General features: G+C 43.4%; 230 protein-coding genes and 4 pseudogenes (2 of these 234 running past the window's edge). 157 read left to right on the top strand and 77 right to left on the bottom strand.

Going from position 1 to position 230686, the window contains the following annotated elements:
* Positions 1-764: the 5' portion of a glutamyl-tRNA reductase gene (gene hemA / locus ICN17_RS02340; RefSeq protein WP_216236013.1), read on the bottom strand. The gene continues 553 nt to the left of window position 1, outside the view; only the first 764 of its 1317 coding nucleotides appear in the window; its start codon is at positions 762-764; the stop codon falls past the left edge of the window.
* Positions 765-783: 19 nt separating this feature from the next.
* Here hemA and ICN17_RS02335 point away from each other — a divergent pair, with 19 nt between their 5' ends.
* Positions 784-1062 carry a hypothetical protein gene (locus ICN17_RS02335; RefSeq protein ID WP_255538248.1) on the top strand — a complete coding sequence of 93 codons (279 nt, stop codon included), beginning with the start codon at positions 784-786 and terminating at the stop codon, positions 1060-1062.
* Here the strand turns inward: ICN17_RS02335 and ICN17_RS02330 are convergent.
* From ICN17_RS02330 to ICN17_RS02315, 4 genes are read right to left on the bottom strand one after another with little or no spacing between them, the layout of a single operon-like run.
* Positions 1051-1806, bottom strand: coding sequence for a uracil-DNA glycosylase (locus ICN17_RS02330; protein ID WP_216236012.1), 756 nt, complete (start codon positions 1804-1806; stop codon positions 1051-1053). The two genes, ICN17_RS02335 and ICN17_RS02330, sit on opposite strands and share 12 nt — an antisense overlap.
* A gap of 17 nt (positions 1807-1823) precedes the next feature.
* On the bottom strand, positions 1824-3608 hold the full coding sequence (locus tag ICN17_RS02325) for a M61 family metallopeptidase (protein ID WP_216236011.1): 1785 nt from the start codon (positions 3606-3608) through the stop codon (positions 1824-1826).
* A gap of 5 nt (positions 3609-3613) precedes the next feature.
* Positions 3614-4330, bottom strand: a complete 717-nt coding sequence (locus tag ICN17_RS02320; protein ID WP_216236010.1) for a DsbC family protein — start codon at positions 4328-4330, stop codon at positions 3614-3616.
* Entirely contained in the window at positions 4323-5597 is a 1275-nt protein-coding gene (locus ICN17_RS02315) for an FAD-dependent monooxygenase (RefSeq protein WP_216236009.1), read from the bottom strand. Before ICN17_RS02315 ends, ICN17_RS02320 begins: the two co-directional genes overlap by 8 nt.
* A gap of 40 nt (positions 5598-5637) precedes the next feature.
* Here ICN17_RS02315 and ychF point away from each other — a divergent pair, with 40 nt between their 5' ends.
* Positions 5638-6732, top strand: a complete 1095-nt coding sequence (gene ychF, locus ICN17_RS02310) for a redox-regulated ATPase YchF (RefSeq protein ID WP_216236008.1) — start codon at positions 5638-5640, stop codon at positions 6730-6732.
* Between the two features lie 70 nt (positions 6733-6802).
* Here ychF and ICN17_RS02305 read toward each other — a convergent pair whose 3' ends face one another.
* The gene (locus ICN17_RS02305; protein ID WP_216236007.1) at positions 6803-7153 is read right to left on the bottom strand and encodes a hypothetical protein; all 351 of its coding nucleotides are present in this window, start codon (positions 7151-7153) and stop codon (positions 6803-6805) included.
* A gap of 108 nt (positions 7154-7261) precedes the next feature.
* On the opposite strand from ICN17_RS02305, the gene ICN17_RS02300 reads away from it, so the two are divergent.
* Complete coding sequence (locus ICN17_RS02300; protein WP_216236006.1) at positions 7262-7831, top strand: hypothetical protein; 570 nt, start codon at positions 7262-7264, stop codon at positions 7829-7831.
* Here ICN17_RS02300 and trpC read toward each other — a convergent pair.
* From trpC to rpe, 5 genes are read right to left on the bottom strand one after another with little or no spacing between them, the layout of a single operon-like run.
* Entirely contained in the window at positions 7812-8615 is an 804-nt protein-coding gene (trpC, locus tag ICN17_RS02295) for an indole-3-glycerol phosphate synthase TrpC (RefSeq protein WP_216236005.1), read from the bottom strand. The two genes, ICN17_RS02300 and trpC, sit on opposite strands and share 20 nt — an antisense overlap.
* A gap of 5 nt (positions 8616-8620) precedes the next feature.
* On the bottom strand, positions 8621-9655 hold the full coding sequence (trpD, locus tag ICN17_RS02290) for an anthranilate phosphoribosyltransferase (protein ID WP_216236004.1): 1035 nt from the start codon (positions 9653-9655) through the stop codon (positions 8621-8623).
* A 14-nt stretch (positions 9656-9669) separates the two neighbouring features.
* Positions 9670-10236 carry an aminodeoxychorismate/anthranilate synthase component II gene (locus tag ICN17_RS02285; RefSeq protein WP_216236003.1) on the bottom strand — a complete coding sequence of 189 codons (567 nt, stop codon included), beginning with the start codon at positions 10234-10236 and terminating at the stop codon, positions 9670-9672.
* Positions 10220-11725, bottom strand: a complete 1506-nt coding sequence (gene trpE, locus ICN17_RS02280) for an anthranilate synthase component I (protein ID WP_216236002.1) — start codon at positions 11723-11725, stop codon at positions 10220-10222. The genes ICN17_RS02285 and trpE overlap by 17 nt, the downstream gene beginning before the upstream one ends.
* The gene (rpe, locus tag ICN17_RS02275; protein ID WP_216236001.1) at positions 11725-12450 is read right to left on the bottom strand and encodes a ribulose-phosphate 3-epimerase; all 726 of its coding nucleotides are present in this window, start codon (positions 12448-12450) and stop codon (positions 11725-11727) included. The genes trpE and rpe overlap by 1 nt, the downstream gene beginning before the upstream one ends.
* Before the next feature lie 49 nt (positions 12451-12499).
* Here rpe and apaG point away from each other — a divergent pair, with 49 nt between their 5' ends.
* From apaG to ICN17_RS02260, 3 genes are all read left to right on the top strand, one after another.
* Positions 12500-12874 (top strand): Co2+/Mg2+ efflux protein ApaG, encoded by a 375-nt coding sequence (gene apaG / locus ICN17_RS02270; RefSeq protein WP_216236000.1) that lies wholly within the window; start codon positions 12500-12502, stop codon positions 12872-12874.
* A gap of 129 nt (positions 12875-13003) precedes the next feature.
* Positions 13004-14134, top strand: a complete 1131-nt coding sequence (locus ICN17_RS02265; protein WP_216235999.1) for a murein transglycosylase A — start codon at positions 13004-13006, stop codon at positions 14132-14134.
* 28 nt (positions 14135-14162) lie between these two features.
* Complete coding sequence (locus tag ICN17_RS02260; protein ID WP_216235998.1) at positions 14163-14939, top strand: enoyl-CoA hydratase; 777 nt, start codon at positions 14163-14165, stop codon at positions 14937-14939.
* A gap of 10 nt (positions 14940-14949) precedes the next feature.
* Here the strand turns inward: ICN17_RS02260 and ICN17_RS02255 are convergent, their stop codons facing one another.
* Genes ICN17_RS02255 through bioA form a run of 4 tightly spaced genes read right to left on the bottom strand, consistent with a single transcriptional unit; the run spans position 14950 to position 19495 of the window.
* A complete protein-coding gene (locus tag ICN17_RS02255) occupies positions 14950-16146 on the bottom strand; it encodes a M20 aminoacylase family protein (RefSeq protein WP_216235997.1) in 1197 nt (398 codons plus the stop codon).
* 55 nt (positions 16147-16201) lie between these two features.
* A complete protein-coding gene (bioD, locus tag ICN17_RS02250; protein ID WP_216235996.1) occupies positions 16202-16921 on the bottom strand; it encodes a dethiobiotin synthase in 720 nt (239 codons plus the stop codon).
* Positions 16914-18152, bottom strand: a complete 1239-nt coding sequence (locus ICN17_RS02245) for an 8-amino-7-oxononanoate synthase (protein ID WP_216235995.1) — start codon at positions 18150-18152, stop codon at positions 16914-16916. The genes bioD and ICN17_RS02245 overlap by 8 nt, the downstream gene beginning before the upstream one ends.
* A complete protein-coding gene (bioA, locus tag ICN17_RS02240; RefSeq protein ID WP_216235994.1) occupies positions 18149-19495 on the bottom strand; it encodes an adenosylmethionine--8-amino-7-oxononanoate transaminase in 1347 nt (448 codons plus the stop codon). The genes ICN17_RS02245 and bioA overlap by 4 nt, the downstream gene beginning before the upstream one ends.
* 89 nt (positions 19496-19584) lie before the next feature.
* On the opposite strand from bioA, the gene bioB reads away from it, so the two are divergent.
* The 19 genes from bioB to lpxC all read left to right on the top strand — a co-directional run bounded on the left by bioB (position 19585) and on the right by lpxC (position 40627).
* The gene (bioB, locus tag ICN17_RS02235) at positions 19585-20622 is read left to right on the top strand and encodes a biotin synthase BioB (RefSeq protein ID WP_216235993.1); all 1038 of its coding nucleotides are present in this window, start codon (positions 19585-19587) and stop codon (positions 20620-20622) included.
* Positions 20623-20632: 10 nt separating this feature from the next.
* Complete coding sequence (gene coq7 / locus ICN17_RS02230; protein WP_216235992.1) at positions 20633-21262, top strand: 2-polyprenyl-3-methyl-6-methoxy-1,4-benzoquinone monooxygenase; 630 nt, start codon at positions 20633-20635, stop codon at positions 21260-21262.
* 314 nt (positions 21263-21576) lie between these two features.
* Entirely contained in the window at positions 21577-22005 is a 429-nt protein-coding gene (gene mraZ, locus ICN17_RS02225; protein WP_087908461.1) for a division/cell wall cluster transcriptional repressor MraZ, read from the top strand.
* Positions 22006-22017: 12 nt separating this feature from the next.
* On the top strand, positions 22018-22968 hold the full coding sequence (gene rsmH, locus ICN17_RS02220) for a 16S rRNA (cytosine(1402)-N(4))-methyltransferase RsmH (RefSeq protein ID WP_216235991.1): 951 nt from the start codon (positions 22018-22020) through the stop codon (positions 22966-22968).
* On the top strand, positions 22965-23231 hold the full coding sequence (ftsL, locus tag ICN17_RS02215; RefSeq protein WP_087908463.1) for a cell division protein FtsL: 267 nt from the start codon (positions 22965-22967) through the stop codon (positions 23229-23231). The genes rsmH and ftsL overlap by 4 nt, the downstream gene beginning before the upstream one ends.
* Entirely contained in the window at positions 23228-25000 is a 1773-nt protein-coding gene (locus ICN17_RS02210) for a penicillin-binding protein 2 (protein WP_216235990.1), read from the top strand. Before ftsL ends, ICN17_RS02210 begins: the two co-directional genes overlap by 4 nt.
* A gap of 2 nt (positions 25001-25002) precedes the next feature.
* Entirely contained in the window at positions 25003-26547 is a 1545-nt protein-coding gene (locus ICN17_RS02205; protein WP_255538245.1) for a UDP-N-acetylmuramoyl-L-alanyl-D-glutamate--2,6-diaminopimelate ligase, read from the top strand.
* Positions 26547-27995, top strand: a complete 1449-nt coding sequence (gene murF / locus ICN17_RS02200; protein WP_216235988.1) for a UDP-N-acetylmuramoyl-tripeptide--D-alanyl-D-alanine ligase — start codon at positions 26547-26549, stop codon at positions 27993-27995. Before ICN17_RS02205 ends, murF begins: the two co-directional genes overlap by 1 nt.
* Complete coding sequence (mraY, locus tag ICN17_RS02195) at positions 27986-29155, top strand: phospho-N-acetylmuramoyl-pentapeptide-transferase (protein ID WP_216235987.1); 1170 nt, start codon at positions 27986-27988, stop codon at positions 29153-29155. Before murF ends, mraY begins: the two co-directional genes overlap by 10 nt.
* Before the next feature lie 14 nt (positions 29156-29169).
* The gene (gene murD, locus ICN17_RS02190) at positions 29170-30786 is read left to right on the top strand and encodes a UDP-N-acetylmuramoyl-L-alanine--D-glutamate ligase (protein WP_216235986.1); all 1617 of its coding nucleotides are present in this window, start codon (positions 29170-29172) and stop codon (positions 30784-30786) included.
* Positions 30787-30857: 71 nt separating this feature from the next.
* Complete coding sequence (gene ftsW / locus ICN17_RS02185; protein WP_370625956.1) at positions 30858-32054, top strand: putative lipid II flippase FtsW; 1197 nt, start codon at positions 30858-30860, stop codon at positions 32052-32054.
* 20 nt (positions 32055-32074) lie between these two features.
* Complete coding sequence (gene murG / locus ICN17_RS02180; protein WP_216236631.1) at positions 32075-33124, top strand: undecaprenyldiphospho-muramoylpentapeptide beta-N-acetylglucosaminyltransferase; 1050 nt, start codon at positions 32075-32077, stop codon at positions 33122-33124.
* The gene (gene murC, locus ICN17_RS02175; RefSeq protein ID WP_216235984.1) at positions 33121-34557 is read left to right on the top strand and encodes a UDP-N-acetylmuramate--L-alanine ligase; all 1437 of its coding nucleotides are present in this window, start codon (positions 33121-33123) and stop codon (positions 34555-34557) included. The genes murG and murC overlap by 4 nt, the downstream gene beginning before the upstream one ends.
* Before the next feature lie 19 nt (positions 34558-34576).
* Positions 34577-35563, top strand: a complete 987-nt coding sequence (locus ICN17_RS02170; protein ID WP_216236630.1) for a D-alanine--D-alanine ligase — start codon at positions 34577-34579, stop codon at positions 35561-35563.
* A complete protein-coding gene (locus ICN17_RS02165; RefSeq protein ID WP_216235983.1) occupies positions 35560-36417 on the top strand; it encodes a cell division protein FtsQ/DivIB in 858 nt (285 codons plus the stop codon). The genes ICN17_RS02170 and ICN17_RS02165 overlap by 4 nt, the downstream gene beginning before the upstream one ends.
* 9 nt (positions 36418-36426) lie before the next feature.
* Positions 36427-37656 (top strand): cell division protein FtsA, encoded by a 1230-nt coding sequence (ftsA, locus tag ICN17_RS02160; RefSeq protein WP_087908874.1) that lies wholly within the window; start codon positions 36427-36429, stop codon positions 37654-37656.
* A 50-nt stretch (positions 37657-37706) separates the two neighbouring features.
* A complete protein-coding gene (ftsZ, locus tag ICN17_RS02155) occupies positions 37707-39050 on the top strand; it encodes a cell division protein FtsZ (protein ID WP_216235982.1) in 1344 nt (447 codons plus the stop codon).
* Between the two features lie 112 nt (positions 39051-39162).
* On the top strand, positions 39163-39663 hold the full coding sequence (locus ICN17_RS02150) for a peroxiredoxin (RefSeq protein ID WP_087908475.1): 501 nt from the start codon (positions 39163-39165) through the stop codon (positions 39661-39663).
* Positions 39664-39712: 49 nt separating this feature from the next.
* Entirely contained in the window at positions 39713-40627 is a 915-nt protein-coding gene (gene lpxC / locus ICN17_RS02145; protein WP_216235981.1) for a UDP-3-O-acyl-N-acetylglucosamine deacetylase, read from the top strand.
* Between the two features lie 6 nt (positions 40628-40633).
* Here lpxC and ICN17_RS02140 read toward each other — a convergent pair whose 3' ends face one another.
* Positions 40634-41164 (bottom strand): hypothetical protein, encoded by a 531-nt coding sequence (locus tag ICN17_RS02140; protein ID WP_255538241.1) that lies wholly within the window; start codon positions 41162-41164, stop codon positions 40634-40636.
* 24 nt (positions 41165-41188) lie between these two features.
* On the opposite strand from ICN17_RS02140, the gene secA reads away from it, so the two are divergent.
* The 4 genes from secA to ICN17_RS02120 all read left to right on the top strand — a co-directional run bounded on the left by secA (position 41189) and on the right by ICN17_RS02120 (position 46548).
* Positions 41189-43954 (top strand): preprotein translocase subunit SecA, encoded by a 2766-nt coding sequence (secA, locus tag ICN17_RS02135; RefSeq protein WP_216235980.1) that lies wholly within the window; start codon positions 41189-41191, stop codon positions 43952-43954.
* A 61-nt stretch (positions 43955-44015) separates the two neighbouring features.
* A complete protein-coding gene (gene argJ / locus ICN17_RS02130; protein ID WP_216235979.1) occupies positions 44016-45251 on the top strand; it encodes a bifunctional glutamate N-acetyltransferase/amino-acid acetyltransferase ArgJ in 1236 nt (411 codons plus the stop codon).
* Between the two features lie 13 nt (positions 45252-45264).
* A complete protein-coding gene (locus ICN17_RS02125; protein WP_216235978.1) occupies positions 45265-46122 on the top strand; it encodes an ATP-binding protein in 858 nt (285 codons plus the stop codon).
* Between the two features lie 9 nt (positions 46123-46131).
* Complete coding sequence (locus tag ICN17_RS02120) at positions 46132-46548, top strand: NUDIX domain-containing protein (protein ID WP_216235977.1); 417 nt, start codon at positions 46132-46134, stop codon at positions 46546-46548.
* On the opposite strand, the gene zapD is transcribed toward ICN17_RS02120, so the two are convergent.
* Genes zapD through ICN17_RS02090 form a run of 6 tightly spaced genes read right to left on the bottom strand, consistent with a single transcriptional unit; the run spans position 46545 to position 51852 of the window.
* Entirely contained in the window at positions 46545-47297 is a 753-nt protein-coding gene (gene zapD, locus ICN17_RS02115) for a cell division protein ZapD (RefSeq protein ID WP_216235976.1), read from the bottom strand. The genes ICN17_RS02120 and zapD overlap by 4 nt on opposite strands.
* Before the next feature lie 35 nt (positions 47298-47332).
* A complete protein-coding gene (coaE, locus tag ICN17_RS02110) occupies positions 47333-47995 on the bottom strand; it encodes a dephospho-CoA kinase (RefSeq protein WP_216861787.1) in 663 nt (220 codons plus the stop codon).
* The gene (locus ICN17_RS02105) at positions 47950-48450 is read right to left on the bottom strand and encodes an A24 family peptidase (RefSeq protein WP_216235975.1); all 501 of its coding nucleotides are present in this window, start codon (positions 48448-48450) and stop codon (positions 47950-47952) included. The genes coaE and ICN17_RS02105 overlap by 46 nt, the downstream gene beginning before the upstream one ends.
* Positions 48450-49496, bottom strand: coding sequence for a type II secretion system F family protein (locus tag ICN17_RS02100; RefSeq protein ID WP_216235974.1), 1047 nt, complete (start codon positions 49494-49496; stop codon positions 48450-48452). Before ICN17_RS02100 ends, ICN17_RS02105 begins: the two co-directional genes overlap by 1 nt.
* Complete coding sequence (locus ICN17_RS02095; protein WP_216235973.1) at positions 49487-50566, bottom strand: GspE/PulE family protein; 1080 nt, start codon at positions 50564-50566, stop codon at positions 49487-49489. Before ICN17_RS02095 ends, ICN17_RS02100 begins: the two co-directional genes overlap by 10 nt.
* Entirely contained in the window at positions 50563-51852 is a 1290-nt protein-coding gene (locus ICN17_RS02090; RefSeq protein ID WP_216235972.1) for an HlyC/CorC family transporter, read from the bottom strand. Before ICN17_RS02090 ends, ICN17_RS02095 begins: the two co-directional genes overlap by 4 nt.
* 119 nt (positions 51853-51971) lie before the next feature.
* On the opposite strand from ICN17_RS02090, the gene ICN17_RS02085 reads away from it, so the two are divergent.
* The gene (locus ICN17_RS02085) at positions 51972-52484 is read left to right on the top strand and encodes a methylated-DNA--[protein]-cysteine S-methyltransferase (protein ID WP_216235971.1); all 513 of its coding nucleotides are present in this window, start codon (positions 51972-51974) and stop codon (positions 52482-52484) included.
* Between the two features lie 2 nt (positions 52485-52486).
* On the opposite strand, the gene ICN17_RS02080 is transcribed toward ICN17_RS02085, so the two are convergent.
* Positions 52487-53464 carry a squalene/phytoene synthase family protein gene (locus ICN17_RS02080; protein ID WP_370625935.1) on the bottom strand — a complete coding sequence of 326 codons (978 nt, stop codon included), beginning with the start codon at positions 53462-53464 and terminating at the stop codon, positions 52487-52489.
* A 120-nt stretch (positions 53465-53584) separates the two neighbouring features.
* On the opposite strand from ICN17_RS02080, the gene ICN17_RS02075 reads away from it, so the two are divergent.
* Complete coding sequence (locus tag ICN17_RS02075; protein WP_216235970.1) at positions 53585-55000, top strand: sodium:solute symporter family protein; 1416 nt, start codon at positions 53585-53587, stop codon at positions 54998-55000.
* 116 nt (positions 55001-55116) lie between these two features.
* Positions 55117-56136, top strand: coding sequence for a 2-dehydropantoate 2-reductase (locus ICN17_RS02070; protein ID WP_216235969.1), 1020 nt, complete (start codon positions 55117-55119; stop codon positions 56134-56136).
* Positions 56137-56203: 67 nt separating this feature from the next.
* On the opposite strand, the gene ICN17_RS02065 is transcribed toward ICN17_RS02070, so the two are convergent.
* A complete protein-coding gene (locus tag ICN17_RS02065) occupies positions 56204-56971 on the bottom strand; it encodes a fumarylacetoacetate hydrolase family protein (RefSeq protein ID WP_216236626.1) in 768 nt (255 codons plus the stop codon).
* Between the two features lie 55 nt (positions 56972-57026).
* Between ICN17_RS02065 and ICN17_RS02060 the strand changes: the two genes are divergently transcribed.
* Positions 57027-57962: a hypothetical protein gene (locus tag ICN17_RS02060; RefSeq protein ID WP_216235968.1), complete on the top strand. Its 936-nt coding sequence runs from the start codon at positions 57027-57029 to the stop codon at positions 57960-57962.
* A gap of 3 nt (positions 57963-57965) precedes the next feature.
* On the opposite strand, the gene ICN17_RS02055 is transcribed toward ICN17_RS02060, so the two are convergent.
* Complete coding sequence (locus tag ICN17_RS02055) at positions 57966-58970, bottom strand: polyprenyl synthetase family protein (RefSeq protein ID WP_216235967.1); 1005 nt, start codon at positions 58968-58970, stop codon at positions 57966-57968.
* A gap of 75 nt (positions 58971-59045) precedes the next feature.
* Between ICN17_RS02055 and rplU the strand changes: the two genes are divergently transcribed.
* The 4 genes and pseudogenes from rplU to proB all read left to right on the top strand — a co-directional run.
* The gene (gene rplU, locus ICN17_RS02050; protein ID WP_011902040.1) at positions 59046-59357 is read left to right on the top strand and encodes a 50S ribosomal protein L21; all 312 of its coding nucleotides are present in this window, start codon (positions 59046-59048) and stop codon (positions 59355-59357) included.
* Between the two features lie 19 nt (positions 59358-59376).
* Positions 59377-59637 carry a 50S ribosomal protein L27 gene (gene rpmA / locus ICN17_RS02045; protein ID WP_087908492.1) on the top strand — a complete coding sequence of 87 codons (261 nt, stop codon included), beginning with the start codon at positions 59377-59379 and terminating at the stop codon, positions 59635-59637.
* Positions 59638-59724: 87 nt separating this feature from the next.
* Positions 59725-60813, top strand: coding sequence for an Obg family GTPase CgtA (gene cgtA / locus ICN17_RS02040; RefSeq protein WP_216235966.1), 1089 nt, complete (start codon positions 59725-59727; stop codon positions 60811-60813).
* A 27-nt stretch (positions 60814-60840) separates the two neighbouring features.
* A pseudogene (gene proB / locus ICN17_RS02035) lies at positions 60841-61611 on the top strand (glutamate 5-kinase); the annotation flags it as partial.
* Positions 61612-61635: 24 nt separating this feature from the next.
* Here proB and ICN17_RS02030 read toward each other — a convergent pair.
* Positions 61636-62187 carry a CNP1-like family protein gene (locus tag ICN17_RS02030; RefSeq protein ID WP_216235964.1) on the bottom strand — a complete coding sequence of 184 codons (552 nt, stop codon included), beginning with the start codon at positions 62185-62187 and terminating at the stop codon, positions 61636-61638.
* Positions 62184-62783: an RNA pyrophosphohydrolase gene (locus ICN17_RS02025; protein ID WP_087908496.1), complete on the bottom strand. Its 600-nt coding sequence runs from the start codon at positions 62781-62783 to the stop codon at positions 62184-62186. Before ICN17_RS02025 ends, ICN17_RS02030 begins: the two co-directional genes overlap by 4 nt.
* Positions 62784-62831: 48 nt before the next feature.
* On the opposite strand from ICN17_RS02025, the gene ICN17_RS02020 reads away from it, so the two are divergent.
* A complete protein-coding gene (locus ICN17_RS02020) occupies positions 62832-64574 on the top strand; it encodes a proline--tRNA ligase (RefSeq protein WP_216235963.1) in 1743 nt (580 codons plus the stop codon).
* Between the two features lie 2 nt (positions 64575-64576).
* Here the strand turns inward: ICN17_RS02020 and ffh are convergent, their stop codons facing one another.
* Positions 64577-65959 carry a signal recognition particle protein gene (ffh, locus tag ICN17_RS02015; RefSeq protein ID WP_216235962.1) on the bottom strand — a complete coding sequence of 461 codons (1383 nt, stop codon included), beginning with the start codon at positions 65957-65959 and terminating at the stop codon, positions 64577-64579.
* A 20-nt stretch (positions 65960-65979) separates the two neighbouring features.
* Here ffh and ICN17_RS02010 point away from each other — a divergent pair, with 20 nt between their 5' ends.
* From ICN17_RS02010 to ICN17_RS01990, 5 genes are all read left to right on the top strand, one after another.
* A complete protein-coding gene (locus tag ICN17_RS02010) occupies positions 65980-66828 on the top strand; it encodes an inner membrane protein YpjD (protein ID WP_216235961.1) in 849 nt (282 codons plus the stop codon).
* A 3-nt stretch (positions 66829-66831) separates the two neighbouring features.
* On the top strand, positions 66832-67650 hold the full coding sequence (gene ampD, locus ICN17_RS02005) for a 1,6-anhydro-N-acetylmuramyl-L-alanine amidase AmpD (protein ID WP_370625934.1): 819 nt from the start codon (positions 66832-66834) through the stop codon (positions 67648-67650).
* Between the two features lie 329 nt (positions 67651-67979).
* Positions 67980-70907 carry a ribonucleoside-diphosphate reductase subunit alpha gene (locus tag ICN17_RS02000; RefSeq protein WP_370625955.1) on the top strand — a complete coding sequence of 976 codons (2928 nt, stop codon included), beginning with the start codon at positions 67980-67982 and terminating at the stop codon, positions 70905-70907.
* A gap of 45 nt (positions 70908-70952) precedes the next feature.
* A complete protein-coding gene (locus ICN17_RS01995; RefSeq protein ID WP_216235959.1) occupies positions 70953-72125 on the top strand; it encodes a ribonucleotide-diphosphate reductase subunit beta in 1173 nt (390 codons plus the stop codon).
* 332 nt (positions 72126-72457) lie between these two features.
* Positions 72458-72739, top strand: coding sequence for a hypothetical protein (locus ICN17_RS01990; RefSeq protein ID WP_370625933.1), 282 nt, complete (start codon positions 72458-72460; stop codon positions 72737-72739).
* Positions 72740-72935: 196 nt separating this feature from the next.
* On the opposite strand, the gene ICN17_RS01985 is transcribed toward ICN17_RS01990, so the two are convergent.
* From ICN17_RS01985 to ICN17_RS01960, 7 genes and pseudogenes are all read right to left on the bottom strand, one after another.
* The gene (locus ICN17_RS01985) at positions 72936-73895 is read right to left on the bottom strand and encodes a carbohydrate kinase family protein (RefSeq protein ID WP_216235958.1); all 960 of its coding nucleotides are present in this window, start codon (positions 73893-73895) and stop codon (positions 72936-72938) included.
* Positions 73896-73960: 65 nt separating this feature from the next.
* Complete coding sequence (locus ICN17_RS10350) at positions 73961-74581, bottom strand: DUF3426 domain-containing protein (RefSeq protein WP_255538318.1); 621 nt, start codon at positions 74579-74581, stop codon at positions 73961-73963.
* A pseudogene (gene prmA / locus ICN17_RS10345) lies at positions 74570-75490 on the bottom strand (50S ribosomal protein L11 methyltransferase); the annotation flags it as partial. The pseudogene prmA and the gene ICN17_RS10350, both read right to left, overlap by 12 nt.
* 16 nt (positions 75491-75506) lie before the next feature.
* Complete coding sequence (gene accC, locus ICN17_RS01975) at positions 75507-76871, bottom strand: acetyl-CoA carboxylase biotin carboxylase subunit (protein ID WP_216235956.1); 1365 nt, start codon at positions 76869-76871, stop codon at positions 75507-75509.
* A 44-nt stretch (positions 76872-76915) separates the two neighbouring features.
* On the bottom strand, positions 76916-77380 hold the full coding sequence (accB, locus tag ICN17_RS01970) for an acetyl-CoA carboxylase biotin carboxyl carrier protein (protein WP_216235955.1): 465 nt from the start codon (positions 77378-77380) through the stop codon (positions 76916-76918).
* Between the two features lie 36 nt (positions 77381-77416).
* The gene (gene aroQ / locus ICN17_RS01965; protein ID WP_216235954.1) at positions 77417-77866 is read right to left on the bottom strand and encodes a type II 3-dehydroquinate dehydratase; all 450 of its coding nucleotides are present in this window, start codon (positions 77864-77866) and stop codon (positions 77417-77419) included.
* 192 nt (positions 77867-78058) lie between these two features.
* Positions 78059-78586 (bottom strand): TlpA disulfide reductase family protein, encoded by a 528-nt coding sequence (locus tag ICN17_RS01960; protein ID WP_216235953.1) that lies wholly within the window; start codon positions 78584-78586, stop codon positions 78059-78061.
* A gap of 26 nt (positions 78587-78612) precedes the next feature.
* On the opposite strand from ICN17_RS01960, the gene mpl reads away from it, so the two are divergent.
* The 6 genes from mpl (at position 78613) to mtgA (ending at position 85351) form a co-directional block, all read left to right on the top strand.
* The gene (gene mpl / locus ICN17_RS01955; protein WP_216235952.1) at positions 78613-80010 is read left to right on the top strand and encodes a UDP-N-acetylmuramate:L-alanyl-gamma-D-glutamyl-meso-diaminopimelate ligase; all 1398 of its coding nucleotides are present in this window, start codon (positions 78613-78615) and stop codon (positions 80008-80010) included.
* A gap of 40 nt (positions 80011-80050) precedes the next feature.
* Complete coding sequence (gene fabG, locus ICN17_RS01950) at positions 80051-80785, top strand: 3-oxoacyl-ACP reductase FabG (protein WP_216235951.1); 735 nt, start codon at positions 80051-80053, stop codon at positions 80783-80785.
* 2 nt (positions 80786-80787) lie between these two features.
* Positions 80788-82791 carry a ribonuclease catalytic domain-containing protein gene (locus ICN17_RS01945; protein ID WP_216235950.1) on the top strand — a complete coding sequence of 668 codons (2004 nt, stop codon included), beginning with the start codon at positions 80788-80790 and terminating at the stop codon, positions 82789-82791.
* A gap of 73 nt (positions 82792-82864) precedes the next feature.
* Positions 82865-83635 carry an energy transducer TonB gene (locus tag ICN17_RS01940; RefSeq protein ID WP_255538240.1) on the top strand — a complete coding sequence of 257 codons (771 nt, stop codon included), beginning with the start codon at positions 82865-82867 and terminating at the stop codon, positions 83633-83635.
* 42 nt (positions 83636-83677) lie between these two features.
* Positions 83678-84583 carry a shikimate dehydrogenase gene (gene aroE / locus ICN17_RS01935; protein ID WP_216235948.1) on the top strand — a complete coding sequence of 302 codons (906 nt, stop codon included), beginning with the start codon at positions 83678-83680 and terminating at the stop codon, positions 84581-84583.
* A gap of 24 nt (positions 84584-84607) precedes the next feature.
* Positions 84608-85351 (top strand): monofunctional biosynthetic peptidoglycan transglycosylase, encoded by a 744-nt coding sequence (mtgA, locus tag ICN17_RS01930; RefSeq protein ID WP_216235947.1) that lies wholly within the window; start codon positions 84608-84610, stop codon positions 85349-85351.
* A gap of 26 nt (positions 85352-85377) precedes the next feature.
* Here mtgA and pyrF read toward each other — a convergent pair whose 3' ends face one another.
* Positions 85378-86220 carry an orotidine-5'-phosphate decarboxylase gene (gene pyrF / locus ICN17_RS01925; protein ID WP_216235946.1) on the bottom strand — a complete coding sequence of 281 codons (843 nt, stop codon included), beginning with the start codon at positions 86218-86220 and terminating at the stop codon, positions 85378-85380.
* A 73-nt stretch (positions 86221-86293) separates the two neighbouring features.
* Between pyrF and corA the strand changes: the two genes are divergently transcribed.
* Positions 86294-87259, top strand: coding sequence for a magnesium/cobalt transporter CorA (gene corA, locus ICN17_RS01920; RefSeq protein WP_216235945.1), 966 nt, complete (start codon positions 86294-86296; stop codon positions 87257-87259).
* Here corA and ICN17_RS01915 read toward each other — a convergent pair whose 3' ends face one another.
* Genes ICN17_RS01915 through thiL form a run of 3 tightly spaced genes read right to left on the bottom strand, consistent with a single transcriptional unit; the run spans position 87260 to position 89333 of the window.
* Entirely contained in the window at positions 87260-87754 is a 495-nt protein-coding gene (locus ICN17_RS01915; RefSeq protein ID WP_216235944.1) for a CinA family protein, read from the bottom strand.
* Positions 87751-88314: a phosphatidylglycerophosphatase A gene (locus ICN17_RS01910; RefSeq protein WP_216235943.1), complete on the bottom strand. Its 564-nt coding sequence runs from the start codon at positions 88312-88314 to the stop codon at positions 87751-87753. The genes ICN17_RS01915 and ICN17_RS01910 overlap by 4 nt, the downstream gene beginning before the upstream one ends.
* Positions 88311-89333 (bottom strand): thiamine-phosphate kinase, encoded by a 1023-nt coding sequence (thiL, locus tag ICN17_RS01905; protein WP_216235942.1) that lies wholly within the window; start codon positions 89331-89333, stop codon positions 88311-88313. Before thiL ends, ICN17_RS01910 begins: the two co-directional genes overlap by 4 nt.
* A gap of 84 nt (positions 89334-89417) precedes the next feature.
* On the opposite strand from thiL, the gene ICN17_RS01900 reads away from it, so the two are divergent.
* Entirely contained in the window at positions 89418-91739 is a 2322-nt protein-coding gene (locus ICN17_RS01900; RefSeq protein WP_216235941.1) for an NADP-dependent malic enzyme, read from the top strand.
* Positions 91740-91867: 128 nt separating this feature from the next.
* Positions 91868-92488 (top strand): barstar family protein, encoded by a 621-nt coding sequence (locus ICN17_RS01895; protein WP_216235940.1) that lies wholly within the window; start codon positions 91868-91870, stop codon positions 92486-92488.
* 32 nt (positions 92489-92520) lie between these two features.
* On the opposite strand, the gene ICN17_RS01890 is transcribed toward ICN17_RS01895, so the two are convergent.
* Positions 92521-93282 carry a 16S rRNA (uracil(1498)-N(3))-methyltransferase gene (locus tag ICN17_RS01890; protein WP_216235939.1) on the bottom strand — a complete coding sequence of 254 codons (762 nt, stop codon included), beginning with the start codon at positions 93280-93282 and terminating at the stop codon, positions 92521-92523.
* 43 nt (positions 93283-93325) lie between these two features.
* Here ICN17_RS01890 and tkt point away from each other — a divergent pair, with 43 nt between their 5' ends.
* Entirely contained in the window at positions 93326-95320 is a 1995-nt protein-coding gene (gene tkt / locus ICN17_RS01885; protein WP_216235938.1) for a transketolase, read from the top strand.
* A 39-nt stretch (positions 95321-95359) separates the two neighbouring features.
* Positions 95360-96388, top strand: coding sequence for a type I glyceraldehyde-3-phosphate dehydrogenase (gap, locus tag ICN17_RS01880; RefSeq protein ID WP_216235937.1), 1029 nt, complete (start codon positions 95360-95362; stop codon positions 96386-96388).
* A gap of 92 nt (positions 96389-96480) precedes the next feature.
* On the opposite strand, the gene fur is transcribed toward gap, so the two are convergent.
* Complete coding sequence (gene fur, locus ICN17_RS01875; RefSeq protein ID WP_087909190.1) at positions 96481-96936, bottom strand: ferric iron uptake transcriptional regulator; 456 nt, start codon at positions 96934-96936, stop codon at positions 96481-96483.
* Between the two features lie 136 nt (positions 96937-97072).
* Between fur and ICN17_RS01870 the strand changes: the two genes are divergently transcribed.
* The 10 genes from ICN17_RS01870 (at position 97073) to hemL (ending at position 107718) form a co-directional block, all read left to right on the top strand.
* Positions 97073-97714 (top strand): outer membrane protein assembly factor BamE, encoded by a 642-nt coding sequence (locus tag ICN17_RS01870; RefSeq protein ID WP_255538239.1) that lies wholly within the window; start codon positions 97073-97075, stop codon positions 97712-97714.
* Between the two features lie 68 nt (positions 97715-97782).
* Entirely contained in the window at positions 97783-98583 is an 801-nt protein-coding gene (dapB, locus tag ICN17_RS01865) for a 4-hydroxy-tetrahydrodipicolinate reductase (protein WP_216236624.1), read from the top strand.
* A 49-nt stretch (positions 98584-98632) separates the two neighbouring features.
* Entirely contained in the window at positions 98633-101305 is a 2673-nt protein-coding gene (gene leuS, locus ICN17_RS01860) for a leucine--tRNA ligase (protein ID WP_216235935.1), read from the top strand.
* Between the two features lie 15 nt (positions 101306-101320).
* Entirely contained in the window at positions 101321-101848 is a 528-nt protein-coding gene (gene lptE, locus ICN17_RS01855) for an LPS assembly lipoprotein LptE (protein WP_216235934.1), read from the top strand.
* Positions 101849-101867: 19 nt separating this feature from the next.
* The gene (holA, locus tag ICN17_RS01850; protein ID WP_216235933.1) at positions 101868-102929 is read left to right on the top strand and encodes a DNA polymerase III subunit delta; all 1062 of its coding nucleotides are present in this window, start codon (positions 101868-101870) and stop codon (positions 102927-102929) included.
* Between the two features lie 32 nt (positions 102930-102961).
* Positions 102962-104239: a glutamate-5-semialdehyde dehydrogenase gene (locus ICN17_RS01845; protein WP_216235932.1), complete on the top strand. Its 1278-nt coding sequence runs from the start codon at positions 102962-102964 to the stop codon at positions 104237-104239.
* Between the two features lie 5 nt (positions 104240-104244).
* Positions 104245-104670, top strand: coding sequence for a CopD family protein (locus ICN17_RS01840; protein ID WP_216235931.1), 426 nt, complete (start codon positions 104245-104247; stop codon positions 104668-104670).
* A gap of 46 nt (positions 104671-104716) precedes the next feature.
* Positions 104717-106171, top strand: coding sequence for a class I SAM-dependent RNA methyltransferase (locus ICN17_RS01835; protein ID WP_216235930.1), 1455 nt, complete (start codon positions 104717-104719; stop codon positions 106169-106171).
* Positions 106172-106232: 61 nt separating this feature from the next.
* A complete protein-coding gene (locus tag ICN17_RS01830) occupies positions 106233-106403 on the top strand; it encodes a rubredoxin (RefSeq protein WP_068947854.1) in 171 nt (56 codons plus the stop codon).
* Between the two features lie 13 nt (positions 106404-106416).
* Positions 106417-107718 (top strand): glutamate-1-semialdehyde 2,1-aminomutase, encoded by a 1302-nt coding sequence (hemL, locus tag ICN17_RS01825; RefSeq protein WP_216235929.1) that lies wholly within the window; start codon positions 106417-106419, stop codon positions 107716-107718.
* Between the two features lie 8 nt (positions 107719-107726).
* Here the strand turns inward: hemL and ICN17_RS01820 are convergent, their stop codons facing one another.
* Positions 107727-108566, bottom strand: coding sequence for a symmetrical bis(5'-nucleosyl)-tetraphosphatase (locus ICN17_RS01820; RefSeq protein WP_216235928.1), 840 nt, complete (start codon positions 108564-108566; stop codon positions 107727-107729).
* 34 nt (positions 108567-108600) lie between these two features.
* On the bottom strand, positions 108601-110076 hold the full coding sequence (locus ICN17_RS01815; protein WP_216235927.1) for a deoxyribodipyrimidine photo-lyase: 1476 nt from the start codon (positions 110074-110076) through the stop codon (positions 108601-108603).
* A gap of 75 nt (positions 110077-110151) precedes the next feature.
* Between ICN17_RS01815 and ICN17_RS01810 the strand changes: the two genes are divergently transcribed.
* The 8 genes from ICN17_RS01810 (at position 110152) to ICN17_RS01775 (ending at position 116713) form a co-directional block, all read left to right on the top strand.
* Positions 110152-110952 carry a YdcF family protein gene (locus tag ICN17_RS01810; protein WP_216235926.1) on the top strand — a complete coding sequence of 267 codons (801 nt, stop codon included), beginning with the start codon at positions 110152-110154 and terminating at the stop codon, positions 110950-110952.
* Positions 110953-111079: 127 nt separating this feature from the next.
* Positions 111080-111619, top strand: a complete 540-nt coding sequence (locus ICN17_RS01805; RefSeq protein ID WP_255538317.1) for a YqgE/AlgH family protein — start codon at positions 111080-111082, stop codon at positions 111617-111619.
* Positions 111612-112022, top strand: a complete 411-nt coding sequence (gene ruvX, locus ICN17_RS01800) for a Holliday junction resolvase RuvX (protein WP_216235924.1) — start codon at positions 111612-111614, stop codon at positions 112020-112022. The genes ICN17_RS01805 and ruvX overlap by 8 nt, the downstream gene beginning before the upstream one ends.
* Positions 112023-112038: 16 nt before the next feature.
* The gene (gene pyrR, locus ICN17_RS01795) at positions 112039-112539 is read left to right on the top strand and encodes a bifunctional pyr operon transcriptional regulator/uracil phosphoribosyltransferase PyrR (RefSeq protein ID WP_216235923.1); all 501 of its coding nucleotides are present in this window, start codon (positions 112039-112041) and stop codon (positions 112537-112539) included.
* A complete protein-coding gene (locus tag ICN17_RS01790; protein ID WP_216235922.1) occupies positions 112539-113495 on the top strand; it encodes an aspartate carbamoyltransferase catalytic subunit in 957 nt (318 codons plus the stop codon). The genes pyrR and ICN17_RS01790 overlap by 1 nt, the downstream gene beginning before the upstream one ends.
* 21 nt (positions 113496-113516) lie before the next feature.
* Complete coding sequence (locus ICN17_RS01785) at positions 113517-114866, top strand: hypothetical protein (protein ID WP_370625932.1); 1350 nt, start codon at positions 113517-113519, stop codon at positions 114864-114866.
* Between the two features lie 21 nt (positions 114867-114887).
* Positions 114888-115787: a DUF6492 family protein gene (locus tag ICN17_RS01780; RefSeq protein WP_216235921.1), complete on the top strand. Its 900-nt coding sequence runs from the start codon at positions 114888-114890 to the stop codon at positions 115785-115787.
* A complete protein-coding gene (locus ICN17_RS01775) occupies positions 115787-116713 on the top strand; it encodes a glycosyltransferase family 2 protein (RefSeq protein WP_216235920.1) in 927 nt (308 codons plus the stop codon). The genes ICN17_RS01780 and ICN17_RS01775 overlap by 1 nt, the downstream gene beginning before the upstream one ends.
* Positions 116714-116724: 11 nt before the next feature.
* Here ICN17_RS01775 and ICN17_RS01770 read toward each other — a convergent pair whose 3' ends face one another.
* Positions 116725-117606, bottom strand: a complete 882-nt coding sequence (locus ICN17_RS01770) for an alpha-1,2-fucosyltransferase (RefSeq protein ID WP_216235919.1) — start codon at positions 117604-117606, stop codon at positions 116725-116727.
* 78 nt (positions 117607-117684) lie between these two features.
* Here ICN17_RS01770 and ICN17_RS01765 point away from each other — a divergent pair, with 78 nt between their 5' ends.
* The 7 genes from ICN17_RS01765 to waaC are packed head-to-tail and all read left to right on the top strand — an operon-like array spanning position 117685 to position 124336.
* Complete coding sequence (locus tag ICN17_RS01765) at positions 117685-118761, top strand: glycosyltransferase family 10 domain-containing protein (RefSeq protein WP_216235918.1); 1077 nt, start codon at positions 117685-117687, stop codon at positions 118759-118761.
* Positions 118762-118811: 50 nt separating this feature from the next.
* Entirely contained in the window at positions 118812-119744 is a 933-nt protein-coding gene (locus ICN17_RS01760) for a hypothetical protein (RefSeq protein ID WP_216235917.1), read from the top strand.
* A 24-nt stretch (positions 119745-119768) separates the two neighbouring features.
* Positions 119769-120827, top strand: a complete 1059-nt coding sequence (gene rfbB / locus ICN17_RS01755; RefSeq protein WP_216235916.1) for a dTDP-glucose 4,6-dehydratase — start codon at positions 119769-119771, stop codon at positions 120825-120827.
* 17 nt (positions 120828-120844) lie between these two features.
* The gene (rfbD, locus tag ICN17_RS01750; RefSeq protein ID WP_216235915.1) at positions 120845-121798 is read left to right on the top strand and encodes a dTDP-4-dehydrorhamnose reductase; all 954 of its coding nucleotides are present in this window, start codon (positions 120845-120847) and stop codon (positions 121796-121798) included.
* Positions 121799-121809: 11 nt separating this feature from the next.
* Complete coding sequence (gene rfbA / locus ICN17_RS01745) at positions 121810-122739, top strand: glucose-1-phosphate thymidylyltransferase RfbA (RefSeq protein WP_216235914.1); 930 nt, start codon at positions 121810-121812, stop codon at positions 122737-122739.
* Entirely contained in the window at positions 122736-123302 is a 567-nt protein-coding gene (gene rfbC / locus ICN17_RS01740; RefSeq protein WP_216235913.1) for a dTDP-4-dehydrorhamnose 3,5-epimerase, read from the top strand. The genes rfbA and rfbC overlap by 4 nt, the downstream gene beginning before the upstream one ends.
* The gene (gene waaC, locus ICN17_RS01735) at positions 123302-124336 is read left to right on the top strand and encodes a lipopolysaccharide heptosyltransferase I (protein ID WP_216235912.1); all 1035 of its coding nucleotides are present in this window, start codon (positions 123302-123304) and stop codon (positions 124334-124336) included. Before rfbC ends, waaC begins: the two co-directional genes overlap by 1 nt.
* Here waaC and ICN17_RS01730 read toward each other — a convergent pair.
* The gene (locus tag ICN17_RS01730) at positions 124328-125953 is read right to left on the bottom strand and encodes a TolC family protein (protein WP_216235911.1); all 1626 of its coding nucleotides are present in this window, start codon (positions 125951-125953) and stop codon (positions 124328-124330) included. The genes waaC and ICN17_RS01730 overlap by 9 nt on opposite strands.
* Positions 125954-126072: 119 nt before the next feature.
* Between ICN17_RS01730 and ICN17_RS01725 the strand changes: the two genes are divergently transcribed.
* From ICN17_RS01725 to trmB, 4 genes are read left to right on the top strand one after another with little or no spacing between them, the layout of a single operon-like run.
* Positions 126073-126918, top strand: coding sequence for an undecaprenyl-diphosphate phosphatase (locus tag ICN17_RS01725; RefSeq protein WP_216235910.1), 846 nt, complete (start codon positions 126073-126075; stop codon positions 126916-126918).
* Between the two features lie 32 nt (positions 126919-126950).
* Positions 126951-127409 carry a DUF2721 domain-containing protein gene (locus ICN17_RS01720; protein ID WP_216235909.1) on the top strand — a complete coding sequence of 153 codons (459 nt, stop codon included), beginning with the start codon at positions 126951-126953 and terminating at the stop codon, positions 127407-127409.
* Between the two features lie 36 nt (positions 127410-127445).
* Positions 127446-128381, top strand: a complete 936-nt coding sequence (locus tag ICN17_RS01715) for a UDP-glucuronic acid decarboxylase family protein (RefSeq protein WP_216235908.1) — start codon at positions 127446-127448, stop codon at positions 128379-128381.
* A gap of 1 nt (position 128382) precedes the next feature.
* A complete protein-coding gene (gene trmB, locus ICN17_RS01710) occupies positions 128383-129189 on the top strand; it encodes a tRNA (guanosine(46)-N7)-methyltransferase TrmB (protein WP_216235907.1) in 807 nt (268 codons plus the stop codon).
* A 29-nt stretch (positions 129190-129218) separates the two neighbouring features.
* Here the strand turns inward: trmB and nusB are convergent, their stop codons facing one another.
* The 3 genes from nusB to ribBA are packed head-to-tail and all read right to left on the bottom strand — an operon-like array spanning position 129219 to position 131425.
* The gene (gene nusB, locus ICN17_RS01705; protein WP_216235906.1) at positions 129219-129731 is read right to left on the bottom strand and encodes a transcription antitermination factor NusB; all 513 of its coding nucleotides are present in this window, start codon (positions 129729-129731) and stop codon (positions 129219-129221) included.
* A gap of 8 nt (positions 129732-129739) precedes the next feature.
* Positions 129740-130255, bottom strand: a complete 516-nt coding sequence (gene ribH / locus ICN17_RS01700; RefSeq protein ID WP_216235905.1) for a 6,7-dimethyl-8-ribityllumazine synthase — start codon at positions 130253-130255, stop codon at positions 129740-129742.
* Positions 130256-130285: 30 nt separating this feature from the next.
* Entirely contained in the window at positions 130286-131425 is a 1140-nt protein-coding gene (ribBA, locus tag ICN17_RS01695; RefSeq protein WP_216235904.1) for a bifunctional 3,4-dihydroxy-2-butanone-4-phosphate synthase/GTP cyclohydrolase II, read from the bottom strand.
* A gap of 123 nt (positions 131426-131548) precedes the next feature.
* Here ribBA and ICN17_RS01690 point away from each other — a divergent pair, with 123 nt between their 5' ends.
* From ICN17_RS01690 to ICN17_RS01665, 6 genes are read left to right on the top strand one after another with little or no spacing between them, the layout of a single operon-like run.
* A complete protein-coding gene (locus tag ICN17_RS01690; protein ID WP_216235903.1) occupies positions 131549-131890 on the top strand; it encodes a type II secretion system protein in 342 nt (113 codons plus the stop codon).
* Positions 131814-132440 (top strand): hypothetical protein, encoded by a 627-nt coding sequence (locus tag ICN17_RS01685; protein ID WP_216861785.1) that lies wholly within the window; start codon positions 131814-131816, stop codon positions 132438-132440. Before ICN17_RS01690 ends, ICN17_RS01685 begins: the two co-directional genes overlap by 77 nt.
* Positions 132437-132766 (top strand): hypothetical protein, encoded by a 330-nt coding sequence (locus ICN17_RS01680; RefSeq protein ID WP_216235902.1) that lies wholly within the window; start codon positions 132437-132439, stop codon positions 132764-132766. Before ICN17_RS01685 ends, ICN17_RS01680 begins: the two co-directional genes overlap by 4 nt.
* Positions 132759-133313 carry a Tfp pilus assembly protein FimT/FimU gene (locus ICN17_RS01675; RefSeq protein ID WP_255538236.1) on the top strand — a complete coding sequence of 185 codons (555 nt, stop codon included), beginning with the start codon at positions 132759-132761 and terminating at the stop codon, positions 133311-133313. The genes ICN17_RS01680 and ICN17_RS01675 overlap by 8 nt, the downstream gene beginning before the upstream one ends.
* A gap of 16 nt (positions 133314-133329) precedes the next feature.
* Positions 133330-134445 (top strand): bifunctional diaminohydroxyphosphoribosylaminopyrimidine deaminase/5-amino-6-(5-phosphoribosylamino)uracil reductase RibD, encoded by a 1116-nt coding sequence (gene ribD / locus ICN17_RS01670; protein WP_216236620.1) that lies wholly within the window; start codon positions 133330-133332, stop codon positions 134443-134445.
* A gap of 32 nt (positions 134446-134477) precedes the next feature.
* Entirely contained in the window at positions 134478-135095 is a 618-nt protein-coding gene (locus ICN17_RS01665; protein ID WP_216235901.1) for a riboflavin synthase, read from the top strand.
* Positions 135096-135113: 18 nt separating this feature from the next.
* On the opposite strand, the gene queC is transcribed toward ICN17_RS01665, so the two are convergent.
* The 7 genes from queC to tolQ all read right to left on the bottom strand — a co-directional run bounded on the left by queC (position 135114) and on the right by tolQ (position 140488).
* Positions 135114-135857, bottom strand: a complete 744-nt coding sequence (queC, locus tag ICN17_RS01660) for a 7-cyano-7-deazaguanine synthase QueC (protein WP_216235900.1) — start codon at positions 135855-135857, stop codon at positions 135114-135116.
* Between the two features lie 3 nt (positions 135858-135860).
* The gene (gene ybgF / locus ICN17_RS01655; protein WP_216235899.1) at positions 135861-136592 is read right to left on the bottom strand and encodes a tol-pal system protein YbgF; all 732 of its coding nucleotides are present in this window, start codon (positions 136590-136592) and stop codon (positions 135861-135863) included.
* Entirely contained in the window at positions 136593-137102 is a 510-nt protein-coding gene (pal, locus tag ICN17_RS01650) for a peptidoglycan-associated lipoprotein Pal (protein WP_216235898.1), read from the bottom strand.
* A 157-nt stretch (positions 137103-137259) separates the two neighbouring features.
* Complete coding sequence (gene tolB / locus ICN17_RS01645; RefSeq protein ID WP_216235897.1) at positions 137260-138570, bottom strand: Tol-Pal system beta propeller repeat protein TolB; 1311 nt, start codon at positions 138568-138570, stop codon at positions 137260-137262.
* A 3-nt stretch (positions 138571-138573) separates the two neighbouring features.
* Positions 138574-139377: an energy transducer TonB gene (locus tag ICN17_RS01640; protein ID WP_216235896.1), complete on the bottom strand. Its 804-nt coding sequence runs from the start codon at positions 139375-139377 to the stop codon at positions 138574-138576.
* Positions 139378-139406: 29 nt separating this feature from the next.
* Positions 139407-139829 carry an ExbD/TolR family protein gene (locus ICN17_RS01635; protein WP_087908979.1) on the bottom strand — a complete coding sequence of 141 codons (423 nt, stop codon included), beginning with the start codon at positions 139827-139829 and terminating at the stop codon, positions 139407-139409.
* A gap of 2 nt (positions 139830-139831) precedes the next feature.
* Positions 139832-140488, bottom strand: a complete 657-nt coding sequence (gene tolQ / locus ICN17_RS01630) for a protein TolQ (RefSeq protein ID WP_216235895.1) — start codon at positions 140486-140488, stop codon at positions 139832-139834.
* A 76-nt stretch (positions 140489-140564) separates the two neighbouring features.
* Here tolQ and glyA point away from each other — a divergent pair, with 76 nt between their 5' ends.
* Positions 140565-141809, top strand: coding sequence for a serine hydroxymethyltransferase (gene glyA / locus ICN17_RS01625; RefSeq protein WP_216235894.1), 1245 nt, complete (start codon positions 140565-140567; stop codon positions 141807-141809).
* Positions 141810-141837: 28 nt separating this feature from the next.
* Positions 141838-142284: a transcriptional regulator NrdR gene (nrdR, locus tag ICN17_RS01620; protein WP_087908982.1), complete on the top strand. Its 447-nt coding sequence runs from the start codon at positions 141838-141840 to the stop codon at positions 142282-142284.
* Positions 142285-142304: 20 nt separating this feature from the next.
* Here nrdR and ICN17_RS01615 read toward each other — a convergent pair whose 3' ends face one another.
* The 7 genes from ICN17_RS01615 to ICN17_RS01585 form a co-directional block, all read right to left on the bottom strand.
* Entirely contained in the window at positions 142305-143276 is a 972-nt protein-coding gene (locus ICN17_RS01615) for a GDP-mannose 4,6-dehydratase (RefSeq protein WP_216235893.1), read from the bottom strand.
* A 10-nt stretch (positions 143277-143286) separates the two neighbouring features.
* A complete protein-coding gene (gene adk, locus ICN17_RS01610; protein WP_216235892.1) occupies positions 143287-143952 on the bottom strand; it encodes an adenylate kinase in 666 nt (221 codons plus the stop codon).
* Positions 143953-144059: 107 nt separating this feature from the next.
* Positions 144060-144827 (bottom strand): 3-deoxy-manno-octulosonate cytidylyltransferase, encoded by a 768-nt coding sequence (gene kdsB, locus ICN17_RS01605; RefSeq protein WP_216235891.1) that lies wholly within the window; start codon positions 144825-144827, stop codon positions 144060-144062.
* 23 nt (positions 144828-144850) lie between these two features.
* Positions 144851-145030, bottom strand: a complete 180-nt coding sequence (locus ICN17_RS01600) for a Trm112 family protein (RefSeq protein ID WP_216235890.1) — start codon at positions 145028-145030, stop codon at positions 144851-144853.
* A 47-nt stretch (positions 145031-145077) separates the two neighbouring features.
* Positions 145078-146163 (bottom strand): tetraacyldisaccharide 4'-kinase, encoded by a 1086-nt coding sequence (gene lpxK, locus ICN17_RS01595; RefSeq protein ID WP_216235889.1) that lies wholly within the window; start codon positions 146161-146163, stop codon positions 145078-145080.
* Positions 146164-146186: 23 nt separating this feature from the next.
* Entirely contained in the window at positions 146187-146654 is a 468-nt protein-coding gene (locus ICN17_RS01590) for a biopolymer transporter ExbD (RefSeq protein WP_216235888.1), read from the bottom strand.
* A complete protein-coding gene (locus ICN17_RS01585; RefSeq protein ID WP_216235887.1) occupies positions 146654-147280 on the bottom strand; it encodes a MotA/TolQ/ExbB proton channel family protein in 627 nt (208 codons plus the stop codon). The genes ICN17_RS01590 and ICN17_RS01585 overlap by 1 nt, the downstream gene beginning before the upstream one ends.
* 314 nt (positions 147281-147594) lie before the next feature.
* On the opposite strand from ICN17_RS01585, the gene xseA reads away from it, so the two are divergent.
* Genes xseA through ICN17_RS01570 form a run of 3 tightly spaced genes read left to right on the top strand, consistent with a single transcriptional unit; the run spans position 147595 to position 149369 of the window.
* Complete coding sequence (gene xseA / locus ICN17_RS01580; RefSeq protein ID WP_216235886.1) at positions 147595-148812, top strand: exodeoxyribonuclease VII large subunit; 1218 nt, start codon at positions 147595-147597, stop codon at positions 148810-148812.
* 54 nt (positions 148813-148866) lie between these two features.
* Positions 148867-149109: a type II toxin-antitoxin system Phd/YefM family antitoxin gene (locus ICN17_RS01575; protein WP_216235885.1), complete on the top strand. Its 243-nt coding sequence runs from the start codon at positions 148867-148869 to the stop codon at positions 149107-149109.
* Positions 149106-149369, top strand: coding sequence for a Txe/YoeB family addiction module toxin (locus tag ICN17_RS01570; RefSeq protein ID WP_216235883.1), 264 nt, complete (start codon positions 149106-149108; stop codon positions 149367-149369). The genes ICN17_RS01575 and ICN17_RS01570 overlap by 4 nt, the downstream gene beginning before the upstream one ends.
* A 4-nt stretch (positions 149370-149373) precedes the next feature.
* On the opposite strand, the gene murB is transcribed toward ICN17_RS01570, so the two are convergent.
* Positions 149374-150411, bottom strand: coding sequence for a UDP-N-acetylmuramate dehydrogenase (gene murB, locus ICN17_RS01565; RefSeq protein WP_216235881.1), 1038 nt, complete (start codon positions 150409-150411; stop codon positions 149374-149376).
* 98 nt (positions 150412-150509) lie between these two features.
* Between murB and ICN17_RS01560 the strand changes: the two genes are divergently transcribed.
* The 8 genes from ICN17_RS01560 to ICN17_RS01525 all read left to right on the top strand — a co-directional run bounded on the left by ICN17_RS01560 (position 150510) and on the right by ICN17_RS01525 (position 155174).
* Entirely contained in the window at positions 150510-150995 is a 486-nt protein-coding gene (locus tag ICN17_RS01560) for a YajQ family cyclic di-GMP-binding protein (RefSeq protein ID WP_087908995.1), read from the top strand.
* Positions 150988-151923 (top strand): site-specific tyrosine recombinase XerD, encoded by a 936-nt coding sequence (gene xerD, locus ICN17_RS01555; RefSeq protein ID WP_216235879.1) that lies wholly within the window; start codon positions 150988-150990, stop codon positions 151921-151923. Before ICN17_RS01560 ends, xerD begins: the two co-directional genes overlap by 8 nt.
* Before the next feature lie 17 nt (positions 151924-151940).
* Complete coding sequence (plsY, locus tag ICN17_RS01550) at positions 151941-152582, top strand: glycerol-3-phosphate 1-O-acyltransferase PlsY (protein WP_216235877.1); 642 nt, start codon at positions 151941-151943, stop codon at positions 152580-152582.
* Positions 152579-152950, top strand: a complete 372-nt coding sequence (locus tag ICN17_RS01545) for an MAPEG family protein (protein ID WP_216235875.1) — start codon at positions 152579-152581, stop codon at positions 152948-152950. The genes plsY and ICN17_RS01545 overlap by 4 nt, the downstream gene beginning before the upstream one ends.
* Before the next feature lie 47 nt (positions 152951-152997).
* Positions 152998-153795: a GTP cyclohydrolase I gene (folE, locus tag ICN17_RS01540; RefSeq protein WP_216235873.1), complete on the top strand. Its 798-nt coding sequence runs from the start codon at positions 152998-153000 to the stop codon at positions 153793-153795.
* A 13-nt stretch (positions 153796-153808) separates the two neighbouring features.
* Positions 153809-154045 (top strand): hypothetical protein, encoded by a 237-nt coding sequence (locus ICN17_RS01535; protein WP_216235871.1) that lies wholly within the window; start codon positions 153809-153811, stop codon positions 154043-154045.
* A 159-nt stretch (positions 154046-154204) separates the two neighbouring features.
* Positions 154205-154483 (top strand): high-potential iron-sulfur protein, encoded by a 279-nt coding sequence (locus ICN17_RS01530; RefSeq protein WP_216235869.1) that lies wholly within the window; start codon positions 154205-154207, stop codon positions 154481-154483.
* 148 nt (positions 154484-154631) lie between these two features.
* Complete coding sequence (locus ICN17_RS01525) at positions 154632-155174, top strand: HPP family protein (protein WP_255538235.1); 543 nt, start codon at positions 154632-154634, stop codon at positions 155172-155174.
* 10 nt (positions 155175-155184) lie between these two features.
* On the opposite strand, the gene ICN17_RS01520 is transcribed toward ICN17_RS01525, so the two are convergent.
* A complete protein-coding gene (locus tag ICN17_RS01520) occupies positions 155185-155331 on the bottom strand; it encodes a hypothetical protein (protein ID WP_216235866.1) in 147 nt (48 codons plus the stop codon).
* Positions 155332-155502: 171 nt separating this feature from the next.
* Here ICN17_RS01520 and ICN17_RS01515 point away from each other — a divergent pair, with 171 nt between their 5' ends.
* The 8 genes from ICN17_RS01515 (at position 155503) to ICN17_RS01480 (ending at position 164145) form a co-directional block, all read left to right on the top strand.
* On the top strand, positions 155503-157002 hold the full coding sequence (locus ICN17_RS01515) for a mannose-1-phosphate guanylyltransferase/mannose-6-phosphate isomerase (protein WP_216235864.1): 1500 nt from the start codon (positions 155503-155505) through the stop codon (positions 157000-157002).
* Between the two features lie 63 nt (positions 157003-157065).
* On the top strand, positions 157066-158193 hold the full coding sequence (gene gmd, locus ICN17_RS01510; RefSeq protein ID WP_216235863.1) for a GDP-mannose 4,6-dehydratase: 1128 nt from the start codon (positions 157066-157068) through the stop codon (positions 158191-158193).
* A 30-nt stretch (positions 158194-158223) separates the two neighbouring features.
* Complete coding sequence (locus ICN17_RS01505; protein ID WP_216235861.1) at positions 158224-159204, top strand: GDP-L-fucose synthase; 981 nt, start codon at positions 158224-158226, stop codon at positions 159202-159204.
* Positions 159197-160150, top strand: coding sequence for a glycosyltransferase family 2 protein (locus ICN17_RS01500; RefSeq protein WP_216235860.1), 954 nt, complete (start codon positions 159197-159199; stop codon positions 160148-160150). Before ICN17_RS01505 ends, ICN17_RS01500 begins: the two co-directional genes overlap by 8 nt.
* A 15-nt stretch (positions 160151-160165) precedes the next feature.
* A complete protein-coding gene (locus ICN17_RS01495; protein ID WP_216235859.1) occupies positions 160166-161458 on the top strand; it encodes an oligosaccharide flippase family protein in 1293 nt (430 codons plus the stop codon).
* Positions 161459-161500: 42 nt separating this feature from the next.
* Positions 161501-162277: a glucose-1-phosphate cytidylyltransferase gene (gene rfbF, locus ICN17_RS01490; RefSeq protein WP_216235858.1), complete on the top strand. Its 777-nt coding sequence runs from the start codon at positions 161501-161503 to the stop codon at positions 162275-162277.
* Positions 162274-163362, top strand: coding sequence for a CDP-glucose 4,6-dehydratase (gene rfbG / locus ICN17_RS01485; RefSeq protein WP_216235857.1), 1089 nt, complete (start codon positions 162274-162276; stop codon positions 163360-163362). The genes rfbF and rfbG overlap by 4 nt, the downstream gene beginning before the upstream one ends.
* Positions 163363-163368: 6 nt before the next feature.
* On the top strand, positions 163369-164145 hold the full coding sequence (locus tag ICN17_RS01480; protein ID WP_216235856.1) for a formyltransferase family protein: 777 nt from the start codon (positions 163369-163371) through the stop codon (positions 164143-164145).
* Positions 164146-164158: 13 nt separating this feature from the next.
* On the opposite strand, the gene ICN17_RS01475 is transcribed toward ICN17_RS01480, so the two are convergent.
* The 4 genes and pseudogenes from ICN17_RS01475 to rfbH all read right to left on the bottom strand — a co-directional run bounded on the left by ICN17_RS01475 (position 164159) and on the right by rfbH (position 168844).
* A complete protein-coding gene (locus ICN17_RS01475) occupies positions 164159-165046 on the bottom strand; it encodes a transketolase family protein (protein ID WP_216235855.1) in 888 nt (295 codons plus the stop codon).
* Positions 165039-165848, bottom strand: a complete 810-nt coding sequence (locus tag ICN17_RS01470; protein WP_370625931.1) for a transketolase — start codon at positions 165846-165848, stop codon at positions 165039-165041. Before ICN17_RS01470 ends, ICN17_RS01475 begins: the two co-directional genes overlap by 8 nt.
* Positions 165845-166951, bottom strand: a pseudogene (locus tag ICN17_RS01465) (DegT/DnrJ/EryC1/StrS family aminotransferase); the annotation flags it as partial. The pseudogene ICN17_RS01465 and the gene ICN17_RS01470, both read right to left, overlap by 4 nt.
* Positions 166952-167527: 576 nt before the next feature.
* Positions 167528-168844 carry a lipopolysaccharide biosynthesis protein RfbH gene (gene rfbH, locus ICN17_RS01460; RefSeq protein ID WP_216235851.1) on the bottom strand — a complete coding sequence of 439 codons (1317 nt, stop codon included), beginning with the start codon at positions 168842-168844 and terminating at the stop codon, positions 167528-167530.
* A gap of 95 nt (positions 168845-168939) precedes the next feature.
* Between rfbH and ICN17_RS01455 the strand changes: the two genes are divergently transcribed.
* Positions 168940-169971 carry a glycosyltransferase family 10 domain-containing protein gene (locus ICN17_RS01455; RefSeq protein ID WP_216235850.1) on the top strand — a complete coding sequence of 344 codons (1032 nt, stop codon included), beginning with the start codon at positions 168940-168942 and terminating at the stop codon, positions 169969-169971.
* Complete coding sequence (locus ICN17_RS01450; RefSeq protein WP_216235849.1) at positions 169964-170986, top strand: glycosyltransferase family 2 protein; 1023 nt, start codon at positions 169964-169966, stop codon at positions 170984-170986. Before ICN17_RS01455 ends, ICN17_RS01450 begins: the two co-directional genes overlap by 8 nt.
* 3 nt (positions 170987-170989) lie before the next feature.
* Here the strand turns inward: ICN17_RS01450 and ICN17_RS01445 are convergent, their stop codons facing one another.
* From ICN17_RS01445 to ICN17_RS01435, 3 genes are read right to left on the bottom strand one after another with little or no spacing between them, the layout of a single operon-like run.
* Entirely contained in the window at positions 170990-172837 is a 1848-nt protein-coding gene (locus tag ICN17_RS01445) for a hypothetical protein (RefSeq protein WP_216235848.1), read from the bottom strand.
* A gap of 1 nt (position 172838) precedes the next feature.
* Positions 172839-173318, bottom strand: coding sequence for a hypothetical protein (locus tag ICN17_RS01440; protein WP_216235847.1), 480 nt, complete (start codon positions 173316-173318; stop codon positions 172839-172841).
* Positions 173290-174108: a hypothetical protein gene (locus tag ICN17_RS01435; protein ID WP_216235846.1), complete on the bottom strand. Its 819-nt coding sequence runs from the start codon at positions 174106-174108 to the stop codon at positions 173290-173292. Before ICN17_RS01435 ends, ICN17_RS01440 begins: the two co-directional genes overlap by 29 nt.
* Before the next feature lie 245 nt (positions 174109-174353).
* On the opposite strand from ICN17_RS01435, the gene ICN17_RS01430 reads away from it, so the two are divergent.
* The 14 genes from ICN17_RS01430 (at position 174354) to ICN17_RS01365 (ending at position 188454) form a co-directional block, all read left to right on the top strand.
* Positions 174354-174770, top strand: a complete 417-nt coding sequence (locus ICN17_RS01430) for a hypothetical protein (protein ID WP_216235844.1) — start codon at positions 174354-174356, stop codon at positions 174768-174770.
* The gene (locus ICN17_RS01425) at positions 174745-175962 is read left to right on the top strand and encodes a methyltransferase domain-containing protein (RefSeq protein ID WP_216235842.1); all 1218 of its coding nucleotides are present in this window, start codon (positions 174745-174747) and stop codon (positions 175960-175962) included. Before ICN17_RS01430 ends, ICN17_RS01425 begins: the two co-directional genes overlap by 26 nt.
* Positions 175963-176063: 101 nt before the next feature.
* Positions 176064-176372: a cupin domain-containing protein gene (locus ICN17_RS01420; RefSeq protein WP_216235840.1), complete on the top strand. Its 309-nt coding sequence runs from the start codon at positions 176064-176066 to the stop codon at positions 176370-176372.
* Entirely contained in the window at positions 176372-176938 is a 567-nt protein-coding gene (locus ICN17_RS01415) for an SDR family oxidoreductase (RefSeq protein ID WP_216235838.1), read from the top strand. The genes ICN17_RS01420 and ICN17_RS01415 overlap by 1 nt, the downstream gene beginning before the upstream one ends.
* Positions 176935-177906 (top strand): GDP-mannose 4,6-dehydratase, encoded by a 972-nt coding sequence (locus tag ICN17_RS01410; RefSeq protein ID WP_216235837.1) that lies wholly within the window; start codon positions 176935-176937, stop codon positions 177904-177906. Before ICN17_RS01415 ends, ICN17_RS01410 begins: the two co-directional genes overlap by 4 nt.
* Before the next feature lie 43 nt (positions 177907-177949).
* Entirely contained in the window at positions 177950-178882 is a 933-nt protein-coding gene (locus ICN17_RS01405; RefSeq protein WP_216235836.1) for a glycosyltransferase family 2 protein, read from the top strand.
* 48 nt (positions 178883-178930) lie between these two features.
* A complete protein-coding gene (locus ICN17_RS01400; RefSeq protein WP_216235835.1) occupies positions 178931-180868 on the top strand; it encodes a glycosyltransferase family 39 protein in 1938 nt (645 codons plus the stop codon).
* A gap of 28 nt (positions 180869-180896) precedes the next feature.
* The gene (locus ICN17_RS01395; RefSeq protein WP_216235834.1) at positions 180897-182558 is read left to right on the top strand and encodes an NTP transferase domain-containing protein; all 1662 of its coding nucleotides are present in this window, start codon (positions 180897-180899) and stop codon (positions 182556-182558) included.
* Positions 182559-182620: 62 nt separating this feature from the next.
* A complete protein-coding gene (locus ICN17_RS01390; protein WP_216235833.1) occupies positions 182621-183331 on the top strand; it encodes a TylF/MycF/NovP-related O-methyltransferase in 711 nt (236 codons plus the stop codon).
* Position 183332: 1 nt separating this feature from the next.
* Positions 183333-184022 (top strand): glycosyltransferase family 2 protein, encoded by a 690-nt coding sequence (locus tag ICN17_RS01385; protein ID WP_216235832.1) that lies wholly within the window; start codon positions 183333-183335, stop codon positions 184020-184022.
* A gap of 1 nt (position 184023) precedes the next feature.
* The gene (locus ICN17_RS01380; RefSeq protein WP_216235829.1) at positions 184024-184620 is read left to right on the top strand and encodes a hypothetical protein; all 597 of its coding nucleotides are present in this window, start codon (positions 184024-184026) and stop codon (positions 184618-184620) included.
* The gene (locus tag ICN17_RS01375; RefSeq protein WP_216861784.1) at positions 184617-186677 is read left to right on the top strand and encodes a uridine kinase; all 2061 of its coding nucleotides are present in this window, start codon (positions 184617-184619) and stop codon (positions 186675-186677) included. The genes ICN17_RS01380 and ICN17_RS01375 overlap by 4 nt, the downstream gene beginning before the upstream one ends.
* On the top strand, positions 186674-187423 hold the full coding sequence (locus ICN17_RS01370) for an HAD family hydrolase (protein ID WP_216235828.1): 750 nt from the start codon (positions 186674-186676) through the stop codon (positions 187421-187423). Before ICN17_RS01375 ends, ICN17_RS01370 begins: the two co-directional genes overlap by 4 nt.
* The gene (locus tag ICN17_RS01365; protein ID WP_216235827.1) at positions 187423-188454 is read left to right on the top strand and encodes a class II aldolase/adducin family protein; all 1032 of its coding nucleotides are present in this window, start codon (positions 187423-187425) and stop codon (positions 188452-188454) included. Before ICN17_RS01370 ends, ICN17_RS01365 begins: the two co-directional genes overlap by 1 nt.
* A 55-nt stretch (positions 188455-188509) precedes the next feature.
* Here ICN17_RS01365 and ICN17_RS01360 read toward each other — a convergent pair whose 3' ends face one another.
* Positions 188510-190015 (bottom strand): hypothetical protein, encoded by a 1506-nt coding sequence (locus ICN17_RS01360; protein WP_216235826.1) that lies wholly within the window; start codon positions 190013-190015, stop codon positions 188510-188512.
* 484 nt (positions 190016-190499) lie between these two features.
* Here ICN17_RS01360 and ICN17_RS01355 point away from each other — a divergent pair, with 484 nt between their 5' ends.
* The 29 genes from ICN17_RS01355 to ICN17_RS01215 all read left to right on the top strand — a co-directional run bounded on the left by ICN17_RS01355 (position 190500) and on the right by ICN17_RS01215 (position 225167).
* Entirely contained in the window at positions 190500-191246 is a 747-nt protein-coding gene (locus ICN17_RS01355; protein WP_216235825.1) for a bifunctional 2-polyprenyl-6-hydroxyphenol methylase/3-demethylubiquinol 3-O-methyltransferase UbiG, read from the top strand.
* A gap of 53 nt (positions 191247-191299) precedes the next feature.
* Positions 191300-192703: a hypothetical protein gene (locus ICN17_RS01350; protein WP_216235824.1), complete on the top strand. Its 1404-nt coding sequence runs from the start codon at positions 191300-191302 to the stop codon at positions 192701-192703.
* Positions 192704-192800: 97 nt separating this feature from the next.
* Complete coding sequence (locus tag ICN17_RS01345) at positions 192801-193994, top strand: hypothetical protein (protein WP_216235823.1); 1194 nt, start codon at positions 192801-192803, stop codon at positions 193992-193994.
* A 493-nt stretch (positions 193995-194487) separates the two neighbouring features.
* The gene (locus ICN17_RS01340) at positions 194488-196275 is read left to right on the top strand and encodes an ABC transporter ATP-binding protein (RefSeq protein WP_216235822.1); all 1788 of its coding nucleotides are present in this window, start codon (positions 194488-194490) and stop codon (positions 196273-196275) included.
* A gap of 17 nt (positions 196276-196292) precedes the next feature.
* Positions 196293-197285 carry a hypothetical protein gene (locus ICN17_RS01335; protein WP_216235821.1) on the top strand — a complete coding sequence of 331 codons (993 nt, stop codon included), beginning with the start codon at positions 196293-196295 and terminating at the stop codon, positions 197283-197285.
* Positions 197286-197336: 51 nt separating this feature from the next.
* Positions 197337-198044 (top strand): class I SAM-dependent methyltransferase, encoded by a 708-nt coding sequence (locus ICN17_RS01330; protein WP_216235819.1) that lies wholly within the window; start codon positions 197337-197339, stop codon positions 198042-198044.
* 52 nt (positions 198045-198096) lie between these two features.
* Positions 198097-199221: a CDP-glycerol glycerophosphotransferase family protein gene (locus ICN17_RS01325; RefSeq protein WP_216235817.1), complete on the top strand. Its 1125-nt coding sequence runs from the start codon at positions 198097-198099 to the stop codon at positions 199219-199221.
* A gap of 124 nt (positions 199222-199345) precedes the next feature.
* Positions 199346-201208, top strand: a complete 1863-nt coding sequence (gene asnB / locus ICN17_RS01320) for an asparagine synthase (glutamine-hydrolyzing) (protein WP_216235815.1) — start codon at positions 199346-199348, stop codon at positions 201206-201208.
* Between the two features lie 58 nt (positions 201209-201266).
* Positions 201267-202511, top strand: coding sequence for a glycosyltransferase (locus ICN17_RS01315; RefSeq protein ID WP_216235814.1), 1245 nt, complete (start codon positions 201267-201269; stop codon positions 202509-202511).
* A 209-nt stretch (positions 202512-202720) separates the two neighbouring features.
* On the top strand, positions 202721-203881 hold the full coding sequence (locus tag ICN17_RS01310; RefSeq protein ID WP_216235813.1) for a hypothetical protein: 1161 nt from the start codon (positions 202721-202723) through the stop codon (positions 203879-203881).
* 123 nt (positions 203882-204004) lie between these two features.
* A complete protein-coding gene (locus ICN17_RS01305; protein WP_216235812.1) occupies positions 204005-205114 on the top strand; it encodes a glycosyltransferase in 1110 nt (369 codons plus the stop codon).
* A 136-nt stretch (positions 205115-205250) separates the two neighbouring features.
* Positions 205251-206228 carry a UDP-glucose 4-epimerase GalE gene (gene galE, locus ICN17_RS01300; RefSeq protein WP_216235811.1) on the top strand — a complete coding sequence of 326 codons (978 nt, stop codon included), beginning with the start codon at positions 205251-205253 and terminating at the stop codon, positions 206226-206228.
* 59 nt (positions 206229-206287) lie between these two features.
* A complete protein-coding gene (locus ICN17_RS01295; protein WP_216235810.1) occupies positions 206288-207325 on the top strand; it encodes a glycosyltransferase family 4 protein in 1038 nt (345 codons plus the stop codon).
* Positions 207326-207490: 165 nt separating this feature from the next.
* Positions 207491-208399 carry an FkbM family methyltransferase gene (locus tag ICN17_RS01290; protein WP_216235809.1) on the top strand — a complete coding sequence of 303 codons (909 nt, stop codon included), beginning with the start codon at positions 207491-207493 and terminating at the stop codon, positions 208397-208399.
* A complete protein-coding gene (locus tag ICN17_RS01285) occupies positions 208396-209505 on the top strand; it encodes a bifunctional 2-polyprenyl-6-hydroxyphenol methylase/3-demethylubiquinol 3-O-methyltransferase UbiG (protein WP_216235807.1) in 1110 nt (369 codons plus the stop codon). The genes ICN17_RS01290 and ICN17_RS01285 overlap by 4 nt, the downstream gene beginning before the upstream one ends.
* A 25-nt stretch (positions 209506-209530) precedes the next feature.
* Positions 209531-210145: an imidazole glycerol phosphate synthase subunit HisH gene (gene hisH / locus ICN17_RS01280; protein ID WP_216235805.1), complete on the top strand. Its 615-nt coding sequence runs from the start codon at positions 209531-209533 to the stop codon at positions 210143-210145.
* Position 210146: 1 nt separating this feature from the next.
* Positions 210147-210944 (top strand): AglZ/HisF2 family acetamidino modification protein, encoded by a 798-nt coding sequence (locus ICN17_RS01275; RefSeq protein WP_216236617.1) that lies wholly within the window; start codon positions 210147-210149, stop codon positions 210942-210944.
* Positions 210945-210946: 2 nt separating this feature from the next.
* Positions 210947-211969, top strand: a complete 1023-nt coding sequence (locus ICN17_RS01270) for a polysaccharide biosynthesis protein (protein WP_216235803.1) — start codon at positions 210947-210949, stop codon at positions 211967-211969.
* A 281-nt stretch (positions 211970-212250) separates the two neighbouring features.
* Positions 212251-213462: a glycosyltransferase gene (locus ICN17_RS01265; RefSeq protein ID WP_216235801.1), complete on the top strand. Its 1212-nt coding sequence runs from the start codon at positions 212251-212253 to the stop codon at positions 213460-213462.
* A 1-nt stretch (position 213463) separates the two neighbouring features.
* Positions 213464-214609, top strand: a complete 1146-nt coding sequence (locus tag ICN17_RS01260; protein WP_216235800.1) for an N-acetyl sugar amidotransferase — start codon at positions 213464-213466, stop codon at positions 214607-214609.
* 91 nt (positions 214610-214700) lie between these two features.
* Entirely contained in the window at positions 214701-215810 is a 1110-nt protein-coding gene (locus tag ICN17_RS01255; protein WP_370625930.1) for an NAD-dependent epimerase/dehydratase family protein, read from the top strand.
* Between the two features lie 2 nt (positions 215811-215812).
* A complete protein-coding gene (wecB, locus tag ICN17_RS01250) occupies positions 215813-216949 on the top strand; it encodes a non-hydrolyzing UDP-N-acetylglucosamine 2-epimerase (RefSeq protein ID WP_216235798.1) in 1137 nt (378 codons plus the stop codon).
* 160 nt (positions 216950-217109) lie between these two features.
* On the top strand, positions 217110-218345 hold the full coding sequence (locus ICN17_RS01245) for a glycosyltransferase family 4 protein (RefSeq protein ID WP_216235797.1): 1236 nt from the start codon (positions 217110-217112) through the stop codon (positions 218343-218345).
* Positions 218346-218353: 8 nt separating this feature from the next.
* Positions 218354-219118, top strand: a complete 765-nt coding sequence (locus tag ICN17_RS01240) for a hypothetical protein (protein ID WP_216235796.1) — start codon at positions 218354-218356, stop codon at positions 219116-219118.
* A gap of 117 nt (positions 219119-219235) precedes the next feature.
* On the top strand, positions 219236-220117 hold the full coding sequence (locus ICN17_RS01235; RefSeq protein ID WP_216235795.1) for a polysaccharide deacetylase family protein: 882 nt from the start codon (positions 219236-219238) through the stop codon (positions 220115-220117).
* A gap of 70 nt (positions 220118-220187) precedes the next feature.
* Positions 220188-221162 carry an NAD-dependent epimerase/dehydratase family protein gene (locus tag ICN17_RS01230; protein WP_216235794.1) on the top strand — a complete coding sequence of 325 codons (975 nt, stop codon included), beginning with the start codon at positions 220188-220190 and terminating at the stop codon, positions 221160-221162.
* A gap of 21 nt (positions 221163-221183) precedes the next feature.
* A complete protein-coding gene (locus ICN17_RS01225) occupies positions 221184-221750 on the top strand; it encodes a sugar transferase (protein ID WP_216235793.1) in 567 nt (188 codons plus the stop codon).
* 498 nt (positions 221751-222248) lie between these two features.
* Positions 222249-223907, top strand: coding sequence for a polysaccharide biosynthesis protein (locus ICN17_RS01220; protein ID WP_370625929.1), 1659 nt, complete (start codon positions 222249-222251; stop codon positions 223905-223907).
* A 441-nt stretch (positions 223908-224348) separates the two neighbouring features.
* Positions 224349-225167 (top strand): class I SAM-dependent methyltransferase, encoded by an 819-nt coding sequence (locus tag ICN17_RS01215; RefSeq protein ID WP_216235789.1) that lies wholly within the window; start codon positions 224349-224351, stop codon positions 225165-225167.
* Here ICN17_RS01215 and ICN17_RS01210 read toward each other — a convergent pair.
* On the bottom strand, positions 225162-226028 hold the full coding sequence (locus ICN17_RS01210) for a glycosyltransferase family 2 protein (protein WP_216235787.1): 867 nt from the start codon (positions 226026-226028) through the stop codon (positions 225162-225164). The two genes, ICN17_RS01215 and ICN17_RS01210, sit on opposite strands and share 6 nt — an antisense overlap.
* A gap of 373 nt (positions 226029-226401) precedes the next feature.
* On the opposite strand from ICN17_RS01210, the gene ICN17_RS01205 reads away from it, so the two are divergent.
* Positions 226402-227217, top strand: coding sequence for a DUF3108 domain-containing protein (locus tag ICN17_RS01205; RefSeq protein WP_216235785.1), 816 nt, complete (start codon positions 226402-226404; stop codon positions 227215-227217).
* 380 nt (positions 227218-227597) lie between these two features.
* Here ICN17_RS01205 and ICN17_RS01200 read toward each other — a convergent pair.
* From ICN17_RS01200 to ICN17_RS01190, 3 genes and pseudogenes are all read right to left on the bottom strand, one after another.
* Positions 227598-227915: pseudogene (locus ICN17_RS01200) on the bottom strand (M23 family metallopeptidase); the annotation flags it as partial.
* An 18-nt stretch (positions 227916-227933) separates the two neighbouring features.
* Complete coding sequence (locus ICN17_RS01195) at positions 227934-228206, bottom strand: hypothetical protein (RefSeq protein ID WP_216235783.1); 273 nt, start codon at positions 228204-228206, stop codon at positions 227934-227936.
* Between the two features lie 103 nt (positions 228207-228309).
* Positions 228310-229329 (bottom strand): calcium:proton antiporter, encoded by a 1020-nt coding sequence (locus tag ICN17_RS01190; RefSeq protein WP_216861782.1) that lies wholly within the window; start codon positions 229327-229329, stop codon positions 228310-228312.
* 156 nt (positions 229330-229485) lie between these two features.
* Here ICN17_RS01190 and ICN17_RS01185 point away from each other — a divergent pair, with 156 nt between their 5' ends.
* On the top strand, positions 229486-229848 hold the full coding sequence (locus ICN17_RS01185; RefSeq protein ID WP_216235781.1) for a sirohydrochlorin chelatase: 363 nt from the start codon (positions 229486-229488) through the stop codon (positions 229846-229848).
* Between the two features lie 233 nt (positions 229849-230081).
* On the opposite strand, the gene cobA is transcribed toward ICN17_RS01185, so the two are convergent.
* Positions 230082-230686, bottom strand: partial view of a uroporphyrinogen-III C-methyltransferase gene (gene cobA / locus ICN17_RS01180; protein ID WP_216235779.1) — the 3' portion only. 214 nt of this gene lie beyond the right edge of the window; 605 of the gene's 819 nt are visible here — the last part of the coding sequence; its start codon lies beyond the right edge, outside the window — the gene reads right to left on this strand; the stop codon is at positions 230082-230084.

Raw genomic sequence — 230686 nt, 5'->3', positions numbered from 1 at the left:
TGCAGGCGCCCAGGAAGCTCTGAAAGCTTGAATGACTCTGCTTCAAGGTCTTGCATGGAAATAGAATCTGCTAATTCTTGACCGCGTTCAATCGTGCGATTGGCAATTGCAACATTTTTAGGTTTGCGCGCTACAAAGTGTGTGGCACATAAGGAAATCATATCGCCAGCACCAATAAACAAAATATGCTGATCAGAAATCTTTTCAAAGATACGTTCTGCAAGACGAACCGATGCAGCCGCCATAGATATTGAATGCGCACCAATTTCAGTAGAGCCACGTACTTCTTTGGCAACCGCAAATGTTTTCTGAAAAAGTTGATTAAGGTAGGTTCCTAAAACGCCTGCATCATTTGCAGTACGAACTGCATCTTTCATTTGTCCCAAAATCTGAGTCTCACCGATCACCATGGAATCTAGTCCACAGGCAACTCTGAAAGCATGCCGCACAGCATCGGATTGAGGCAAAGAATAAATATGGGGCTGAAGACTACTAGGGGCAAGTTGTTGGGTTTTGGCTAGCCAATCAAAAGTGGCTTCGTGCAAAAGGCCCGCAGCACTAGCATCGTTTGCGGCGCAGTACACCTCGGTGCGATTGCAGGTTGACAAAATCGTAGCTTCAGGCAGCCCAGCCTGATTCGCGCCAAGCAAATGTTGGCGTAAATCATGCAACGCTTCTTGTAGAAATTCAGGATCGAAGGCGACCTTTTCCCGAATGGCGACCGGCGCTGTGTGATGATTGATGCCGAGTGTCAACAACTTCATAATGGCGATTATAGATTTGATGACAGCATTAATGGGGGTATCAATGGGGTTTTTAGCTTTTCTGGTGATTGGAGGTATTTCTGGGGCTTCAGCCTGGATTTTTTACCCCAGCCAATCCAAGGGACTCAAGCCGGTAAAGCTGATGCTGGCGGCGTTTTTAGGCTTTATGGCCGCCTTTATGAGCTCTATTCTGGGTCAGTACCTGGGATTCTTCCAGTCCGGCCAGATACTGGAGTGGCTCAGTGCTATTTTCGCTGCCTGCTTAGTGGGCTGCATTTTTACTGCCCTAGCTAAATAGTTCCGTTTGGTGTGTTTTGTCTACCCAGACAATCTCTTTCTGGCCCAGCTTTTTCAGCCACTCATTGGCTTTGCTGAAATGTCCACAACTGGCTTTTACCCCTTGCTCTAAAAAAGGCTTATCGGTTTTGTAAACACCTAAACCGGAGGGGTGGGAGGATTGCAAAATCAATTGGCTCTTGCCGGATTCAATTAAGGGTAATTTAGATTGTGCATGACCGCCCCAGAGCATCCAAACTAACTGTGGTCTTTGTTTGGCCAAGGCAGAGATGAGTCGATCAATCAAACTCTTCCAGCCAAGGTGAGCGTGACTACCCGCTTCACCCAATCTGACACTTAAGGCTGTATTTAGTAGTAGAACCCCTTGCTCGGCCCAAGCATGCAGATCACCATTGGGCAATTGACCAAACCCTTCAAGAGCAAGGGCTTTGCTAATGTTGCGCAGAGAACTCGGAAATGCGCGAGAGTTAGTGGGAATGTTTACCGGAATAGAGAACGCTAAACCTTGTGCAAGGTCAGGAGAGTGGTAAGGGTCTTGCCCCAGAATGACAACCTTAACCTCTTTAACCGGGGTTAACTTCAGTGCCTTAAAAAAATGATGTGGTTCTGGCCGAATATGATTCGGATCACTATCAAGAGCAATTTGTAAATTTCTCTCCAAATCTTGCCAAGCGGAAGAGTCAAAATAGTCGCCGAGTAAATTACGCCAATCAGCGGGAACATCGACTTTAGAAAAGGCAGGCATCTATTAAAGAGAGTTCTTTATTGTGACTTCGTGGAATGGGCAATTAACTCAAACTGCATTGGTAGTTGACTCATATCTAAGTGTGCCATGCGCTCATGCTCTAGATCATCACGATAGAAGCAAAAGTGAATATACTGTCCTTCGGTGAGGCTAACAAGAATCTTATCTAGACGGCTATTAGTAACGCGTTGACCATTGATACTGGCGAGTAGGTCCCCAGGCGCAAGCCCTGCCAGCTGTGCTGCACCACCATCTAAAACATGAGTAATTTTTAACCATCCATTAGCATCGGCATATCGCATACCCAGCTGTAGCTTAATCTTCTCTAGTTTTGAGTGAGATTTTGGTCTCACTGAAATGAACTTAGAGGCGATCCACTTTTGAATCGGAATATCTTCAGCGCCAAAAATATAGCGCGCTTTCATATCGGTCCAAATTTTCGAAAAGCCAGCCCCAAGTAACTCGAGCATGAGTTCATCTAGCCCATCTTCGGCAATACCATCAAGCTTGACACCATGCCTTTGCCAGATGAGGCGCATGAGGTCATCTAATGATTTCTGATTTTTTGAGAATGCCCGAATTTGTAAATCCAAACCCAGCGCTATTAGTGCACCCTTGCCGTAGTAGCTCACTACTGCATTGGGAGTATTTTCATCGGCTTGGTAATACTTAGTCCAGGCATCAAAGGAGCTATCCGCCAAGCTTTGCTTGTTTCTTCCTGGCCCACGGAGAATGCCGTTCCAATTATTAGAGACTAGATCTAAATAGGTTTTGAGATCGATACGTTTACTACGAAACAGTTGAAGATCATCGTAGTAGCTAGTAAATCCCTCGAATAGCCAAAGTAAACGAGTATGGTTGCGCTTACTTAAGTCGTAGGGCTGAAATGCCTTAGGCTGAATGCGCTTGACTAACCATGCATGAAAATACTCATGACTACATAAACCTAAGAACTCCCGATATGCAGTCTCATCTAACGGGGCATCTTCTTGTGGAATTTGGTCGCGACGGCAGAGTAATGCTGTACTGTTGCGATGTTCAAGGCCGCCATAGCCATTGAGTACGGCATTGACTAAAAAGAGATAGTCCCTAAAGGGGGGTTGCTTAGTCTTTGGCTCAAAGAGGTTAATCGTAGAGGTGCAGATCACCTGTAAATCTTGCGCAAGACGTTTTGCATCAACGGGATTGATGCATCCCTGGATTGCGATACTGTGAGGGACATTATTTGACTTCCAATGAACAATCTGAAACTCGCCCAGAGCAACTGGGTGATCGAGCAGATCATCATAATTTTGTGCAAGATAAAAACCAAAACCACGTTCATTGGTTTTGGCGGCTCTTAAGCTCGTTTGTACTGACCAGTGATCCGCAAAGGTGGCATCAGGTGCTGCAAGGGCAAGCGAGCAGGGTAAATCATGCTGACCTATCACTTCAAAACATAGGCTACTTGCGTTAAAGAATCCACGTTCAGTATCAAGGTAGGCTGCGCGCACAGAGGAATCATAGGCATATACCGTTGTGATTACTTCAATTGCACCAGTTGTCTTTGGTAAGCGCCACTGATCGTTGTTGATTTTCTCCAGAGGCAGCTTTTTCTTTGCACTAACTGAATAAGCCTCAATTGATTCAATCTGCTTGCTAAAGTCTCGAATCAAATAGCTTCCCGGTATCCATGCTGGCATCTGCAATACCTGTCCCTCAGGGCTTGGATTAGCAATGTGCAACTTCACTTGATAGCGATGACTATGAAGGTTAGCCGGCCATACGGTGTACTGAATTGCTGGAAGATCTGCTGTATTCATGATGTTTATTTCAGAGAGCTAAATTTCTTTTCAATATCAGTGATCTGAACTGCACCAGGGAAGCGACTACCATCCATGAAGAAAAGAGTCGGTGTTCCTGTGATGCCGTAGGTTTTAGCAAACGCGACATTTTTATCCAGAGGCGTGCTGCAATCACTTTTTCCGCTGGGCGCGATTCCATTAATCATCCAATCCATATAGGCCTTATAGGGATCTGAGGCACATGAAATTTGTTTTGATTTTTGGACTGAATCTGCGCCCAAAATAGGGATGAGGTAGGTATATACAGTGACGTTATCCAATTGCTGTAAGGATTTTTCCAAACGCTTACAGTAGCCGCAATTAGGATCTGAAAATACCGCTAGCTGACGACTGCCATTACCACGTACGGTTTTAATGGCATTAGCTTGGTTTAGGTCTGTCCACTTAATGCGATTTAAATCGGCTTGCCTTTGCTCAGTAATATTTTTGCCACTCGCTAATTCAATGATCTCACCCTGAATTAAATATTTTCCAGAGGCATCTGTATAAAAAACCTCATTACCAACCAATACTTCGTATAGGCCTGGGACTGGTGCCGCTGATACACCTCTCACTTTGACATTTGTCCCCAGTTTTTTTTGTATCTCTGTTTTAATTTGCTGTTCAGCTTGCGCATGAGCAAAACTAGAAAAGAAAAAAGTGGAGCAAATAAAAGCTAATGCCGATAACAATTTAATCAAAATCAATATCCCCTAAAGCGCGTTCAATCAGGCGCTGTTTAATAAAGTGGCTTTTGTTCACTAGTCCAAGCCCCCAGTTACGTAGTTGTCGTTCTGTATTGCTACTTGCGGAAAATAATTTCTTGAGCTTATCTGTGACCCATAAAAGTGCACTGGTATCGCCTTGGCGTTGACGCTCGTAACGCCTTAGCAATACAGCATCACTGGGTTTGCGGAAAGACTCACGTTTACTAATGATGTTGAGTAAGACGGCAACATCACGCAGGCCTAGGTTCAAACCTTGCCCAGCTAAGGGGTGCATCACATGGGCTGCATCACCAATCAGGATAACCTTGGGCGCTGTTTCTGGGCCAATAAATCGTTTGGCCCGAATTTTTCTTAATGGAAAGGCTGCAGGGGTTGAGTTGAGTGTGAGTTCGCCCAATTGTTTCCCAATAGCGCCGTTTGCAATAGCTGAGAATCGCTCTTGCCATTCGGCTTGATTGAGTTTTAATAAACCAGCAGCATGCTCGGAAGAGGTTGACCATACCATTGATACTTGCTTGCCTGGTAAGGGTAGCATTGCCACAATATCGCCACCAGGCAAGAACCATTGAAAAGCTGTTTCAAGATGGGGGTAGGTACAGGTCCAGTTAGCAACGACTGCGCTTTGTGAGTAACTCTCTTCGCTAGTGGTAATGCCAAGTTCAGATCGAATGGGGGAGTTTGCACCATCAGCAGCAACAATCAGTTGCGCACGAATAGCCCCACCATTTTTAAAATGTAGCGTACCCCCATTTGCATCGACCTCAATCTTTTCAATGACATCATTAATACGCTCCAATTTATTTTGAAAGCGAGATGCTTGATCAAGAGTGTGCTCAATGAGATTGGATTCTCCAATCCAGGCTAGTTGAGGTGTGCCTGCTTCAAACGCAGAGAGATGGAGTTGATCATTTTTTTCACCACGGTCGCCATAAATTCGCATATCGCGCACTGGCTGCATTCGACTGTGATCTAGGGCGTCCCAAATTTGCAAATGAGCCAAAAGTTTTTGGGTGCTCGGGGAAAATGCATAGATTCGTTGGCCCCATTGAGATCCTTGAGGCGCAGCTACTGCCTGCCCTAAATCTGGTGCGATCTCAATAGTCTGTAGACCAAGTTGCGCTAGACCAAGCGCACAAGCCTTGCCAGCAATGCCTCCCCCGACAATGACAACGTCGACGGAGCGGATTTTGGCAGATTGCACAGCGCTTTTGGACAGGTTATTTGGGTGAACTTCAGACATAACTCGATGATATCGAATCCAGCCCCTTTACAATATGACTATGTCTTTGAAATGTGGCATCGTCGGCCTGCCTAACGTCGGCAAATCTACCCTCTTTAACGCGCTTACCAAGGCTGGGATCGCGGCGGAAAACTATCCTTTCTGCACGATTGAGCCCAATGTAGGTGTAGTCGAGGTTCCCGACCCCCGTTTAGCCGCCCTGGCTGAGATTGTGAAGCCCGAGCGCATCCTGCCAGCTGCCGTCGAGTTTGTCGATATTGCTGGCTTGGTTGCTGGTGCCTCCAAAGGCGAGGGTCTGGGTAATCAATTCCTAGCCAATATTCGAGAAACGGATGCCATTACCCACGTGGTCCGATGCTTTGAAGATCCGAATGTGATCCACGTTGCAGGCAAGATTGACCCTATAGCCGATATTGGTGTGATTGATACCGAGCTGGCTTTATCTGATTTGGCCACTGTTGAAAAAACACTCAATCGCTCGACGAAGGCTGCTAAATCGGGTAACGATAAAGAGGCAGCGGCTTTGGTAGCGGTCCTCATTAAAGTGCAAACACACCTTGATTCGGCACTTCCTGTGCGCAGCCTCAATTTAAGTGAAGAAGAATTGCTCTTAATTAAACCCCTGTGTTTAGTTACTGCTAAACCCGCAATGTATGTTGCGAACGTAAAAGAGGACGGCTTTATAAATAATCCTCATCTTGAGGCAGTAAAGCAACATGCCGCAAAAGAAAAGGCTCCAGTAGTTGCCGTTTGCGCAGCGATTGAAGCCGAGATTGCCGATCTTGATGACGCTGATAAAACAGAATTCTTGGCTGACTTGGGCATGGAAGAGCCTGGCTTAGATCGCGTTATTCGTGCCGGGTATTCACTCCTTGGTTTGCAAACTTACTTTACTGCTGGTGTGAAAGAGGTGCGTGCCTGGACTATTCATCAGGGCGATACTGCACCACAGGCTGCAGGTGTTATTCATACGGATTTTGAGCGCGGCTTTATTCGAGCACAAACTATTGCTTATGATGACTTCATTCAATTTAAGGGTGAGGCAGGCGCTAAAGAAGCTGGCAAGATGAGGGCTGAAGGCAAGGAATACGTCGTTAAGGATGGGGATGTGCTGAATTTCTTATTCAACGTGTAAGGACGAATGCATCTTTTGAGTAATAAAAAAGCCCTTTTAATAAGGGCTTTTTTATTGAGGTGAAATGAACTTAAGCGGACTTTACTGCTTTCTCGAGGCATTTGGAAATTTCTTCGTAGCGTTTGAGCGCCAACTTTGTTGGTAACACTTCTTTTTTGCGTCCATCAGCATTTGAAACCATTTTGATGTAACCCATTACGCTAAGATTTTTTAAGCGACCATGTAAGGTTGCTTGTGAGCCTAGCTCTGAGAGTGCAATTAAATCACCCACCAAGATAGATTCTTTGGAATGTGCGCAGTGAATAATCTTATCTAGCAAGTTTTCTTCAATGCAGTCTAGTTTCTTGCCAGGGTTCATCCGATCTAGAGCATCGATCAAATTGAGAAAGCGGAGGTAGGATGCTGGTTTTGTGGATGACATATATTTGGTGATTAGCTCTAGTTTTGTATGGATTTCAAGAGTACTGTATGCTTTCTTATAAATTTTATCAATTGATTTACATCAAGAAAAACATTCATAATGAATGTAATGATTAAAATTTTAACAACTGCTTCCGAAGCTTTTTCTGGATTTGCAATTAGCGTGCTTGCTTACGCCTCTCTGTTTTACATTAATCACTGGCTAACCAGTGAGTTTATCTTTAGTCTAGGCGTTAATTGGATTTACTTGCCAGCAGGCCTGCGTTTATTTCTGACTTTGATTTTTGGACTTCCAGGGGCTATAGGCATTACCTTGGCATCATTTTTGATTAGCTACCACGGTGATTTTCCTCATGACTTAATGCTTTGCATTGGTATCGGTATAGTCTCTGGCTTTGCTCCATACCTTGCAAGGTTTTTCGTGCTTAGTAACGTTCGACTAGCACCCGATTTGAGTGACCTCAATTTTCAGAAATTAATTATTTGTATTCTGGTGTATTCATTTCTGAGTGCTGGCTTACATCAGTGGTGGTTTTCTACTATGGCATTAGATAATGCGGGCGGAGTAAATCATGTCTCTGTCATGTTTATTGGCGACATACTCGGTTCCCTGCTATTAATCTCTTTAGTCAAATACAGCCTAGACATTTTGAATAAAGTTAGGAGAACAGCTCGTTAAGGGAGACTCCAGGATCGGCCGCACGCATGAATGCTTCGCCCACTAAGAATGCATTGATTTGATTGTCGCGCATCAATTGCACATCACTGCGACCTAATATCCCTGATTCGGTAACCAAAGTTTTATCCTTTGGAACCATAGAGAGAAGTGACAGCGTAGTTTGTAGTGTTACTTCAAATGTCTTAAGGTTACGGTTATTAATCCCAAGTAAGGGTGTTTTTAGTTCTAATGCTCGCTCTAGCTCGGGAGCATTGTGAACCTCGACTAAAACATCTAAGCCTAGTTCATGGGCGCAGGCCTCAAGCTCTTTCATTTGATTGAGTTCTAAGCAGGCCACAATTAAGAGAATGGCATCCGCACCAATCGCACGAGCTTCATAGACTTGATAAGGATCGATAGTAAAGTCTTTGCGCAGAACTGGAATATTGCAAGCTGATCTAGCCTCTTGAAGAAAGGCATTACAGCCCTGGAAATAGTCCACATCGGTCAGTACTGATAAGCAGGCTGCCCCATGCTTTTCATAGGATTGGGCAATTTGTGTGGGGTTAAAGTTTTCCCGCAGAATTCCTTTGCTGGGACTTGCTTTTTTAATCTCCGCAATCACACCTGCCTTACCAGCAGCAATTTTATTTTCAATTGCGTAAATGAAACCACGTGGCTTTAGTAAAGTGTCTTTGTTGTTTGATTCGGCAATATCGCGTTGATTGCCAAGAGAGATTTTCTGAAGGTCATGGGCAATCTCAATCTTCTTGGTCGCAACAATTTTGTCGAGGATATCGCTCATAGGCTTTATTTGGATTGGGTTGCAGCGACAAATGCATCTAACTTCTGACGTGCGGCCCCAGATGTAATCGCTGCTTTGGCCATTTCTATGCCAGAGGCGATATCTTTGGCTACACCAGCAACATATAGGGTTGCTCCTGCATTCAGACACACAATATCACTCGCTGCACCTGGCTTGTTATCAATTACATCTAATACGATTTTTTTTGATTCTTCGGCATTGGCTACTTTGAAGCTATTGGTGAGGGCAGTCTTCAATCCAAAGTCTTTTGGATGAATTTCATATTCACGCACAACGCCGCCCTTGAGTTCGCCAACTAGAGTTGGTCCCTCTAAAGAGATCTCGTCTAGACCATCGCGACCATACACCACCAGAGCATGTTCCATGCCTAAAGCTTGCAGTACCCGAGCCTGAATGCCCACAAGATCAGGATGAAACACGCCCATCAAGATACGTTTGGCATCAGCAGGATTGGTCAGCGGCCCTAGGATATTGAAAATCGTCCGTACACCCAATTGTTTGCGAATGGGCACAACGTTCTTCATGGCAGGGTGGTGATTGGGGGCAAACATAAAGCCAGCCCCTACAGTAGAGATGCATTGAGCAACCTGCTCTGCAGAAAGCCCTAGATTTACACCTAATGCTTCGAGTACATCGGCGCTACCAGACTTGCTACTGACACTCCGATTGCCGTGCTTAGCAATTTTTGCCCCAGCTGCTGCTGCAACAAACATCGCTGCAGTGGAGATGTTAAAAGTATGCGCTCCATCGCCACCTGTACCCACAACATCGACTAGATGTGTGCGGTCATCCACATGAACGGTGGTTGCAAATTCACGCATGACTTGTGCTGCCGCGGCGATTTCTCCGACAGTCTCTTTTTTAGTGCGTAGAGCTACCAATAAGCCGGCCACAAGCTCTGGTGACATTTCTCCGCTCATGATGAGCCGCATCATCGCAGTCATTTCATCATGAAAGAGTTCGCGATGTTCAATGCAACGTTGTAGTGCTTCTTGGGGAGTAATTGGCGTAGCGCTCATATTCTTTTACTGAGTTACTGATTAAGTAAGAAATTTTTGAGTAGGGCGTGGCCGTGCTCAGAGAGAATGGACTCGGGATGAAATTGCACTCCTTCAACTGCGAGCTCACGATGGCGTACACCCATGATCTCTCCATCAGAAGAGGTGGCTGTTACTTCCAGCGCTGCAGGTAAGGAACTTTTTTCAATAGCGAGTGAATGGTAGCGCGTGACTTTAAAGGGGTCTGGTAGGTTTTTGAAAACGCCTACGCCTGTGTGGTGAATCAAGTCAGTCTTGCCGTGCATGACTTTCTGGGCACGAATCACCTTGCCACCAAATGCTTCGCCAATGGCTTGATGGCCAAGACATACGCCTAGGATCGGAATCTGTCCTGCATAGCGTTTGATGGTCTCCACTGAGATGCCGGCTTCTGCAGGGCTGCAGGGGCCAGGGGAAATGCAAATGCGTGCGGGCTTGAATTTCGCAATATCTTCCACAGTGATTTCGTCATTCCGAAACACTTTTACTTCTTCACCTAGCTCAGCAAAATACTGAACAAGGTTGTAGGTAAACGAATCATAGTTATCAATCATTAGGAGCATCGAGTCCTCCTTGTACTAATTCAGCGGCTGTTAAAACTGCACGCGCTTTAGCTTCGGTTTCTTTCCATTCGGCGGTAGGATCAGAGTCAGCTACGACACCTGCGCCCGCTTGGGAGTGCAGCATGCCATCACGAATGACCCCGGTACGAATTGCAATTGCAACATCCATATCGCCTGAGAAAGAGAGATATCCGACTGCGCCACCATAAACTCCGCGCTTCACAATTTCCATTTCATCAATAATTTCCATCGCACGAATTTTGGGTGCACCAGAGAGTGTGCCCGCAGGGAAGGTTGCTCGTAAGACATCCATATTGCTCATATTATCTAAAAGATCGCCTTCAACTGAACTCACAATGTGTTGCACGTGAGAGTATTTTTCGATCGACATGGAGTCTGTAACTTTGACTGATCCTGTCTTGGCGATTCTGCCAACATCATTGCGAGCAAGATCAATCAACATGACATGCTCAGCAATTTCTTTAGGGTCTGCCAGCAACTCTTGAGCCAGACGCTCATCTTCCGTAGGGTTAGCGCCACGTGGACGGGTACCGGCCAGAGGGCGAATCGTCACAATTTTCTCTGCAGCACGTTTTTCTTGGCGAACGAGGATTTCTGGGGAGGAGCCCACAATTTGCATATCGCCAAAATCATAGAAGTACATATAAGGCGATGGGTTTAAAGAGCGTAATGCTCTGTATAGCGCCAATGGTGAGTCGGTAAATGGTTTACTAATGCGCTGACCAATCACAACCTGCATACAATCACCAGCCAAAATATATTCTTTAGTCTTGCGTACCGCCTCTTCAAAATCTGCAGCTTTAAATTTACGAATCAGATCTGTTTTTGTACTGGGTAGTGATGCAGGCATATTCGCCGGCTTGCCAAGGCAAGTAAGTAATTCTTTTAAGCGGTCTTGTGCCTTTTCAAAGCCATCAGCATTGCCCGGATCTGCATAGACAATGAAATAAATCTTTCCAGCGACATTATCAATGACTGCTAACTCTTCAGTCAGCATGAGTTGAATATCGGGCACACCAAGTTCATCTGGTAAATCATGTTTGGCTAAGCGTGATTCGATGTATCGAACGGTGTCATAACCAAAGTAGCCAGCAAGACCGCCGCAAAAACGCGGTAGACCAGACTCTACTGAGACCTTAAAGCGTTTGAAGTAAGCATCTACAAAATCGAGCGGATTATCAGTATTGGTCTCGACTACCTTGCCATCAGTAATGACTTCATTCACGGGTTTGGATGGGGTACCCACAGTGCGAATGAGCGTTTTGGCAGGCAAGCCAATAAAGGAGAAGCGACCAAAGCGCTCACCACCTAAAACGGATTCCAAGAGATAGGTATTTTTCTTGCCAAATGCTTGGCTGAGTTTGACGTAAAGCGATAGCGGGGTTTCCAGATCGGCAAGTACCTCTTTAACCAGAGGAATGCGATTGAAACCCTGTTTTGCTAGGGCATTAAATTCTTCGCGCTGCATTAGGATTTTCCAGTCTTTCCTAATTCAGTGCGCATGGCCTCAATAACTTGTGTGTAATTATCTTTTCCAAAAATGGCTGAGCCAGCAACAAAGGTGTCAGCGCCTGCTTGAGCCACTTGTGCGATGTTGTCTACTTTGATTCCACCATCAACTTCAAGACGAATGTGGCGACCGGTCTCAGCTTCGTAACGATCTAAGCGCACACGCACTTGTTCAATTTTATTCAGAGTGCTTGGAATAAAGGATTGACCACCAAATCCCGGATTCACTGACATGAGTAAAACTAAGTCGAGTAATTCCAAAGTGTGATCTAAATGATCGAGTGGTGTTGCGGGATTAAACACAAGACCTGCTTGACAACCTTGATCACGAATTAAATTCAGAGTGCGATTGACGTGCGGACTCGCCTCAGGATGAAAGCTAATGAGATTGGCGCCAGCTTTTGCAAAATCAGGCACGATACGATCTACGGGCTCAACCATGAGGTGAACATCGATCACTGCAGGTTTGCCATTTTTCAGGGCATGCGGACGAATAGCCTCACAAACTAGGGGGCCAATTGTGAGGTTGGGTACGTAGTGGTTATCCATCACGTCAAAGTGAATCCAATCGGCGCCAGCTGTCAGAACGTCTTGAACCTCCTTGCCTAGACAGGCAAAGTCAGCCGACAGAATGGAGGGGGCGATAACAAATTGACGATTTGAGGGTAATTTTTGGCTTTCCATCCCTAGATTCTAGCTTGCAGTTGGCCTTAGGATGGAGCAGAATTCGAGCATGAATCCCCATGAAATCAGCATTTCGGTCAAAGCTCAGTACCTTGCGGAGCAATCTGACCCCGATAATCGCCAATTTGCCTTTGCCTACACGGTCACCATCCGCAATACGGGTACCGCTAGCATCCAGCTTATTGCCCGTCATTGGTTCATTACCGATGGGGACAATGACGTCCAAGAGGTGCGTGGCTTAGGGGTGGTTGGGCAACAACCTTTGTTACGCGCTGGTGAGCAATTTGAATACACCAGCTGGGCTACTTTACCTACCCCAGCAGGAACGATGCGGGGCGAGTACTTTTGCGTTACCGAGGAGGCCCAGTTTTTTCAGGCACCCATTCCTGAATTTGCATTAGTGATGCCGCGGACCCTGCATTAAGGTCGCGCTTAAAAAAGCTATTTTTTCCCTTTGCCCGTCCATAGGACAATAAACAGCAAGAGTCCTAAGGCAATAGCACCTTCAATGACAAAGAGCAGCATTGGGTATTGATCAAGTAAATTGGCAATCATGATTTCTAAATTTAAATTAGTTCAGGTAAGTGTATTCGCTATTCTGATTGCGAGCTTAGTGGCTGGATGCTCCACGCCACCCACTAGGAGTACTGGCTATCGAGCCAGTAGTTCCGGCACACCGCCTTCATCTTATAGCTCCTCAATTGCAAGTTTCAATGCGGTTTCGTGGCAAGCCTTACCAGGTTGGCAGGATGATGATGTATCTCAAGCGTGGCCTGCATGGCTCAAGAGTTGTGAGGTATTGCGTAAACGTAGTGGCGAAATGAATTGGCGCCAAGTGTGCGCACTAGCTGCAAGCGTATCTGCTCGCGATACACAATCTGTTCGTCGATATTTTGAGAGTAACTTTCAAGCCTACGAAATTCGTAATAGCGCTGGTAGCGACACAGGTTTAATTACTGGCTACTACGAGCCCGTAATGAATGGCTCGCAAACTCGCACCAGTACTTATAACGTGCCGCTCTATGCTTACCCAAATGCTTGGAAAAAATCGCGACCTAATCCAGGACCAACTCGCGCTGAACTCATGAGCTCCGGGATACTACAAGGATCTGAAATTGCTTGGGTACAAGATCCTGTTGCTGCTGCATCTATGCAAATTCAGGGCTCAGGAAAAATTCGTCTGCAGGATGGCCGCATTCTCCGCCTCGGTTTTGCGGGTACTAATGAGCAGCCGTTTAAATCATCTGCACAATGGTTGATAGATCGCAAAGAGATGACACGTGGTGAGGCAAGCATGCAAGGAATTTCACAATGGGCAAAACGGAACCCTGATCGCGTTAATGAAATGCTCAATGCAAACCCACGTTTTGTATTTTTCAAAGAGCTGCCCAGCAATGTGGATGCAGATCTTGGTCCAACAGGAGCGCTTGGCGTTCCCTTAACTGCAGGGCGCAGTATTGCAGTTGATTTACAGGCTATGCCATTAGGCGCACCTGTATTCTTAGCTACAACTAAGCCTTTAAGTAATCAATCCTTGCAAAAACTCGTGATGGCACAAGACACAGGAAAAGCCATCGTAGGTGGCGTTAGGGCCGATTTTTATTGGGGTTCTGGTGATGCTGCGGGAGAAATCGCAGGGCGCATGAAACAAAATGGCAAGATGTGGTTATTGTTACCAAATTAATTGATGGATCTTGGATAGAAAGAAATTGATGAGCTATAAAACAATTTTGACCGAAGTTGATGGCAAGGTTGCCACGATTACCTTAAATCGGCCTGAGGTTCTCAATGCCTTAAATGATCAATTAATGGACGAGCTTGGTGCTGCGTTACTTGGTTTTGATGCTGATGACAATATTGGTTGCATCATCCTCACTGGTAGCGAGAAGGCATTTGCTGCTGGTGCTGATATCGCCTCAATGGCCAAGTATGGTTTAAAAGATGTTTATCGAGATGATTTCATTACTCGCAATTGGGAAGAGATTAGAAAAGTTCGTAAGCCAGTAATTGCAGCCGTATCTGGCTATGCTCTAGGTGGTGGTTGCGAGTTAGCCATGATGTGCGACACCATCATGGCTGCAGATAGCGCCAAGTTTGCTCAACCAGAGGTGAAGCTGGGAATCATCCCAGGTGCTGGTGGTACACAACGTTTGCCACGAGCCGTATCGAAAGCGAAGGCCATGGATTTGGCTTTGACTGGTCGCATGATGGATGCGGCAGAGGCTGAACGTTCTGGTTTGGTATCACGCGTCTTTCCAAAAGCAGATCTATTGAGAGAGGTTAAAGCCATTGCTAAAGAGATTGCCGATATGCCCTTGCTGACCGCAATGATGGTGAAAGAGGCGGTCAACGCTGCATATGAAACTACGCTATCAGAAGGTATTCATTTTGAGCGTCGCTTATTCCACACTTGCTTTGGAACCAATGATCAAAAAGAAGGCATGGCTGCGTTTATGGAAAAACGCCCAGCCAAATTTACTAACTCTTAAGTAAACAGCCTTAGTTTTTTTCTAGGTAGCGTTGGGCTAGCTTCACCCAGTAGCTCACGCCCACTGGAATTAAAGCGTCATTAAAGTCGTAAGAGGGGTTGTGTAGGTGGCATGGGCCCATGCCATGACCTACCGCACGGTGATCACCATCACCATTACCTAAAAATACATAACATCCCGGCTTCTCGAGCAGCATGAAGGCAAAATCTTCTGCACCCATTGTCGGATCAATATTGGTATTAACGTTTTGATTACCCACTAGCTCACTCATTACTGCGCTTGCAAACTCAACTTCAGCATGGTGATTAATGAGCGGGGGGTAGTTTCTGGAAAATGCAATTTCAGCATGGCAATCAAATGCCCCCGCAACGCTGTGTGCAATTTCACGCAACCGTTGCTCTAGGAGATCTAACACTTCTAAGGTGAATGTTCTGATGGTACCGCCGATGAAAGCGCTATCAGGAATGACGTTGCTTGTTTCGCCTGCATGAAACTGTGTAACGGATAGAACGGCAGCATCAACAGGGCGTTTATTGCGAGTAATAATGCTTTGTAGCGCTAAAACTACTTGCGCCCCAGTAAGAACAGGATCAGCGCTATTGTGAGGGAGGGCGGCGTGACCGCCTTTGCCAGTGATGGTAATTTCAAAAGTATTGCTAGAGGCCATCATAGGGCCTGATGTAACACCAAAGTGACCTTCGGCTAATCCGGGCCAATTGTGTAACCCAAAAACAGCATCGCAAGGAAATTGTTTAAAGAGCCCATCTTTAATCATTTCATTCGCACCAGCACCACCCTCTTCGGCAGGCTGGAATATAAAAATGATGCTGCCTTTGAAATCGCGGTGATTGGCTAGATATTGAGCGGCACCTAACAGCATTGCAGTGTGACCATCATGACCACAAGCATGCATCTTTCCAGCATTACGTGAGGTATGCTCAAAATTATTATGTTCTTGCAGCGGAAGTGCATCCATGTCAGCCCGAAGACCAATCATTTTTCCAGGACCTAAATCGCCATCGAGACGGCCGACTACGCCTGTTTTACCCATGCCGCGATAAACGGCGATGCCCCAGCTTGAAAGCGCCTCTGCAACTAAATCAGAAGTGCGATTTTCTTCGAAGCGCAATTCAGGGTGAGCATGAATATTGCGACGAATGTCTCGAATAGCTTCTGCAGAATCAAGGATTTCAGGAAGTAAATGCATCCCTTCATCTTATCTGAAAGTCCCGCCAGTTGCACTTTAGGGCTTGCTCTAGGGGTTAATGATTCCTGATTTGGATGTGCTCTGCAGCAAAACGAAGTGCCTCAATTGAATAGGGGCTGTTATCTACTTTTTGGAGTGCCTTTGGTAGCGTCGGAATATGGCCTAAAAAAGGCGCATCTATTCTTGCTTGCAAAGTAGCAATATTTTCTATGAGTAAGAGCATTTCAGTTGCTAGAGAGTTAGCAATCCACCCGGCAATTTTCAAACCACGTGTTTTGATCGCTTCCTGGGTGAGCAGAGCGTGGTTAATACAACCTAATTTCATACCGACTACCAAAATGATGGGTAAATTGATTTGCTGTGCAAAATCCCCGAGATCTTCATCATTATTTAAGGGAATCAAAAATCCACCGGCCCCTTCAACAATAAGGTAGTCACTCTGTTTTTGAATCTGACTAAGCGCTTGCATGATGGTATTAAGCTCAATAGTAATGCCCTGATTTGCGGCGATCAGATGGGGCGCTGCGGGTAAGTCTAAAATATAAGGGCACAACTCTAATTGACCTTCTGCAAGTTGAGAAGCAATGCGCAAAGTTTCAAGATCTTCATTGAGTACATCACCATTAGCACCTCGGTATGTTCCAGCAACGACTGGTTTAAAGCCCAATACTTTCTTGCCTTGTTCACGGAGTTTTAGTATTAATGCACCACTCACTAAGGTTTTGCCAACCTCGGTATCGGTGCCAGTCACAAAGAAGCCAGAGAGCTTAGTCATGATTTGCCTTGTGATTAATTTCTTGCTCGATCTTTTTCAGAGTTGTAATGAGTTTGCGTAAATCATCAACACTATGATTTGCTGAAAAGGTTATACGCAAACGTGCGCTACCAAGAGGAACCGTAGGTGGACGAATTGCCGGAATCCAATAGCCTGCTTCATCCAATAGCTTTGCTGCCAGAAGTGCATTGGCATTGCTACCTAAAATAATTGGCTGAATTGGTGTGCAAGATGACACTTTTTCCCAATTGATAAAGGTCATTTCATCTTGCCAAATTTGAATCAGCCGATTGAGATGTGATCGACGCTCTACACCTTCATCGCCTTCAATGATCTCAAGACTTTTGAGTAAGGTATGTGCAATGGCTGGCGGGGTTGCAGTACTGTAAATGTAAGGACGCCCTTTTTGAATCAGCCATTCAATAAAAGAGTCTTGTGCACAAACAAAAGCACCGCTGACACCAGCAGATTTTCCTAAGGTGCCAATGTAAATAATGCGGTTAGATTGAATATCCTCTTGCTCTAGGATGCCGTGCCCTTTTTCCCCTAGTACTCCAAAGCCATGTGCATCATCAACTAGCAGTAGGGCATCATATTGCTCGGCTATTTGAAGTAATTCCTGAACGGGAGCTACATCACCATCCATACTAAAGACGCCATCAGTCACGATGAGCTTAAGAGACTTTGTATCTTTTTTGAGGGTCTCAGTTAATGAAGTCAGTTGTGTATGGTCGAATAAGTTAACCGTAGCATTCATTTGCGCCGCAGCTAAGCGAACACCATCAATTAGGGAAGCATGATTTAGTTTGGCTGAGTAAATACTCAAATCACCGCGCTCGGTAAGCCTGGCTAACCCTGTAATGGCAGCCAGATTGGTAAGGTAGCCAGTACTAAAAAATAGGGCGCGAGCATTTGGAATATGCTTCTCTTGAAAAGACACCAATTTTTTTTCAAGCAACTCATGTGCGGCGCTATGACCACTAATTAAATGGGATGCGCCACTACCAACCCCATATTTTTTAGCTCCCTCTGCTAAGGCATTTACTAAGTCTGGGTGATTAGCAAGACCAAGGTAATCATTGCTACAAAAGGCCTTGAGTTGCCTATTCTCAACAGTTGCATTGGTATCGCAAGGAGACTGGGTAACGCGTAATTTTCTCCTGAGTAGTTGCAAATCTAAATCTGCAATAGCCTCTTGTGCAAGTTCTAGGGCTTTAAATGAACTACTCATGCTAAAGCCTTCGCAAGAGCACATTCAATAGCTTGGCCCATTTGCATTGTTTCTTCAGTCGACAAGATGTAAGGGGGCATGACGTATATCGTATTGCCAATTGGTCTAATGAGAATACCTTCCTCAAGCCCTTTGGCAAATAGTTCACGAGGAAAGCTGCCTACATTTTTGAGGTATTCATTCTTAACATCAAATGCCAGAATCATTCCTTGTTGGCGCCAGTGCTCGAGTCGAGAATCTACTTTTGCCCAGGCAAATGCATTTGCTAAATCTTGTGAGCGGGCTTTATTCTTTTCTAAAACTTGTTCTGTTTCAAAAATATTCAAGCAAGCCAGTGCTGCTGCGCACGCTAACGGATTTCCAGTATACGAATGAGAATGCAGGAAGCCTTGTTGTGTTTTATCGCTATAAAAAGCACGATAAATGGTATCGGTAGTCATGCAAAGCGAGAGAGGGAGATAGCCACCGCTAATACCTTTGGATAGAGTCAGAAAATCAGGCCAAATACCAGCGTGCTCACAGGCAAAGAATTTTCCACTTCGGCCACAGCCTACGGCGATTTCATCGGCTATCAGGTGTATGTCATAACGATTGCATAAATCCCTTACTAAGCGAAGGTATTCGGGTGAGTGCATCGCCATTTGCCCGGCGCATTGCACTAGCGGTTCGATGATGATCGCGGCAATGTGTTGATGTTCTGCTTTGAATAATATTTCGAGTTCGCCTGCAGCATGCTTTGCAACATCTTCTGCACTCTCACCATTTTTTGCTTTGCGTGCATCAGGTGATGTGACTGTGTACACGTCTTGCAATAGTGCACCATATGCTTCACGAAAAATAGCAACATCAGTTACCGCTAATGCGCCGAGTGTTTCTCCGTGGTATCCATTCTCTAGGCAAACAAATTTTTTCTTGTTTGGTCTGTCCTTCAGTTGCCAAAAATGGTGACTCATTTTTAAGGCAATTTCTACCGCAGATGCCCCATCTGAGGCATAAAAAACATGGCCTAATTTGCCGTTTGTTAGTGCAGAGAGTTTTTCAGATAGCTCAACCACTGGTGGATGGGTAAATCCTGCGAGCATCACATGCTCAATCTTTTCCAATTGATTAGTAATGGCTTGGTTAATCTGCGGATTGGAGTGGCCAAATAAATTGGTCCACCAAGAACTAATGCAATCGAGTAGAGCGTTTCCCTTTTCGTCGTAGAGCCAGGGACCCTTTCCTTTGGTAATGGCGATTAGGGGAAATGACTCATGATGTTTCATCTGAGTGCAGGGGTGCCAAACGGCAGCCAAGCTGCGATCAACGAGGGTGGCTTGATTTAAATCAGAAATAACCTTCATGTTTGATATTTGACCACTAGTTTTTCCAATTTCAGGCTTGTATCTGTTATGTTTATGGCTTGAATTGATCTATTTTCTGGAATTTGCCCATGTTGGACGCCCAAACTGCTGAAAAACCGCTGACCTTAGTCAAATCTAAGGCTAATTTACGTAAAGAGGTCGACGCCTCTGGGCAGTGGACTGTGGCCCAAATTGAGGCACTTTTTGCCTTGCCTTTAAATGAATTAATGCTCAAGGCCCAGGAGACACACAAAACTTATTTTCCCGAGGGTGATGTAGAACTCGCTACTTTGTTGTCCATCAAGACCGGCGGCTGTCCTGAGGATTGCGGTTATTGTCCTCAAGCCGCACGCTATGACACGGATGTGAAGGCTGAGAAGCTGATGGGCTTAGAGGAGGTTTTAGAGGCCGCTAAAGCCGCTAAGGCGGCAGGCTCAAACCGTTTCTGTATGGGCGCTGCTTGGCGTGAGCCTAAAGATCGCGATATTGAAAAAGTAACCGCCATGATCAAGGGGGTAAAGGCTTTAGGTCTCGAGACCTGCGCTACCCTGGGGATGCTAGAAGCTGACCAGGCCCAAGCACTTCAAGAGGCTGGGCTAGATTTTTATAACCATAACCTAGATACCAGCGAAGATTTTTACCGCTCAGTGATTTCTACGCGTGGTTATCAAGATCGTCTAGATACCATCTCCAATGTCCGAGCAGCCGGCATGTCTGTGTGCTGTGGTGGCATTGTTGGAATGGGTGAGTCCCGTGAGCAGCGAGCTGCGTTCTTGGCGCGCTTAGCCAATTTGAGTCCTTACCCTGAGTCTGTGCCGATTAATCACCTGGTACCCGTTGCAGGCACTCCCCTGGCCGATCAAAAGCCTTTAGACCCGCTTGAGTTTGTGCGCACTATTGCAGTAGCACGCATCACGATGCCTAAGGCACGTGTACGTTTATCTGCAGGGCGCCAAGAACTGGGTAGGGCCGTTCAGGCCATGTGCTTTATGGCTGGAGCCAATTCGATTTTCTATGGTGAGCAACTACTCACTACCGGCAATCCAGAGGCCGAACAAGACCGTGAGCTACTCGTAGAACTAGGATTAAAGACCAAACAGAGCTGTAAAGCCGAGGTTTTGGTCTAATTTTCAGCTGATGACTCCAGTCGACCGTTTCATTCTTGAATTTGATACCGCGCTTCGTTCAGTCGTAGGTGGGGCAAATGCTCAAAGACCCACCCCAGGTTCTGAGCCTGGTGCCAATCTGGCATTAGATGCTGGGCAGCGAAAGCATGCGGCAGGTTTAATGCGCATCAATCATGTTGGCGAAGTTTGTGCGCAAGCTTTATATCAATCGCAAAAATTAGTCGCCAGAAATTCAGAAATAAAAGAGATGCTAGATCACTCTGCACAAGAAGAGTTAGATCACTTGGCATGGTGTGAAACTCGCCTAAAAGAACTTGGTTCCCACACAAGTTATCTCAATCCATTTTGGTATGCCGGGTCCTTTGCAATCGGCTTGGCAGCTGGCTTAGCGGGTGATAAGTGGAGTTTAGGTTTTGTTGTTGAAACTGAAAAACAAGTTGAAAATCACCTTGAGAGTCATCTCAAAAAATTGCCGGAAGAAGATCATCGCTCACGTGCAATTGTTGATCAAATGCGTATTGATGAAATTGAGCATGGGCAAGCAGCTTTGCATGCAGGCGGTGTTACTTTGCCTGAGCCAATTCAAAAAATAATGCAAGCAATGTCTAAGGTAATGACGAGCACTGCTTACAAAATTTAAAATGGATATTGAGGATTTAGTTTGAATAAATCCAGAAAATCAATTTCAGATTAATTTTGATATATTTTTTGATAAATACTGTTTTTAATTACAGTGTATTTAGGTATTATCTATCTCTATAGCTAAGACCTATTCTTAAGTATATTTTCCAAGCCATTGTTTCAAGTAGCTATTTTATTATCACCATCTTCTGAACACATTACGCTAAGTGTTTGTAAACATTAGAGAATTTCCCAAAAAAATCCCCAAAAACACTTGACCCTCCTATTGCGATCCTCTAAAGTGGGAGGAAGTGTGAAAAAGTGGGGTAAATGGTGTTTCAAGGTGCGTCAGCTCTCAATTTAGATGCAAAAGGCCGAATGTCAGTTCCGGCAAAGCATCGTGACGCCTTGTTAGTTCAAGGTGATGGCCGCCTCACGCTCACAAAACATCCAGATGGCTGCCTTTTGCTTTTCCCAAGACCAGAATGGGAAAGTTTTAGAGCGCGGGTTGCCCAGCTTCCAATGGACGCACATTGGTGGCGCAGAATTTTTTTGGGTAATGCTGCGGAAATTGATCTGGATAATGCCGGACGAATTTTGGTTAGTCCGGAATTGCGTGCAGCAGCTGGAATCGAAAAAGAAGTGATCTTGCTTGGTATGGGCAGTCACTTGGAATTGTGGGACGCAGCTACATACGCTGCAAAAGAACAGGCTGCAATTGCACTAGGCATGCCTGAAGCACTCAAGCAATTTAATTTTTGATGACAGGGTGCTATGAACATAACTCATCGCCCAGTGTTGCTGGCCGAGGCGGTGACGGCGCTAATCAGTGGTCCGCTCATTCAAAAACAAAACGTAGCAAACAATATTTTGGTAATCGATGGAACATTTGGACGCGGAGGTCACACGCAGGCTTTGCTCCAACAGCTTCCTCAGTCTGCGCGCATGATTTCCTTCGACAAGGATTTGGACGCAATCGCAGTGGCGCAGAAAATCAACGATCCACGTTTAACCATCGTGCACGACAGCTTTGCAAATATGGATCAGTATGCGCAAGCAGAATCAGCCGATGGAATTTTGTTGGACTTGGGAATCAGTTCGCCGCAAGTGGACGAAGCGCATCGGGGCTTCTCCTTTCGTCGCGAAGGTCCCCTAGATATGCGGATGAATACAGGTCAAGGAATGACGGCTGCAGAATGGTTAGAGCAAGCGCCGCAGGAGGAAATCACACACGTGATTAAGACTTACGGGGAAGAGCGTTTTGCATTTCAGATTGCTAAAGCCATTGTGGCAAAGCGAGAAGAAGGCTTGTCTCCAAAAACGACGACTCAACTAGCAAGTTTGGTTGCTAGTGTGGTGCGAACACGTGAAGCTGGTCAAGATCCTGCTACTAGAACATTTCAGGCATTGCGTATTTTTATCAACCGCGAATTAGAAGACTTAGAGATTGGGTTAAAAGCCGCCATCAATTTATTGAAGCCGGGTGCACGACTTGCTGTGATTAGCTTTCATTCATTAGAAGATCGCATCGTGAAGCAGTTTCTCCAGGCGCACGCAAAAGTGGAAGTGCCTCGTGGCCTACCGGTACGTGAAAAAGACTTACCTCAAAGCGCTTTAGAAATCATTGGCCGCGTTAAACCAAGTGAAGCAGAGGTTTTAGAAAACCCAAGGGCTCGTTCAGCCATCATGCGGGTTGCAGAGAAGCGGATGGAGGCACCCGCATGAATCGCGCTACCTTGACCTTGCTTACTTTGTTATTGATTTGCGCTTTATCGCTAGTGGCAGCCCAACAACGTGCGCGTAAATTATTTATTGCTCAAGAGCGTGCTCAGATTGAAGAGCGTAAATTAAATCAAGAATGGTTACGTCTGGAGTATGAGCAACGTAATCTTTCAAAGTCAGCACGTATTCGTGATGTTGCCCGCAATCAATTACGGATGTCCCCAATTTCTCCTGAGCGTACCTTGTACTTAAGGGAGGCTAAATGAGGCCGGTTGGTTTTTCTACTACGCCAAATTTAGTATTGCGTTTGCCAATGTGGCGTTCGCGCTTAATGCTATTCCTCTTGTTCTTTGTTTTTATGATGCTTTTGCTGCGCGCATTTTGGATTCAAGGTCCTGGAAATGCATTCTATGAAGCTAAAGGTGTGCGCGGTACTCAGCGTGAGCTGGAGTTACCAGCAAGTCGTGGAAAAATTTTGGATCGTAATGGCCAAGTCATTGCTACTAGTCTGGAGGCAAAGTCTGTGATCGCCTATAACGATACAGTTCCAGATGATTTGGCTGCAGAAAAAGTAAAAAAACTCGCCAGTCTTTTACAAATTAGCGAATCTGAACTTAGGAAAAAACTCAAGGAAGATCGCAAGCAGATTTTCTTAAAGCGTCAGGTTGAGCCGGCAATTGCACAGCAAATTAAGCAATTAGAAATTCCAGGCATTGGTTTAAATAATGAATATCGCCGCTTCTATCCAGAAGGTGAGGCGATGGCACACGTAGTTGGCTTTACAAATGTGGAAGATCGTGGTCAAGAGGGTATGGAGCTCTCGAGGCAGAAAGAGCTTGCGGGTCATCCTGGTCAAAGGCGTGTTGTGGTTGATCGCTTGGGCCGTGTAGTTGAAGAGATGGCAATCTTGCAGTTACCGCAAAACGGTAAAGATTTAAATCTATCGATTGATAGCAAGATTCAGTTCTTAGCGTATAACGCCGTAAAAGATGCGGTTGAAAAACATCGTGCAAAAGCTGGTGGCGCAGTAGTTTTAGATACTCAAACTGGTGAAATTTTAGCCTTAGCAAATTATCCAAGCTATAACCCCAATGATCGTAAATTTCTCACGGGTGAACAGTTACGTAATCGCGTGTTGACGGATACCTTTGAGCCTGGCTCAACAATGAAGCCATTGACAGTTGCCATTGCTTTAGAAAAGGGTGTAATCCATCCTGATACCAATATGGTGATTGGCGCAAAGTATTTAGTTGGACCTAAACCTATTACCGATACTCACGCATATAGCAATTTAACTGTTGCACAGATTATTCAGAAATCCAGCAATATTGGCACCGCAAAGATTGCATTAAATAGTCTCTCGGCAGAAGAGATGTGGGATTTTTACGCTGCGGTTGGTTTTGGGCAGTCACCAAAAATTGGTTTTCCTGGCGCTGTAGCCGGGACAGTACATCCATTTAAAAAATGGATGCCAACCGATCAAGCTCGTATTGCATTTGGTTACGGCATTTCTGCATCACTCTTTCAGGTAGCGCAGGCCTACACGGTATTCGCGCGTGATGGTGAGTTAGTGCCACTCACGATTGAGCGTAGTCCAAATTTCAAACCAGGCACGAGAGTCCTCTCTGCAAAGACTGCGATTGAAATGCGTTCCATGCTTGAGACTGTGACCGAGCCTGGTGGTACTGCAATCAAGGCCCAGGCTGAAGGCTTTAGGGTTGGTGGTAAGACAGGAACAGCACATAAATTAGTTGGTAAAGGGTATGGCAATAAGTATCGCGCTTACTTTGCTGGTTTAGCGCCAATCAGCGCCCCGAGAATTGTGGTTGCAGTCATGATTGATGAACCAACCGTTGGTGGTCATTACGGTGGTGAGGTTGCAGCACCGGTGTTCTCAACCATTGTGAGTGAAACACTCAATACTCTCAATGTGCTCCCTGATAACAAAGTGAAGCAAATGGTTTTGCAAGATAAGAGTCCTGAGGAGATTCGAACTGCAAATGTACAGACTCAGCATGTGGTTTTAAAACGATGAGGATGGCATTGAATATAGATCCCAATCATCTGATTGACCACTTGCACAGCCTAGCAAACAGTACTGCTAAGGTAAGTGCCGATAGTCGCCAGCTTGAATCTGGCGATATCTTTTTTGCCTATCCTGTTGGTCATGGAAACGCGTTAAGAGATGGCCGTCAGTTTATTAATGCCGCATTGGAGAAAGGTGTGGCAGCTGTTGTATTTGATCCTGCCGGAGCTGGTGCTCAATACCTAGATCATCCACAATGTATTGCTGTTGAAAACCTTGCAGATCAGGTTGGTGAACTGTCTGCACAATGGTATGGCTATCCAAGTAAGCAATTAAAGGTGATTGGTGTAACAGGCACTAACGGTAAAACGAGTATTACGCAGTGGTTAGCTCAAGCCTTGGACGAGCCCAACTACCGAACAGCAGTACTAGGTACTTTAGGTAATGGCTTCCCAGGCTCTTTAGTACAAACTGGATATACAACTCCAGATGCACCGAAGTTGCAGACTCAACTTCAAGAGTTACTCAATGCTGGTGCTAAGCAGGTAGCAATGGAAGTGTCATCACATGCTTTGCATCAAGGTCGAGTACTGGGTACTCATCTTAACTGCGCAGTATTTACAAATCTGACGCAAGATCATTTGGATTATCACAACAGCATGGCTGAGTATGCGGAAGCGAAGGCAAAGCTATTTGAGCTGGCGGGATTAGAGCATGCTGTCATTAATTTTGATGATGCCTTTGGTCGTGAGATCGCTATAAAGCTTTTAGCTCGAGGCCACATTCAGGTTTGGGCATTCACCATAAATCAAGAATCCCTAAAGGGATTTGAAAAATTTGGTGATCGCTTGCATCGTGTTTTTGCAAAAGATAGCGTACTGAATGGTACGGGGTATGACTCCCTATTTATATATGAGGGGGTTGGCAGCAATTGCGTGCATATTCCTGTATTGGGTGAATTTAATTTAAGTAATGCACTTGCTGTATGGGCTGTATTACTTAGTCAAGGCTTAACTTGTGATGAGGCAAGCAAGCGAGTAAGTCAATTACGTCCCGTGCTCGGTCGTATGGAATTAATTCAAGTAGGTAAGCAGCAAAAATCAGAAGGTCCATTAGTAGTGGTTGATTACGCTCATACGCCTGATGCCCTTCAGAAGACTTTACAAGCTTTGCGTCCAATTGCAGAGCAACGCAGTGGAAAAATTTGGTGTGTATTTGGGTGCGGCGGTGATCGAGATATTGGTAAACGGTCACAAATGGGTGCAGTAGCCCAAAAGTTTGCTGATCAAATCATTATTACTAGTGATAACCCAAGATCTGAAGAGCCGCAAACCATCATGGAAATGATTCGCACGGGTATCAATCAGAAATCTTCAGAAGTGCAGATGATTGTTGATCGTGCCGCGGCAATTATGGCTGCCGTGCGTAATGCCGATTCCCAAGATATTGTTTTGGTAGCAGGAAAAGGTCACGAAACCACTCAAGATATTAATGGCAAGAAATTTGATTTCTCTGATCAAGAGCATATTCGTTTGGCTGCTGGGGGAATGGCCTGATGTCTGTTATGACCACACTTGCTCAAGTGCATGCCATGCTACCTGGAAGTGCTTTGATCAATATTTCCCCAGAAGCTGCTCAGTTAGCAAGTATTTCCAGAGTAGGCAGCGATAGTCGGCAGATTGATGCCAAAGAATTATTTGTGGCTTTAACTGGTGATCGCTTTGATGCCCACGATTTTTTATCAGATGTTGCTAAAGCAGGAGCAACTGGAGTACTGATTAGTAATCAAGATAAATGCCCTGGAAGTTTGCCTGCAGTTTGCGTTGCTGATACTCGTATTGGCCTAGGAGTATTTGCAAAAGCCTGGCGCGCTAATCATCCCATTCCACTGGCTTTGGTGACTGGTAGCAATGGCAAAACTACTGTGAAAGAAATGATTGCCTCTATTTTTAGGACGGCCGTTGGTGAAGCGCAAACCTTGGTGACTAAAGGGAACTTGAATAATGATATTGGCCTACCGCTGACATTATTAAAGCTTAGCTCAACCGATCGACTTGCTGTAGTTGAGTTAGGGATGAATCATCCTGGAGAGACTGCGCAGCTTGCTGATATTGCTCAGGCAAATATTGCCTTGATTAATAATGCGCAGCGCGAACATCAAGAGTTTATGGCTACTGTAGCTGCAGTAGCCCAGGAGCACTCTGATGCTATCAGAGCCTTACCGAAAGATGGAATAGCGGTATTTCCAGCGGATTCTGAATTTGCAAGCGTTTGGCATGAAGCCGCAGCTGGACGCAAGATCATTGATTTTGTTTTGCAATCTGGTCAGTCAACACTGCAGGCTGCAGTCATGGGGCGCTTATTAAATAATGGCCACGTGCATGTGCAAACAGACTTGGGTTCGATAGAGATTCAGTTAAATACTTTGGGCAGCCACAATGCGCGTAATGCATTGGCTGCTAGCGCTGTTGCTGTAGCAGCTGGCCTTAGCCTCGAAAATATTAAGCAAGGCTTGGAGGCATTCTCCCCGGTTAATGGACGTATGCAAGCTAAGAAAATTGATCCTAATCACACCTTAATTGATGACAGCTATAACGCTAACCCAGATTCAGTCAGAGCTGCAATTGATGCTCTCAAGCAGTCAGGCAAAATCTCCTGGTTGGTTTTGGGTGATATGGGTGAAGTAGGTAATCAAGGGCCCGAGTTTCATCGTGAGGTTGGTGCTTACGCTGCTGAACAGGGGGTTAATAAATTATTTGCTCTGGGCGAGCAATGTCAATTTGCTATTCAAGGATTCGATGATGTCCAAAAAAATGGATTACCCAATCCTAGTGCAAAACATTTTGCTGAAATGGATAGCTTGATTGAGCAGTTAAGAGATGCATTGCATGCTCAGTCAACCGGTAGTAATGAGCATTTAAATATTTTGGTTAAGGGTTCACGTTTTATGCGCATGGAGCGTGTAGTGCAGGCCTTGTTAGAGGAGGCTAAAACATGCTCTTAATTTTGGCGCAATGGCTACAGGATGATTTTGGCTTCTTCCGAGTCTTTAACTACATCACGTTTAGAGCGGTGATGGCAACGGTGACTGCCTTGTTGATTGGTCTGGCTGCTGGTCCATGGGTTATTCGAAAACTAACAGCATTGAAAATGGGTCAAGCCGTTCGCACTGATGGACCACAAACACATTTAGTCAAATCTGGCACCCCAACAATGGGTGGAGTCTTGATCTTGATCGGTATTTTTGTGTCCTGCATGTTGTGGGCAGACTTAAGCAATCGTTTTATCTGGATTGTGATGATCGTAACCTTTGGCTTTGGCGCTATTGGCTGGGTAGACGACTATCGTAAGGTTGCCAGAAAAGATCCTAAGGGAATGGCCTCAAGAGAAAAATTCTTTTGGCAAACCTTGATCGGGCTATTTGCAGCGATCTATTTGGCATTCTCAGTTTCCGAAGTCAACAACCTCAAGGTACTGCAACTTTTCTACGAATGGCTCAAGAGTGGTTTGGCTTTAGATCTCCCAGCAAAAACAAATTTACTACTACCCTTTATTAAAGAGGTAAGTTATCCCTTAGGCATGATGGGTTTCATCATCTTGAGTTACTTGGTCATCGTCGGTAGTAGTAATGCAGTGAACTTAACCGATGGACTCGATGGCTTGGTCATCATGCCCGTTATCTTGGTGGGAGCAGCCTTAGGGGCATTTGCTTATGTGATGGGTAACGCTATCTACGCCAAATACTTATTGTTTCCTTATATTCCGGGTGCTGGTGAGTTGTTGATTTTTTGTGGCGCCATGGGTGGTGCGGGTTTAGCTTTCCTCTGGTATAACGCGCATCCAGCACAAGTATTCATGGGTGACGTTGGTGCGCTGGCATTAGGTGGCGCACTTGGAACTATTGCGGTCATTGTGCGTCAAGAGATTGTGCTCTTTGTAATGGGTGGAATTTTTGTTGCAGAAACTGTCTCTGTAATGTTGCAAGTATTTTGGTTCAAGTTAACCAAGAAATATTTTGGCGAAGGGCGCCGCATTTTCCGCATGGCGCCGCTGCATCATCATTTTGAATTAGGTGGTTGGAAAGAGACTCAAGTGGTTGTGCGTTTCTGGATCATCACCATCCTATTGGTATTGATTGGCTTATCTAGCCTGAAATTACGGTGAGCCAAAGAGTAAATATGTTGAATCTAGAAAATACCTTCGCAAATCCTGCTTTCATAGCTGATGCAGGCTATCAAGCTCCCCACCGCTTTTTGATTTTGGGTCTGGGAGAGTCTGGTGTTGCTATGGCTAAGTGGTGCTTGCGTAATGGCGCCATTGTTCGTTTGGTGGATACACGCGATCAATCTCAATTTTCTGAGTGCCAGAATGCTTGGCTAGATGAATTAAAAATTGATGGATTGAAAGATATTCAGTTTGGACCCTTAAAAGATGAGTTATTGCTTGATATTGATGTGATTGGTATTAGTCCTGGCCTATCTCCATTTCAGGAACCTACTCAATCATTCTTAGCTAAGGCTAGAAAAGACAGAATTGATGTTTGGAGTGAGATCGAGTTCTTTGCGCGCGCCATTGCAGCATTAAGTCGCATGGCCCAAGTGGCTGAATCGAGCTATGAAGCGGCAGTATTGGCGATCACCGGAACCAATGGAAAAACTACTACTACTGCATTAACCGGCCAACTCTGCGAGCGCGCCGGGAAAAAAGTTGCTGTAGCTGGAAATATTAGCCCTGCTGCATTAAACAAGTTGATGAGTTGTCTGAATGACGCTGACCAACTTGAGGATATGCCCGATATTTGGGTGCTTGAATTGTCCAGCTTCCAATTGGTTTATACGTATACCCTCAATGCTACTGCTGCCACTGTTCTGAATATCACCCAAGATCATTTGGATTGGCATGGCGATATGCAGTCGTATGCAGATGCAAAAGCAAAGATATTTGGCGCAGACACACTTTGTATTTTGAATCGCGACGATTCTTTGGTGATGAGTTTGCTTTCTGGGGATCAAAAGACAGAAAAGTCGATTGTGACTTTTGGTTCTAATAGACCAGATGAGCAAGGTGCTTTCGGCATTGAGCATGATTTACGAGCTGGCGGAATTGATTGGCTTGTATGGGCAGAGGTAGATGAGGATCTTGAGCCTAAGCGTCGTCGTAAATCAGCTGTAATTGCAGAAGACGAGCCGCTGAGATTAAAACGCTTAATTCCAGCTGACGCACTCAGAATTCGTGGTCGCCATAATGCATTGAACGCATTAGCTGCATTGGCATTAGCAAGGGCGGTTAACTTACCAATGAATGTTCTCCTACATGGTTTGCGTGATTATCACGGCGAGCCTCATCGTGTTCAGAGCGTCGCAGTTGTAAATGATGTTGAGTATGTCGATGACAGCAAAGGTACTAATGTAGGTGCAACGGTAGCAGCCCTGAATGGTCTAGGAAGCAATGAATCCGGCAAGAGAATTTGGTTAATCGCTGGTGGTGATGGTAAGGGACAAGACTTTAGTCCATTACGTGAGCCCGCTTTACGTTTTGTTAAAGGTATTTTCTTGATTGGTAAAGATGGCGCTGCTATTGGTGAGGCTATTGGCAATGATGTTTCTTGCACGATTAGCGGCACCTTGGAGTCAGCTGTCAAAACAGCCGCACAACAGGCCCAATCTGGGGATTTGGTCTTACTCTCTCCTGCTTGCGCAAGTTTTGATCAGTTTAAAGATTATGTTGCGCGTGCCCAAGCATTTGTTGAAGAAGTGGAAGAATTAGGAATGCGTTTTGAAGGAGCTCAAGCGTGAATCTAAAAGATAAACTTTTTCCTGACAACCGTTTAAGCCTAGATCGCTTCTGGAATTTTTCTAGAGGTGGGATTGATAACTTCCGCACTGGCTTAAGAGACGCTGTATCGGGAGTTGAGCAAACTCGCTCGCGCATGATGGAATACGATCAACTGCTCGTATGGGCAGTCCTTTCTCTGATGTTGATCGGTTTGGTAATGGTGTATTCAGCATCGATTACTTTGGCAGATGGCCCTAAGTACGCCAATTACAGCAGTAACTTTTTCTTAATTCGCCACATGATTTCCTTGGTGATTGCGATTGGGGTAGGTATTTGGGTCTTCAAGATTCCAACAAAGGTGTGGGATCGATATTCACCATTGATTTTTGGATTTACCGTGCTGCTCTTGATCGCGGTTCTCATCCCAGGTGTTGGTAAGGGTGTGAATGGAGCTAGACGCTGGATTCCGCTGGGCTTAATGAACTTCCAACCATCTGAGTTAATGAAGTTTGCAGCCATCATTTTTGCTGCAAGTTATACCGTGCAGCGTCAAGAATACTTGCACTCATTTGTTAAGGGCATGTTGCCAATGGGTATTGCAGTGGCATTGGTTGGCGGCCTATTAATGGCAGAGCCTGATATGGGCGCATTCGTAGTGGTTGCCTTAATTGCATTTGGTATCTTGTTCTTGGGCGGTATTAATGCCAAGTTATTTGGTGGTTTGATTGCTGTTGGCTTAATGAGTGGCGCTGCGATGATTGCGCTCTCGCCATTCCGTCGCGGCCGCATGCTTGCTTTTATGGATCCATGGCAAGTGGATAACGCTGCAAATAAAGGTTATCAGCTAACACATTCTTTAATGGCCTTTGGTCGTGGTGAGTGGTTCGGTACTGGGCTTGGTGGCAGCGTAGAGAAATTGCATTACCTGCCAGAAGCTCATACTGATTTCATCATGGCAGTAATTGGTGAAGAACTTGGCTTCGTTGGCGTGGTTGTGATGATCTTCTTGTTTTATTGGATCGTCCGACGTGCTTTCTTAATTGGGCGTACCGCTTTGCAGTTAGACCGTAGTTTTGCTGGTCTTGCAGCCAAGGGCGTAGCAATTTGGATTGGCTGGCAAGCCTTTATTAATATAGGTGTGAACCTCGGTTTATTACCAACCAAGGGTTTGACATTGCCATTAGTAAGTTACGGTGGATCTGCAATTTTGATGAATGTCGTGGCAATTGCCATGCTCCTCCGAATTGATTATGAGAATCGTATTCTGATGCGCGGAGGGAAGCTGTGACAAGACCCTCAATTTTGGTGATGGCTGGTGGTACTGGCGGGCACATCTTCCCAGGCCTTGCTATTGCTGAATATCTGCGGATCTGCGGTTGGAATGTGTCATGGTTGGGTAACCAAAATGGCATGGAATATCGCTTAGTAAAGTCTTGTGATTTTCCGTTTGAAGCAGTTGAGTTTGGCGGTTTACGAGGCAAAGGCCTCAAGACCAAACTGATGTTGCCATTTAATTTAATACGCGCTTGTGTTCAAAGTTGGAAGATTATGCGTCGTCTAAAACCATCTGTGGTTTTAGGTATGGGTGGCTATATTTCTTTCCCTGGGGGTTTAGTAACTAAGTTGTTAAGCCGTCCTTTAGTACTACATGAAGCAAATTCTGTAGCAGGGAGTGCAAATCGTGCGCTTGCCAAAATTGCAATGCGTACATTAACTGGCTTCCCAAATACGATGGCGCATGCCGAGTGGGTAGGTAATCCTATTCGTGAAGAGTTTGATCATATTTCGGCGCCTGCATTGCGCTACGAACAGCGTCAAGGACCTTTATCTATATTGGTCGTGGGTGGTAGTTTAGGCGCGGCCGCTTTAAATGAAAATATTCCTGCAGCTTTGGCGCTACTCTCTAAAGATGTGCGTCCTCAGGTCATTCACCAGGCGGGCGATAAGCATTTAGCTGATTTGCAAAAGCATTATGCCGAGCTAGGTATTGAAGCAGATATTCGTCCCTTTATTGACGATATGCCCTCCGCGTATGCACAAGCAGATCTTGTGATTTGTCGCGCAGGTGCAATGACAGTTTCAGAATTAGCAGCTTGTGGCGTTGCTTCTTGCTTAATTCCCTTTCCATATGCAATTGATGACCATCAAACTGCTAATGCAAAATTTTTAGCTGATGCAGATGCTGCAATCTTATTGCCCCAGCAAGACCTGAATCCACACGATTTGGCATCCATGATTCAAAGTTTTAATCGTGCGGACCTAAAGGAAATGGCTTTGCGTGCGCATGCTTTAGCTAAACCACATGCAACCCAGCGAGTAGCTGAGGTTTGCGCTGATTGTGCGGGGGTAGGTGTATGAAGCATATTGTTCAGCAAATTCATTTCGTTGGTATTGGTGGTGCTGGTATGAGCGGCATAGCCGAAGTTTTACTGAATCTAGGCTATCAAGTATCTGGATCTGATTTAGCTGAAGGCCCTGTAACGAAGCGCCTAAAAGAGTTAGGCGCGGTGATTCATATTGGCCATGATCCTAAAAATATTGGTACTGCAGAAGCAGTGGTTATTTCTACTGCAGTAGCTGGAAATAATCCCGAAGTTCTTGCAGCGCGTGCTGCAAAGATTCCAGTCATTCAGCGAGCAGTGATGTTGGGTGAGTTGATGCGCCTAAAACAAGGCATCGCTATTGCTGGCACACATGGCAAGACCACTACAACTAGTTTAGTTGCTTCGGTCCTGGCTGAGGGTGGTCTCGATCCCACTTTTGTCATTGGTGGAAAGCTTAACTCTGCTGGTGCCAATGCGCGTTTGGGTCGCGGCGACTTCATTGTGGTTGAAGCTGATGAGTCTGACGCTTCTTTCTTACAGCTTTTCCCGGCAATGGAAGTGGTTACTAATATTGATGCAGATCATATGGACACCTACCAGCACGATATGGCGAGATTGAAGCAAGCCTTTGTGCAATTTATTCAGCGCATGCCTTTTTATGGGGTAGCAGTATTGTGTATTGATGATGCCAATGTACGTGACATCATTCCATTTGTATCTCAGCCCGTCTTGCGTTATGGCCTCTCTGAAGATGCAGATATTAGAGCTAGCAATATTCGTGCTGATGGCACGCGTATGCACTTTACTGTGGATCGCCGCACCGTTCGCAGGCATGGTAATAGACCAGGCCCTCTTAATATCACATTGAACTTACCTGGGTTGCATAATGTGCGTAATGCTCTAGCTGCAATTGGTATTGCCACTGAGTTGGGTGTTGGCGATGAAGCAATTACAAAAGCACTCTCAGAATTTAGTGGCGTTGGTCGACGCTTCCAGCGCTATGGTGAGATTCCACTTGCCTCTGGTGGAAGTTTTACCTTGATTGATGATTATGGCCACCATCCGGTAGAGATGGCTGCGACCTTAGCAGCAGCTCGAGGTGCGTTCCCAGAACGCCGTTTAGTGTTGGCATTCCAGCCACATCGCTTTACAAGAACACGGGATTGTTTTGGAGAGTTTGTGCAAGTCCTCCGAAATTTTGATGCATTGGTATTGACCGAGGTTTATCCAGCCGGCGAGGCAAAGATTCCGGGTGCAGATGGTAAGAGTTTGATGAAGGCAGCACTTGCAGAGGAGAAGCATACAAAAGGCTCCTTAAATTCTGCGGCGGTGGCATTCGCAGCAAATATTGCAGAGATGCCAGAAAAGTTATCTCAAGTATTAAAAGATGGCGATGTCTTAATCACAATGGGTGCAGGATCAATCTCTGCACTGCCTCATACCTTGGCGGAGGCAAAGAGTGTCTAAGTTAGATACAAGCCTCGGCATGTGGGGCGATCGTGTGAAGTCTCAGATATCCAAGCTAGATGTGAAATCGTTTGGTCGGGTTGGTGTTCTCTTAGGTGGGCGCTCGGGTGAGCGAGAAATATCTCTCATGTCAGGCAATGGTGTTTTGGAGGCTTTGCTCTCTAAAGGTGTGGATGCACATGCTTTTGATACTGGCTTACGCTGCCCAACAGAGTTAGCAAAAGAAAAATTTGATCGTATTTTTATCGCCTTACATGGTCGTTACGGTGAAGATGGAACTATCCAAGGCTTATTAGACTTATTGAATCTGCCGTATACCGGTAGTGGTGTATTAGCTTCTGCTTTAGCAATTGACAAGATTGTGACTAAGCAAGTTTGGATTAGCAATGGTCTGGCGACCCCAGAGTTTGAAGAATTAACTGCAAATAGCGACTGGAATGCAGTCGTCGAGCATTTAGGTCTGCCTTTGATAGTGAAACCAGCGCATGAAGGTTCTTCACTAGGTTTAACCAAGGTGAAATCTGTCAATGAATTACCAGCAGCCTATAAGCTTGCTGCGGGATTAGATAAAAAAGTGATTGCTGAGACTTGCATCATTGGAGATGAGCTCACTTGCCCGCTAGTTGGTCAAGGTGATACAGCAGAAGCATTGCCTGTGATCAAAATTATCCCACCGGAAGCTAACTACGACTTCCATAATAAATATTTCTCAGACAAGACTCAATACCTATGCCCAACTGGACTTGCGGTTGAGATTAATGAGCGCGTTCAAGAGTTGGCCTTAGCTGCATACAAGGCCCTAGGTTGCCGCACATGGGGTCGTGCAGATGTCATGCTCGATCAGAAAACTGGTAAGCCCTATTTATTAGAGATGAATACCTCACCAGGTATGACCTCTCACTCTTTAGTGCCGATGGCAGCTAAAGCAGCTGGCGTTCCTTATGCAGACCTCGTGCTGTGGTTACTAAGCCAAACTTTGCAACAAAAAGAAGGTGCTATTACATGAGCACACTCTTAGACCGCTTCGGAGATATTTTCTCCGTCATCATGTCTCCGCTTTGGAATCATCCAGAGCGGATGCAAAAGCTTAGTCGTTTCTTGATGCGCTGCTTTGCTGTGATGTTGGTGGTTGGGATTCTGGTTTGGTTAAGCCAGAGATCTGTTTTTACTTTGAGACAAATTCAGGTTGAGCCGGTTGCTGGTCAAACACTGAAACACATTAATAAATCTCTCGTGAAGCGTCAGGTAATGGAAACCGTGCAAGGCAACTTCTTCAGTGTGCGTTTAGAAGATGTGAAGCGTGGCTTTGAAAGTATGCCTTGGGTGCGCCACGCTAATGTTCGTCGTGTTTGGCCCAATGGTTTGATAGTGAATATTGAAGAGCAGAAGGCTTTTGCTACTTGGGGTAGTGAGAGTAGCAATACTTTAATGAATACACATGGTGAGCTATTTGCTGGCCGTGTTTCAGAGCTAGTTGATGACAAACACTTATTAGATTTTTCTGGACCAGACGATGCTGGTAAAGAGGTAATGAGCCTTTATGAAAAAGCTAATAACTGGTTTAAACCTTGGAATGCTCAGGTAGTGAGCTTGGCATTAACTGAGCGTTATGCCTGGCACGTCAAGTTATCCAATGGCATGAAAGTCGAATTTGGACGGGATGAAGAGAGTTCGGACAAAAACTTAACAGAAGAACGTGTTGCACGTCTATTTAAGTATTGGCCTCAGGTGCAAGAGAAATGGGCTAATCGAGTGGATGCAGTAGATCTACGTTATGCAAATGGTTTCGCAGTGCATCTTGCATCTGGAAGTTTGAAAAAGAGTGATGTAGATGGCAAAAAAAGTGAGCTGAAGCAATGAGGAATGGCAATGAGTAAAGATAATCGCGACCTGCTAGTGGGTTTAGACATTGGGACTTCTAAGGTAGTAGCCTTAGTAGCAGAGCTTGCACCTGATGGCCAATTTAACGTAGTTGGTGTTGGTCAAACAGCCTCTAAGGGTTTAAAAAAGGGCGTTGTAGTCAACATTGAAGCAACTGTTCAGTCGATTCAGAAGGCTTTGGAAGAGGCCGAGGTGATGGCTGACCGCCAGATTGTTCAAGTATTTACTGGCATTGCCGGAAATCACATTGTGAGCTTTAACTCGAGCGGTATGGTCGCTATACGAGACAAAGAAGTAGGCGCTGGCGATGTTGAGCGCGTATTGGAAACTGCTAAAGCAATCAATATTCCAACGGATCAACAAATTTTACATATCTTGGTACAAGAATTCATCATCGATGGCCAAGAAGATGTCCGCGAGCCAATCGGTATGAGTGGTTTACGTTTAGAGGTGAAGGTACATATTGTTACTGGTGCTGTAAGTGCTGCACAAAATATTGTGAAGTGTGTACGTCGTTGTGGTCTCGAGGTGAATGATCTCATTTTGCAGCCTTTGGCATCAAGCTTAGCTGTCCTTACTGATGATGAAAAAGAACTTGGTGTTGTCTTAGTCGATATTGGTGGCGGCACTACTGACATCGCGATTTATTGCCAAGGATCGATTCGTCATACCGCCGTGATTCCAATTGCCGGCGACCAAATTACTAACGATATTGCAATGGCATTGCGTACTCCAACAATTGAGGCGGAAGATTTAAAAATTGCCCATGGAATTGCTCGTCAAGATATGGCTGATTCAGCCGCCATGATTGATGTACCTGGTGTTGGTGATCGTGACCCGCGTCCAATGTCTAAGCAAGCACTTGCTGCAGTGATTGAGCCGCGGGTTGAAGAGCTATTTACCTTGGTGAGAGGTGTGGTGCGTGACTCTGGCTATGAAGACATGGTCTCCTCTGGAATTGTGCTCACTGGCGGTACGTCATTGATGCCAGGAATGGTTGAGTTAGCTGAGCAAGTCTTCTTACGACCTGCTCGAATTGGTACACCCGAATATCGTGGGCATTTACATGAAGTATTGCGTAGCCCCAGATACGCCACCAGCATTGGTTTGCTCATGGAAGGCCAAGCACAGTTGTTGCGTGGTCGTCGTGTTTCTCAATCAGGCGCACTGCAAGGAATTATGTCGCGCATGAAGGAATGGTTTGCAGGAAATTTTTAAGTTGTTTTTCGTCGTCGTCAATGTAGTAAGTTATTTACCTAGGAGGGTATATGGAATTTGAAATGTTAGATCAAGATACAGCTGGCAAAACCATTATTAAAGTGGTTGGAGTCGGTGGAGCTGGCGGTAATGCTGTCCAGCACATGATCCGTCGCGGAGTAAATGGCGTAGAGTTCATTTGCATGAACACCGATGCTGGCGCTTTACAGCGTTCCGAAGCATCTGTGAATTTGCAACTGGGCTCTAGCGGATTAGGTGCAGGTGCAAAACCAGAAATTGGCGCAGCTTCTGCCGAAGAGGCGCGTGCTCGGATTGCAGATACTTTGCAAGGTGCTCACATGGTGTTCATTACTGCAGGTATGGGTGGTGGTACCGGTACTGGTGCAGCTCCAATCGTTGCTCAAGTCGCAAAAGAAATGGGCATTTTGACTGTTGGTGTTATCAGTAAGCCATTTGATTTCGAGGGTGTAAAGCGCTTGAAGGTTGCTGAGAACGGCGCTGCAGAGCTCGAGTCTTACGTTGATTCATTGATTGTTGTTCTCAATGAAAAGCTCTTTGAAGTTATGGGTGAAGATGCTGAGTTTGATAAGGCTTTTGCTTGTGCTGATGACGTTTTACACAACGCAGTCTCTGGTATTGCTGAAATCATCAATGTTCAAGGTTTAATTAACGTTGACTTTGAAGATGTGAAGACTGTCATGGGCGAGCAAGGTAAAGCCATGATGGGAACAGCAACAGTTTCTGGTATGGATCGTGCTCGTTTGGCAGCAGAAGCTGCAGTGGCCTCTCCATTATTAGAAGGCGTTGATTTATCTGGTGCACGCGGTGTATTGGTAAATATTACTGCTAGCCGCTCATTGAAATTGTCTGAGACGCGCGAAGTAATGGCTGCTATTCGTGGTTATGCTGCTGATGATGCAACCGTAATCTTCGGCACCGTGTACGACGAGACCTTGGGCGATGCATTACGCGTGACAGTAGTTGCCACTGGCTTAAATAATCCTCAGGCACGCAAAGCAAATCAACCCGAAGTAGTTTGGAGACAGGCTACTGGTACTAGTGATGCAATGCCAACAATGGCAGACCTCAATACTTTTGCTCCTTCTAGCGCATCTGCTGCTATGAGTAAGGTTGGCTTAGATTCTGCTTTGAGTACTAGTGCGGGTATGGCGCTGACGGGTGCGGGTAGCACTCCATCAGTTTCAACTCAACCAGCAGCAAGTAGCGGTGTTGATTACAGCCAATATGATTTGCCACGGGTATTCCGTAGTTCCCGCGAGGCGACTCCTACACCTACTTTAGGTGCAGATAGCTCTCCTCAGGCTAAATCCATGTTGGATAAAGGGGCAGATTACTATGAGATTCCAGCCTTTTTACGTAAGCAAGCAGACTAACTAACTGCTCAATACAATAGGTAATTGCAAACTGCCAGCGCGGCGCCCCTCCGGACGACGAATCCCGCGCTTGCGTTGGCATGCTTACTAACAATTACTTATTGGAGATGTCATGATTACTGTTGGACAAAAATTACCAAACGCTACTCTTTATGAATTTTTTGATGAAGAGAGCGAAGGCTGCTCCTTAGGGCCAAACGCCTTTGAAGTTGAGAAGCTTGTAGCTGGCAAAAAAATTGTGATCTTTGCATTGCCTGGCGCATTTACACCGACTTGCTCTGCAAAGCATGTACCTGGATATGTTGAACACTACGATGCGATCAAAGCAAAAGGTGTTGACGAAATTTGGTGTATTTCCGTAAATGATCCATTTGTAATGGGCGCTTGGGGACGTGATCAAAAGGTTGGAAAAAAGATTCGTATGATGGGTGATGGTAGTGCTGAGTTCACCAAGAAGATGGGCATAGAGTTAGATTTAACGGCTCGTGGTTTGGGTGTGCGTTCAGATCGTTACGCCATGATTGTTGAAGATGGTGTAGTGAAGTCTTTAGATCGCGAAGCACCTGGAAAATTTGAAGTAAGCGATGCTGCTTCTATTTTGAAAAAACTGTAATTCGCATTCACTCAGTCAGTAATACTCCCTGAATTTTAGAGATATCACCATGATGAAACAAAGAACTATTGCTACTCCAGTGAAAACTGTGGGCATTGGTTTGCATTCTGGTCGTAAGGTGACAATTTCTATTAAGCCTGCACCGGTAAATTCAGGAGTTCAGTTTGTTCGTGTCGATATGCCAGAGCAGTCAGTTGTACCTGCTACTGCCCTGGCTGTCTGCGACACAAGGCTTGCGTCAGTCATTCAGAAGGATGGTGTGCGAGTCTCTACAGTTGAACATTTGCTATCAGCGTGCGCTGGCTTAGGTTTAGATAACTTATTGATAGAGCTTGATGATGAAGAAGTTCCTATCATGGATGGCAGCGCTGCCTCATTCTTGTTTTTAATTGAATCTGCTGGAATTATTGAACAAGATGCGCCACGTCAATTTGTCGTGATTCAAAAACCCGTCGAAGTTCGCGAGGGCGATAAGCTAGCGCGCTTAGAGCCTTTCTTCGGATTTAAATTAGACTTCACAATTGACTTTAAGCATCCAGCAGTTGATAAGACTGGCCAACGTTTTATTGTGGATTTTGCAGAGCATGCCTATCGCAGTGAGATTGGCCGTGCGCGGACATTTGGTTTTGCGCATGAGGTAGAAGCTTTACGTGAAATGGGTTTAGCTCGCGGCGGTAGTTTAGATAATGCTATTGTTTTAGATGAGCACCGCATCTTAAACAATGAAGAACTGCGTTACGAAGATGAGTTTGTGCGCCACAAAATTTTGGACGCGATTGGTGATTTGTATTTAGTAGGCCATCCAATTGTGGGTGCGTATGTAGCCGAGAAGTCTGGCCACGCACTCAATAACGCTCTTTTGCGTAAGCTTTTAGAAGACCCCAGTTCTTACACAATTGAGTCTTTTGCAGAAGCTAAGGCTCCTGAAGCCTATTCTCAGGAAAGTCAGCCCCTCTTTTTCTAGGGCGTTCTATTTAGATTTATTTTGTAGGAGGCGTTCTACCGCCTCACGAAGATCAGAGTCTGGTGGTAGTTTTTCCAGGAGGTCTTGCCATGACTGTTTGGCCACCTCATTTAAGCCTTTAGGCCTTATGTTTCCGGGGTTTTGCCTTGGCTTGACTTCCCAGTCTGGACTTGCTGGCTTTACTTTGATCTTTATAGCCTTACAACTGAGCCCAATATTCGATAACTCATTGATTAAGCTAGGTAAAATCTGCTGTAGTCGAGTTCCAATGCTGGCGCTGCTAACTAGTAAAAAGAGCTCATTCTGCGCTCCGGAACGCCATCCAGCCTCAATTTTTGGGCTTAAGTGACCTAAATCCAAGCTCTCTAATGCCTTATGGAGCTTAGTCTTGAGTTTGGCTAGATCTTCTGTTTTAGCCAAGATCCCCCCAAGACCATTGGACTCTCGCAGGTATTCCATCCAGTCATGGGCGGAATGATTGCGTGATGGTTTGCGGGCAAAGTTCATAAAAAATGGGGTTGCGGGTGATAAACTCAAGGACTTAATTTTCTTCAATATCCCATGGTAATCGGTCTTCTTAAAACCCTGGTCGGCAGTCGTAACGACCGCCTCTTAAAACAGTATCGCAAAGTCGTTGCTAAGGTTGGCGCTTTTGAGCCTAGCCTGCAATCTTTGGATGATGCTGCCCTTGCTGCTAAAACCGCAGAGTTTAAGACTCGTCTGGCTAGCGGAGAGTCATTGGAGGATATTTCTGCCGAAGCGTTTGCTGTGGTGAGAGAAGCCAGTGTTCGCGTGATGAAGATGCGGCACTTCGATGCGCAGATTATGGGTGGACTTGCTCTGCATCAGGGCAAGATTGCCGAAATGGGAACAGGTGAAGGAAAAACCTTAACAGCAACACTCCCAGTTTATTTAAATGCTTTGACTGGTAAAGGTGTTCATGTTGTTACCGTGAACGATTATTTGGCTCAGCGTGATGCTGAGTGGATGTCAACCTTATATAACTTCTTGGGCATGAAGGTTGGTGTGAATCTATCTCAGATGGATCACAAGACAAAGCAAGAAGCTTATGCCGCAGATATTACATACGGCACTAATAACGAGTTTGGTTTTGATTATTTGCGTGACAATATGGTTCAAGATTTGGACCAACGTGTTCAACGTGGCTTAGCGTATGCAATCGTCGATGAAGTCGACTCCATTCTGATTGATGAAGCGCGTACACCGCTCATTATTTCTGGTCAAGCTGAAGATCACACTGATCTATACATCAAGATTAATGCGCTTCCTTCGCACTTAGAGCGTCAAATCGGCGAAGAAAAAGCAGATGGCACTGGTGTTGAAAAGCCTGGCGATTACTGGGTAGATGAAAAGTCACAGCAGGTTTATTTGACCGAGCGAGGTCACGATAAGGCGGAAGAAATCTTGGTACAGTTGGGCGCCTTAAATGATGGTGCCTCTCTCTATGCTCCGCAAAACATTACTTTGATGCATCACGTTTATGCAGCATTACGTGCGCACTGCTTGTACAACCGTGATCAACACTATGTTGTACAAAATAAAGAAGTCATTATTGTTGATGAGTTCACTGGTCGGTTGATGCAGGGTCGCCGTTGGTCTGATGGGTTGCATCAGGCAGTAGAAGCCAAAGAGGGTGTACCGATTCAGAATGAGAATCAAACCTTAGCCACGATTACTTTTCAGAATTACTTCCGCATGTATGGCAAGTTGTCTGGTATGACGGGTACTGCTGACACTGAAGCGTATGAGTTCAAGGAAATTTACAACCTTGAAACAGTAGTCATTCCACCTAACAGAATTAGTCAGCGCAAAGACCGTCAAGATCAAATCTTCAAATCGTCTCGCGAGCGCTATGACGCCGTTATTAAAGACATTGAAGATTGCTACGAGCGTGGTCAGCCAGTGTTGGTGGGTACTACTTCGATTGAAAATTCTGAGTTGATTGCTAAATTACTCGATCAACGTAAATTACCGCACCAAGTTTTAAATGCTAAGCAGCACGCACGAGAAGCGGAAATTATTGCGCAAGCGGGCCGTCCAAAAATGATCACCATTGCTACCAACATGGCGGGTCGCGGAACGGACATTGTCCTTGGTGGAAACGTAGGTAAGCAGTCTCATTTGATTGAGGCAGATGCCACACTCTCTGCTGCAGACAAAGCAAGCAAGATTAAAGCGCTGCAAGATGAGTGGCAAGGAATTCATGATCATGTGCTTGCTGTTGGTGGTTTGCACATTATTGGTACTGAGCGTCATGAGAGTCGCCGTATTGATAACCAATTAAGAGGCCGCTCTGGCCGTCAAGGTGACCCAGGTTCCTCCCGTTTCTATCTTTCTTTAGATGATTCGCTCTTGCGTATTTTTGCTGGCGATCGTTTGCGTGCTGTGATGGACCGCTTAAAGATGCCTGATGGTGAGCCGATTGAGGCTGGCATGGTAACTCGTTCGATTGAGTCAGCGCAGCGTAAGGTTGAAGGCCGTAACTTTGATATTCGTAAGCAGCTGTTGGAATATGACGATGTCGCAAATGATCAGCGTAAGGAAACTTATCGTCTCCGAAATGAAGTGCTTGAAAGTCAAGACATCGGTGATTTAATTGCTAATTTACGTGAAGATGTCTTGCGTTCGGTTTGTTCTCTCTATGTACCTCTTGAGTCTATGGAAGAGCAGTGGGATTTGGCTGGACTCGAGAATGTTTTAGCAAGTGATTGGGGCTTGACGATTGATTTACGTAGTTGGGTTGAAAGCGCTGAGACTGTTGATGATGCTGAGATTGTGGATCGTGTGTTGCAAGCCGCTAAAGAAGCCTATGACGCAAAGGTTGAGTTATCGGGTCGCGAGTCTTTTGCAGGATTTGAACGCTCTGTGCTTCTTTACAGCTTAGATACCCACTGGCGTGAGCACTTGGCAGCCTTAGATCATTTGCGTCAAGGTATTCATCTGCGTGGCTATGCCCAAAAAGATCCAAAACAAGAATACCGTCGCGAAGCTTTTGAGTTGTATGGTGAACTACTAGGCGTTATTAAGAATGATGTTGTGAAAAGCATCATGACTGTCAAGATCGGAAGCGCCAGTGAGTTAGATGAAGCATCTGAATCTATGACTGAGGACCTGGCTAAATTAGCGGGCGTCCAATATCACCACGCTGATCCTGAAAAAGAAGTTTCTGGATCAACAGGCGACCATGGTGCTTCGATTCAGGTTGTTCCGGCGCCTATGCGAACTGGTCCTAAGATTGGTCGTAATGACCCATGCAGTTGTGGCAGCGGTAAAAAATATAAGAATTGCTGCGGCGCTTTAAGCTAAGCACCTTTTAAAGGATGGCTTGCTAGCAACCCTTTAAACCCTCATCTACAATTGTCAGACCATGACAGTTAACCTCCCCCTCCCCCAAAAAGCTGATCTCAAGCCAGTGAAAGGTTTTGAGATGGGCATCGCTGAAGCCGGTATTAAGAGAGCAAATCGCAAAGATTTATTGGTAATGACTTTGGCGCCGGGATCTCAGGTTGCTGGCGTATTTACTTTGAATCGCTTTTGCGCGGCGCCTGTTCAGGTTTGCCGTGATCATTTAGCACAAGAAGGCCGCAATGGCGAAATCCGTGCTTTAGTAGTAAACACTGGTAATGCTAATGCTGGTACAGGTGAATCAGGTATGAAGCATGCCTTAGAGACATGTGCTGCTTTAGCGAAAGATCTCAAGATTAATCCAGAGCAAATTTTGCCGTTTTCAACAGGCGTAATTCTCGAGCCTCTACCAATTGAAAAGATTGTTAGCGCTTTACCAAAGGCGGTATCGAATTTGGGTGAGGACAATTGGTTTGATGCTGCCCAGGCGATCATGACCACTGATACTCAGCCCAAGGCAAGCTCAGTGACGGTATTAACCCCAGCGGGGCAAGTCGTGATTACCGGTATCTGTAAAGGTGCCGGCATGATTCATCCAAATATGGCAACGATGTTGGGCTTTATTGCTACTGATACTGGTTTTGCTCCAGGCCTATTGGCTAACCTTACTCGTGAAATTGCTGACCTTTCTTTTAATGCGATCACCATTGATGGTGATACTTCAACAAACGATTCTTTCATCATCATGGCAACTGGCCAGTCTCCTGTGCAGATTAAGTCAGCAACAGATCCAAGTTATGCGGTTGTACGAGAGGCTTTGATTGGTCTTGCTAGAGAGTTAGCGCAAATGATTGTGCGTGATGGTGAAGGCGCAACGAAGTTCATAACCATCGATGTACTTGGTGGCAAGAATCAAGAGGAGTGCCGTTTGGTTGCTGAGGCAGTTGCCCATTCTCCTTTAGTCAAAACTGCTTTCTTCGCTAGTGATCCAAACTTAGGCCGTATTTTGGCGGCAATTGGTTATGCAGGGATTAACGATTTAGATGTCGGTTGCGTTCAGATGTGGCTTGGTGATGTATTGGTTGCTAAGGATGGTGGCCGCAATCCCGGCTATCAAGAGGCTGATGGCCAAAGGGTGATGCAGGCTCCGGAGATTACGGTCAAGATTGATTTGGGCCGTGGAAATGCTACCCAAACCATGTGGACTTGCGATTTATCTCATGATTATGTTTCGATTAATGCGGACTATCGCTCATAAAGGTTTTTGATTGATGAATGAAAAATTAGACCAGCTCCTAAGTCATCTCGAAACTTTTTTACCGAAACCTTTAAGTGATGAGCAGTGGAACTCTTCAATTGCATTTAGATGGCGCCGCCGCGATAGTATTTTTGGCAGCATTGGCTTTCTACAACCTGTGAAGCATGTCTCGGATATTACCTTTGAGGACCTCAAGAATATTGACCGTCAACGAGATGCTATTCGGGACAACACTAAGAATTTCATCCAGAAAAAGCCAGCCAATAATATTTTGCTGACTGGTGCCAGGGGAACCGGTAAGTCCTCTCTGATTAAGGCAAGCCTTCATGAGTTTGCTGGTCAAGGTTTACGCTTGGTGGAGGTCGAGAAAGAACATTTGGCTGATTTGGCCGATATCACTGAGCTATTGGCTGAGCGACCTGAGCGTTTCATCATCTTTTGCGATGACCTGTCCTTTGAAGATGGTGAGTCGGGTTATAAAGCCATGAAATCCGCCTTAGATGGTTCGGTTTCTGCCCAGGTCGATAATATTTTGATTTATGCCACCTCTAACCGACGTCATTTATTGCCCGAGTACATGAAAGAGAATGAGAGTTATGTGCATAGCGATGATGGTGAAATTCATCCGGGTGAAGTGGTCGAAGAAAAGATTTCTTTGTCTGAGCGCTTTGGATTGTGGCTATCGTTTTATCCACCCAAGCAAGATGAATATCTAGCTATTGTTGCGCATTGGCTTAATCATTTTGGTTTAAGTGCAGCACAAATTGAAGACGCTCGTTCAGAAGCATTAGTTTGGGCATTAGAGCGTGGCTCACGCTCAGGCCGCGTTGCTTGGCAGTTTGCAAAATATTGGGCAGGCACTCATGCTTAATCTGATTTGATGAATGAAATAAATCGTCCCATTACCGTTGTTGCCGCGGGAATATTGATAGATTCTGAGAATCGCTATCTCTTAGGTCAGAGACCTGCAGGCAAACCATATGCCGGTTATTGGGAAGTCCCAGGTGGAAAAGTGGAAAAGGGCGAAACCGTTTTTCAGGCCTTGCAGCGTGAATTGCAGGAAGAGCTGGGGATTGATATTCGGTCTAGCGAAGAATTAACGGTTCTTGAGCATGACTATCCACATGCTTATGTTCGTTTATATGTCAGCATCATTCGTGATTGGACTGGCACTCCAATAGGCTGCGAGGGACAAGCCCTATCTTGGGAGCCGATTGGTGCCGAAAAACCAAGTGTCGAGCCTTTATTGCCAGCCGCCTGGCCAATGCTGGAGTGCCTCAAAAGGTTTTTAGCTTAGAACTGACAGAGCGTCAGCTTGAAGGGCACATCTGCATTAATAAGCTGCGCTTTTTTATCCCGATCAGCCTTTAGAAAGCGTACAGAGAGTAGATATTTGTTGGCGCTGATTTCCGAGAAGAGTGTGTCATCTTCCAAGGTAATACGCATCAATTGGTAAACCTTGCCGGACGGTGCTTGCTGAAACGAACCATTATGAGCAAGCACCTCTTTTGCTTCACCCGATTGACGCAATAAACGCAAAAATAATTGACATGCTTCTTGCCATGGCAAAAGCGGATGGATGTAATTTTCTAAAAGTTTGCGTCGCTCAATTGAGGGGCTATTTTTCCAAGCGTGATAACTAGGCAAATCAATTGGACTTGTTCCACCAGGAATATTCAGTCGAGTACGAATCGCATTAAGCCACTCGCTCTCAGTGATAGCAGAATTTGGTCTACCAGTAGATTGATTGATATTACTGGCAACAGCATCGATTTCAGAAAGCGTTTGGGATAAAGCCTCTTGATCTACCTTTTGTGACGACTTCAGGCCATTAAGGGCATATTTTTGACGCTCAAATTCTTTGAGTAACAAAGACTTAATATCACCCCTAGCGCCAATATCACCAAGCTCAAACAAAATGGAGATTGCATTGTGGTGAAGCTCTGGTTCATCCGAGCGAAGAAACTGATTGAAGCGGGCGAACAAATACTCCAGTCGAAGCATGCTTCGAACTAATTCGTTAAAGGGGTATTCGTAGACAATCACAAGCCCATATTCTATGACGAACTGCGCTAATGTTTCTAAATCTGTAGGATTTTTTGGTGCAAGCTTTGCACCTCTACCTCTAAGTCCTGAAGACTTCCTTGGTTTTCAATCACCATATCGGCATGCTTGAGACGTTCTGCTCTGCTGGCTTGAGCCATCAAAATTCTCTCCACATCTTCTCGGGGTAAATTGCTGCGCTGCATCACCCTCTGAATTTGGGTCTCTTCAGGGCAGTCCACTACCACTAGAAGGTCAATGAGAGTCATCCAGGACCCGGACTCGAGTAGTAAGGGCACTACGAAGACCAGGTATTGCACCCCATCTCTCTCTAACTGTGAGGCCTGTCTGATAGTTTCTGTGCGGATCAGCGGGTGAGTGATTGCCTCAAGAGATTTTCTGGCTGCTGGGTCTGTAAAAACCAGAGTGCGCATTTTCTCTCTATCGAGTGAACCATCGGCTGCAATGAAGTCAGAGCCAAAATGTTTCTCAATCGCTGAAATTGCTGCGCCATGAGGCGCTGTGATTTGATGGGCAATCAGATCTGTGTCCACAATACCAGCCCCTAGCTTAGCCAGTAAATCACTCACGGCAGTTTTCCCAGAGCCAATTCCACCGGTCAGGCCAATCAGGGGTATGCGACCCTTGAGTGCGCTTAGCTCAGATTGCTCAGTAGTAGGTTTTGAAGAAGCTGTGGCCATAACAACTCCATGATGCCAGCAAAGATCAGAAAAGGTCCAAAAGGAAAGGCTGAGCCATGATTTTGTTTGTTTAATTTAAGCCAAATCAGGCCACCAATGATTCCAGAGACGGACGCCAGTAATAGGATGTTGGGTAGGGCGACCCAGCCAAGCCAGACTCCTAGAGCAGATAAGAGTTTGGCATCACCCATGCCAATCCCATCTTGTTTCTTAATGTATCGATATAGGCGATTTAAGAGCCAAAGTAGTAAATAGCCCAGTAGTCCACCAAAAATAGACTCTTGAGGGGTAATCAATCTGAGACTTGAGAAACTATTGAAGCAAAGTCCAGCCAAGATGAGGGGAATGGTAATGACATCAGGCAGCCGAAATGTTCGCAAGTCAACATAAGCCAAATAAATCAATATGAGAATTAGAAAAAGCCGAATAAGGTCGATCAGTTCTAGATGGCCCATTACACAATCTGTCCTAGATTAAAGATTGGAAGATATAGGATTATGACAAGACTACCAATCACAATCCCAACAAAAATGATGAGTAAGGGCTCTAAGCTCTGGCTCAAAGTATTTAGGAGATTACTGAGTTGGGAGCCTAGTGCATTCGCTCGTTTACCCAGCATTTGGGGAAGGGATCCACTTTCTGAGGCGATACGCAGTAATTGCCAAGTTTCAATATCAAACAGGACGTGTTTGGGGTCTGCACGAATCAAGGCATCCCCCAGTGGCCAGCCCCGAGTGAGATGTTTGAAGATCTCTGCGCTCAAATCATGACTAAGCCAGTGGTTGGAGGATTGGGCTGTTACGCGCAATGCATCAGGTAGGGCTAAGCCAGAGTCCAATAAATGCCCCAAGGTTCTACACCAGTGGGTGAGGGTTGCTAGGCGAAATAATTGACCCAATATAGGAATGCAAAAACTCAGCTCATCACACCTTTTTTGTAAGCCAGGCAGTTTTAGCCATGCAAATAGAAATAAACCAGTAGTACTGATAAGTAGTGCGGCCATCTCAAAGAAGAAATGTTCAATAACTGTCGATAGTTGAATCAGCGCTTTAGTGGGTGCTGGTAACTCAGCCTGAAAGTGAGCAAAGACATCCTTAAATACTGGTACAACCCAAATCATCATTACTAGAATCAGCAGTAAGGAGCTGACCAGCGTGATAGCGGGGTAGCTCAAGGCCTGCTGGACCTTTCGTCTTAATTCAATTTGTGACTCAAGTTGCCGACAAATAGTTTGTAGCGCTAATTCAATATTGCCGGTGCGCTCACTGACCCGAATGAGATTAATAAATTCTGCAGAAAACCGATTTCGCTCTGCCTGCAAGGCTTGAGAAAAGCTTTCGCCCTGTTTTAATTGGCCGCACAAATGACTTAAGCACCCTTGCCAGTACTTTGGTGCTGATAGCCGAATCAGCTCCATCGCATTGAGTAGCGGAAGGCCAGCAGTTAATAGTGACAAAAGTTGTTGAGCAAAGGTGAGTTGCTCTAGCTTATTTACTGCCATGTACCGACCTCATTCAGTAGATCAGATTCCTTAATCAATCCCGCTTTTACATGGTGAATTCCTGCCTCATGCATGGTGCAGTATTGAAAAGACAGGTCAAATATATGTGCCGCACTTAAAACTTCATGCACCCCAATGCGTCCGTGATACCCAGATCCGTTGCAACTTGCGCATTTATTACCTTTGTTGATGTCCCCACCCGAACATTGCCGACATATCTTGCGAACTAAGCGTTGTGAGCTAACGCTACGCAAACAAGATTCGAGAGCTCCCTGATCAAGTCCTAAGCTCTTTAATCGATTTAATGCCCCTCGAGCATTGCGAGTGTGAAGGGTGCTCAAAACAAGATGGCCAGTTTGTGCCGCTTGAATGGCAAGTTCGGCAGTAGCGCTATCTCGAATTTCACCAATCATGATTACGTCTGGATCTTGACGTAATAGTGCACGGATAATCGTCGGAAAATCTAAACCCGAGCGAGGGTGATACGCCACTTGATTCACTCCTGGTAGGCGAATCTCAATGGGATCCTCTATAGAACAAAGATTGCGATGGCTTTGGTTCAGGGTTCTTAAGCAGCTGTAGAGGGTTCTGGTTTTTCCGCTACCGGTAGGGCCTGTTACCAATATCAAACCATTTACTTGGTTGAGGGCGGTTTTAAATATCTCCAACTGTTCTGGAAGTAAGCCGATTTGTTCAATAGCAAGTTCGTTTATGCAGCTGGGCAAAACCCGGATCGCTGCTTTTTCGCCATATAGAGTCGGCAGGATTGAGACACGGCAGTCGATATTGGGGTTTACAAAATTAAGTCCAATTAAGAGGCGTCCATCTTGAGGAAGACGCTTTTCGGCAATATCCAGTCGTGCCAATATTTTGATGCGAGTAATTAATCGCTCATGGAATTGAATATCAAATTGCGCCTGCACTTGTAGCAAGCCATCCACTCGAATGCGGACTAGAGTACCTTGTGACCCAGCCTCGATATGGATATCACTCGCTCTAGATTGAAGCGCATTGACTGCGATTTCATGCCAGGTGCGAATAATAAGTGAGTCATCATGGGTGCTGCTCAATCTTGCTCTTGATTAAGGGTGGGGCGGTAGAGTTTGACAGTCTTCACGCCCTGATCATCAAACTGCATTATTTCCATTACGATGCCCGCAATTCGAATGCTGACATCATGATCTGGTATCGCCTCAAGCTTCTCAAGAATGAGCCCATTTAAGGTGCGAGGACCATCTAAAGGTAAATTGAGGTTCAGCAAGCGATTTAGGTCCCTAAGTGATGCAGTACCGCTAGCTAAGTAAGTCCCATCAGCCAGCCAATGGGGATCGATTGAGAGATTGGAGAAAGAGGTTGTGAACTCACCAATGAGCTCTTCAACAATGTCTTCAAAGGTTACGAGGCCTAAGACTTCACCATATTCATTTACAACCAGACTTAAGCGCTGTTGGTTATCTTGAAAGAATTGCATCTGCTGTAGCACAGGCGTACCACTGGGAATGAAATAAGGCTCATTCAATAAAGATTGAAAGTCTGCATGTTTTAAGTCTGTATCACCAAGTAGGGACAGTGCCTTCTTGACCGATAAAATACCTACTATGCGGTCAGGATCACCATCGCAGACGGGTAGCTTGTTGTGATAGCAAGTTTCTAATTGTTGAACGACTTCATCAATGGGTCGCGATAGATCTAGAACTTCAATCTTCGATCTTGGAGTCATCACATCATCGACTGTAATATTTTCTAGATTAAAGAGGTTTAGCAAAATATTGCGATGATGGGTTGATACAAAGCGGTTGGACTCTAGAACCAAGCTACGTAACTCCTCTGTGCTCATCGTTCTACTATCTGAAGAGGACTGCAGACCAGAAAACTTCATCAGTCCAGAGACAAAGCTATTAATAAACCACAGCAAGGGTTTTAGTAAAAAAGTCAGCGGCAGAATGAACCAGCCTACTCGAGAAGCGATTTTTTCTGGGAAGGCTGCCCCAATAACCTTCGGGGTAATTTCACTAAAAATAATGATCAGTAAAGCCACTACTAAAGTGGCAATTGAAAGTACGAGACCACTATCTCCAAAGATATGTAAAGCGATGCCCGTCACTAGAATAGGCAGAATGGTATTAATGAGATTATTAGAAATTAAGAGTACTGATAAAAGGGAATCAATACGTTTTAAGAGTCGCTCGGCTAAGGCAGCCCCTGAATTGCCACTAGTTGCCATGGCTCGTAGACGATGGCGATTTGATGAGAGCATGCTAGTTTCGGCCATCGAGAAAAAGCCAGAAAGAGCAAGTAAAAAAAGGACGAGAGCAACTTGCCAGTAAAAAGGCCAATCGTCAAAAAAGGTATCCATGAGGTCTGCCTGCAAAAAAGTAAGGATGAATCAATATAGCAAAGTAGCATTTCACAAGCTATAGATGTGGAAGAAAGGCCTGTCGTCTTTGGCCTCTAATTATGTGAGAATCACCTCCTATGACCTCAGCCAAAAAACAAGTTGTCTCAGATAGTGCTCAATATTGTGTTGTTGCAGCCCCTTTTGGGAGGCTGGGGATTTTGACTGAGCTGGTGGATGGCAGTTTGATGTTGTCCAGAATTGAGTATTTACCAATATCAACAGCTTTAGTAAATCCTAGAAATCAATTGGCAAAAGAGGCAGAAAAGCAGCTTAAAGCGTATTTTCAGAATCCTCATCACCAGTTTGATTTACCCATGAAGCCATCAGGGACCGAACACCAGCAAAGGGTTTGGAAAAGCATTCAGATGATTCCCGTTGGTAAAACCAAAACCTACGGCGAGATTGCAAGCAAAATCAAAAGTGGCCCGCGCGCAGTGGGGACGGCATGCGGTGCCAACCCCTATCCTTTAATTGCACCTTGTCATCGCGTTGTTTCTGCACAAGGTATTGGTGGTTTCATGAAAGAGAACGCGCCAGGTTTGTATCGCCAAATCAAGATGTGGCTTTTGCAGCACGAGGGCGCTCTATAGATTCAAATTACTTTAATGGATTTAGAAAATCGATTAAAGAAAATCCGCATGAGCGCGTCACTTTTTACTGCAAATTTTGTGAAGGTATAAAACGCCATGACTGTTTTTCTAGAAAGCTTCACTTCTTCCTTGTCACTAAATTCCTTTTGTTTGGCAATCTTCGCGAGCGTCATTACCGCTAAGCCAAAAGCCAGGAAACAAAAGCGCCGTATTCCAAGCTCCTCTTTGGGAATGAGAAGTATGTAGTTGAGTGAGTCCTGGAGTTTTTCATCAGCAATTGCTAAGAGTTGCTGCTGACTCATGCCGACTGGCTTCCAAGATACCCCGCGGGCGCGATCTTCAGGTGAATCTTTCAGGATGTTGGTCATTTGTAGGGCTTGACCAAAGGCTATGGCGAGGTCTTCATGGCCCTGAATACGCTTTGCAAATTCAGCGGAGTGCTTACTGAAGATAGTGGTGAGAAGCTCTCCTACAACGCCTGCAACCACATAGCAGTATTTCTCAAATTCCTGCAAATTCTGCAGACCTGCTTGAGTCTGCTTCCCGTGAAAGTAGGACATGCCCTCTGACATGATGGAGACGCAGCGACTCACTGCCACACGATCATCCCTAGAACAAGTATGCAAAATTCTCAAGACGGTGGGGGTATGTGCGATGAGATCTAGCTCATCTTGATTGCCATAATGATTCAGAGCTTCAAGACAGGGCTCTACAAAAAACTCAACGGGCACCTTTTCTAGTACCGCATCTAAAAACAATTGAGAGAGTTTTTGTTTGGTTTGTGGATCTAATTCTGCAGCATCCTCAATAGTGTCAACAATTCGGCACAGTAAATAGGTATTACCCACCACTTTTTCAATGATCGAGGGTAATAGTGGGATTGTCAGAGCAAAGGTGCGGGAGACTGAGCTCAAGATAGCTTTTTGATAAGCCAGGTCAGTGCTAGGGTTCTCGCTTGGGCTCATTTGAAATGAATTCACCCTTGAATTATGTCAGAGTGGGCTTGTGCTATCTGGCGCGCCAAGTTGATACAAATTCCCTTACTAGTAAAAGTGACAAGGTCATATAATTTCACCAAATTCTTCAGGGGGAAATTGGGCGTGCTGATTTGGTTCGTCATCATCTACTGGGTGGTGTCTGTGGGTATTGGCCTATGGGCTGCGCTGCGCGTAAAAAATACAGCTGACTTTGCTGCTGCCGGTCATAGCCTCCCCTTGCCAATTGTTACAGCCACGGTATTTGCTACCTGGTTTGGTTCCGAAACAGTTTTGGGTATTCCGGCTACTTTTCTGAAGGAAGGTTTAGGCGGAGTGGTCTCTGATCCCTTTGGTTCTTCCTTGTGTTTAATTTTAGTCGGCCTATTTTTTGCGCGCCATCTCTATAACCGCCGCATGTTAACGATTGGCGACTTCTTCCGTGAAAAATATGGGCGTACGGTTGAGGTCTTGGTAACTCTTTGTATTGTTGTTTCCTATTTGGGCTGGGTTGCCGCGCAGATTAAAGCCCTTGGTTTAGTTTTCAATGTGGTGTCAGAGGGCAGCATTTCTCAAACAGGTGGCATGTTGATTGGGGCTGGCAGTGTCTTGATTTACACCTTGTTCGGAGGTATGTGGTCTGTAGCGATCACGGATTTCATTCAGATGATCATCATAGTGATCGGCATGTTGTATATCGGCGGCGAAATGACCACGCAAACTGGTGGAATTGCCGTAGTGCTTGAGCATGCAGCCGCCGCCGGGCAATTTAGTAATTTTTGGCCGGACATGAATCTTGCCTCTATCTTGGGATTTGTTGCCGCTCTCTGCACCATGATGTTAGGTTCAATCCCTCAGCAGGATGTCTTCCAACGCATTACCTCTTCGAAGAATGTCAATATTGCTGTGCAAGCAGCGATCTTGGGTGGAGTGCTGTACTTTATTTTCGCTTTCGTACCAATGTATTTGGCTTACTCAGCAACCTTAATTAGTCCAGACTTAGTCAAGGAGTATCTTGACAATGACCCGCAAATGATTTTGCCTAAACTCATCATGAACCATGCACCGATCATTGCGCAGATAATGTTCTTTGGCGCCTTACTCTCAGCTATTAAGAGTTGTGCAAGCGCTACCTTGCTTGCGCCTTCAGTTACATTTGCGGAAAACATTGTGAGAGGATTTTTTAAGCATCTTTCAGATCAAGACTTACTCAAAATTATGCGCATCACAGTATTGTGTTTTGCGGTAGTTGTTACTTTCTTTGCAATCAATTCTGAGCTCTCTATTTTTAAGATGGTCGAGAGTGCTTATAAGGTGACCTTGGTTGCCGCATTTGTACCTTTAGCGTTTGGGGTGTACTGGTCAAGAGCCAACTCCTTAGGCGGCTTACTCTCAGTGGTCTGCGGCCTTACTATTTGGATTAGTTGTGAAATTCTGGCTCCAAAGGCTATTTTGCCGCCTCAATTAGCGGGCTTATTTGCAAGTATTGCCGGTATGATTTTGGGCAGTCTAGTGTCAAAAGACCTTTTAAAAGCAGTTTAGCCCATTACTTGCTTAAAAATTAGGCAATTAATATTGTTGCACCGCAACAAGTTTTCATCTAAAGTTCTCATCTAATATTGCACTAATACAAATATTTTTATTCTGATGGGGTTCCTATGAAAATCTGTGTAATCGGAGGGGGCGGTGCTATTGGCGGCTACCTAGCTGTCATGCTGGCGCGAGCGGGCAATGACGTAACTGTTGTTGCGCGTGGCGCAACTTTAGCTGCAATTAAAGAGCGTGGTTTGGCATTAATCATGGATGACCAACCTGAGCCACTAGTAGCCGAAGTCAAAGCAGTTGAAAAAATTACAGATGCTGAAGCTCCAGATGTCGTGATCCTGGCAGTCAAGGCGCATCAAGTTGAGCCAATCATCGATGACTTGGCCGCCATCATGGGCCCAGAAACTATTTTGATCCCTATGCAAAATGGTATTCCTTGGTGGTATTTCCAAAAGCTCGGTGGCGAGTATCAAGATCACTCGGTTGAGACAGTTGACGCTGGCGGCGTTGCGAAAAAAACAATCAACCCAAACAATATTATTGGGTGCGTTGTTTACCCAGCAACCTTTACTCAAGCTCCTGGTGTGATCCGTCACGTAGAAGGAAATCGCTTCCCGTTGGGTGAGTTAGATGGTAAGTCTACTGATCGTATTCAGAAGATGTCTGAGATGATGAGTGCAGCCAGCTTTAAATCACCAATCCTTGACGATATTCGCTCTGAGATTTGGCTCAAGCTTTGGGGTAATATGACTTTTAATCCAATTAGCTCTTTGACTCATGGAACCTTGGAAGGCATTTGCCAATACCCATTAACCAAAGAGTTAGCGCGCAATATGATGGCGGAAGCCCAAACTATTGCTGAAAAGCTTGGTGTTACTTTCCGAGTTGATATTGAGCGTCGTATTGCGGGCGCTGAAAAAGTCGGTAAACACAAGACTTCGATGTTGCAGGACTTAGAGGCTGGCCGTAGTTTAGAGATCGATGCACTCTTAGGCTCTGTAATCGAGCTTGGCAAAATTACCCAAACACCTACACCTTGCTTAAATACAGTCTTTGCTTTAACAAAGTATTTGGATGAGAACGTTCAAGCTTCCAAAGGTAGCTTGGCGCTACCATCTGTTTCAGGTTACTAAAATTTTTTAGTATTAAAAAACCCTTGCTACTCAACATAGCAAGGGTTTTTGTTTTGGAGCGGTAGATTTACTCGAAGCGATTATCTAATCGACCAACACCATCAATAATGATGCTGACGTTACTGCCAGGCTTCATGGAGCCAACGCCTACTGAAGTGCCGCAGGCAATAATGTCGCCCGGCTCTAAAGGAGCGTCTTGTGAGATCAAGCTAACTAATTTTGCTGGTGCAAAAATCATATCTGCTATTGGATAGTTTTGACGCTCTTGATCATTGAGAATGGTTTTGATGGTCAATTTACTTGGATCTACATCGGTAGCGATATAAGGACCAAAGACACCGAAAGTATTAAAGCTCTTAGAGCGAGTCCACTGTGCATAACCAGGATCTCGATTAAGAATCTCAATGGCGGTCACATCATTAATGCAGGTATAGCCAAAGATTGCTTTTGCTGCTTGGGCTTCGTCACCCTCATGAATAGGTTTGCCAATGACGATTCCCAGCTCGCCTTCATAAACTACTTTGCCAGAGTAGGACTTAGGAGTGCGAATAACTTGATTGGCAGCTAAAAAGGAGTTATTTCCTTTGAGAAAGTACAAAGGTTCAGCGGGCACCGCATGCTCTAATTTAGTAACCAGCGCATGGAAGTTATCAACCATTGCTACCATTTTGGATGGGGTGCATGGGATATCAATCGTGACATCTGCCAATTTGAGCGTTTCCCCAGTGGGTTTTGGATCTTGAAATAAGTCTCCTGAGTACACAGTGATTTGCTCGCCTTGTACCTGTCCTAAACCACTTTTCCCTTGATGCTGAAATCTAAGCCATTGAGCCATAATGAGTTCCTGTGAAGTAAACATTTAACAAGCAATATCTTACAGGGATGTATTGATGTCCAAAACCGCCGAACTCGTTTTTGCGCCAGCATCGGACCAGCCTGTTCGCTATATCGAGCGTACTCGCAGTTATTACCTAGGGTTGGGTTATGAAAATCCCTATGTTTGGGCTCATTACATTGAGACCCCGTTTAATTCACTACAAAAGCCGCTGAATCAATCCGTATTGGGGTTGATTACTACAGCAGTTCCTTTTGATCCCAGCAAGGGGCCGCAGGGGCCTGGCGCCTCCTACAACGCCGCTGCTAAGTTTTATCAGCCTTATCAAAAACCAACGAATACCGATTTTGATTTAAGAATTGCTCACGTGGGCATAGATCGTAAAAATGCCAATATGGAAGATAGCAATTGTTGGTTTCCATTAGAGGCGGCCAAACAAGCGGTGCAGTCCAAGAGAGTGAAGGCTTTATCACCTCATTTTTATGGTTTGCCAACCAATCGCAGTCAGCGCCATACTTTAGAGGTAGATGCACCACTCATTCTAAAAATGCTGCAAGCTGACAAAGTCGATGTTGCAGTCTTAATTCCGAATTGCCCCATATGTCATCAGAGCCAAAGTTTGTTAGCGCGGTATTTAGAGGCAAATGGGATTGCTACTGTTGTGATGGGTGCTGCAAAGGATATTGTTGAATATTGTGGCGTACCGAGATTTCTATTTAGTGATTTTCCGCTTGGCAATGCAGCAGCAAGACCTGATGATCCTGGCTCCCGAGCACTTAACTTTGAATTAGCCTTAAGTCTTTTAGAGGGTGCTCCTGCTGCGCGAACGACAGTGCAATCCCCCTTGATTTGGTCTACTGATCCGAGTTGGAAATTAGATTATTCAAATCTAGAAAAATTATCCTCAGAGGAGGCTTCGCGCTTAAGAGAAGAGGCAGAGAAGGTGCGCATTACCGCACGTGAGCTAAGAATGAAAAGCGTTGGGAGTTAATTATTAAGTCTGGCGTGCGAGAGAGTATTCGCATAAGGCACACAATGCTGATGTTGCCTCATTGGCTGGGAAGTCTGTAATGCATGCTAAAGCCAGGTCTGCTTCACGTTTAGCGGCAGCTTGGGTGTAATCCAGGGCGCCGGATGTTTGTACGGCATTTAAAATTTGTGCAAATACATCTTCTGGTAGATCTTGATTTTGTTCAATGGCAGCGCGCACTAAAAGACGCTCTTCATTGCTGCCATTTTCTAGTAAGTAAATTAGGGGTAGCGTTGGCTTACCTTCACGCAAATCATCACCAGCATTTTTACCCATCTGCGCAGCATTAGCTGTGTAATCCAAGAGATCATCCATCAGTTGGAACGCAGTACCAATATGTCGACCAAACGCAGCCGCCTGCTCTCGCTGAATATCTGTTGCGTTCGCCAGGATTGCACCTAACTCAGTAGAAGCTTCAAATAATTTTGCGGTTTTGTAACGAATGACTTGCAAGTAGCTTGCTTCGTCTACTTCAGGGTCATTCATATTCAGTAGCTGAAGCACTTCACCTTCGGCGATCGTATTGGTGGCATCCGACAGGATCTGCATTACCCGTAAGTCATTTGGGCCAATCATCATTTGGAAGGCTCGGGAATAGAGGAAATCGCCCACCAAAACGCTGGCTGCATTGCCAAAAGCAGCATTTGCGGTTTCTCGGCCTCTCCTTAAGGTCGATTCATCTACAACATCGTCATGAAGGAGGGTGGCAGTATGGATAAATTCCACTACGGCAGCCATTTCTAGGGTGTGTGGGGTTTCTTTCGCAGTAGCAAGTGCCTTGGCTACCAGCATCAATAGGGCTGGCCGAACCCGTTTTCCACCCGCCTGGATGATATATGTGGAAATTTGGTCAATTAAGGCGACTTTTGAGGCTAAACGCTGACGAATTACTCCATCTAAGGCCTTGAAATCTAAGGCAATTGGGGCCAGGATCTGGCTTAAGTCAATGATTTTGACAGTGCTCGTCATGCAATATATAATAATGGGCTTAGCTTATCCAGGGTGGATTAGCTTAAATGTAGATATTAATTGAGGTTTCAAACCATGTACGCGGTCATAAAAACCGGTGGCAAACAGTATAAAGTTGCTGCAGGCGAAAAATTGAAAATAGAACAGATACCAGCGGAAATCGGCAGCGAAATCACTCTTGACCAAGTCCTCGCCGTTGGCGAAGGCGCTTCACTGAAATTAGGTGATCCATTGGTTAATGGTGCAGCTGTGATGGCCACTGTCGTCTCCCAGGGACGTCACGATAAAGTGACAATCTTTAAGATGCGCCGTCGCAAGCATTATCAAAAGCACCAAGGCCATCGTCAGAATTTCACTGAAATTTTGATCAACACGATTAAAGCCTAATTCAGGGTAGGAGAAAGATATGGCACAGAAAAAAGGCGGCGGCTCAACACGAAATGGTCGCGACTCAGAATCGAAACGCTTAGGCGTGAAGGTATTTGGCGGCGAGCAGATTAATGCTGGCAGCATCATCATTCGTCAACGTGGCACACGTGTTCATCCAGGTGCTAACGTTGGCATTGGTAAAGATCACACTTTGTTTGCCTTAATTGACGGACAAGTGGAATTCGGCGTTAAGGGTGCTTTGAAGAAGGCCCAAGTTTCAGTCTTGCCTCGTTCATAAGGCGCCTGACTGAGACTCGTTTGATTCAGATTTATTCCGAATTTAACTCTTAGGAACAGGCCTCGCTAAGCGAGGCCTTTTTTATTCATGAAATTTATAGACGAAGCGCGTATTGAAGTCATAGCCGGCCAGGGTGGCGCCGGGAGTGCTTCTATGCGCCGTGAAAAGTTCATTGAATTTGGTGGGCCAGATGGTGGTGATGGCGGCAAGGGTGGAAGCGTATGGGCTGTAGCTGATCGCAACATCAATACCCTGATTGATTACCGCTACGCTAAAACGCATACCGCAAAAAATGGTGAACCTGGCCGTGGCGCTGATTGTTATGGCCGCGCAGGTGACGATATTGAATTACGTATGCCAGTTGGCACCATCATTGCGGATTACGAAACTGGTGAGCCGATTGCTGACTTAACAACACATGGTGAACGCCTTTGCCTTGCCCAAGGCGGCGTTGGTGGTTGGGGCAATATTCACTTTAAGAGCAGCACCAATAGGGCGCCACGTCAGAAGACCAATGGCAAGCCAGGTGAGCGTCGTAAATTGAAATTGGAATTAAAGGTGTTGGCTGACGTTGGTTTACTTGGCATGCCGAATGCTGGTAAATCTACTTTGATTACGGCTGTCTCTAATGCTCGTCCAAAGATTGCGGATTACCCATTTACTACTTTGCATCCTAATTTGGGGGTAGTACGCGTGGGGAATGAACGCAGCTTTGTGATTGCAGATATTCCAGGATTAATTGAGGGTGCTGCTGAAGGCGCTGGCCTGGGTCATCGCTTTTTGCGTCATCTTCAGCGTACAGGCGTTCTATTGCATTTAGTTGATCTTGCTCCTTTTGATGAAAATGTTGATCCTGTGGCTGATGCAAATGCGATTGTGAATGAGTTGCGCAAATATGATGAAGCTTTGGTGGAAAAGCCACGCTGGTTAGTGCTAAATAAAGTGGATATGATTCCTGAAGAGGATCGCAATAAAGTAGTTGCAGATTTTGTGAAAAAATTTAAGTGGAAGGGTCCTATGTTTGAGATCTCCGCTCTCACTGGACTTGGCTGCGATAAGCTTTGTTATGCCTTGCAGGACTACTTAGATTCTGTTCGACGTGATCGTGATGAGCAAGATGAGCGTGCCCAAGATCCTCGCTATAAAGATCAGCTAGAAGATAAAAAACCCGATTAAAGTATTCATTCAAATTTCACAGTTGTTATGAACGCCAAACAAACTAAACGCATTGTTGTCAAAGTAGGATCTAGTCTTGTCACCAATAATGGTGAGGGTCTAGACCATGCTGCAATTGGTATGTGGGCCGAGCAAATGGCAGCATTATTAAAGTCTGGCCATGAGGTATTGATGGTGAGCTCGGGGGCAATTGCTGAAGGTATGCAGCGTTTAGGTTGGGCTAAGCGCCCACAAGAAATTCACCAACTTCAGGCCGCAGCTGCAGTTGGTCAAATGGGTCTAGTACAGGTTTATGAGAGTTGTTTTGCACGCTTTAATTTACGCAGTGCCCAGATTTTATTAACCAATGCTGATTTGGCAAACCCAGAGCGTAACGCAAATGCTAAGGCAACCTTAGAGACTTTACTAAAGCTGGGCGTTGTTCCAATCATCAATGAAAATGACACCGTGGTCACAGATGAAATTAAGTTTGGCGATAACGATAGCCTGGCTGCTCTGGTGACGAACTTGGTTCACGCAGATCTTTTAGTGATTTTGACTGATCAGGGTGGTTTATTTACTGCTGATCCTCGTCAAAATGCCGATGCAACTCTGCTCAGCGATGCTATTGCGGGTGACCCTGCTTTAGAGAAGATGGCTGGTGGTGCAGCTAGCGAATTGAGTAAAGGCGGTATGTTGACAAAAGTATTGGCTGCAAAGATTGCTGTCCAAACAGGAGCATCTACTGTGATTGCTTCTGGTCGAGAACCTAATGTGCTCACTCGTCTCTTATCAGGCGAGAAAATTGGCACCTGTTTGAGCCCTAAGCTGCATTAATTGTCTTTAGAACGCAGGGGCTGGGAGATCTCCAGTAAAAGCTCTGGGATTTAGGCTCTGCAGTACGTTCTTAAGACTCGTTTCTTGAGAATTCAAATTACAAAACGCACCCTGCGCTAATGCTGCTTGATAACGATTTGGGATATTGGATTTGATGGCAGCCCATGATCCTAGAGGATTTTCATTCCACTTGTTGTTATCGAATGTTCCATACAGGCGCCACTGAAAAGTGTCGCAACGAATACCTTCATATTGAACCTGCTCCCCGCCGCTGGGATTGGTAATGACAACTATGTAGCGTGTAACACCATCTTTTCCAACCAAAATAGAGTTTGTATCTACTGCAAACTTAAAGATCGTAGTTTGGGAAGTATAAAAAGGCTGCAGTGTGGATTTATTGGGTGGATTTAAAGGCATGGTAGTTGTACCCTCCTTAAATGCCATCGGAGCAAATGGGTCAAGGCCGCTTTGCAAGGGATCGGCTGCACAAGCCATTAAGCTAGCTCCAATTGAAATGCTAATCGCGTAGGCACTGATTTTGCGGTACTTAGCATTCATTTTTCTTTATCCGATTTAGTAGATGGTTTGTGTTGATCATCATGGCCAGCATAAAAAGACTGTATGAGATCGAGTGGGGTGCCCCAAGCGAGCTGCTGCATTCTGATCCCTCTAGACAGGTAACGAGCTAGCTCCGAAAGTGCTAATTCATAAACCTCTCGCTTGAAATCAATCACTGTATCTAGTTGGATCCAAAAAGGGACCCAGCGCCAAGCATCAAATTCGGGGTGGTCTGAGGCCCGCAGTTGAATATCGCTATCTAAGCCAACTAGGCGCAGAAGAAACCAAATTTGTTTTTGGCCGCGATAGGCGGTACGGTGGACGCGAGTGGCGTGTTGACGGCGCAAGTATTCCTCAGGGACGTCATAGCGAAGCCAGTCCCTAGTTCGTCCAATAATTTGGACATGCTCCGGCAGCAAGCCAACTTCCTCATGCAATTCGCGATACATGGCCTGCTCAGGGCTTTCACCATGCTGAATCCCACCCTGCGGGAACTGCCACGAATGCTGCCCAACGCGTTTTCCCCAGAAAACCTCGTTACGGCCATTAAGGAGGACAATGCCGACATTGGGGCGATACCCTTCACGGTCAAGCATGATCGTGCCTCAAATCCTTTAAAATCAATGATTTGATTATATCCATACATGAAAGCATCACAATCATTTCTCGCCACGCTAAAAGAAGCGCCTTCTGACGCTGAGGTGGTTTCGCACAAACTGATGGTGCGGGCAGGTTTAATTCGCAAGCTTAGCGCTGGCGTTTATAACTATTTGCCACTCGGCTTAAAAGTGATTCGTAAAGTCGAAAACATCATTCGCGAAGAAATGAATCGTGCCGGTGCAATTGAATTGCTGATGCCGATGATTCAGCCTGCTGAACTATGGCAAGAGACTGGCCGCTGGGAAAAGATGGGCCCTGAATTACTGCGCATTAAAGATCGTCACGACAGAGATTTTTTGATTCAGCCAACTTCTGAAGAAGTGATTACTGATTTAGCTCGCAATGAAATTAAGAGTTACAAACAACTGCCGGTGAATTTTTATCAGATTCAAACTAAATTCCGCGATGAGCGCCGCCCGCGTTTTGGAATCATGCGTGGTCGTGAGTTTAGTATGAAAGATGCTTACTCATTTGATCGCGATTCTGAAGGCTTAAAGAAGTCTTATCAAATAATGTTTGATGCTTATACGCGTATCTTCAAGCGTATGGGTCTCAAGTTCCGTGCAGTCACTGCTGACAACGGCGCCATTGGCGGATCAGGTAGTCAAGAATTCCATGTGATTGCGGATACTGGCGAAGATGCTATTGTCTACTGCCCAAATTCTGAGTACGCAGCAAATCTAGAGGCGGCAGAATCTCTTGCATTGATAGCAGCAAGGGTTACAGCAAGCGCCACAATGACTAAGGTTCCGACGCCTGATAAGACAAGCTGCACAGAGGTTGCTCAATTCTTAAATATCCCACTAGAAAAAACGGTAAAGACATTATTGTTTGCTGCTGACCAAGAAAAAGGGCCAGCTAAACTCTTCATGTTGTTAGTTCGTGGTGATCATGATTTGAATGAAGTGAAGGCCAGCAAGATTCCAGGTATGGCCGAGTCACGCTTTGCTTCTGAGGCTGAGATTAAGCAAGTATGTAATGCGCCTGCAGGCTATTTAGGCCCTGTCGGAGTAAGCGCTGATGTGACTGTTGTAGCAGATCGTACCGTTGCCAATATGTCCGATTTTGTATGTGGTGCTAATGATGCCGGTCACCACTTGACAGGTGTGAACTGGGGCCGTGACTTACCAGAGCCACTCATTTTGGATATTCGTAATGCAGTGATTGGCGATCCTTCTCCAGATGGCAAAGGTGTTGTAGATATTTGCCGCGGTATTGAAGTGGGTCACGTCTTCCAATTGGGTACACGTTATTCAGAAGCAATGGGCTGCACCTACCTTGATCAACAAGGTAAAGCGCAACCTATGGTGATGGGTTGCTACGGCATTGGTGTCACTCGTTTGTTGGGTGCCGCCATTGAACAAGGTCATGATGACCGCGGCATTATTTGGCCTATCTCGATGGCGCCATTTGAAGTGGTCATTTGCCCAATGGGTTACGACAAATCTGAGGCAGTGAAGGCTGCCTGTGATCGATTACATGATGACTTACTTGCTGCTGGGATTGATGTGATCTTGGATGATCGCAACGAGCGTCCAGGTGCCATGTTTGCTGACTGGGAGCTGATTGGTGCACCATTCCGCGTGGTGATTGGTGACCGCGGTTTAGCGAATGCTGAAGTGGAATTTAAAGGCCGCACTGATGCGGAATCCCAAAACATTCCGCTAACGGAGATCAAAGCAAAAGTGATTGCTGCTGTTCTAGCAGCGAAGAACTCAATTCAATAAGTTTATTTTTTAAAGAGTCCGCCAATACCTTTGGCGGCTCCTTTAGCAGCCATGCTTGCCATGGTGCGTGCCATTTTCCCACCTTTGAATTGCTTCATCATGGTTTGCATTTGCTCAAACTGAGCCAGTAGTCGATTGACTTCTTGAACTTCTACACCAGCACCGGCAGCAATGCGCCGTTTGCGACTAGCTTTGAGTAGTTCAGGCTTGCTTCGTTCACGTGGCGTCATGCTATCAATAATCCCGCGCATGCGCGTAGTTTGTTTATCTGCATTACTCAGATTTGTTTTGGTGGCTGCTTGAGCAACTTGGCTTGGCAATTTATCCATCAAGCTCGCCATACCACCCATCTTTTGCATTTGCATGAGTTGATCACGGAAGTCTTTCAGATCAAATCCACCTTTAGAAATCTTTGTCGCTAATTTTTCAGCTTTAGCAACATCAACGTGTTGCTGGGCTTGTTCAACCAGCGCCAGAATATCGCCCATGCCCAAAATGCGATTGGCCATCCGTTGAGCATCGAAGGCCTCAAGGCCATCCATCTTTTCGGCGACACCAATAAACTTGAGAGGTACACCAGTAACTTGACGGACAGAAAGGGCTGCACCACCGCGGGAATCACCATCTAGCTTAGTGAGAATGACACCTGTGAGTGGTAATGCTTCATGGAAGGCCTTTGCGGTATTGACGGCATCTTGACCGAGCATGGCATCAACTACAAACAAGGTTTCGATTGGATTCAAGCTGGTATGCAACGTTTGAATTTCTTGCATGAGCGCTTCATCGATACCTAAGCGACCTGCGGTGTCGACTAACACCACATCAAAATAATGACGGCGCGCCCAATCTAAAGCTGCAAGAGCAATATCGTTTGGTTTTTGGTTAACGTTACTTGGAAAAAATTCTGCACCGACTTGCTTGCTTACAGTTTCTAGCTGTTCGATAGCAGCGGGGCGATAGACGTCACAAGAAACAGTCAGAACCTTTTTCTTTTTCTTTTCTTGTAACCATTTAGCCAATTTGCCAACGGAAGTGGTTTTACCTGCGCCCTGCAAACCCGCCATTAAAATTACTGCTGGTGGTTGGGTGGCTAAATTGAGCTCACCACTTTGATTGGTATCGCCCATCATGATCTGAGCAAGTTCGCGCTGCACTACGCCAACCAGAGCTTGGCCTGGGCTCAGACTACCAACCACTTCCTCACCAAGGGCTTTAAATTTAATTTGCTCTAGTAAAGATTTCACGACTGGCAGGGCTACGTCAGCCTCCAGTAAGGCTAGACGGATCTCCCGCAGCATTTCTGCAGTATTGGCTTCGGTTAGGCGGGCTTGTCCCCGCATTGTTTTAACAACGCGTGAAAGACGGTCGGTGAGGTTCTCTAGCATTTATCGATTAGACTTTCCAGATGGATATTTTAGGTTACTCAAGTTCGGGATGGCTCCCATCTGCGCTTTACTTAGTTCTTTTGCTTATTTTGGGCTTGAGAGCTAAGGGCAGCGTGGATTCCCCCTTGTTTGCAGGGCTTGTTCAGGCGGGTATTTTCCTGGCTTTACTAGTTCATGGTATCGAGCTTCATGACTCAGTCTTCACTGACCAGGGGTTTGTCTTTGGCTTTGCCCAGGATTTATCGCTGATTGCCTGGGTTGGCCTTGCGTTTTACTGGTTTCAATCCTGGTTCTTGCCCATCTCTAGTTTGCGTTGGATGGCTTTGCTATTTGCTTGCGCATGCACTTTGCTACCCAATCTATTCCCGGGAACTTTAATTTCGCCTAAAGCAGTCTCCGATCCTTGGTTTAAAGGACACTTCATTGTGGCAACAATTGCTGTTGGCTTACTCAGTTTGGCTGCTATGCATGCCTTGTTGATGAGCGTTCAAGATCGCGCCTTACATCGCCAATTCGCTTTTGTTCCAAACAGTCGTGCCGCCCATTGGTTAGAAGAGCTTCCTCCACTCATGACAATGGAGAGCTTGTTATTCAACTTACTGTATGTTGGCTTTGCGCTTTTAACGCTGACGGTATTTTCTGGTTTGTTATTTTCCCAGGCGTTATTTGGAAAACCTTTTATCTTTGATCACAAAACTATTTTTGCGCTGATTTCTTGGTTCTTGTTTGTTAGTTTGCTGATTGCTCGTTGGAGGGTTGGCTTACGAGGTAGAGCTGCGATTCGTTGGGTATTGAGCGCTTACACTGCTTTGCTACTCGCATATGTTGGCAGCCGTTTTGTGTTGGAAGTAATTCTTCAGAGAGTATGACCTTTGCTTAAGTGGCTTTTACTATTGGCAGGAGTGGGCCTTTTATATTTTTGGTTGAAGGGAAAAAAGCAAGCCAAATTTAATCGTGAGCAATCAGCCAGCCCCAAGGCCAATAAGCCTCAGACTCTGACAGAGCCGGAAGTAATGGTGCAATGTCAGTGTTGCAAAGTGTACCTACCAAAACCGGACGCGATCGTTTATGACGATCGGTTCTATTGCTCAAAAGAGCATCTCAATACATTGGATCAGCAGGGTTGGATTGGCGCTGCAGATTGGCGCGCGTCACCTAATAAAGATGCGCGACCAGAAAATATCAATCCTGATTTATTGGTTATTCATCACATTAGTTTGCCGCCAGGTGAATTTAGAAACCGCGCATCGAGTCAACACATCATCAATTTTTTCCAAAATACATTAGACGCAGCTGCACATCCTTATTTTGCGGAGATTAAAGATCAAAAAGTTTCAAGCCACTTTCTGATTACCCGTGCAGGAGATTTAATTCAGTTTGTTTCTACTCGAGATAGAGCCTGGCATGCTGGCGCATCCTCCTTTATGGGTAGAGAGAGATGCAATGATTTTTCTATTGGCGTTGAGTTAGAGGGCGACGGTGACACCCCATTTGAGGATGTTCAATACACATCATTAGCAAGGCTTGTTCAGAAATTGCAACAGAGTTACCCCAATTTGCAATTTGCAGGACATAGCGATATTGCTCCAGAGCGCAAAATAGACCCGGGAAAATATTTTGATTGGGAAAAGTTCCAAAAAGAGACAGGTATTTCGCCAGACAAAATACCTTATGGATTGATTTCTCGTTAGTTCAATCTATGTATGTGAGCATACGCTCACTTTTTTAGCCTTTAGTTAAAAAGGACTAAAAATTCCGCACCAAAATCACCCCTAAATTACTGGAAAAATTAGTAAAAATACTAATAAGTAATTGCCAGAAAAAGCTTACCAAATACTAAATATTTCCCTATACTTAGTGCCTAATGCGCTTCGAGACACTAGATGTAGTGTTTGAATACAGCAATACCCCATTGTTTTTTAACGATATTTTGTCCAAATAACTATATATAAGCAGGAGCAACATGACATACGCTAATCCTCAGACAGCAGGCCAGCCAAGTGGTGCCAATAACCCAGGAATGAGTCCTGTTGGAGGGATTAATCAAGCTCCTTCCGCCGGTTTTGTGGCCGGTGGCGTTGGTGGTGGCCAAGCAACGCAGTTGTCTGATTACAAAATCATTCGCCGTAATGGCTCTGTTGTTGCATTTGAGCCATCCAAGATCGCAATTGCGGTAACCAAAGCATTTTTGGCAGTCAATGGCGGCCAAGGCGCAGCTTCTGCACGCGTCCGTGAACAAGTTGAGCAATTGACACATTCTGTAGTGCGCGCTTTATTGCGTAGCCGCCCAAATGGTGGCACTTTCCATATTGAAGATATTCAAGATCAAGTTGAACTGGCTTTGATGCGCAGCGGAGAGCATAACGTTGCTCGGGCTTATGTTCTTTATCGCGAAAAACGTAATCAAGAACGTGCAGCTCAGCAAGAAGCTTCTCAAGATACACAAGTAGCAAACCAGGCTAGTGAGACTGGGATCAAGGTGACTGATGATGGTGTTGAGAAGTGGCTTGATATGGCTGCTTTACGCACTGTGATTGAGGCGGCTTGCGAAGGTTTGGGCAATCATATTGATGCCACACCAATCATCACTGAAACTATTAAGAATTTGTACGATGGTGTACCAATGGCGCAAGTCTATGACTCTGCTATCTTGGCTTCCCGTACCTTGATTGAAAAAGATCCAGCGTACAGCCAAGTAACAGCTCGCATTTTGATGCACACAATTCGTAAAGAGATTTTTGGCAAAGAAGTATTGCAAGGCGACACTCAAGCTGAGTACAGCACTTATTTTGCTAAGTACATCAACGAAGGTATCTCTGCAGAATTATTGGATCCACGCATGCGCGAGTTTGACTTACCACGCTTGGCCGCAGCCTTGAATGCAAGCCGTGATTTGCAATTCAACTACCTCGGTTTACAAACTTTGTACGACCGTTATTTCTTGCATATTGAAGAGCGTCGTATTGAAATGCCACAAGCATTCTTTATGCGCGTAGCAATGGGCTTGGCCTTGAATGAAATGGATCGGGAGCGTCGTGCAATTGAGTTCTATGAAATCCTCTCTACATTTGATTTCATGTCCAGCACACCAACCCTCTTTAATTCAGCAACAACTCGTCCACAGCTCTCTAGTTGCTACTTAACTACAGTTGATGATGACCTTGATGGCATCTATGAAGCTTTGAAAGAGAACGCATTGCTGTCTAAGTTTGCAGGTGGTCTGGGCAATGACTGGACAAACGTCCGTGCTCTGGGTAGTCATATCAAAGGCACTAACGGTAAATCACAAGGTGTTGTGCCATTCTTAAAAGTGGTTAATGACACTGCAGTTGCTGTAAACCAAGGTGGTAAGCGTAAGGGTGCAGTTTGTGCCTACTTGGAAACTTGGCACTTGGATATCGAAGAGTTCTTGGAGTTGCGTAAGAACACTGGTGACGACCGTCGTCGTACCCACGATATGAACACCTCGAACTGGATTCCTGACTTGTTCATGAAGCGCGTTATGGAAAACGGCGATTGGACTTTATTCTCCCCATCCAATACCCCTGACTTGCATGACAAGTTTGGTAAAGCGTTTGAAGAGGCTTATGTTGCTTATGAGCAAAAAGCGGATCGTGGTGAATTGAAGCCATTCCGCAGAATTCCTGCCCAACAGTTATGGCGCAAGATGCTTGGTATGTTGTTTGAAACCGGCCACCCATGGATTACTTTCAAAGATCCTTGCAATATTCGTAGCCCACAACAGCACGTTGGTGTAGTCCACTCCTCTAATTTGTGCACAGAGATCACTCTGAACACAAACGAGACCGAGATTGCTGTCTGTAACTTGGGTTCTGTGAACTTAACTGCTCACATGACTACCGATGCCAATGGCAAGATGATTTTGGATCACGAGAAGCTCCAAAAGACGGTCCGCACTGCTATGCGTATGCTTGATAACGTTATCGATATCAACTACTACGCCGTTGCTAAAGCTCGCAATTCCAATTTGAAGCACCGTCCAGTCGGTATGGGCATTATGGGCTTCCAGGATTGCCTGCATATGCAGCGTATTCCTTACGCCAGTGATGAGGCTGTGAAGTTTGCCGACTCTTCGATGGAAGCAGTTTGCTATTACGCCTACCAAGCTTCATGCGAATTGGCTGAAGAGCGTGGCGTGTACAGCACTTACAAGGGTTCTTTATGGGATCGCGGCATCCTCCCACAAGACTCAGTGGCACTTTTAGCCCAAGAGCGTGGCGGTTATGTAGAGGTAGATAACTCCTCTACTATGGATTGGAGTGGTTTGCGTGCTCGCATTAAGCAGCACGGCATGCGTAACTCTAATTGCGTCGCTATTGCACCAACAGCAACAATTTCCAACATCATTGGGGTTTCAGCCTGTATCGAGCCGACATTCCAGAACTTATTCGTGAAATCCAATCTTTCCGGCGAATTCACGGTGGTTAATGAGTACTTGGTGCGTGATTTGAAGGATCGCGGCCTCTGGGATGAAGTCATGATTGCGGATTTGAAGTACTTTGACGGTACTTTGTCTAAGATCGATCGTATTCCACAAGACTTGCGCGATTTATACGCAACTGCGTTTGAAGTTGAGCCAACCTGGTTAGTTGAAGCAGCTTCTCGTCGTCAGAAGTGGATTGACCAAGCCCAGTCATTGAATATTTATATGGGCGGCGCATCTGGTAAGAAATTGGATGACACCTATAAGTTGGCATGGTTGCGTGGCTTGAAGACTACTTATTACCTCCGCACTATGGCTGCAACACACGTTGAGAAATCAACAGTTGCTAGTGGCCAATTGAACTCAGTTTCTAGTGGCGGTGGCGTAAACGGTACAGATGCAGCCGCTGCTGCTGGTGCTAGTGGTGCAGTTGAAGCTGACGGCCCAGTTTGCACAATGCGCCCAGGCGATGCTGGCTTTGAAGAATGTGAAGCATGCCAATAAGCGATTCGCTTATTGGTCATCAATAGAAGAATTTAGGAGAAAGTTATGTTGAATTGGGAAGAGGAAGTTGCTCCAGCACTAGCGAAAGCTGGTCTTGCACCGCAGCCGGTAGCAGTGGAGCCACAACGTCCGCAGCCAGATCAAGTCGCAATGGCGCCACAAGCTGCCGCACCTGCTACAAATTTGTCTGGTGGCGCAGCTTTGCGTGTAAATGCTGCTGATAAGCGCGTGATTAATGCCAAGACTGACGTAAATCAGCTAGTACCTTTCAAGTACAAATGGGCTTGGGAGAAGTATTTGGCTGGTTGCGCAAACCATTGGATGCCACAAGAGATCAATATGAACCGCGATATCGCGCTTTGGAAAGATCCAAATGGCCTGACAGAAGACGAGCGTCGCATTATTAAGCGCAATCTTGGTTTCTTTACGACAGCGGATTCTTTAGCTGCCAACAATATTGTTTTGGGTACTTATCGCCACATTACCGCTCCAGAATGCCGCCAATACCTATTGCGCCAGGCTTTTGAAGAGGCAATTCATACCCACGCCTACCAATATATTGTGGAATCTTTGGGTCTAGATCAGTCCGAAATCTTCAACGCGTATAACGAGATTGAGTCGATTCGCGCTAAAGATGAGTTCTTGATTCCTTATATTGATGTACTTACTAACCCAAATTTCAAGACTGGCACATTAGAAGCTGATCAAACTTTGCTCCGTTCACTCATTGTTTTTGCTTGTGTGATGGAAGGTTTATTCTTTTATGTTGGTTTTACGCAAATACTTGCGATGGGTCGTCAAAACAAAATGACGGGTGCCGCAGAGCAGTATCAATACATCCTTCGCGACGAGTCAATGCACTGCAATTTTGGTATCGATTTGATTAACCAAATTAAGCTGGAGAACCCGCAGTTATGGACTTCCGCGTTCAAAGATGAGATTAAATCGATCTTCGAAAAAGCAGTCGAATTAGAGTACCGTTATGCCGAAGATACGATGCCTCGAGGAGTGCTCGGATTGAACGCTCCGATGTTCAAAGGCTACCTAAGATACATTTGTAATCGCAGATGTTTGCAAATAGGACTTGACGCGATGTTCCCAAATGAAGAGAATCCATTTCCATGGATGTCAGAAATGATTGATCTTAAGAAAGAACGAAACTTTTTTGAGACACGCGTTATTGAGTATCAAACTGGTGGTGCGCTAAGTTGGGAGTAGTTGGTAGTAAGTAAGCGCACAGCCGGTCAAATTGGAGATTAGACGGTTGGATAGTTTAAGAAGTCAGCAAAAACAGACTCAAATCCGAAAACCCTTGCTCAAGGGTGCCTGGGTTATCCTCTCTATTTTTTCCAGCACATTTAAGAAGCCGTTGTCCTTTGGGGCCACGGCTTTTTTTCCAGGATTCATTAGCGTGCAGCACTTAGCATCAAGCCGCGCGCCGATGAATGGCTCGCTCGTCAGCTCCAAAAGGTTGCAAAACCAGGCGGAATTAGATGGTCGGGTCTTCTTAATGTAGTTTGTACTAATCCTCACGTGAAGGAGTAACACACATGGCAACAAAGAAAAAACCTGCTGCAAAGAAACCAGCTGCTAAGAAAAAAGTAGCCGCTAAGAAGCCAGCTGCTAAAAAAGTAGCTAAGAAGAAGCCAGCTGCTAAGAAGCGCCCAGCTGCTAAAAAAGCTGCTGCTAAGAAGCCTGCTGCTAAGAAGCGTCCAGCTGCTAAGAAGCGTCCAGCTGCTAAGAAGCGTCCAGCTGCTAAAAAAGCCGCTGCTAAGAAGCCAGCTGCTAAGAAGCGTCCAGCTGCTAAAAAGCGCGTAGCAAAAAAAAAGTAAGTAAGCCTGCTGCGAAGAAAGCGGGCTCTGCTGTAAAAAAGCCCGCGGCTAAGAAAGCTGCATCAGCGACTAGTGCGTTGAACCCTGCCGCTGCTTGGCCCTTCCCAACTGGCACACGTCCTTAATCAGACGGGTGTTATTAGAAGGGGTCTCTAACGAGACCCCTTTTTTATTGCCTAGAATTTATCGATAGCGCTTAGTAGCTAAAGCCGAATGCTGCTTTAAATTGCTCCGCAATCTGAGTTTGGCTTAATTGGTGATTTTGTGGTCCCTGATGGGTAATTTTGATTGAGCCCATCAAACTTGCCAGGCGACCAGTAGTCTCCCAGTCCATGCCTCTTTCTAGTCCAAAAATTAAGCCACCGCGGAATGCGTCCCCACATCCAGTTGGATCTATTACTTTTGCCGCAGGTACTGGCGGAATAGAAATACATTTACCAGCGGAGTAAATGTCCGCACCTTCAGCACCCTTGGTAACAATCAATGCTTTTACCCGTTCAGCCACTTTACCCAGACTCAGTCCGGTTCTTTGAGAAAGCATTTCGCCTTCATAGTCATTAACCGCGAGGTAGCTGGCAATATCAACCAACTCAAGAAGTTCTGGCCCATTAAACATGGGTAAGCCTTGGCCTGGATCAAAAATAAAAGGGATATTGGCTTCTGCTAGTTGATGGCAGTGCTCCCACATCCCCTGACGACCATCTGGGGCAACGATTCCGAATTTAGCTGCACCTTTAGTATTTTTGCTGCGCTCAGCTATTACTGCGGATACTTTGTTTAAGTGGGATTCACCCATGGCGCCCGGATGAAAAGCGGTAATTTGATTATTGGCTTGATCGGTTGTGATCATCGCTTGGGCTGTGAAAGACTGGTCAATTTGACGAATGTGGCTAGCATCAATCTGCAGCTGCTCAAGACGCTTCATGTAGGGGGTAGCATCGCCGCCAACAGTTGCCATGATGATGGGATCGCCACCTAAAAGCTTCAGGTTGTATGCAATATTGCCTGCGCAACCACCAAATTCTCGGCGCATCGTTGGGACTAAGAAGGCCACATTCAGGATATGAATCTGCTCAGGCAGGATTTGGTCGGCAAATTTGCCTTCAAAGTTCATGATGGTGTCGTAGGCAATAGAGCCACAGATCAAGCTAGCCATAAGTTACTTTCTGTAATGGGGTAAATATGAATTAGGATCAAGAATAAAGAAAAATGAGATAGGCATTAGGGGTAAACAACTCTTACTCGATAGCCTGCAGCATTCTGCGGCAATTGAATTGCTAATGAAGTTTGTATTTGCTCCCCTGAGGCGATACCTATGCGCAAAAAATCAGGATGAGACTCTTGCCAAGCAGTAGGTAACCATTCTTTTGGTGAGAATTGGAGAGATTTGATCTCAGCCTCTTCTGCATCGGTGAGGGAAATTTCTAAATTTGGGGCTAAAACAGAGAGTGCAAGACGATTTTGTATTTCAACTTGCAGTATTGATTGATTTGCGCCGCTTTTAAGGCCCTCTCGTGCGTTTTCAGGTGATAAGGCGGCTGAAGTTATTTTCCACGCAGCAAAATCGCTTACAGGGCGGTTTACGCAGCCTAGCGCGCGACAAATTTTTTCATCAAAGTTCTGCAAAACAGTAAATGAATTTACTAAAAAAGCATTTGATGTGCCATCAACCCGAGGTGCTAATGCGGGAAGCAAAGAATTTCTTGCCAGATGCTCACCAAATACCAGCAGCAGAACAAAAAAGCAGCCTAGTAGAGCTAACTTAACTCTTTTTTTTTGCGCAGGCGTATCTAAAAGAGTGGTCTTGCTGACGTCCTTATCTTTTGATAGGGTTCCGTGCAAGCAAACCCATCCATCATTTTCTTTCCAGACAGAGAGTTTGAGCCATTGACTATAGGTGGCAATCACTTCGTCCGCTTGGCGTGCAAGTACTCCAGACAGAACAATTTGTCCGCCTGAACGCATTTTGTTAACCAATGCTGGAGCCAATACTTGTAGCGGGTTAGCCAAGATATTGGCCATCACAATGTCGTATTTAGTTTCTGCGGCAAGTTCTGGCGCATCTTCATTAGGCAAAACAAACTGAATGACGGTGTTATTGATTTGTGCATTGCTACGTGCTGCAACCATCGCTTGAGGGTCGATATCGGTTCCTACAACCGGATTGCAACCAAGTTTTGCAGCGGCAATGGCAAGAATGCCCGAGCCGCAACCGTAATCGAGCAAACTTTGCTTATTTAGATTGCCATGTTCTTCGAGCCATAACAAACACAAATGGGTAGTGGGGTGACTACCAGTACCAAAAGCTAAACCTGGATCAACAGCCAAGCAGATTGCATTTGGATCGGTGGGAGCGTCATGCCAAGAGGGTACAACCCAAATTCGTTTACCAATGGGAATAGGAGCAAATTGGCTTTGGGTAAGTCTGACCCAATCCTGTTCTTCAACGATTTTTTCCTGGGGAGCTGATAACTTAAAGCCAGCCTCTTTTAGGGAGGCAAGTAATTCAGGGATAAAGTTTGCACTAGCTGAAGCATCAATATCGGGATTAAAGAGGGCGGTTACCGAGGATCTATCCCAGGCCTGTACTTCGGGGGATAGACCAGGCTCTCCGTAGAGCGGGTTCTCATCGTATCCACCAGCCGCATCATCTTCTACCGTGACAGATAGCGCGCCTAATTCCAGTAGCGCATCACCTAATGGTTCTGCTGTTTCAGCAACTACCGTGAAGACTAGTTCACGATAAGACATAAGGCACTCGCATTAATTAAGGTTTTCCGCGACTTGCGGCTTGCTCTTCTAGGCGATGCTCCAGATAGTGAATGCTAGTGCCACCTTCCATGAAGTTGGGATCTAGCATTAATTCACGGTGCAAGGGTACGTTGGTAGTAATGCCATCAATCACCATCTCCGATAGGGCAATTTGCATACGGCGGATCGCTTGTTCGCGAGTATTGCCATAAGAAATTAATTTCCCAATCATGGAATCATAGTTAGAAGGAACTACATAACCGCTATAGGCATGAGAGTCGACACGAATTCCGGGACCACCTGGCATGTGGAATGAGCCAATTTTCCCAGGACTTGGTGTGAACTTGAAAGGATCTTCAGCATTCAGACGGCATTCAATGGCATGGCCACGGAACACAATATCTTTTTGACGGTAGGATAATTTGAGACCAGATGCAATTCGAATCTGCTCTTGAACGATATCTACGCCAGTAATCATTTCAGTCACTGGATGTTCAACTTGAACGCGGGTATTCATCTCAATAAAGAAGAATTCATTGTTTTCGTAGAGGAACTCAAACGTACCTGCACCGCGGTAACCAATTTTTCGGCAGGCTTCTGCGCAGCGCTCACCAATTTTGGCGATCAAGCGACGATCAATACCGGGTGCTGGAGCTTCCTCAATCACTTTTTGATGGCGGCGTTGCATGGAGCAATCACGTTCGCCAAGCCAAATCGCATTGCCATGCGTATCAGCCAGAATTTGAATCTCAACGTGGCGAGGTTTTTCTAAAAACTTCTCCATGTACACCTCTGGATTGCCAAAGGCGCGACCAGCCTCTTCCTTTGTCATATTGACAGCATTAATCAGCGCTGCCTCAGTATGAACAACCCGCATGCCTCGTCCACCACCACCACCAGCAGCTTTAATGATAACTGGGTAACCTACTTTTTTTGCAGTGGCAATAATTTCTTTTGGGTTATCGGGTAAGGCACCTTCAGATCCAGGGACACACGGAACACCGGCTTTAATCATGGCGCGTTTTGCCGATACTTTGTCACCCATGAGGCGAATCGATGCTGCAGTTGGTCCTATGAAGGCAAAGCCAGATTTCTCAACGCGTTCGGCAAAGTCAGCGTTCTCAGAAAGAAAGCCGTAACCGGGGTGAATGGCTTCGGCATCAGTTACTTCAGCCGCAGAGATAATTGCAGGCATGTTGAGATAGCTTAGCGGGGAAGGTGCTGGACCAATGCAGACGGCTTCATCGGCTAGCTTCACATACTTTGCTTCTTTGTCTGCAGTGGAATACACCACGACAGTTTTAATTCCCAACTCGCGGCATGCGCGTTGGATACGGAGAGCAATTTCTCCCCGATTGGCGATCAGAATCTTATCGAACATGTCGGCTCTAAGTTAGGTAGTAATGGATTAGAGGGCTTAATGAATTAAGCGATGATGAACAGTGGCTGATCAAATTCAACACCTTGACCGTTTTCACAAAGAATCTCTTTCACTACACCAGCATGCTCTGACTCAATCTCATTGAGCAATTTCATCGCTTCGATGATGCAAAGTGTTTGACCTACTTTGACAGTATCACCAATGTTGACGAAGTTTGGAGACTCTGGATTTGGAGCGCGGTAGAAAGTGCCTACCATTGGGGAGCGAGCAACAAAACCAGTTTCGGCAGCAGGAACTTCTGCTACTGGCGCTACTGGTGCAGGGGCAGCTGGAGGAGCAGCTTGCACGGCTGGAGCAGGCGCAGGATTTGCATAAACGACTTGTCCAGTAGGGATCGCAGAGCCAGAGTTCACGATACGTACACGGTCTTCACCTTCGTTAACCTCTAACTCTGAAATGCCTGATTCAGAAACTAGGTCGATTAAGGTTTTTAGTTTTCTCAGATCCATGCGAGTGCTTCCTCTCTTGTAATTCTTTAAATAGATTTATTTGTTTAAGCGGGCAACTGCTGCCTGCAGGGCTAATTCATAACCAATCGCACCTAGGCCACAAATCACCCCGGTTGCAATGTCAGATAGGTATGAGTGTTTGCGGAATTCTTCTCGCTGATGAATATTGGATAAATGGATTTCCACAAAAGGGATGGCAACCCCAGCCAAAACATCACGCAAAGCTACGCTAGTGTGGGTAAATGCACCTGGATTAATGATGATGAAATCAACCCCTTCTAGTTTGGCCTTTTGAATGCGGTCGATTAGCTCGCCCTCATGATTGCTTTGGTAAGTGCTCAGCTCTACCGCTTGGGCTTTAGCCAGATCTTCTAGCCTCTGATGAATATCTGCCAGGGTAGTTTTCCCATAAACCTCTGGTTCACGTGTACCTAGCAGGTTGAGATTTGGACCCTGAATTACGAGAATTGAAGCTTTTTTCGACATAGATCCCTGTTTTTAAAGGCAGTTAGATGTTAATTGCTTCACATGCTATATCAGCAGTATACCCGCTCAAAATAGTGAAAAAGGGAATTTTGAGGATTCTTGAGCCAAGTTTTTTGGAAGAAATGAGGCTTATTGCCTCATTTTTGTGCATTAAGGGGGAATGTCAGCATCTTCAAAAATTAATAAAATTACTTATAAAGCAGCTTTAATGGCCTTTCTGAGCTCATCTTCGCTTATCTTCCCTAATTTTGTGTAAGTTGATTTACCTTTAGCATCAATAATGACCGTATAAGGCAGGGCACCTTGGGTATTGCCCATTTGCTTGGATAGATTACTTCCTTCAAGTCCGCCAATGAGGATTAGATATGAAACAGGGGTGCTTTTCAGAAATTCACGAATATTAGATGGAGAATCGATACCGATACCGACAAATAAGACATTTTGTTGCAAGTACTCTTGTGAAAGCAGGTCTAAAGTCGGCATTTCTTCCACGCATGGAGGGCACCAAGAGGCCCAAAAGTTCACCACTAGGACTTTTCCTTGCCATTCGGCTGAATTGACAGGTTTTCCATCTGGAGTTTGCCAAGGATTGGCAAAAAAGGCTTTTACTGAAGGATCACTAGCTAGGCCGGTTTTGGAAATCCATTGTGAAGTAAAGACGCCACCGAGCAAGGCAATGAGGCTAATTCCGCAGATGGTGAGTAATTGTCTTCGGTTCATTGCAACTCCTTCGCTAAAATTCGTAGATGCATATACATATCTTGGGCATCTGCGGTACTTTCATGGGCGGCATTGCCGCAATTGCTCGGCAAGCCGGGCATCGTGTAACTGGTTGTGATGCTAACGTGTATCCACCAATGAGTATTCAACTCGAGGCTCAAGGCATCGAATTGATTGAAGGATTTTCACCGGATCAATTATTGCAGTTTGAGACGATGCCTGATTTATTTGTGATCGGCAATGTAGTTTCTCGCGGTAATCCCCTAATGGAAGCCATCCTTAACCAGGGACTCCCTTATATATCTGGTCCCCAGTGGCTCGGCGAACAAGTTTTATATGGCAGACATGTTTTAGCGGTGGCTGGTACACATGGCAAGACAACTACATCCGCTATGCTTACTTGGATCCTTGAATTTAATGGCTACAAGCCGGGATATTTAATTGGTGGAGTGCCGCTCAATTTCACAGTCTCTGCACGTCTGGGCGAGAGTAAATACTTTGTGATCGAGGCTGATGAATATGACACAGCTTTCTTTGATAAGCGAAGTAAGTTTGTTCACTACAGACCGCGCACCGCTTTATTAAATAATTTGGAGTTTGATCATGCGGATATCTTTGCTGATCTAGCCGCCATTGAAACCCAGTTTCACCATTTGGTTCGTACCGTTCCTGGCGATGGGTTACTGGTGGTGAATGGCGAAGAGCCAGCACTCGCAAATGTAATTACCAGAGGCGCCTGGGCACCAGTAGAGCATTTTGGTCATGAGTCTAGCAACGAGTGGTCATTCATTTCTCAAGATGGTGATGGATTTATTGTGTGTCAGTCCGGCAAAGAAGTCGCCAAAGTAACTTGGGCTATGGACTCTGGGGTGATGGGTCGACACAATCAACTCAATGCATTAGCAGCCATTGCATCAGCTAATCACATCGGTATTTCACCAGCAGATTCTGCACGCGCTTTAGCCGAATTTAAAAATGTCAAACGACGTCTTGAAACAATTGGTGTTGCAAATGACATTACTGTCTATGACGATTTTGCACATCATCCAACCGCTATTACAACCACGGTAGATGGTTTACGCCGTCGCGTTGGCAAAGCGCGCATTCTGGCAGTATTGGAGCCTCGTTCCAATACGATGAAGCTGGGTGTCATGAAGGCTCAGCTTCCTGGTAGCCTAAGTCAAGCCGATGTCGTTTTTGCTTATGGTGCCAATACGGGTAAAGAGTCTCTAGGCTGGGATTTGGCGGAGGTTTTATCTCCACTCAACGCAAAAGAGCAAGGTAAGGCGCAAGCTTTTGATGATCTGGATGCCTTAGTCAATGCAGTTGCAAAAGAAGCAAGACCTGGCGATCATATTTTGGTTATGAGTAACGGTGGATTTGGCGGAGTGCATCAAAAATTATTAAAAGCGATTACTGTTTAACAGGCGCGATCAGGATCAATCTAAATACAGAGAGTAAATCATGGGTAATAGATTAAAAGATAAGGTAGCAATCATCACGGGCGCCGCAAAAGGGATTGGCTTTGCTACTGCCCAACGCTTTGCCCAGGAGGGCGCAATTGTGATCATTGCTGATATGAATCTAGAGTCTGTAAAAGGGGCTGCTGCACAAATTCCGAATGCAGAAGCATATGCCATGAATGTGACCGATCGCGCTAGTATTCAGGCAGTTGTGGATCAAGTGATGCAAAAGCATGGCCATATCGATATCTTGATTAATAACGCCGGTATTACACAAGATGCCCGTTTAGTGAAGATGACAGAGGCTCAGTTTGATACGGTGATTGATGTCAATTTGAAAGGCGTATTTAACTGCACGCAGTTAATTGTTCCGCATATGTTAGAAGCTAAGTCTGGTGCAATTGTGAATGCCTCCAGTGTTGTTGGTCTGTACGGTAACTTTGGCCAGACCAATTACTCTGCGACTAAGTTTGGCGTCATTGGCTTTACCAAGACTTGGGCGCGTGAGCTTGGGCCTAAAGGTATTCGTGTAAATGCGGTATGCCCCGGATTTATTGCAACCGAGATGGTGAAAGCAATGCCCGAAAATATTTTGCAAGATATTGAGAGGCGGAGTTGGCTTGGGCGCCTTGGCACCCCAGAAGAAATGGCTAATGTGTATCTATTCTTAGCTAGTGATGAGGCTAGTTATATCAATGGCGTTGCTTTAGAGGCTAGCGGCGGAATCTCTCTCTAAGCATGAATCTTTTATATGAAGAAGGTGGCGATATCAAGATTGCCACAGTGCAGTCTGGATCAGGCTCGGGTGACGCTGAGTCTTGGCAGGCGACTAGTCTTTCTGGAAAAAAGATCAAGCTCAAAGCTAAAGAAGTTTGGTTGCGCTTTGACAAGCCGCAAGCTCAAGCTGTAATGGATGAGGCTACTGCTCTATCCAAAGACATCGATTTGCAATTGCTGTGGGATTGCGCTCCTGAAGAAGAGTTTGGTCTAGTCGATGTTTCTCATGAGTACTTTGGTGCGCAAGCGACTATTCCACAGCAAGTTTCCTTGGGGATTGCTTTGCAAGGAGCCCCAGTATTTTTCCGTCGTAAGGGCCGCGGTCGTTTTCAGAGGGCGCCACTGGAACAATTACAGGCGGGTTTAGCTGCGCTTGAGCGTAAACAAAAAGAGCTCGAACAGCAGTCCGCATGGCAACAAGAATTGGTTGCTGGTGCTTTCCCGGAAGCACTCAAATCATCTGCTCAGCAGTTATTGTTTTCACCCGATAAAAATACTAATGCCTATAAAGCTTTAATGGCTGCGTGCACTGAGACCGGGGAGTCTCCTGCGCAGTTAATGATTCGGTGTGGCGCAATTGATTCACCTCTGGCGTATCACCAAGGAATGTTTCTCAAGGCACATTTCCCAAATGGTGCGACACATAGTCAAAGTGTTGGGGTTGATCAAGCTGCCTATACCGCTGCCATTGCAGAGTTACCGCTTGCGGACGTAAAAGCCTTCTCAATTGATGACGCAGGTACAACGGAGATAGACGACGCTTTATCGGTGACAGATTTAGAGGGCGGTGGTCATCGCATTGGTATTCATATTGCTGCTCCTGGTTTAGCGATCGCTAAAGATGATCCTTTGGATCAAGTAGCGCGTGCTCGCATGTCTACCGTGTATTTCCCCGGCGACAAAATCACTATGTTGCCGGACTCAGTCATTGAGCAATTTTCTTTGGATGAGGGTGCGCCTAGGCCAGCCTTGTCGATCTATGTGGATATTGATGACGAGGGGCTTGTAAATAGAGATTCCTTGCAAATGCGCGCCGAGATGGTGCCCATGGCAGCCAATTTGCGCTTAGAGGAGATTGAGCATCTCGTCAGCGAAGAGAGTTTGCAGGATGAGGATGCCAATTATTCTTATCGTCAAGAGCTCGCGATTTTATGGAAGGCTGCTAAGCATCTTCATGCAGCGCGTCAAGAAAAAAGAGTTGCTAATGGCCTTCGCGCCGAACAGTTAGGCCTTATTGATCCTAATGCTTTAGCGAGGGATTTTCATTTCCAGATTCAGGATGTCAATGGAGTACAGCGTGTTGAGATTGTTCCGCGTCAGCGTGGTTCTATTCTCGATACGATTGTTGCTGAGTGGATGATTTTCTGTAATAGCGCTTCTGGTCAGCTCCTGGCTGATCATGGTTTGCCTGGTTTATTCAGAACGCAGAAGGGTTGGGGTCCATTGCGCACTCGGATGCAAACAACCCCGGGCCCACATGAAGGCTTGGGTTTAGATTTCTACGCATGGTGTACCTCACCACTGCGCCGCTACTCTGATTTAGTAAACCAATGGCAACTGATTGCCTTGGCTAAGCATGGTGTGACCGCAAAGATGGTGGCGCCATTTCCGCCTCGTGATGCCGCTTTAATGGGTATTGCAGCCGACTTTGAATCTTCCTATCAAACCTATGGTGAATACCAGGACAGATTAGAAAAATACTGGTGTCTGCGTTGGGCTACTCAAGATGGTGAGTCAAAGAATGTACAGGTGCGTCATTTAAAAGAAGGCATGTCTCGACTCGAGTTGGTACCGCTGCATCTCCCGATTCCAGAATTAGCAAGCCATCCACGCATGACTCGTGCTGAAGTGGTTTTAACGGATGTCGATTTATTGCAATTAAGTGTCGCTGTCAGAGTATTGGAAATTGAAGCCAAGCTTGAGGCGCCTGAGCCTAGTGCAGATGAAGATGGTAGTACAGCCTAAATTGAACAAAGCGGTGCTTTACCTTCAGACTGCTTGGCGCCACCACCCTTTTCGTTTGGCACTTTGTGTTTCGTTGCTTATCCATATAATTTTTTTATCGGTACGCTGGGGTTTTGGGGAGATTGAGAATCGTCGCCTGAACACCCCCTTAAGTGTCGTCTTGGTCAATGCCAGCAATAAATCCCCACCTAAAGAGGCTAATAAATTAGCGCAAGCAGATTTACAGGGCGGTGGCAAAACAAGCAATCAAGATGCAACTGCATTACACCGTGCTCGCTTAGGAGCAGAGGCTCGTCTTGAGGTTTTAGAAAAGCAGCAAAAGCAAATGTTGGCAAAGTTAGATGAGCAGCGGACTCGTTCAGGTGGACGCAAGAGTGGGGATGATCAGAAAATGACGCCTCAGCTCAATTCACTTGAAGCTGAGTTAGCCAAGCGTTTGCAGGCTGATGGTCGTGAACCACGCCGTAAAGTCTTAACCGGTACTAGTGCCAAAGCGGTGACATTTGCACATTACTACGATGCGATGCGTCAAAAAATTGAGGCTTATGGGAGTGCATTTTTTCCTCGCGCCAATGGCCGTCCTTTGTATGGCAGCCTAGTGATTGTGGTCAGCGTGGATGCTCAGGGACGAATTACTACGAATGCTCAGGGTAAGGATGGCTTATCGATCGGTCGCAGTTCAGGCAATCCAGAATTGGATCGTCAAGCGATCGCAATCGTGCGCGCCTCTGCACCCTTTGGGCCTTTTCCCTCGGAAATGCGCAATCAGATCGATGTACTGGATTGGATTTCTACGTTTGAGTTCACGCGGGATGGCGCTGATCGCCTAGAGTTGCGCCATTAATTTTGAAAAATAGTTCGTAAATTCGCTTATTCTGTAGTCATCATGAATTCATCCAACTCAGCCGATCTGCATACTGATCCCAGTGTATTTTCTGGGGTGGATGTTTACGCTGTTGCTGGTAATCCAATCGCCCATAGTAAGTCGCCTATTATTCATCAACGCTTTGCAGAGCAAGCTAAGCAAAAAATGCACTATGGCCGCTTACAACCTGATATCAATGCATTTGTAATAGCGGCAAAAGCTTTCTTCGCTGCGGGTGGCAAAGGGATGAATGTCACCGTACCGTTTAAATTAGATGCACAAGCGTTTGCTGATGTATTGAGTGCGCGTGCTCAGTTGGCAGGAGCCGTTAATACACTATGGATAAAAGACGGCAAGATTTATGGTGACAATACTGATGGTGCAGGCCTGGTGCGTGATTTATTGGCCCAAGGAATTTCGATTGCGCAATCCAGAATTTTGCTCTTAGGATCTGGCGGCGCAGCCCGCGGCGTGATTGGGCCTTTACTAGAGCAATCTCCCAAGTGTTTGGTGATTGCTAATCGATCAAGCTCAAAAGCCGAAGAGCTGGTGAAGTTATTTGCCGACCTTGCGGCTACAAAAGAAGTGGCGCTGGAGTCTAGAGCGTTGGCGCAGCTCGAAGATGCTGCAAGAACTCCATATGCATTTGATTTAGTGATTAATGCAACGGCTGCTGGGTTAGTTGACGAATCTCCATTGACTCTCACTGCTGCAGCTAATATTTTTGTGCCGAGTTCATTTGCATACGATATGGTTTACGGAAAATCTACCGCCTTTATGCAGCAGGCCTTGCAAAAGGGTGCCCGCGTGAGCGATGGCTTAGGCATGTTGGTAGAACAGGCTGCTGATGCTTTCTTATTGTGGCGAGGTCAAGCTTTAGCCACAGCGATTGATCCCCGCGCAGTATTGGCTAAACTCCGTAGTTAACTTGCCTGCTAAGTATAATTTCTGATGCGTTGGCTCACTTATTTAGTTAAATGCCTGCTCGCTGGTTTTTTAGCAATGCAGATTTACTTTGCGCTTCAGATTGCTCTATGGATTGTGTTTAATCCTGCTAGCACTTCGTTTCAAAGGGCTGAACGTTGGCGTTTGTGTTCATGGTATTGGTCGTGCCCGGTTTATTCAGAGTGGACGCCTTATAAGCAAATTTCTAATAATCTCAAGCGCGCGGTATTGGTTAGCGAGGACGATATCTTTTTTCAGCACAAAGGCTTTCGGATTGAGGATATGAAAAAAGCCTGGGAAAAGAATCAGCAAAAGGCTCAGTCAGGAAGTAGCTCTAAGACTGCATTGCGTGGTGGTTCAACTATTACCCAGCAGCTGGCTAAAAACCTATTTCTTTCTTCTGAACAAAATTATTTGCGCAAAGGTCAAGAGTTCATGATTGCTGGACTTCTAGAGCTCACGCTTTCCAAAGAGCGCTTATTTGAGATTTATCTCAATTCAGTAGAGTGGGGCGAGGGCATCTTTGGTATTGGTGCTGCAGCTCATTATTATTACGCAACGACTCCAGCAGTATTGGGGCGCGATCAGGCTGCTGCTTTAGGTTCCGCGTTACCGTCACCCAAGTGTTTTGACAAACCTCAGTATTGTCGTAAGTCTAATATTCACTTTCCAACTCGCCAAGACTTCATCTTAGAAAATATGGATCGAGTTGCTTTAGCGCCTTACCCAACGCCTAAAAATAGTAAATAACGAGACAAATAAATTAGGGTGCTAGCTTATTTAGCAGCTGCAGCTCTGAGTGCATCACGCGTGCTTTGCGCTACTGCTCTTGCGGCCTGGGCAAAATCATGGCCAGTGCTTGCGTACAAAATAGCTCTAGATGAATTGATGATCATCCCGGCACCAGGGGCGCCCGCAATGCGACCTGCATTTACTGTTGCATCGATATCACCACCTTGAGCACCAATGCCTGGAATCAGCAAGGGCATATCACCAACAAGGGCACGCACTTTGGCGATTTCTTCAGGGTATGTGGCGCCTACAACGAGACTAATCTGACCGGAGCCATTCCACTTTTTTGCAGCCAGTTTGGCCACATGCAAATAGAGGGGTTCTCCAGAGGCAATATTCAGAAATTGCAAATCTGAGCCACCAGGATTCGAGGTGCGGCACAGCACAATCACTCCTTTGCCTGCATGCTTCAGATAAGGCTCGATAGTGTCAAAGCCCATATAAGGATTAACTGTGACCGCATCAGCTCCATAGCGCTCAAAGGCCTCCAGAGCGTAGTGATCTGCTGTGCTCCCAATATCACCGCGCTTAGAATCCAAGATCACGGGGATATGGGGGTATTTATCCTTGAGGTACCTAATGAGCTTTTCCAATTGAGCCTCAGCTCTTTGGGAGGCAAAGTACGCAAACTGGGGTTTAAACGCACAGACTAAATCCGCAGTGGCATCGGCAATGTCACGGCAGAACTCAAAAATCCCCTCAGGCTTGCCTTGAAGGGATAGGGGCAAGCGCTTTGGGTCTGGGTCAAAACCAACACACAGCATGCTGCCTTGTGAAGCCCATGCAGACTGGAGTTGCTGGTTAAAGGTATTTGAGCGAGAGTTCATTGGATTTGGCTTATTTTAGTGAAACTGTCATGTTGTATAGGATAAACTAGCGCACATTCCTTAGGAGTTCACCATGATCAACTTGTTCGTCCTGCAAAATGGCCGCCTCTCTCAAGAGCAAGTCGAAGATCGCAATGAATTGTTGCAATACGCTAATCCTATCTGGATCGACGTCGTTGATCCAGAGGAAGAGGAGCTTATTTGGATTAAAGAGGCATTTGGGGTACTTTTGCCTGAGTTGGATGACTTGGGCGACTTAGAAGCCTCTGCGCGTTATTTTGAGGCTGACGATGGCCATCTCCATATTCGTACTGATTTCTTATTGGATGAAGAAGAAACTTCTCGTAACGTACGAGTCGCTTTTGTCCTGACTAAGCAAGTATTGTTTTCCATTCATGATGAAGATTTGCCAGTGTTCCGCTTGGTGCGACTGCGTGCTCGTTTACGTCCTGGTTCGGTGAGCAATGCAAAAGATGTTTTACTGGATTTATATTCCACTGATGCTGAGTACTCTGCCGATGCCTTGGAAGAAGTTTATGAAAACCTCGAGCAAGCGGGTAAGCGAGTGCTATCTGACAGCATTAATGATGCTGATGCCGCTGAGGTGTTAGAGACAATTGCGAAAGAAGAAGATACCAACGGACGTATTCGTCGTAATGTGATGGATACCCGCAGAGCCTTATCTTTCCTGATGCGCAGCAAGTTGTTATCCGATGAGCAGCAAGAAGAGGCACGTCAAATTTTGCGTGATATTGACTCTCTAGAGAACCACACAGCATTTTTATTCGATAAGATTAACTTCTTAATGGATGCAACGGTTGGTTTCATTAATTTGAACCAATCTAAGATTATCAAGATCTTCTCGGTGGTATCTGTCGCCTTAATGCCACCCACTTTACTGGCAAGTATTTGGGGTATGAACTATAAGCATATGCCAGAGCTAGATGCTACTTGGGGTTATCCAATGGCAATTGCTGCAATGATTATTTCAGCCGTTATTCCATTAGGATATTTCTATAGCAAAGGCTGGATGAAGTAATCAGTTGTTGAGTAATTGAAGTAGGCCAGCTAAAGCATATTCAGTGGCTTGTTGCCGTATTGATTGCCTGTCTCCGCTAAATAATTTCGTCTGACAGGTGGTGACATGCTCACCCGAAGCGCTTGGCATGGTCCACCCAAAGCAAACTGTGCCCACGGGCTTTTCTGCTGTGCCTCCTGTTGGCCCAGCAATCCCAGTAATGGAAACGCCTACGTTAACGCCGGCATTATGCTGAGCGCCTTGAGCCATAGACTTGGCTACTGGCTCGCTGACTGCCCCATGGTTCTGTATTAGCGCCTCCGGAACCCCTAGGCATTCAGTTTTAGCTTGGTTGCTGTAAGTAATGTAGCCGCGCTCGAACCACTCGCTTGAGCCAGATAATTCTGTCAGGGTGGCGCATACCATGCCGCCAGTGCAAGATTCAGCGAGCGCTATTTTCCATCCTCTCGCTAGTAAAAGTGGGGCAAGTTTTTTCGCATGATCAATCGGTTTCATATTGGAATGATTTTTTGGATCAAGGCAATCGCTAGGAGTGTAAAGAAAGCTGCAGCAAGATCATCCACCATGATGCCAAACCCACGCCAAATGATTTGCAGTATGCTGGATGTTTCCTTAAGATTACCGTCTAAATTTTTAAAGTGACGATCAATCATACCAATGGGGCCTGGTTTGACAGCATCAAAAAAACGGAAGAGTCCAAAAGCAATTGCTTGCATCCAAATAGAAGTAGGCATGATCAAAATTAGAACAATCCAAAAGGCAATAATTTCATCCCAAACAATACCCCCGAAATCTTTCTTACCTAACTCTTCACTGACATGACCGCAGACCCAGCAACCTAGCAGTGTGCCGCAGCCAATAATCCAAAGAAAGTCTTCGGTAGATAAAAAGTATTCGCCTACTAGGAAGGCTGCCCAAGCCCAGAGGGTGCCCACAGTCCCAGGTGCAATGGGGCTGAGGCCGCTACCAAAGCCAAAAGCGATAATGCGACTAGCAGTTTGCCGCACCCATTTAAAGGTGGGTGTTGTTGAGTATGTATCTTTGGAAACATTCATTTTGCAAAGTGATCAAAAGACTTGAGTAGCGCAGCAGTTTGGTTATCACTGAGTAAGTCGCCATTGTTTAGTAATTGCAATGTTTCAGTTGCTCCGGTGTTTGCTGTAATGCGACCAATTCTGGTGATGGGTAAATGCAATTCTTTACTGATTGCATCGATGGCATCTCTGTGCGCAGCTAGAGCAGTAAAGCAGATTTCATAATCATCGCCACCAGAAGCGGCAAATTGATTTTGAATGGCTTCACTTTGTTTTTGTAAGCTTACAGATTTTGGAAGTTGATCTAAAAATACCTCTGCTCCAACTTGTGATTGATTGAGAATGTGCTTTAGATCACCAAGTAAGCCATCCGATACATCCAAGGCAGCACTTGCAATGCTGCGTAGTTTGATGCCGAGATCTATACGAGGGACTGGAGCATGCATGCGATGCTCTATTTCTTTTAGCTCGATAGTAGATAGGTTGATTTCATGACGCAGTGCAGCAAGCGTGAGTCTCGCATCACCAACAGTGCCTGATACCCAAATATCATCCCCGGCTTTTGCCCCTGATCTACGAATGGCCTTTCCAGATGGAGCGCTACCAAATGCCGTAATGGAAATGGTGAGGGGCCCAGCAGTGGTATCACCGCCTATTAATGGGCAGGAATATTGATCTGCAATGGCAAAGATTCCCTTGGAAAAAGCTTCAAGCCAGGCTATATCGACCTTCGGTAGAGCAATTGCCAAGGTAAATCCAAGCGGCTTTGCCCCCATTGCTGCAAGGTCGGAAAGGTTGACTGCTAGGGCTTTTCGGGCCAATAAGCCAGGATCGGCATCGGTAAAAAAATGCCTGCCTTCAACCAGCATGTCGCTGGTAATGGCAATTTCTTCCCCTGGGATAGGCTTTAGAAGGGCGCAATCGTCACCAATACCCAGGACAATGGCTTGGTCGCTATTTGAGCGCATCTGGTCTGCACCCGTTTTAAAAAAACGCTGGATGAGATCAAATTCACCGAAAGACTTAGATTCAGAAGGCATGTCCCATTTTATGGCTCTTGGGAGGTAAGCGCTCGAGAGGAATAGAATTGGACACTTAAATCTGTATTAACAAAGAGCACGCTGATGAGCAAAGAAAACAATAAAGAGCAACAAATTGCAGCCCTAAGAGAGGCTGCCCTCCAGTATCACGAGTTTCCTACCCCAGGCAAGATTGAGATTGCCCCAACCAAGCAACTCACCAACCAACGCGATTTAGCGCTTGCTTACACCCCAGGTGTTGCTGCACCGTGTGAGGAGATTGTTAAAGATCCAGCTAATGCTTTTAAATACACCGCGCGCGGAAATTTAGTGGGCGTAATTACAAACGGTACTGCTGTTTTAGGCTTGGGCAATATTGGACCATTGGCAAGTAAGCCAGTGATGGAAGGGAAAGCAGTTCTCTTTAAGAAATTTGCTGGCATTGATGTTTTTGATATTGAAGTGAATGAAAATGATCCGGACAAGTTAGTTGAAATCATTGCGGCATTAGAGCCAACTTTTGGCGGCATCAATTTAGAAGATATCAAAGCGCCTGATTGTTTTGTGGTCGAGCGTAAGTTACAAGCTCGGATGAAGATTCCAGTCTTTCATGATGATCAGCACGGCACTGCGATTGTGGTTGCTGCAGCAATTATCAATGGCCTAAAAGTAGTTGGTAAGGATGTGAGCAATGTGAAGCTTGTGACATCCGGTGCGGGCGCAGCGGCATTGGCTTGCTTGGATCTCCTAGTTGACCTTGGCATCCCACGTAAAAATATCTGGGTAACCGATTTAGCTGGCGTTGCTTACAAGGGTCGTAAGGAGTTAATGGATCCAGAGAAGGAGCCGTTCTGCCAAGAAACAGAATTGCGTACTTTGGATCAGGCTATTGAAGGTGCTGATATTTTCTTGGGTCTTTCTGCTGGCGGCGTCTTAAAGCAAGATATGGTGAAAAAGATGGCACCTAAGCCATTGGTTTATGCCTTGGCAAATCCAACCCCAGAGATCTTGCCTGAAGAAGTGAAAGCAGTTCGTCCAGATGCAGTGATGGCTACGGGCCGTACTGACTACCCGAACCAAGTAAACAACGTACTATGTTTCCCATTCATCTTCCGTGGTGCCCTAGATGTTGGTGCAACCACGATTACGCGCGGCATGGAAGTGGCTGCCGTGAAAGCAGTTGCTGAGCTGGCGCAAGCTGAACAGAGCGAGGTAGTTGCATCCGTTTATGGCATTGAGAACCTTTCCTTTGGTCCTGAGTACTTGATTCCGAAGCCGTTTGATCCACGCTTGATCACGGTGATTGCTCCCGCAGTAGCGAAGGCCGCTATGGATGACGGCGTTGCCTTGCGTCCGATCAAAGATTTCGATGCATATCGCAATCAGCTGCAACAATTTGTGTACCACTCTGGTACTTTGATGAAGCCGCTCTTTAGTATTGCAAAGCGTGTACCACCAAATCAAAAACGGATTGTGTTTGCTGAGGGTGAAGATGAACGCGTATTACGTGCAGTCCAAATCATTATTGACGAGCATCTTGCCACCCCGGTTTTGATTGGTCGTCCAGCAGTGATAGAACACCGTATTGATAAGTTTGGTCTGCGCATGAAGATGGGTGATGACTTTGAAGTGGTTAACCCAGAAAATGACGCTCGTTTCCGCGATTTCTGGCAAACCTATTTGGGGATGACAGAACGAAAAGGTGTTACAGAGTCTTTTGCAAAGCTTGAGATGCGTCGTCGCAATACCTTGATTGGTTCAATCATGATCATTAAGGGTATGGCGGACGGCATGATTTGCGGAACAATCGGTAACTCTGCAACACATCTGAAATACGTTGACGAGGTAGTAGGACGTGAGCCTGGTGCGAATGTCTATGGCGCTATGTCTGGATTAATTCTTCCGGGACGCCAAGTATTTTTGGTGGATACACACATTAATATCGATCCAACCGCTGAAGAATTAGCGGAGCTGACTTTGATGGCCGCTAGTGAAATGCGTAAATTGGGCATCGTGCCAAAAGTGGCATTACTGTCGCATTCGAACTTTGGTTCCAGTAATGCGCCTTCCGCAGTCAAAATGCGTGAAGTGCTGGCATTGATTCAAAAAGCAGCACCTGATTTAGAGGTTGACGGTGAAATGCATGGCGATAGTGCTTTAGACGAAACCATTCGTGCTGGGGCCGTGACCTCCTCGCCGCTGAAGGGGGATGCAAATCTTCTCGTTCTGCCAAATATTGATGCTGCTAACATTTCTTACAATTTATTAAAAACGGCTGCGGGCAACGGTATCGCTATCGGCCCATTATTGTTGGGTGTTGCAAAGCCAATCCATATTCTGACTCCAGCAGCCACTGTTCGCCGGATCGTCAATGTGACAACTTTGGCTGTAGTAGAGGCTGCTAGCAACGCGAGAGGCATCTCCTAAGTGATTTGGATATATGTAAGTTAGTAATAGCTTACATATATTTGTCCTATATAAATCAATGGTTTATATAAAATGCACTGTATTTGGGCTTGATTTGATGGCGTGTTAAGGGTAACCTAGCATCCATCATGAATAATCGCATTGAAAACACCGATTTAGCCAGCTTCGAAGAACATAGCCGCGCTGAAAGTTGGGACAGTAATGATCGACTAGAAACTGAATCATCTGCTGCCAATGTTTATGCCCAAGGCGGTTTATCTCGTTTACAAACCTATGCAGCAAATCAAGTTTCGGGGAAAAAAGTGACAGCTTCTTGGCGTGCCGCTTTGGCCGTTCGCGATGCCGGACCGCCGGCAATGTTGCGCAGTGTGCGCACTAACATCGTGCAATCAATTCGCGCTTTTCGTACTCCAGATTTACAGGAAGCCGCAACTGAACTTGGTCAACATTTCATCTATGCTAATTGCACAAATGCAATGACTAAAGGTGAAGTTCTCGAGGCAATTGCAATTGCTTATTCCTTTACTAAGCAGCAAGCCAAAAACTTTGATCCACTATTGGATGCATTGACTACAACTACGGATAAAGCTGGTCAACAGCCAGGATTTGTAGTGGTTCTCGAAGGCTTGCCATGTACTCAGAAATTTGACAAAGAAGCGCGTGAAACTCTCTTAGATGTTTTCCGTGATGCTGTTGATTTTTGGGCTGAGCGCCGCACACCATATCGGGTTTTCTATTCTTTTGCTTAATCTCTAAAAGGCTGCAAACCCAGGAATCGCCTCTATTTGAGGCGATTTTGCATTTCAGGGCTCCAGATACTATGGACAGTTGTAATGGCAACAGTTCCCGCAGTTTCTGTTCTGAGGACACGCTCTCCAAGTGAAACCAATTGGTAGCCTGCAGCTTGAGCTTGAGCCTCTTCTTCCGGTGAGTGACCACCCTCTGGACCGATCATGAGAATAATATCTTGAGGAGAATTTTCCATTAGGACTGAATGCATGCTTTTTATAGCATCCGGACTCAGTAAAAGTTTTAGTGCTGGTTTTGGATTGGATTTTAGGTAAGCATCAAAAGTCTGAATAGGCTCAATGGAGGCAAATACAGTGCGATCACATTGTTCGCACGCTGCCTGAACAATTCCTTCCCAATGAGCAAGGCGTTTTTGGGCGCGATCCTGATCGCTTGAGCGTGTGAGCTTTAAGACAGAGCGCTCACACTGCATGGGGGCAATGATTTGAGCTCCAGTTTCAACAGCCTTCTCAACAATCCAGTCCATTTTGTCGCCGCCAGCAAGTCCTTGGGCCAAAGTAATCGCGTAAGTAGTCTCGCGATGGGTGTCGGCGTGGATATTGCTGAGTTGAACTTGCCCTGTTTTAGCAGTTAAAGAGAGGAGTTCTGCCTGGGCCACCTGCCCCTTGCCATCAAATACAGGAAAGGATTCCCCGGCTTGGATGCGCCGAACTCGCAAGTGATGGGCGACCTCAGCAGTGAGGGTAGTTGGCTTTTGGGATTCCCATGGCCCGGGAAGATAAAATTGAGGCATTACTGAAATATAGCCAATTTATTTTCCTCGAGAGCACTTTACGATGTCAAACCTTCAAATTCGCATGGCCAATGCCATACGTGCTTTATCCATGGATGCTGTTCAACAGGCAAATTCAGGTCACCCTGGCATGCCAATGGGAATGGCTGATATTGCCGTTGGGCTTTGGAATGAACATCTAAAACATAATCCAACAGATCCGCATTGGATCGATCGCGATCGTTTTGTTTTATCCAATGGCCATGGCTCGATGTTGTTGTATTCCTTGCTTCATCTTTCTGGGTATGACTTACCGATTGCAGAGCTCAAGAATTTCCGTCAATTGCACAGCAAAACGCCAGGACACCCAGAGTATGGAATTACACCCGGTGTTGAAACAACTACTGGCCCACTTGGCCAGGGAATTTCCAATGCAGTAGGCATGGCACTTGCTGAAAAATTATTAGCCGATGAATTTAATCGTCCTGGTCTCAACATCATTGATCACTACACCTATGTGTTTTTAGGTGATGGTTGTTTGATGGAGGGTATTAGCCATGAAGTTTGCTCATTGGCTGGCACATTAAAACTGAACAAGTTGATTGCACTTTGGGATGACAATGGCATCTCGATTGATGGCAAGGTTGTTTCTTGGTTTAACGAAGATACGCCCAAGCGTTTTGAGGCTTACAACTGGAATGTTATTCGCAATGTTGATGGCCATGATGCAGAAGCAGTTTCTGCTGCAATTGCGAAGGCTAAAAAGAGCGACAAACCAACACTGATTTGCTGTAAGACAGCCATTGGCCAAGGCTCGCCGAATATGGCTGGCAGCGATAAGGTGCACGGTTCGCCACTGGGTGCAGCAGAAATTGCTGCAACTCGTGTTGCATTGAATTGGCCTTATGCACCGTTTGAAGTTCCAAAAGATATTTATGCTGCTTGGGATTTTAAAAAGCGCGGACAAGCTGCTGAGCATGAGTGGAATAAAGAATTTCAGAAATACAAAAATAAATTCCCAGAGCTTGCTTCTGAATTACAGCGTCGCATGCAAGGCGATTTGTCAAAAGACTTTTCAGCCACGCTGAATGCGTACTTAAAAACTTGCCAATCCAAAGCAGAAACTGTTGCAACTCGTAAGGCCAGTCAAAATGCGATTGAGGCATTATCAGTAGCTTTACCAGAGTTTATGGGAGGCTCTGCTGATTTAACCGGTTCAAACTTAACTAACTGGTCTTCATGCAAACCAGTGCGTGGCGATCAATGGGGTAACCATATTAATTATGGTGTGCGCGAATTTGGTATGAGCGCCATCATGAATGGTATTGCTCTTCATGGTGGCTACATTCCATTCGGTGGCACTTTCTTAACCTTCTCAGATTACAGTCGCAATGCTTTACGGATGGCTGCATTGATGAAGTTGCGGAGTATTTTTGTTTTCACCCATGACTCTATTGGCCTTGGTGAGGACGGTCCAACCCACCAATCTGTGGAGCACGTTGCTAGTTTACGATTAATCCCGAACCTGATGGTTTGGCGCCCTTGTGACACCACCGAGAGCACTGTAGCTTGGGGTTCTGCTATTGAGCGCAAGAATGGCCCTAGCGCCTTGATTTTCAGCCGTCAGAACTGCCCGTTCGTTTCTCGCAATAGCCAGCAAATTAAAGATATTGCACGGGGTGGCTATGTGTTGCGCGATCCTCAATCTGGAAAGATTGATGCAGTCATTATCGCCACTGGTTCTGAAATCGCACTCGCTTTACAAACAGCAGAGCACTTGGCCAAAGATGGTCTAGGTATTCGGGTAGTTTCTATGCCATCAACGACGGTATTTGATCAGCAAGATGCTGCGTACAAATCTAAAGTATTGCCAGCTAATATTCCACGCATTGCTGTTGAGGCGGGCGTGACTGATTTCTGGTGGAAGTATGGATGTGCAGCAGTGCACGGCGTAGATACTTTTGGTGAGTCTGCACCTGCAGGCCAGTTGTATGAATATTTTGGTTTGACAGTGGATCACATTGCCAAGACTGTCAAGCAATGCATCTCGAAGAAGTAAATCGAAATAAATAAATTCAATATTAGTAAGGGGAAATAAATGACAATTCGTGTCGCAATTAATGGTTATGGACGTATTGGGCGCATGGTATTGCGGGCCTTGTACGAAGATCAAGTCAACGGCAAACCACGTCGTGATATCAAGATTGTCGCGATTAACGCTATGGGCGATATCGCCATCAATGCCCACCTTACCCAGTATGACTCTGCGCACGGTCGCTTCCCTGCAGAAGTGAGCGTAGACGGTGATTACATGGTGGTCAATGGTGATCGCATCAAAATGTTTTGTACCCGCAATCCAGCTGAAACTCCATGGGGTGAGTTAGGGGTAGATTTAGTTTTAGAGTGCACTGGTAAGTTCACCTCTAAAGAAAAAGCCATGATTCATATTCAACAGGGTGCGAAGAAGGTATTAATTTCTGCGCCCGGTGAAAAAGATGTGGATGCAACGATTGTTTATGGCGTCAATCAAAATGTATTAAAGCCAAAGGATGTAGTGGTTTCTAACGCAAGCTGTACAACCAACTGTCTCGCACCTTTGGTCAAACCATTGTTAGAAAAAATTGGTATTGAGTCTGGTTTGATGACAACTATTCATGCTTTTACAAATGATCAAGTATTGACTGATGTCTATCACAAGGATATGCGTCGAGCGCGTTCTGCTGTTACCAGCATGATCCCAACGAAAACTGGCGCTGCTAAAGCAGTTGGTTTGGTATTGCCAGCATTGGCCGGCCGTTTTGATGGTTTTGCAATGCGTGTGCCAGTAATCAATGTATCAGTCGTTGATTTAACGTTTGCGGCAAGTCGTGCCACTAGCGTGGATGAAGTGAATTCCATCCTGAAAGCTGCCAGCGAGGGTGAGCTCAAAGGAATCTTGGGCTTTAATACCTTGCCCCTGGTTTCGATCGACTTTAACCATGATCCACGCCCAAGTATTTATGATGCATCCCAGACGCGCGTTTCCGCAGATGGAAAGTTGGTCAAAGTATTGGCCTGGTATGACAACGAATGGGGTTATTCAGTGCAGATGCTCAATGCGGCTGAGGCATTAATAGCTGTAAAGTGATTAAAAGTGCTTAAAATTCATTAAAAGTAGTCAAAAAGTAGAAAAGACCTCAATTTGAGGTCTTTTTTCATTAGTAGGCTGCAGAAAAGTGCTTATTTTTGCTTATTTCGGCAGTTTTTCTTCTGACAATGCCCGTACATTGCTAAGGAGTGTTCCTGGAGCTTAAATCCTAGGTTTTTAGCAATATCTCGCTGTCTTTTCTCAATTGCCTCATCCACAAACTCCTCCACATGGCCACAATCAAGGCAAACTAGGTGGTCGTGGTGTTGGCCCTCATTAAGCTCATAGATTGCTCTGCTATCCCCTTTACTAGACTCAAAATGGCTGCGGAGTAGTAAGCCCGCCTGCTCAAATTGGGTTAGAACCCGATAAACCGTAGCGAGACCAATTTCCTGATCCTCTTTTGCTAGGGCTAAAAAGACGTCTTCAGCGCTAAAGTGGGTGCCACCATTTTGATGAAAAAAATCCAGAATTTTCATGCGTGGACCCGTGGCCTTTAGGCCAATGTCGCGCAAATCTGCAGGAGTAGGGTTTTGGTTCGTATTCATGGCTTTGGGAGCTAAAATCAATGTCTTAATGATACGGCCAGCCATGCAAAATTGCCTTGAACTTTTTAGTCGTTTTTTGAACCCTCTTTTTTTTGGGGTTTCCAGCTTTATACGCCTAGGGCTCGCCGCTTTTGCCATGACCGCTCTTTTAGGGCTTACCGCTTGTACTTCCGCTGTTGATAATACTCAGCGCGACTTTATGAATAAAGTATTTAGACCTTATGTTCCGGACATTGTTCAGGGAAATTTTATTTCAAGCGAGCAATACTCGAAGTTGCAATTAGGAATGAGTCGCGAGCAGGTCCGTCAAATTCTGGGTACGCCTTTATTAGCTAGCTATTTCCATGCGAATCGCTGGGATTATGTTTTTGAATTTAAGCGTTCTGGACAGCGTATCGCTAAAGAGCGCCGTGTCACTATCTTTTTTGACGGCGACAAAGTAGTGAGGTTTGAAGGAGACGCCCTGCCAACAGAGATCGAATTGGTTGCTGAGATTGATAACTACGCCAAAACAAAACGCTCTTTCTGGGACGTGGTCACAGGCTCTAATAAGCCCCCAGTAACGCCCCCATTACAGCAACCAGAGTTGTTGGTTGCAAGCCCAACAAATAATTTACCTAAGGGTGCGGTTGTACCAGCAGCTCCGGCTGCAAGTCAGGGTTCGTTTTGGGATTTATTTGGTTCCTCGAAGTCATCAGATGGTCAAGCTGTGTCACAACCTGAAACTTTGGGGCCAGGTACGCTGAATGTTCCACCTGCTACAGAGGTGAAGAAGTAAAAATGATGGCTGTATTGGTACCCAAGTCAAACTGTAATTACCTTTAATTTGAAGTGATGAAATAAATGATGAAGATCGCAATTGCTGGAGCAACTGGTCGCATGGGAAAGATGTTGATTGAGGCCGTGCTAAATACGCCTGATGCCCAATTGGTTGGCGCACTTGAGCATACGTCTTCTCCTCAGTTAGGCGAGGATGCTGGCGCATTCTTAGGAAAAAAAACCGGAGTCATCATTTCAGCTGACGTTTCCCAGGTTTTAGCAGGCGCTCAATTTTTAATAGACTTCACCAGGCCTGAAGGGACGATGGCCCATTTAGCTATTGCAGAGAAAACTGGTACCAAAATGATTATTGGTACAACGGGTTTGGGTACTGAACAAATTGCGAGCCTCAAAAAGGCCTCTACCAAGCTGGCGATTGTGTTTGCTCCCAATATGAGTGTTGGCGTTAATGCCACATTCAAGTTACTTGAGATTGCAGCGAAGATGCTTAATCAAGGTTATGACATTGAAATTATTGAAGCTCATCATCGCCATAAAGTTGATGCTCCTTCGGGAACTGCGCTGAAGATGGGTGAGGTTATTGCCGATGCTTTGGGAGAAAAGTTAGGCGACCTTGCTGTCTATGCTCGTGAAGGTCACACTGGTGAGCGCAAAGAAGGATCCATTGGATTTGCAACCATTCGTGGTGGCGATATTGTTGGGGATCACACGGTTCTATTTGCCGGAGATGGTGAGCGTATTGAAATTAGCCATAAGTCCTCTAGCCGCCAATCCTATGCTCAAGGCTCCTTGCGTGCCGCGCGCTTCTTGCAAACCCAAAATGCTGGCCTGTATGACATGCAAGACGTTCTGAGTTTGCGTAAATAGCATCCAGTATTAACGAATAACTAAAAATAGAAGAAAAGAGTTGTCTTGAATGAGTAAGGATTACGACTACCGCAGTATTGAAGCGGCAGCACAGGCTGATTGGGAAAGTGCGCAAGTCTATCAAGTATCTGAAAACGCTGTAGATTCGGCTGGCAAGAAAAAGCCAAAGTATTACGCTTGCTCTATGTTGCCTTACCCATCTGGCAAGTTGCACATGGGACATGTGCGTAACTACACCATCAATGACGTGATGGCTCGTCAGCTTCGTATGCAGGGTTATAACGTTTTAATGCCCATGGGTTGGGATGCCTTTGGAATGCCTGCTGAAAATGCTGCGATTCAGAATAAAGTACCGCCAGCAAAGTGGACCTACGACAACATTGCTTATATGAAAAAGCAAATGGCTGCGATGGGCTTGGCCATTGATTGGTCACGTGAAGTGGCTACTTGTAGTCCGGATTACTATCGCTGGAACCAATGGCTGTTTTTGAAGATGTTAGAAAAAGGAATTGCGTACCGTAAGACACAGGTAGTGAATTGGGATCCGATTGATCAAACTGTGTTAGCAAATGAACAGGTGATCGATGGCCGCGGCTGGCGCTCTGGCGCTTTAGTTGAAAAACGCGAAATTCCGGGCTATTACTTCAACATTACTGCCTACGCAGAGCAATTGCTTTCTGGTTTAGATGGCTTGGGTTGGCCTGAGCGCGTCAAAACCATGCAGCAAAATTGGATTGGCAAAAGTCGTGGCGTGCGTTTTGCGTTTAAGCATGAGATCGCCGATGACCATGGCAACTTTATTCAGGATGGCCTGCTGTACGTCTTCACGACTCGCGCTGATACCATTATGGGTGTTACATTTTGTGCCGTTGCTGCAGAGCATCCATTGGCAACAAAAGCAGCCGCTCATAATCCAGCACTCGCTGCGTTCATTGAGAAATGCAAAACTGGTAGCGTGATTGAGGCTGACCTGGCAACTCAAGAAAAAGAGGGAATGTTTACAGGCCTCTATGTCACCCATCCCTTAACAAATGAGCCAGTGCCTGTTTGGGTAGGTAATTATGTATTGATGTCTTATGGCGATGGCGCAGTGATGGGCGTACCTGCTCACGACGAGCGTGATTTTGCCTTTGCACTCAAGTACGATTTGCCGATCAAGCAAGTGATTGCTCTTAAGGGTGAGTCACCAATATTTAATGCAAGCCGCTGGGATGATTGGTATGCCCAAAAAGAAGGTGTCATTTGTTTCAATAGCGGTAAATATGACGGTCTTTCACACGAAGAGGCTGTCAGTGCAGTCGATCAAGATTTAGAGAAGATGGGTATTGGTGAAATCAAGACCACCTATCGTTTGCGTGATTGGGGAATTTCTCGTCAGCGCTATTGGGGTACTCCAATTCCGATTGTTCATTGTGGTGATGATGCAAATTCCGGTTGCGGTGCCGTGCCTGTTCCAGAATCCGATTTACCCGTGGTATTGCCAGAGGACTGCGTGCCAGATGGCAGCGGCAATCCACTCAATAAGCGTGCAGATTTTCTCAATGTGAAGTGTCCGAAGTGCGGCAAGCCTGCGCGTCGTGAGACTGACACGATGGATACCTTTGTAGACTCTTCTTGGTATTTCATGCGCTATACCGGCCCTAATGCAAAAAGTATGGTGGACGAGCGCAATGAATATTGGATGCCAATGGATCAATACATTGGTGGCATTGAGCATGCTATCTTGCATTTGCTCTACGCACGTTTCTGGACAAAAGTCATGCGTGACCTCAAGCTCATTACTTTTGATGAGCCTTTCCGGAATTTATTGACTCAAGGCATGGTGCTCAATGAAACGTATTACTCTGAAGATTCTTCTGGCAAAAAGACCTGGTTAAACCCCTTGGATGTTGAATTAGATCTCGATGAAAAAGGTCGACCTAAGGGCGCGAAATTAAGAGGTGATACATCAAACACTCCAGTGGTGGTTGGCGGTGTTGAAAAGATGTCTAAGAGTAAAAATAATGGCGTTGACCCTCAAGAGCTGATTGATGGTTACGGTGCTGATACTGCGCGTTTATTTGTGATGTTCGCAGCGCCACCAGAACAGCAGTTAGAGTGGTCTGGCGCTGGTGTTGATGGGGCCTCTCGCTTTTTGCGTCGGGTTTGGATGTACTCGAGCAGTCAGGCTGACGCTATTCGTAATGCGCAAGATTCTGTCCCTAGTGATTTGAGCGATGCTGAAAAAGGGCTGCGTCGCGAAGTGCATACTATTCTGAAGCAGGCTAACTTTGACTATCAACGTCGCCAATACAACACTGTAGTTTCTGCAGCGATGAAAATGCTGAACGTGCTTGAACCAATTAAGTTAGGTCAAGATACTGCTATTTCTGCTCCAGTCCTACGTGAGTGCTTAAGTGTCTTGTTGAGAATTCTATATCCGGTAGTTCCACATTTAACGCATGTGCTTTGGAAAGACATGGGATATGCCAAGACCTTTGGGCCTCTTCTGGATGCGCCTTGGCCTGAGGTTGATGAAGCTGCATTAGTTCAAACTGAAATCACCTTAATGCTACAAATTAATGGCAAGTTGCGGGGTGATATTCGAGTTCCAGCAGATGCTGGTAAAGAGCAGATCGAAATTTTGGCATTGCAAAGCGAGCCGGCAACGAAGGCGCTTAATGGCGGGTTGCCAAAGAAGGTGATTGTTGTTCCAGGACGTCTAGTCAATATAGTGGCCTAACTAGAAAATAAATACATGAGCGCAAATCATCTTCGACGTGCCTTAATTGGCTTCATTGTTACTGCTCCCATAAGTGGCTTGATTGCCTGCGGTTACCGCATACGTGGAATGGTTGATTTGCCCTTTAAGGCAATTGCAATCACAGGCAATCCCTCACCTCCCTTGCGTGGTGATTTGCAAACTGCGATTTTGACTGGGACCGATGTCAAGGTTGCGATTAATCCTAAAGATGCCGATTTAATTTTAGATATCAGTAATGAAGTTAACGGCAGAGAAATATTGGCCTATAGTTCCAACGGTCAGATTTCGGCATATCGCTTAACTATTCGGGTCATGTTTAGAGTCTATGACATTGCTGGTGGAGAGATTGTTCCTGAAAGCGAGATTTATATCACTAGAGATATGGACTTCTCGAATACCACTGTGTTAGCAACCGATGTTCAGCAGCAGCAATTTTTGACATTAATGCGCAAAGATCTGGCTGTACAGATATTGCGTCGTATTGCTGCTGCCGCCAAAAATCCACAAGCAAGATCTTTCTAGGGATAGATAGAGAACTGCCATGGTGAAAGTTGATGCCTTACAAACGCATCTCAAATCATTAAGTTCTGGCGCTACTATGTTGCCGCTCTATGTTTTTAGTGGTGATGAGCCGCTATTGATGATGGAGGCAATGGATCAGTTGCGTACAGCCGCTAAAAGATTGGGATTTACTGATCGTGAAGTTTTTGTACAAGAGCGTGGGTTTGATTGGGGCGCCCTCATGAATGCTGGCCAAACAATGTCCTTGTTTGGTGATAAGCGCTGGGTAGAGTTACGTATTCCAACTGGTAAGCCGGGTCGAGATGGGGCAGATGCTTTAAAACAATTCGCTGCACAAATCGCTTCTCAGCAAGATGGTGCAAATGGCCCAGATACAGTGGTTTGTATTGTGCTGCCTAGACTGGATGGAAAAACGAAAACTTCTGGCTGGTTTAGTGCACTTGATGATGCTGGTATGGCTATTCAGGTGGATACCTTGGATCGCAGTCATTTGCCGCAATGGATTGCTGGTCGACTCAAGAAGCAAAGTCAAGAAGTTGAAGCTGGGCCCCAGGGTCAGCGCGCTTTGGAATTTATTGCCGATCAGGTTGAGGGTAATCTCATTGCCGCCCATCAAGAAATATTGAAATTGGGGTTGCTATATCCCGAGGGCAAGCTAACTGAAGAGCAAATTCGATCTTCTATTTTGAAGGTGGCTCGTTATAACGTTTTTGAATTAACCGAAGCCATGCTTGCTGGCGATTTACCAAGGTTAAATCGTATGTTAGACGGCTTAAAAGGCGAGGGCGAGCCTTTGGTACTCATTTTGTGGAGCGTAACTGAAGAGCTTAGGCTACTATCTAAATTAAAGGCTGCGAGTGATGCTGGGGAGTCTGTTCAACAGCTCATGCGGGCTAATCGGATTTGGGGCAATAAAGAGCGTTTATACCCAGCGGCTATTAGAAGGGTGCAACCGCTCAAGTTGCGCAGAGCAATGCAACTTGCAGCAGGTTTAGATCGACAGTCCAAAGGTCTACATGCAGCAGAGTTACCGGCAGACCCATGGGATGGTTTGCGCTTGCTGGGAAATTTATTACGGTAATGGTTTAGGAAGCTAGAAATATGAGTACAGGGATGACTTTAAATATTCAAGAGATGATGCAAGATATCGGCAGGCGGGCACGTAGCGCATCGCGTGCGATGGCGCGAGCATCTTCTGAGCAAAAGAATCAGGCCCTCCTACATATTGCAAAGCTTATCCGCCAAAAAGCAGGTGATATTGAGAAAGTCAATTTACAAGATGTAGAGCGCGCAAAAGCAAATGGTCAAGATGCCGCATTTGTAGATCGGCTCACGATGACTCCAAAGACTATTGAAACTATGGCTTTAGGTCTCGAGCAAATCGTTTCGCTAGATGATCCGATTGGAAAAGTTTCCGCTTTTCAAAAGCAAGCCTCCGGCATTGAAATTGGTCAAATGCGTGTTCCACTAGGTGTCATTGGCATCATTTATGAGTCACGTCCAAACGTCACCATTGATGCAGCGGCACTTTGTCTGAAATCAGGCAATGCGGTGATCTTACGAGGCGGCTCCGAGGCAATTGATTCCAATACTTTGCTGGCCCAAATTATTCAAGAGGGTTTGGCTGCAGCGAATCTTCCTAAAGACGCTGTTCAGGTAGTCGGTACAATTGACCGAAGCGCTGTTGGCGAAATGATCACGATGACTCAATACATTGACGTGATCGTGCCACGGGGCGGCAAGAGTTTGATTGCACGCTTGATGGCCGAAGCACGTGTGCCAATGATCAAGCATCTAGATGGCATCTGCCATACCTATATTGATGCCGATGCAGACATTGCCATGGCAATTAAGGTGTGTGACAACGCTAAAACTCAGCGTTATGCGCCATGTAATGCAATGGAAACACTCTTAGTGAATCTAGCTGTTGGACAAAAAGTACTACCTACGCTTTGTAAGATTTATCAAGACAAGGGTGTGGAGTTACGTGTTGATGCTTTAACACGCAAAATACTTGAAGAAAATAGTTTTCAGAATCTAGTGGATGCTACTGAAGAAGATTGGCAAACAGAATATTTAGCCCCTATTTTGTCAATCAAGACTGTGGCCGATATCGATGAAGCCATGAATCATATCGAGCGTTATGGCAGTAAGCATACCGATGCGATTATTACCAATAACAAGGAGCAAGCAGATCGTTTCTTGCGTGAGGTCGATAGTGCTAGCGTGATGGTGAATGCCAGTACGCGCTTTGCGGATGGCTTTGAATATGGTTTGGGCGCCGAAATTGGTATCTCGAATGACAAGTTGCATGCCCGTGGACCAGTTGGTCTAGATGGCTTAACCTCACTGAAATATATCGTCATGGGTCATGGCGAGATTCGTACTTAAAAAATATGACGAACGCTTATCTCTGGATTAAAACTTTCCATATTGTCTTGATTACTTCATGGTTTGCGGGCCTGTTTTATCTACCACGCATCTTCGTGAACTTGGCTGATGAGAAAAATATAGATGCTCATGTACGCCTTATAGGTATGGCCGATCGCCTCTTTCGATTCATGACTATCTTGGCTGTGCCAGCTGTTCTACTTGGCTTAATACTCTGGCTGTATTTTGGGATTGGTGCTGGCGATATCTGGATGCATGCGAAGTTATTTTTTGTTTTATTAATCATCGGCTATCACCACGCATGCTATGGTTTGCTCAAGAAATTTCGTGCTGGAGTGAATATAAAGTCTGGTGTTTGGTATCGCTGGTTTAATGAAGTACCAGTCATTTTGCTAGTGATTGTTGTTGCGCTAGTTCTGTTTAAGCCCTAAGTACGATCCTATTTTTCCTGATTACCCTTTTTAGATTGTTAGCCCCATGAGATTTTTTGTTGTTTGTCCAGGCGGTTTAGAAGTACCGCTGGCTCGGGAGCTTGCAGAGATTGCCGCACGCCCGGATTCTAAGGCGCTAGGTACTTGGGTGATTGATCCAACACCAACTAGCCCAACAGGGGGTATTGGTCTTGCAGCGCCGATTTCTGCGGCCATGGCCTTGAATTTACATTCCAGAATTGCAAGCCGTGTTTTGTTGCAAATGGCACAAGCACCTTATAGGCAAGAAGAGGACCTTTATAAATTGGCTAGCGGCTTAGCCTGGGAAGATTGGTTTACCTCTAAACAAACCTTGCGGGTTGATGTTACTGCCCACCGCTCTCCGCTAAAAAGTTTGAACTTTGCGACGCTCAAAATTAAAGATGCCATCGTAGATCGCTTACGAGATGTTACTGGTGATCGTCCCAGTATTGATACAGCCTTTCCAGATGTGCGTGTTCAGGCGCACTTAACTGCAACCCAAATTACCATTTACTTAGATACTTCCGGCGAGGCTCTCTTTAAGCGCGGTTGGCGGGATGAAAAGGGCGATGCACCTCTTAAAGAAAACTTAGCTGCCGGTATTTTATCGATCACTGCTTGGAAGCCTGGCCAGTCTTTATTTGATCCAATGTGCGGTAGCGGTACATTTTTGATTGAGGCTGCTCAAATGGCACTCTCTATTCCGCCGGGAGCGATTCGGGCGGGAATGTATGGCGATGATGCCAAGCCTAGTAGATTAGCTTATCGCCCACTCGTCACATCTGCAAACGGCTTTAGCTTTCAGAGACTGAAGCCCTTTAATGAAGCGGCTGAGCAAAAGCGCTGGGGTAGTTTGAAAGAAGCTGCACTGGCGCAAATGCTAGAAAAGCGTAAGCAATATCCAGATGTAGATTCCTTAAAAATTAGTGGCGGAGATATCAATGAAAAATTAGTCTCCATGTTTAGGGGTAATTGGCAAAGAGCGCAGTTGCCAGATCAACCGCTGGTACGTCAGGTTGATGCTCTAGCAAGTAAGCCCCCAATGAATGCTCAGCAAGGCGTGATGTTATTAAACCCGCCTTATGGTGAGCGTCTTGTCATTAAAGGCGGTAGAGGTGGCGGCACACAGGATCGTGACTCTAGTGATGTCGAGTATGGTGCTGAACCAGAGAATCGTTTTGAGATGAACTTAGAAACAGGCCGTCAGAGTGCCAAGCGATCTAGCCGCGAGTCTTTGAAGAAGCTTCAAGCCCAAGAGGAGCAAGATCCTAAGTTTGTAGAGTTCTTACGCCAATTTGGCCAACACCTGAAAGATACTTTTGGTGGATGGAATGTCTTTGTATTGACTGCCGATATGGCTTTGCCTGGACAGTTGCGTATTAAGGAATCTAAGCGTACCCCATTATTTAATGGCCCACTAGAGTGCCGTTTATTTAAGTTTGAGATGCATTCAAAGCGGCCTTCTTCGAGTGAAGACTAAGCACTTTAAAATAAAGCTACTAGTGATTAAATCCTAAAGAAATAGAGCGGAGAGTAATGCAATGGAATTTAAAACCTATATGTGTCTGATCTGTGGTTGGGTCTATGATGAGGCGGCCGGCTTGCCTGATGAGGGCATTGCTCCAGGGACCCTCTGGAAAGATGTGCCAATGAATTGGACCTGTCCAGAATGTGGTGCCCGTAAGGATGATTTTGAAATGATGGCGATTTAATTAGGAACTCATAATGGCAAAGGTAGATCAAAACGAGATTTTATTTGAGCGTGCTCAAAAGACAATTCCGGGTGGCGTGAACTCACCGGTGAGGGCATTTCGTCAGGTGGGTGGTACACCCCGTTTTGTTACTAAAGCCAAAGGCCCTTATTTTTGGGATGCCAACAATAAGCGTTACATTGATTTGATTATGTCTTGGGGCCCTATGATTGTTGGGCATGCAAACCCAGAAGTTGTCGAGGCAGTACAAAAAGCGGCAGAAACCAGTTTTAGTTATGGCGCTCCAACCGAGGGCGAGATTGAATTAGCAGAGCGTATTTGCGCCGTAATGCCTAGCGTTGAGCAGGTCCGCATGGTTTCGAGCGGTACCGAGGCAACAATGAGCGCCCTCCGTCTTGCGCGCGGCTATACCGGTCGTGACTTAATTATTAAATTTGAAGGCTGTTATCACGGCCATGCAGACAGTCTTCTGGTTAAGGCGGGCTCTGGCTTATTAACCTTTGCCGACTCTACTCAAAACGCACCATCCTCTGGAGGTGTACCGCAAGACTTGGTAAAGCACACATTGGTATTGCCATATAACGATGTAGCTGCGATTGAAGAAGTCTTTAAGAAGCAGGGTGATCAGATTGCTGCTGTGATCTTAGAGCCTATTGCTGGCAATATGAATTTGATTAAGCCCTCCAAAGAATTTTTATCTGCGATTCGTAATCTCACAAGCAAGCATGGCAGTGTATTGATTTACGACGAAGTAATGACAGGTTTTAGGGTTGCCTTAGGCGGTGCTCAGTCTTTGCAAGGCATTACCCCTGACCTGACTTGCTTAGGCAAAGTTATGGGCGGTGGTATGCCCATGGCAGCTTTTGGCGGGAAAAAAGAAATCATGTCAAAGCTTGCACCATTAGGTAGCGTTTACCAGGCAGGCACTTTATCTGGTAATCCAGTGGCTGTGGCGGCAGGCCTGAAGAGTCTAGAGATTATTTCTAGAGATGGTTTTTATGAATGCCTAGGCGGACAAACTCAAAAGCTCATGACTGGTTTGAAGCAAGCGGCTGACAAGGCAAATATTCCATTTTCAGTCGATAGCGAAGGCGGTATGTTTGGTTTCTATTTTACGAGTCAGATACCAACTTCCTACGAGGCGGTGACTAAATCAGATGTTGAGGCATTCAAGAAATTTTTTCATCTGATGCTTGATGAGGGTGTGTATCTTGCACCATCAGCTTACGAGGCTGGGTTCACCTCCATTGCGCATGATAATGAAGTGGTCAATGCCATCATTGCTGCAGCTGAGAACTCATTTAAGAAGCTCTAACCCAGTAATTACATTCTGAGTGGATGGTCATATCCATTCACCTGAATAATCTCAAGGCTTTTCGAATCTTTATTGGAGTCTGCAATTTCTAGGGCTGTTAATTTTCCGCCCCAAACGCATCCGGTATCTAAGCCAATCACATTATTGCGTCGTAATAATCCTAAGGTAGACCAATGACCAAAATAGATGAGGGCGTTAGCGGTTTTGCGCTTAGGTACTTTAAACCAGGGAATGTAACCCTTGGGACCATTCTCTAAGCCTTCTTTGCTGTCAAACTCCATCTGACCGCTTGGCGTACAAAAACGCATACGGGTTAGCGCATTGGTGATGACACGTAGGCGCTCATAACCTTTTAGCGAGTTACTCCATTGGTTGGGAGTATTGCCATACATATTGGCTAAAAATTGCTTATAGGATTTACTGCGCAGGGCTTTTTCAACCTCTTGAGCACATTCAATTGTTTGCTGTAAGTCCCATTGTGGGAGAACGCCGGCATGCACAGTAAGCACTTTGCCATTACTGAGCGCCATCGGCCGATTACGCACCCAATTGATGAGTTCTTTGCGATCAGGCGCTTTGAGAATGGCATCAACTGTATCTAAACCTTTAGGATTGCGAACGCCAGCATCAATCGCCAATAGATGAAGATCGTGGTTTCCTAAGATACATTCAGCACGGCCAGATTCTTGTAAGGATTTGAGTTGCCTTAGGGCGCCAAGAGAGTTCGGCCCGCGATTAACTAAATCCCCTAAAAAAATCATTTTGGATTTCTTAGGAAGACTTTTTACTAAGGCTTTAAGTGAGGGGGCGCATCCTTGGACATCGCCCACAGCATAAATTTTGCTCATCTCTTATCTTAGTGGAAAAGCATCCCTCAGACGATTACGCATTCACTTTTTTTACTACGCTATAGCGCACTAAAGTTTTCTTACGCGCTTCGTCGTGATCAACAACAGGTAGGGGATAATCTCTGCCTAAGACTATGCCAGCAGCTTCAAGCTCAATATGACCAGCTTTCCAAGGTGCATGAATCGATTTCTTTGAGAGCTTTTCAAGTTGGGGTAGATAGCGCCTGATGAATTTTCCTTCAGGATCAAATTTCTCTGATTGAGTGATGGGATTGAAAATACGGAAATAGGGTTGGGCATCGCAACCTGACGAAGAGGCCCATTGCCAGCCGCCATTATTGGATGAGAGCTCAAAGTCATTGAGATGTTCCGCGAAATAAGCTTCGCCCCAGCGCCAGTTAATACCTAAATCTTTAGTCAGAAAGCTGGCCACCACCATGCGTAGGCGATTGTGCATATACCCACTCTGGTTGAGTTGATGCATTGCTGCGTCAACTAGTGGATAGCCTGTCTTACCTTCACACCAGGCTGCAAAGAGTTTCTTAGCGTTGGCGCCACTTTCCCAAACAATATTGTCATAGTCTGGTTTAAATGAGGCACCTTTAGCAAGCCTTGGATGGTTAGCCAAAATCATGAAATAAAAATCGCGCCAAATGAGCTCGCTTAACCAAATCGTAGCGCCCATACTTCCAGCTAGCATACGACGGTGTGCTTCGCGCACCAGACCTCTAATAGAGAGCATGCCAAAGCGTAAATGGGTTGATAAATAACTGACCCCTTTAATAGCGGGAAAGTCTCTACCAATTTGATACTGATCAATGCGGGAAAGAAAGTCTTCTAAAAATGCTTGCCCACCCTCAGAGCCAGGCATCAAATAGGCTTCAATACCAGTAGGGCAAAAGCCCATCGATTCCAGGGAGGGGAGTGGGGAGTCTAGCTTTTTAGGAATAGCGGCAAATTGACCTGGCCGAGCCTTGCATTCATGAGCAGCTAAATCTTTTTCTTGCAGCGTCTTGAGCCAATTATTTTTATAAGGAGTGAAGATGGAGAAAACAGTATTAGAGTTGGTAAGAATTTCTTTTTTCTCAAAAATTACTTGATCTTTAAAATCTTCAAACTGAATATTGAGTTTTTGTAATGCAGCTTTAACAGACTCATCCCTTGCAATCGCAGATGGTTCGTAATCATGATTGGTAAAGACAGTATCAACATCCAGTTCTTTAGCAATCTGCGGAATGCATTCAAGGGGTTTACCAAAGCGAACAATGAGACCTCCGCCCATGGTGCGTAGCTCTTCATCAATTTGTTTTAGACCTTGCCAAATAAAATCAACACGGCGCTCGTGTTTTAAACCTTTAGCATCTAGCTCTCCCTGGATCAGGGGCTTCAGAATGTCAGTATCAAAAATGAAGCTCACCCAGACCTGTTTGGCCTCTTTTAGGGCGTGGGAAAGTGCGGCATTGTCATATAGGCGAAGATCGCGACGGAGCCAAACCAGAGCTTTTTGCATAGCCCCTATATTAGGGCCAATTTGCGGGGGCTGCTGAAGGGTGAATATCTAGACGGGTTAAGATCGATAGTAATTATGGATACGATCTTTTTTATTCTTTCGAAGGCGGTGCAATTTTGTATTGAGCCGCTGAACTGGATCATTGTTTTCGTTTGCCTTGGCTTGCTCTTTTTAGGATTGAGAAAACCCCATCTTTGTAAGCACTTTTTAGTATTTGCTCTTCTAGATCTGCTGATTGTCGGATGGCTACCTGCATCTGAGCTATTGCTAAGACCTCTTGAGGATGCCGTTCCAAAGACGTATATTGAAAAACTATCACCAGATGATTTTGGTGGCATTATCATTTTGGGTGGTGCAATAGAAGGAGGGAATATTGCAACCGAGCGTGGTGAGATTTCTATTTATTCTTCTGCTGAGCGGGTAACTAAGGCTTTCGAGCTTATTCGTAAGTACCCAGACTTACCTTTCATCTTTAGTGGATTTTCTGGCCGCATTACACCAAAAGGCGTATCTGAGGCCGAGGCATTCAAACAGCTCATCAAAGAGCAAGGGTTAGCGGATAGACCAGGTTATTACGAAAACCAATCCCGCAATACCTATGAAAATGTCCTTTTCATGAAACCAATGATTGCCGAGATTGGGCAAGGTAAAGCTGGAAAGCCATGGCTTTTAATTACCTCAGCAAGCCATATGTATCGGTCTACATTAATTTTCCATCAACAGGGAATTGAGGTCCTTGCTGTTCCGGTCGATTACCAGACTGCCAGGAGTCCTCAGTGGACGGCATTTGATTTAGTAGATGGGGCTCAAAACTGGAATAAGCTGACTCATGAATATATTGGTCTTTTTGCGTATTGGGTTACTGGAAAAATTTAGATATTCTGTAAAATAGACTGATATGACTTCGGCTAAAAAAGCACCCTCTGCTTCAGACCCAGCGTCTGTGCCAGAACCATCAATTTCTTTTTCAGCCAGCCATTTAGCAAACCAATTTTTAGTTGCCATGCCTGGTATGGACGATCCTAATTTTGCAAGGTCTGTGATCTATCTTTTTGAGCATACTGATAGGGGTGCAATGGGCTTGGTGGTGAATCGACCAACTGAATTGGATCTTGGAACTTTATTTGACAAGATTGAGTTGAAATTAGAAATTACACCCTTATTAGATCAGCCAGTGTATTTTGGTGGTCCAGTGCAGGTAGAGCGCGGCTTTGTTTTGCATGAATCTATTCCGAGCCCATCTTATAGCTCTTCATTAATTATCCCCGGTGGATTAACTATGACGACCTCTAAAGATGTTTTGGAGGCTGTTGCCATCGGAAATGGACCCCGCAAGTTTTTGATGACCTTAGGCTATGCCGGATGGAGTGCTGGACAGCTTGAAGAAGAGATCACTTTAAATGGGTGGATGAATGTACCGCTCTCACGCCAACAAATGGTCGATATTATTTTTGATACGCCCTCAAGTCAGCGCTATGAAAAGGCCATGAGTCATTTAGGCTTTGATCCCTCGCATTTATCTGGGGAGGCAGGGCATGCCTGACTCAATCAATAAGCCGATGACGATACTGGCTTTTGATTATGGAACGCGTCGGGTTGGTGTGGCAGTAGGCAATACAGAGACAAGAGCAAGTCAGGCGTTGAAGATTATTGCCGCTCCAAATGCAGATGGACTGTTTAAAGAGCTTGAAAGCCTTTTGAAAGAGTGGCAACCCGATCAGATTGTCGTGGGCCTTCCCATTCATCCTGATGGCGCTGAACATGAAATGACTGCTCGGGCTAAGCGCTTTGGCAATCAGTTACACGGGCGCTTCAATTTACCAGTGATTTGGGTGGATGAGCGCTATACATCAGCAGTTTTAGAGGGCGATCCTCAGATGCACGACAATCTAGATGCGCATTCTGCCGCGCTCATTTTGGAGCAGTATTTTGCAGAAAACAAATAAGCACCGGATATAAAGAATGAACGCTGAATCCTTATACAAAAAATTACTAGAAAACTTGCAAAGCAGGATGCAATGCGGACCTTTTGAGCTGGCTGGTTTGGCTATGGGTGGCGCATGGATTGCAGAGCGCTTAGCAAAAGATTTAAATCTGCCCCACTTTGGTGTAATTAATGTCGCCTTTCATCGGGATGATTACGCAGAAAAAGGAATGACTGCCTTGAGAACGGCAAGCACTATGTCCACTCAATTACCATTTGATGTGAATGGGGCAAATATTATTCTGATTGACGATGTCTTGCTTACGGGTAGAACAGTCAGAGCAGCATTGAATGAATTATTCGACTTTGGTCGACCCGCCCAAGTTGAGTTAATGGTCTTAGCCGATCGAGGTAAACGTGAATTGCCTATCTCTGCAAATTTTGTGGGGGAAGCAATTCAGGTTCCAGACCAACAAATTTTAGTATTAGAAAAAGATGCGGCTGGCAAGTTCAGCTTTCTGCTTGAGGAGCGTGAATAATGAGCGCGGTGAATCAATTTAATTCAGCCGGTGAGTTAACCCATCTTCTGACTCTTGAGGGTTTACCTAAAGAGCAAATTCTACACATTCTGGATACTGCTAAGCAGTTTGTCAGTGTTACCGACCCCTCTAGAGAAGTTCGAAAAGTTCCTTTGCTGCGCGGTAAGAGTGTTTTCAATCTTTTCTTTGAAAACTCAACTCGTACAAGAACCACTTTTGAGATTGCTGCTAAACGTCTATCTGCTGATGTTATTAACTTAGACATTTCTACTTCATCTACCGCTAAAGGCGAAAGTCTTCTCGATACGATTGATAACTTAGTGGCGATGCAAGCAGATATCTTTGTAGTACGGCATAGCGTTTCTAAAGCACCAATTGAAATTGCGAACCATGTACCTTCGCACGTGCACGTGGTGAATGCTGGAGATGGTAGTAATCAACATCCTACCCAAGGCCTCCTGGATATGTATACGATGCGTCACTTTAAGCAGAATTTTAAAGGCTTGAAGGTGGCGATTATTGGCGACATTGTGCATAGCAGGGTGGCCAAATCTAATATTCATGCTCTGACTACATTGGGCTGCGAGGAGATTCGCGCTATTGGCCCTGAAAGCTTGCTGCCAAGCGATCTAGATATGTTGGGTGTCAAGATTTATCACAGCATGGAAGAGGGCCTGAAGGATGTCGATGTGGTGATGACATTGCGTATCCAGAAAGAGCGTATGGAAGCTGGGCAGGTACCCGAAGGAGAGGCCTTCTTTAAGCAATATGGTTTAACGCCTGCGCGCCTAGCTCTGGCTAAATCGGATGCGATAGTTATGCATCCAGGGCCAATGAATCGTGGAGTTGAGATTGATTCAACGGTTGCGGATGGTCCTCAATCTGTTATTTTGAACCAAGTAACTTTTGGGATTGCTGTGCGTATGGCCGTGATGTCAATTGTTGCTGGTAATTAAAAAATCTAACTGGGATTTTTAGTGAGTGCGGATATTCCTGCAGTAACCGAAAAAAAGCGTTGGTTGATTTTGTCCCATGCTTTCAATATGGATGGTCGCGCTGCTAGTCTGACTATTACCGATAAGATCCCCTATTTTTTAGAGGCCGGTATTGAGCCAATAGTATTAAGTGCGATTACCGGACTTAAGGATCAGCGTTTTCCGCATTATCAATATATCGCTTGGGGACCCTCTGGTTTTCGTTTTGACTTTCGCCATTGGGTTGCCAATAAGTATGGGCGGGGTTGGTTTTATAAGTTAACAACTAGAACAGTTTCAATATTGCTTGCCCCATTTATTGCGATTGAAAAGCTCTGTTTAGGCTATTCCAGTCAGTGGTCTTGGTCGCTGCCAGCTTTCTTGCATGGTTACAGATTAATTCGAGCAGGCAAAGTAGATGTAGTGCTATCAGTTGGCAGTGCTTGGTCAGCTCATTTAGCAGGTATCTGGTTAAAAAAAGCCACGGGTATTGAACTCATTTCAGAGGTGCATGATCCGTTAGTGATTCGCAAGGATCCAAATGATCAAGGTTTTGAAAAGCCCAAGAATCGCGATGCACGTTTTCGACACTATCTAGAAAATCAACTGACTCGTTATTCAGATAAGGTCTGGTGGTTTACTGATGGCGCTCTGCATTACGCTAAAGTACGTAATCCTAATCTTAATACTCAAAATAATGCACATGGTTTTGTAGTGACTCCAGGCGCATACCCGCCTGGTAGTCGTAGAGCCAATCAAGCGCATGAGTACACGGATAAATTCAATTTATGTCATTTTGGTTCCTTGGCAAATGATCGCTCGCTCTCAACTATTCTCAAGGCCCTAGTCCCTTTATTTAAAAAATATCCCCAAGCACGTGACTGTATTCGGGTTCATGCATATGGGGCGCCACTGGATTCGTTATCGATAGCAGCTGTTGAGGAGTTTGGATTTGGTGATGTCCTCTTGGCGCATGGCAGACTGGAGATTGATCCTGTTACCGGAAAATCAGGACGCGAACGTGTCGCAGAAAAGATGCAAGATGCCGATGTATTGATTCTGCTGCACGGCAACGATGAGTGGTGCGCAGAATATATCCCCTCTAAGTTTTATGACTATCTCTGGACTGGCAGGCCAATTTGGGGAATTACCCATCGCAACCCTCAACTTGATCAAATGCTATTAGATCGCGGTGCTTATTTGAGCGCTGAGGGCGATTCTGAGGGTATTTCGATGGCACTAGAGAGAATTTGGTTAGACTGGCAATCAAAGTCTTTGATAGTGCCTGCATGGAAGCCAATTGGCGTAGATCAGGCAGTAAATACCATATTGACTCAGGTGCAGGCTCGCTAAAAATTACCACAGGAAAATCGCTTGAAAGATTTTGTTCTCTACTGTAAATCCTATTCAAGGGATTTTTTGCGCCTCAAGCGCCTGCTTGAGTCTGTTACTCAATTTAATGCTGACCACTTAGATTTTTATATTTCCACACCAAAGAGTGATAAAGCTCTGTTGGACGAGGTCTTAGGTCAAGATGGATATATTTGGGTTGCGGATGAAGAGATTGTTGCTGCCAATCCTAAGGCTGAATTTGCACAATACCAAGCAATGTCTGGTGGCCTATCTCAGCAAATTATCAAATCGGAATTTTGGCGCCTAGGGTTTGCGGAGAATTACCTGTGTTTAGACTCTGACTCTCTTTTTATTCGGAAATTCTATCAATCTGATTTTATGTCTGGTGACGGCACACCCTATACCGTGCTTCATCAGAATAAAGAGCTCTTTCAACTGGCAACCAATCGCGGCCAAGAAAAGGTAGAAAGAGATCTTCGGCAGGAGGCAGAGCGTGTAAAAGCACTATTTGATCGTCAGGGGCCAAATTTTTACTGTGCTCCTGCTCCATTTATTTGGTCTGCCAAAGTATGGCAGTCACTTGAGCGGGAGTATCTAAACCCCAAAGGCATAAGTCTGTGGGCGCTCATTGGTCCACAACTACCTGAGACTTTAATTTATGGCGAAGCATTACTGAAATATCGTGCGATTCCATTAATTGCGATTGAGCCTCTATTCCGAACCTATCACTATGACTGGCAGTATTTCTTAATGAGACGTTTAGGTGAGACGAAGACTAATGTGGCGCAAAATTATTTAGGCATTATTTATCAGTCTGCTTGGGAATTAGAGCTTACTCTTGGGCAATCCCAGAAGTCTCTGCTCTCTCAACTTCTTAAGCGCCTTAAGCGCTTTGGGCGCTATTTGCAGAGCTATCTCTAATGACGCAACCAGTTATTAGTGTTTTGATGCCAGCATTTAATGTAGAAAAATACATTGCCGCTGCTATTGAGAGTATCTTAAATCAAACCTTTGCTAACTTTGAGTTGATTATCTTAGATGATGGCTCTAGCGACGGGACTGCCAAGATCATAGATTCTTACTCAGATATTCGTATAAAGAAAGTATTTCTCTCGAAAAATCAGGGCTTAGTTAGCGCCAGAAATTCCTTAGTGAGCATGGCGCAGGGAAAGTATGTTGCCTTTTTAGATTCGGATGATATAGCGAGCTCACAGAGACTAGAGGAGCAACTACAATATTTACAATCTAATAATCTTGACCTTTGTGGAACAGATCATTGGGTGCTTCACCAAAAGACAGGCAAGATTAAGCGCTCAAAACAACGTCATTCGGATGCTGACATTCGTGCCATGATTTCTGTATGTAGCCCACTATGTAATCCATCGGTCATGGGGCGTACAGAAGTTTTTAAAAAGACCCCCTATTTACCTGGTAACGACGGAGCAGAAGATTATGCAATGTGGGTGAATTTGGCTTTGGAGGGATGCACATTTGGCAATGTGCCCAATAATCTAATTACCTATCGAGTGCATGCAAATCAAATTAGCCAAGTTCAAAACTCTAACGTAAATTCTATTTTTGATAGATGTAGAGCTAAATATCTTGATTCTTTAGGGATTGGTGTCGAATTGACTCCGAGAAGATTGCCTTGGTCAGACAGATTAAAAACAGGCGGGCAATTTTTATTGGAGCTAAATAAAAAGATACCTGGGATTTCAGTTGGGGCTAATTACCAAATCTATTCGCGTTTTCAGTTTCGTAGTAATGGTATTTGGACCCCCTTTACTCGAACTGAGCGCTTGCTTATTTCTATATTTGCATCGCTTTGCGGTAAGTTTGTTTACTAAGCTAGAGCTTTTTAAATTCTTTGCCAGTGTGACGGCAGCAGATCATCCCACTTCTTATCTACATCGTTAGTCCATCCTTTTGGCGCAATGACATATGGGTTTTGATCAACACTAAGCCAGGCGCTCCACCAACTCAAGGAGCTATTTGCGATTAAGTGCCGCTGACATTGAGTCATTAAGAATAATTCTTGAATTGGAGCGGTTTTTTCATCAGTAGTTTCAATATAGGTAATTTTTTCTTGATGTGGCAGATTCGCTTTTGCCCAATCCAGATCATCCGAAAAGACAAAAAAGTGAGTATGAGCATCATTCTCTAAAAGCAGTCGCATGCCATTTTGATAGTAGTCTAGGCCCAAAAAGCCATGTGCTTTTGCTGCAACTGGTAAATTTACATAATCTCCTCTGCGAATGTGAATCATTGCAGATAAGCAGCCTTTTATTTTCTCCAAATAGATTTGGTATTGCGGAGATAGTTGGTTAATGGGGCGTATCTCATGAATGAGTTTTTGGCGAATTGAGTCAAAGTAGCGAAATGATTGCCAATAGCCCATTAGATAAATATCTTGATTTTCAAATGGTTTAAATTGAGTGAGGGCGGGATTAAATCGGTAGGGTCGATCATTCAACACATAGGGGTTGAGCGGAAGAATTTGCTGGGCTATACGTCGCCATCTCCGTGGAGATTGAATGGGTGGGGAGACTTGAGTTGTTTCAAGTTGAACCTTGAGGAAGGGTAGTAGAAACTCTCTAGGGGTAACATCGATCCACTCATGGTTGAACCAATCAATATCTACCAGCAATTGCCCTCCGAGGCGTTCGCTTAAGGCTTTTCCAGTGGCATACTGGAACAGTTGGTTGCCGAGGCCGCCTTGGATTTGGGTGGTAATTTTCATGTCCCTATAATTAAAGCATTAATTAGATGGGTCAAAGGCCCTGATTGTTTTCCCGAGATTCTAATTTATGGGTAATTTATGCTGAATGGCAGTATTTATGGGTGGGAGAACGGCGACGATGACATTTTTGATCTTCACAGCCCTCGCAACCGCGACAACTGCTTAGAGCCAATGCGTCTTATGAATGTCATGGGACGCCAAAGCGGAATATCTTTGCACACTGCGGATGTCAGTGAGCGCAATCACATCATCCCCGATTTTTCTCTGTATGTGGAATCAATTGATTTTGTGGCATCTCCAGCCAAGAGGAATTATCTGATTTTGTATGAAACGCCCTTAACGGTCCCTAGAAACGCTAGTTACTACTATTTAAATCAGTTTGACTTTATTTTTACTTGGGACAAAAAGTTATTGAATGATGGCTTGAGGGATGACAAGGCAGGCTTTATTCCTCCTAATCGTTTTATTGAAATCCATCATCCCAATCCAATTCCGGCAGAAAGCCGCCCTGACTTCCAAAGTCCGAAATTTAATCAGCGTAAAGATTTTGTATGTTTGATTGGCAGCAATCGACATGCGAATCTTTTGGATGAGCGTGAGCTGTATTCAGAGCGAGTCAAAGCAATTAAGTGGTTTGAAGCACATGCGCTTAATGACTTTAAGCTTTATGGTAACGGCTGGAATGTGCCACAAAAAAGGTTTGGTCATTTAGGTAAGGCTCGTTACCGCATGGAGAAGATTATTCCTTGGTTGCTAGGAAAGCCAGTGTTTCAAAGCTATCAAGGCCCTGCAAAAACAAAGTACGAAGTTTTAAGTAAGACCAAGTTTTGCATTTGCTTTGAGAATGCCCGAGACATTCATGGCTATATCACTGAGAAGATTTTTGATTGCCTATTTGCAGGTTGTATTCCAGTCTATTGGGGTGATGCTGAAATTAGTAAATCCATTCCGGCTGAATGCTTCATCGACTTTCGGCAGTATCGGTCTTATTCTAAGTTGTACGAACATCTCAAAACGATGACTTCTACTCAGTTTTCAAGGCATCAAGAAGCTACCAGAGATTTTTTGCAAAGCATTCAATTTGAGCGCTACAGTTCAGAATCTTTTGCTGAAGTGGTTATCAATAAAATTATTCAAGATTTTGCATTGGCTTAGTGATAATAAAATACTCTTTCGTATAAGATGCTCCTATTACTCTAGCAAACATGATAAAAGCCTATAGAAAACCAATTGCTGAAGCCAAAATTTTATTGGCGGGACCGGTACGTAATGCGTCTAGCCAAATTGAGGATGATTTTCGAAAGCTGCTAAGTAGTCTGGACCAATTTAAAGAAGTTTTTTGTTTGGTGGTTGAAAGTGATTCAGATGATGATACAGTTTTGCGACTTGAGAAATTTTCAAAAGAGTTTAAGAATTTCTCTTTTATTAGCGTTGGAAATTTAAGTAAAAAACTTTCCAAACGAACTGATCGTATTGCCTATTGCCGCAATCTGATTATTGATGCTGTTGCTGCTGATCTGAAATACTCCAACATAGACTTTATTGCTATGGCAGATATGGATGGGATGAATGGCCTTATTACTCGTGAAAAAATTACTCAATGCTGGGATTTAGATGAGCCGTGGGACGTGGTCACCGCTAATCAGCTTGGTGAGTATTATGATATTTGGGCATTAAGTCACCCTTACTGGAACCCAATTGATTGCTGGGAGCAAAAGCGCCAACTTGAAGCTATCTTGGATGAAAAAGCCGCACAACATATTTCAGTAGGGTGTAAGCAGGCTGCAATTGATTCTAGAGCTGATCCTATAGAAGTCGATTCTGCTTTTGGTGGCCTAGGTATTTATAGACGCGAGGCTTTCCTAGCGGGTAGATATGCTGGCACTGATGATTTAGCTGGCGGAATAGATGTCGCCGATCATACGCCGTACCACAGAGAGTTACGTCAAAAAGGCTTCCGTATTTTTATAAACCCTGCCTTAATTAATTGCGATAAAACTAAGTCCCCGGGAGATATTATCGAGGATGCTCCTATACCTAAGGCTAGCGGCGCTTTAAAATTAGCAAAGAAGTTCGGAATTTTCTTATTTGGTAAGAAGCGATTTAATAAGTATCTGCAAATGATGCAGACTCCTTAAGTGCATATTCGGTAGATCGATTACATGATATTAGTGACAGGTGGCGCAGGATTTATTGGCGGTAATTTTGTATTAGATTGGCTATCTAGTTCAAGTGCTGAAGGTATTGTTAATTTAGATAAGTTAACCTATGCAGGTAATTTAGCCACCCTAGACTCTCTAAAAAATGATTCCCGTCATATGTTTGTTCATGGCGATATTGGTGATAAAGAGTTAGTTACTAAATTACTAAAAGAGCATCAACCCCGCGCCATCATCAATTTCGCTGCCGAAAGTCATGTAGACCGCTCTATTCATGGCCCAGCTGAGTTTGTGCAAACCAATATTGTCGGCACCTTTAATTTATTGGAGTGCGCTCGTGAATATTGGAATACTCTTCAGGGCAATGCAAAAGAAACATTTCGCTTTCATCATGTCTCAACTGATGAAGTTTATGGTTCTCTATCTGCAAGTGATCCCGCATTTACTGAGATCAATTCCTATGAGCCTAATAGTCCATACTCGGCCTCTAAGGCAGCCTCTGATCATCTGGTCCGCGCTTGGTTTCATACTTATGACTTTCCAGTCGTGACAACCAATTGCTCGAATAACTACGGCCCTTATCACTTTCCTGAGAAATTAATTCCATTGGTGATTCTCAATGCCTTGAATGGCAAGCCCTTACCTATCTATGGCGATGGTCAGCAGATTCGTGATTGGCTCTATGTAGGCGATCATTGCTCTGCGATTCGTGAAGTCTTGGCCAACGGAAAATTAGGTGAGACCTATAACATCGGCGGCTGGAATGAAAAGGCGAATTTGGATGTAGTCAAAACAATTTGCCGCATTTTGGATGAGCTTAAGCCTCGCACCGATGGAAAGTCTTATGCCGAGCAAATTACTTTTGTAAAGGATCGCCCTGGACATGATCGTCGTTATGCGATTGATGCGAGCAAAGTAGAGCGTGAGCTTGGTTGGCATCCTGCCGAAACATTTGATACCGGCATTCGCAAGACAGTGCAATGGTATTTAGATAATCCAGTTTGGATCGAGGGCGTAGTCAGCGGCTCCTATCGCGACTGGTTGCAAAAGCAGTACAACTAGACTTTAATAAAGCACACATGAATATCCTCGTATTTGGTAAGGATGGTCAACTGGGTAAGGCATTTCAGAATCTTATTCCGAAGATAGCACTTTCTCTTAATACTCGTGTTCAATATATTGGCCGCAATCAATGCGACTTAAGTAATGCCATCGCTTTAAGCAATCTTCTGAAGGTGTCTCAGCCAGATCTCATGATTAATGCTGCTGCCTATACGGCTGTGGATAAAGCGGAGGCTGAATCTGAACTGGCATATGCAATCAATGCCGCTGCTCCTGAGATGATGGCGCAATATGCCACAAAACACGGTAGTACTCTCCTGCACTACTCAACAGACTATGTGTTTGATGGTCAAAAAGAAGGGCCATACATTGAAGGCGACCAGCGTAGACCATTAAGTGCTTACGGTAAGAGCAAAGCTGCAGGTGAAGAGGCTATCGAAAAAGTCTTTACTAATTGCTCTTCTGGTCAATACGCCATCTTTCGAACGAGCTGGGTATATGGTGATGGTGCTAACTTTATTAGGACCATATTGCGTCTAGCCAAAGAGCGCGAAGAGCTGAAAGTGATTTGTGATCAATATGGCGTGCCAACGAATACTGACTGGCTAGCCCAAGTGAGCTTGGATTTAGTTTTGGATTCACAAGCTGGTCTCAGAAAATTCACCTCAGGGATTTATCATGCGGTTCCATCTGGGAAAACCAGCTGGTATGAACTCGCCGTTCTAGCTGCGCAGGCAGCACTGGATGCCAATATTGCTCTCAAGTTGAAACCACAAGACATTCAGTCGATCCTAGCCGCACAATACCCAGCAGCAGCCCCTAGACCAGCTAATTCATGTCTGGATAACTCCAAATTCCGCTTAGCCCTAGAAGAAGATGGTGATATGTCAAAATTGCAGCATTGGAATAAGGCTTGGACAAAAGAAGTTCAGACTTATGTTGCTGGACTTGCAAGAGATGGACTTATTTAGGGGTTGAATGTATGGCAGTAAATCGTAAGGGTATTATTTTGGCTGGCGGATCAGGCACGCGTTTATATCCGGTTACCCAAGCCGTCTCGAAGCAGCTGATGCCGGTCTACGACAAGCCCATGGTCTATTACCCACTGAGTACTTTGATGCTCGCTGGCATTCGCGATATTTTGCTCATTTCTACGCCTCATGACACCCCTCGTTTTTCTGAATTGCTAGGTGATGGGTCGCAATGGGGTCTCAATATTGAATACTGTGTGCAGCCCTCTCCGGATGGTTTGGCACAAGCATTTACTTTAGGCAAGCACTTTGTTGGTAATAATCCGAGCGCTTTAGTACTCGGCGATAATATTTTTTATGGCCATGAGTTAGTCGATCAACTGAATAGTGCGCACGATCGTAGTTTGGGTGCTACTGTTTTTGCCTATCACGTGAATGATCCCGAGCGCTATGGTGTTGTAGAGTTTGATAAGGATTACAGAGCCCTTTCGATTGAAGAGAAGCCTAAGCAGCCTAGAAGTAATTACGCAGTAACTGGCCTGTATTTTTATGATAATCAAGTGTGTGATATCGCAGCCTCTATTAAGCCAAGCGCTCGTGGTGAATTCGAAATTACTGATGTCAACCGTGCCTACTTGGATAAGAATGAACTTAGTGTAGAAATTATGGGGCGTGGTTTTGCTTGGCTAGATACCGGCACACATGATTCTTTATTGGATGCCGCTGGATTTATTGCGACACTGCAAAAGCGCCAAGGCTTGATGGTAGCTTGTCCTGAAGAGATCGCCTATCGTCAGGGCTGGATTAGTGCTGAAGTAGTACAAAAAGTTGCCGCTCAATTAAGTAAGAATAGTTATGGTCAGTACTTGAACAAAATTCTGAATGAGCTCAATAGTTCTGCCCAGCCAATATCCTTCTCTACAAAGAAGGTAAATAAATGAGTACGCCTGCCAATCTGCGGATAACACCTACAGCAATTCATGATGTATTGGTGATTGAGCCAAAAGTATTTGGCGATGAACGCGGCTGGTTTACAGAATCTTTTAATGCGGCTGATTTTGCAGTTACCACAGACTTAGATGTTGAGTTTGTACAAGACAATCACTCATTCTCTCGTCAATGGACTTTGCGTGGTTTGCACTATCAGTTAGAGAAAATTCAGGGTAAGTTGGTGAGAGTAGTGGCAGGAAGTGTTTTTGATGTGGTCGTCGATATTCGCAAAGATTCACCAACGTATGGTAAGTGGGTAGGCCTTGAGCTGAGCGCTGAAAATCATCAGCAATTATGGATTCCGCCAAAATTGGCTCATGGCTTTTTAGTTCTCTCAGACACCGCTGAGTTTTTATATAAAACAACCAATTACTATCATCCGCAAAGTGAAGCCTGCCTTGCTTGGAATGATCCAACTGTAGGGATAGAGTGGCCCTTGCCAGCCGGTATTGCACCTAATATGAATGCCAAAGATTTGGCCGGCCTCTCTTGGGAAAAAGCGCCAAAGTTTTAATGGCTATTCAGAGTTCATCCCCTAAAATATTATTGGTAAAGCTATCCTCGCTTGGGGACATTCTGCACAATTTACCGCTAGTTTGGGATTTGCGTACTCGTTTACCAAATGCCCAAATTGATTGGGTGGTAGAAGATGGCTATGTGCATCTTCTAGAACCTCTATTAAGTAGAGATAGTTTTAAAGGTATTGATCACATCATTCCTTTTGGTTTACGCCGTTGGAAAAAAAAGATATTGAGTCTTAACTCCTGGAAAGAGTTGTTTTCTTTTCAGAAGAGGCTTCAAGAATCTTCTTACGACATCGTGATTGAAACTCAGGGCTTGCTGAAATCTGCCCTAGTGTGCTTTCTTGCTAAGAAAAATCCCGGCGCTGTTATCGCAGGCTTAGCCAATGCTACCCAGTACTCTGGCTATGAGCCACTCGCTAGATTTTTCTATAGTCGGTGTGTTCAGGTTCCCATTGATTGCCATGCGGTTGATCGTTCCCGTCGGGTGATGTGCGCTGCATTAGATTGGCCTCTAGTTCAGCGCTCTACTGCCCCTCAGTTTTATCCTCAACAGTTTCTTCAGAGCTTGTCTGAAAAGACGCTTCCAGAATTACAAAAACCCTATGTGCTTTGTTTTCATTCAACCGCCAGAGAGGCAAAGCGTTGGGCTAATGAGAACTGGGTTGCTTTAGGAAAAGCACTTGCTCAGCGGGGATATCAGCCGGTTTTCCCATGGGGTAGCCCATCTGAAAAATGGATTAGCTTTGAGCTAGCCAGTCAAATTCCTGGGGCAATCGTTCCCGCTGCATTTTCAATCGAAGAGGCATTCTCAGTGATTGCAGGTGCCGCACTTACTGTGGGTGTCGATACTGGCTTGACTCATCTAGCGGCAGTCTTAGGAAGGCCTACGGTGGAGATTTATTGCGATTCACCCCAGTGGAAAACTGAGGGCTATTGGTCAGAACATATTCGCAATTTAGGGGACATGCAAGCACCGCCTAGTGCGGCGGAGGTTATTAAAGCCTCCTTCGAGCTATTAGCGTAGTAGGCTATTAATCGAAATCAGATCTTCATCAGTTAATGCAGCGGCATGTGCTTTTAGCTTAATTGCATTGAGAATAGTGTTGTAACGTGCTTGCTGTAGCTGTGATCTAGTAGTGATCAGAGTATCTAAAGCAATCAAAACATCAATATTAATTAAGGTACCAACCTGAAATCCGAGTTTGCTAGATTCAAGAGCAGAACTTGAGGAACGTTCTGCTGCTTCAAATGCTTTAACGCTTGCTAGCCCGCCATAAAATCCTGTAAATGCAGAGCGCGTATTTTGAGCTGCAGTACGCCGTGCATTGTCATAGTTTGCTTTTGCTTGATCTACTAGCGCAGCATTTTGACGAATGACTGAAGTGCTAAATCCACCCGATACCAGTGGAATAGTCATTTGTAAAGCGATAGTATTGTTGTAAACATTCGTATTAGTTGGTGTGTAGCTATTCGGCGTTCCATTTGAAGTGTTATAGCCACTTGTACCAACAAAGTTTACTGAGGGGTAATTTAGCGCCTGCGCTGCTCGATAAGTGCTCTCAGCCAAACTGACAGTGAGCTGCCCAGCTAGCACGCTAAAGTTTGCGGCTTCCGCTTGATTAATCCAATCATCTAAAGTTTGACCCGGTGGTAATTGCGGATTTACTGATTCGGCAAGCGGAACGCCTTTAGCATCTTTATTTTTAGAGCGAGGATCCTTCAGTACGCCATCAATTTTGGCTTCCTTCACCAAAGGCTTAAGAGGGCCTACTGGATGCCCTACTAATTGCTCTAATACTCCGCGCTTCACGATCAAATCGGCTTGCGCAGCAATTTCTTGGGAGTTTGCAAGATCCAAGGCGGCCTGTGCTGTGTTGACATCAACAATAGTCGCTAGTCCTGCATCAAACTTTGCTTGGGCAATATCAAGTTGCTGTTTGATCAAACCTTTTTTATTGCGATATAGCTCAACATTGTCTTGACTAGTGAGCGCGTCAAAATAGGCCTGAGAAACCCGAATGATTAAATCTTGCTGCGCTAAATAGAAGCGCATGTCTGCAATTTTGGTATTGAGATCACCTTGCTTGAAAGCCTCAAGGGCGCTCACGTTAAATACTGGTTGCGTTAAGGTGACGGTATAGCTCTTTTGATCAAATACGCGCGAGTTACCCGGTAAGCTGGATACTGCCGTGTTGCTGGCTCCATGTTGGAAGTAGCGGGTACCAGTTGGAGTGGCATTTGCTTGAGGAAGTAGCAGAGAAAGACCCTGCCAATACAGTTCTTTGCTAGCTTGATAGTTAAAGCGTGCTGCATTTAATACTGGGTCACTAAAAGCTGCCTCTTGATATAGCTGAATTAAGTCAGCTAACTGTCCTTTTGCATCGCCTGCCTTATTCCCTGTCACATTTGAGGGTGCTGAGGTATTTGGAAGTGCCGCCTTTGTTGGAGGCATTACAAACTGAGGTGGTTGCTCTAAACCAATGAGCGAGGAGGCGGTCATTGGAGTTGGTAACGCAGGCCTTACGGCCTCGTTTGCACTTTGGGCAAAAACGCTTGTAGCGCAAGAAATGAAGCCGAACGCCTGGCTCAGGATTAAACCAATTGTGGTTATCTGAGAGCGTTTAAAGCGGGCTTTGGTCATCTAATTCGGATACTGTTCAATATGCCATGCAGTTTAAGGCTAATTTATCAGGAATGCCTGTTTAGGGGCCATTTTGCCAAATACTCGGGGATATATAGGGATGCCTATAAAATTTGCGGATGGATCTATATTTGTTACTCAAGGCAGTCATTCTGGGGGTGGTGGAGGGCTTAACCGAATTTTTGCCGATCTCCAGTACTGGCCACCTGATTTTAGTTGGCGACTTATTAAATTTTAATGATGAGCGGGGCAAGGCCTTTGAGGTCATTATTCAGTTTGGCGCGATTTTGGCCGTCTGCTGGGAGTTTCGGGAAAAGCTTTTGAAGGTTGCCCTATCCTTTACCAGTAGCTCAAATTCTCGCCGCTTTGTCTTCAATCTTCTGATTGCCTCAATTCCTGCGATGGGCTTGGCATTCTTATTTGGAAAATATATTAAGGCGGTTCTTTTTGCCCCGATTCCGGTAGCGAGTGCTTTCATTGTTGGCGCTCTCATTATTTTTTGGGCAGAGCGTCGTCAAGAAAGAGCGAGCCTAGCAAAGAGTCATATTCATTCTGTGGATGATCTTTCATCATTAGATGCGTTTAAGGTTGGGTTAGCGCAGTGCGCTGCATTAATTCCTGGCACTTCGCGTTCAGGTGCAACCATTATTGGTGGAATGTTATTTGGCTTGCCACGTACGGTGGCCACCGAATTCTCTTTCTTCCTGGCTATCCCTGTTATCGGCGGTGCAACGGCTTACGAGTTATTAAAGCTTTGGAAAAATCCCGTGGCGATCTCTGGTGAATTTGGCTTAGCAATTATCATTGGTTTTATAGCCGCCTTCATCTCTGCATTTATATGCGTGCGCTGGTTAATTCATTATGTCGCTCACCATAACTTCATTCCATTTGCCTGGTACCGCATTGCCTTTGGACTTTTAGTCTTGATTACTGCATACACCGGCTTGATTGCTTGGTCATATTAACAATAAAAAATATTCAGAATACGGAGCTAAAGATGGATTCATCGATTGACGCAATTACTAATAATATTCAGTTAGCACTGGCCCCAGTCTTTTTGCTAACCGCAGTAGCTACCTTAGTGAATGCAATTTCAACACGTCTTGCCCGGTCTGTTGATCGTATGCGAGCCATAAAACAGGCAATTCACCGGGGTGATGTCAAGGATGAAGAAACTATTCAATACATGCGTAAGGAGGCAGATGAAGCGAAGACCCGTGGCCGCCTATGTACGGCAGCTATTTTTTTCGTTGTCCTAAGTGGGGTCTTTATCTCTCTGACTGTGCTGGAGCTCTTTTTCTTTCAGGCTGGCGCAGTCCGCTCTCTACAAACAACGTACGTCATCTGGACCTTTGTATTGGGTCTGATATCCTTTATGACATCCTTATCGATTGTGCTCGCCGAAGTGGTTTATGCATACCGCTCAGCAGGGTGGAATTCTCCTAAACATTATTAATTTCAATACCAACTCTTCATTTAAAAAAGATTCACTATGAACAAAATCCTCATCACTGGTGGCGCTGGTTTCTTAGGCTCTCACTTAACCGAGAAACTCTTAAAAGAGGGTAATGATATTTTAGTAGTAGATAACTACTTCACTGGTTCCAAAGAGAACTTGGCTCATTTATTGCCTAACCCCCGTTTAGAACTCATGCGTCATGATGTGACCTTTCCACTCTATGTAGAAACCAATCAAATCTATAACTTAGCTTGCCCAGCATCACCAGTGCATTACCAATACGATCCCGTACAAACTACCAAGACCAGTGTGCATGGCGCAATTAATATGCTTGGCCTTGCTAAAAGAACTAGAGCACGCATCTTGCAGGCCTCTACGAGTGAGGTGTATGGAGATCCAGAGGTGCACCCTCAGCCAGAGAGTTATTGGGGCAAGGTAAACCCAATTGGCATTCGCTCTTGTTATGACGAAGGTAAGCGCTGTGCTGAAACCCTCTTTTTTGATTACAACCGTCAGCACAATTTAGATATCAAAGTGGTTCGCATCTTTAATACCTATGGTCCTCGTATGCATCCCAATGATGGGCGTGTAGTGAGTAACTTCATTGTGCAGGCTTTGCAGGGTAAAGACATCACAATCTATGGCGATGGCCAGCAGACCCGAAGTTTTTGCTATGTCGATGACTTGATTGATGCCATGGTTAAAATGATGAACTCGGAGCAGGGATTTACTGGGCCAGTCAATATTGGTAATCCCGGTGAGTTCACGATGTTGCAGTTAGCCGAAACAGTGCTCAAACTCTCGGGAAGCAAATCAAAAATTATTCATCAACCACTGCCATCAGACGATCCGAAGCAGCGCCAACCCAATATTGAGCTAGCCAAGGCAAAGTTAGGTTGGCAGCCTAAGGTCAATCTAGAGGATGGCCTGAAAGAGACGATTGCTTACTTTAAGAAAGTCGTAGCTTAAGTTGACGCAATCAGAGTCACAAAAATCAGAGAAACGTTTTGAGCGCATTCGCTCCTTTGTCCTAAGGGCTGGACGAACAACTGGAGGACAGCAGCGCGCTCTAGATGAGCTGGGCCCTCAATACCTGATCCCCTTTCAGGAGCAAGCTTTAGATTTGGTCGCAGCATTTCAAGGATCTACCAATCCCAAGATTTTGGAAATTGGATTTGGCATGGGTGAAACCACTGCCAAGATTGCAGCTCTTCGTAGTCAAGATGACTTTCTGGCGATTGAGGTTCATACACCAGGTGTGGGCGCACTCCTTAAACTCATTGGTGAAAATAACCTTAGTAATTTGCGTCTCATACGTCACGATGCCGTTGAGGTATTGGAAAAAATGATTGCACTAAACTCCTTGGATGGCATTCACATTTATTTTGCAGATCCTTGGCACAAGAAGCGTCATCACAAGCGTCGCCTGATTCAATCTCCATTTGTGAAGTTATTAGTATCCAAATTAAAGCCAGGTGCCTATCTTCATCTGGCAACTGATTGGCATAACTATGCAGAGCAGATGCTCTTGGTTTTGAATGCCGAAACTACTTTACAAAATACTTCGGCTAATAGAATTAAGGTAGAAACATTTTCCAGTGAAGAAGCTGCCAAGTCAGGTGAAACTGTGAATGAATTTAAGCCGTCTCTTGAGCAACTGAGTTCAGAGCATTTAGGCTATGTTGAAAGACCATCTTATCGACCCATTACCAAGTTTGAGACACGGGGTATCAAGCTAGGGCATGGTGTCTGGGATTTGGTTTACCAGAAAAAGTAAGCCTTAGCGGGTTAATGGTGCTACGGGATTTAGCCAGCTTTGGTCTCAGCACTACGTAATGTTTGAGCCAGTAGATCAAGTACACCATTCACATACTTGTGGCCATCAGTACCGCCAAAGGTTTTAGCCAGCTCTACCGCTTCATTAATTGCAACTTTATAGGGCACAGAAAGATCTGCAGCCAGTTCATAAGTACCAATTAAAAGTGCGGCATGCTCTACAGGAGAGAGTTCATTGATTGGACGATCTAATGCTGGTGTGATGAGTACTTCTAGTTCATCTGCGCGATCTAAGACGCCTTCAAAGATCCCTTGAAATAAATCAAGTTGGCAGCGACGAAACGCTGGATCTTCAGCCAATTGTTTGGCAATCGCTGCGCTATTAGGCAAGCTACCTGCGCGACGAACTACGAGACTTTGATATACGCCTTGCAGGGCATATTCACGGGCGCGACGACGCGGAGTGAGTGAGCGCTTGGGAGCTGCTGACTTAACTTCTTTTGTTGCTGTTGGGCTTGAAGAGGTAAGGCTGGATTTAGGCATGAGAATAATTACTCTTCTTCGCTGGGGTTGATTTCGATATCAATATCGGGGGTAAGCGCTAAAGCCAGGTTGGCCATTTCTACTGCTGCTCTAGCACAATCTGCGCCTTTGACTTCTACGCGCACTTGCGCTTGCTCATCGTTATCACAGGTCAACACGCCATTGGCGATTGGCAGACCTGAGTCAATCGAGATGCGAGTAATGCCTGCAGCACATTCATTTGAGACAAGCTCAAAGTGATAGGTTTCACCACGGATCACAGCACCCAAAGCTACTAAGCCATCAAACTCGCCAGTCTCAACAAGTTTTTGGAGTGCAAATGGAATCTCCAGTGCACCGGGTACGGTAACCAGCTTGATGTCAGCTTGTGCAACGCCTAAAGCGATGAGCTCCTCAATGCAGGCATTGGTGAGGGCTACGCAATGTTCTTCATTAAAGCGTGCTTGCACAATACCAATGCGAAGGTCTTGACCATTTAAGTCCGCTTCGAGTACGCCTACAAAGTCATTGTGAGAGCTAGTCATGATATTTTTCTAAATAAGTTACTGAAGAGTTTATGGGTTAGCCGGTTTATAAGGCTGGTAGCCTGTTACTTCTAGCTTATAGCCAGACAAGCTTGGTACTGGGTTTGGATTGGCAAGCAAGCGCATTTTGCCAACACCAATGTCTTTCAGAATCTGGGCACCGATGCCATAGCTTCTAAAATCTGTTTTACGTGATAAAGGCTTTTTCACTGCATCTTTGGGTTGATTCAGTTTCTGAAACTGCGCTAACCAATCTTGATCATTGGGTGCTGCGATACCTGCAGCATTGAGAAGTACTGCAACTCCTGCTGGAGCAGCAGCAATTTGTTGCAATGCTTGTGCCAGTGGCCAAGAGTGATTGCTAACTTGCGAGTCCAAAAAATCCAATACCGTTACAGGTTCATGTACTCGCACTAGAGTTTCTTGAGTTTCAGACGGCTTGCCATGTACTAATGCAATATGTACGCATGAGCTTGGGGTATCGCGATAGATAATGCCTTCGAACTTCCCCCAGGGAGTAATAAATTCACGGGCACCTTCACGCACCACAATACTTTCGTTTTGGCTGCGGTACTTAATCAAATCAGCGATGCTACCAATCTTGAGTTGATGCTCTTTAGCAAATTCAAGTAGATCCGGCAGGCGAGCCATGCTGCCATCATCTTTCATGATTTCGCAAATTACGGAAGTTGGTGAGCAACCAGCCATTGCGGCAAGATCACAACCGGCTTCTGTGTGACCAGAGCGAATGAGTACACCACCTGGTTGAGCCATCAAAGGAAAGATGTGACCGGGTTGTACTAAATCACTGGGCTTAGCATTGGGAGCGACAGCAGTTTTAATAGTCAAGGCACGGTCTGCAGCAGAGATGCCAGTAGTGACTCCAGTAGCGGCTTCAATGGAGACTGTGAAATTGGTGCCCATTGAGGTGCCGTTATCGCGCACCATGAGAGGTAGGTTTAATTGCTGGCAGCGCTCGCGAGTTAAGGTGAGGCAAATAAGACCACGGCCATGCTTGGCCATGAAATTAACCGCTTCAGCTGTTACGTGATCGGCTGCTAGAACGAGATCACCCTCATTTTCACGATCTTCTTCGTCAACGAGAACGACCATCTTGCCGGCGCGCAGGTCGGCAATGATTTCTTCTGTGGAGGCGAGGGTATTTGGCATAGCCCTCTATTTTAAGCTTAGCAGGCAATTGCTGTGAGGTCCTACAAGAATATGCTGGCTTTCTGACGGCAAGAGCTTGAACGATACCTTTTAAGGGCGCTTAGACCCCCTGAAAATGCCTCTATGCGCCTGCTATGCCAAGTTACCTATAAAGACCTTTCAGGCCATCAAATTGACTCATCACGGGGCTTTGTTTTATTGGAGGTTATCGTGGCGATGAGTCTCATTTTGGGTTCATGGATGGCATTGGTCGGTTCTTATCAAAACCTAGCATTACGAACCGCTCAAACAGAAAGCAAAAGAGTGCAACTCAGAACGGAGTTTGATGCTTTTGAAGTAGGTGAGCAGCTCAGGGTAAGCAGCAGTACAAACACTAAAGGCCAACATTATGAATCTTCTCGAGTGTCTCATCGCCATCGCTCTCAGCATGCTGCTTCTCAACCCACTTCTCAAAACAAGCGCTGATTTAGTAGCCAAACAAATCGAATATGAAAAAAGACAATTGCTCACTTCGGAAGCTGAGCGTGCATTTGAGCTCATTGGGCGCGCAATCAGAATGGCTGGGTATCGCAATATCAATTCTACCCAGCGGCGCAAACAAAAAAATCAATGGATTCAGGTTCAGAAAAAATCCGGGTTTCGAGTGTCTGATTCGGTCATGATTCAGCATGAGATTTCAGATGAAATCGATTTTGATTGCATCGGTAATGCGCTCACGAAAGAGCGGGCTAAATCTGGTTTGGTACACCAAGGATTTTTCGTCGATAGACAGGCTGGGATTGCTAAAGGCACAAAAGTGAATGGCGGATCCTTAATTTGCCAATCATTGGATCGGCAAGGCCGTCTGCAAAATAGCACCCTCATGAATGGTGTGAACCATTTAGCAATCGAAGAAATTGTTTCCTCAGCAAAATCACCTACCCAAAAACTCTATCAGGTGCGTCTGCAAATGACCGATGGGGCCTTATTAAATCTAGACCTGGCGCGTACTTTTGGCACTAGGAATTTGCCATGATTTTGGCTTGGGTGCTCTCTTTATTGCTTCTCTGCGCATCTTTAATAGTTCATCTAGAGCGCTTGACGGCACTGCGAATCATTGAACTTAAAACTATTGCACTTGCGCAGCAAAATTTTATTGCTGCAGAAAAAGCAGTGCTCGATTGTGAGAAAAATCTCAGTACACTTTCGGTGTTGAGTGAGGCTCCTTGCTTTATTCGGCCAATTTCAAAAAACATTTGGTTAATTACGAGTAAGCAAAAGCCCGCGATACAAGCAACTGTTATTCTGGATGAAAAGTCTGGCAGCGCTACACGCTTTAATTGGCGAAAGTCATTTGAATAATGATCATCAATCCTGTGGTGGCAGCTTGCTCGAGTTGATGGTGGTGATCTTGATCGTCGCTATCATTACGATGACCACGATGCCGCTTTTGCAAAATCAAATTGCTGCCAGAGAAATCGATTCGGTTGCAAGACGATTTATTACGCATGCGCATTTTGCGAGACAGCAAGGTTTGCATCTGGGTGAGCAAGTGCTGTTAGCGCCAGTAACAGAAGCTGGCTGGGATGCTGGTTGGCTTGTGCAAAGTGGTTGTATTGCTAAAGAAGTTCAATCAAGTTGCACACCTCAATACTGGTTTTCTCAGGGGGCAATAGATCCGATTTTCTTTAAGGGTGGTGGCCGACAGTTTGTAGATCCCCATTCTCAAAAAAGAGGAATTTTGTTTAATGCGGCTGGCGCTGCTAAAACAGGTCAAGGGGGCTTTGTGGCTAACCGCCTGATCTTGGGTCATGAAAGGGCCCCCAATCTTGAGCGCCAGCTGATTTTAGGCAGTGGAGGGCGCTGGAGAATCTGTGACCCTGCTAGAGATGCAAAGCGCTGCCATTGAATGGTTTAATAGACGCATGTACAGCGTACTTGACCACCAGTTTATGGGCGAGGCTTTAGCCGAGGCTCAAAAAGCACTTTATTTATCCAATCCAAACCCTCGGGTAGGTTGTGTCATCGTGAAAGATGGCGAAATCATCGGGCGTGGTTTTACCCAAAAAGTAGGTGCAGCCCATGCAGAGGTCCAAGCATTGGCTGATGCGCAATCCAAAGGCAAGGATCCGGCAGGCTCAACCATCTATGTGACGCTTGAGCCTTGTAATCACACTGGTAAAACACCGCCTTGTGTTGATGCCTTAATTACTGCCAAACCTGCCAAGGTGATTGCGGCTATGAGCGACCCTAATCCTTTAGTAGCAGGTAATGGTTTAGAGAGATTAAAAGCGGCTGGCATTGAAGTGCATTGTGGTTTATTGGAGGCAGAGGCCATGGAGCTGAATCGCGGATTTATTTCGCGGATGACAAGAGGGCTTCCTTGGGTGCGCCTGAAAATCGCAGCTAGCCTCGATGGCAAAACTGCATTACCTGATGGTAAAAGTCAGTGGATTACTGGTCCTTTAGCAAGGGCGGATGGTCATCACTGGCGTGCACAAGCTTGTGCCATTGTTACCGGTGTTGGCACCGTCAAAGAGGATGATCCCTCATTAAATGTGAGAGAGGTCGCCACTGAGCGTCAGCCCTGGAGAATCATTATTGACTCTAAGTTAGAGACGCCAGCAAATTCAAAGATTCTTAATCAAGCAGATCAATCGGGTGTTCTCATTGTGTGTGCTGAGTTAGAGTCTCCTGGTTGTCGTGAGCGGGCGAAGGCTTTTATAGAGCGCGGCATTGAAGTTATTGCTATGGCTAATGCATCTGGCAAGGTGGATTTACCAAAACTCTTTTCATATTTAGCCCAAGAGCGGCAAATGAATGAGATTCACATTGAAGCTGGCTCCAAGCTCAACGGCTCGATGCTTCGAGAAGGTTGTGTTGATGAGTTATTGCTCTACTACGCCCCTTTTTTCATGGGTGACGGTATTGGGATGGCAAACGTACCGACCGTGCCTACATTGGATGCACCCAAGAATTGGAAAGTCATTGATCAGTCTTTGTTTGGCCCTGATTTAAGACTACGTCTCATTAAAAACTGATTTATCACTTTATTAAGAACTAAAATCATCCCATGTTTACTGGAATTATTACTGCCGTTGGTCACATTACAAGCGCTCAAGCTAAGGGCGATGGTTTGCAATTAGTAGTTGAGGTACCAGAGGGCTATTTAGAGGATGTTGCATTAGGTGACAGCATTGCTATTCAAGGTGCTTGCATGACTGCAACGCAATTTAAAGACAATACGTTTACTTTAGATATCTCTCGTGAGTCGCTCAATAAAACAGTTGGCCTAGATAAAGTAGGCCCTGTAAATCTTGAGAAGGCAATGCGTTTAAATGATCGTCTGGGTGGTCACTTGGTCAGTGGGCACGTAGATGGCGTTGGTAAAGTGGCGCATTTTTCACAAGTTACTAATGATGCCTATGGCTCTTGGCTGCTACGTATTGAGGCGCCAAAAGACTTGGCTCCATTTCTGGCTTACAAGGGATCGATTGTTGTGAATGGTGTTTCGTTGACGGTTAATAAAACAGAAGACAGTCCAAATGCTTGCATTGTGGATATCAACCTGATTCCACATACTTTGCAGAGCACCACCTTAGGTCAGTTGCAGCAAGTTGATGCCGTCAATCTTGAGATTGATCTCATTGCGCGCTATGTGGCGCGCATGCTTGATACCCAAGCAAAATAATCATTAGATTAAATCGAGTTATTTGTTCTTGCGGTAGCGAGTTGGATCACTCACATTGGCTTGCTTAAAGCCCGCCTGTCTTAGGCGACAAGATTCGCATTCACCACAAGCCTCACCTAAATCATTCGCTTGATAGCAAGAAACGGTTTGGGAGTAATCCACACCCATAGTGCTGCCAAGTTCAATGATTTGTGCTTTAGTTAGATTGATGATGGGCGCATGAACCCGAAAGCGATTCTCCTCATTGATAGCCTCTACACCGGCTTTAGTAGCTAAATTAGCCATGTGCTCAAAAGAGGCAACATACTCTGGGCGACAATCGGGATAGCCTGAGTAATCCACTGCATTGGCACCGTAGAACACATCTAAGCCGCCTAATGATTCAGCCCAGCCTAATGCTAGCGACAAAAGAATCGTATTGCGTGCCGGCACATAAGTAATCGGAATCTCTTGATCTTTGCCTGGAGTTGTTGGCACTGCAATAGAGGAATCTGTTAATGCAGAGCCACCAAAGCGCGTGAGATCAAGATTGACTACTTCATGGCGAATCACGCCAATTTGTTTTGCAATATGTTTTGCAGCTGCTAATTCAGAAGAGTGGCGTTGACCATAGCCCACTGATAGTGCATATGGGGAATAGCCTAAGTCTTTAGCTAAAGCGAGAACGGTTGTGGAGTCTAAGCCACCCGAAAATAAGATAACTGCAGGGGCGCCAGGCTTGCGTGGTGCTAGATTCTGAAATGCTGCCGACAACTTAGACATTGATTACTTGGTTGCAGTCAGAAGTTGTTGAGCATCTTTAGCTGCTTCAGTATCTGGGTACTTGGCTACAACTTCACTGAACGTTTTTTTAGCAGCAGTTTTATTCCCACTCTCTAGTTGCGCATTACCTAAGGTGACCATGGCCGCAGGAACGCGTGGGTGATCTGGATAATTTTTGATCAGACTTTGGAGCTGACTAATTGCACCAGCATAAGCTTTGTTAGCGTATTTACTATTACCACTCCAGTAGAGTGCGAGGGGTGTGTATGGGCTCTTGGGGTACTTCGCGATAAAGGCTGTAAAACTTTCATCTGCCTTTTTGAGGCTACCTGCCTGAAACGCTTTGAGAGCATCGTCATAAGCTTTTTTCTCATTTGGCTGAACTATGCCACTCACACCTTCAATCGTGGCGGTGCGAGGTTCAAAATTACCGAGACGATTATCTAAATCTTGATAGTAGGTTTTCTGACTAGAGTTAATGTCTTCGCTTTGCTTTTCAAGGTTTTCAATCTTGCCACGCAACTCAGCATTATCTGCTTTGAGCTTTTCAATCTGGCCTTGCAGCTCAAGCTGGGTCGTGGCAAGTGTCTTGCGTAGATCTAAGATGGCTTTGCGCGCCTCATCATCAGAAAATAGTGCCCAGGCGCTGTTAGAGGCGCCCAAGCAAACCAGAGCAGCACTTAAACAAAACGCTCGTGAGAGCGTTTGTTTTGCAGAAGAGAAAAGGATCTTCATTTAGTTTGTGATGTAAACGATGTCAGCACGGCGATTCTCTGCCCAAGCTGCTTCGTTATCACCTTCTGCTTTTGGTTTTTCTTTACCAAAGCTGACGGCTTCCATTTGGTTATCGGATACGCCCATCAAATTCAATGATTTACGTACAGCATCAGAACGACGTTGACCTAGTGCCAGGTTGTATTCAGCAGTGCCGCGTTCGTCAGTATTACCTTGAATAATAATTTTCTGAGTTGGGTTCGCTTTTAAATAACTTGCGTGGGCAGATAACATTTTTTGATATTTGGTCTGGACGGAGTACTCGTCAAAGCCAAAGTAAACGCTTTTCTCGAAGAGGGGGCTCTTTGGGTCATTCCATGGTTGTGAGCCAAAGTTGCCACTACCACCGCTACCACTGCCCCCGGCGCCATTAACGTCATCCAATTTCACGCTAGAGCAAGCTGCCAGCAACAATGCAGTTGCCCCAATGAGGGTAAATGTAGCGGCACGGCGTGCTAAAGAGGTTTTCATGATCTTTCCTTTTCTTACAAGCTAACTAAATAACCCAGCAAATATCTGAGCCTATAGCCAATATTATGCCTCTAAGAGTATGAAAAGTAACGATTTAGCCTAAAAAGGAGATCCCAGAAAGGATTTATGGATCAAGGCCGAGTAAGTCTTAATCCACTTAATCCATAAACGGACCCCAGGAAGGCTGACGGACATCAGAACCTGGAATGCTCAGAACCTGTTTGGAATTTCCATCAACAGAGACGGCGGCGAGTACACGCTTACTGTTGACTTTAGTTGAGTACAGCACATAGCGACCGTTGGCAGCAAAGGATGGGGATTCATCACTAGTTCCGTCAGTTAAGGCTTGTGCGTCACCAGTCGCTAAATTCAGAATGTAGAGTCGATAGGCGCCACCAATGTTGGCGATGTAAGCCAAGAACTTTCCATCCGGGGAGATGCGTGGTGAGGTTACAAAACCTTGTTTGAAGGTGACTCTCTTGACACCTTCGGCTTGCTCACCTTCGGCACTCATACGATAGATCTGTGGATTGCCACCGCGATCACTGGTGAAATAAATATAGCGACCATCAGCAGAGTACTGAGGCTCAGTATCAATGGTGTAGCTACGCGTTAAGCGCTGTAATCCAGTGCCATCTGCATTAATGCTATAGATTTGCGTATTGCCATCTTTCGAAAGTGAGATGGCTAGTCTTTTACCATCAGGTGACCAGGCTGGTGCGCTGTTATTCCCTTTTTGATTGGAGAGTGCAATGCGACGGCCAGTTGCTAATTCATGAACATAAATTACGGGCTTGCGGTCTTCAAAAGAGACATAAGCTACCTTCTTGCCATCTGGGGACCATGATGGTGAGATGATTGGCTCGCCACTATTCATGGCGTTTCGAATATTTTGACCATCCGCATCCGAAATGACTAAGCGATAGCGCTTCCCATCCTTGATGACATAAGACAGGCGGGTCGAGAACACGCCGCGTTCACCCAGTAATTTAAGAATTATGTCGTCAGCAATTTTGTGGGCTACAGCACGTAAATTATCGGCGCTTGAATTCAGTTTTAAGCCACCTAAGCTTTCAGACTTACGGATATCAAATAATTTGTATTGAATCTCAAATTGCGAGCCACCAGATTGCACAACAGAACCAACTACTAAAGCATCTGCTCCGCGTGCAGCCCAGGATTTGTAATTCGGTGTACCTTCATCATTCTCAACAGCATTGCCATTTTCAGTATTCTTGAAGTAACCACTGCGTGCTAAATCTTGGCGAATGATTTCAGTAATACTGATAGGTAATTTTTGTTCATCTTTAAAGCGCATCACCGCAATTGGATAGAGTGATTGGCCAACACCAGTAATTTCAATATTCATCTGAGCTAATGCTGGAGTTGATGCGCAAATCAACACAGCACTTAATGCTGTAATCAATAGTTGCGATTTCAAAACGATTCTTTTAATCAACTGCAACATGCATTAGTCCTTCGGTTTAAAGGTTAGCTTTACTTCGCGTTGTGGAATTTTGCCATTGTCATCTTTTGGCAAGCTTTCTGCACGAGACAGGGCTAGCAATACAGCGCGGTCCCAGCCGGAATTGCCACTCGATGTGAGGATGCTAGTGCTTAGAATGGCACCATCTGGAGCAAGGCTTACCTGAATGACTGCTGCAGGGTTGCCGCTGACCGATTCAGCATTAAACACAATTAGTGGTTTTACTTTTTTAATGACTTTATCGGTCCAGCCTGGGGGAGCGTTGCCACCACCACCAACGCCGCTGCCAACTGTACCGCCACTGCCCCCTTCGGCGCCTGCAGCTGCACGAAGACGAGCCAATTGATCTGCGCGCACTTTTTCAGCGGCAGCGTTTGCTTTTACTTCTGCCGCAGAGGGTTCTTTAGGAGCTTCAGCCTTTTTAGCTTGCTCTTTTTCCTTGGGTGGAGGTGGCTTAACTGTCTTCGGAGTTTCTTTCACCACTTCTTTTTTAGGCGGCTCTTTTTCTACTTTCTTTTTCTTTACCGCAATGTCAGCAGCCTCTTCCTTGGCAACTGTTTTCATTTCGGGTTCGGGCGTGCTTTGAACTTGTGGCACAGAATCCCATAGCTCTACCTCAACTCCAGAAGGGGTACTGTTATTCCAGCTAATGCCGATTACTAAAAAGGCCAGTAGACCTAAATGTGCAATCAGTGAAAGACTAAATGCGCGTTTAGTACTTTCCTCTTTTGTAAACCGCCCTCGTTTAAATGGAGAAAGATCGGGTTGTAAGCTTTGGGCGCAATTCATAGGCAAATAAAAAGAGCTCTGGTCTGGCCTTATTGGCTCTTGACTGCAAGGCCAACGCGTTTCACACCATTTTCTTTAAGCTTGGACATCACATCCATGACTACTTCGTACTTAATAGATTTATCAGCCGCCAGCACAACCGGTTGCTCTGCAGACTTTTCTGCTTGAGTTCTGGCGAATGCGCCAAGCTCAAAGCGGTTCAGGGTTTGAACAGGTTCACCATCTTTGCGTACGATGACATTTTCATTGGCATCAATGGTTAAAAAGACCGGTGGTAATGCTTGCACCTTGGCGCCACCAACAGTAGGTAAATTGACGACACCAGGATTGACCATTGGCGCCGTAACCATAAAGATCACAAGTAGCACCAACATCACATCGATGTATGGAACGACATTAATGTCGGCCATCACTCTACGTTTAGTACTTCTCCTAAGAGATGATCCAGCCATGCTTATTTTCCAGAACCTTGACGTTGCAAAATATTTGTAAATTCTTCAATAAAAGTTTCGAAGCGAATCGCAAGTCGATCTACATCGGTAGCAGCGCGGTTATAAGCAACTACCGCAGGAATCGCCGCAAACAATCCAATTGCTGTTGCGACTAGTGCTTCAGCAATACCAGGCGCCACTGCTGCCAAGGTAGCGTTTTGAACATTAGCTAAACCGCGGAAAGCATGCATGATTCCCCATACAGTTCCAAAGAGGCCGATATACGGTGACACAGAACCAACCGAAGCTAAGAAAGGCAGGTTGGCTTCAAGAGCATCCATTTCACGTTGATAGGTTGCTTTCATGGCGCGACGGGCAGCATCAATTTCACGCACTTTCATGAACTCTTGCATGCCCGCCTCGAAGATATGTTCTAGGACGGCATTGCTACGGGTATTGCGTTGGGCGGACTCTAAAAGGGTGGCGAGATCGCCTCCAGACCAAAAGTCACGCTCAAAGCGCTCTGTATCACGCCTAACCCCACGTAAAACAGCCGTTTTCTTGAAAATGATCGTCCAAGAGGCAATGGACATCCCCAGTAATAACAACATTACCAGCTGTACTAATAGGCTGGCATTGAGGACTAGAGAGAGAAAGGAGAGGTCTTGTGTAGTGGTCATGGTGGATTTTGTATGATGTAGGTTGATTTTACTAAGTTAATTAACTCAACAATCCAACTTCATCAGGATTATCACCATGTTTGACCGTCAGAACAATTTAGCCAAAACCGACCCCCAGCTTTGGGAAGCCGTACAAAAGGAAAATAAGCGCCAAGAGGACCATATTGAGCTTATTGCCTCCGAGAATTACGCCTCCCCAGCAGTGATGGAGGCGCAGGGCTCTCAATTGACCAATAAATACGCTGAAGGCTATCCAGGTAAGCGTTATTACGGCGGTTGTGAATTTGTCGACGTTGCTGAGCAATTGGCAATTGATCGCGTTAAAGCACTGTATGGTGCTGAAGCTGCTAACGTACAGCCCCATTGCGGTGCATCTGCGAACCAAGCCGTGTTCTTGGCATTCTTAAAACCTGGCGATACCTTTATGGGAATGAGTCTGGCAGAAGGAGGTCACTTGACTCACGGTATGGCACTCAATATGAGCGGTAAGTGGTTTAATCCCATCTCCTATGGCCTCGATAAAAACGAAGCGATTGATTATGAGCAAATGGAGCGTTTGGCGCGTGAGCATAAGCCTAAGTTGATTATTGCTGGTGCATCTGCTTACTCCCTTGTAATTGATTGGGAGCGCATTGGCAAGTTAGCTAAAGAAGTCGGCGCAATTTTCATGGTAGACATGGCCCATTACTCTGGCCTGATCGCCGCTGGTGTGTATCCAAACCCAGTGCCACACGCTGATATCGTCACCTCTACTACACACAAGAGTTTGCGCGGTCCTCGTGGCGGCATCATCTTGATGAAGGCTGAGCACGAGAAAGCCATTAACTCTGCAGTCTTCCCAGGCTTACAGGGCGGTCCTTTGATGCACGTAATCGCTGCTAAAGCAGTAGCTTTTAAAGAAGCGCAAGAACCCAGTTTCAAGGATTATCAAAAGCAAGTGATTGCTAATGCCAAAGCCTTGGCAGAGACATTGATCTCTCGTGGTCTGCGCATTGTGTCTGGCGGTACAGATTCACATGTGATGTTGGTGGATTTGCGTGCTAAGAAAATGACCGGCAAAGAAGCTGAGCGCGTTTTAGGTGATGCACATATTACCTGTAATAAGAATGGCATTCCGAATGATCCAGAAAAACCAATGGTTACAAGTGGTATTCGTTTGGGTTCACCTGCAATGACAACGCGTGGCTTTAAAGAAGCAGAAGCAAGACAGGTAGGCAACTTCATTGCCGATGTTTTAGATAACCCTAATGATGAGGCAAACATTGCTAAGGTGCGCGCTCAAGTAGCTGAACTCACCAAGCGTTTTCCGGTGTACGGTTAATCTAAAGCACTAAAGAAAAGAGCCCACATTGCGCTGCCCTTTTTGCCATAACGACGATACCCAAGTTCTCGATACTCGGGTATCGGATGAAGGCGATACCATTCGTCGGCGCCGTCGTTGTGCCAAATGTGATAAACGCTTTACAACCTATGAGCGTGTCGAATTAGCCTTGCCGGCTATTGTGAAGAAGAATGGCAGTCGCGTAGAGTACAGCCACGATAAGCTGGCTGGCTCTATCAAACTGGCTCTGAGAAAGCGCCCAGTCTCATCAGACTCTGTAGATGAATCAATTGCTCGGATCGAAGAAAAACTGCTCAGTCTTGGTGAGAAGGAAATCCCTAGCGAGCGCGTAGGAGAGTTGGTAATGCGTGAGCTCAAACGTTTAGACAAAGTGGCCTATATTCGTTTTGCTTCAGTCTATAGAAGCTTTGCAGATATCGAGTCTTTTGAGAGCGCGCTCAAAGAGCTTAAGTAGCTTAGGCGCTACACTGCTTTTTAGTGCTGATATTTCTTGGCTTGTTCAGCACACATCATTTGAATTACCCCATCAATATCGGTTGGCTTCTTCCAGCCCAATACTTTGAGAGCTTTTTCGGGATTGCCAACGCTTGAGACGATTTCGTTGGGACGAAAGAAGCTGGGTTCAATCTCAACATACTTTTGCCAATCTAAATTAAAGTATTCAAAAGACTTGGCAACAAAATATTTCAGCGATTCTTTTCTGCCGGTAGCAATGACAAAGTCATCTGGCTTGTCCAGTTGCATCATGAGCCACATTGCCTCAACGTATTCAGGGGCCCAACCCCAGTCACGTGAGATATCTAAATTACCTAATTGCAGCTTATCGAGTTGACTAGCTTTAATCTTAGCTGCGCCAGCAATAATTTTTTGCGTTACAAAACGTTCCGGGCGCAAAGGTGACTCATGGTTAAACAGGATCCCAGTGCAAGCAAATAGACCATAGGATTCGCGATAGCTATTAATAAGCCACTTGGCAGTAGATTTAGCGACTGCATAAGGACTTCGCGGTGCAAATGGAGTTTGTTCATTGGCCGGAGTATCTCCGGTATCACCAAAGCACTCGCTTGAGCCAGCATTATAAAAACGTACTGGCTTATTGAGAAGGCGAATGACCTCCAAAATATTGAGCGTACCAATGGCAATACTCTCAATCGCCTCAACCGGTTGATCAAAGGAGAGGCCTACTGAGGTTTGGCCTGCCAGGTTATAGATCTCATCTGGGTCGGCTTGCTGAATTGCATTAAAGACGCTTCTAAAGTCATTAATCGATACAGAAATGAATTTAACTTGATTGCGAATACCAACGGTATTGAGATTGTTAAAAGAAGAGGCCATTACATCGCGTGATGAGCCCGTTACTTCATACCCTTTGGATAAGAGATGCTTTGCTAAGTAAGCACCATCTTGCCCGGTAATGCCGATGATTAATGCTTTTTTGGCTGCCAATTGAGCGGACTTACTTTAAGGCTGCAAAGATTGAGGCAGTAATGTCATCGACATTGCCGGTACCGCTGACTTTACGATATGCAGGGGCTTTTACTTTGTCGCTTGCGCTCGCCTGATTGGCCCAAGAGGAGTAATACTCAACTAGTGGGCGAGTCTGGTTGTCATATACCTGTAGGCGTTTACGAACAGTTTCTTCTTTATCGTCATCACGCTGAATCAAATCATCACCCGTTACATCATCTTTACCTGCTACTTTGGGTGGGTTGAATTTAATGTGATAAGTGCGACCTGAAGCTGGGTGAACGCGACGTCCGCCCATGCGATCGATGATGGCATCAAATGGCACATCGATTTCTAAAACATAGTCAATAGGCACGCCAGCATCTTTCATAGCTTGTGCTTGCGGGATCGTTCTTGGGAAACCATCAAACAAATAACCCTTGCTGCAATCAGGCTGAGTTAAGCGATCTTTTACTAAACCAATGATGATGTCATCTGATACTAAGCCACCAGCATCCATAATTTTTTTGGCAGCAATGCCGAGCTCTGTTCCTGCTTTAACCGCAGCGCGCAACATGTCGCCAGTGGAAATTTGTGGAATAGCAAATTTTTCGCAAATAAACTGAGCTTGTGTGCCTTTACCAGCACCAGGTGCACCGAGCAGAATCAACCGCATGTTTTTCCCCTTAGAAGAGCTGTCATTGTCCCGTATTTTGCTGGGAGGCTTGATAGCTAATGACTAGGATTATCCCCGAGAAACTCTGGCTGCTTAACAAAAGCCTCTTAGGCCTGGGTGTTGCCCAATAGTTTTCTGACCCGCTCTAGGTCCTCTGGTGTATCTACACCTGCTGGAGGGGCCTCTGAAGCCGTATGAACCGCAATTCGGTAGCCGTTCCAGAGGGCGCGTAATTGCTCTAAAGCCTCTGCTTGTTCTGGGGGTGAGGGCTCTAAGCGGGTATAGGCCTGTAAAAAGTCAGCTCGGTAGGCATAAATGCCTAAATGGCGAAGATGCCGAGTGGCTTGAGTGTTGTGTCCATCTCTGACAAATGGAATTGGCGCTCTTGAAAAATACAAGGCCTCTCCTGAGCGATTGAGCACTACTTTGACAACATTAGGGTTTTCAATTTCAGATGTATCGCTAATGGGTACTGCAATAGTTGAGATGGCGCATTGAGCATTGTTGGCCAAAGTTTGGGCAACTTGATTAATCAGTTCTGGTGGAATGAGGGGTTCATCACCTTGCACATTCACAATCAAGGCATTGGCTGGGAGTTTAAGTAACTGTGCAACTTCAGCAAGACGATCAGTGCCGGTAGGATGATCGGGGCTGGTAAGCAAGCAATCAATACGATGCGCAGCGCAAGCTGCCTCAATCTCTGGTGAATCTGTTGCAACTACGACGCTCTGCGCAAGGGATTGCTTAGCACGCTCTGCAACCCGAACCACCATTGGCTTGCCGCCAATATCCGCAAGTGGTTTGCGTGGCAATCTAGTAGACCCCAGTCTTGCAGGTATGACAACTAAAAAGTCAGGAGATTGATGAGTACTCATGCAAAAGATATTGAATGAATTATTTAGAGTGCTTCATCGGCGCTAAGAGCACGCGCCTCATCTACCAACATGACAGGCACATCATCGCGAATGGGGTAAGCCAAGCGATCAGCCTTGCAAATGAGTTCATGCTTGGCAGCATCTAAATGCAAAGGGCTTTTGCATAAAGGGCATACTAAAATTTCGAGTAAACGTTTATCCATGATTGTTCTCAGTTTAGCGCTTTCATAAATTGAACACCAAAGCGGCTTTACAGGTTATAGCGATGGGGATCAGGTCTTTGCAGGATTGACTGCACCCAGTCTATCAAGTCATTCGGTAGATTTAAGCTCATTGGCACTACCCAAATGCGCTCATCGCTAATGGCAGCGCATTTCACGGCATCTTTTTCGGTGATCAAAATGCATTGTGACTGAATGCCATTAAAAAAGTCCTGGGTATAGCTTGCATGATCTGGTAATGGGATCCATTTACCTGTGACACCTTGTTTTTGGAGGGCAGCAAAAAAACGCTGGGGATTGCCAAGCGCTGCCACAGCACTGATTTGATCCGGCAAGTACTGCTCAGAAATCTGCGCAAGTGTTTGAGTATTTTCTGGGTGATGAAGCTGATATGGCGCATCTAAAGTGCCTACTAAGGCAAAAGTGCGTCGGCCTTCAAAATACTCTTCTGATAAACCACTTTTATTGCTGCTGGAAGACTCGGTCTGTAAGGTAGCATCACGGGCCCGATTGGCAGGTTCGCGCAAAGGCCCGGCTGGTAATAAAAAGCCGTTACCTTCACCACGCCCATCGCGCACTACAAATTCAATATCGCGGCCACCTTCTCGTGCAGGCCAACGGGATAGACTACTATGTTGCAAGCCATCATCGCTGATGATGACATTCACTTCGGGTGATTGTTTGAGTAGCGCCTTAATACTTTGCTGACGTTTTGGAAATACCCAAATCGGAAATTCTTCATGTGTACGCTTTGCAATCAGTACGGGTTCATCACCCACCTGCATCGGATCTGAATCGCTGCGTACTTGCACGGGTTGAGTTTGTGTAGAAGATCCATAACCGCGACTGATAATGCCTGGCCGCCATCCCAGTTGTGCCAAGCGCTGCGCAAGTGCAATCACAATTGGCGTCTTGCCAGTACCGCCTACCCGAATATTGCCGACAATGATGATGGGAACTGGCGCAGCTTGACGATTGATGAGGCCTAAATCTTGAATAAGTTTGCGAATCCGCAAGACCAAACCGTAAACCCAAGACAGTGGCCAAAGCAGGAGAGCAGTGGGCCCGCGCTTTTCCCAAAATTGAGGGGCTTTACGAAAAAAAGAGCGCGCCATGATGAGGGTAATTTTTCCTGGACTTACTTTTTGGTTTGACTGCTAAATACAATATTCGATAGATTAGCATCACGCGCAGCCTCTAGAGCGCTCATGACAGCTTGATGCGGTGCTCTGGCATCAGCATCAATATTGACTTGAATATTACTGACACCATCTTTTGTGCTGGTACTTTGATTGCTTAGTTGCATTAAGGCTCCACTCAGCCCACTACGATCAGTCACCTTGCCATTGATAGCAAAGCGACCATCACGACTTACTGCGATGTGAACTTGTTTATTGTCTGTCTGGCTTTCGCTACCATTTGCAGTTGGTAAAGTAATCGCTAATTCTTGATAGCGGGTAAAGGTAGTGGAGATCATCAAAAAGATCAGTACTACTAATAAAACATCAATAAAGGGAATGAGGTTGATTTCTGGTTCAGCAGAAGCTGGAGTGGTTCCAAGAGAAAAACTTCTCTTAGATGACGAGTGCAGGCTTAACCAACTCATTACGATTGCGAATAGAGTTTTTTAAATAGCTGGCGCGTAAACTCTTCACATTCGCGTTGACGCTCATTTGCAAGAGCGCGCAATCCTCGCCATGCCGCCAGTGCAGGAATGGCAATGAGCAATCCAAACGCGGTGTTATAAAGTGCAACAGAAATTCCATGGGCTAGTTGTTGTGGGCTACCAGCGCCATTGATCGCTCCTTGGCTACCAAAGATTTCGATCATGCCAACGACAGTTCCAAATAAACCTAGCAAGGGGGCGATGGTGGCAATCGTTGCCAGAATCCCTAGGTAGCGATCCAATTTGAACCAAGTCATCTGGGCCACCGCTTGGAGCTCTTCAAGTGCTGCATCAGAACTGCTGCCATTAAGCTTTTCTTTTAAAACACAGGCTAGCAAGGGACTTGCTGGGGATAGTTGGGTTAGCGCGCTAATTTGAGCATCTGAGGGCTTATTGTCTTTAAGCATTTGATTGCAAAGACTAAAAGCTGTCTCTAAACAGTCTTTTGGAAATATGTGAATTTGCCGCAAATACCAGCTACGCTCCAATACGATCGCTAAGCCAATAATCGAAATAAGTAAAAGAGGCCAGATGGGCCAGCCAGCGGATAGTAAGATTGAGTACATAAGCTCAGTACTTTAGCTGAATTAAAAAGCCCCTTTCAGAAAGCTAGCCTGTGGATAACTCTGTGCAAAACTTTTTTGGGAAGGTGCTCTAAGTCCTTGATTGATGGTAAAACGGGTAGGAATTAGCCTCAAAGAATTTCTAGGTCCTTGAAATAATACCTATATTAATCAATGACTTAATTGTTATCTGTTGGATTTATGAGACGTTTTGGGTCAGTAATTACTTACTTTTAGATACTAGACCAAGAGCGAATAGGCTTCTGTGGATATTTATTGCCGTCTAAGGCAGGCGGCCCTGTGAATAAAGAGAAAAAATGTCGGAAATGTCAAGGGAAATTCTGAGTGTTGGCGACCTAAACCGCGCCATTGCAGCGTCTTTGGAAGACCGTTTCGATACTGTTTGGGTTAGCGGGGAGATTTCGAACTTCAAGGCCTATGACAGCGGGCATTGGTATTTCTCGCTCAAAGACGAAGAGGGGCAGATTCGCTGCGTCATGTTTCGAGGTCGCAATGGCCAGGTGGGATTCATACCCCAGTCCGGGGATTTAGTAGAAGTCAGTGCCAACTTAGGAATGTATGTCCCCAGAGGTGATATTCAGCTCACCATTCAAACCTTGCGTCGTGCTGGCATGGGTGGTTTGTATGAAGCCTTTTTAAAACTCAAAGCCAAATTAGCCAAAGAAGGTTTGTTTGATGAAGAGCGCAAACGCGAGATTCCAACTCACCCACGCTCGATTGGCATCATCACTTCGCCACAAGCTGCGGCATTAAAAGATGTGCTCTCAACTTTAGCAAGACGTGCACCACATATTCCGATTGTGATTTATCCAACCTTAGTACAAGGACCTGATGCACCTGCCGGAATCATCTCGGCACTGAAAGCGGCAGAAAAAGAAAACGCCGTTGATGTGATTTTGTTGGTCAGAGGTGGTGGCAGTATCGAAGATCTTTGGGCTTTTAACGATGAGCAGCTTGCATATGCCATTGCTAACTCCAGTATTCCGGTAGTGAGCGGCGTTGGGCATGAGACTGATTTCACGATTGCAGATTTTGTTGCAGACCTGCGAGCACCAACCCCAACAGGCGCGGCAGAGCTAGCAGCTCCGCGTAAAGATCAACTCTTGCAAGAGTTAGATGCCATTCAGCAAGCCTTACTACAGCGTATCAATCAACGCGTAGAGCGTGAAGCCCAAACCTTAGATCAGCTAGCCTTAAGGTTAGGTCATGCACTACCAAACCCAGATCGGATGCGTGAGCAAATCACTAGTTGGCGACTGCGTTTAAATCAAGCGTGGTCAGTACGGATGGAAAACTGGAAACGCAATCAATCGCACTATCAGTCCCAGTTAGAGATGCTCAATCCTCAAAGAACACTCGAGCGAGGCTATGCAGTCATCTTAAGTAAAGAGAACGAAAAGCTGCATGCCGTACGCAAGCCAATTGAGCTCAATACAGAGCAGGGCTATCAGGTGCAATTAGCAGAAGGTCAGGCAGAGGTGATATTTGCCGAGGTGACGAGTAAAAGGCCATAAATTTCCACTTGACAAAACGTACGTTTTTACGTACTATTAGTTATGGAGGGATTTATGGCAACATTAACCGCAAGTGAAGCTAGGGCAGGTCTCTATCGTTTGATTGATCAGGCGGCTGAGTCACATAAGCCGGTGATGATTTCTGGCAAGCGAGCTAACGCTGTGCTGATTTCAGAAGAGGACTGGAGCGCAATTCAGGAGACTCTATACCTTTTGGCGATACCTGGTATGCGAGAGTCAATCAAAGATGCTATGGCAGAGCCTCTTGTCAAGAGTAAAAGAGCATTGAAGTGGTGATTTGGAACTTAGCATTTTCCAAATACGCTTTAAAGGATGCAAAAAAATTATCTGCGGCTGGATTAAAAGAAAAAGCGCAGGCTTTACTGGATATTCTGGAATTAGATCCACTGCAAAATCCACCGCCCTATGAGAAATTAGTTGGAGATCTTAAGGGTGCATATTCCCGGCGAATTAATATTCAACATCGCCTAGTGTATGAAATCTTTCGAAAAGAAAAGACGGTACGAATATTGCGAATGTGGACTCACTATGATTGACGTCCTAAAAAATATTAGGCTCAATCTCTAGGCTCACACCAAACTCTTTGCGCACTTTGTCCTGAATACATTTGGCTAAACCTAAAATGTCTTGCGCAGTGCCATTGCCATGATTGACTAAAACGAGGGCTTGGTTTTCATAAACACCCACTTCACCCATACGTTGTCCTTTGAAGCCGCATTGGTCAATCAGCCAGCCTGCAGCCAGCTTACGTTTCCCAGGAACATCTGAATAAGATACCAAGCCTGCATATTTTTTGAGCAGGGTTTCGTATTGCTCATTGGGAATCACGGGGTTCTGAAAGAAGCTGCCGGCATTACCAATCACCTTGGGGTCAGGCAATTTATGTGTACGGATTTTGCATACTGCTAGGAAAATTTCTTCCGGGCTAGGATTTGAATTGTTCTCAAACTGTTTTGCTAAATCTGCGTAATGAACCTTGGCTTGCCAAGTTTTGGGAATTCTAAAGACGACCTTTGTCACGATAAAGCAGTGGGGATTTTGCTTGAAGTAGCTATCGCGATAGGCAAATTGACATTCTGAATTACTCAGAGTGACAAAGGCTTGCTTTTCTACATCAAATGCTTTGATGTGATCAATGTAGCTGGCAATTTCAACACCATATGCCCCGATGTTCTGAATCGGTGCAGCGCCAACTGTTCCCGGAATGAGCGCTAAGTTTTCGAGGCCCGGTAAATTCTTTTCCAAGGTCCAGGTAACGAACTCATGCCAATTGACTCCTGCGCCAACTGCAATCAGAGTGTCCTCATTTTCGGCGGCCGTAACTTCCTGTCCAGTGATGTTGATCAGTAAGGTGGCTCCAGATAAAACTTTGGGCAAAATTACATTGCTGCCACCCCCTAAGATCCGCCATGGCAGATTCTTACTTGCAATTTGGCTCATTACTCCCGGAATTTGCTCGGCAGAGTCAATTTCGTAGGCAAGCTCAGCTATTGCATCTAGGCCAAAGGTATTCCGGTCCTTTAGCCCCAAATTGGGAGTCAATTTTGCTGGTGCAGGCGCATGTTGCGGGGAGTTCATGCCACAATCTTATTCGAATGTCTGCCTAATCCGCAGATAATTGCCAGAATGCTAATGAAATCACCCCATAGTTTATAGAAATAGAGAAGGAGTAAATGATGCCCTCATTTGACGTAGTTTGCGAACCCGATATGGTGGAACTAAAAAATGCGATTGAGCAGTCCAATAAAGAGATTAGCAATCGTTTTGACTTTAAGGGCTCTGATAGCCGCGTAGAGCAAAAAGATGAAACACTCATTTTGTTCGGTGACGATGACTTTAAATTAGGTCAAGTGCGTGATGTGCTCTTTGGCAAGATGGCCAAGCGTAATGTGGACGTGCGTTATCTCAAGGATGATAAGAAAGAGACTATCGGTAGTGATAAGCGTAAGCAAACTATGAAGATCCAAAAAGGGATTACGCAAGAGCTTGCTAAAAAAGTAGTCCGTATCATCAAAGATAGTAAGGTCAAGGTGCAAGCCAGCATCCAAGGCGATGCGGTGCGCGTCACTGGCGGCAAGCGCGATGATTTGCAAGAAACGATGGCTCTACTAAAAAAGGAAGTAACAGAAGCGCCATTGGGCTTTAATAATTTCCGTGACTAATGCAGCCACCCAAGAAACTGCTGCAATAGCTCCAGCAAGCCAGGAAGCTATTGAGCGCTTTTGTGATGCTTGCTGGCTAGAAGACGGCTTGGCACAAAATAGCCTGGCCGCATATCGCAGAGACCTATTGCTTCTAGCCCAGTGGCTCTATAAAAATAACAATTCTGATCTGTATGGCGTGACAGAAAAAGAGCTCACCGCATATATTGCGCATCGTCGCGCTGATAAAGCCACCACTGCTAATCGACGCCTAACAGTCTTCAAGCGTTTTTATCGTCATGCCTTGCGGATTAATTTAGTCAAGAGTGATCCTTGTATTGGCTTGCGTGCTGCAAAGCAGGCGCTGCGCTTTCCAAAAACGTTAAGTGAAGACCAAGTGACTGCATTACTTAATGCGCCAGATATTGAGACGCCTTTGGGCTTGCGTGATCGCACAATGTTAGAGCTTATGTACGCCAGCGGTCTGCGCGTCTCAGAAATTGTTTCTTTAAAAACAGTTGCCTTAGGGTTAAATGAAGGTGTTGTACGCGTAGTTAATGGCAAGGGTGGCAAAGAGCGTCTCGTGCCTTTTGGCGGCGAAGCAGGGCAGTGGTTACGAAGATACCTTGCTGATGCTAGAACACCATTGCTAGAAGGCAAAACAACTGATGCAGTATTTGTGGGGCGCCATACCGGTACGGGATTAACTAGGCAGGCTTTCTGGGCCTTAATTAAGCGCTATGCAACCCTTGCCAACATTTCAGTAGCTTTATCACCTCATACATTACGCCATGCATTTGCTACTCATTTACTCAATCATGGGGCTGATTTAAGGGTAGTGCAGCTACTTTTAGGGCATGCCGATATCTCTACCACTCAGATCTACACCCATGTGGCTAGAGAGCGCCTCAAATCGATTCATCAGCAGCACCATCCTCGTGGCTCATAAGTGTTTAAGATAGCGTTATGAGCTTTCATCCCAATATCTTATTAATTCCCATTGCCTATCTCATCGGCTCCATTTCATTCGCGGTAGTCGTGAGTAAATGCATGCGCTTACCCGACCCCCATACTTATGGCTCTGGTAACCCCGGGGCAACGAATGTGCTGCGCACAGGTAATAAATTAGCAGCAGCGCTCACACTTATTGGTGATGCACTAAAGGGTTACTTTGCAGTGATGCTAGCGCGCATCATCTTAGGTGATCAATCCTTAACCTCGACGCTGAGCTCTTGGGTTTTATGTGGCGTTGTGCTCGCCGTATTTTTAGGGCACCTCTTTCCCATCTTTCATGGCTTCAAAGGGGGCAAAGGTGTCGCTACAGCCTGCGGAATTCTGTTTGGTGTGAATGTCATTTTAGGAATTGCCACACTGAGTACTTGGATTATCGTTGCGGTATTTTTACGCTACTCCTCTTTGGCGGCCTTAGCAGCCGCAATCTTTGGTCCAATCTATTTTGTATTTTTGTTTGGGTTTCAGCCTATGGGCATTTCCCTTTTGGTGATTTGTTTGTTACTCATCTGGCGTCACCGCAGCAATATTCGCAATCTCATGAATGGTACTGAGAGTCGCCTTGGTTCGAAAAAAACTCCTAAGGAGTCATTATGACAATTGCTTATGCCTGCGTTCTTTTTATGGGCCTCTTTCCTTATGTAGCGACTGGCATTGCCAAAAAAGGCTTTGAGAACTATGACAACAGCATGCCAAGACAATGGCTTGCTCAGCAAACAGGATTTAGAGCCAGAGCAAATGCAGCTCAAGCCAATCTTTTTGAATCACTCCCCCTCTTTTTTGCAGCAGTGATTATTGCCAGCATCAGTAATGCACCTCAAACACGGATTGATCTGCTTGCCTTGGGCTTTGTAGTAGCCCGCATCGCTTATTTAGTTTGCTATATTGCCAATTGGCCAACCACGAGATCGATTGTTTGGCTGATTGGAATTGCTTGTGTAGTGAGTATCTTTTTACAGATTTAATTCATCTTTTAAAAACGACTAAAACAACACGAGACATAAGACACAATATGCCAAATAAAAAATTACCTACTAAAAAAGTAGCAACTAAGTCCGTAACTAAGACTGCAGCAAAAACTGCAACTAAAGCAATAGCGGCAACTGCGAAAGTTACTAGCAAAAATGCAGATGCAGGAACTCCCCTATCTGTGATTATTCGTCGTCGTATTGAAGCCCAAAAAGCACGCTTTCATGCCAATGACAATATTGCGGCGTTCATTCAGCCTGGTGAGCTTGAGGGATTAGTTGATGAGGTTGCTGAAAAAATGCAGGGGGTGCTGGAGAGCTTGGTGATTGATACACAGAGCGATCACAACACTAAAAATACGAGCCAGCGAGTAGCCAAGATGTTTGTAAGGGAGGTCTTTAATGGGCGCTATGTTGAGCAGCCTACGCTTACTAAGTTTCCTAACGTCAGTCGCCTAAACGAGTTGATGATTGTTGGCCCCATCACCATCAGGAGCGCTTGTTCGCATCATCTTTGTCCAATCATGGGGCGCGTATGGATTGGTGTATTGCCCAGCAAGGAGTCTGCACTCATTGGGTTATCGAAGTACGCTCGATTAACAGAGTGGGTGATGTGTAGACCACAAATTCAGGAAGAAGCAGTCGTTGAGTTAGCCGATATGCTCGAGAAAAAAATTAAGCCTATTGGTGTGGCTATTGTGATGGATGCCGATCACTTCTGTATGCAGTGGCGCGGTGTTAAGGATCGTGATTCCAAAATGGTCAATAGCGTGATGCGCGGAGCATTTTTGAAAGACCCTAATCTACGCCGCGAGTTTTTATCGTTGCTGGAAAAACGTTAATTTCATTTTCTGCATGAAAGTGCTTAATAAGTTCAATACTTCAGGTATTCAGGTTGGTAGCTCTCTATTACTTAGTCTGACGCTTGTCGCATGCGGTGGATTTCCAACTGCTCATCCTGATCCCGCTAAAAATAATTCTACAAACTATACGAATGACTTCAAGGATTGTGCACAAGCGTATCCCGAGACTCCTGACGGTGTTTATCTCAAGAGCCGCATTGCTTGTTTGCAACTAAAGGGTTGGCGTTAGATGCCAATCTGTATGAGAATAATTCTCAACAATATTTGTATATAAATCATTGGCTTACGCATTAGCTAGCAGCATAAATTCATCTCCACTATGATCTGTTTAGTTTTATAGGTGCAAATTGCTTGCATATTATTCGCTGTTTTATTTTTTGGAGAATCCATGAAAAATAGTCGTCGCCAATTTATGATTTTGTCCGCTGCTGGTGCTTGCACCTTGGCATTGAACGGTAAAGTTCAAGCTCAAGCAATGGTTGCTGAAACTGATCCACAAGCCAAGGCCCTTCAGTATGTCGCAGTCTCTAAAGTCGCTGGCAAGAATTGCAATAATTGCGCACTCTACCAAGGCAAAGCTGACTCTGCTGCTGGCGGTTGCTCATTGTTTGCTGGTAAGCAAGTTGCGGGCAAGGGCTGGTGCTCTGCTTGGGCTAAGAAGGCTTAAGTTTGCTTAGTAATGTATTGAGCGAATAATTGCTTAATTGAAAAAGACTGCTTCGGCAGTCTTTTTTATTGCCCCTGTAGTGTCTATTGCTCGGGTTCTTTCGGCGGTATGATGAATAATCTTATTTGTAAGCTCATTGAGCTAGGTGATGATGAAACGCACTATTGAGTCTTGGTTCAAACGCTATTCGTTTTACTTTGGCGGTGATCAGCCCTTGGTTACCTGGAGTGAGCGCTTGCGATCATGTGCTGGAGCGCTAGTGGGTTTAATGGTGGTTTTTATTATTGCCAAGTTATTGGGTGAGCTGACTGGTATTGATGAATGGTTAATGGCTTCTTTGGGAGCAAGTGCACTATTAGTTTTTGCATTACCTGGCAGTCCGATGGCGCAGCCTTGGGCTGTCATCGCAGGCAATACGGTCTCAGCCTTAGTAGGTATTAGTATTTTCTTACTCATTCCGGAGCCTTTGCTCGCAATGCCAATTGCAGCTAGCTTATCGATTTTGGGAATGTTTATCTTGCGCTGTTTGCATCCGCCTGCTGCTGCAGTTGCATTGATCGTGATCTTGGGTCACGTAACCCATTACCGTTATGCTTTTTTTCCAGTGATGATTGATTCAATCCTGCTTGTCATAGTCGGGGTTATCTATAGCAATTTAACTGGCAAACCCTATCCCAATAGACCCCGATAGAGATTGAGGGTTACTTTGCCTTGGTAGCCGCAATTGAAACAATGCAGTCCTTAATACCGTAGTTGTGATATTTGCCGGCATTCTCTTTTTTCAGGGATTGGGCGCACTCTATTACAGAGTTGCGGACATTGATTTTTGGGGTATTTGCTGCAGACATTTTGACTCCATTTTTATTGGGTTTTTGGGAAAAAATGAGCGCTATATTGCGCTTTTGCTATCAAAGGCCATTTTATAAGCATTTGACCACCGTTAAAGCGATAAAATCTAGGGTTAATTGATATAAAACCGTAAAATTGCACAATACATTCAAAAGGTTAGCTATTTGTCTATGACGCAAGTTTTGCCCGTAATTCTGTGTGGGGGGTCTGGAACTCGTCTGTGGCCGCTTTCCCGTTCGGGATTTCCCAAACAGTTTTTAGTACTTTCAGGAGACGGTTCAAACCAAAGTCTCTTTCAGCAAGCAATTGGTCGTATTCATGCGGTAGCTAATCAAGAGATTCAGTTGGGTAAAACACTGATCGTTACTAACGAAGAGCATCGTTTTTTGGCTCTTGATCAGTTACGAGAATTAAAGAGTGGCTCTAAAAAGATAGAAGCCACTTTATTGCTGGAACCCTCTGGCAGAAATACAGCTCCTGCATTAACTTTGGCAGCGCTCTATGCGCAGCAAGTGAGCACAGATAAAAATAGTGATCCAATTTTGGTGGTAACGCCTGCAGATCAAACCGTGACTAATCCGGCGGCTTTTACCAAGGCACTCCAAAGTAGTATCCAAATTGCAAAAGAAGGTGCGATTGCCATTTTAGGTATTACGCCTACTGCTCCAGAAACAGGATATGGCTACATCAAGGTGCAAGGCGAGGCTGCTGCCAATCAAGGTTTTACAGTAGAGCGCTTTGTAGAAAAGCCAAACGAAGCAACTGCTCAGCAGTATTTGGCTGAAGGCGGATATTTTTGGAATGGCGGTATGTTCGTAGTGAAGGCAAGTGTTTGGTTGGCTGCCTTAAAAGAATATCGCCCTGATATTTTGGTGGCCACTGAAAAAGCTTGGCAAGCAAAAACAACGGACACTTCTGGGGATGCTGATTTCATTCGCCCTGCAAAAGATCTATTTAATGCCATTCCAAGTGAGTCTATTGACTATGCCGTCATTGAAAAGTGCCCAGGCGCTAACGGAGTAACTCAGTTTCCTATCAAGATGGTTGAGCTTGATGCCGGCTGGAATGATCTCGGTGCTTGGGATGCAGTGTGGCAAGTTGGCAAGCAAGATGCGCAAGGCAATGTTACGAGTGGCGATGCATTAGTGAGTAATTCTAAGAACTCACTCATTCATGCAAGTAGTCGCTTAGTAAGCGCAGTAGGTGTAGAAAACCTGATCATTGTTGAGACAGCGGATGCAGTACTAGTGGCCGACCGCAAGAATAGCCAAGATGTTAAAAACATTGTTAGTCAGCTAGAGACTCAAAAGCGTGAAGAGAAGAACTTGCATCGCAAGGTTGCGCGTCCATGGGGTTGGTATGACAGTGTCGATGAGGGTGAGCGCTTTAAGGTCAAACGTATTCAGGTAAAACCTGGAGCTAGCCTCTCACTGCAAATGCATCATCACCGTGCAGAGCATTGGATTGTGGTCAAGGGCACCGCTGAAATTACCAATGGTGACCAAGTAATGCTTCTCAGTGAAAATCAAAGCACCTATATTCCCCAAGGACAAACCCATCGTCTAGCAAATCCCGGTAAAACCCCTTTAGAAATTATTGAAGTGCAATCAGGAAGTTATTTGGGCGAAGACGATATCGTGCGTTTTGAAGATACTTACGGTAGAAGTTAGCAATCTCTATCAAATTCATCATTTATTTATAGCAATCCTTTAGTCAATACAAAAGAGTTCATTATGAGCAAACAAAAAGTCGCGCTAATCACTGGTATCACTGGTCAGGATGGTTCTTATCTGGCTGAGTTCTTGTTGGAAAAGGGCTACATTGTTCATGGCATTAAGCGCCGCGCCTCTTCTTTTAATACGGAGCGTATTGATCACATTTATCAAGATCCGCACATCAATCACCCTGATTTAATTCTTCATTATGGTGATTTAACGGATACCAGCAACTTAGTACGCATCATTCAGCAAACCCAGCCTGATGAGATCTATAACTTAGGTGCGCAATCACATGTAGCTGTATCTTTCGAGTCTCCTGAATACACTGCGGATGTTGATGCTATAGGTCCGCTGCGCATGTTAGAGGCTATTCGTATTTTGGGTCTGGAAAAGAAAACCCGCTTCTACCAAGCTTCCACCTCGGAACTCTATGGTCTCGTACAAGAGATTCCTCAAAAAGAAACGACCCCTTTTTATCCAAGAAGTCCATATGCTGTAGCCAAAATGTACGCTTACTGGATTACCGTGAACTACCGTGAGGCTTACGGTATTTATGCCTGTAATGGCATCCTCTTTAACCATGAATCTAAACGTCGTGGTGAAACCTTTGTTACTCGCAAAGTGACTCGTGGATTAGCAAACATCGCTCAGGGACTTGAGAAGTGTTTATTCATGGGTAATATCGATGCACTTCGTGACTGGGGTCATGCAAAAGACTATGTCCGCATGCAATGGTTGATGCTCCAACAAGATAAGCCGGAAGATTTTGTCATTGCGACGGGTGTGCAGTTCACTGTTCGTGAATTTATTATCCGTAGCGCTAAGCAATTAGGTATCACCCTCAAGTTTGAGGGCGCCGCTGAAAATGAAAAAGCAATCGTAGCTGCTATCGAGGGTGACAAAGCCCCGGCTTTAAAAGTGGGTGATGTAATCGTACAAATTGACCCGCGTTACTACCGCCCTACTGAAGTAGAGACTCTTTTGGGTGATCCCACTAAAGCGAAAGAAAAGCTGGGCTGGGTTCCAGAAATTACTCTTGATCAAATGATTGTTGAGATGGTGGCAAGTGACTTGGATAAAGCAAGACAGCATGCGCTATTGAGTAAGCATGGTTACTCTGTCGCTGTAGGTAAAGAGAATTAATTGACAGCTCATTAAAAGAATTCGTTTCATATGCCCTCAGATTTAAATCAAAAGATTTATGTAGCAGGCCATCGCGGTATGGTAGGCTCGGCTATTGTTCGTAATCTGAATGCACAGGGCTACCTTAATATCGTTACCCGAACCCATTCTGAATTGGACTTAACTAATCAAGCCGCAGTAAAAGCTTTTTTTGAACAAGAGAAACCTGATCAAGTCTATTTAGCTGCTGCAAAAGTGGGCGGTATTCATGCAAATAATACTTATCCAGCTGAATTTATTTATGACAACTTGATGGTGCAGAACAATGTGATTCATCAAGCCTTTGTCAGTGGTGTAAAAAAACTGCTCTTTTTAGGTTCTAGTTGTATTTACCCAAAGATGGTGCCACAGCCTATGTCAGAAGATGCTTTATTGACTGGTAAGCTAGAAGCAACTAATGAGCCATATGCAGTTGCGAAGATTGCCGGTATCAAAATGTGCGAGAGCTATAACCGTCAGTATGGTCAATCTCATGGAGTGGACTACCGCTCAGTAATGCCTACTAATTTATATGGCCCTGGCGATAATTACCACCCTGAAAATAGTCATGTCATTCCTGCATTAATTAGAAGATTTCATGAGGCTAAAGAAAGCGGTGCGCCAGAAGTAGTTATTTGGGGTACTGGTACTCCAATGCGTGAATTTTTATATGTAGATGACATGGCAGCTGCCTCTATTTTTGTGATGGAGCTGAATAAGGTAAGCTATGACAAGCAAGTTGAGCCCATGCAAAATCATATTAATGTTGGTTATGGCAGTGATGTCACTATTACCGATCTTGCTAAGACTGTTGCAAAAGTTATTGGCTATCAAGGGGAAATACTATTTGATCCTTCAAAGCCAGATGGCACTCCAAAAAAGCTCATGGATTCATCTCGGTTAAATCGTATGGGCTGGCAACCTAAGGTTGCATTGGTAGAGGGTTTGGCGATCGCTTACCAGGAATTTCTGCGGGGAAATCAACGTGCCTAAAAAGATTGCGATTGTTATTCCTGTCTTTAGGGAGGCAGAAAATCTCCCCGTCTTATATCGAAGGCTTGATCTAGTTACTTCTCGGCTATCTGAATTCACATGGGAATATATTTTTGTGAATGATGGGAGCCCTGATAATTCCTATGAAGTGTTACTAAATTTAGCCTCTACAGATTCAAGAATTAAAGTTTTAGATCTGTCTAGAAACTTTGGAAAAGAGATAGCTCTTACCGCAGGGGCTTATGAGGCAAGAAATGTTGATGCAGTAATTTGTATAGATGCAGATTTGCAGCATCCTCCAGAATTGATTCCCGTCTTGATAGATAAGTGGGTAGGCGGAGCAGAAATGGTAGTTACTATTCGCGTTACTAGTGATCGCGAGCCGCTTTTTAGAAAATGGGGATCAGATTTATATTACTGGCTGATGAATAAATGTGCCTCTTTTGAGGTTATCCCTAAAGCAACAGATTTTCGCTTGTATGACCGAAAAGTTGTGACCGCATTTTGTCAGGCGACAGAGCGTGAACGTATGTTTAGGGGAATTATGGATTGGATGGGATTTAGGCGAGAATTTGTGGAATTCTCAGCAGCTGCTCGCACCGGTGGCGAAGCCGGCTACTCTTACTCTAAGCTGTGGCAGCTTGCAATTAATAGTCTAACCGCTTTTTCTTTGTGGCCATTACGTTTAACTGGTTATCTTGGCCTTCTGATTTCTGGCTGTAGCGGGCTATTATTACTATGGATGATTGGTAACTATCTGCTTAAGACCAAATTGGTTTATACGCCACTAGCCATTTTTGTAGTTGCAAACACTCTTTTAATGGGTATCGTATTGATGGCCATTGGATTGGTGGCTCTATATGTAGGGACTATTCATACAGAGGTAATCAATAGGCCCTTGTATTTGATACGAGAAAAAATTAATTTTGACTTAGTTGATGAATAGTTATGTCAATTTCGCGTGTATCCTCTAAATAAAATTTTCTTTTCAAAGAGCCTTGCTCTCTTTGTGCGCGGGGGTTTTTTACTCACCGTTTCAAATGTATTTGTGGGTATATTTGGGTACCTATTCCAGATAGCGGTTGGGCGATTATTAACTCCCGGAGAGTTTGCGTTATTTAGCTCCATTATTGCTTTATATATGCTGCTGGGATCCCCACTTGTTTTTGTAAACATGCTCGTGGTTAAGAAGATTTCAGTCTTGCGAGCTCTAGATCAGTTAAGTGGCTTGAGATACTTCTATTCTCATATCCAAAAATATCTTTTTTTATTTTCAATAATCTCTATCGCTACCGCTTTTGTGGCGCAGGATTTCTTGGGAATTTATATCAAGAATGTAGCTAGATCTGAAGTTTTATTATTGGGGTTACTTTTTTCGATTAATTTATTCTTTGCCATCAATAATTCATTCCTTCAAGGTCTTCAATTTTTTGGACTTCAATCAGTTACACACATATTGTTTTCAGTTGGAAAGTTAATATTTGGTGTTACTTTTATTGTAGCTGGATTGAGCGTCTTTGGCGGGATACTCGGGGTAACTGTTGCCACGGCATGTAGCGTATTGTTGGGCTGGTTCTTTCTGAAATCTGCGCTTAAAGAAGCAAATGTCGAGTCAATTTCAGGAGATATGAGCGCCAAAGACTTTAATTTTGGAAGTTCATCTATTTTAGTAATGAGCATTGCATTTGCACTGCTTACCCAATTTGATATGATTTTGGTAAATTGGTTATACACGCCCGAGCAAGCTGGTATGTATGCAGCGGCATCAGTTCTAGGGAAGGCGGTTTTATATATTCCTAGCGGCTTAGTAATTGCGCTTTTTCCAATGGTAGTTGAGGGTGCGGTAAGTCAAAAAAGTACCTTACATCTTCTTAGGCTTGCATTGGCGATTACACTTTTGATGTGCGGTATCTTGGCAATAATTTATTTTCTTTTTGGGGATGTGCTTATTGCATTGGTATACGGAAAGGCTTACATGGGTGCTGGAGATTTATTGCGCTGGTACGGCATGGCAATGTTGCCATTAGCTTTGATTATTGTCTTAGAGCACTATTTGATTGCGCATGGCCGAGCCTTATTCTCCTGGATATTTTTGATAATTTCTCCCCTTCAGGCTTTAGCAATTTATTTTTGGCATGATCAATTGATGAATGTGGTGATATCGATAGCTTGTTGTGGAATAATACTTTTATTAATCGGGATGTATTTAGTGGGGAAAGACCTCATTCTGTCAAAAAACATTAAGCCAAATTGACCCGTATCAATTTAGAAATTTATTTAAAAAGAGAATAAATCTATGAAGGCCGTAATTTTAGCTGGCGGGTTAGGTACTCGAATTACTGAAGAAACGCATTTGAAGCCAAAGCCCATGATTGAGATTGGAGGTAAGCCAATCTTGTGGCACATCATGAAGCTGTATTCCGCGCACGGTGTAAATGACTTTGTTATCTGTTGCGGTTATCGCGGATACGTCATTAAAGAATACTTTGCAAATTATTTTTTACATATGTCAGATGTCACTTTTGATATGACTAAAAATAAGATGGAAGTGCATCATCAGTATGCCGAGCCCTGGAAGGTAACTCTTGTAGATACTGGCGAAGATACGCTTACAGGCGGTAGATTAAAGCGAGTTGGATGTTATCTCGACGATGGACAACCATTTTGTTTTACTTATGGCGATGGTGTTGGAAATATTGACATTACCCAATTGATTGAATTCCATAAAAAGAGCGGATCCTTAGCAACCCTAACCGCTACAAACCCCCCTGCTAGATTTGGTGTTCTGGAAATAGGTGATGATCATAAAATTCGATCATTCAAAGAGAAGCCGGTATCTGAGGACGGATTAATTAACGGCGGCTTCTTTATCTTATCACCTAAAGTCTTGGATTTAATTGAGGGCGATACAACGATTTGGGAGAGGCAGCCGCTAGAGAGGTTGGCGGCTACCGGACAGTTGGCGGCATACAGGCATGAAGGCTTTTGGCAGCCAATGGATACCTTGCGAGATAAGAATCATCTTGAAGAGTTGTGGGCAAGTGGTAAGGCCCCCTGGAAAATTTGGTCATGAATCCAAAATTTTGGCAAGGCAAAAAAGTTTTTTTGACGGGTCATACGGGCTTTAAGGGGGGCTGGCTTTCTCTTTGGCTGCAGAGTTTAGGTGCTGACCTTGAGGGATATGCATTAAGCCCGCCTACTAACCCAAGTCTATTTGAGCGCGCTAATGTGGCCGAGAAAATGACCTCGGTAATTGGTGATATAAGGGATTTAGATAATTTACGGAATGTAATGAAGCAATTTCAACCTGAAATTGTCCTGCATTTGGCGGCGCAACCCCTTGTGCGACATTCCTACGAAAACCCAATTGAAACCTATTCGACTAACGTAATGGGCACTGTTAATGTGCTTGAGGCAATTCGCGGTACTGCGAGCGTTAGGTCGGTTGTAGTTGTCACAACTGATAAGTGCTATGAGAATCAAGAGTGGGTATGGCCTTATCGAGAAAATGAAGCAATGGGTGGGCGCGATCCTTATAGCAGTAGCAAAGGATGTGCGGAATTGGTGACGGCAGCCTATAGATCGTCGTACTTTAATCCATCTGAATACCAACATCATCATGTTGGTATTGCCTCTGCTCGAGCGGGGAATGTAATTGGTGGGGGCGATTGGTCAAGGGATCGATTAATACCCGATATTCTCAATGCAGTTAATGCTGGGGCTGCAGTTCTACTTAGGAATCCTAGCGCCATAAGGCCATGGCAGCATGTATTAGAGCCATTATATGGCTATTTAGTGCTCGCTGAAAATTTATACAGTGAGGGACAAAAATTTTCAGAGGCTTGGAATTTTGGCCCTGAGCAAGCAGACTGTATATCTGTTCTGGAGATTGCAAATAAACTAATTAATATTTCGGGATCTAAGTCCAGTATCGCATTAGAAGACAAAGCCGGACATCCTCATGAGGCTGGATTATTGAAGTTGGATATTTCCAAGGCAAAGAATTTGCTGGGATGGCAACCAATGCTAAGCATAGATTTGTCTTTAAAATGGATTTGCGATTGGAATAAATTCTTCCTCGATGGCTCGGATTTGAAGTTCATCACGCTGGAGCAAATTTCAAATTATCAATTATTAAATACAGATAACACACAGTAAATCATCATGACACCATTTAAAATTGCATTATTTGCTAATCATTTTCCTGGCCTTGAGGTGGCAAAGTTTATTGCCTCTCAACAGCAGGATGAAGTGTGCGCACTTTATTTAACTGGTGAGAATCCGGTTAATGACAACAGTATTATTGGTGCCCTGAATATCAGTCCAGATAATATCTTTATTGGATCAGATATTGTGAAGCAAGACTCCCATATTAATTGGTTTAAGCAGCAAAAATTTGATGCGATTATTTGTGTTTATTGGCCTTGGTTGCTTGGCCCAAAAATTTTTAATTCAGCATCGGTTACGGTCAATTTTCATCCAGCATTACTCCCTATTAACAGGGGATGGTTTCCTCATGTACATAGCCTTATTGATGGAAGTAAGGCTGGTGTAACCATACATCGCATTGAAGATGGCGCGGATACTGGTGCCATTTGGGCGCAAAAAGAAATTCAAATTCTCAGCACGGAAACCGCAAAGGATATTTACGATCGCTTACAGACTGAAATTGTTGACTTATTCAAAGTAAATTGGGGGAAAATCAAAAAGGGAGAAATTATTCCTTCATCACAGGATGAGTCAAAGGCAATTTACCATGCTAAAAAAGAAATTGAGGAGCTTGATTTAATTGATCCAGAGGGAATGTATCGGGCAAAAGATTTAATTAATCTTCTTAGAGCCCGGACTTTTGGGTCAAGGGGTTTTGCTTATCTCAGAGACGGAGATGAAAAAATTTTCCTAAAACTTGGTTTATCTAAATCATCAAAATTTGATCAATAGAGTTTATCTGAGTTTAGTTTAGGCCGCCTATAGCATTAAGAGTGCCTTGACTCCCAACCATTCCGCATACTTTTGAGTCCAATGCTTTAATTTCAATTTTTGGTAAAAGGTGCGGTAAGTGTGCGGTAGCTTCCAGCATCCAACTCCCAAAACCCCCATCGATTAAGTGATCCTCAAGCGTCACCACCTTGCTAGTTTGCGAGATTTGAGGGGGTTGCTTATCTTTATAATTCATTCCCCATAAGGGTAGGGAATATAGCTGGTGCTTAGAGAATTCTGGATTAGATTCAATCCATATTTTTCCTAATGCCAACGTAGCTCCCGTGCACAGAAGAGTCAAATTTTGATCGCCGCTATTTTTGGTTGTGAGCAACCATTCGCCCGGATTTATATTGGGAATTTCTTTGTGAATACATGCCTCCCCAGCTTTTCCAATCCTCAAATAGGAGGGTTGTGGATTATTAATTAAGAAGCGCATACATGCCCTTACTTCCATTGGGTCACCCGGGGATGCAATGAGCATATTAGGCATCGTTCTAATTAAAGCGTAATCCTGAACGGCATGATGGGAGTAGCCTAGGTTGCCATATGCAAGACCCCCGCCAACACTGACAACAGTAACGGGAAGTTTGTGATAGTCCACATCATTACGAATTTGTTCGGCGCACCTAAATGTCGGAAAATTAGCAATGGAGTACACGAATACATGGTATCCCTCTGATGCAAGTCCAGCAGAAAGCCCCATCATATTTTGCTCGGCAATCCCAGAATTAAAAAATCGATTTGGGAATTCGGTTGCGAATGGTTCTACAACTCTATACCCCAGGTCCCCGACAACAAGCGCAATTTTTTTATTGTTTCGGGCCGCCGTTACTAGTTCATCGATAAACGCATTACGCATCGTTAAGTTCTGCCAAGGCTATTTGTAGTTGCTCGTCATTGGGGTTTTTATAGTGCCATGCAACCGAATTCTCCATGAAGCTTACACCTTTTCCTTTGGTAGTTTTGGCGATAATTGCCGTAGGCTTAGTGGGGTGCGTACTACTCAAAGCAGTGAGTATTTGATCATGATCATGACCATCGATGCATTGCACATCCCAACCAAAAGCATCCAGTTTACTTGGTAGAGGCTCAAGCTCTAAAGTATTTGCAATGGTATCAAGGCTTTGCAAATTATTGTAGTCAATAATAATAGTGAGTTTGTTGAGATTGTGATGAGAGGCAAACATGAGAGCCTCCCAATTGGATCCTTCATTCATTTCACCATCCCCAAGCAGTACGAATGTTCTCCAATTTTGATTTTCTGTCTTGCAAGCTAATGCTTTCCCAGCTCCAAAAGGAAGACCATGTCCCAGGGAGCCTGTGGAGAATTCAACACCTGGAACGTGATGACTAATATGATTCATGAGCCAGGAAAAATCTTGACCATACGTTTCAAGGTCGATTTTAGGGAAGTAGCCTAGTTCAGCAAGTGTTGAGTAAACAGCAACACAGCCATGTCCTTTACTTAAAATGAAGCGATCTCTTGACTCAAGTGATGGATTTCTTGAATCTAAATTCATGACGGTGCCATACAAAACGGCCAAGATATCGCACATTGATAAAGCGCTAGCAATGTGTGAGGCTTTGGCGCGATGAACCATTTTTAGGGCATTAACCCTGATCCTTCTTGCTAGCTCAATTATGTCTGCGGCCGAATTCACGATTTCAGGATTCTATGTATAGTCGCTGCAACATACATGACCTCATCTTTCCTTAGGCAAACTCCACTTGGTAAATTCATCGCCTGAGCACCTACTCGGAGAGCGGTTGGTTGGGGTTCTTGGCGGCGATCCCAAATTGGATATTGGCTAATTGCTGGGAAGACGGGCCTGCTATCAATATTTGCTTTTTTAAGCTCTGTCATTAATGTGTCTCTATTTATTGGGGCATTTTCGTCTAATCTAAGGCTGCTCATCCAATAAATACTATGCGCCCCCTCCACTTCCTTATTTAGGCTAATAAAGGGGGTATTTTGAAGACCTTCTTGATACCAAGAAAATAGACGCCTTTTCATTTCAATCAACTCATCGACGCGCTCAAGTTGCCCAAGACCTATTGCTGCCTGAACATTTGACATTTTAAATTTGACCCCATCTGCATCGATCCAGAAAGCCCGAGAAGGATTTCTACCTTGATCCCAAATTTTAAGAGCCTTGGCATATAGGGCATCATCGTTGGTGACTAGCATGCCACCTTCGCCAGTCACCATGAGTTTGGCGCCTTGAAAGCTAAATGCGGCAAAATCACCGAAGGAACCACAACGTTGCCCTTCCCATTCTGCCCCTATCGCTGGAGCAGCATCTTCTACTACTTTTAAATTATGTTTTTTAGCAAACTCCATAATTCGTGTCATGCGCGCTGGATGCCCATACATGTGAACTGGAATAATTGCTTTTGTATTTTTTGTAACTAATTTCTCAATAGATTCAATATCAATATTCCAAGTATCAAGTTCGATATCAGCGAAAATTGGTGTGGCCCCAACATATCTAACAGCATTTGCTGTTGCAACCCATGTTTGATCTGGAACAATTACCTCGTCACCCTGGCTAATTCCTAGGGACATTAATGCTATTTGTAGGGCGCCAGTGCAGCTAGATGTAGCCAGAGCATACTTAACGCCTACATATTCTGCAAATCGCCTTTCAAACGCTGTTAGGTACTTTGACCAATTGCTATTCCAGCCATGCTGTGCAGCATCAAAAGCATATACCGATTCTTTGGCTGAAATTGATGGACCAGCTGTAAGTATTAGGGACTGGCCTATATTCTGATGATGGGGTTGATATACCAGCATCGAGCCTATAGTATTGGAATCCATTACAAATCCACACGCCATATATAAGTGATGATTTTTCGAACTATTATCTTCTGAATGTAAATTGATGACATTTACATTAATAGTTTTTTTGGCCCACTCAATTAATGAGAGTAACGCAGATCCGAGTAACTCACTTTTTAAATTTTCTATGGATTTTATATCGCTAATTATGAGGGCATTATCAAGTCCAGGGTTTAGCAGCAAGCCAATGTGCCCTTGAATATTGCCTGCCACATCAGTGATTAGAAATAAAACATCATCTGTCGATTTTGAATTCCATTTCTCTAACCAATTAGTATCACCATGCCAATCAGAAATTATTTTTAACGTGTTGGTATCAATATGGTGAAATTTTGATAGTGGGATCAAAAATTGACTTTGATCTACAGGTATTGCCCTCAGATATGCTTGTTGAATTGATTCAGAAGATTTTAAGAATTTAAAATTCTCACGTACCGAATTTTTGAATATTTCCGCGGGTGTTTTACTCATGACTATTAAAGTAATTAAATTGAATTTTTAGAAATTAAGGCCGAGATAGGTTTTGATTTTATCAACCACATACTCTAATTCTGGTTCGCCGATTGCTGGTTGAACACCAATCCAGAAAGTGTTATTCATGACGATGTCAGTGTTTTCAAGACTTCCTGAAATTCGATAGTTTCTACCTGTCATATATGGTTGACGGGTAAGATTGCCAGCAAAAAGAAGACGCGTACCAACTTTTTCTTGATCCAAGTAAGTCAAAAGGTCTACTCTGCTAACTGGGGTATTAGTTTTGAGGGTAATAGGAAAGCCAAACCAAGAGGGATCGCTTTTGGCAGTAGCTTCTGGAAGAATTAAAAATTCTTCACATGATTGCAAGCTATTTATTAGGAAATTAAAGTTCCGCTTGCGCTTTTCTATAAAATAATTTACCTTAGCCAATTGAGCCAAGCCACATGCTGCTTGCATATCTGTAATTTTAAGGTTGTAGCCCAGATGACTGTAGGTGTACTTGTGGTCATAACCTTCAGGTAGATTTCCTAGTTTCCAGCAAAAGCGTTTACCACAAGTATTATCTTTGCCCGGCGGGCAATAACAATCTCTACCCCAATCTCGAAAGCTTTCAGCAATTTGTTTTAACTCCAGGTTATTAGTGAATACTGCTCCACCTTCCCCCATGGTGATGTGGTGCGCTGGGTAAAAACTCAAGGTTGCAATATCCCCGAAGGAGCCAACCATCTTACCTTTATAAGTCGAGCCTAAGGCGTCGCAGCAATCTTCGATTAGCCAAAGATTATGTTTCTGGCATATTGCTTTTATTGCATCGAGGTCATATGGATTGCCTAAAGTATGAGCCAACATAATTGCTTTAGTCTTTGGGGAGATTGCCGCTTCAATCTTTGAGGCATCTATGTTGTATGTTCCCAATTCAACGTCTACAAATACAGGAATTGCTCCAAATTGCAATATGGGATTAACTGTAGTGGGAAAACCAGCAGCGACCCCAATAACCTCATCCCCGGGTTTTATGGAACGATTTCCTAGTTTTGGAGATGTAAGGGTATTAAATGCCACTAAGTTAGCGGAGGAGCCAGAATTTACGGTAATCAGATGCTTGACACCCAAAAATTCAGCAAGTTCTTTTTCAAATGCATCGTTAAAGCGTCCAGTGGTTAGCCATCCATCAAGAGAGGCTTCCACCATATTTTTTAACTCTTCTGGACCAATCAGCTTCCCAGATGGTGGAATAACTGAGACTCCAGGTGAAAATTCTCGTGGTTGAAGGGAAATGTCAGCATATTGATTTACCAGATCAAGGATTTGGGCTTTTAAATCGGAAAGGTTATTCATTGGCAGCAAAATAGATGGCGATTAAGATTATGCTAGTTTAGTGCCAAAATGACTAAAGCCACCGCCTTGCTAATAACCTTTAACCTTCAATCCTTATGAATATCGGATTTCATAGCTTTTATCAGGTCTATAACAAAAATCGCATGTTTTTGGATGCTAGCTCACCCATTGGTGATGACCTTATGTACCCTTTTGTATATCTAGGAAACTATTTGAGGGGGGAGGGCCACTCTATTTCCACTATTGATATGGAGCCCTTAGGTAACTATGATGCCATCGTTTTTTTCGACTACCCAACTAAATTAAATTCATTTTTTCGAAAATTAATTTCAATGCCTGGTGCTCCACCGCTTTATTTAGTCATTTTTGAGCCAAGTATTATTAGGCCAGATAATTGGGATACCAATAACCATAAGTATTTTGAGAAAATATTTACATCCAATTTAAGTTTTATTGATAACAAAAAATATTTCTCATTGCAAATACCATTCAAAATCGAAAAAGATTTAAAAAATTTTGCAATCGAGAAGACTAAGTTTTGCACCCTTATCGCCAGCAACAAGTATTCCAATGGTCTTGGAGAGTTATATTCTGAGAGACGGCATGCGATTCGATGGTTTGAAAAACATCACCCGAGTGAATTTGATTTATATGGGGTCGACTGGGATAGACTTTTTTTCCCTGCCTTTGGGCGCTTAAATTTTTTATTATCAGCAATTTATAAAAGAGCTTCGTGGCTTCCGACATTTAACTTGTACTCAAGTTATGGGGGAAGAATTTCTCAGAAGCGCAATACGTTGTGTCAGTATAAGTTTTCTATTTGTTTTGAGAATGCCGTTGTCTCAGGATGGGTCACTGAAAAAATCTTAGACTGTTTTATGGCTGGCGTAGTCCCAGTCTACCTTGGGGCTCCGGAAATCGAGACGCTAATTCCACCGGAAACCTTCATAGACATGAGGAAATTTTCTTCCTATGATGATTTATATCAATATTTAAGTTCTATGGGTAACGAAGAATATCGGGGATATTTAAGTGCAATCATAGACTTTTTAGGTAGTCAAAAAATTAACCCATGGACCTCTCAGAATTTCGCAAAGACCTTGGAGAGGAATCTTTTACATGCTTGAGGTCCGGCCGGAATTTGATGCTCAAGTATCAGTTTCTGTATGTATACCAACCTATGATCGGCCCAGAGAGCTTTTGAAGGCTCTAAATTCTTGTTTCTCCCAAACCTATCAGAATTTCGAAATAGTAATCTTTGATAATAGTGAGGATGATTCTACGCATAAACTAATTGAGTCTTTAGCCAAAAAAAATATTAGGTATTTCAAGAATCCAAAAAATGTAGGCCCGATTGAAAATTTAAAATTAGCGGTGGATCATGCAAACGGTAAATATATTAAAGTATTGATGGATGATGACATTCTTTATCCTGCAGCTATAGAAAAAATGGTTGTAGCATTAGAGTCAAACTCTAATGCTGGAGTAGTGATGGCCCCTATGGAAATTATTGACGACCAAGATAATCGAATAAATTATCGAGCATACTTAATTAAAAATCTGCCCCTGATATATAGATATCAAAAAAGAAGTCAAATCATTCCGAAGAAGAAAATTTTGCATGATTTTTTAACTTCTCAATATCCATGTTGCGTTCCCTCAGGGATTATGTACAGAAAGGAGTGTTTTGAGGTGCTAGGTTCTCTTGATCTAGATATGAAGTTTGCAGTAGATGTTGAAATATGCGCTCGTTTTGCTACTAGGTATGATTTTTTCTACATTGACGAGCCCTTGTCTGCCTGGCGTTACAGCAAGCTTTCTCATACAGTGATTAATTTGCATCAAAAAGGGCAGGATACGGAGATCTATTACGCGCTTACTAAAAAACTTATTACAAATCCTCAAGTCGCCGCTATTTTTTCGGTTGCCGAATATGAAGTTGTAAAGAAAAATGCATATTTTTTTTCTAGCAAAAGGGCCGTCATATCAATCATTGCCGGGATTCGAAGTGGAAATTTTGCGCTCATTTTTCAGACGTTAAAGATTATGAGAATAAATGACCCTTATCGAAGTAATTTAATTTTACTGCCTTTTAATTTGGCAAAAGAAGTACTTTTAGCGGGATTGAGCTGGATTAGATAGGGGTCAGGAGACCGATTTTTTATTAAATACCAAGGCGCCATTAGTAAATATTAGCCCTAAACACAATAAGTACGATATTGCATAGCTCCAGAGGAAAGCTAATCTCTTCCAATCTTTCATTGGTGGTGGCTCATTAACCACAGAAATGATCCCATTTGCAAGCATGTAGTCGGTTGACGAAAAATAGTACTTATAGGCTGGCTCTGGGATGCTGAGAAGAAATGAGGAATCCTTTTGAACGCATGAGAAATCGAATTGTCGACTACAAGACTTATTGATAGACGGCTTATAAACTACTTCATAGTTCTCCGAGTTATATATTTGGGTAAAGTTGGTCTTTAAAAGTTTTGCTAGGGCTAAATCATTTTTGTTTTCCTGTCGCTTGTTAATCAGCGCTAAGACTGCGAATTCCTCATGCTTTTGAATGGTTGCAATAAAGCTATTACCCGGGGCATGAACCAATTGTCTTTTTAGATTTGTGCTTAATAATCCATGGCAGGTATGGAATTTATTTTCATAAAGTTCATTTGCACAGTCTGCAAAATTCCCTACAACAATGGTATTTGAGTAGCTTTGAATTAACCTTGAAAGTGCAGCGGCCTCAGGATCTGAAATGAAAGAGGTTGTGCTTTCATTTCCTCTATTGCTGGAGATGGCACCGTGATAAAACATGCCGCCTAAATTAGAAAGCAAAAATAAGGTCGAAAGACTAATAATTATTACTCGCTGCTTTGAGGGTAGGTAGACGATTGAAACCATAAACCAGGCAGCAATAAAAGCCCCAAATTTTGAATCAGGGCTTCTAATCATGTAGCCCAAAGGAAAATGGTTTATGAGAAGGCTAAAGAGATCTCCGAATGGTGGATTGGGGCCTTTGGCAAAGAATGCTAAAAACAGGACAAATATTATTGGGATAAATTTTTTGTCTCGATATAAAAAATAAATAATCAAACATGGCAAAGTAATGCTCAGGATTCGATAGGGATTATCAAAAAAGTAGGCATGAAAATTGAGAATTGCACGTGGACTCCAAACGTTATAGATGCCCCAAGCAGAAATTTGCATCAGGGGGTAAAAAATGCCGCCCTGAATTGCAGATCCAGCCCCGTTGGCTAAAATAGCATCTTTATTATTCCCCGCAGACAATGTGAGGTAGATAAAAACAAAAAATGGAATACATATAGTAAGTAATAAAAAAGCATTTTTTGCGTTTATTGTCCTGCCAATATTGATAAATAATTCACCAATTTTCTTGTTCTTCCAAGCAATGAGTATTGTTAAACTGATAAGCAGTAAGGTTGGATATATAAAGAGCAATCCGAATGCTAGTAGGGTAATTAAAGCAATTAGTGATAGCACATCCTTTTTTGGCTCAAATGACATTAAGTTGTAAAGTAATAAGGGAAGAATTCCAAGGCCTATAACTGTACTTAACTGATATATGATTCCAGCGCTATACAAAACCGATGAATAAGGTGAAAAACAATAGCAAAGAGCAAGCAACGGTACTAATTTCTTGCTCTTGAAAATTCTCTGCAGGCTAAAGTAGGAAAGCCCGTGAAAGACAACCAAACATAAAAGGATGTGAATAATTTGACTTGAATGGTTACTGAGAAGTAGTTTTAGGGTGTAGATGACAAAAGCATCAGGTGCTAAAACCATTAAACCCGCTAGATTGTTGCTGTAATTAAAGGCGCTATTAAAAGTAGCAAAGGAGGTGCTAGTTAAAAAGTCAGTAAGTGGATAAAAAGTGTCGTGTGGAACAAGTGTGAGGTTGGGGGCAAGGAGTTCACTTAAGCCAAAAATCCATAGCAATGCCAAATAAGTACCAGCACTAAATAGGTAGTACATATTACTGAGGCAGAGACTTTATCTGCGTTTCTAGTTCAACTATTTGGTCGTTTACCTCTCTCGGATAGGGATAGCGTGCCTTAATAATTTTTGCATACTGTAAATACAGGATTGCTTTTTTAGCATCTCCTTTGTCAAGATAATATTGGGACATTCTAATAAATGTCAGTGGATTACTAATGGCATCAAGTGAGATAATTTTAATTATTGGGTTATTGTCAAATCCTTCTAACGCCTTTGAAATTCCATTTGATAGTGGTTTAATTATGAGAATGTTGGCTAATATCAAAAAAATAAAAATTTTGAGGCAGTAAATCAGTATATTTTTTAAGGGAATCATTTTGGTATCTCTAGAGGATGTCGGTTCATCGTGCTGCATAACTTCTTTTCTAAAAAGAAGATGCCCCAAGAAAGATTGTTGAAGAAGGGTATAAAAATAACGTCGCAGAAATTTAAGGTTGGCTTTTAGATTGCTCAGCATGAATAAATAATAGTGCAAATAATGAGCCTAGATAGATAAAGATCACATATAGATAGTTTTCTCGCGCTGGGACAGGGGTAGTTGCGATATCTTTTAGTAGATTCCATTGTAAAAAATCATACTCAATCAGTATCAAATAAATATAGATGATGGCGTGTCCAAGTAGTATAGATTTCAGTATTCCTAGGATAAAAATCCTCTTTTCTTTGGTGGGGCTTGAGAACAAGCTAAGGATAGTCAGTGACAGCATAACTAATGTACCTAATGTAGCATCAAAAAGCATTACTGCTACTGCGAAATACTGCCATCCCGGTTGTTTGTTTTTTGCGCCAAAGATTCCTATAAACGCAGCTAAGGTGCAGGGTAGATACTCTGGATGAAATGGAGTTGTACTCTCAAGTAAGGCAGTGATTCCAAGAATGCCCATGGGTAATAATTGATAAAATGAAAATGTCGAGCGATTGAGGGTTCGGTAAAGTAAATATATTCCCATTACTGCTACTAGCAGCATCCATAAATACAAAAAATTTACGGCAGGTTGCTGCGGGACCAACAAATAGCCTAGCAATGGCAGAATAATCGAGCTGCATTTTTCAGAATCACACTTCACAAAAAAATTTGCAGTAGCTTGTTGTAGTGCTTCGAAATAAGGGCTATAAATTGTTGACTTAAAGTGAATGGCGATGAACAGTAGCCACAATCCGCTCATGAGGGCAAAAAGAGCCGCTTGCCGCCTGTCTTGGAATTTAGGCTTGATTGTTGGTAGCCGAATACTGTTTAAGTTAGTCAATGGTATTTCTTGAGATCAAAATGATGGCTAAACAATATCACTTTTCTGGGGGGGGGGTAAAAGACTTCTCCACTTGATAAGATTACTTTTTTATGTGGAAGCGAATTAGTGCCCGCCTAAATTATTTAGCTTTGGGACTGGGCCAATTCCCTTATTGACTATTGATTACTCAAAAATCGACCAATCCTTGGAGATTGGTGGCAGAATCAGACAGTGACATCAATTGAAATTCTGACACCGACAATATGACGCAAAAGCAAATTTTTAGCAAAATCACCCCCAACCTCTTGCTAGTGACGGTATTAGATAGTTCTCAAGTTACGGGCCGAGAGGATGCTAGTGGTCCAGATCAGATCTTGCAGGTTAGCGTTATCCACCTTCCTCAGGCCAAGACCATTCGTCCCCATAAACATAAAAATACCTCCAGAAACACAACTGGGACGCAGGAAGCTTGGGTTGTTATTTCTGGGCTTCTGAAGGCTAATATTTACGATGTAGATGATTCTTTGCTCGACATCATTTCTCTAGGCCCGGGGATGTGTATGACCTTATATAATGGGGGGCATAATTTTGAAGTGATTTCAAGTGACGCGTTAATTTACGAGATAAAGAACGGACCATACTATGGCGCAGAGTTTGACTCACAGCCTATTGATCAATAAATGTTTAATTAGTGGCGCTCCAGTTTTTAAAGTATTGGATTTTGGTCAGCATCCCTATGCAGATACTTTCGTTAATGAAAATCAACTGAATTTATCGGAGCCGATATTTCCACTTCAGGTTTACTTAAATCCTGAAACTGGATCAGTTCAATTAGCTTATTTAAGTAATGCAGAAGAGAGATATAACTTATATAGTTATAGCTATACATCCTCCAATTCAAACTTTTCTAGAAATCACTGGGATAAGTACGCAAGCACTTTGATTGAGCGCTTTAATCCAAAGGGTTTAGTGATTGAAATTGGTAGCAATGATGGTTATTTAATTAGTAAGTTCCGTGAGAAGAGTTTGCCTACCTTGGGGATTGACTCTTCAGGAACTATGTGTGAGCTTGCAAGGGCTAGCGGACAACCCTCTATGCATGCTGTATTCACCCAGTCGATAGCTAAAGAGATCAAGGATAAGGATGGTTTAGCATGTCTGGTAATGGCTAATAATGTTTTTAATCACGCCAACAATCCAGTAGATTTTGCTCGGGGTGTTAGAGACTTGTTATCAGATGATGGCGTCTTTGTTTTTGAGTTACCCTACTGGGCTGATTCAGTTTCAAGTGGACATTTAGACCAGGTCTACCACGAGCACATTAGTTACTTTACTGTTAAAAGCTCATGGTATTTGCTTGCTTCCGCAGGCATGCAAATGATTGATTTTGATATCGTTAATTATCATGGTGGATCATTACGCGTTTTTGCCAAAAAAGGGATTGCCACTGCTATACCTGCAAAAATTGAGTCTGCAATAGAAGAAGAAACAAAATCCGGCTTGTTTTCTATTGAATTTTATAAAGGGCTCCAGAGGGCCTTAATTGAGCGCAGAAATCAGTGGCTTTTACAGTTTTATAGCTTACTGGCCAAAGAGCCAGATGCGGTCATTATTGGTGTCGGTGCTGCTGCAAAGGCTAATACTTGGTTAAATTGGCATGGGCTCACAGGGATGCATTTAAAATGCATCACTGATTCTAGTGAGTTTAAACAGGGTAAATACACGCCACTTAGTCGTATTCCAATTTTTGGTGACGAGGTGTTTGCGGACTATGAAAAGCCCTATGCATTAATTCTTAGTTGGAATATTAGCGAGCCATTAAAAGAGGCGCTTAAAAAAATTAACCCAAACGTAAGGTTTTTATCACAATGAAAAAATTTAATATCTACACGCAAAATAACCCTGGCTTAGAGTTTCATAAGGATGACAGGGGAACTATTGCAGATGTTTTTTTCAACACTCAAATTCATCATGTGGCAGTGGTTAATAGTAAAGCGAATTCATTACGTGGCAATCATTATCACAAGCATTCGACTCAGCATATGTTGATGACCAAAGGTCGTATGGAGTATTGGTATAAGCCTGTTGGTTCATCAGAACCAAGTCAAATGGTAATGGTCAACGTCGGTGATGTTATTTCTACGCCACCTAACGAGATTCATGCCCTTAGATACCTAGATGATGAGGAATCTGAATTCATTGTTTTCTCTGAAGGTCCAAGAGGCGGCCCCGATTATGAGAGTGATACATTCCGCGTCGACAGTATTTTTGACGGGAAGTAATGAAAAAAGCTTTAGTGCTTGGATCAACAGGGGGTATTGGTAACGCGGTATGCGCTCTGTTGGTTAATCAGGGACACATAGTTGTTTTGCTCGATCGAGGCGAGATAAGTAATATTCCGCAAACTCTTGCAAGTGAAAACCCAGATTGGGTGTTTAACTGTATTGGAGTTTTAGGGGACAATAAAAGTAGTTTTAATGAAGTGTTCGACCCAAATGTTGCTGTTAATTGGGCAATCATCAAATACTACCTAGGACATTTAGCAGCAAATGTGAGGATAGTGATGGTCGGCTCTACGTCTTACGAGTCTGGAAGAAAAAACTACATACTGTATTCAGCTAGCAAAGCAGCACTTCACAATATGTGGCAAGGAGCGTGCGAGAATTTTGAGGGAACTAATATCTTTTTAGGCCTGATACATCCTGGGTCTGTTGATACACCAATGATTGCGCATTTACCTAAAAAGGCTAATATTCTTAGCCCTCAGGATGTGGCCATATCAATGGTAGACTTAGCAAAGTCAATGAAAAGCCACCAATCTTTAGTTCATATCGATCAAAAAAAATGAAAAAAACCGCATTTATTACTGGTATTGCTGGTCAAGATGGTAGCTATCTTTCTGAGTATCTACTTTCACTTGGTTATCGTGTTACGGGTATTGTTCGTAGAAACAGTACGGTAGAGCATCAGCGCGATCGTATTTACGGTTTGCCTATTGAACTTGAGTATGGTGATTTGATTGATCAAGGTTCTATTGAGCGAGCGATGAGGCTTTTTAAGCCGGATGAGATTTATAACCTGGGTGCACAAAGTCATGTGCGTATCAGTAGCGATATTCCCCACTTCACTGTGCAGACAAATGCAATGGGTGTATTAAATATGTTGGAAGCTTTTCGACATATTGTCCCTAATGCAAAATTTTATCAAGCAAGTAGCTCTGAAATGTTTGGTAGCGCAGTAGATGAGGATGGATACCAAAGAGAGACAACACCCATGCATCCAGTAAGCCCATATGGATGCTCAAAAGTTTTTGGTTACAACATAGTGCGTCATCATCGTAATGCCTATAAATTATTTGCGGCAAATGGGATCTTGTTTAATCATGAATCTCCACGCCGTGGCAGTAACTTTGTCACCAATAAGGTGGTTAAGGGGGCGGTTGAAATTTCCCTTGGTTTGGCAGATAAGTTAGAAATGGGCAATATGGATAGCTTTCGTGATTGGGGGCATAGTAAAGATTATGTCCGCGCGATGCACTTGATTTTGCAACAAGATAAGCCTGAGGATTATGTGGTTGCAACCGGGGAAACCCGCTCAGTTCGGGAGATGTGTGAATATGTTTTTGGTAAGCTAGGTTTAGATTACCAAGCTTATGTAACACAAAATCCAAAGTTTTTGCGACCTGAAGAATTGCCATATTTGCGTGGCGATAGCAAAAAGATCCGCACAGAATTAAAGTGGGTGCCAGAATATTCTTTCGAGAATTTAATGGACGAAATGATTGCCCATTGGCAAGAAATTTATTCTACAAAGTAATAAAAATGAGTAGTATTTTTTAGGCCCACTTTAAGTTCTAAATATGAAGTCCATTGCGATCATAATGCCGGCTTATAACGAAGCGGTCACCATATCAAAAGTCATTCGAGAATTTCATCTTGCTGTTCCTGCTGCAAGTATTTATGTGGTGGATAATAATTCCTCAGACTCCACTTATGAATTGGCTTTGCAAACGTTAAAAGAAGTTGGCATCTCAGGTCGTGTGATTCGTGAGCCTCGACAGGGAAAGGGGAATGCAGTCAGGCGTGCATTCTTAGAAGTTGATGCTGATATTTATGTCATGGTCGATGCTGATCTTACCTACCCCGCTTTAAGATTGCAGGATTTGATTGATCCTGTAGCAAATGGTGACGCCGATATGGTAGTTGGTGATCGTCATTCATTGGGAGGATATAAGCAAGAAAATAAGCGTCATTTTCACTCTTTTGGCAATGCTCTAGTGACAACCTTGGTGAACAGGCTATTTAAGGCTCGATTGGTAGACATTATGAGTGGTTATCGTGTTTTTAGTCGCAAGTTTGTAAAAAACTATGCGATCTTGGTTGAGGGCTTTGAGATTGAAACTGACATTACCCTGCATTCACTGGATAAGCGCTACCGGATTAAAGAAATTCCCATTGAGTACCAAGATCGCCCTGAGGGCAGCGTAAGCAAGCTCAACACGTTCTCAGATGGTGCAAAAGTGCTATCCACTATTTTTCAAATTCTTTGCTATTACAGACCTTTATTTTTCTTTGGAATGATTTCAATATTTTTTGGAGTTTTAGGATTTATAGCTGCAATCCCTGTATTTGATGACTGGGTCACTCATCGATACATCTATCATGTACCGCTAGCGATCTTGGCAGCATCATTAGAGCTTATCGCTGCACTTTCTTTAAGTGTAAGCCTCGTTCTGAATTCAATTACAAGGCAATATCGCATGCTCTGCGAACGAGATTTATTAAATAGCTAGCTTTTTAATAAGCCTTCCCATGGAGGGTTTAAGCCTATAAATTTATTTATGAGACTAGCTTTGTTAAAACTTCCCCCTTACTTGGAAGGGCGCTGGTTTCAAGATAAATTTTTTATAACGATTAACTGGCCTTTCTTGCTGGCATTTGTCACTTTTTGGTCTTATGGGTGGCAGCCTATTATTGCTCGCGATGCTGTAATGCTTCAAGCTGGCGTTGCAATTTATACAGTGTGCATTTTGACTGGATATTTAATCATAGGGCTCAATAATGCTTCCTCACTATCTTCCAAAATTCAGCTATCTTTCAAGGATTTTTTAGCATTTCTTTTTATAGTTGGAATTTGGGTTGCCCTTGAGTTTTTTAGACTTCAAGAGCCCATTTCGGGAGATCAGTTTTACTATAGCCTCAGGGCAAAAGCTCATGAGATATATTTTATAGGAAAGTTAGAAGATAGCGACTTCTTTCAGAGCAAGACATTTAAATATGTGGTGTATTTTTTAGATGCCTTATTACTAATCATAGGCATTTTAGTTTTTATTTTTCTAAATCGCTTGAGGGCACGCAAGTTATTATTCTGCATAGTTGTGATAATTATCACAATAAGCGCTAGATTTGCCTCACTAGAAATCGGAATTGGGGGCAGCCCTCATCCACCTTTTCAGTTATTCCCTATTTGGCTTGTGACTAGCATACTGGGACTTAGTGATTGGTCTCTTAGACTTTCTCAGTTAATTGGACTTATTGCTTGTTCTGGATTTATATACTGGACATTTCGCAATCGTATTGGCTTTATCAATTCGCTAGTACTGAGTGTTGCAGTTTGTTCTATTCCGCTTTATATGCATGTTGCTTCTATGGTCGAGGGATCGGCTTGGACAACGCTTATAGCATTCATAGTGCTTACTAAAATTATTTTTAATCCTCCCAAAAAATTCTCTTCATGGTTTGGGCTTTCAGTATTGATCTGTATTTTTACATTGATGCGATTGACAGCATTTTTGTTGTTCCCTATTTTTATTATTTTTTATTTCCAGCAGTATAAAAAAGCTAATCATAAACTCAGGTTAAATCAGATCTTATTGCTTTTTGTGCCGCTATTGCTTTGTTTGCCATTTTTCGTAATGAGTGTTACCCAAGGGACTCCTGCAACCTACATTCCTGGTGAGGTGGAATATATTGCAGGATCAAATTCAGTATTTAATCGCCTTTTTTTCGCCCTTAAAGAGGGAGTAATTTATGGGACTTCTATTAGCGCTGTTGGTGCATTTTGGTTAACCCTTATACTGGGGATATTTCTTCGCGACGCGTATGAAAATAACTACCTAAAAAATCGTTTTTTAATTGGCGCCTTATTTGTAATATTTGTAGCTACCTTCTTTTCAATTCGACCGGTTCTTTGGGGTGCCGATCGGTATAAAGCAGAATATTTGGTGCCATTTATATTGCTTGGAGCAACACTTATCTTAATAAGGCTTTACGAGTGGAGAGTCTCTAGGAGGTTATTTTTATTATTTTCTTTTGGATTTATTGCTGCTGGAAGCTTAGGTTTTGCGCGCTATCCTCAGTACTTTATAGACCCTTTGGCTGGAGAACGTTTTGAAAGGCAAACTGAACAATCCTATGATTTTCAAAGTGCATTACAAGAGTCTCGCTCTGCAGGGCTCTCTAAAAACTTGGTATTAGTAGGCGCAACCTATGGAGTCATGCCGCAAATTTTATCGGGCTATTCTGTAGCAGAAGTGTCGGCCTCTAATAAGAATTATGACCAATTTTATAATCAAAAGAAACCAGGAAAATCTATTAGTGAGAGTGCTTTGGCGACTCCTGAGGTTAAATTGATGTTGCTTATAGGTTCTGATGGTATGAGTAATAAAGCTACGTTAATCGAAAATGGATGGATTCCATGGAAAGTATTTCCCATTGATAATGGATATGAAATCTATTCAGTAAGACGCGGCAGTAAGCTGATAGAGCGATCTCCCTAAACAACATATAAATCAAGGCAATTTAATCATGCAAATTGTTGTTCCGATGTCTGGGTTTGGTGAGCGGTTTCGCAAGGCGGGCTATTCGATTCCAAAGCCTCTAATTGATGTTGATGGTAAGCCGATCGTGGCTCATGTAATTGACATGTTCCCCGGGGAAAAAGACTTTATTTTTATTTGTAATCAGGAGCATTTAGATGAGCCGTCTTATGAGATGGCTTCCATTTTAAAAAAATATTGCCCAACAGGTCGTATCGTGGGTATTCCTTCGCATAAGTTGGGCCCAATATATGCAGTTCTTCAGGCCATTAAAGAAATTGACCTAAATCAACCTGTGGTCGTGAATTATTGTGATTTCACGTGTTTTTGGAATTGGGACCACTTTAAAAAATTTGTTAGCGAAACTGCATGTATGGGAGCTATTCCTGCTTATAGAGGTTTTCATCCACATTCTTTGGGCAGCACAAATTATGCATATATTCAGGAAGTAAATGGATGGGTGTTGGACATTCAAGAAAAACAACCATATACCAATGATCGAATGAATGAGTTTGCTTCTAGCGGTACCTACTACTTTGCTTCTGCCAAATTAATGAAAGATGCATTTGAACGAGTAGTAGATAAAGACCTCAATGTAGGAGGGGAATTTTATGTTAGCTTGGCCTATAAACCACTTTTAGAAAACCATACTCCAATTGCCGTTTACCCCATTCAGCATTTCATGCAATGGGGCACTCCAGAGGATTTGGCTGAGTATCGGGTATGGTCGGATGTCTTTATGCGTTTAATTAAGCCAGCTTCGGATACTAATGAGCAAGATGGCGCACTCATAATGCCAATGGCTGGATTGGGTCAGCGCTTTAAGAGTGAAGGTTATAAAATCACAAAGCCGCTTATACCTGTTTCTGGCGTACCTATGGTTGCCCAGGCCATGCATGATTTACCACAGACATCAAGACAAGTTTTTGTATTGCGTGAGGATATGCCTGGATATCAAGATGTGGTTACTGAGTTAGTTAAAAAATATCCAAACTCCATTATTAAAATAATTCAACAGGTAACGGAGGGCCAAGCTTGTACGGCTTTAATTGGTCTTGATGCCCTACAAGAAAATAATATAGAGTCTGATGAGTTGCCAGTTACTATTGGAGCTTGTGACAATGGCATGCTTTACTCAGCCACCCGCCTTCAGGATATGATCCTAGATCCCAAAATAGATGTGATTGTTTGGGGGGTTCGTGGGCACCCCAATGCTATACGCCATCCCAAAATGTTTGGCTGGATTAGTGAGCAAGGCGGTAAAATTTCTTCGATCTCAGTAAAGGAGTCCCTTGTTAATCCTAAAATTGATCCAATAGTGCTAGGAACGTTCACATTTAAGCGGGCTAAAAACTTTCGTAAGGCAGTAAATCAGTTAATAGGTCGAAATGGCACAACGAATGGGGAATTTTATATTGATGCTGCCATTAATGATGCAATTGCATTAGGTTTAAATTGCTATCTATTTGAGGTGGATAGCTACCTCTCATGGGGTACGCCAAGTGACCTGCAGACATTTGAATACTGGCAGTCTTGCTTTCATAAATGGGGTGGCCACCACTATCGCCTAGAATGCGATTCACGGATTCCTTTAAGTCGGGTAAGATATCTTCAGGATAAGTATCGAGAGATCATTCCAGTTATGCCTTAAGATGACTTTGTATATCCTTCCCAATACCAATTATTTAAGAATCTCGGAAAGTAGGTTTAGTAATGTCCTCAAAGTTTGGCATACTTGCAAAGCTGGGATTTCTTCAAGATTGGATTTCGACTTTAATCGCAGGGGTGAATCCTGCTGTTATTCACAATTTAGAGAAATATCATGTATTAAAAAAAGTACATTATCTATCTGCTATAGAAAACGTTGAAGGCGACTATTTGGAGTTTGGGGTTTTTACTGGGAGCTCCTTTTCGCACTCCATTCGTTGTTGCCAAAAGATGCAAAAATTAAACCCTAAAGTTCTTAATACCAAGTTTTATGGGTTTGACTCGTTTTCTGGCTTTGGCGAGATTTCTGAGGAGGATGTGCACCCCTTTTATACAGATGAAAACTTTTCAACAAGTCTTAAGGCTGTCGAAAAGAGAGTTTCTAGGGCAGCCAGAAACATACAGTATCAGCTGGTGCCAGGGTTTTTTAGTGATTCTCTTAGAGGTGGGCCTGTTTCATTTGGAATTCAAAAAGCCAGAATTATTTTTATCGATAGCGATACATACTCGAGTGCAAACGAGGCTTTAATCTTTTGTTCATCGATCATACAAGAGGGAGCATTCATGATCTTGGACGATTTTTATTCATATCGAGGAAGTAGTTCTCGGGGGGTCGCAAAAGCTTTTAATGAATTTATTGAAAAAAATAAATTACAAGTTCGGCGCGTATTTACATATGGAATGGGCGGGGCAGTTTTTATAATATCGAAATCTTAAAATGTTTTTTTCGCTCATCATCCCTTGCTTCAATGAAGCAAAAAATATTCCACTAATATTGGAGCGTTGCAGTGGGCTATCCTATAAGAATGAAATTGAAGTAATTTTGGTTGATAACGGATCATCCGATGAAACAAAAAATGTATTGAGGACATTTTTACCTTTGTATCCTAGTTGCAGGATGATTTCTGTAGATCAAAATGAAGGCTATGGATATGGGATTTTGCAGGGTCTTTATGCTGCAAAGGGCGATTTTTTAGGGTGGACCCATGCGGATATGCAGACAGACCCACAGGATGTGTTGAAGGTGTTGGAGCTTTTTGAAAAGAATGCAAATATTTTTATAAAGGGTAAGCGATATGGGCGCCCCTTTTTTGATACTGTTTTTACTATTGGCATGAGCATCTTTGAAACCATTTTATTGGGCTGCAGAATGTGGGATATTAATGCTCAGCCGACCATGTTTTCTCGGAAATTTTTTCAAACTTGGACATCTCCCCCAAAAGACTTTTCTTTGGATTTATACGCTTACTATCAGGCACGGACCCAGGACTTGAAAATCATTAGATTTCCGGTGAAATTTGGAGAAAGAGCTTACGGAGTTTCTCATTGGAATATTAGTTTTTCAGCTAAATTAAAATTCATACGCAGAACACTCAGCTACAGTTTTCAATTGAAGAGAAATATTTAATATGGTGATTATTCATCATCAGCGAAACTTAATTTCTGATCTACTAGAGACAGATAGCAAATATGGTATTGAGATCGACATTCGATCAGAGTCAAATCAGCTCATTCTTCAGCATGATCCTTATGTTGTAGGCCAATCTTTTGAAGAGTGGTTAGATCATTTTCAGCACAACACCTTGATTTTGAATGTTAAAGAGGAAGGACTTGAAAATAAAATTCTTGATTTGATGAAATCGAAAAATATTAAAAATTATTTTTTTCTCGATCAATCATTTCCATTTCTCGTGAAGTCAGCGAAGTTAGGTGAAAGAAACTGTGCGGTCCGTGTTTCTGAATTCGAATCTATTGACACAGCACTTTCTTTAGCTTCAATGATTGATTGGGTTTGGGTTGATTGTTTTAGCAAATTTCCCTTGACGGCAAATGAGGCTAGGCTTTTAAAGGAGTCGGGCCTAAGACTTTGCATTGTTTCTCCAGAGCTTCATGGAAGAAATGCAGAAGTTGAAATTCAGGAAATGGCAAATCTTCTAAGATTACGAGATATCGAAATAGATGCAGTATGTACTAAGCGACCAGACTTATGGGAGACCTACTCATGAGTTCAATCAATAAGCTTTATTCTCATCCAATGTTTGGATTGGGATTAGTTATTAGATTGGCCCTTATTTACTATTTCATTCCAATCCCAGTTTCCACTTGGTATTTACCATTTATGGAAAACAGCATGTCTATGGCCACCCTCGACCCTTGGGGTTCATGGGTTTCTTTGGAGGGTAATCTAGCTGCATTCCCATATGGTTATGCAATGTGGCTCTTTTTTTTACCACCCCTTCTTTTTTGTAAATTCGCTGGGGTGCCATTAAGTTATGGCTATGAATTTACTTTGTTACTTGCAGATTTCGGACTGTTGGCAACTCTAAATATGTTGGTCCCAAACCGCCAGAAGCTTCTTTTGGGAGTGTATTGGCTCTCGCCAATCATCATCATGGCATCTTATCTATTTGGATTAAATGATCTAATCCCTGCTGCGCTACTGGTGCTCTCAATATATTGTCTTCGCAGATCTCGTTTAGTTTGGTCTGGCATCTTATGTGCAGCAGCCATCTCTGCAAAGTTAAGTATGGTAGTGGCGTTACCATTTTTTTGTATCTACTTGTATAACAACAAAGCCCTAAGGCAACGTGCAATTCCTTTTTGCGTTAGTTTTTTGTTCTCCATTTTAATACTGGGCATACCCTTTCTACTATCAAGCGCAGCTATTGGGATGTTATTGAGCAATCCCGAATTGGGTAAGATATTTCGTTTATCGCTCGAATTAGGCGGTGGAATATATATCTACCTTGTTCCCTTGATTTACTTGACTATGATTTATTTAGCTTGGCGTGTGCAACGAATGAGTTTTGAGGTATTCCAAGCTACTCTAGGTATAGCATTCTTATTAATAATATTGATGACGCCAATTTCCCCGGGTTGGTTTATTTGGGCCATCCCTTTTCTTGTAATTTATCAATCAACAAGTGATCGTATTAGTATTTTATTGATTGCACTTTTTTCTTGTATTTATGCATTAAATGCTCTTCTATATCTACCGATAGCATTTACTGATGGCTACCGAATTCTTTTAATAAAATCCCTGTCTTTGAAGTCATCGTTTGAGCTACAACTTGGATCTTTGCTTCAAACAGCAATGATTGCAGTGGGCGTTATATTGGCAATACGTATATGGCGAGAAGCCATTACTAGGAATGATTTTTTCCGTCTGAGTAGGAAGCCTTTTTCAATTGGTATAGCTGGAGATTCAGCAGCTGGAAAAGACACGTTCGCAGATTCATTAACAGGTCTTTTTGGGAGTCATTCTGTATCAAAAATTTCAGGCGATGATTACCATCTTTGGGATAGGCAAAAACCAATGTGGCAGGTAATGACGCATTTGAACCCAATGGCTAATGATTTAGAAGGCTTTTCGAATGATTTAATTCGACTAGTTGATAGAAAAAACATTTTAGTCAAACACTATGACCATCAAATAGGAAGAATGGGTAAGCCCATACTGATTAAGGCTAATGACTTTATCATTGCTAGTGGCCTGCATGCGCTGTATCTCCCGCTTCTGAGAAATTGCTATAACTTAAAAATATTTTTAGAGTTAGATTATGATTTGCGTCGTTATTTCAAGTTAAAGAGAGATACAAAGCTAAGGGGCCATAGTATTGATAAGGTGCTTGAATCATTTGAGAGAAGGTCCTTGGATTCAGAGCGTTTTATCCAGCCACAGTCTTTACATGCAGATTTGGTTTTTCGAATAGAGCCTATTCATTCAGATTATTTAAATGATGTTAATTTAGAGCAATCAATACCGCTAAAATTAATTGTCAAATCTCAGCGGGGTTTTAATGAGCTGTCTTTAAATAGGGTTCTTGTCGGTATTTGTGGTCTACATGTTGACTTAAATATGATGAATAACGATCGTGAGGTACACCTAGTCATCGAAGGAGATACTAGTGCTGACGATATTAAAATGGCAGCCCAAATACTATGCCCACAAGTCATTGAATTTCTGGATAATGACCCTAACTGGGAGGGCGGTATTATTGGATTAATGCAGTTGATCACCTTATCCCACATTAGCCAAGCTTTAACAAAACGATTGATATGATGAAGATACTTGATCCAAGCAAATTTGCACAATTGCCGGATGCAATTTTGTTCGATACGGACAATACTCTTTATGCGTACGATCCAGCTCATGCAGTTGCGCAAAAGGCTGTTAGAGATAAAGTTATTAAGACCTTTTCTATTTCTGGGGATGACTTTGATAGCGCATTTAAAGAGGCTAGAGCGCAGGTTAAGTTACGACTCAAAGAAACTGCATCCTCTCATAGTCGATTACTTTATTTGCAACGCATGCTTGAAATCATGGGCCTTGGCTCTCAAGTGCTCTTAGCATTAGATTTTGAACAAACCTATTGGCGTACATTTTTGGGAAATGCAGTGTTATTCAGTGATGTTAAGGAGTTGCTCGATGATATTCGGCTTTTAGGCATACCAACTGCAATAGTTACCGATCTGACTGCTCAGATTCAATTTAGAAAGGTTGTTTATTTTGGCTTGGATCAATATTTTGACTACATTGTCACTAGTGAGGAGGCTGGATTTGATAAGCCTCATGAAGCCCCCTTCCAAATTGCTTTGGAAAAAATGAATCCTAAGGGTAATTGCATCTGGATGGTTGGAGATAACTCAATCAATGACATTTCCGGCGCTCGACAGTCAATCAATGCTGTGACATTGCAAAAAGTACATGCTGGTGTCCAAGTGGGATCAGGGCCTCATATGCCAGATGCTATTTTTGAAGATTTCTTTCAGCTCAGAAAATTATTAGACAAATTGTCTCAGGATTAATGATTGAAAAGAACATGGACCTGCTGCGTTCAATAAAAGATTTTTGTGCTGAAATAGGCCAAAATCGACTTTTAGTGCAGGGAGCTGGAGGAAATGTCTCATTTAAAGAGGGGGGCATATTATGGGTAAAGGCCTCTGGTACTTGGATTGGCGAAGCCAAGATTAAGGAAATATTTACCCCTGTAGATTTGAAGCAACTTCAAGATGCGATACAAAGTCGCCGTTATGACATATCACCCATTGCCTTGGGTGTAGATGCATTAAAGCCCTCTATAGAAACACTCTTGCATGCCCTTATGCCTCATAAAATTGTTTTACACCTACATGCAATTGAGGCTTTAGCATATTTAGTTCGGAAAAATGCACGCCAGCAAATAGGTGACGTGATTGGAAGCTCCCTCCCCTGGAAGTTTATTGAGTACCATAAGCCTGGGGCCGAGTTGGCAGGAGCGATACATGATGCAATTTGTTCATCACCAAGTTTAAATCTATTATTTTTGGAGAACCATGGCGTGGTAATTGGCTGCGATAGTCTGGAGGAACTTAGATCAACTTTAAGTGCAGTATGTTCGTTGCTTCAAAAAGAGTTAAGCGTAATTGTTGACAATGCCGTTATACATAGATCTATGCTTGACGCTCAAAATATATCCATAGAGGGTTACAATATTTCCGATGATTCCGAGCTTAATGAATTGGCAATCAACCCAACTCTATTGGATATGGTAAAAACAAGTTGGGCACTTTATCCTGATCATGTTGTTTTCCTGGGATCCGAACCTATTCTAGTTAGAGCTGAAAATATCAACGATCTTCTCGTTGGAAGCTCTCTAAATTCCCCATATATTTTTGTAGAAGGACTTGGCGTTTTAGAGAGTATCGCCGTAACTAAAGGGCAAAAAGCTCAATTACGCTGTTATTACGATACTTTAATCAGGCAGCCTAATCCTCGAAATCTTTCTACACTTACAAAACAACAGATCTATGAACTACTTAACTGGGATGCCGAAAAATACAGGCAACTAAACGCATAGCTTAAATCATTAAGCCTATAATTTACTGCTATCTATGTCCGCATTCATTGCGATTCTATTGTTTTGATATCATTGGCTCGCTAATGTTGATGACAAAATCCTGACCATTATCAAAAATCCGAGGGTATCGCCGTCCTAATACTTGAAGTTGATTCTGCACTGCGAAAGTGCGTACCGCTTGTGTACGAATCCATGGGTTAGGGTGATTTTGCCTACTAGCCAATTCAGGGTCTCTGATTGAAAAGAGCGCCTCATTGCCGTAGGAGTAGGCAATGTATTGAATTCCTTGATCCCTCAAATACTGAGCAAGATTTTCTGGCGATTGATCATAGGGTACTCCGGGCTTTGGCCCAACATTACCAGGCCAATCCATTACATGAAATTTCCCCCTGCCAAAGTCAATCAAGAATGGTGTGTCAAGTCTCAATAAAACAGTTGAACCAAGAGGAAGTGAGTTTTGTAATAAGTTGATGCGCAATTGTTCTCTGGCAACATCGAGGGAATAAGGCATGTTAGATGTTGAATGAATGAGTACTTTTATAAGCCCTCGAGAGCTGCGCTTCATAGTATCTAAGAGTTGGGGTACTGAGAAGCCAATCAGAGTAATGAATATCAAGGCACTAGAAATGTGCAGTCTACTTTTTGAAACTACTTCCTTCAAGGATAGATTAAATAATGCATACAAAGCTAAGAATGCCATTGGCCCAAATAAGGAAACGTAGGAATAGCGTGTAAGTGATCCAGCACTAGTCATGGTTAAGGAGCAAGATAGAAGGATGATGACAATGCTTAAGGAGGAAATGAAAAAGAAAAGCCGTTGATCAAGCGCTTCCTTAAACCGATGCAGCAACGCAAGTAGGCTGATCAAGATCACATAGTAAGGCAGTAGAGCAAGAATGGCATCGGCAAACTGATCTAGGCTGGCCAGCCCTAATGCATTGGGCGTTACTAAACCATGCCCCAGTAGTGGATAGAAAGGGGTTTTAGCAAATTGCCAATTGGCAATCAACCATGGAAGTGTAAAAAGCAGCATACATCCCAAAAAGATCGCAAACTCTAGAGCGGTACGGCTTAATCTAGCAATGGTCAATCTACAGAGGTAAATACATAAGCCAGTAGCACATACGGGAATGATGTAGTTGCCTTTTAAAACCAGAAGGCTTGATAGCAAGAGCGCTAACAAAACATGATCGAAGTAGCGCTCACCATAGTTGCTCTGTATGTAAAAGCTGATCGTTGCAACAAATAATCCACCCGCAACAATGAGGGGTGAAGCATTCACAATCGGCGCATTGATGATGACGGCACACCAAATAACAATGCATACCAGTGGAAATGCAAAAGACGTAGATATATGTACTCTTTTGTGTGCATTCAGTGTGAGCAGTATCAGTAATATCAAGCCAATACCGGTATCCGCCAAATGAGAAGCAGCAGCAGGTAAATAAGAGCTAAGCAAGGCGATGATGTAGTTGCCCGCGCCGAATCCTTGTTCAATACTGCGATCATTAAAAGGATCCCCGCCTTGGTAGCCTTCTTGCAAGATTCTTTTTGCCAGCACAAGGTATCCAGAAAAATCATCATGTTGATTTAATGGTAGGTGATAAAAATAACTTAGGGTGATAAGAAGACAAAGTACAGAAATGGAAATGCCGACGCAGCTAGCAAGCAAAGCTTTTGAATTTGAAGCCTGAAATTGCTCTTGAAGCCAGAATTTTCTATTGATATTTGTGCCCAAAAAACCTATTTTTTTAAGCTGTACCAGAGACAAGACAATCCCAATAGCTAAAAATATTTGAAATGCCAATGGGCTAGCTAGATGAAAGAGCTCAAAATAGCCGCAACTCAAAATAAAAGCACTAATCCCGATCGCAACAGTTATGCCTGAACCAAAATCATTTGGTTTGCTAAGCCACCCCAAAATGATTGCACCATAACCCCAAAATGCTAGGCATATAATGAGCAAATAGAGGGTGGAAATTAATTCTTGCATGCTGTTTTAGATGGGTTAATTACAGGCAATAAGCAGCCCAAAATTAAGGTTTATGGATAAAAATCAATTATTACACCGTACAGTTCAGACTGAAGAAAACACGAGCTATGCTGGTGCTGCGGAGTTATGGGCAAATGAGGCTAATTTACCCCGCTACAACCTCGATATTGTGCGAAAGCTCTCAGGACTTGCCTCATCAAATGCTAGGGTACTTGAGTTTGGCGCTGGTATAGGCAGTCTGGCTCAGATATGGGCTAAGCAAAAAAGTATCAAGCCAATTTGCCTTGAGATTGATTCCAACCTAAAAAATATCATTCAGGATCGTGGGTTTGAGTGCTACTCCAGCCTTGAAGATATTGAGGGTCAATTTGATCTCATTTATTCCTCAAATGTTTTAGAGCATATTGAAGATGATCAAAAGGCTCTAGAGCAGTTATATCAAAAGCTAAAGCCGGGTGGAGCACTGGCTTTATATCTCCCTGCATTTCAATGTTTGTACTCAGATTTTGATGCGGCAATTGGGCACTACAGAAGATATGGAAAAGCAGAGCTAATGAATAAACTCAAGAGCGCGCATTTCACTATTAAAAAATGTGAGTATGCCGATTCTATTGGATTTTTTGCTTGGCTAACTACCAAGAATAAAAAGCATAGCCAAAACACTAAACAGAGTAATAATGGTCAACTCAAGTTCTATGACCAATATATTTTTCCGGTTAGCAATGCCTTAGATATGTTTGGTACAAAGTATATGTTCGGCAAAAATTTGCTAGCAATTGCACGCAAACCAATTGACTAAGTCTAACTTCATTAACCATCAAATACATTTCAGCAGTCTGAGGGATGAATCATATGGATATAGCTGACTCTAGTGCTCAAGAAGCATCTAATAAATCGGATAGAGATTTATTGGGGCTAAGTCTCATTTTATTGAGTAGTGTTCTTTTAGGTATCTGGGCGGTCAAGGGAACAATTGCCCTTCGCAATATATTGTTGGGTATAGAAACTGTTTTATCAATCGTCTATTGCTACCAATTTTTTAAAACCAATACGCAAAAAATTCCTCTTAGGAATTGGATCCCCATCATCATGGTGGGTATGATGTTTTGCTGGGTGATCTTTCACTACTTTTTTCTATCAAGATTTCCAGAAATTCAGTTTCATGAGTTAAAGAGTACCTGGTTGAGGGCACTCCTAGCCACTATCGTTGGCTTTGGAACGGGGCTTGCAATATTAAGAAGGCCTAATGCAGTGAACTTTTTGTGGCTTGGAATTCTAACTAGTTTTGCTTATCTTTTTTATCAATATATCCCGCTGGCAATTTCAACAAACAATATTAACTATCATGGTTATGACTCATTTATATATCCCGGGAAAATTAGCGGTGTCTTAGCTGGCACGATTCTAATTTCTGGTCTTTTGGGGACTCTTTTGGATCGCTACCCAAGCTTGAATATCAAATCAAAGATAATAATGGTTTTATTTTGGTTGATTGGATCCTGCGTTGTTCTTTATGCCCATGTCTATATTTTTGATGCTCGCAATGGCATTGGCCTTGGGGTGTTGATTTTCGGCTTAGTCTCGATGATGTTTTTAATGCAAATATCATCTCTATTGATTAATAGATTGTGTCTTAAATTAGCGTTAAGAAATGGGCTATTTGTTCTTGTTCTGATTGGTGTAGTTGGCTGGTTTGGGTGGGAGCAATTTAAAGTAAACCCGGGCTGGTCGTCCATGATTGAGGATGCCAAAATTGCTATACAAATTGAAAAATATCCTAATTGGCAAAATCCACGCACATTGGGCTACCCACAATCTTTGCTAGGCAAGGAGGTTGCAGCTAATACCTACGAGCGGCTCTCTTGGGCAACCGCTGCAATTACAGTATTTATCCCTGAAAATCTCTTGGGTGCTGGGATCCTCAGCAAGCCCTTTGGTGTTCTCTTAAACGCCAAATACCCCAATAGTGGCAGCTATATTCTTTCTACCCATAGCGCCTGGGTGGAATTAGCTCTTGCATTTGGTATCCCTGCCCTAATTTTTACCCTAGGTGCCTTAGTCGCTATCCTGGTTTTATCTGCTACTGCAAAAAGTCCTTTTAAGTATTTACCAGCTATCCTTTCCTTTGCAATAATCCCGGTATATACGGCAGGGGAGATTAGCTCGCAACATTCTATTGAGATCTTGTATTTCTGGATTACTCTTCTTGGCGCCTCTCTTTTTCCTTCTGTTACCAAAAGACTCGAAAATCAGTAAGCATTTAGAGCTCAGCGAAGTGTAAAATTAGTCAATAAACCCTTATAATCGCTGGAATTAATAAAGCAATTCTTTTTCTAATAAGGGCATGCATCCTATGGCATCTTTAGGTCAAAATACCCAAACTGAGGAAGGTGAAATCATCCTCCTTGATATCGTCAATTTCTTGCAAGAGTCCTGGAAAAAACTTGCACTTGCTGCATTTTTAGGCGCCATTCTAGGATTTGCAAATTGGAGTTTCTTAGGCAGCTATTCGGCCGAATATGTTTTGCTAAATAATAATAATAATAATAATAATAATAATAATAATAATAGTTACGCTCTGAACTTGGTTTCTTGGAAGGTGCTCCAAAAAAGCCTACCAAATTTAGCTGCGCAAATCGTAGATGAAGGCAAAGCGCCCGAAGGTCAGGATGGGGTATATAAAACTTTATCTACTGAAGCATGGTGGCAGAAAAATGTTAAACCCAGCTACGCACTCTCTAAGGCCGACATTAAGGACTTGGCAGCGGTGGGTAAAGATCTTGATCAAGCCAGCACTACCATCATCAACTTTACTTTAGAGATGAGTGGATCAAGTCGGGTATCAGCAATTGATAATGTTAAAAATGCTGCCGACTTTATGCGTTCTGGTAGTGCGTATCTACAACTTCGCAACTTCATTAATGGTTACGAGGGCGAGATAATTTCATCGCAAGCAGATATTCAAAAACAAATTACTTCTACCGAAATTGAGATGAGTTTTCAGCTCCAGCGAGCTAAAAATTTAGAAGAGTTGTACAAGCGATTTCCGAGTAATGCAAGCGTGAACCAGTCGGTAGTTGACCCAAAGGACTCGGGTGCCAAATATCTCTCGATATCAACTCAAATCGTCGCCAATAATATTGATATCAATCAGTCCAAGGAAAATTTGCAACGCTACAAAGATCGCTTAGCTCAAATTGCGATTATCAAGGCGTATATTGAAAAGGCCAAAATCTTGGTGGGTCAAACCTTTGATGGCATTGTTCTTGTGAAGCAACTTCTGGAGGCTGAGCAGCTAGTTCGGGCTGAGACAGTGCAGGGCGACATTAAAAGGCAAGAAGTCCTTGATGTAATACGCGCTAACTTATATGGAGTACAAGCTCGATTTACGCGTGGACTTGAGGCGACAACAGCACCTACAAGTAGCGGCAAGAAAGGCATGATTAAGTCCACCGCTGGCGGCTTAGCAGCAACCTTTTTCCTGGCGCTCTTAGTGCTGTTAGGTCATCGGGTTTGGATAAATCTCAAAAGCGGTGTTGCCAAGTGAGGCCCCGAGAAGTGGTACAGGTACGAGATCCGATATTAGCGGGCGTCAGTAAATAATCGCTTGAAAAATCAAACAGCAGAAGCGCTTATTAAAAGAATGTCCTCATGAAGATTACAATTGTTGGAGATAATTCTCGGGCTCTCAGGTGTCAAATAAAAAATTTATTCATCAGTCATTACCATCGGTTGATTCTAAGCAGTGCCAACCGAATATCGAAATGGCAAAAGATCAATCTTGAGGATGGCCTTAGAGAGCGATTCTTATTTTAAATCTTTTTTAATTGAATATTAAAAGTACTACATGTTTCATCCCAAAAAGTATATTAAGAATTTATTTTTTACGATGGTATTTTTTTGGGGCGGAATATGAATAGTTTAAACATATATATTTATACTCTAGTATCAATTGTTTTTGTGAATTTGGTAAAAGGCACTTAAATAGCTCAACCCATATATTTATTAGTATAAATACTCCACATATATTATTGAAATTCATGAAAAATACATTTAAAAAGTTATATAGATTAATGACATTGCACGAGCGTCGTCGTGTATCTATTCTTATTATTTTGATTGTAGTTATGGCATTGTTTGATGTAATTGGGGTGGCTTCCATAATGCCATTTACAATGGTAGTGGCAAATCCAAGTCTAATTGAAACTAACCCGCTACTTAGCCAATTTTATCTATCGTTTGATTTTAGTGGCAGTAAGCCGTTTATATTTTTTTTAGGCGTTATAACTTTTGCCGTGCTTACCATTTCAATGGCCTTTAAGGCGCTTATGGTCTATTTGCAATCCCATTTTATTCTGGCGATGGAGCATACCCTAGGGCAGAGATTAATCCATCAGTATCTGCATCAGCCATATATCTGGTTTTTAAATAAAAATAGTGCAGAACTTGGGAAAACGTTGCTCTCTGAAATAGGAAATGTTGTTTCGCTTGTGATGACACCTGCCATGAATTTGATTGCTCAGAGTTTTGTTGCTTTTGCATTGCTAGCATTAGTTTTTTTTGTAAACCCCAAGCTGTCTTTAATAGTTTTTCTTACATTAGGCTTAAGCTATGGTGCGGTACATTTTTTAACCGGTGAATATATCAAGGATATAGGGAAGTCGCGATTTACAGAAAATTCAAACCGGTTTTTGGCGGTCATGGAGGCCTTTGGCGCCATTAAGGAGGTAAAAATTTCTAGCCTAGAGATGGCTTATGTAGAGCGATTTTCAAAGCCTTCTGGTTTATACGTCAAATATCAAGCAAGTTTTCAAGTTGCATCTACAGTCCCAAGGTTTGCTATTGAGGCAATTGCTTTTGGGGGGATGTTGTTAGTAATGCTTTATTTGCTGAGTGGAGGAGGCGAGCTGGCCGAAACATTGCCAATTATTGCCTTATATGGAATGGCTGGATATAGACTTATGCCAGCATTACAACAAATATACAATAGCATCACATCACTAGTCTACTCGAAATCGGCAATTGATTCCCTGTATTCGGATGTAATTGGTACTGCCTTAAAGGTGAATCAAGAGCATCAAAAGATTGATATCCAAGGCATAGATAAAGAGATAGTGCTTAAAAATATTAATTTTTCTTATCCAGGCGCATCAAAAAAAGCATTAAAAAATATTAATATTAAAATTCCAGTCAACGGCACAATTGGATTGGTTGGTGCTACTGGTAGCGGTAAAACAACCATAATTGATATTATTCTTGGCTTACTAGAGCCTAATCAAGGTGCTATTGAGGTTGATGGTGTTGCTATCACAAAACTAAACAGGGCTAGTTGGCACAGCATCATCGGCTATGTGCCTCAAAATATTTTTTTGATTGACGATACGGTCGCTGCAAATATTGCATTCGGCATTGATCCCGCTTCGATTGACATGAGGCGCCTTGAAAATGCATCAAAAGCGGCTGACATACACAACTTTATTCATGAGCATCTTCCATATGGGTATGAGACTAAAGTTGGGGAGCGCGGTATTTGCCTGTCAGGTGGCGAGCGTCAGCGAATTGGTATTGCAAGGGCTCTGTATCGCAATCCTAAGTTGTTGGTGTTTGATGAGGCTACAAGTGCGCTGGACAACCTAACTCAATCAGTTGTGATGAATTCAGTGCGGACTATGGGGCATCAGATGACCATAATAATAGTAGCTCATAGATTAAGCACAATTCGTGAATGCGATTTTATATATCATATCAGTCATGGGGGGATTATTTCTGCGGGCAGTTATGATGAGCTAAAACTAATTGATCCAATATTTAATGCAATGTCAAATTAGTTTGAGGATTAAGAATAATGATTAAATCTAAAGTCCCACATGTAAATTTACCATCAAAATATAAGATGAGTTTATTTCCCGAGAGTATTGATTTTGATATACCTGGCTTCAAAAAACATTACGTTATTAGAGGAAGAGATACCTTGGCTATTCGAGCGCGAGATTGTGCTCATTGGTATGACGAAATGATTGATAGAGTTATTGACTCATGCGGAAAAGCTTTTTTGCCTATATGTCGTATCAGTGATGGGGAATTTCTATTTTTACTTGGTCGTCAGCCTGAGGACTTTAGGATAAAACGTTCCAATATTGAACGGGTTCATATTTTTCTTGCTGACCTTAAGTGGAGGATATTATTGCGTGGCGGCCTAGGACCCTTCACCCTAGGGCACTACCATTCAGGAAGGTATTCAGGAAGGGAGTGGGCAAAGGCTAGGATTAATCAACCGAGCTTAATAAAGCAAATTAGTGAAAAAGGTATTTTGGCGTTACATCTTAATTATGAATCTATACCATTTGCAGAAAGATATTTTCCCGCACTTAATAAATGGTTAATAGAAAACAAAATAGAAATTACCGATGAAAATTATTATCCATTTTACTTTGTATATGCAATGTTAACGGGAGAGAGGCGATCTGAGTTATTTAAAGGTCGGCGGGTATTGGTGGTGAATGGAGCTACCGGGGAAAAGCAAGATAAAATATTGGCTGGATTATTGAGGGAGGGTGTTGAAGAGATATTTTGGTGTGCAATTTCCCAGGAGAGATCTTTGTATGACAAAATATCCGTTGAAAAATATACGGGAAAAATAGATTTTGTTTTGGTCGGAGCTGGAATTGGAAAAGCCCCCATACTTCTTCAGCTTGAGTTATTGCAAGTTCCCTGTATTGATGCAGGGTTTATTTTTGAAATCTGGGCCGATAGCCAAAATAAATATAAGAGATCGTATTGTGCTACAGATGCCGAGTGGGACGAGATTAAGTCCGATCCATTGGCGGCTGGAATTTAACCATTTGTGCTCACTTTGGTAGCAGTTGCAAGCACGGGTTTTAAAATGCACATGACTCCATCTAAGGAGTTTTTAAGTAATGAATATTTTCTATTGGAGCTTTTCTTGAATAAAATTAATGTCGGAGTTGGCCAGTACTGGGATGAGTTTTATAAAAAGAAAGTTGCCCCGCTATGCCCTAGCCAGTTTGCCGCTCTAACAGCCCAGTTTCTAAAGAGCGATGATGTGCTATTTGATTTTGGCTGTGGAAATGGTCGAGATACCTTATTTTTTGCTCCATATGTTACGTCTGTGGTGCATATAGATAGGTGCGATGTAGCGAAACAGGAGATCAATATGCGCCTTAATCATCTTGGTTATGATAATTGCCAGGGGTATATTTTTGATATTGGGAATGGATCGGATATTAACGAAATAATCGAATGTATTGCCCTTAACAACGTAAATAAGAGAAATATTTTTTATGCCAGATTTTTTCTTCATGCAATTGACGAGCTTGCCGAAGAGAATTTTGTTGAAGCTATTAGCATTGCATCAAAGGCAAATGACATGCTTTTTCTTGAATTTAGAACCTTAAAAAATAAAAATGAGTATAAAACATACGATGACCACTATAGGCGTTTTATAAATCATAAAGAATTAAATATAAAAATAAAAAATTATGGATGGAATTGTGAATACGAGTACGAGGGCCGTGGGGTTGCATGCTTTAAATCAGAAGATCCTTCAGTTGCAAGACTGATATATACAAAAATTTAAATTGATATTATTTTTAAAAAAATTTAGTTACAAGAGGGTGCTAAATAAGCTAGTGAGACTCGCCGCTCTAATTTTAACAAGGCAAAAGAAAAATAGAATTATATTCATTAGAGAATCTGCCTCAGGATCAAATAGTTACGCACTGTGGAAATTTGCTACTGAGAATGACCGAAAAGTATTTGATCTTATCTTGATGCAGAACGTTTGGACATCTTCGTTATGCGAAGTATTTCAAGCAAGCAGATTAATAGCATCTGCAAAAATGTTGGTTTCTACGCATGCAGTGCACAAGCCAACCAAAAGACATATCAACTTCCACTTATGGCATGGCGCCTCTATAAAAAAATTAGGCGCCATGGAGGATCGAGCGGAGGAAGAGCTGTTTAAGCCACCCTGGGAAAAGGTTGACCACATAATGTCATACTCGGAGACGTATACAACCTTTTTAAATGCCTGCATGGTAACTGACCCAAAAAAATACCATATAACTGGCGCCCCTAGAAATGATTTTCTTTTTACATCAAACGGCATTGATAACCTCAAGAGGATTTTCAAAAATCAAGTTGGGAGCTGCAGGCTAATTTTCTACTTTCCTACCTTTCGTGATTACTATGGCGAGAAGCAGGGAGATAGAAATTATAAAAATATATTCGGCTTTGAAGAATTTTTAATAGATGAGTTTGATGACTTTCTAGAGAAGGAGGGGCTAAAAATAATACTAAAACCACACCCTCATGAGGAGTCGCTGGTATTGGAATATTTTAAGAATTACCCATTGAGGAATTTATTAATTCTAAGTGATGCCGCTCTTGTTGGACATGCTTTTGATCTATATGAAGTTTTAAATGCGGCCGACTTAGTTATAACGGATTACTCTTCTATTTATGATGACTTTTTATTGCTGAATAGGCCGGTATTATTTGCGCCAGTTGATATTAAGTCATACTCTCAAAAAAGAGGTTTCGTAATTGAATCTTTTGAAGACTGGGTTCCTGGGCCTATAGTTTTTAACCAGACTTCGCTTCAGCATGAACTAGTTAGGTTGCTTGACGATAGCAGTTATTACTCAGCTGAAAGAGAGAGAGTTAAAAAATTGCAACATAGATATAAAGATGGCCTCTCTTCTCAACGTTTGTGGAAGGTCATAAGTGAAATAATGCAGCCATATATACATTGAATTTTTTATGTATAAAACTATTATTCTTTTATTTGGCATAAGTTAGTTTTAAGAGTAGCATTTGAAAAAACTCAATACACTTGCCTTCATCTTTTTTATAAATTTATATCTTTTTTAATATTCTATGTGTGCAATCTCAGGTGTCTACGGAGGTATCAGTCAAGAATCTGTTCGCAGAATGCTTGATGCACAAGTGCATCGAGGTCCTGATGATTGCGGAGTAATAAGTCATCAAAATGGAAGCTTTACTTTTGGTCACCGTAGGCTTTCAATAATAGACACGTCTTCGGCGGGACACCAGCCGATGTCGTATGCGGAAGGAAGGTTGTGGATTACCTTCAACGGAGAAATTTATAATTACAAAGAATTGAGGTCAGAGCTAAATGGCTATGGTTATAACTTCTTAACTGATGCAGACACTGAGGTTATACTTGCAGCCTATTGTGAATGGGGTGTTGAGTGCATTAAACGACTGCGTGGGATGTTTGCTTTTGCTTTGTGTGACACTAACCCGCCCAAAAATTCACCTAGTTTCATAATGGCAAGAGATAGACTTGGGATTAAGCCTTTAATATATTGTCAAAATAATAAAGAGATATGGTTTGCATCTGAATTGCGCGGTTTAAGGGCTAGCAACCAAGTGAGTTCGGAAATTAACTCAGATGCACTTTTGGATTATTTGTATGTTGGCGCCATTAATCAGCCACGGACTATTTTAAATAATGCTGTGACTTTAATGCCTGGTCACTGGCTGGAGATTCGTAACGGTGTTCAGAGAGTTTTTAAGTACTGGGACCTGCATAATGAAACAAGCTTTTCTAGACATAATTTAATTAACATATCAAAAGATGATGCGATACAAGTCCTTAGGGCGCAGCTTAAAGAGTCTGCTCGCTTCAGTCTTATTGCGGACGTAGAGATTGGGGCGTTTCTTAGTGGGGGTATAGATTCAACAGCTGTTGTTGGCCTTATGGGTTCTGCTAGCGGAAAAAAAATTAAAACTTTTGCCGTTGGTTTTGAGGGAGGTGATGAGGCTTTTGATGAGCTTGGTTATGCGCGCCTTGCCTCTAGTTATCTTGATACAGACCATGAGGAGATCATAGTCTCCACAGGGGATGTTGAGAATATATTTTTAGGCGCAATTAAAGATATTGATCAACCAAGTATTGATGGCACAAATACTTGGATTGTTTCTCGATCAGCCGGAAAAGTTGTTAAAGTTGCAATGACGGGTATGGGTGGGGATGAGTTATTTGCTGGTTACGAACATTTTAAGTGGTTAAGCTACCCTCAGATATTTTCACGTCTTGAGCCCACATTGTTAGCAATAGAGTCACTGCATAAGCTGCGACCAAACTTTCTTACCGAGAAATTATTGTTTGGAATTTCCAGCAGAGCACAGCGATTTTCAATGTTAAGAAGAGTATTGCAAAATTTTGAGATGACGGATGCTGTTCGTCCCGAATGGCTGTTGCAATTTAGAGAGCGCATAGTGAGTAACTATAAAAATTTTCTGGTTGAAGAATGTGATGATGTTCAAGGGTCTAGCTACGCTGAAATCAATGGGTATTTACTAAATACTCTTTTGCGTGATGGCGACGTAATGAGTATGGCGCACGGTCTAGAGGTGAGGCCGCTACTACTAGATCATCCATTGGTAGAGTTAGCTTACTCTCTGCCGTCGAAGTACAAATTAAACAATCTCACACCAAAAGATATATTTGCAGAGGCTGTCAAGGAGTATTTACCTAAACAAATAAGATCAAGAGTTAAAAAAGGGTTCGAACTGCCGTTTATGAAGTGGATGTCAGGCCCATTAAGGTTGCAGTTTGAATATGCTCTAAACACGAAAAACGCCAAGGAGATATTTTTGCCTGCTTATTTAGAGAAGCTTAGAGGGCAGCTTTTAAATGGTCGTCCACCAAGAGCGTTATGGGCTTGGGGGATTCTTTTGCATTGGATGGAAGCCCAAGAGCTAAACCTATAGTTTTGAATGAAATGAGCAACCTCGGCTTGAGTGGTAACTGCTAATACAAAATCTATTTATGGACGATGTTGAAAAAAAAATTAAGATATTACATGTGTCAGGGGCAACTTTGAATTCAGGGGCGGGTTATGCAGCAATGCTAACTCATAATGCTTTATTAAATATAAATGTTGAATCAAAAGTTTTGTACTTGAAAGAGCTTGGAACCCTTGGTCAAAATGTAGCATCCTATTCGGCCAGTGGGTTTAATGCAAGAATTAGCAGGCTACTCAATACAACACTAGAGCGGATGTTAATTTTTTTCAATAGAAAAAAAGGGGGCGGAATTTTTTCACCTGGATTCTTTGGGGTTAATTTAAAGGCTCACCCTTTGTTCGAGTGGGCAGACATCATTCATGTCCATTGGGCTAATTATGGATTTGTGAATATTAAAGATATTGCGCTTTGGAAGAAGCCTGTAGTCTGGACGTTAAGGGATATGTGGGCATTTACGGGCGGATGTCATTACAGCCTAGAATGCAGTCGCTACAAAGATTCTTGCGGAAGATGTCCAATGCTCAATGGTGACAATGAACAAGATCTATCATACTATGGCTTGATAAGAAAGTTTGAATTTTTGTCGCAGGCTAATATCAATTGGGTTGCTGTAAGCCAATTAATGCGAGCTGATGCGCTTCAATCAAAAGTTCTAGGGAATCAAGAGATAGAGGTTGTATACAGTGGAGTTAACTGTGATAGCTATGAAATTCACACCAAAGACTACGCTAGATCAATTTTAGGGCTGCCTAAGGATCAAAAAATAATTTTGATAGGATCTGCGAATATAAGGGACGAATATAAGGGATTTAGTTATATTCAAGCAGCTTTGCGTAAATTGCCATCCAATATCTTAGTGATAGCGTTTGGTGCGGCAGAGTTGAAAAATCATGAAATCCCGCAAAAAATAATTAATTTTGGATTTATAAATGAAACCATTAAGTTGAACTTGCTCTACTGCTCAGCAGATATTTTTTTGTCACCATCATTAAATGAGGCATTTGGCAAGACTTTCGCTGAAGCTCAGGTTTCGGGGTTGCCGGTTATTTGCTTCAAAAATACTGGGCCCGAGGAAATAGTAGAGCATTTGATTACTGGATATGCTGCTAACTATAAAGACGGAGAAGATTTGGTATGCGGGATAGAGTGGGCTATTTCTTTCAATTTTGACCGAAATTACATTAGAGATCGCGCTATAAGATTATTTAACATTAGGGAATCTGCGGAGAAATATAAGGCTTTATATCAGAAATTACTATCAAGATAAGAAGCGACGTCCTGAAAAATTTTATTAATATATCTTTTTTTTGTGTCTTAATATGCCTGCTTGGGTTTATTAGCCCATTTTATTCCGTGCTTATAGGGGTGCTATTTTCGCTTTGGCTTACTATGCGAGCAAGGTGGGATGGCTTATTGGGCCTTTTTATTCTTTATATATCCCCTTACAATTTCTTTGCAGTTGATTCATCCAATTCAATGTCGATTCCTGATGAATTAAGAGAGGTAGTTTATCTAGGGTCATTTCCCATAACAGTTGAAATTGCGATGTGTTTATTTATCGCAACAAGAGTATTTTTTGAATTGTTGTATAACCCAAAAACCTTCCAGGGAAAAATATCTGGAACCCTTCTTTTGCTTTGGGTGGCGGCATTTTTTCCTGTTGGCATTGGAATGTATTTTGGTTATCTAGATGGGCTTCCAAATTGGTCAAGGGGCATTCGCTGGCTGATGATTTCTGGAAGTTATTTTTATGGTTTTATCTTATTGAAAAGCATTTCAATTGCTGATGATAGGTGCTTAAGGGTCACATTTATTCCGCTCACATTGGCTATTCTTTGCCTAATTTCAATCCATATTTTTTGGTCACACCTTGTCTTTTTGAATATAGCTTTGGGCGTTGCGGTTGGATGCTACTTTATTGCCGATAAAAATATCTCTAAAAAGTTATTTGGACTGGGGGTGCTAATTTTATTTTTTAATTTCATATATACCAGTTCTTTGGCTATGTATGGTATATATTTTGTAGCTTTATTTTATATAGTATTAGTTGAGTTTTTTGGCAACTATCGCTCGACTAAATGGTTGTTGGTCCTATCAGTTTTTCTGGCTCCAATATTAACTGCACTAGTGTTATGGCTGGGCTTTCTTCAGGGTGACATAACACAGCTTCTCTATGCGCCACTGGACGCTAATTTTTATGATCGAGCTTATTCAAAAGTATTATTTGATCGATATCCATTTTGGTCTTCAGCTTGGAGTCAAATTATCTCATCTAATTTCTTCATAGGACATGCCGGAGTGCCGCTATTAATTGATATTCCAGGGCTTCCTTCCGAGTGGATAATGGGCTCTCATAACTCTATATTAGAAATTCTTAAAGTGTCTGGTTTGTTTGCAGGGGCATTAATTTTATGGATTTATTTCACTGCTTTAATAAATCTTATTGCAGTTATCCTATACCATCCCTCTTGCTTTCTTCGCTACTTTGGAGCTGCGCTACTGGCTATTGGAGAGGTGGGCATGTTTGTGGGTGATTTTCCCGTTGATATGACGGTGGGATTTTGGATATGGACTTTGGCGTCATTGTGTTATGGCATGTATCTCAAGTGTCTCAATAACCCAAGGGTGGCTTTATGATCTATATCAAAAATCAAGCAATATCAGATAAATGATGGATTTAGAACATCTTATTTACTTAAGGAAATGAATTTGCAACCTAAAATTTTGTGGGTAGGGGGCATTTTTAATCAGAATGCCCTCATGAATCATTTTGCAGTTAGTCCAGCAGCGAATAGATGGCAGTCGGGTTTGTTAGGTGGTTTAAAGAAATGTAATTTTACGGTAGAGTGTCTTTCCCATTTGCCTGAGCCTTTGTGGCCGTCTGGGGTGTTGAGGCCTGGAAACGAAAATATTTTTGATGAAAGATTTGTTTCAAAACATGTTTCATATTGGAACATGCCCTTCATTAGGCCTTTTAGTTTAAATGCGGCCTATTTAACTGCTTTTAAATTGTGGTGTAGAGATAATGGGCCACCTAAAATATTGATAACTTATAACCCAACTCCCTATGCGGTTAAAGTTGGAAGATATGCGCAGCTAAAGTTCGGAACATATTGGGTTGATTTATGCGCTGATCACTATGATCCAGGAGATGATTGGAGATCCTACTCGAATGGGGCGCATTTGGCTGATGGGCACATCTTCCTGTCCTTTAAGGCATATTTGGACTGCCCATTCAAGAAAAAATTACATCTTGATGGCGGTGTTGAGAAATTAAGCATTTCAAATTTTCAACTATGTCGAAAAGAAGTTGAGAAATTGAAAAAAGTAATTTTGTATAGCGGCATGATGAGCAAATGGGGTGGAATTTCTTATTTGCTAAGAGCTTTTGAAAGAATCTCAGATCCTTTCATTGAGCTTTGGGTGACCGGGCATGGTGAGAGTTCTGAATTGCAAAAGGCAGCCAGTGTTGATTCAAGAATTAAGGTTTACGGACTTGTGCCGGAAAGTGAATTGGAGAGTCTTTATCGCCAGGCTGATGTATTTGTTAATCCGCGCCCATCATCAATTCCTGGAAATGCCATGAATTTCCCTTCCAAAATATTAGTTTATCTTAGCTATGGAAAGCCTGTAGTAAGCACGTGGACACCAGGGTTAAGTAATGAATATAGGAATGTTTTAGAGATTGTTGATATTGAAACTGATGAGTATTTAAAAAATAAAATTGAAGAAGTCTTATGTTGGTCGCCCGATCAAATTGAGTTTAACGCTCAAAAAATATTCAATTTTTTGAGTAAGAAAAGGTTATGGGAAATTCAATCAATGCGGCTGATTGAGTGGCTGACCAAGGGTGTACATGAAAGCGCATAAGGACTAACCTATAATTTTTATTGCATGAATACGATTGGGGATTTAGTAGGGGTAAAATATCAAAAATTAGTATTTATTTAATGTATATACAATTTCCAAAAAAATATAAAGAACAACAATTTTTATAAATATATAGATGAATAAAATATTAGTTACTGGGGGAGCTGGATATATAGGCTCTCAGACTTGTAAGCTATTAAAGCTAGCAGGGTATGAGCCCGTCACTTATGACAATCTATCAAATGGTAACCAATCTTTTGTAAAGTGGGGCGATTTAATAGTGGGTGAACTGCACGATACAAGTCGCCTGATTGGTGCCTTGAAGAAGCATAAACCAATTGCAATTATCCATTTTGCTGCCAGCGCATATGTCGGCGAGTCAATTGCTGATCCTATGAAGTATTACAAGAATAACGTTGGTGGCTCACTATCACTACTAGAGGCGATGCATAGAGTAGGTATTAATAAGCTCGTTTACTCAAGCACCTGCGCCACTTATGGGATTCCGTTACAGCTGCCAATAAGCGAATCTTCTTTGCAATCCCCAATCAGCCCTTATGGACAAAGCAAGCTAATGGTTGAAAAAATCATTCAAGATTTATCAACTAAGGGGGCGGTTAAGGCCATTTCAATGAGGTATTTCAATGCCGCAGGGGCTGATTCTGCATGTGAAATTGGGGAGCTCCATAACCCCGAAACTCATTTGATTCCGCTGGCAATTAACTCTGCATTTGGTGGTGGGCAGTTAGAAGTATTTGGTTCAGATTTTCCTACCCCAGATGGGACAGCCATTCGCGACTATATACATGTTGAAGATCTTGCTCGCGCTCACATTTTGGCTGTTGAGTATTTGCTTAATGGAGGCTCTTCCGATGTTTTTAATCTTGGAGCTGGTCAAGGAGTTTCTGTTGGTCAAATTATCTCAAGATTAAGAGCTATTGGCGTGCCTGTTGTGACTAAAATGGGGGTAAGGCGAGAGGGAGATCCTGCACATCTTGTTGCCGATCCTAGCTACGCAATTAAAAAGCTAGGATGGCAACCTATCGCAAGTAGTATTGACAACATCTTAACTACCGCTTTAGCTTGGCATAAATTTCAATTGACCCTCAAGTAATTTGGCTATCTTAGTGAGATAGATTGGCGGCTATATTTTCTTAATCTAGAGGCATAAAAATGCGTATAGCAATATCTTGGAATGAGCTGCCTTGTTATGCCGCTCACTTAATTGCTGCAGGCATTAAAGGTGTTGATAATCCTGTTCAAGTCATTTCGACGAGACCAACCATTCCAATAACTGGCATGGAAGAAATTTTGGGCCAAAAAGTACATTGGATTGATAAAGACAATATTTATACTTGGGAGCAGTTGGGTCTAGATGTTCCTGAAATATATTTTCAGGCTGGCATAACTTATATTCCCTCGCTAAGAAGGTTGGGCGACCAGGTGAGAAAAAGTGGTGGCAGAGTTGTTCTGCTTAGCGACAATTGCTGGAAAAATTCATATAGGCAATGGGTTGGAATGGTTGCCTTCAGAGTGATATACAGAAAACAATTTCATGCAGTATGGGTTCCAGGTGCATCTGGCGTAAAGCTAATGCGTAAGCTTGGGGTCTCCGCAGAAAATCTATTTACAGGCTTGTATGGATCCGACCCGGATATATTCTTTCCGAAGGAGGTATCCTTAAGGAGGGAGGATAAGTTCATATTTGTAGGTCAACTTATTAAAAGGAAGGGGGTGGATAAATTAGTGGCTGCATTTTCTAGGTTTCATCAAAAGCATCCTGAATTTCAATTGGATGTTTATGGGGCCGGGCCGCTGGCGTCAGCAGTATCAGGAATAAAAGGTATAAATTTGAGATCATTTTCAAAGCCTGAAACTATAGCTGAGGCATTGAAGAGGTCTAAATTTTTGATATTACCGAGCCTTGAGGATCACTGGCCGTTGATAGTTTCTGAAGCTGCTATGTCAGGCTGCGGCCTTCTTTTATCGGATAAAATTGGCAACATTCCAGAATTTGCCAATGAGAAGAATAGCTTCATTTTCAATACAACATCAGATGATGCGTTGTATGAATCTATGTTGATGGCAGCACAATGTAGTGAAAATACGCTGAATGAGATTAGTCGAGAAAGTTGCAGGTTGGGCATGAAATTCACGCCATCAAACTGGGCGATCAATTTTAAAAAAATAATTCATGAGATTGCCCAATAATTACCGACACTAACAATTAGAATGTAAACCGCAAACGGAACCTCTGCGATTAAAGGTTTAATGCATTAAGATTTTTTAAAGAAATTTCCATGTGCACCATTAATCATTCTTGCTACCGGAAAATAAAAAATACTCTTTCAAATAATATTAATAAATAGCTTAAATATGCTAGAAAAAATTTATATAAAAATAAGATTAGCTTTAAGAAATTATGTAATTAAAAGACCTTTCATAGACTTATATTTTGGAAATTATCTAGTTAATTTAGATATTTCTATTAGAAGGCTAGGAATATTAAAGGATAATGATAAATATTTTATACATCATAATGGATTTAAAATAAATTATTTAAAAGATGATTATAGTTTAATTAATTTTATTAAAACAAATAATGATTATGAGGAGGCGACAAGAAGGGTCGTAGAAAGAATTCTTAAAAAAGGGGATATTTTTTTAGATCTTGGAAGTCATATTGGATTTTACGCTTTAATCGCAGCAAGAATTGTTGGTGAGACGGGCCACGTCTATGCTTTTGAGCCAACCCCGGCAACGCGAGATACACTAGATAAAAATGTTATAGATAATGGTCTAAAAAATATCATTACTGTAGAGAGTTTTGGGGTCTCTGATTGCAGTAAGAATGTTAATTTTATTGTTAACAGCGATTCATCTGAATGTAATAAGATTTCTCAATTTGATGAAGGTGTTGAAAATCTAATAAAAATTAAAACTATTAGTATTGATAAATACGCGATTATTAATAGTATAAAAAAAATTAATCTTGTAAAGATGGATATAGAGGGGGCTGAGTATCAGGCAATAATAGGGATGAGAAAAATTATAAGTGAAAATCCTGATATTAAACTGATATTTGAGTATAATAGAAAAATAATGAATGAGAATGGTTCATCTAGAGTAAATATTTTTAATATTTTAAAAGAATTAGGATTTAACAAATTTACTATAATATACCGGGGTGAGATTGATATCGAAATACCGCGAGATTTTGAATTGATAGATTTATATTCCAAAAGAGATAATATAAACATACTTGTGCAGAAAATCAGAAATTGACTACAAATTTTTCTCAAGATAATTTAAAGCAGGTAAGCGATTTCTGGGGGCGGGAGTCCCGCCATAATTCCGCTCTTGATATTTACAGCTTTTTACCGATTAGGAGATATTTTCAAAAATTAGTCACGGGTGCTGAAACTCAAAACCCAAATGATGATTGGCTTGAGAGCTGGTTTAAAAATAAGTACCTTGGAAAAAATGCGCCGGTAGGTCTTTGTTTGAGTCTGTGTTGCGGACATGGCTCGCGCGATAGAAGATTGAATCAGTTAGGTGTATTTAAAAATTGCATTGGTATGGATGTAAGCACTGCAGCAATAGCGAGTGCGAAGCGGCTAAGAAACTTATCTGGAATTAATAATATCCATTATCAAACAGCTGATTTGAATAGTTGCTCTCTTGGTGTTGAGTTATATGATTTAATTTATATTGCGGGTGGCGCACATCACATTGCAAATTTGGAGCACTTGTTTAACCAGGTCTACGCATCCTTAAAGAAGGGTGGATTATTATTCTGCGATGAATATATAGGGCCAAACTATTCGGATCTATCATTTCGACATCGAGAAATTATAAATTCGGTAATTCATTTGATACCAGATCGACTTAAGAATTTTTCAGAGAAAAATTTTGTACCACCCAAACTGAAATATAAAAAATTTAAGTTATTATTATTTATAATTTATAATTTTAGGAATTTAGATATTTCATCTGTATTTGAAAGGTATAATATTAATACCAATAAAATTACAAATGTAATTATTTCAATAAATAAAATTATTTTAAAATATTTTTCAAATAAAAAAGAATTTAATTACAGCAAAGTTTTTGATATAAGCCCTGAAAATATTAAAAAAGGAGATCCATCAGAGGGCATTAGGTCTAGTGAAATTATTTCAGTGTTGAAAAGCGTTTTTACTGATGTAACCGTATACCCCTATAATGGTTCCATAGTTGCATATGCACTTGACGATAAATTTATTTCAAATTATGATTCTGGAAATCCTGATGATCTAAATCTGCTGAATTTAATTCTAAGTTTAGAAGGTCATTATTGCGAAATAGGAGATATTCCATCTATACATGCTGCTATTATTGCCAAGAAATAATATAAATTAAGTAAATATCATTCAGATGATTCATGTGGTTGACTACGGACTTGGAAATATTCAGGCTTTTTTAAATCTATACAAGAGTATGGGTTTGAAAGCGGCCCGAGCATCAACCCCCGAGCAATTGGAAGGTGCATCCAAAATAGTTTTGCCTGGTGTAGGCTCTTTTGACCACGCTATTTCAAAGTTAAATATGTCCGGCATGAGGCCGGTATTGGAATCATTGGTGCTTAATGATGGGGTGCCAATTTTAGGCGTGTGCGTTGGAATGCAAATTTTAGCTGCGTCTAGTGAAGAGGGATGTATGCCTGGGCTTAATTTTGTACCTGGTAGAGTTATTTCATTCGCCTCTAAAGTTACATCTTTAGGGTTGCCAAGACCTCATATGGGCTGGAATCAAGTTGTACCTGAAATATCGTCTCCACTATTTGATGGAATATCTGTAGCCCCAAGATTTTATTTTTTGCATTCATATTTTTTTGAGTGCTCGGATGAGATGAATTCTATTGGGACCACTGAATACGGGATAGGCTTTACAAGCGCCATTTCTTCCCGCAATATATATGGCGTCCAATTCCACCCTGAGAAAAGTCACCATGCTGGGGTTAGGCTATTAGAGAATTTTGCAAAACTATAAAATGTTAAGTCCACGAATCATACCGTGTTTGCTTCTATCCAATGGTGCTTTGGTTAAAACTCAGGAATTTAAAAATCCGAGATATGTCGGAGACCCCATTAACGCGGTGCGTATTTTTAATGAAAAAGAAACTGATGAGCTAACTGTTTTTGATATTGACGCTTCAATTACAAATGCCGACCCGAATTATCGGCTTATTGAGAAATTGGCAGCAGAATGCAGAATGCCTTTGTGTTACGGGGGTGGAATAAAAAATATTCAACAAGCAAGAAGAATTATAACTTTCGGCATTGAGAAAGTTGCTTTAAGTTCCGCAGCGATTGACTGTCCTGAGCTTATTACAGATATTGCTCAAGAGGTAGGATCTCAAAGCGTCGTGGTGGTTATTGATGTCAAATACAATTCTATAACCGGTGAATATGAGGTTTTTAGAAAAAATAGCCAATACGCCGTTAGTATTAGGGCGGTTGATTTTGCAATTCAAGCTGAGAAACTTGGGGCTGGGGAGATATTAGTTAATTCAGTCGACTTGGACGGGGCAATGACCGGCTATGATTTGGTTTTGGCTAAGCAAATGAGGGATGCCATAGGCGTGCCGCTGACTATTCTTGGCGGGGCCGGTCGTCTGGATGATATAAAAAGTTTAATAAAAGAATGCGGTGTTATTGGGGCGGGCGCTGGAAGTCTTTTTGTATTTAAAGGCGTATTTCGCGCTGTTTTAATTAATTATCCGACATTGGCTCAGCGATATAATTTGTTTGAGAGTTCCCCGCTTTATTCTATGAATAATAGGCCCTAAGAATGTTTGCGAATAAAACCTTGTTAATAACGGGGGGCACTGGGTCCTTCGGAAATTCAGTTCTAAATCGCTTTATTGATACTGATATTGCTGAAATTAGAGTATTTAGTCGCGATGAAAAAAAGCAAGATGATATGCGCAAAAAATTTAATCATCCTAAGCTTAAATTTTATATTGGAGATGTCCGCGATCCATCGAGCATCAAAGCTGCAATGATAGGCGTAAATTTTGTTTTTCATGCGGCAGCGTTAAAGCAAGTTCCCTCGTGTGAATTTTACCCGCTTGAGGCCGTCAAAACTAATGTGTTGGGTACCGAAAATGTGCTTGAGGCCGCTATAAGCAGTGGTGTAGAGCGTGTGGTTTGTCTCAGCACAGATAAAGCCGTCTACCCAATAAATGCAATGGGAATCTCTAAGGCCATGATGGAGAAAGTCGCTGTTGCAAAGTCTCGGGAGAGTGATGCGACTACTATATGCATAACACGTTATGGGAATGTGATGGCTTCACGTGGTTCTGTTATTCCGCTATTTGTTGGGCAAATTCTTTCTGGAATTCCAATAACAATAACGGATCCAAAAATGACGCGTTTTATGATGACTCTTGATGATGCTGTAGATTTGGTCTTATTTGCATTTCAAACTGGAGGGGCTGGAGAGATTTTTGTTCAAAAGTCTCCGGCGTGTACTATCTCCACTTTGGCTCTCGCCTTAGCGAATTTATTTGATACTCCAGACCATGAAATTAGGGTAATAGGTACTCGTCATGGTGAAAAGCAATCAGAGGCCTTATTAAGTCGCGAGGAAAATTTTTGCGCAGATGATCTTGGCCGCTATTATCGAATTCGTCCCGATTTGCGGGACTTAAATTATGGTAAGTATGTAGAGGAAGGGGAGGCAAGCATTGCAGAGATCTCTGACTATAACTCCAATAACACCACTCAATTAGATATTTTCGGGGTGACAGCCTTGTTAAAAAAGCTAAAATTATTAGAGGCCGTTAAAGAGAATAATGCATTTGAACATTGATGATTTGTGCAGGAAAAGAGCTAATGTGGATTCTTTGAAGCTTGAATTGCATGGCCCGTTAAACGTGACTAGAGCATTATCTTGAGTAGTCGCTTAAATTCTCATATTGATAGCATGTTTTTTAAATGAGAAAAAGTCGAGTGCCACGAAATATTAACTTGCCCACAATATAATTTAGTAACTTATTGGGTTCCCCCTTTGCTTAATTTCGTCATTATGATTGCAAATGCTTATATATTGCCCCTGATGGATTTTTGGTTCAATTAACGATTAATTCGCTAATGAAAATCGCGCAAGTCGACGTAAATTATCTCTCTAGCAGCACCGGTAAGATAGTTTTTGATCTGATAACCGGTCTTAAGTTGAGGGGGCATGAAACTGCCGCTTATTTTGGTCGAGGGCCCGATCAAGATACACCAAATGTGCATAAAATTAGCTCCAGCACAGAGGTTTTACTGCATGCTTTTGCAACAAGATTAACGGGTCTAACTGGCATCTATTCTCCTCTGGCAACTCGCAATTTAATTAGATTATTGACTGAATTTCAGCCTGATGTAGTTCATCTTCATGACTTACACGGTTACTTTATCAATATTAGCGAACTTGTTGGCTACCTTAAGTCAAATAACATCCCAACAGTTTGGACATTTCATAGTGAATTTATGTATACGGGGAAATGCGGGCATGCGCTCGATTGTGAGAAATGGAAAAGCCATTGCAACGCTTGCCCAAATTTAGCAGGGTATCCAAAAAGTTGGGTTTTAGACTTTACTGCACTCATGTTCGATCAAAAGCAGCAAATGTTTGAAGATTTTGAGCATTTATCTCTCGTAGCCCCTTCTAGTTGGCTTGCAAATAGAATGAGAAAGTCACCCATATTAAATGGTAGATCTATCTCTGTTATTCCCAATGGTTTAGATACCGAAATCTTCAGTCCTCGAGAGTCCGACATCCTGAGATACGAGTTAGGGATAAATCATGAATATGTGGTTTTATCGGTTGGTTCTGATTTGCTCTCAGAGGCTAAAGGAGGTCGATGGGTGTTGACCCTGGCGGAGCGGAATCCTGAGATGACTTTTGTGATGGTGGGAGTAAAAGAGTTAGGGATCCCAGTGCCTTCTAATGTTAGGTTGGTGGCCGCCGTTTATGACCAAATTCTTCTTTCCAAATATTATTCATTAGCTAAAGTGATTCTCCTTACTAGTGCTAAGGAAACTTTTTCTATGGTTTGCGCTGAAAGTCTTGCTTGCGGACGACCGATTATCGGTTTTGATGCGGGAGCGCCAGTAGAGGTAGCGCCAGATGGGTTTGGAGAATTTGTTCCATATGGAGACTTGGGAGCTTTAGAGTCGCTGCTGAGGAAAAATTATCATGGGCTTGCGTCTATGAGGTCAGAAAATGAATGTAGATTTTTTGCTACTACTAATTATTCAAAGGATGTTATGGTTGATGCATACCAGAACCTCTACTCTAAATTAACAAGAAAACATTGAGATGCAAGTAAATCGTCCTTATCAAATCTGCTCTAACTGCATCATGGACACTTCCGACCCTAGCATTCAATTTGATGAATTGGGTGAATGTAATTATTGCCAAAATTTTAAATCATCAATTCTTCCTAACTGGACAATTAACCAGGGGAGCGAAGTTGAACTAATGACTTTGGCGAGCAAAATTCGCAAGGATGGTAAAGGGAAAGATTTTGATTGCATTATTGGAATTAGTGGCGGACTTGATAGTTCATATGCTGCGTATATCGCAAAGACAAAAATGGGCTTGCGACCATTGCTTGTTCATGTAGATGCTGGATGGAATACTGCGCAGGCTGTGAGTAATATAGAAAAACTTGTTGATGGTCTTGAGCTTGATTTGTTCACTGAAGTTGTTGATTGGGAGGGGGTAAAGTCAATGCAGGTGGCGTTTTTACGCTCTGGGATTCCTGACCAAGATTTAGTTCAGGACGCAGCCTTCTTTTCTGCGCTCTATAAGTTTGCGCGGCAATATGGCATCAAACATATTATCAAAGGTGGAAATTTTTCAACTGAATGTTGTCGTGAACCAGAAGAGTGGGGCGGATACTTGGGTATTGACAAAAGGTTATTTGATGACATATGGAATAAGTTCGGTAATGGTAGGCCGATTATTTTTACACTGACCGATATTTTCATTTATAAGTTTTGGTATCAGATAATATTAGGTATGAAGTTGCACTCCCCTTTAAATCTCGTTTCCTACATTAAGAAGGATGCTGAGGATGAATTGGAGCGTTTATATGGTTGGCAAAAGTTTAAGCATAAACACCATGAATCAAGATTTACAAGATTTTATGAGGATTATTGGCTTCCAAGGCGATTTGGGTATCAGAAGCGTAGAGCCCACTTCTCAAGTTTAATTGTGACAGGGCAGATGACACGTGAGCAGGCTATAGTCAGGCTTTTAAAGCCAGAAATGGATGAGCAATTTCTTAGCCAGGAATTCGAGTACGTAGCACATAAGCTGGGGTTGACAACGTTAGAATTGCAAAATTTATTTGAGATCCCTTTGAAAACATATAGAGATTATAGAAATAAAAGATGGGTAATTGGTTTTGGAGCAAAAATATTGCGATCAATAGGCTTAGAAAAAAGATATTTTAAATGATGGGTTTTAATAGCCCTGTAGATCTGCCAAAATGGTCGAAGATATTTATTGCAAACACACAATATAGGTTCAGTTGAAGTTTATGAGAGTAATGGTTACAGGAGCCGATGGATTTCTAGGAAAAAATCTTTGCTCATATTTGGATAAGATTAAAGAAGTGGAGATTATTTCTTTTACTCGAAGAAATAATTTACTGCAGTTGCCATGTTTATTGGAAAACGTCGACTTTGTTTTTCATTTGGCGGGTGCGAATCGACCCCGAGATCAAGCTGGATTTGTAGCGGATAATATTGAGCTTACTGAAGCACTATGTAATGCAATTGCAGATAGTAGGCGAAGAATCTCTATAATTTATGCTTCATCTACCCAAGCCATTCTTGATAATCCATATGGGATAAGCAAGCGCAATGCCGAAAATGTTATATGTAAATTTCAGCAAAAAAATCAAATAACCGCTTATATATTTCGTCTTCCAAATATATTTGGTAAGTGGTCTAGGCCAAATTACAATTCAGTCGTCGCCACATATTGTCACAATTTGGCTCGTAATATTCCAATTGAGATAAATGATCCTGCTACAAAGATAACGCTTGTATATGTGGATGATGTAGTAGATCAGTTTATCAAGTTACTAAATGGCGATGAAGGCCTGCAAGTTCATGAATACCATTCTGTTTTGCCTCAGTACACCATAACCATAGGAGAGTTGGCGTCATGTATTCAGGCATTCAAGGCTGGCCGCCTTGAATTGAATGTTCATCAGGTTGGATCGGGTTTGATGAGGGCTCTTTATGCAACTTATCTTAGCTTCTTGCCGCATGAGGAGTTTTCTTATTCGGTCCCAAGATATTGTGATGCACGAGGCTCATTTGTAGAAATGATTAAGACGGAAAATTCTGGGCAAGTATCCTACTTTACTGCAAAGCCTGGAGTGACGCGTGGGGGGCACTTTCATAATACTAAAACGGAAAAGTTTCTTGTTATTAAAGGTCGCGCGCATTTTAGATTTCGTCATATTCTAAATGGCCATACTATTGAATTTGATGTATCAAGCGAAGAGTCTAAGGTTGTTGATACCATACCTGGGTGGGCGCATGATATTACCAATATTGGAAATGATGAAATGTTTGTAATGTTGTGGGCAAATGAGATATTTGATCGAAATAAGCCAGATACCTTCCCCTATCTAATGAAGTTATAGCCATGAAAAAATTAAAAGTCGTAACTGTTGTGGGCACGCGGCCGGAGATTATTCGTTTATCTCGTATTCTTGCCGGTTTAGATAAGCACTGCGAACATATTTTGATTCATACTGGTCAAAATTACGACTATGAATTAAATCAAATTTTCTTTGACGATCTTGGGGTACGTGAGCCGGACTATTTTCTAGGGAGCGCTAATGGTAGCGTAAGTTCTGCCAACACAATAGGCAACTTGATCACTTCAGTTGACAAAGTTTTGGCTGATGTACAGCCTGATGCAATATTAGTACTTGGCGATACTAATAGTTGCCTGTCTGTAATCCCCGCAAAACGACGTAAAATACCTATTTTCCATATGGAGGCTGGCAATAGATGTTTCGATATGCGTGTGCCAGAGGAGACTAATCGTAGAATTGTCGATCATATATCTGATATTAATCTAACATATAGTACAAATGCTCGCGATTACCTTTTGCGAGAGGGCCTTCCTCCGGACCAAGTGATTAAGGTTGGGAGCCCAATGTATGAGGTATTGCAATACTATCTGCCGCAGATTGAGTCATCAGATGTGCTTGAGCGTCTTCAGGTTAGTAGGCATAATTATTTTGTGGTCAGTGCTCATCGCGAGGAGAATATTGAATCGGATAAAAATTTTATCAATATTGTCAATATTATAAATATTCTTGCGGAGGACTTTTATTTGCCGGTAATAGTTTCAACCCACCCCCGAACTCAAAAACGAGTGGATGCTGCCGGTATAAAATTCCACCCACTGGTCAAATTGTTAAAGCCATTAGGATTCTTTGATTATGTAAAGTTACAGATGTCTGCAAGAGCGGTGCTGTCTGATAGCGGAACGATTAATGAAGAGTCATCAGTATTAAATTTCCCCGCTTTGAATTTGCGGGAGGCGCACGAACGACCCGAGGGGATGGAGGAGGCGGCTGTAATGATGGTTGGATTAAATGTTGACCGAGTTCTACAGGGGCTATCAATTCTCAATTCACAACTTACAGGAATAAATAGAAACATTTTTTTGGTGAAGGATTATGGTGTCCCAAATGTTTCAGAAAAGATTATTCGTATTCTCCATAGTTACACAGATTATGTAAGGCGAGTGGTTTGGAAAGAGTACTGATGCTTGCCAGGCAATTGACCGCAATCAATCTGAAAGCACATTTATATCGAAATGTCATAATTGTGATTTCTTGGGCCACTCCCTGTTTTTTAAAGAGATTTAATTTTTCTCACGAAATTAGGCGGAAGGGAATATCTGGCCTCGCGATAATAGCAGTATTATGAAAATACTTGTTGTTTCTCAATATTTTTGGCCCGAAAATTTTAGGATAAATGAGTTGGTTAAAGGGCTTGCAGATCATGGATGTCAGGTAACTGTATTGACGGGTTTACCTAATTACCCATCAGGAAAAATTTTTTCTGAATTTAAAAAAGATCCTAAAAAATACTCTTATTACAAAAGTATTAGGGTCTATAGGGTGCCAATTATCTTAAGGGGCGGGACAAAAACTCGCTTAGTCCTTAACTATATAAGTTTTGTAATATCTGGCTCTATTCTAGGTTCTATTCTCTTGAGAAAAGAAAAGTTTGATGAGATTTTTGTTTTTCAGACCTCGCCAATTACCGCAGTACTTCCAGCCATTCTGCTCAAGCGTCAAAATTTGGCAAAGTTAAGTGTTTGGGTTTTGGATCTTTGGCCTGAGGCGCTTATTGCCATGAAGGTTATCAAAAAGGGGCTAATCTTCAAAATGTTTGAATATTTGGTAATGTGGATCTATAAAAATACTGATCGAATATACATATCATCCCTTGGATTTCTGTCTTCAGTAACAAAGTATGCTCCAAAGCAATTAAATCCAATATATTTCCCGCAATGGGTTGAATCCACATGCATTGATAAGTCTAATATTATTTCAGATTCTGAGTTTAAGTATCCGCTGTCAACTGATGAATTTAATGTTGTGTACGCCGGTAATTTTGGCGAAAGTCAAGATTTTGAATCTGTATTGAATGCCGCAAAGTTGCTAAAGGGTATGTGCGTAACAATATATTTGATTGGACATGGAAGAGTTCGAGAATGGTTGAATAAGGAAATACTGATTTTGGGGTTGGGGGACGTGGTGAGGATTTTGGGTCCGTACCCCTCAAATAGCATGCCATACATATATGAGCGTGCATCAGCTCTGCTTGTATCGCTTCGGAGCGGTCCTGTATTTTCAACCGCACTTCCCGGAAAAGTTCAAACCTACCTTTCAATGGGTAAGCCAATAGTTGGCATGCTCGATGGCGAAGGCTCTAGAGTTCTTAAAGAATCATGCGCTGCATTGGTTGTTGGAGCGGGTGATTCAAAAGGTTTAGCAGAAAGTATATTGAAGATAAAAAGTATGAGTCTTGAAGAAAGGGCTCATATGGGTGCTCATGGTGTTTTATATGCTGATCGTAATTTTAACAAGAGTCGCCTAATAAAATTTTTGCTATCTAATATGGGCGAAATTAAAGCCCGTAATTTTGAATGAATTTCATTATGAATGACCAGAAGAATCCCGATATTATTCTGAGACACGGTGTTAGTGCATTATCAATTGACGAAAAGGTGGCATGGATTCAACTCTTTTGTCATTGCTTTAAGAAAAATGAAAATCAAGCTGAATCAATATTTAGAAAATATGTCCTCCATGGGGATGGATCTATTTTTTGTTTTGGCTTGGTTGATCGGAAGATTGTTGCCTGTTATTCTGGGTTGATTCTAGCGATTGGAGATAAAAACATATTTTTATCTACTGATACGATGTCGAAAGGGATTATGGTGAATGCAACAGTTAGGCTTGGCAATTATTTGTATGGCTACCTTTCTAGAGGCGGGGTTGTGGCTGTGTGTGGTTATCCAAATGAAAATATTGCGCTTATTCGACAACGAAGACTTGGTTGGAGAATGGCAGGCTCAATTTACCCTTTTGTGGGGGTGCCACTTCTTTGGAGGATCTTTATGAAAAAAAAGGGAGATGCCTTTCTTTGGAGTGTAATCCGACCCCCCAATGGATTTTTCTCAAAGCCACCTCCATTCGTTTCACTTTTAGGTAGAAGCTGTGTTTATGGCGGCAGTCTTCTATCGTTGTGTTTTACTTTAGCAGCCAAGCCGCCGGGTATGTTTTTTATTCGAATTCCATCGGCATTGATTAAGCCAAAGAAATTTGGTTATGTTTTACTTTGTAGTAATACCTCTTTTCTTGAAGCCAGAATAACCGAGGCAATTGCAGAGCTGGATATAGACACAATAGATGTCCCTTGAGATTGTAAAGATTTTTTATATATTCTGAATATAGAGGATAGTTTACCGCTGTATCTACAATCTATTTGATTTTTAGGTGTTAGCTTTCGCTATTGATTGGCATATAAAGGTATTTCAATGAATATATTGAGTTTTGATGTGGAGGATTGGTTTCATATTCGGTTCGATCAAGGATTCTTTGAGGGAGTCAGCTGTTCTGAATATCCGAGCAGAGTTGTGGATTCGGTTATGACCCTATTAAATCTTCTTGATGAAGTTGATATTAAAGCTTCCTTTTTTTGCCTCGGCTGGGTAGTTGAGCGCTACCCTAGTTTAATTACCGAGATCGATAGAAGGGGGCACGAAATTGGTTCACATTCATTTTCTCATCGACTTTTAACTAGCATGGATAAGATGAGCGTTAAGGAAGATATTTCAAGTTCGATTAAGATACTTGAGGACTGTATTTCAAAAAAAGTGCAGATTTATAGGGCCCCAGCTTTTAGTATTTGTGAGAAAAATTCTTGGGCGCTTGATATTTTATTGGATCATGGTGTTGAGATAGATTGCTCAGTTTTTTCTGGCCCCCATGATTTTGGTGGTATAAAAAAAAATGGATTTAACAAGCCATTCCTTATAAAGACTCCGAGCGGGTCTCTTATTAAAGAGCTTCCTATTGGCTCTGCCCCCTTTTTGGGCGGCAATTTAATGTATTCTGGTGGAGGATATTTTAGAATTCTTCCCTACTTTCTTATAAAATACTTCATGGATAAATCAAATTACAACATGATGTACTTTCATCCAAGAGATTTTGATCCAGATCAGCCCATGATGAATAACCTCACTATCGCTCGAAGATTTAAATCTTATGTAGGATTAGGTGGTTCACTAAGAAAGTTGCGCTGTTTAATAGCCGATTTCACATTTTTGACTGTAACTGATGCTGCGCGTTCGGTGGATTGGAATATTGCTCCACATATGGAGATTCATAAAAGTCTGCATGGTGAAAATCTGCGGTAATTTTTTATAATTCGCAAATAATTAATGGATTAATTTCTCAGATTTTTATTGGCAATAATGAGATCTAATAATGAACAAAATTTTAGTTACTGGGGCAAATGGTTTTGTAGGCCTCGGATTAATCTCTCGCCTCTTAAGTGAAGGATTTCAGGTGCTATCAGTAGTACGCTCTAGGGATCCTAATGCTATTCGCAATCCAAATTTAAGTTACGCATCTATGGGAAATTTGAGCTCCCAGCAAGAGTGGGGTGAGTGCTTGATTGGCATTGATACCGTAATTCATCTTGCTGCTAGGGCTCATATTTTGACTGATTCAGCTATCAATTCGATAGATCAATATCGCATTGATAACGTTACCTCAACCTTAAATCTTGCCATTCAGGCCAGAAGGTCGGGCGTTAGACGATTTATTTACATGAGCTCTATAAAAGTAAATGGAGACTTTACTGAGTTGGGTATACCTTTTACCGCCAAAGATGCTCCAAACCCTCAAGACCCCTATGGTGTTAGTAAGTGCGAAGCAGAGTTGGCGCTAAAGGATGTGGTTAAAAATTCAGAAATGGAGTTGGTCATAATTCGGCCGCCATTGGTATATGGCCCTGGAGTAAAGGCGAATTTTTTAGCTTTGATGGTATGTTTATTGCGAAGATATCCTTTGCCTCTTGGTGGGATAACCAAAAATAGGCGAAGCTTTGTTTTTTTGGGAAATTTGGTTGATCTATTGATTGTTTGTATAGGTAGTCCAGTGGCTGCAAACCAGACGTTTTTAGTGAGTGATGGTCAAGATCTTTCAACTTCTGAGTTACTAAGGGGTATCGGGGCAGCCCTTGATCGGCATACATTCTTAATTCCTTTTCCTGAGGCTTGGGTAAGATTTTTTGCTAGTTACATAGGCGGACCTGGGGTTGCTCGGCGTTTGTGCGACTCTTTACAGTTGGATATTGAGCCAACTAAACGTTTACTTAATTGGACCCCTCCTTTTACTGTTGAAGAGGGTCTGCGCTTAACCGCCTTATCTTTTTTGCAAAAAGGTGCGAACGTATAAGGGAATGTATATATTTCTACTATGTTTCTAAAGCGCATATTTGATTTTTTGTTGGCGATCCTGGCTACGTTTGCTTTCATTATTCCGTTTTTAGTGATTTCACTTTTAGTGAAATTCACGTCCTCCGGACCTATTCTTTATTGGTCTGATCGTGTGGGTAGACATAACACTATCTTTAGGATGCCCAAGTTCCGCACTATGCAAGTTGGAACCCCTGCTGTAGCAACTCACTTGCTTGCTGATTCCGATCAATACTTAACTCCAGTAGGCTCTTTTTTGCGGAAATCTAGCCTAGATGAATTACCACAGATATGGAGTATTTTGCTTGGCGATATGAGTTTTGTGGGCCCACGCCCAGCACTGTTTAATCAAGATGATTTAATTGAATTGCGAACACATTATGGGGTTGATAAGTTAGTGCCGGGCTTAACGGGTTTGGCGCAGGTAAACGGCCGAGATGAATTATCTATTCCACTCAAAGTGCAATATGACGTGCAATATCTACAGAATCAATCTTTTTGGCTTGATATGAAGGTACTGAGCCTAACCTTTTTAAAGGTGATTCGGCGAGCTGGAGTTTCTCATTAGACCGGATGTCTTGTATGTGCCCCTATTTTTATGAGCCAATTTCAGTTAAGAGGACGGCTATGAACTTAACATCAATTATGCTGACTGTATTTTTACGGGAGAATCGATCATCTGTCGCATTAAATACTGGATTACCTTAATTTGACTATTTAATTTATAATCCATTGCGTGCGAGTTAAAGTAACCAAACATTCTTTATTGAATCTACCTCGTTCAGTCAAGCGGGGCATAGTGATATATTGCGATGTCCTTATTTGTGCATTCAGTGTATGGCTGGCTTTTGGGCTTCGCTTAGATCAGTGGGGTCAATTTCAAGTCCAGGAATGGATAGTCCTCATTGTCGCTATTGGGCTTTCATTCCCCCTCTTTATTGCTTTTGGCTTATATCGAGCTATTTTTAGATATGTTGGCTCGGCTGCACTAGCCTCCATGACGCGTGTTTTCATCATTTATACCAGTTTATTCTTCTGTGTATTTACACTTCTTGGAATAAATGACGTGCCCCGCTCAATTGGCGTCATTCAGCCAATCCTCCTATTTATTGGGATTGGAGTAAGTCGATACTTCATGCGATATTGGTTGGGTAGCATTAATAATATTCAAAAGTCGTTTAACCGAGCGCAACCTATCGCACTGATTTATGGTGCTGGGTCAGCAGGTCGTCAGCTTGCATCTGGCTTATCCAATAACAAGGAGCTGTTGGTTAAGGGTTTTATTGATGATGATCTTCATCTGCAGAAAAGTACTATTAATGGAATTTATGTATACCCTAATACTGGCCTGCAAGCTCTAATCCATCGACTCGATGTTACAGATGTGCTTCTAGCTATTCCCTCTGCTAGTCAGGATCGCAGAAAGGAAATTATCGCTTCATTTAATGGGTGTGGAGTGCGTGTTCGCACCCTACCAGGGCTGAATGATCTGGCTACTGGCCGAGTCAGGGCGTCTGACCTGCATGACTTAGATATGAATGACTTGCTCGGGAGGGAGGTAGTTCCACCTCAACTAGATCTATTAGAAAAAAATATTCGTAACCACGTTGTATTGGTGACTGGTGCTGGCGGTTCAATTGGTGGTGAGCTATGCCGTCAAATCATTAAATTTTCTCCTAAATCCTTAATTTTGATTGATAACAGCGAGCATTCCCTCTATTTGATCTATGAAGAATTAAAGAAGGTTCTTATTGGGCCGGAGGATGGTAGTGCGGCAAGGGACTTTGGCGGTCAAGTTTTTTCGCCACATCCGGTTTTACCGATTAAGTTAGTGCCTTGCTTGGCTTCGGTGCGTGACGCAGATCTACTCCTAAAAATCTTTACGACTCATCAGCCTACTACGGTCTTTCATGCGGCGGCATATAAGCATGTTCCTTTGGTGGAGCAAAACCCTTTCGAAGGCATTCGTAATAATGTATTTGGGACGCTTACATGCGCCCAGTTGAGTTTAGACTGTGGCGTATGCAATTTTATTTTGGTGAGCACCGATAAAGCTGTTAGACCAACAAATATTATGGGCGCCAGCAAGCGTATTGCCGAACTAGTTTTGCAGGCCATGGCAGACACTAAAGACGACCATTCAACCAATTTTTCGATGGTGCGCTTTGGTAACGTGCTCGGCTCGTCAGGGTCAGTGGCGCCACTGTTTAGTGCACAAATTGCCGCAGGTGGACCTATTACCTTGACGCATTCTGAAGTGACGCGTTATTTCATGACCATCCCCGAGGCAGCGCAGTTAGTGATTCAAGCGAGTTCCATGGCTGTTGGGGGTGATGTATTTGTATTAGACATGGGTGAACCTGTTCGGATTCATGATTTAGCTATCAAGATGGTATTTTTATCGGGTCTATTGGTCAAGGACGAATCTCACCCTCATGGCGATATAGAGATTAAGGTGACTGGTTTACGTCCAGGCGAAAAGCTCTATGAAGAACTCCTTATCGGTGATAACCCACGGCCAACAGCCCACCCCAAAATTATGAAGGCGCATGAAGAGTTTTTATCTTGGGATGACTTACAGCCAGATCTTGAAAAGCTAAATTTAGCCTTAAATGCATTTGATGGTCAGCTGATTGAAGACGTACTCAAAAAATTAGTACCTGGCTACCAATCTAAGGGTAATGCGGTAGATTGGCATGGAGAGGAATTACTGAGCCATGAGTAATTCCAAAATCTAGTCCCGCATATTATTGAAGTTGGAGTTTACGCTAAGAGAAAATATGAAATTAAGTGGATTGAAATATAAGTAGGTCATTATGATCCTTCTGTCCCCAGTGACGAAATAAATTACCCCTTGAAGATTTTAGTTTATTTAAGTTATGAGAAGCTGGTGGTTAGCGCTTCGATATCTGGCCTAAGTGACAATTATCGTAATGTTCGTGGGGTAAGACAAGGATACTGAAGGGGCCTTCCTAAAACTATGGAAATGATATTAATTTGTCCCACCCCTGTATTGGAAAGAAATGTTAGAAAAATATATGAATTTCTAATTAGTTAAAAATTATGGCTCATTCAGGTAAGTAAGATAGTCTGGTGGATGAAATTTTAAATTTTTTTAAAATACGATTGTATATAATTAATTTATTAAGAACCACTGAAAATTTTTATGGCACATCCACAGCAAATTTCCTTTATTGAAGTCCTCTCTAAGAATATTGCTCATAGTTTTGCGGGATTGCATATATTAGAAATGGGATCTTATGATGTTAATGGCGGAATAAGAAAATTTTTCCCTGATAGTAATTACTGCGGGGTTGACCTGATTGATGGGCCTGGTGTTGATATTGTTGCTGATGGTCATTTAGTGAGTCATGACGATAATTTTTATGACGTAACTCTCTCTTGCGAATGTTTTGAGCATAATCCATTTTGGCTCGAGACATTTTTTAATATGTTACGTATGACAAAAAAAGGGGGGGTCGTGGCCTTTACTTGCGCGACCAAAGGAAGACGTGAGCATGGCACAAGAAGAACGGCGGCTAAGGATTCGCCTGGAACCCAAAGTGTCGGCTGGGATTATTATCGAAATCTTACAGCGAAAGATTTTACAAAAAATATTGAATTTAAAAAATATTTCTCATCGTTTTTATTCTTGATAAATAAAAAAAGTCGGGATTTATATTTTGTAGGTCAGATGATTGGATCAAATAAGGCAATACGATTTGATCAAGATTTGTTTGTTTCCGATTATGTGATTGCACAAGAAAAATTAGAATTAGAATTAGAAGAAAAAAATAAAATTTTAAAGAATCAGCTCGGTCATAAAAAAAAGTTTTTTTATGCAGTGTCAAATTTTATCTACGCCCCACAAAAAATACTAATATATTTGCCCGACAAGTATTATCAAGATTCGACAATTTTTTATGAAAAATTTATCGCAATCTTAACCAAGCCATTTAAGATAATAATTAAAAAATTTTTATGAAATGGTAAAAATATTTCGTAATATTTTAACGAAATCATTTCGTAACATTCCTCTTTCAATTTTTATTATATTTAGTGAAATTTTGATCTTAACCCAAAAATTTCCTCGGTGAAATTTTAAAATTGTTTGAATATTTTTTAGTATTAGGATTGACTCATAAAATGTTTTATTATTTCCAATTATTTTTTTTGTCGATTCATTGTTAAACGGCTTGTCATCATTCTCATAATAATCAAGACCAATTTTATTGGTGCTAACAAAATTCCCGAGCAAAGACAGTTCATTTAATAATAGATGATCTGATCCAACGCAACCATCAAATAATTTTGTCTTTAAAAGTGCGCTTCTATTAATTAAGCCATGAATAGCCACGGTTTCCTTGCAATTTATGGTATTTAAAAACCTTTCATAATAACTTTTTCCTGTACCTATTTTGTGGCAGGTTTCATATCTATGAACAATTTTAGAATTCTTAAAGATAACTCTTGAGTGAGGAAACACAATGAGAATTTCAGGCTTTTCGTTTATTATCCAAAGTGCCTCGGAGATGAAGTCATTAATAATATAATCATCTTGACACTGAAATAGTATGTAATCACCTTGTGCGTCAAATATTAAAGCATTCCAGTTTTTATAAATTCCTACATTTGTTACATTTTTATTTAAAGTAACGTTGTTTTTTTTGTTGCTGGCATAAAAATTTTTGCAGAATTCATATGTATTATCATTTGAGCAATCATCTCTAATAATTATTTCATATGAATTAACGGGTATGTTTGACAGTTGATTCTCTAAATGGGTTAATACGCTTATTATCTCGTCTTCGCAATTGTATAGCGGTATTAAAATAGAAAGCTTCATTTTTTATTAAGGTAATTTGTTAATTTAACTACTAAGTGTAACTATGATAAATGTTTGGTAGCCTATATATATTTTGGGATCTAAGGATCCTGGACCCACATGCCATAGTTTTCATGAGCTACCAACTTCTTAGTTAAAAAAATGCCATGAGGTTTATATACTGGACTGTCTGATTTTATCGGATCAATTTCATTTAGAAAATCTGGCTCCCGTTGTTAATTCCTTTTGCCATTCCGCCACAAACTCAGATGGGGTTTAATGATCTGGGTTTGAGGGTATGATGATTGAGTTGTAGCGCTCTCACTATTCTTCACCCCTTTATTATAAAGTCTATTTTCTTAGCATTTTTAATCTTTAATCTCGTGGGCTCAAAATGAAGCGATCCCTCCACATCGTCCTCGGCATTGTCTTATTGGCAAGCTTCTCCTTAGTCGCCCACTCCCAACAGGTTCCCATTTCACCTATCAATGCCCAGTTTGAGTACGACCTCAAGATCACGGCTGACCCTGACAAACGTGCCGCCTATCTTAAGCAATCTGGCGAAGCCCCCAGCCCTTATGAGCAGGTCTATAGTTTGATTAAGGGGTCAGTTTCCGTAGCCACCATCGTGGATAAGGTGGATATCGGTAAAGATAAATACCGCATTAGCTCTATTGGTACTTTGAGTACAGTCTTATCTACGGTACTTCAGGACCAAAAACTTATTCGGGATTCAGTAGGAACTATTGGTGCTAACGGTATGCTAACTAATACCTATCAACAAAAGAGTGGCAATACAGAGTTGCTCATCGCCAAGGTCGAAAAAAATATCTTGAACTTTTATAAAGTTTCTTCTCGCACTCCACCAGTAGGTGCAGCTCCTTATGCCGGTCGCCTACTCGACATGGTGACGGTAGGCTATCAATTTATGGGCCGTGATTTACCTGCTAAATCGATTGTTTTGCCGGTAACGGATGGTCGCTCTCTCAAGAGTTATGCCCTGGTACGTGGCGAGCCTTGGGAATTTCCTTTTGATGGCACCAAGGTAAAGGCAATTCGTTATTATAAGACCACCTCTAAAGATGACTCCGCTACCTTTGAGGTGTGGTTCTCTGAAAAGGAGCACGTACCTTTGCGCTCAGTAATTGGATTAAGCGACCAATATGGAGCAACCATTCAGGTGGATTTGAAAAAGATTCCCAAGCTTTAGAGCTGAAAGATTTTTATTCGAATGATGCACGTAAGACTATCAAAATCATCATTGGCTTAGTGCTAATCTTGTTTGTATGCTTCAGCATCCTCATTAGTGGATTGTGTCAGCTTACTCAAAACAATTCTGTGGATAGTAATCCCGTAGTGAGCGCCGTGTCTAATGCCTTGCCTGTAACAAACCCAATTCAAAAAAGTGCCGCGCCAGATCCTTTATCTTGGGAGCCAGTCTTACATCAATTGCTGCACTTTTTCTCGAAGGCTTGCCCGCGTTAAAAGGTATTTACTACTAGATATCCATTGTTGGATCTTGCCTGCAGGCACTCTAACAGTGATTATGGGCTCACCTGATTTTCTAGTGGCCAAGGATATGTAAACCACCTATGCTTGATTTGATTTGAAATGCCTGAGTTGGTTAGGCGTTTTTAAATCGATATCTTTAAAGATGAAGGTGTAGCGTTTAATATCCCTGTTATTGGGTTTGCCTTCAATAGCAAAGAGAAGTTTTGGATCAATTGATATGCCGCCTTTACTCACCTCAAAATTCAGATGAGGCCCGGTAGATTTTCCCGTGCTGCCGACTGTTGCAATTTGTTGTGATTGCTGAATGCTCTCGCTAGCCTTGACCAGTAACTTTTGGGCATGCCCATAGCGGATAATCATTCCCTGACCATGATCTATTTCAAATAGATTGCCATATCCCGGCGTGTAAGCAGCTTAGAGGACTGCTCCTTTGCCTGCTACGAGTATGCGGCTGTCTAACTCTGCCGAGATGTCTAAGCCATCATGGTTTTTATGCAAGCCGGTAAATGGTTCGATGCGATTCCCGTAATCACTAGAAATATTAGAGTTTTTAATTTCTTTTACTGAGCATAATACTGTGGGCTTGGCTGGAAGAGTGCTCAACATTGCCATTTCAAGAGATTGAGAACCATTCGCCTGAGTGCTAGAAGGTTTTGATACGGGCTCTGCAGACACAGGAGCGCTCAATGCAGCGTAGCTTAATAAGCCAAATATTTTAGCCTTACATTACTTTTGTTTTTGCTGCTTTTTTGGGCTTTATGAATAGCTGCTAGCATGAATATGCTTACTTTTAAGGCACTAGACTCAAGAACAAGTACTCAAAGAAGATAATGAGGTGCACCACACCCTGTAGAAGGGTAGTTCTGCCAATTGCCAATGTCAGTGCGCCAATAAAGAAGCTGAGATACATCAGCGTCATATTGAGTGAACTGATGCCTAGACTTAGCGGCAAGTTAAAGAAGATTGCAATCGCTGCTACTGTTGGAATAGTCAGTCCAATACTGGCTAGTGCTGAACCTAAGGCGAGGTTCAAACTGCTTTGTAGGCGATTGGCTCTTGCTGCTCTAACTGCGGCATAAGCTTCTGGCATTAATACCAGCATGGCAATAGCGATACCAACTATTGTCTTGGGGGCTCCAGCAGACTTAACGCCAACTTCAATGGCTGGGCTGAGTGCTTTAGCCAAGCCGACCACAATCGCAAGAGAAAATAGCAGCAGAAAAGCACTGACAGTAGTTTTTAGATTGCTCGGCTTATCAGCGTGGATGTCGCCATCCGTCTTTTTGCCATCCGCTTTAGGAAGATAGTAATCGCGATGACTAACTGTCTGGAAGAAAATAAAAGCACCATACAGGGCAAAAGAAGCAATGCCCGCAAAGGCAAGCTGACTCTTCGTGAAATCTGGTCCTGGCGCGCTCACAGTCACCATGGGCATCACTAAAATAAAAGTTGCTAAAGCGGTGAGTACCGATAGAGTAGAGTTTGTACCCTCATTGCGGAAAGACATTTCATGATGCTTAAAGCCCCCCATAAAGATGCATAAGCCAATTACACCATTGACCACAATCATGACGGTAGCAAAGACGGCGTCCCTGGCAATAAATTCAGCACCCTCATGGCCTGATAGCATCATGGCGATAATCAGTGACACCTCAATAATCGTCACGCTAATGGATAGAACCAGAGTTCCATAAGGCTCACCCGTTTTATGGGCAATGACTTCGGCATGGTGCACTGCAGATAGAACTGCGCCAATTAAAATGATGCCCATGAGGCCAATAAACCAAGTTTGGCTGAGAAGATATGTCATTGAATGTATGTTTATAGGGGGTAGATATTTTCGCTAAGAAGCGTCATTGCTCGTTAATATAGAATGCCACTACTTTGTTTTACTCAATTGAGTCATTTTAAGGTGATTTAATTGGTTCAATAGCAGTACTTTTCTTCCGCCTCTATAAGGATTGATATGAAAGCCTTGATTCTGTTTGGCCACGGCGCCCGAGATAGTCGGTGGCGCGAGCCATTTGATCGATTGACCTCCTTATGGAAGGCCCAGCATGCTGGGGTGCCAGTGGAACTGGCCTTCTTGGAGTTAATGCAGCCCAGCTTAGAAGAGGCAATTGCATCCTTGGTAGCTGCTAGTGTTAATCATGTGGTGGTGGTGCCAGTCTTTTTTGGCCAGGGTGGTCATTTGCGCAATGACTTCCCGGCATTGCTTGCCGCCTGCCAGGAAAAGTTTCCAGCAATTACTTTAAGTGCTACGCTGGCTGTTGGGGAGGACGAGGCTGTTTTGCAGGCGATTCTAGATTTTGGTGCAAGGGCACTTTAAGGGTTTTGCCGTCTTGAAAATAACCCCAGGCATCATCTGCTGATTTTTATTATAGTCAAAAGGATCGCCTGTAATGCGTCTTAGGCATGCTCGTTTGGTGACAGATGCATGGATTATGAATCTTAGGATGAACAATTTTCCTGGAGCCACTCTTCAAAAATATTTGTTAGTGTTTAGAACTGCAGGCAATAAACATCTGGAATTCTTAATGCAATTTGCTAGGCAATAGCAGTCTAAGCAGTTTTTAGTCGGACCTCTTGGGCTTGATTTGGGCGCTCGCTTGAGGCCACCTCTTTTAGTGCTTCACCAACCATAATCAGTGCAGGTGAGCTGCTATCAAACCAAGCATCTGCTTTACCGTCGGCCAACTCTTGTAGGGTGCTGCTCCAAAGCCGCTCACGTGGTGTGCTGACTGCTTCCAAGATTTGCACGGGCGTATCTTGCTTGTGAGTACCACTATGTTGCCCTTGCTCAATTAATCGCTGAGCAATTTTGGCGGCATCTTTGCGACCCATGTAATACACCAATGTATCAGCGCTGGGATTGGCGATGGGTTGTCCAGCAGGGAGATTTTCAGTACCTTGGGCTAAGGTAATAAAAGCAACACTTCTACTCACTCCTCGTAGAGTTAATGATTGCTGAATGCTGGCAGCACCAGCCAAGGCTGCAGTAATACCAGGCACTACTTCGACTGCAATACCTGCAGCCTTCAGCGTTTGGATCTCTTCATCAGCGCGGCCAAAGAGCATAGGGTCGCCACCTTTTAGACGCACTATGGTTTGGTATTTCTGGGCGGCATCCACTAAACGCTTATTGATAAATTGCTGGACAGACGAGA

Source organism: Polynucleobacter sp. 73C-SIWE (assembly GCF_018882465.1).
Lineage (GTDB): Bacteria > Pseudomonadota > Gammaproteobacteria > Burkholderiales > Burkholderiaceae > Polynucleobacter.
This window is presented reverse-complemented; position numbering and strand designations above follow the sequence as displayed.

Bases quoted from the DNA above. Each gene is read 5' to 3' on its own strand.
- ICN17_RS02170 (WP_216236630.1), top strand. From the start codon at position 34,577: ATGTGGGGCGATCGTGTGAAGTCTCAGATATCCAAGCTAGATGTGAAA.
- ICN17_RS01355 (WP_216235825.1), top strand. From the start codon at position 190,500: ATGGATAAAAATCAATTATTACACCGTACAGTTCAGACTGAAGAAAAC.
- ICN17_RS01215 (WP_216235789.1), top strand. From the start codon at position 224,349: ATGGCACATCCACAGCAAATTTCCTTTATTGAAGTCCTCTCTAAGAAT.
- ICN17_RS01525 (WP_255538235.1), top strand. From the start codon at position 154,632: ATGATGAAACGCACTATTGAGTCTTGGTTCAAACGCTATTCGTTTTAC.
- ICN17_RS02245 (WP_216235995.1), bottom strand. From the start codon at position 18,152: ATGAGTAGTTCATTTAAAGCCCTAGAACTTGCACAAGAGGCTATTGCA.
- ICN17_RS01845 (WP_216235932.1), top strand. From the start codon at position 102,962: ATGACTTTAAATATTCAAGAGATGATGCAAGATATCGGCAGGCGGGCA.
- ICN17_RS01455 (WP_216235850.1), top strand. From the start codon at position 168,940: ATGAATATCGGATTTCATAGCTTTTATCAGGTCTATAACAAAAATCGC.
- ICN17_RS01340 (WP_216235822.1), top strand. From the start codon at position 194,488: ATGAAAAATACATTTAAAAAGTTATATAGATTAATGACATTGCACGAG.
- xseA (WP_216235886.1), top strand. From the start codon at position 147,595: ATGTCGGAAATGTCAAGGGAAATTCTGAGTGTTGGCGACCTAAACCGC.
- ribBA (WP_216235904.1), bottom strand. From the start codon at position 131,425: ATGCCAAATACCCTCGCCTCCACAGAAGAAATCATTGCCGACCTGCGC.
- ICN17_RS02300 (WP_216236006.1), top strand. From the start codon at position 7,262: ATGATTAAAATTTTAACAACTGCTTCCGAAGCTTTTTCTGGATTTGCA.
- folE (WP_216235873.1), top strand. From the start codon at position 152,998: ATGCCAAATAAAAAATTACCTACTAAAAAAGTAGCAACTAAGTCCGTA.
- rfbD (WP_216235915.1), top strand. From the start codon at position 120,845: ATGAATATCCTCGTATTTGGTAAGGATGGTCAACTGGGTAAGGCATTT.
- mtgA (WP_216235947.1), top strand. From the start codon at position 84,608: ATGCGTTGGCTCACTTATTTAGTTAAATGCCTGCTCGCTGGTTTTTTA.
- ICN17_RS01305 (WP_216235812.1), top strand. From the start codon at position 204,005: ATGAATCATTTTGCAGTTAGTCCAGCAGCGAATAGATGGCAGTCGGGT.
- ICN17_RS01185 (WP_216235781.1), top strand. From the start codon at position 229,486: ATGAAAGCCTTGATTCTGTTTGGCCACGGCGCCCGAGATAGTCGGTGG.
- kdsB (WP_216235891.1), bottom strand. From the start codon at position 144,827: ATGAGTACTCATCAATCTCCTGACTTTTTAGTTGTCATACCTGCAAGA.
- ICN17_RS01640 (WP_216235896.1), bottom strand. From the start codon at position 139,377: ATGAATTGCGCCCAAAGCTTACAACCCGATCTTTCTCCATTTAAACGA.
- pyrR (WP_216235923.1), top strand. From the start codon at position 112,039: ATGAACGCTGAATCCTTATACAAAAAATTACTAGAAAACTTGCAAAGC.
- ICN17_RS01680 (WP_216235902.1), top strand. From the start codon at position 132,437: ATGATTTTGGCTTGGGTGCTCTCTTTATTGCTTCTCTGCGCATCTTTA.
- rfbB (WP_216235916.1), top strand. From the start codon at position 119,769: ATGATATTAGTGACAGGTGGCGCAGGATTTATTGGCGGTAATTTTGTA.
- rsmH (WP_216235991.1), top strand. From the start codon at position 22,018: ATGAACATAACTCATCGCCCAGTGTTGCTGGCCGAGGCGGTGACGGCG.
- rfbF (WP_216235858.1), top strand. From the start codon at position 161,501: ATGAAGGCCGTAATTTTAGCTGGCGGGTTAGGTACTCGAATTACTGAA.
- ICN17_RS01240 (WP_216235796.1), top strand. From the start codon at position 218,354: ATGAATGACCAGAAGAATCCCGATATTATTCTGAGACACGGTGTTAGT.
- ICN17_RS01765 (WP_216235918.1), top strand. From the start codon at position 117,685: ATGCTGAATGGCAGTATTTATGGGTGGGAGAACGGCGACGATGACATT.
- ICN17_RS01730 (WP_216235911.1), bottom strand. From the start codon at position 125,953: ATGACCAAAGCCCGCTTTAAACGCTCTCAGATAACCACAATTGGTTTA.
- ICN17_RS01335 (WP_216235821.1), top strand. From the start codon at position 196,293: ATGATTAAATCTAAAGTCCCACATGTAAATTTACCATCAAAATATAAG.
- ICN17_RS01225 (WP_216235793.1), top strand. From the start codon at position 221,184: ATGTTTCTAAAGCGCATATTTGATTTTTTGTTGGCGATCCTGGCTACG.
- ICN17_RS01775 (WP_216235920.1), top strand. From the start codon at position 115,787: ATGACGCAACCAGTTATTAGTGTTTTGATGCCAGCATTTAATGTAGAA.
- ICN17_RS01915 (WP_216235944.1), bottom strand. From the start codon at position 87,754: ATGAAACCGATTGATCATGCGAAAAAACTTGCCCCACTTTTACTAGCG.
- ICN17_RS01690 (WP_216235903.1), top strand. From the start codon at position 131,549: ATGCGCCTGCTATGCCAAGTTACCTATAAAGACCTTTCAGGCCATCAA.
- ftsL (WP_087908463.1), top strand. From the start codon at position 22,965: ATGAATCGCGCTACCTTGACCTTGCTTACTTTGTTATTGATTTGCGCT.
- ICN17_RS01365 (WP_216235827.1), top strand. From the start codon at position 187,423: ATGATTGAAAAGAACATGGACCTGCTGCGTTCAATAAAAGATTTTTGT.
- ICN17_RS02265 (WP_216235999.1), top strand. From the start codon at position 13,004: ATGATTTCTAAATTTAAATTAGTTCAGGTAAGTGTATTCGCTATTCTG.
- ruvX (WP_216235924.1), top strand. From the start codon at position 111,612: ATGCCTGACTCAATCAATAAGCCGATGACGATACTGGCTTTTGATTAT.
- apaG (WP_216236000.1), top strand. From the start codon at position 12,500: ATGAATCCCCATGAAATCAGCATTTCGGTCAAAGCTCAGTACCTTGCG.
- ICN17_RS01600 (WP_216235890.1), bottom strand. From the start codon at position 145,030: ATGGATAAACGTTTACTCGAAATTTTAGTATGCCCTTTATGCAAAAGC.
- ICN17_RS01265 (WP_216235801.1), top strand. From the start codon at position 212,251: ATGAAAATCGCGCAAGTCGACGTAAATTATCTCTCTAGCAGCACCGGT.
- ICN17_RS02120 (WP_216235977.1), top strand. From the start codon at position 46,132: ATGAATGAAATAAATCGTCCCATTACCGTTGTTGCCGCGGGAATATTG.
- ICN17_RS01790 (WP_216235922.1), top strand. From the start codon at position 112,539: ATGAGCGCGGTGAATCAATTTAATTCAGCCGGTGAGTTAACCCATCTT.
- pal (WP_216235898.1), bottom strand. From the start codon at position 137,102: ATGAAAACCTCTTTAGCACGCCGTGCCGCTACATTTACCCTCATTGGG.
- ICN17_RS01380 (WP_216235829.1), top strand. From the start codon at position 184,024: ATGGTGATTATTCATCATCAGCGAAACTTAATTTCTGATCTACTAGAG.
- murC (WP_216235984.1), top strand. From the start codon at position 33,121: ATGAAGCATATTGTTCAGCAAATTCATTTCGTTGGTATTGGTGGTGCT.
- ICN17_RS01345 (WP_216235823.1), top strand. From the start codon at position 192,801: ATGGCATCTTTAGGTCAAAATACCCAAACTGAGGAAGGTGAAATCATC.
- ICN17_RS01275 (WP_216236617.1), top strand. From the start codon at position 210,147: ATGTTAAGTCCACGAATCATACCGTGTTTGCTTCTATCCAATGGTGCT.
- ICN17_RS01405 (WP_216235836.1), top strand. From the start codon at position 177,950: ATGAAGTCCATTGCGATCATAATGCCGGCTTATAACGAAGCGGTCACC.
- ICN17_RS01820 (WP_216235928.1), bottom strand. From the start codon at position 108,566: ATGAGCAAAATTTATGCTGTGGGCGATGTCCAAGGATGCGCCCCCTCA.
- ychF (WP_216236008.1), top strand. From the start codon at position 5,638: ATGTCTTTGAAATGTGGCATCGTCGGCCTGCCTAACGTCGGCAAATCT.
- tkt (WP_216235938.1), top strand. From the start codon at position 93,326: ATGTCAAACCTTCAAATTCGCATGGCCAATGCCATACGTGCTTTATCC.
- ICN17_RS01530 (WP_216235869.1), top strand. From the start codon at position 154,205: ATGAAAAATAGTCGTCGCCAATTTATGATTTTGTCCGCTGCTGGTGCT.
- trpD (WP_216236004.1), bottom strand. From the start codon at position 9,655: ATGAGCGCTACGCCAATTACTCCCCAAGAAGCACTACAACGTTGCATT.
- ICN17_RS02010 (WP_216235961.1), top strand. From the start codon at position 65,980: ATGGATATTTTAGGTTACTCAAGTTCGGGATGGCTCCCATCTGCGCTT.
- ftsA (WP_087908874.1), top strand. From the start codon at position 36,427: ATGAGTAAAGATAATCGCGACCTGCTAGTGGGTTTAGACATTGGGACT.
- ICN17_RS02330 (WP_216236012.1), bottom strand. From the start codon at position 1,806: ATGCCTGCCTTTTCTAAAGTCGATGTTCCCGCTGATTGGCGTAATTTA.
- ICN17_RS01815 (WP_216235927.1), bottom strand. From the start codon at position 110,076: ATGCAAAAAGCTCTGGTTTGGCTCCGTCGCGATCTTCGCCTATATGAC.
- ICN17_RS02150 (WP_087908475.1), top strand. From the start codon at position 39,163: ATGATTACTGTTGGACAAAAATTACCAAACGCTACTCTTTATGAATTT.
- accB (WP_216235955.1), bottom strand. From the start codon at position 77,380: ATGGATCTGAGAAAACTAAAAACCTTAATCGACCTAGTTTCTGAATCA.
- asnB (WP_216235815.1), top strand. From the start codon at position 199,346: ATGTGTGCAATCTCAGGTGTCTACGGAGGTATCAGTCAAGAATCTGTT.
- ICN17_RS01520 (WP_216235866.1), bottom strand. From the start codon at position 155,331: ATGTCTGCAGCAAATACCCCAAAAATCAATGTCCGCAACTCTGTAATA.
- waaC (WP_216235912.1), top strand. From the start codon at position 123,302: ATGGCTATTCAGAGTTCATCCCCTAAAATATTATTGGTAAAGCTATCC.
- ribH (WP_216235905.1), bottom strand. From the start codon at position 130,255: ATGACTAGCTCTCACAATGACTTTGTAGGCGTACTCGAAGCGGACTTA.
- leuS (WP_216235935.1), top strand. From the start codon at position 98,633: ATGAGTAAGGATTACGACTACCGCAGTATTGAAGCGGCAGCACAGGCT.
- ICN17_RS01760 (WP_216235917.1), top strand. From the start codon at position 118,812: ATGATAAAAGCCTATAGAAAACCAATTGCTGAAGCCAAAATTTTATTG.
- trpE (WP_216236002.1), bottom strand. From the start codon at position 11,725: ATGCAGCGCGAAGAATTTAATGCCCTAGCAAAACAGGGTTTCAATCGC.
- rfbG (WP_216235857.1), top strand. From the start codon at position 162,274: ATGAATCCAAAATTTTGGCAAGGCAAAAAAGTTTTTTTGACGGGTCAT.
- ICN17_RS02105 (WP_216235975.1), bottom strand. From the start codon at position 48,450: ATGGGCCATCTAGAACTGATCGACCTTATTCGGCTTTTTCTAATTCTC.
- ICN17_RS02025 (WP_087908496.1), bottom strand. From the start codon at position 62,783: ATGCTTGACCGTGAAGGGTATCGCCCCAATGTCGGCATTGTCCTCCTT.
- ICN17_RS01505 (WP_216235861.1), top strand. From the start codon at position 158,224: ATGCCCTCAGATTTAAATCAAAAGATTTATGTAGCAGGCCATCGCGGT.
- ICN17_RS01370 (WP_216235828.1), top strand. From the start codon at position 186,674: ATGATGAAGATACTTGATCCAAGCAAATTTGCACAATTGCCGGATGCA.
- ICN17_RS01290 (WP_216235809.1), top strand. From the start codon at position 207,491: ATGCTAGAAAAAATTTATATAAAAATAAGATTAGCTTTAAGAAATTAT.
- gap (WP_216235937.1), top strand. From the start codon at position 95,360: ATGACAATTCGTGTCGCAATTAATGGTTATGGACGTATTGGGCGCATG.
- ICN17_RS01230 (WP_216235794.1), top strand. From the start codon at position 220,188: ATGAACAAAATTTTAGTTACTGGGGCAAATGGTTTTGTAGGCCTCGGA.
- ICN17_RS01205 (WP_216235785.1), top strand. From the start codon at position 226,402: ATGAAGCGATCCCTCCACATCGTCCTCGGCATTGTCTTATTGGCAAGC.
- ICN17_RS01945 (WP_216235950.1), top strand. From the start codon at position 80,788: ATGAATCTTTTATATGAAGAAGGTGGCGATATCAAGATTGCCACAGTG.
- ICN17_RS01310 (WP_216235813.1), top strand. From the start codon at position 202,721: ATGTCGATTCCTGATGAATTAAGAGAGGTAGTTTATCTAGGGTCATTT.
- ICN17_RS02085 (WP_216235971.1), top strand. From the start codon at position 51,972: ATGACCTCAGCCAAAAAACAAGTTGTCTCAGATAGTGCTCAATATTGT.
- ICN17_RS01390 (WP_216235833.1), top strand. From the start codon at position 182,621: ATGTCCTCAAAGTTTGGCATACTTGCAAAGCTGGGATTTCTTCAAGAT.
- nusB (WP_216235906.1), bottom strand. From the start codon at position 129,731: ATGCCTAAATCCAGCCTTACCTCTTCAAGCCCAACAGCAACAAAAGAA.
- ICN17_RS01235 (WP_216235795.1), top strand. From the start codon at position 219,236: ATGAATATATTGAGTTTTGATGTGGAGGATTGGTTTCATATTCGGTTC.
- hisH (WP_216235805.1), top strand. From the start codon at position 209,531: ATGATTCATGTGGTTGACTACGGACTTGGAAATATTCAGGCTTTTTTA.
- ICN17_RS01895 (WP_216235940.1), top strand. From the start codon at position 91,868: ATGAATAATCGCATTGAAAACACCGATTTAGCCAGCTTCGAAGAACAT.
- ICN17_RS02315 (WP_216236009.1), bottom strand. From the start codon at position 5,597: ATGTCTGAAGTTCACCCAAATAACCTGTCCAAAAGCGCTGTGCAATCT.
- ICN17_RS01350 (WP_216235824.1), top strand. From the start codon at position 191,300: ATGGATATAGCTGACTCTAGTGCTCAAGAAGCATCTAATAAATCGGAT.
- pyrF (WP_216235946.1), bottom strand. From the start codon at position 86,220: ATGAACTCTCGCTCAAATACCTTTAACCAGCAACTCCAGTCTGCATGG.
- lpxC (WP_216235981.1), top strand. From the start codon at position 39,713: ATGATGAAACAAAGAACTATTGCTACTCCAGTGAAAACTGTGGGCATT.
- ICN17_RS01870 (WP_255538239.1), top strand. From the start codon at position 97,073: ATGACCGCTCTTTTAGGGCTTACCGCTTGTACTTCCGCTGTTGATAAT.
- tolB (WP_216235897.1), bottom strand. From the start codon at position 138,570: ATGTTGCAGTTGATTAAAAGAATCGTTTTGAAATCGCAACTATTGATT.
- ICN17_RS01295 (WP_216235810.1), top strand. From the start codon at position 206,288: ATGCGTATAGCAATATCTTGGAATGAGCTGCCTTGTTATGCCGCTCAC.
- ICN17_RS02030 (WP_216235964.1), bottom strand. From the start codon at position 62,187: ATGAATGCTAAGTACCGCAAAATCAGTGCCTACGCGATTAGCATTTCA.
- ICN17_RS01270 (WP_216235803.1), top strand. From the start codon at position 210,947: ATGTTTGCGAATAAAACCTTGTTAATAACGGGGGGCACTGGGTCCTTC.
- lptE (WP_216235934.1), top strand. From the start codon at position 101,321: ATGAGCGCAAATCATCTTCGACGTGCCTTAATTGGCTTCATTGTTACT.
- ICN17_RS02055 (WP_216235967.1), bottom strand. From the start codon at position 58,970: ATGACGAGCACTGTCAAAATCATTGACTTAAGCCAGATCCTGGCCCCA.
- ICN17_RS02065 (WP_216236626.1), bottom strand. From the start codon at position 56,971: ATGGCTCAATGGCTTAGATTTCAGCATCAAGGGAAAAGTGGTTTAGGA.
- ICN17_RS01330 (WP_216235819.1), top strand. From the start codon at position 197,337: ATGACTCCATCTAAGGAGTTTTTAAGTAATGAATATTTTCTATTGGAG.
- ICN17_RS01910 (WP_216235943.1), bottom strand. From the start codon at position 88,314: ATGAATGTTTCCAAAGATACATACTCAACAACACCCACCTTTAAATGG.
- coq7 (WP_216235992.1), top strand. From the start codon at position 20,633: ATGACTCCAGTCGACCGTTTCATTCTTGAATTTGATACCGCGCTTCGT.
- ICN17_RS02335 (WP_255538248.1), top strand. From the start codon at position 784: ATGACAGCATTAATGGGGGTATCAATGGGGTTTTTAGCTTTTCTGGTG.
- ICN17_RS01260 (WP_216235800.1), top strand. From the start codon at position 213,464: ATGCAAGTAAATCGTCCTTATCAAATCTGCTCTAACTGCATCATGGAC.
- ICN17_RS01445 (WP_216235848.1), bottom strand. From the start codon at position 172,837: ATGTACTACCTATTTAGTGCTGGTACTTATTTGGCATTGCTATGGATT.
- ICN17_RS01545 (WP_216235875.1), top strand. From the start codon at position 152,579: ATGACAATTGCTTATGCCTGCGTTCTTTTTATGGGCCTCTTTCCTTAT.
- aroQ (WP_216235954.1), bottom strand. From the start codon at position 77,866: ATGTCGAAAAAAGCTTCAATTCTCGTAATTCAGGGTCCAAATCTCAAC.
- ICN17_RS01585 (WP_216235887.1), bottom strand. From the start codon at position 147,280: ATGTACTCAATCTTACTATCCGCTGGCTGGCCCATCTGGCCTCTTTTA.
- hemL (WP_216235929.1), top strand. From the start codon at position 106,417: ATGGCAAAGGTAGATCAAAACGAGATTTTATTTGAGCGTGCTCAAAAG.
- argJ (WP_216235979.1), top strand. From the start codon at position 44,016: ATGACAGTTAACCTCCCCCTCCCCCAAAAAGCTGATCTCAAGCCAGTG.
- ICN17_RS02210 (WP_216235990.1), top strand. From the start codon at position 23,228: ATGAGGCCGGTTGGTTTTTCTACTACGCCAAATTTAGTATTGCGTTTG.
- ICN17_RS01990 (WP_370625933.1), top strand. From the start codon at position 72,458: ATGGCAACAAAGAAAAAACCTGCTGCAAAGAAACCAGCTGCTAAGAAA.
- ICN17_RS01430 (WP_216235844.1), top strand. From the start codon at position 174,354: ATGACGCAAAAGCAAATTTTTAGCAAAATCACCCCCAACCTCTTGCTA.
- ICN17_RS01810 (WP_216235926.1), top strand. From the start codon at position 110,152: ATGGATACGATCTTTTTTATTCTTTCGAAGGCGGTGCAATTTTGTATT.
- rfbA (WP_216235914.1), top strand. From the start codon at position 121,810: ATGGCAGTAAATCGTAAGGGTATTATTTTGGCTGGCGGATCAGGCACG.
- ICN17_RS01440 (WP_216235847.1), bottom strand. From the start codon at position 173,318: ATGCTGAGCAATCTAAAAGCCAACCTTAAATTTCTGCGACGTTATTTT.
- ICN17_RS01840 (WP_216235931.1), top strand. From the start codon at position 104,245: ATGACGAACGCTTATCTCTGGATTAAAACTTTCCATATTGTCTTGATT.
- ICN17_RS01475 (WP_216235855.1), bottom strand. From the start codon at position 165,046: ATGCGTAATGCGTTTATCGATGAACTAGTAACGGCGGCCCGAAACAAT.
- ICN17_RS02165 (WP_216235983.1), top strand. From the start codon at position 35,560: ATGAGCACACTCTTAGACCGCTTCGGAGATATTTTCTCCGTCATCATG.
- ICN17_RS01635 (WP_087908979.1), bottom strand. From the start codon at position 139,829: ATGGCTGGATCATCTCTTAGGAGAAGTACTAAACGTAGAGTGATGGCC.
- rfbH (WP_216235851.1), bottom strand. From the start codon at position 168,844: ATGAATAACCTTTCCGATTTAAAAGCCCAAATCCTTGATCTGGTAAAT.
- murB (WP_216235881.1), bottom strand. From the start codon at position 150,411: ATGAACTCCCCGCAACATGCGCCTGCACCAGCAAAATTGACTCCCAAT.
- fabG (WP_216235951.1), top strand. From the start codon at position 80,051: ATGGGTAATAGATTAAAAGATAAGGTAGCAATCATCACGGGCGCCGCA.
- mpl (WP_216235952.1), top strand. From the start codon at position 78,613: ATGCATATACATATCTTGGGCATCTGCGGTACTTTCATGGGCGGCATT.
- rpmA (WP_087908492.1), top strand. From the start codon at position 59,377: ATGGCACAGAAAAAAGGCGGCGGCTCAACACGAAATGGTCGCGACTCA.
- ICN17_RS02020 (WP_216235963.1), top strand. From the start codon at position 62,832: ATGAAAGCATCACAATCATTTCTCGCCACGCTAAAAGAAGCGCCTTCT.
- ICN17_RS01770 (WP_216235919.1), bottom strand. From the start codon at position 117,606: ATGAAAATTACCACCCAAATCCAAGGCGGCCTCGGCAACCAACTGTTC.
- ICN17_RS02125 (WP_216235978.1), top strand. From the start codon at position 45,265: ATGAATGAAAAATTAGACCAGCTCCTAAGTCATCTCGAAACTTTTTTA.
- ICN17_RS02070 (WP_216235969.1), top strand. From the start codon at position 55,117: ATGAAAATCTGTGTAATCGGAGGGGGCGGTGCTATTGGCGGCTACCTA.
- coaE (WP_216861787.1), bottom strand. From the start codon at position 47,995: ATGGCCACAGCTTCTTCAAAACCTACTACTGAGCAATCTGAGCTAAGC.
- ICN17_RS01665 (WP_216235901.1), top strand. From the start codon at position 134,478: ATGTTTACTGGAATTATTACTGCCGTTGGTCACATTACAAGCGCTCAA.
- ICN17_RS01805 (WP_255538317.1), top strand. From the start codon at position 111,080: ATGCCTGGTATGGACGATCCTAATTTTGCAAGGTCTGTGATCTATCTT.
- ICN17_RS01590 (WP_216235888.1), bottom strand. From the start codon at position 146,654: ATGAGTTGGTTAAGCCTGCACTCGTCATCTAAGAGAAGTTTTTCTCTT.
- ybgF (WP_216235899.1), bottom strand. From the start codon at position 136,592: ATGAAGATCCTTTTCTCTTCTGCAAAACAAACGCTCTCACGAGCGTTT.
- ICN17_RS02285 (WP_216236003.1), bottom strand. From the start codon at position 10,236: ATGCTCCTAATGATTGATAACTATGATTCGTTTACCTACAACCTTGTT.
- ICN17_RS01835 (WP_216235930.1), top strand. From the start codon at position 104,717: ATGAGATTTTTTGTTGTTTGTCCAGGCGGTTTAGAAGTACCGCTGGCT.
- aroE (WP_216235948.1), top strand. From the start codon at position 83,678: ATGAATTCATCCAACTCAGCCGATCTGCATACTGATCCCAGTGTATTT.
- ICN17_RS01375 (WP_216861784.1), top strand. From the start codon at position 184,617: ATGAGTTCAATCAATAAGCTTTATTCTCATCCAATGTTTGGATTGGGA.
- lpxK (WP_216235889.1), bottom strand. From the start codon at position 146,163: ATGGCGCGCTCTTTTTTTCGTAAAGCCCCTCAATTTTGGGAAAAGCGC.
- dapB (WP_216236624.1), top strand. From the start codon at position 97,783: ATGAAGATCGCAATTGCTGGAGCAACTGGTCGCATGGGAAAGATGTTG.
- ICN17_RS01995 (WP_216235959.1), top strand. From the start codon at position 70,953: ATGTTGAATTGGGAAGAGGAAGTTGCTCCAGCACTAGCGAAAGCTGGT.
- ICN17_RS01725 (WP_216235910.1), top strand. From the start codon at position 126,073: ATGGATCTATATTTGTTACTCAAGGCAGTCATTCTGGGGGTGGTGGAG.
- ICN17_RS01245 (WP_216235797.1), top strand. From the start codon at position 217,110: ATGAAAATACTTGTTGTTTCTCAATATTTTTGGCCCGAAAATTTTAGG.
- ICN17_RS01830 (WP_068947854.1), top strand. From the start codon at position 106,233: ATGGAATTTAAAACCTATATGTGTCTGATCTGTGGTTGGGTCTATGAT.
- rplU (WP_011902040.1), top strand. From the start codon at position 59,046: ATGTACGCGGTCATAAAAACCGGTGGCAAACAGTATAAAGTTGCTGCA.
- ICN17_RS01415 (WP_216235838.1), top strand. From the start codon at position 176,372: ATGAAAAAAGCTTTAGTGCTTGGATCAACAGGGGGTATTGGTAACGCG.
- rfbC (WP_216235913.1), top strand. From the start codon at position 122,736: ATGAGTACGCCTGCCAATCTGCGGATAACACCTACAGCAATTCATGAT.
- corA (WP_216235945.1), top strand. From the start codon at position 86,294: ATGATCAACTTGTTCGTCCTGCAAAATGGCCGCCTCTCTCAAGAGCAA.
- ICN17_RS01450 (WP_216235849.1), top strand. From the start codon at position 169,964: ATGCTTGAGGTCCGGCCGGAATTTGATGCTCAAGTATCAGTTTCTGTA.
- ICN17_RS02000 (WP_370625955.1), top strand. From the start codon at position 67,980: ATGAGTCCTGTTGGAGGGATTAATCAAGCTCCTTCCGCCGGTTTTGTG.
- plsY (WP_216235877.1), top strand. From the start codon at position 151,941: ATGAGCTTTCATCCCAATATCTTATTAATTCCCATTGCCTATCTCATC.
- ICN17_RS02255 (WP_216235997.1), bottom strand. From the start codon at position 16,146: ATGCATTTACTTCCTGAAATCCTTGATTCTGCAGAAGCTATTCGAGAC.
- ICN17_RS01385 (WP_216235832.1), top strand. From the start codon at position 183,333: ATGTTTTTTTCGCTCATCATCCCTTGCTTCAATGAAGCAAAAAATATT.
- murF (WP_216235988.1), top strand. From the start codon at position 26,547: ATGTCTGTTATGACCACACTTGCTCAAGTGCATGCCATGCTACCTGGA.
- adk (WP_216235892.1), bottom strand. From the start codon at position 143,952: ATGCGGTTGATTCTGCTCGGTGCACCTGGTGCTGGTAAAGGCACACAA.
- ICN17_RS01535 (WP_216235871.1), top strand. From the start codon at position 153,809: ATGAAAGTGCTTAATAAGTTCAATACTTCAGGTATTCAGGTTGGTAGC.
- murD (WP_216235986.1), top strand. From the start codon at position 29,170: ATGTTGAATCTAGAAAATACCTTCGCAAATCCTGCTTTCATAGCTGAT.
- ICN17_RS02260 (WP_216235998.1), top strand. From the start codon at position 14,163: ATGAGCTATAAAACAATTTTGACCGAAGTTGATGGCAAGGTTGCCACG.
- holA (WP_216235933.1), top strand. From the start codon at position 101,868: ATGGTGAAAGTTGATGCCTTACAAACGCATCTCAAATCATTAAGTTCT.
- galE (WP_216235811.1), top strand. From the start codon at position 205,251: ATGAATAAAATATTAGTTACTGGGGGAGCTGGATATATAGGCTCTCAG.
- rpe (WP_216236001.1), bottom strand. From the start codon at position 12,450: ATGGAAAGCCAAAAATTACCCTCAAATCGTCAATTTGTTATCGCCCCC.
- ICN17_RS01315 (WP_216235814.1), top strand. From the start codon at position 201,267: ATGGACGATGTTGAAAAAAAAATTAAGATATTACATGTGTCAGGGGCA.
- ICN17_RS01560 (WP_087908995.1), top strand. From the start codon at position 150,510: ATGCCCTCATTTGACGTAGTTTGCGAACCCGATATGGTGGAACTAAAA.
- ICN17_RS01410 (WP_216235837.1), top strand. From the start codon at position 176,935: ATGAAAAAAACCGCATTTATTACTGGTATTGCTGGTCAAGATGGTAGC.
- glyA (WP_216235894.1), top strand. From the start codon at position 140,565: ATGTTTGACCGTCAGAACAATTTAGCCAAAACCGACCCCCAGCTTTGG.
- ICN17_RS01395 (WP_216235834.1), top strand. From the start codon at position 180,897: ATGCAAATTGTTGTTCCGATGTCTGGGTTTGGTGAGCGGTTTCGCAAG.
- ftsZ (WP_216235982.1), top strand. From the start codon at position 37,707: ATGGAATTTGAAATGTTAGATCAAGATACAGCTGGCAAAACCATTATT.
- ribD (WP_216236620.1), top strand. From the start codon at position 133,330: ATGTACAGCGTACTTGACCACCAGTTTATGGGCGAGGCTTTAGCCGAG.
- ICN17_RS02090 (WP_216235972.1), bottom strand. From the start codon at position 51,852: ATGGATACCTTTTTTGACGATTGGCCTTTTTACTGGCAAGTTGCTCTC.
- secA (WP_216235980.1), top strand. From the start codon at position 41,189: ATGGTAATCGGTCTTCTTAAAACCCTGGTCGGCAGTCGTAACGACCGC.
- wecB (WP_216235798.1), top strand. From the start codon at position 215,813: ATGAAAAAATTAAAAGTCGTAACTGTTGTGGGCACGCGGCCGGAGATT.
- ICN17_RS01890 (WP_216235939.1), bottom strand. From the start codon at position 93,282: ATGCCTCAATTTTATCTTCCCGGGCCATGGGAATCCCAAAAGCCAACT.
- gmd (WP_216235863.1), top strand. From the start codon at position 157,066: ATGAGCAAACAAAAAGTCGCGCTAATCACTGGTATCACTGGTCAGGAT.
- cgtA (WP_216235966.1), top strand. From the start codon at position 59,725: ATGAAATTTATAGACGAAGCGCGTATTGAAGTCATAGCCGGCCAGGGT.
- ICN17_RS02305 (WP_216236007.1), bottom strand. From the start codon at position 7,153: ATGTCATCCACAAAACCAGCATCCTACCTCCGCTTTCTCAATTTGATC.
- ICN17_RS01960 (WP_216235953.1), bottom strand. From the start codon at position 78,586: ATGAACCGAAGACAATTACTCACCATCTGCGGAATTAGCCTCATTGCC.
- ICN17_RS01255 (WP_370625930.1), top strand. From the start codon at position 214,701: ATGGTTACAGGAGCCGATGGATTTCTAGGAAAAAATCTTTGCTCATAT.
- tolQ (WP_216235895.1), bottom strand. From the start codon at position 140,488: ATGACCACTACACAAGACCTCTCCTTTCTCTCTCTAGTCCTCAATGCC.
- ICN17_RS01715 (WP_216235908.1), top strand. From the start codon at position 127,446: ATGAACAAAATCCTCATCACTGGTGGCGCTGGTTTCTTAGGCTCTCAC.
- trpC (WP_216236005.1), bottom strand. From the start codon at position 8,615: ATGAGCGATATCCTCGACAAAATTGTTGCGACCAAGAAGATTGAGATT.
- ICN17_RS02060 (WP_216235968.1), top strand. From the start codon at position 57,027: ATGTCCAAAACCGCCGAACTCGTTTTTGCGCCAGCATCGGACCAGCCT.
- fur (WP_087909190.1), bottom strand. From the start codon at position 96,936: ATGAATACGAACCAAAACCCTACTCCTGCAGATTTGCGCGACATTGGC.
- ICN17_RS01685 (WP_216861785.1), top strand. From the start codon at position 131,814: ATGAATCTTCTCGAGTGTCTCATCGCCATCGCTCTCAGCATGCTGCTT.
- ICN17_RS01575 (WP_216235885.1), top strand. From the start codon at position 148,867: ATGGCAACATTAACCGCAAGTGAAGCTAGGGCAGGTCTCTATCGTTTG.
- ICN17_RS01480 (WP_216235856.1), top strand. From the start codon at position 163,369: ATGACACCATTTAAAATTGCATTATTTGCTAATCATTTTCCTGGCCTT.
- bioB (WP_216235993.1), top strand. From the start codon at position 19,585: ATGTTGGACGCCCAAACTGCTGAAAAACCGCTGACCTTAGTCAAATCT.
- mraY (WP_216235987.1), top strand. From the start codon at position 27,986: ATGCTCTTAATTTTGGCGCAATGGCTACAGGATGATTTTGGCTTCTTC.
- ICN17_RS01515 (WP_216235864.1), top strand. From the start codon at position 155,503: ATGACGCAAGTTTTGCCCGTAATTCTGTGTGGGGGGTCTGGAACTCGT.
- bioD (WP_216235996.1), bottom strand. From the start codon at position 16,921: ATGACTAAGCTCTCTGGCTTCTTTGTGACTGGCACCGATACCGAGGTT.
- ICN17_RS02325 (WP_216236011.1), bottom strand. From the start codon at position 3,608: ATGAATACAGCAGATCTTCCAGCAATTCAGTACACCGTATGGCCGGCT.
- bioA (WP_216235994.1), bottom strand. From the start codon at position 19,495: ATGAAGGTTATTTCTGATTTAAATCAAGCCACCCTCGTTGATCGCAGC.
- ICN17_RS01900 (WP_216235941.1), top strand. From the start codon at position 89,418: ATGAGCAAAGAAAACAATAAAGAGCAACAAATTGCAGCCCTAAGAGAG.
- ICN17_RS02100 (WP_216235974.1), bottom strand. From the start codon at position 49,496: ATGGCAGTAAATAAGCTAGAGCAACTCACCTTTGCTCAACAACTTTTG.
- ICN17_RS01210 (WP_216235787.1), bottom strand. From the start codon at position 226,028: ATGAAGCTTTCTATTTTAATACCGCTATACAATTGCGAAGACGAGATA.
- accC (WP_216235956.1), bottom strand. From the start codon at position 76,871: ATGTTCGATAAGATTCTGATCGCCAATCGGGGAGAAATTGCTCTCCGT.
- ICN17_RS01985 (WP_216235958.1), bottom strand. From the start codon at position 73,895: ATGGCTAGCTTGATCTGTGGCTCTATTGCCTACGACACCATCATGAAC.
- thiL (WP_216235942.1), bottom strand. From the start codon at position 89,333: ATGCCTTCTGAATCTAAGTCTTTCGGTGAATTTGATCTCATCCAGCGT.
- ICN17_RS01720 (WP_216235909.1), top strand. From the start codon at position 126,951: ATGGATTCATCGATTGACGCAATTACTAATAATATTCAGTTAGCACTG.
- queC (WP_216235900.1), bottom strand. From the start codon at position 135,857: ATGTCTAAGTTGTCGGCAGCATTTCAGAATCTAGCACCACGCAAGCCT.
- murG (WP_216236631.1), top strand. From the start codon at position 32,075: ATGGCTGGTGGTACTGGCGGGCACATCTTCCCAGGCCTTGCTATTGCT.
- ICN17_RS01190 (WP_216861782.1), bottom strand. From the start codon at position 229,329: ATGACATATCTTCTCAGCCAAACTTGGTTTATTGGCCTCATGGGCATC.
- ffh (WP_216235962.1), bottom strand. From the start codon at position 65,959: ATGCTAGAGAACCTCACCGACCGTCTTTCACGCGTTGTTAAAACAATG.
- ICN17_RS01400 (WP_216235835.1), top strand. From the start codon at position 178,931: ATGAGACTAGCTTTGTTAAAACTTCCCCCTTACTTGGAAGGGCGCTGG.
- ICN17_RS02205 (WP_255538245.1), top strand. From the start codon at position 25,003: ATGGCATTGAATATAGATCCCAATCATCTGATTGACCACTTGCACAGC.